At 31.9% G+C, this 230686-nt stretch carries 255 protein-coding genes, 8 tRNA genes, 1 pseudogene and 2 riboswitches (2 of these 266 only partly in view); of the genes and pseudogenes, 56 read left to right on the top strand and 208 right to left on the bottom strand.

Features of this window, described 5'->3' with window-relative positions; translation table 11 throughout:
* The 3 genes from arcA to ACJDUH_RS15655 all read right to left on the bottom strand — a co-directional run.
* Positions 1 to 702 carry the 5' portion of an arginine deiminase gene (arcA, locus tag ACJDUH_RS15665; protein ID WP_406766209.1) on the bottom strand. It extends 507 nt beyond the left edge of the window, so 702 of the gene's 1209 nt are visible here — the first part of the coding sequence; the start codon lies at positions 700 to 702; the stop codon falls past the left edge of the window.
* Positions 703 to 709: 7 nt separating this feature from the next.
* Positions 710 to 1657 carry a carbamate kinase gene (arcC, locus tag ACJDUH_RS15660; RefSeq protein ID WP_406766141.1) on the bottom strand — a complete coding sequence of 316 codons (948 nt, stop codon included), beginning with the start codon at positions 1655 to 1657 and terminating at the stop codon, positions 710 to 712.
* A gap of 975 nt (positions 1658 to 2632) precedes the next feature.
* The gene (locus tag ACJDUH_RS15655; RefSeq protein WP_406766140.1) at positions 2633 to 3811 is read right to left on the bottom strand and encodes a trans-sulfuration enzyme family protein; all 1179 of its coding nucleotides are present in this window, start codon (positions 3809 to 3811) and stop codon (positions 2633 to 2635) included.
* A gap of 181 nt (positions 3812 to 3992) precedes the next feature.
* On the opposite strand from ACJDUH_RS15655, the gene ACJDUH_RS15650 reads away from it, so the two are divergent.
* The 7 genes from ACJDUH_RS15650 (at position 3993) to ACJDUH_RS15620 (ending at position 12337) form a co-directional block, all read left to right on the top strand.
* On the top strand, positions 3993 to 5924 hold the full coding sequence (locus ACJDUH_RS15650) for a U32 family peptidase (protein WP_406766139.1): 1932 nt from the start codon (positions 3993 to 3995) through the stop codon (positions 5922 to 5924).
* A 92-nt stretch (positions 5925 to 6016) separates the two neighbouring features.
* Positions 6017 to 7282, top strand: a complete 1266-nt coding sequence (locus tag ACJDUH_RS15645) for an aspartate aminotransferase family protein (protein WP_406766138.1) — start codon at positions 6017 to 6019, stop codon at positions 7280 to 7282.
* A gap of 120 nt (positions 7283 to 7402) precedes the next feature.
* Complete coding sequence (locus tag ACJDUH_RS15640; protein WP_406766137.1) at positions 7403 to 8851, top strand: menaquinone biosynthesis decarboxylase; 1449 nt, start codon at positions 7403 to 7405, stop codon at positions 8849 to 8851.
* Positions 8838 to 9707, top strand: coding sequence for a UbiA-like polyprenyltransferase (locus tag ACJDUH_RS15635; protein WP_406766136.1), 870 nt, complete (start codon positions 8838 to 8840; stop codon positions 9705 to 9707). Before ACJDUH_RS15640 ends, ACJDUH_RS15635 begins: the two co-directional genes overlap by 14 nt.
* 77 nt (positions 9708 to 9784) lie before the next feature.
* Positions 9785 to 10735 carry an ABC transporter substrate-binding protein gene (locus tag ACJDUH_RS15630; protein WP_406766135.1) on the top strand — a complete coding sequence of 317 codons (951 nt, stop codon included), beginning with the start codon at positions 9785 to 9787 and terminating at the stop codon, positions 10733 to 10735.
* A 109-nt stretch (positions 10736 to 10844) separates the two neighbouring features.
* Complete coding sequence (locus ACJDUH_RS15625) at positions 10845 to 11597, top strand: ABC transporter ATP-binding protein (RefSeq protein WP_406766134.1); 753 nt, start codon at positions 10845 to 10847, stop codon at positions 11595 to 11597.
* Positions 11594 to 12337, top strand: coding sequence for an ABC transporter permease (locus ACJDUH_RS15620; protein WP_406766133.1), 744 nt, complete (start codon positions 11594 to 11596; stop codon positions 12335 to 12337). Before ACJDUH_RS15625 ends, ACJDUH_RS15620 begins: the two co-directional genes overlap by 4 nt.
* A 325-nt stretch (positions 12338 to 12662) precedes the next feature.
* Here the strand turns inward: ACJDUH_RS15620 and ACJDUH_RS15615 are convergent, their stop codons facing one another.
* The 4 genes from ACJDUH_RS15615 to ACJDUH_RS15600 form a co-directional block, all read right to left on the bottom strand.
* Entirely contained in the window at positions 12663 to 13559 is an 897-nt protein-coding gene (locus tag ACJDUH_RS15615) for an HD domain-containing protein (protein WP_406766132.1), read from the bottom strand.
* A gap of 112 nt (positions 13560 to 13671) precedes the next feature.
* The gene (locus ACJDUH_RS15610; RefSeq protein WP_406766131.1) at positions 13672 to 14523 is read right to left on the bottom strand and encodes a sulfurtransferase; all 852 of its coding nucleotides are present in this window, start codon (positions 14521 to 14523) and stop codon (positions 13672 to 13674) included.
* A 50-nt stretch (positions 14524 to 14573) separates the two neighbouring features.
* A complete protein-coding gene (locus tag ACJDUH_RS15605) occupies positions 14574 to 15170 on the bottom strand; it encodes a DUF1836 domain-containing protein (RefSeq protein WP_406766130.1) in 597 nt (198 codons plus the stop codon).
* Positions 15171 to 15658: 488 nt separating this feature from the next.
* Complete coding sequence (locus tag ACJDUH_RS15600) at positions 15659 to 15925, bottom strand: hypothetical protein (RefSeq protein WP_406766129.1); 267 nt, start codon at positions 15923 to 15925, stop codon at positions 15659 to 15661.
* Positions 15926 to 16204: 279 nt separating this feature from the next.
* Between ACJDUH_RS15600 and ACJDUH_RS15595 the strand changes: the two genes are divergently transcribed.
* From ACJDUH_RS15595 to ACJDUH_RS15580, 4 genes are all read left to right on the top strand, one after another.
* Complete coding sequence (locus ACJDUH_RS15595; RefSeq protein WP_406766128.1) at positions 16205 to 16852, top strand: PspA/IM30 family protein; 648 nt, start codon at positions 16205 to 16207, stop codon at positions 16850 to 16852.
* A gap of 8 nt (positions 16853 to 16860) precedes the next feature.
* Positions 16861 to 17514: a DUF1292 domain-containing protein gene (locus ACJDUH_RS15590; protein ID WP_406766127.1), complete on the top strand. Its 654-nt coding sequence runs from the start codon at positions 16861 to 16863 to the stop codon at positions 17512 to 17514.
* A gap of 121 nt (positions 17515 to 17635) precedes the next feature.
* The gene (locus tag ACJDUH_RS15585) at positions 17636 to 18829 is read left to right on the top strand and encodes a S8 family serine peptidase (RefSeq protein ID WP_406766126.1); all 1194 of its coding nucleotides are present in this window, start codon (positions 17636 to 17638) and stop codon (positions 18827 to 18829) included.
* A gap of 144 nt (positions 18830 to 18973) precedes the next feature.
* Positions 18974 to 19489 (top strand): ferritin, encoded by a 516-nt coding sequence (locus ACJDUH_RS15580; RefSeq protein WP_406766125.1) that lies wholly within the window; start codon positions 18974 to 18976, stop codon positions 19487 to 19489.
* A 309-nt stretch (positions 19490 to 19798) separates the two neighbouring features.
* On the opposite strand, the gene ACJDUH_RS15575 is transcribed toward ACJDUH_RS15580, so the two are convergent.
* Positions 19799 to 20995, bottom strand: coding sequence for a M23 family metallopeptidase (locus tag ACJDUH_RS15575; protein ID WP_406766124.1), 1197 nt, complete (start codon positions 20993 to 20995; stop codon positions 19799 to 19801).
* 198 nt (positions 20996 to 21193) lie between these two features.
* Between ACJDUH_RS15575 and ACJDUH_RS15570 the strand changes: the two genes are divergently transcribed.
* Both ACJDUH_RS15570 and ACJDUH_RS15565 read left to right on the top strand, forming a co-directional pair.
* The gene (locus ACJDUH_RS15570) at positions 21194 to 22183 is read left to right on the top strand and encodes a DnaD domain protein (RefSeq protein WP_406766208.1); all 990 of its coding nucleotides are present in this window, start codon (positions 21194 to 21196) and stop codon (positions 22181 to 22183) included.
* The gene (locus tag ACJDUH_RS15565; protein ID WP_406766123.1) at positions 22176 to 23156 is read left to right on the top strand and encodes an ATP-binding protein; all 981 of its coding nucleotides are present in this window, start codon (positions 22176 to 22178) and stop codon (positions 23154 to 23156) included. Before ACJDUH_RS15570 ends, ACJDUH_RS15565 begins: the two co-directional genes overlap by 8 nt.
* A gap of 167 nt (positions 23157 to 23323) precedes the next feature.
* Here ACJDUH_RS15565 and ACJDUH_RS15560 read toward each other — a convergent pair.
* From ACJDUH_RS15560 to ACJDUH_RS15525, 8 genes are all read right to left on the bottom strand, one after another.
* Positions 23324 to 23400, bottom strand: a tRNA-Asp gene (locus ACJDUH_RS15560).
* Positions 23401 to 23421: 21 nt separating this feature from the next.
* A tRNA-Val gene (locus tag ACJDUH_RS15555) sits at positions 23422 to 23497 on the bottom strand.
* A 6-nt stretch (positions 23498 to 23503) separates the two neighbouring features.
* Positions 23504 to 23578: transfer RNA gene (locus tag ACJDUH_RS15550), tRNA-Glu, on the bottom strand.
* 10 nt (positions 23579 to 23588) lie between these two features.
* Positions 23589 to 23663: transfer RNA gene (locus tag ACJDUH_RS15545), tRNA-Thr, on the bottom strand.
* 5 nt (positions 23664 to 23668) lie between these two features.
* A tRNA-Asp gene (locus ACJDUH_RS15540) sits at positions 23669 to 23745 on the bottom strand.
* 20 nt (positions 23746 to 23765) lie between these two features.
* A tRNA-Val gene (locus ACJDUH_RS15535) sits at positions 23766 to 23841 on the bottom strand.
* 6 nt (positions 23842 to 23847) lie between these two features.
* Positions 23848 to 23922 (bottom strand) — tRNA-Glu (locus tag ACJDUH_RS15530).
* Positions 23923 to 24098: 176 nt separating this feature from the next.
* The gene (locus tag ACJDUH_RS15525; protein ID WP_406766122.1) at positions 24099 to 24479 is read right to left on the bottom strand and encodes a CoA-binding protein; all 381 of its coding nucleotides are present in this window, start codon (positions 24477 to 24479) and stop codon (positions 24099 to 24101) included.
* Positions 24480 to 24660: 181 nt separating this feature from the next.
* On the opposite strand from ACJDUH_RS15525, the gene ACJDUH_RS15520 reads away from it, so the two are divergent.
* A complete protein-coding gene (locus tag ACJDUH_RS15520) occupies positions 24661 to 25899 on the top strand; it encodes a BaiN/RdsA family NAD(P)/FAD-dependent oxidoreductase (RefSeq protein WP_406766121.1) in 1239 nt (412 codons plus the stop codon).
* Positions 25900 to 25992: 93 nt separating this feature from the next.
* On the opposite strand, the gene ACJDUH_RS15515 is transcribed toward ACJDUH_RS15520, so the two are convergent.
* The 9 genes from ACJDUH_RS15515 to thiD form a co-directional block, all read right to left on the bottom strand.
* Complete coding sequence (locus ACJDUH_RS15515) at positions 25993 to 27027, bottom strand: AI-2E family transporter (RefSeq protein WP_406766120.1); 1035 nt, start codon at positions 27025 to 27027, stop codon at positions 25993 to 25995.
* 79 nt (positions 27028 to 27106) lie between these two features.
* Positions 27107 to 27721 (bottom strand): DNA-3-methyladenine glycosylase, encoded by a 615-nt coding sequence (locus ACJDUH_RS15510; RefSeq protein ID WP_406766119.1) that lies wholly within the window; start codon positions 27719 to 27721, stop codon positions 27107 to 27109.
* A gap of 131 nt (positions 27722 to 27852) precedes the next feature.
* Positions 27853 to 28389: a hypothetical protein gene (locus ACJDUH_RS15505; protein WP_406766118.1), complete on the bottom strand. Its 537-nt coding sequence runs from the start codon at positions 28387 to 28389 to the stop codon at positions 27853 to 27855.
* Between the two features lie 142 nt (positions 28390 to 28531).
* Entirely contained in the window at positions 28532 to 29443 is a 912-nt protein-coding gene (locus ACJDUH_RS15500; protein ID WP_406766117.1) for a DUF4349 domain-containing protein, read from the bottom strand.
* A gap of 109 nt (positions 29444 to 29552) precedes the next feature.
* The gene (locus ACJDUH_RS15495; protein WP_406766116.1) at positions 29553 to 30248 is read right to left on the bottom strand and encodes a DUF421 domain-containing protein; all 696 of its coding nucleotides are present in this window, start codon (positions 30246 to 30248) and stop codon (positions 29553 to 29555) included.
* 277 nt (positions 30249 to 30525) lie between these two features.
* Positions 30526 to 31143 (bottom strand): thiamine phosphate synthase, encoded by a 618-nt coding sequence (gene thiE / locus ACJDUH_RS15490; RefSeq protein ID WP_406766115.1) that lies wholly within the window; start codon positions 31141 to 31143, stop codon positions 30526 to 30528.
* A complete protein-coding gene (thiM, locus tag ACJDUH_RS15485; protein ID WP_406766114.1) occupies positions 31134 to 31931 on the bottom strand; it encodes a hydroxyethylthiazole kinase in 798 nt (265 codons plus the stop codon). The genes thiE and thiM overlap by 10 nt, the downstream gene beginning before the upstream one ends.
* A gap of 2 nt (positions 31932 to 31933) precedes the next feature.
* Complete coding sequence (gene cytX, locus ACJDUH_RS15480; RefSeq protein WP_406766113.1) at positions 31934 to 33106, bottom strand: putative hydroxymethylpyrimidine transporter CytX; 1173 nt, start codon at positions 33104 to 33106, stop codon at positions 31934 to 31936.
* Entirely contained in the window at positions 33093 to 33902 is an 810-nt protein-coding gene (thiD, locus tag ACJDUH_RS15475) for a bifunctional hydroxymethylpyrimidine kinase/phosphomethylpyrimidine kinase (RefSeq protein ID WP_406766112.1), read from the bottom strand. Before thiD ends, cytX begins: the two co-directional genes overlap by 14 nt.
* 62 nt (positions 33903 to 33964) lie before the next feature.
* Positions 33965 to 34059, bottom strand: a riboswitch (TPP riboswitch).
* A 210-nt stretch (positions 34060 to 34269) separates the two neighbouring features.
* On the opposite strand from thiD, the gene ACJDUH_RS15470 reads away from it, so the two are divergent.
* From ACJDUH_RS15470 to ACJDUH_RS15460, 3 genes are all read left to right on the top strand, one after another.
* Positions 34270 to 34434 carry a hypothetical protein gene (locus ACJDUH_RS15470; protein ID WP_406766111.1) on the top strand — a complete coding sequence of 55 codons (165 nt, stop codon included), beginning with the start codon at positions 34270 to 34272 and terminating at the stop codon, positions 34432 to 34434.
* A gap of 175 nt (positions 34435 to 34609) precedes the next feature.
* A complete protein-coding gene (locus tag ACJDUH_RS15465; RefSeq protein ID WP_406766110.1) occupies positions 34610 to 36352 on the top strand; it encodes an ABC transporter ATP-binding protein in 1743 nt (580 codons plus the stop codon).
* Positions 36352 to 38139 (top strand): ABC transporter ATP-binding protein, encoded by a 1788-nt coding sequence (locus ACJDUH_RS15460; RefSeq protein ID WP_406766109.1) that lies wholly within the window; start codon positions 36352 to 36354, stop codon positions 38137 to 38139. The genes ACJDUH_RS15465 and ACJDUH_RS15460 overlap by 1 nt, the downstream gene beginning before the upstream one ends.
* Positions 38140 to 38221: 82 nt before the next feature.
* Here ACJDUH_RS15460 and mglC read toward each other — a convergent pair whose 3' ends face one another.
* From mglC to ACJDUH_RS15415, 9 genes are all read right to left on the bottom strand, one after another.
* Complete coding sequence (gene mglC / locus ACJDUH_RS15455) at positions 38222 to 39253, bottom strand: galactose/methyl galactoside ABC transporter permease MglC (RefSeq protein WP_406766108.1); 1032 nt, start codon at positions 39251 to 39253, stop codon at positions 38222 to 38224.
* Between the two features lie 17 nt (positions 39254 to 39270).
* Positions 39271 to 40794, bottom strand: a complete 1524-nt coding sequence (mglA, locus tag ACJDUH_RS15450; RefSeq protein ID WP_406766107.1) for a galactose/methyl galactoside ABC transporter ATP-binding protein MglA — start codon at positions 40792 to 40794, stop codon at positions 39271 to 39273.
* Positions 40795 to 40886: 92 nt separating this feature from the next.
* The gene (gene mglB / locus ACJDUH_RS15445) at positions 40887 to 41927 is read right to left on the bottom strand and encodes a galactose/glucose ABC transporter substrate-binding protein MglB (RefSeq protein ID WP_406766106.1); all 1041 of its coding nucleotides are present in this window, start codon (positions 41925 to 41927) and stop codon (positions 40887 to 40889) included.
* A gap of 253 nt (positions 41928 to 42180) precedes the next feature.
* Positions 42181 to 43179, bottom strand: a complete 999-nt coding sequence (locus ACJDUH_RS15440) for a substrate-binding domain-containing protein (protein WP_406766105.1) — start codon at positions 43177 to 43179, stop codon at positions 42181 to 42183.
* Positions 43154 to 44929: a sensor histidine kinase gene (locus tag ACJDUH_RS15435; RefSeq protein ID WP_406766104.1), complete on the bottom strand. Its 1776-nt coding sequence runs from the start codon at positions 44927 to 44929 to the stop codon at positions 43154 to 43156. The genes ACJDUH_RS15440 and ACJDUH_RS15435 overlap by 26 nt, the downstream gene beginning before the upstream one ends.
* 80 nt (positions 44930 to 45009) lie before the next feature.
* Positions 45010 to 46656 (bottom strand): response regulator, encoded by a 1647-nt coding sequence (locus ACJDUH_RS15430; protein WP_406766103.1) that lies wholly within the window; start codon positions 46654 to 46656, stop codon positions 45010 to 45012.
* A gap of 254 nt (positions 46657 to 46910) precedes the next feature.
* On the bottom strand, positions 46911 to 47633 hold the full coding sequence (locus ACJDUH_RS15425) for an amino acid ABC transporter ATP-binding protein (protein WP_406766102.1): 723 nt from the start codon (positions 47631 to 47633) through the stop codon (positions 46911 to 46913).
* Entirely contained in the window at positions 47626 to 48279 is a 654-nt protein-coding gene (locus ACJDUH_RS15420; protein WP_406766101.1) for an amino acid ABC transporter permease, read from the bottom strand. Before ACJDUH_RS15420 ends, ACJDUH_RS15425 begins: the two co-directional genes overlap by 8 nt.
* Before the next feature lie 29 nt (positions 48280 to 48308).
* Positions 48309 to 49136, bottom strand: a complete 828-nt coding sequence (locus ACJDUH_RS15415; protein ID WP_406766100.1) for a transporter substrate-binding domain-containing protein — start codon at positions 49134 to 49136, stop codon at positions 48309 to 48311.
* Between the two features lie 546 nt (positions 49137 to 49682).
* Between ACJDUH_RS15415 and ACJDUH_RS15410 the strand changes: the two genes are divergently transcribed.
* A complete protein-coding gene (locus tag ACJDUH_RS15410) occupies positions 49683 to 50003 on the top strand; it encodes a hypothetical protein (protein WP_406766099.1) in 321 nt (106 codons plus the stop codon).
* A 236-nt stretch (positions 50004 to 50239) separates the two neighbouring features.
* Positions 50240 to 50315: transfer RNA gene (locus ACJDUH_RS15405), tRNA-Pro, on the top strand.
* A gap of 149 nt (positions 50316 to 50464) precedes the next feature.
* On the opposite strand, the gene ACJDUH_RS15400 is transcribed toward ACJDUH_RS15405, so the two are convergent.
* The 5 genes from ACJDUH_RS15400 to ACJDUH_RS15380 form a co-directional block, all read right to left on the bottom strand.
* Positions 50465 to 50608 carry a hypothetical protein gene (locus ACJDUH_RS15400; RefSeq protein WP_406766098.1) on the bottom strand — a complete coding sequence of 48 codons (144 nt, stop codon included), beginning with the start codon at positions 50606 to 50608 and terminating at the stop codon, positions 50465 to 50467.
* An 83-nt stretch (positions 50609 to 50691) separates the two neighbouring features.
* Positions 50692 to 51138 (bottom strand): hypothetical protein, encoded by a 447-nt coding sequence (locus ACJDUH_RS15395; RefSeq protein WP_406766097.1) that lies wholly within the window; start codon positions 51136 to 51138, stop codon positions 50692 to 50694.
* Positions 51139 to 51222: 84 nt separating this feature from the next.
* Positions 51223 to 51357, bottom strand: a complete 135-nt coding sequence (locus ACJDUH_RS15390; RefSeq protein WP_406766096.1) for a hypothetical protein — start codon at positions 51355 to 51357, stop codon at positions 51223 to 51225.
* A gap of 59 nt (positions 51358 to 51416) precedes the next feature.
* A complete protein-coding gene (locus tag ACJDUH_RS15385; protein WP_406766095.1) occupies positions 51417 to 52193 on the bottom strand; it encodes a nitroreductase family protein in 777 nt (258 codons plus the stop codon).
* 97 nt (positions 52194 to 52290) lie between these two features.
* Positions 52291 to 52473 (bottom strand): hypothetical protein, encoded by a 183-nt coding sequence (locus ACJDUH_RS15380; protein WP_406766094.1) that lies wholly within the window; start codon positions 52471 to 52473, stop codon positions 52291 to 52293.
* A gap of 159 nt (positions 52474 to 52632) precedes the next feature.
* On the opposite strand from ACJDUH_RS15380, the gene ACJDUH_RS15375 reads away from it, so the two are divergent.
* The 4 genes from ACJDUH_RS15375 to ACJDUH_RS15360 all read left to right on the top strand — a co-directional run bounded on the left by ACJDUH_RS15375 (position 52633) and on the right by ACJDUH_RS15360 (position 55730).
* Positions 52633 to 53094, top strand: coding sequence for a 4Fe-4S binding protein (locus tag ACJDUH_RS15375; protein ID WP_406766093.1), 462 nt, complete (start codon positions 52633 to 52635; stop codon positions 53092 to 53094).
* Between the two features lie 204 nt (positions 53095 to 53298).
* Entirely contained in the window at positions 53299 to 54645 is a 1347-nt protein-coding gene (locus ACJDUH_RS15370; RefSeq protein WP_406766092.1) for a [Fe-Fe] hydrogenase large subunit C-terminal domain-containing protein, read from the top strand.
* 88 nt (positions 54646 to 54733) lie between these two features.
* A complete protein-coding gene (locus ACJDUH_RS15365; protein WP_406766091.1) occupies positions 54734 to 55387 on the top strand; it encodes an HAD family hydrolase in 654 nt (217 codons plus the stop codon).
* Positions 55388 to 55532: 145 nt separating this feature from the next.
* On the top strand, positions 55533 to 55730 hold the full coding sequence (locus ACJDUH_RS15360) for a hypothetical protein (protein ID WP_406766090.1): 198 nt from the start codon (positions 55533 to 55535) through the stop codon (positions 55728 to 55730).
* A gap of 67 nt (positions 55731 to 55797) precedes the next feature.
* Here ACJDUH_RS15360 and spoVAE read toward each other — a convergent pair whose 3' ends face one another.
* The 3 genes from spoVAE to spoVAC are packed head-to-tail and all read right to left on the bottom strand — an operon-like array spanning position 55798 to position 57646.
* A complete protein-coding gene (spoVAE, locus tag ACJDUH_RS15355; protein ID WP_406766207.1) occupies positions 55798 to 56151 on the bottom strand; it encodes a stage V sporulation protein AE in 354 nt (117 codons plus the stop codon).
* 13 nt (positions 56152 to 56164) lie between these two features.
* A complete protein-coding gene (spoVAD, locus tag ACJDUH_RS15350) occupies positions 56165 to 57166 on the bottom strand; it encodes a stage V sporulation protein AD (RefSeq protein ID WP_406766089.1) in 1002 nt (333 codons plus the stop codon).
* Entirely contained in the window at positions 57167 to 57646 is a 480-nt protein-coding gene (gene spoVAC / locus ACJDUH_RS15345) for a stage V sporulation protein AC (protein WP_406766088.1), read from the bottom strand.
* A gap of 825 nt (positions 57647 to 58471) precedes the next feature.
* On the opposite strand from spoVAC, the gene ACJDUH_RS15340 reads away from it, so the two are divergent.
* Positions 58472 to 58678, top strand: coding sequence for a DUF1657 domain-containing protein (locus tag ACJDUH_RS15340; RefSeq protein ID WP_406766087.1), 207 nt, complete (start codon positions 58472 to 58474; stop codon positions 58676 to 58678).
* A 79-nt stretch (positions 58679 to 58757) separates the two neighbouring features.
* Here the strand turns inward: ACJDUH_RS15340 and ACJDUH_RS15335 are convergent, their stop codons facing one another.
* Together ACJDUH_RS15335 and ACJDUH_RS15330 are read right to left on the bottom strand one after the other, a co-directional pair.
* Positions 58758 to 59579, bottom strand: a complete 822-nt coding sequence (locus tag ACJDUH_RS15335; RefSeq protein ID WP_406766086.1) for a DUF421 domain-containing protein — start codon at positions 59577 to 59579, stop codon at positions 58758 to 58760.
* A gap of 52 nt (positions 59580 to 59631) precedes the next feature.
* A complete protein-coding gene (locus ACJDUH_RS15330; RefSeq protein WP_406766085.1) occupies positions 59632 to 59838 on the bottom strand; it encodes a DUF1657 domain-containing protein in 207 nt (68 codons plus the stop codon).
* A 193-nt stretch (positions 59839 to 60031) separates the two neighbouring features.
* Between ACJDUH_RS15330 and ACJDUH_RS15325 the strand changes: the two genes are divergently transcribed.
* Together ACJDUH_RS15325 and ACJDUH_RS15320 are read left to right on the top strand one after the other, a co-directional pair.
* Positions 60032 to 60343 carry a PadR family transcriptional regulator gene (locus tag ACJDUH_RS15325; RefSeq protein WP_406766084.1) on the top strand — a complete coding sequence of 104 codons (312 nt, stop codon included), beginning with the start codon at positions 60032 to 60034 and terminating at the stop codon, positions 60341 to 60343.
* A 14-nt stretch (positions 60344 to 60357) separates the two neighbouring features.
* On the top strand, positions 60358 to 60876 hold the full coding sequence (locus ACJDUH_RS15320) for a DUF2812 domain-containing protein (protein ID WP_406766083.1): 519 nt from the start codon (positions 60358 to 60360) through the stop codon (positions 60874 to 60876).
* Between the two features lie 66 nt (positions 60877 to 60942).
* On the opposite strand, the gene ACJDUH_RS15315 is transcribed toward ACJDUH_RS15320, so the two are convergent.
* Entirely contained in the window at positions 60943 to 62499 is a 1557-nt protein-coding gene (locus ACJDUH_RS15315) for an ABC-F family ATP-binding cassette domain-containing protein (RefSeq protein ID WP_406766206.1), read from the bottom strand.
* Positions 62500 to 62787: 288 nt separating this feature from the next.
* Here ACJDUH_RS15315 and ACJDUH_RS15310 point away from each other — a divergent pair, with 288 nt between their 5' ends.
* Together ACJDUH_RS15310 and pgsA are read left to right on the top strand one after the other, a co-directional pair.
* Positions 62788 to 63963, top strand: coding sequence for a class I SAM-dependent rRNA methyltransferase (locus ACJDUH_RS15310; RefSeq protein WP_406766082.1), 1176 nt, complete (start codon positions 62788 to 62790; stop codon positions 63961 to 63963).
* Between the two features lie 95 nt (positions 63964 to 64058).
* Positions 64059 to 64607, top strand: coding sequence for a CDP-diacylglycerol--glycerol-3-phosphate 3-phosphatidyltransferase (gene pgsA, locus ACJDUH_RS15305; RefSeq protein ID WP_406766081.1), 549 nt, complete (start codon positions 64059 to 64061; stop codon positions 64605 to 64607).
* A 27-nt stretch (positions 64608 to 64634) separates the two neighbouring features.
* Here the strand turns inward: pgsA and ACJDUH_RS15300 are convergent, their stop codons facing one another.
* The 3 genes from ACJDUH_RS15300 to ACJDUH_RS15290 form a co-directional block, all read right to left on the bottom strand.
* Positions 64635 to 66467, bottom strand: coding sequence for an MASE3 domain-containing sensor histidine kinase (locus ACJDUH_RS15300; RefSeq protein ID WP_406766080.1), 1833 nt, complete (start codon positions 66465 to 66467; stop codon positions 64635 to 64637).
* A gap of 109 nt (positions 66468 to 66576) precedes the next feature.
* Positions 66577 to 67326 (bottom strand): acyl-[acyl-carrier-protein] thioesterase, encoded by a 750-nt coding sequence (locus ACJDUH_RS15295; protein WP_406766079.1) that lies wholly within the window; start codon positions 67324 to 67326, stop codon positions 66577 to 66579.
* Positions 67326 to 67883 carry a phosphatase PAP2 family protein gene (locus ACJDUH_RS15290; RefSeq protein WP_406766078.1) on the bottom strand — a complete coding sequence of 186 codons (558 nt, stop codon included), beginning with the start codon at positions 67881 to 67883 and terminating at the stop codon, positions 67326 to 67328. The genes ACJDUH_RS15295 and ACJDUH_RS15290 overlap by 1 nt, the downstream gene beginning before the upstream one ends.
* 184 nt (positions 67884 to 68067) lie before the next feature.
* Here ACJDUH_RS15290 and ACJDUH_RS15285 point away from each other — a divergent pair, with 184 nt between their 5' ends.
* The 3 genes from ACJDUH_RS15285 to ACJDUH_RS15275 are packed head-to-tail and all read left to right on the top strand — an operon-like array spanning position 68068 to position 69940.
* Positions 68068 to 68379 carry a PadR family transcriptional regulator gene (locus tag ACJDUH_RS15285; protein ID WP_406766077.1) on the top strand — a complete coding sequence of 104 codons (312 nt, stop codon included), beginning with the start codon at positions 68068 to 68070 and terminating at the stop codon, positions 68377 to 68379.
* Between the two features lie 4 nt (positions 68380 to 68383).
* Positions 68384 to 69007, top strand: coding sequence for an HAAS signaling domain-containing protein (locus ACJDUH_RS15280; protein ID WP_406766076.1), 624 nt, complete (start codon positions 68384 to 68386; stop codon positions 69005 to 69007).
* Between the two features lie 9 nt (positions 69008 to 69016).
* Positions 69017 to 69940, top strand: a complete 924-nt coding sequence (locus tag ACJDUH_RS15275; protein ID WP_406766075.1) for a DUF4097 family beta strand repeat-containing protein — start codon at positions 69017 to 69019, stop codon at positions 69938 to 69940.
* A gap of 71 nt (positions 69941 to 70011) precedes the next feature.
* Here ACJDUH_RS15275 and ACJDUH_RS15270 read toward each other — a convergent pair whose 3' ends face one another.
* From ACJDUH_RS15270 to ACJDUH_RS15255, 4 genes are all read right to left on the bottom strand, one after another.
* Positions 70012 to 70203: a DUF1858 domain-containing protein gene (locus ACJDUH_RS15270; protein WP_406766074.1), complete on the bottom strand. Its 192-nt coding sequence runs from the start codon at positions 70201 to 70203 to the stop codon at positions 70012 to 70014.
* 96 nt (positions 70204 to 70299) lie between these two features.
* On the bottom strand, positions 70300 to 70482 hold the full coding sequence (locus ACJDUH_RS15265; protein WP_406766073.1) for a DUF1858 domain-containing protein: 183 nt from the start codon (positions 70480 to 70482) through the stop codon (positions 70300 to 70302).
* 169 nt (positions 70483 to 70651) lie between these two features.
* A complete protein-coding gene (locus ACJDUH_RS15260) occupies positions 70652 to 71938 on the bottom strand; it encodes an adenylosuccinate synthase (protein ID WP_406766072.1) in 1287 nt (428 codons plus the stop codon).
* Positions 71939 to 72128: 190 nt separating this feature from the next.
* Complete coding sequence (locus ACJDUH_RS15255; RefSeq protein WP_406766071.1) at positions 72129 to 73514, bottom strand: NAD(P)/FAD-dependent oxidoreductase; 1386 nt, start codon at positions 73512 to 73514, stop codon at positions 72129 to 72131.
* A gap of 218 nt (positions 73515 to 73732) precedes the next feature.
* Between ACJDUH_RS15255 and ACJDUH_RS15250 the strand changes: the two genes are divergently transcribed.
* The 5 genes from ACJDUH_RS15250 to ACJDUH_RS15230 all read left to right on the top strand — a co-directional run bounded on the left by ACJDUH_RS15250 (position 73733) and on the right by ACJDUH_RS15230 (position 79758).
* Positions 73733 to 74137 carry a DMT family transporter gene (locus ACJDUH_RS15250; RefSeq protein WP_406766070.1) on the top strand — a complete coding sequence of 135 codons (405 nt, stop codon included), beginning with the start codon at positions 73733 to 73735 and terminating at the stop codon, positions 74135 to 74137.
* A gap of 408 nt (positions 74138 to 74545) precedes the next feature.
* On the top strand, positions 74546 to 75022 hold the full coding sequence (gene nuoE / locus ACJDUH_RS15245; RefSeq protein WP_406766069.1) for an NADH-quinone oxidoreductase subunit NuoE: 477 nt from the start codon (positions 74546 to 74548) through the stop codon (positions 75020 to 75022).
* Between the two features lie 69 nt (positions 75023 to 75091).
* Entirely contained in the window at positions 75092 to 76972 is a 1881-nt protein-coding gene (locus ACJDUH_RS15240) for an NADH-ubiquinone oxidoreductase-F iron-sulfur binding region domain-containing protein (protein ID WP_406766068.1), read from the top strand.
* A gap of 32 nt (positions 76973 to 77004) precedes the next feature.
* Positions 77005 to 78747 carry an NADH-dependent [FeFe] hydrogenase, group A6 gene (locus ACJDUH_RS15235; RefSeq protein WP_406766067.1) on the top strand — a complete coding sequence of 581 codons (1743 nt, stop codon included), beginning with the start codon at positions 77005 to 77007 and terminating at the stop codon, positions 78745 to 78747.
* A 165-nt stretch (positions 78748 to 78912) separates the two neighbouring features.
* The gene (locus tag ACJDUH_RS15230; protein WP_406766066.1) at positions 78913 to 79758 is read left to right on the top strand and encodes a DegV family protein; all 846 of its coding nucleotides are present in this window, start codon (positions 78913 to 78915) and stop codon (positions 79756 to 79758) included.
* Positions 79759 to 79800: 42 nt separating this feature from the next.
* Here the strand turns inward: ACJDUH_RS15230 and ACJDUH_RS15225 are convergent, their stop codons facing one another.
* Positions 79801 to 81084, bottom strand: a complete 1284-nt coding sequence (locus ACJDUH_RS15225) for an MFS transporter (RefSeq protein WP_406766065.1) — start codon at positions 81082 to 81084, stop codon at positions 79801 to 79803.
* 190 nt (positions 81085 to 81274) lie between these two features.
* On the opposite strand from ACJDUH_RS15225, the gene ACJDUH_RS15220 reads away from it, so the two are divergent.
* Entirely contained in the window at positions 81275 to 82615 is a 1341-nt protein-coding gene (locus ACJDUH_RS15220; protein ID WP_406766064.1) for an MATE family efflux transporter, read from the top strand.
* Positions 82616 to 82656: 41 nt separating this feature from the next.
* On the opposite strand, the gene ACJDUH_RS15215 is transcribed toward ACJDUH_RS15220, so the two are convergent.
* Entirely contained in the window at positions 82657 to 83334 is a 678-nt protein-coding gene (locus ACJDUH_RS15215) for a DUF975 family protein (protein WP_406766063.1), read from the bottom strand.
* A 179-nt stretch (positions 83335 to 83513) separates the two neighbouring features.
* Here ACJDUH_RS15215 and ACJDUH_RS15210 point away from each other — a divergent pair, with 179 nt between their 5' ends.
* Entirely contained in the window at positions 83514 to 83681 is a 168-nt protein-coding gene (locus ACJDUH_RS15210; RefSeq protein ID WP_406766062.1) for a hypothetical protein, read from the top strand.
* 92 nt (positions 83682 to 83773) lie between these two features.
* Here ACJDUH_RS15210 and ACJDUH_RS15205 read toward each other — a convergent pair whose 3' ends face one another.
* Positions 83774 to 84865, bottom strand: coding sequence for a DUF3810 domain-containing protein (locus ACJDUH_RS15205; protein ID WP_406766061.1), 1092 nt, complete (start codon positions 84863 to 84865; stop codon positions 83774 to 83776).
* 136 nt (positions 84866 to 85001) lie between these two features.
* A complete protein-coding gene (locus ACJDUH_RS15200; RefSeq protein WP_406766060.1) occupies positions 85002 to 85349 on the bottom strand; it encodes a hypothetical protein in 348 nt (115 codons plus the stop codon).
* Between the two features lie 262 nt (positions 85350 to 85611).
* Here ACJDUH_RS15200 and ACJDUH_RS15195 point away from each other — a divergent pair, with 262 nt between their 5' ends.
* Together ACJDUH_RS15195 and ACJDUH_RS15190 are read left to right on the top strand one after the other, a co-directional pair.
* A complete protein-coding gene (locus ACJDUH_RS15195) occupies positions 85612 to 86151 on the top strand; it encodes a TDE2712 family protein (RefSeq protein WP_406766059.1) in 540 nt (179 codons plus the stop codon).
* Between the two features lie 114 nt (positions 86152 to 86265).
* Entirely contained in the window at positions 86266 to 86814 is a 549-nt protein-coding gene (locus ACJDUH_RS15190) for a hypothetical protein (RefSeq protein ID WP_406766058.1), read from the top strand.
* A 144-nt stretch (positions 86815 to 86958) separates the two neighbouring features.
* On the opposite strand, the gene ACJDUH_RS15185 is transcribed toward ACJDUH_RS15190, so the two are convergent.
* Positions 86959 to 87543 carry a GNAT family N-acetyltransferase gene (locus tag ACJDUH_RS15185; RefSeq protein WP_406766057.1) on the bottom strand — a complete coding sequence of 195 codons (585 nt, stop codon included), beginning with the start codon at positions 87541 to 87543 and terminating at the stop codon, positions 86959 to 86961.
* 86 nt (positions 87544 to 87629) lie between these two features.
* On the bottom strand, positions 87630 to 88499 hold the full coding sequence (locus ACJDUH_RS15180) for a PhzF family phenazine biosynthesis protein (RefSeq protein ID WP_406766056.1): 870 nt from the start codon (positions 88497 to 88499) through the stop codon (positions 87630 to 87632).
* A 184-nt stretch (positions 88500 to 88683) separates the two neighbouring features.
* On the opposite strand from ACJDUH_RS15180, the gene ACJDUH_RS15175 reads away from it, so the two are divergent.
* Together ACJDUH_RS15175 and ACJDUH_RS15170 are read left to right on the top strand one after the other, a co-directional pair.
* Entirely contained in the window at positions 88684 to 89409 is a 726-nt protein-coding gene (locus ACJDUH_RS15175) for an RDD family protein (protein ID WP_406766055.1), read from the top strand.
* A 1-nt stretch (position 89410) separates the two neighbouring features.
* Positions 89411 to 89734, top strand: coding sequence for a PadR family transcriptional regulator (locus ACJDUH_RS15170; RefSeq protein ID WP_406766054.1), 324 nt, complete (start codon positions 89411 to 89413; stop codon positions 89732 to 89734).
* A gap of 20 nt (positions 89735 to 89754) precedes the next feature.
* On the opposite strand, the gene ACJDUH_RS15165 is transcribed toward ACJDUH_RS15170, so the two are convergent.
* The 10 genes from ACJDUH_RS15165 to ACJDUH_RS15120 form a co-directional block, all read right to left on the bottom strand.
* Positions 89755 to 89949 (bottom strand): hypothetical protein, encoded by a 195-nt coding sequence (locus ACJDUH_RS15165; RefSeq protein WP_406766053.1) that lies wholly within the window; start codon positions 89947 to 89949, stop codon positions 89755 to 89757.
* 29 nt (positions 89950 to 89978) lie between these two features.
* Positions 89979 to 90407 (bottom strand): hypothetical protein, encoded by a 429-nt coding sequence (locus tag ACJDUH_RS15160; RefSeq protein WP_406766052.1) that lies wholly within the window; start codon positions 90405 to 90407, stop codon positions 89979 to 89981.
* A gap of 121 nt (positions 90408 to 90528) precedes the next feature.
* On the bottom strand, positions 90529 to 91221 hold the full coding sequence (locus ACJDUH_RS15155; RefSeq protein ID WP_406766051.1) for an HAD family hydrolase: 693 nt from the start codon (positions 91219 to 91221) through the stop codon (positions 90529 to 90531).
* A gap of 18 nt (positions 91222 to 91239) precedes the next feature.
* Complete coding sequence (locus tag ACJDUH_RS15150) at positions 91240 to 91779, bottom strand: cysteine hydrolase family protein (protein ID WP_406766050.1); 540 nt, start codon at positions 91777 to 91779, stop codon at positions 91240 to 91242.
* Positions 91780 to 91877: 98 nt separating this feature from the next.
* Positions 91878 to 92765, bottom strand: coding sequence for a GNAT family N-acetyltransferase (locus ACJDUH_RS15145; RefSeq protein ID WP_406766049.1), 888 nt, complete (start codon positions 92763 to 92765; stop codon positions 91878 to 91880).
* Positions 92766 to 92781: 16 nt separating this feature from the next.
* Positions 92782 to 93672 carry a sugar phosphate isomerase/epimerase family protein gene (locus tag ACJDUH_RS15140; protein WP_406766048.1) on the bottom strand — a complete coding sequence of 297 codons (891 nt, stop codon included), beginning with the start codon at positions 93670 to 93672 and terminating at the stop codon, positions 92782 to 92784.
* A 27-nt stretch (positions 93673 to 93699) separates the two neighbouring features.
* Complete coding sequence (locus tag ACJDUH_RS15135) at positions 93700 to 94569, bottom strand: SAM-dependent methyltransferase (RefSeq protein WP_406766047.1); 870 nt, start codon at positions 94567 to 94569, stop codon at positions 93700 to 93702.
* A 50-nt stretch (positions 94570 to 94619) separates the two neighbouring features.
* Complete coding sequence (locus ACJDUH_RS15130) at positions 94620 to 94826, bottom strand: hypothetical protein (RefSeq protein ID WP_406766046.1); 207 nt, start codon at positions 94824 to 94826, stop codon at positions 94620 to 94622.
* A 99-nt stretch (positions 94827 to 94925) separates the two neighbouring features.
* Positions 94926 to 95552 (bottom strand): GyrI-like domain-containing protein, encoded by a 627-nt coding sequence (locus ACJDUH_RS15125; RefSeq protein ID WP_406766045.1) that lies wholly within the window; start codon positions 95550 to 95552, stop codon positions 94926 to 94928.
* A 17-nt stretch (positions 95553 to 95569) separates the two neighbouring features.
* Positions 95570 to 96211: a lactate utilization protein gene (locus ACJDUH_RS15120; protein WP_406766044.1), complete on the bottom strand. Its 642-nt coding sequence runs from the start codon at positions 96209 to 96211 to the stop codon at positions 95570 to 95572.
* A gap of 184 nt (positions 96212 to 96395) precedes the next feature.
* On the opposite strand from ACJDUH_RS15120, the gene ACJDUH_RS15115 reads away from it, so the two are divergent.
* Positions 96396 to 97307, top strand: coding sequence for a DMT family transporter (locus ACJDUH_RS15115; RefSeq protein ID WP_406766043.1), 912 nt, complete (start codon positions 96396 to 96398; stop codon positions 97305 to 97307).
* Positions 97308 to 97336: 29 nt separating this feature from the next.
* Here the strand turns inward: ACJDUH_RS15115 and ACJDUH_RS15110 are convergent, their stop codons facing one another.
* The 5 genes from ACJDUH_RS15110 to ACJDUH_RS15090 all read right to left on the bottom strand — a co-directional run bounded on the left by ACJDUH_RS15110 (position 97337) and on the right by ACJDUH_RS15090 (position 102603).
* Positions 97337 to 98440, bottom strand: a complete 1104-nt coding sequence (locus ACJDUH_RS15110) for a glycoside hydrolase family 113 (RefSeq protein WP_406766042.1) — start codon at positions 98438 to 98440, stop codon at positions 97337 to 97339.
* A 92-nt stretch (positions 98441 to 98532) separates the two neighbouring features.
* The gene (locus ACJDUH_RS15105; protein WP_406766041.1) at positions 98533 to 99780 is read right to left on the bottom strand and encodes a coproporphyrinogen-III oxidase family protein; all 1248 of its coding nucleotides are present in this window, start codon (positions 99778 to 99780) and stop codon (positions 98533 to 98535) included.
* A 12-nt stretch (positions 99781 to 99792) separates the two neighbouring features.
* Positions 99793 to 100695: a radical SAM protein gene (locus ACJDUH_RS15100; RefSeq protein ID WP_406766040.1), complete on the bottom strand. Its 903-nt coding sequence runs from the start codon at positions 100693 to 100695 to the stop codon at positions 99793 to 99795.
* Positions 100696 to 100707: 12 nt separating this feature from the next.
* Entirely contained in the window at positions 100708 to 101874 is a 1167-nt protein-coding gene (locus ACJDUH_RS15095; RefSeq protein WP_406766039.1) for an MFS transporter, read from the bottom strand.
* 81 nt (positions 101875 to 101955) lie between these two features.
* Positions 101956 to 102603 (bottom strand): HAD-IA family hydrolase, encoded by a 648-nt coding sequence (locus ACJDUH_RS15090; protein ID WP_406766038.1) that lies wholly within the window; start codon positions 102601 to 102603, stop codon positions 101956 to 101958.
* A 317-nt stretch (positions 102604 to 102920) separates the two neighbouring features.
* On the opposite strand from ACJDUH_RS15090, the gene ACJDUH_RS15085 reads away from it, so the two are divergent.
* Positions 102921 to 103562, top strand: coding sequence for a DUF4397 domain-containing protein (locus ACJDUH_RS15085; RefSeq protein WP_406766037.1), 642 nt, complete (start codon positions 102921 to 102923; stop codon positions 103560 to 103562).
* Between the two features lie 125 nt (positions 103563 to 103687).
* Here the strand turns inward: ACJDUH_RS15085 and ACJDUH_RS15080 are convergent, their stop codons facing one another.
* On the bottom strand, positions 103688 to 104146 hold the full coding sequence (locus ACJDUH_RS15080; protein ID WP_406766036.1) for a GNAT family N-acetyltransferase: 459 nt from the start codon (positions 104144 to 104146) through the stop codon (positions 103688 to 103690).
* A 280-nt stretch (positions 104147 to 104426) separates the two neighbouring features.
* A complete protein-coding gene (locus ACJDUH_RS15075; RefSeq protein ID WP_406766035.1) occupies positions 104427 to 105104 on the bottom strand; it encodes a YczE/YyaS/YitT family protein in 678 nt (225 codons plus the stop codon).
* Positions 105105 to 105317: 213 nt separating this feature from the next.
* Between ACJDUH_RS15075 and pdxR the strand changes: the two genes are divergently transcribed.
* Complete coding sequence (gene pdxR / locus ACJDUH_RS15070; protein ID WP_406766034.1) at positions 105318 to 106811, top strand: MocR-like pyridoxine biosynthesis transcription factor PdxR; 1494 nt, start codon at positions 105318 to 105320, stop codon at positions 106809 to 106811.
* A gap of 103 nt (positions 106812 to 106914) precedes the next feature.
* Here pdxR and ACJDUH_RS15065 read toward each other — a convergent pair whose 3' ends face one another.
* Positions 106915 to 107379, bottom strand: a complete 465-nt coding sequence (locus ACJDUH_RS15065; protein WP_406766033.1) for a low molecular weight protein-tyrosine-phosphatase — start codon at positions 107377 to 107379, stop codon at positions 106915 to 106917.
* Positions 107380 to 107539: 160 nt separating this feature from the next.
* Between ACJDUH_RS15065 and ACJDUH_RS15060 the strand changes: the two genes are divergently transcribed.
* From ACJDUH_RS15060 to ACJDUH_RS15050, 3 genes are read left to right on the top strand one after another with little or no spacing between them, the layout of a single operon-like run.
* Positions 107540 to 107992 carry a LytTR family DNA-binding domain-containing protein gene (locus ACJDUH_RS15060; protein WP_406766032.1) on the top strand — a complete coding sequence of 151 codons (453 nt, stop codon included), beginning with the start codon at positions 107540 to 107542 and terminating at the stop codon, positions 107990 to 107992.
* Positions 107989 to 108654, top strand: coding sequence for a DUF4318 domain-containing protein (locus ACJDUH_RS15055; RefSeq protein ID WP_406766031.1), 666 nt, complete (start codon positions 107989 to 107991; stop codon positions 108652 to 108654). The genes ACJDUH_RS15060 and ACJDUH_RS15055 overlap by 4 nt, the downstream gene beginning before the upstream one ends.
* Before the next feature lie 15 nt (positions 108655 to 108669).
* Entirely contained in the window at positions 108670 to 108927 is a 258-nt protein-coding gene (locus ACJDUH_RS15050; RefSeq protein WP_406766030.1) for a DUF4318 domain-containing protein, read from the top strand.
* Between the two features lie 180 nt (positions 108928 to 109107).
* Here the strand turns inward: ACJDUH_RS15050 and ACJDUH_RS15045 are convergent, their stop codons facing one another.
* The 17 genes from ACJDUH_RS15045 to ACJDUH_RS14965 all read right to left on the bottom strand — a co-directional run bounded on the left by ACJDUH_RS15045 (position 109108) and on the right by ACJDUH_RS14965 (position 122644).
* Positions 109108 to 109539: a GNAT family N-acetyltransferase gene (locus ACJDUH_RS15045; protein ID WP_406766029.1), complete on the bottom strand. Its 432-nt coding sequence runs from the start codon at positions 109537 to 109539 to the stop codon at positions 109108 to 109110.
* A gap of 12 nt (positions 109540 to 109551) precedes the next feature.
* Positions 109552 to 110052, bottom strand: coding sequence for a GNAT family N-acetyltransferase (locus ACJDUH_RS15040; RefSeq protein ID WP_406766028.1), 501 nt, complete (start codon positions 110050 to 110052; stop codon positions 109552 to 109554).
* A 47-nt stretch (positions 110053 to 110099) separates the two neighbouring features.
* Positions 110100 to 110483 carry a VOC family protein gene (locus ACJDUH_RS15035; protein ID WP_406766027.1) on the bottom strand — a complete coding sequence of 128 codons (384 nt, stop codon included), beginning with the start codon at positions 110481 to 110483 and terminating at the stop codon, positions 110100 to 110102.
* A 388-nt stretch (positions 110484 to 110871) separates the two neighbouring features.
* Complete coding sequence (gene dcd / locus ACJDUH_RS15030; RefSeq protein ID WP_406766026.1) at positions 110872 to 111390, bottom strand: dCTP deaminase; 519 nt, start codon at positions 111388 to 111390, stop codon at positions 110872 to 110874.
* Between the two features lie 252 nt (positions 111391 to 111642).
* Positions 111643 to 112113, bottom strand: a complete 471-nt coding sequence (locus ACJDUH_RS15025; RefSeq protein WP_406766025.1) for a GNAT family N-acetyltransferase — start codon at positions 112111 to 112113, stop codon at positions 111643 to 111645.
* A gap of 123 nt (positions 112114 to 112236) precedes the next feature.
* On the bottom strand, positions 112237 to 113112 hold the full coding sequence (locus ACJDUH_RS15020; protein ID WP_406766024.1) for an SPL family radical SAM protein: 876 nt from the start codon (positions 113110 to 113112) through the stop codon (positions 112237 to 112239).
* A 79-nt stretch (positions 113113 to 113191) separates the two neighbouring features.
* Complete coding sequence (locus tag ACJDUH_RS15015) at positions 113192 to 113647, bottom strand: GNAT family N-acetyltransferase (protein ID WP_406766023.1); 456 nt, start codon at positions 113645 to 113647, stop codon at positions 113192 to 113194.
* A 50-nt stretch (positions 113648 to 113697) separates the two neighbouring features.
* Positions 113698 to 114225, bottom strand: coding sequence for a GNAT family N-acetyltransferase (locus tag ACJDUH_RS15010; RefSeq protein ID WP_406766022.1), 528 nt, complete (start codon positions 114223 to 114225; stop codon positions 113698 to 113700).
* Positions 114226 to 114391: 166 nt separating this feature from the next.
* Entirely contained in the window at positions 114392 to 116314 is a 1923-nt protein-coding gene (locus tag ACJDUH_RS15005) for an APC family permease (RefSeq protein WP_406766021.1), read from the bottom strand.
* A 129-nt stretch (positions 116315 to 116443) separates the two neighbouring features.
* Positions 116444 to 117259 carry a two-component system regulatory protein YycI gene (locus ACJDUH_RS15000; RefSeq protein WP_406766020.1) on the bottom strand — a complete coding sequence of 272 codons (816 nt, stop codon included), beginning with the start codon at positions 117257 to 117259 and terminating at the stop codon, positions 116444 to 116446.
* 89 nt (positions 117260 to 117348) lie between these two features.
* The gene (locus ACJDUH_RS14995; RefSeq protein WP_406766019.1) at positions 117349 to 118248 is read right to left on the bottom strand and encodes an alpha/beta hydrolase; all 900 of its coding nucleotides are present in this window, start codon (positions 118246 to 118248) and stop codon (positions 117349 to 117351) included.
* 74 nt (positions 118249 to 118322) lie between these two features.
* Positions 118323 to 119126, bottom strand: a complete 804-nt coding sequence (locus tag ACJDUH_RS14990; RefSeq protein ID WP_406766018.1) for a lipid II flippase Amj family protein — start codon at positions 119124 to 119126, stop codon at positions 118323 to 118325.
* Positions 119127 to 119331: 205 nt separating this feature from the next.
* Positions 119332 to 120129, bottom strand: a complete 798-nt coding sequence (locus tag ACJDUH_RS14985; RefSeq protein ID WP_406766017.1) for an alpha/beta fold hydrolase — start codon at positions 120127 to 120129, stop codon at positions 119332 to 119334.
* 39 nt (positions 120130 to 120168) lie between these two features.
* Positions 120169 to 120801, bottom strand: coding sequence for an HD domain-containing protein (locus ACJDUH_RS14980; RefSeq protein ID WP_406766016.1), 633 nt, complete (start codon positions 120799 to 120801; stop codon positions 120169 to 120171).
* A 121-nt stretch (positions 120802 to 120922) separates the two neighbouring features.
* Positions 120923 to 121654 (bottom strand): alpha/beta fold hydrolase, encoded by a 732-nt coding sequence (locus ACJDUH_RS14975; protein ID WP_406766015.1) that lies wholly within the window; start codon positions 121652 to 121654, stop codon positions 120923 to 120925.
* Between the two features lie 325 nt (positions 121655 to 121979).
* Positions 121980 to 122171: a hypothetical protein gene (locus ACJDUH_RS14970; protein WP_406766014.1), complete on the bottom strand. Its 192-nt coding sequence runs from the start codon at positions 122169 to 122171 to the stop codon at positions 121980 to 121982.
* 224 nt (positions 122172 to 122395) lie between these two features.
* A complete protein-coding gene (locus tag ACJDUH_RS14965) occupies positions 122396 to 122644 on the bottom strand; it encodes an ion channel (protein WP_479723058.1) in 249 nt (82 codons plus the stop codon).
* Between the two features lie 847 nt (positions 122645 to 123491).
* On the opposite strand from ACJDUH_RS14965, the gene ACJDUH_RS14960 reads away from it, so the two are divergent.
* Positions 123492 to 125129 (top strand): SulP family inorganic anion transporter, encoded by a 1638-nt coding sequence (locus tag ACJDUH_RS14960; RefSeq protein WP_406766013.1) that lies wholly within the window; start codon positions 123492 to 123494, stop codon positions 125127 to 125129.
* 214 nt (positions 125130 to 125343) lie between these two features.
* Here ACJDUH_RS14960 and ACJDUH_RS14955 read toward each other — a convergent pair whose 3' ends face one another.
* The 31 genes from ACJDUH_RS14955 to ACJDUH_RS14805 form a co-directional block, all read right to left on the bottom strand.
* Entirely contained in the window at positions 125344 to 126318 is a 975-nt protein-coding gene (locus ACJDUH_RS14955) for an NYN domain-containing protein (RefSeq protein ID WP_406766012.1), read from the bottom strand.
* Between the two features lie 87 nt (positions 126319 to 126405).
* Positions 126406 to 127263: a damage-control phosphatase ARMT1 family protein gene (locus ACJDUH_RS14950; RefSeq protein WP_406766204.1), complete on the bottom strand. Its 858-nt coding sequence runs from the start codon at positions 127261 to 127263 to the stop codon at positions 126406 to 126408.
* 286 nt (positions 127264 to 127549) lie between these two features.
* Positions 127550 to 128698, bottom strand: a complete 1149-nt coding sequence (locus ACJDUH_RS14945) for a methyl-accepting chemotaxis protein (protein WP_406766011.1) — start codon at positions 128696 to 128698, stop codon at positions 127550 to 127552.
* Between the two features lie 264 nt (positions 128699 to 128962).
* On the bottom strand, positions 128963 to 129607 hold the full coding sequence (locus ACJDUH_RS14940) for a class I SAM-dependent methyltransferase (RefSeq protein WP_406766010.1): 645 nt from the start codon (positions 129605 to 129607) through the stop codon (positions 128963 to 128965).
* A 129-nt stretch (positions 129608 to 129736) separates the two neighbouring features.
* The gene (locus ACJDUH_RS14935; RefSeq protein WP_406766009.1) at positions 129737 to 130288 is read right to left on the bottom strand and encodes a GNAT family N-acetyltransferase; all 552 of its coding nucleotides are present in this window, start codon (positions 130286 to 130288) and stop codon (positions 129737 to 129739) included.
* Between the two features lie 183 nt (positions 130289 to 130471).
* Positions 130472 to 131167: a DinB family protein gene (locus ACJDUH_RS14930; protein ID WP_406766008.1), complete on the bottom strand. Its 696-nt coding sequence runs from the start codon at positions 131165 to 131167 to the stop codon at positions 130472 to 130474.
* A gap of 49 nt (positions 131168 to 131216) precedes the next feature.
* Positions 131217 to 132107: a class I SAM-dependent methyltransferase gene (locus tag ACJDUH_RS14925; RefSeq protein WP_406766007.1), complete on the bottom strand. Its 891-nt coding sequence runs from the start codon at positions 132105 to 132107 to the stop codon at positions 131217 to 131219.
* Positions 132108 to 132207: 100 nt separating this feature from the next.
* A complete protein-coding gene (locus ACJDUH_RS14920; protein ID WP_406766006.1) occupies positions 132208 to 132750 on the bottom strand; it encodes a GNAT family N-acetyltransferase in 543 nt (180 codons plus the stop codon).
* 47 nt (positions 132751 to 132797) lie between these two features.
* Entirely contained in the window at positions 132798 to 133496 is a 699-nt protein-coding gene (locus ACJDUH_RS14915) for a tyrosine-protein phosphatase (RefSeq protein WP_406766005.1), read from the bottom strand.
* 174 nt (positions 133497 to 133670) lie between these two features.
* Positions 133671 to 133943 (bottom strand): 5'-methylthioadenosine/S-adenosylhomocysteine nucleosidase, encoded by a 273-nt coding sequence (locus ACJDUH_RS14910; protein WP_406766004.1) that lies wholly within the window; start codon positions 133941 to 133943, stop codon positions 133671 to 133673.
* A complete protein-coding gene (gene mtnN / locus ACJDUH_RS14905) occupies positions 133880 to 134359 on the bottom strand; it encodes a 5'-methylthioadenosine/S-adenosylhomocysteine nucleosidase (RefSeq protein ID WP_406766003.1) in 480 nt (159 codons plus the stop codon). The genes ACJDUH_RS14910 and mtnN overlap by 64 nt, the downstream gene beginning before the upstream one ends.
* Positions 134360 to 134427: 68 nt before the next feature.
* Entirely contained in the window at positions 134428 to 135123 is a 696-nt protein-coding gene (locus ACJDUH_RS14900; RefSeq protein ID WP_406766002.1) for a methyltransferase domain-containing protein, read from the bottom strand.
* Between the two features lie 76 nt (positions 135124 to 135199).
* Entirely contained in the window at positions 135200 to 135574 is a 375-nt protein-coding gene (locus ACJDUH_RS14895) for a VOC family protein (protein ID WP_406766001.1), read from the bottom strand.
* A 117-nt stretch (positions 135575 to 135691) separates the two neighbouring features.
* Complete coding sequence (locus ACJDUH_RS14890) at positions 135692 to 136210, bottom strand: methyltransferase family protein (RefSeq protein WP_406766000.1); 519 nt, start codon at positions 136208 to 136210, stop codon at positions 135692 to 135694.
* 256 nt (positions 136211 to 136466) lie between these two features.
* The gene (locus ACJDUH_RS14885; RefSeq protein WP_406765999.1) at positions 136467 to 136796 is read right to left on the bottom strand and encodes a cupin domain-containing protein; all 330 of its coding nucleotides are present in this window, start codon (positions 136794 to 136796) and stop codon (positions 136467 to 136469) included.
* A 105-nt stretch (positions 136797 to 136901) separates the two neighbouring features.
* Positions 136902 to 137273: a VOC family protein gene (locus tag ACJDUH_RS14880; protein WP_406765998.1), complete on the bottom strand. Its 372-nt coding sequence runs from the start codon at positions 137271 to 137273 to the stop codon at positions 136902 to 136904.
* 70 nt (positions 137274 to 137343) lie between these two features.
* On the bottom strand, positions 137344 to 137763 hold the full coding sequence (locus ACJDUH_RS14875; RefSeq protein ID WP_406765997.1) for a hypothetical protein: 420 nt from the start codon (positions 137761 to 137763) through the stop codon (positions 137344 to 137346).
* Between the two features lie 278 nt (positions 137764 to 138041).
* On the bottom strand, positions 138042 to 138692 hold the full coding sequence (locus tag ACJDUH_RS14870; RefSeq protein ID WP_406765996.1) for a GNAT family N-acetyltransferase: 651 nt from the start codon (positions 138690 to 138692) through the stop codon (positions 138042 to 138044).
* 60 nt (positions 138693 to 138752) lie between these two features.
* Complete coding sequence (locus ACJDUH_RS14865) at positions 138753 to 139574, bottom strand: DUF4037 domain-containing protein (protein ID WP_406765995.1); 822 nt, start codon at positions 139572 to 139574, stop codon at positions 138753 to 138755.
* 49 nt (positions 139575 to 139623) lie between these two features.
* Positions 139624 to 140223: a DUF3137 domain-containing protein gene (locus tag ACJDUH_RS14860; RefSeq protein WP_406765994.1), complete on the bottom strand. Its 600-nt coding sequence runs from the start codon at positions 140221 to 140223 to the stop codon at positions 139624 to 139626.
* Positions 140224 to 140288: 65 nt separating this feature from the next.
* Entirely contained in the window at positions 140289 to 140672 is a 384-nt protein-coding gene (locus tag ACJDUH_RS14855; protein WP_406765993.1) for an acylphosphatase, read from the bottom strand.
* A 41-nt stretch (positions 140673 to 140713) separates the two neighbouring features.
* Complete coding sequence (locus tag ACJDUH_RS14850) at positions 140714 to 141529, bottom strand: sugar nucleotide-binding protein (protein ID WP_406765992.1); 816 nt, start codon at positions 141527 to 141529, stop codon at positions 140714 to 140716.
* A 276-nt stretch (positions 141530 to 141805) separates the two neighbouring features.
* On the bottom strand, positions 141806 to 142189 hold the full coding sequence (locus ACJDUH_RS14845; RefSeq protein ID WP_406765991.1) for a hypothetical protein: 384 nt from the start codon (positions 142187 to 142189) through the stop codon (positions 141806 to 141808).
* Between the two features lie 129 nt (positions 142190 to 142318).
* The gene (locus tag ACJDUH_RS14840; protein ID WP_406765990.1) at positions 142319 to 142939 is read right to left on the bottom strand and encodes a hypothetical protein; all 621 of its coding nucleotides are present in this window, start codon (positions 142937 to 142939) and stop codon (positions 142319 to 142321) included.
* Between the two features lie 145 nt (positions 142940 to 143084).
* Positions 143085 to 143465 carry a hypothetical protein gene (locus ACJDUH_RS14835; RefSeq protein WP_406765989.1) on the bottom strand — a complete coding sequence of 127 codons (381 nt, stop codon included), beginning with the start codon at positions 143463 to 143465 and terminating at the stop codon, positions 143085 to 143087.
* Positions 143466 to 143543: 78 nt separating this feature from the next.
* On the bottom strand, positions 143544 to 144077 hold the full coding sequence (locus ACJDUH_RS14830) for a GrpB family protein (protein ID WP_406765988.1): 534 nt from the start codon (positions 144075 to 144077) through the stop codon (positions 143544 to 143546).
* Positions 144078 to 144301: 224 nt separating this feature from the next.
* Positions 144302 to 144829: a hypothetical protein gene (locus ACJDUH_RS14825; RefSeq protein WP_406765987.1), complete on the bottom strand. Its 528-nt coding sequence runs from the start codon at positions 144827 to 144829 to the stop codon at positions 144302 to 144304.
* A gap of 87 nt (positions 144830 to 144916) precedes the next feature.
* Complete coding sequence (locus ACJDUH_RS14820) at positions 144917 to 145348, bottom strand: GNAT family N-acetyltransferase (protein WP_406765986.1); 432 nt, start codon at positions 145346 to 145348, stop codon at positions 144917 to 144919.
* Positions 145349 to 145450: 102 nt separating this feature from the next.
* Positions 145451 to 145936 carry a GNAT family N-acetyltransferase gene (locus tag ACJDUH_RS14815; RefSeq protein ID WP_406765985.1) on the bottom strand — a complete coding sequence of 162 codons (486 nt, stop codon included), beginning with the start codon at positions 145934 to 145936 and terminating at the stop codon, positions 145451 to 145453.
* Positions 145937 to 146126: 190 nt separating this feature from the next.
* A complete protein-coding gene (locus ACJDUH_RS14810; RefSeq protein ID WP_406765984.1) occupies positions 146127 to 146558 on the bottom strand; it encodes a helix-turn-helix domain-containing protein in 432 nt (143 codons plus the stop codon).
* A 146-nt stretch (positions 146559 to 146704) separates the two neighbouring features.
* Positions 146705 to 147184: a hypothetical protein gene (locus tag ACJDUH_RS14805; protein WP_406765983.1), complete on the bottom strand. Its 480-nt coding sequence runs from the start codon at positions 147182 to 147184 to the stop codon at positions 146705 to 146707.
* Positions 147185 to 147578: 394 nt separating this feature from the next.
* On the opposite strand from ACJDUH_RS14805, the gene ACJDUH_RS14800 reads away from it, so the two are divergent.
* Together ACJDUH_RS14800 and ACJDUH_RS14795 are read left to right on the top strand one after the other, a co-directional pair.
* Positions 147579 to 149030, top strand: a complete 1452-nt coding sequence (locus ACJDUH_RS14800) for a phytoene desaturase family protein (protein WP_406765982.1) — start codon at positions 147579 to 147581, stop codon at positions 149028 to 149030.
* Between the two features lie 22 nt (positions 149031 to 149052).
* Positions 149053 to 149631, top strand: a complete 579-nt coding sequence (locus ACJDUH_RS14795) for a TetR/AcrR family transcriptional regulator (protein ID WP_406765981.1) — start codon at positions 149053 to 149055, stop codon at positions 149629 to 149631.
* A 215-nt stretch (positions 149632 to 149846) separates the two neighbouring features.
* Here ACJDUH_RS14795 and ACJDUH_RS14790 read toward each other — a convergent pair whose 3' ends face one another.
* The 11 genes from ACJDUH_RS14790 to ACJDUH_RS14740 all read right to left on the bottom strand — a co-directional run bounded on the left by ACJDUH_RS14790 (position 149847) and on the right by ACJDUH_RS14740 (position 158227).
* The gene (locus ACJDUH_RS14790; RefSeq protein ID WP_406765980.1) at positions 149847 to 150365 is read right to left on the bottom strand and encodes a GNAT family N-acetyltransferase; all 519 of its coding nucleotides are present in this window, start codon (positions 150363 to 150365) and stop codon (positions 149847 to 149849) included.
* Positions 150366 to 150398: 33 nt separating this feature from the next.
* Positions 150399 to 151277 (bottom strand): carbon-nitrogen hydrolase family protein, encoded by an 879-nt coding sequence (locus ACJDUH_RS14785; protein WP_406765979.1) that lies wholly within the window; start codon positions 151275 to 151277, stop codon positions 150399 to 150401.
* Between the two features lie 116 nt (positions 151278 to 151393).
* Entirely contained in the window at positions 151394 to 151873 is a 480-nt protein-coding gene (locus ACJDUH_RS14780; RefSeq protein WP_406765978.1) for a GNAT family N-acetyltransferase, read from the bottom strand.
* A gap of 38 nt (positions 151874 to 151911) precedes the next feature.
* Positions 151912 to 152478, bottom strand: coding sequence for a GNAT family N-acetyltransferase (locus tag ACJDUH_RS14775; RefSeq protein WP_406765977.1), 567 nt, complete (start codon positions 152476 to 152478; stop codon positions 151912 to 151914).
* 109 nt (positions 152479 to 152587) lie between these two features.
* Positions 152588 to 153112: a GrpB family protein gene (locus ACJDUH_RS14770; RefSeq protein WP_406765976.1), complete on the bottom strand. Its 525-nt coding sequence runs from the start codon at positions 153110 to 153112 to the stop codon at positions 152588 to 152590.
* Between the two features lie 42 nt (positions 153113 to 153154).
* Complete coding sequence (locus ACJDUH_RS14765) at positions 153155 to 153724, bottom strand: DUF6652 family protein (RefSeq protein ID WP_406765975.1); 570 nt, start codon at positions 153722 to 153724, stop codon at positions 153155 to 153157.
* A gap of 202 nt (positions 153725 to 153926) precedes the next feature.
* Positions 153927 to 154187, bottom strand: a complete 261-nt coding sequence (locus ACJDUH_RS14760; RefSeq protein ID WP_406765974.1) for a TfoX/Sxy family protein — start codon at positions 154185 to 154187, stop codon at positions 153927 to 153929.
* Positions 154188 to 154828: 641 nt separating this feature from the next.
* Positions 154829 to 155632 carry a YhfC family intramembrane metalloprotease gene (locus ACJDUH_RS14755; protein ID WP_406765973.1) on the bottom strand — a complete coding sequence of 268 codons (804 nt, stop codon included), beginning with the start codon at positions 155630 to 155632 and terminating at the stop codon, positions 154829 to 154831.
* A gap of 493 nt (positions 155633 to 156125) precedes the next feature.
* On the bottom strand, positions 156126 to 156740 hold the full coding sequence (locus tag ACJDUH_RS14750; protein ID WP_406765972.1) for a DUF3267 domain-containing protein: 615 nt from the start codon (positions 156738 to 156740) through the stop codon (positions 156126 to 156128).
* A 263-nt stretch (positions 156741 to 157003) separates the two neighbouring features.
* Complete coding sequence (locus ACJDUH_RS14745) at positions 157004 to 157627, bottom strand: CPBP family intramembrane glutamic endopeptidase (protein WP_406765971.1); 624 nt, start codon at positions 157625 to 157627, stop codon at positions 157004 to 157006.
* A gap of 204 nt (positions 157628 to 157831) precedes the next feature.
* A complete protein-coding gene (locus ACJDUH_RS14740; RefSeq protein ID WP_406765970.1) occupies positions 157832 to 158227 on the bottom strand; it encodes a hypothetical protein in 396 nt (131 codons plus the stop codon).
* Between the two features lie 311 nt (positions 158228 to 158538).
* Between ACJDUH_RS14740 and ACJDUH_RS14735 the strand changes: the two genes are divergently transcribed.
* Complete coding sequence (locus ACJDUH_RS14735; RefSeq protein WP_406765969.1) at positions 158539 to 159219, top strand: hypothetical protein; 681 nt, start codon at positions 158539 to 158541, stop codon at positions 159217 to 159219.
* 162 nt (positions 159220 to 159381) lie between these two features.
* Positions 159382 to 159579: pseudogene (locus ACJDUH_RS14730) on the top strand (IS3 family transposase); the annotation flags it as partial.
* A gap of 82 nt (positions 159580 to 159661) precedes the next feature.
* Here the strand turns inward: ACJDUH_RS14730 and ACJDUH_RS14725 are convergent.
* From ACJDUH_RS14725 to kal, 66 genes are all read right to left on the bottom strand, one after another.
* The gene (locus tag ACJDUH_RS14725; protein ID WP_406765968.1) at positions 159662 to 160168 is read right to left on the bottom strand and encodes a hypothetical protein; all 507 of its coding nucleotides are present in this window, start codon (positions 160166 to 160168) and stop codon (positions 159662 to 159664) included.
* Positions 160169 to 160348: 180 nt separating this feature from the next.
* Positions 160349 to 160897 carry a YdeI/OmpD-associated family protein gene (locus ACJDUH_RS14720; RefSeq protein WP_406766203.1) on the bottom strand — a complete coding sequence of 183 codons (549 nt, stop codon included), beginning with the start codon at positions 160895 to 160897 and terminating at the stop codon, positions 160349 to 160351.
* 78 nt (positions 160898 to 160975) lie between these two features.
* Entirely contained in the window at positions 160976 to 161665 is a 690-nt protein-coding gene (locus tag ACJDUH_RS14715; RefSeq protein WP_406765967.1) for a 4Fe-4S double cluster binding domain-containing protein, read from the bottom strand.
* A 71-nt stretch (positions 161666 to 161736) separates the two neighbouring features.
* Positions 161737 to 162213 (bottom strand): cupin domain-containing protein, encoded by a 477-nt coding sequence (locus tag ACJDUH_RS14710; protein WP_406765966.1) that lies wholly within the window; start codon positions 162211 to 162213, stop codon positions 161737 to 161739.
* A 92-nt stretch (positions 162214 to 162305) separates the two neighbouring features.
* Positions 162306 to 162815, bottom strand: a complete 510-nt coding sequence (locus tag ACJDUH_RS14705) for a GNAT family N-acetyltransferase (RefSeq protein WP_406765965.1) — start codon at positions 162813 to 162815, stop codon at positions 162306 to 162308.
* Between the two features lie 281 nt (positions 162816 to 163096).
* Positions 163097 to 163876, bottom strand: coding sequence for an arylamine N-acetyltransferase family protein (locus tag ACJDUH_RS14700; protein ID WP_406765964.1), 780 nt, complete (start codon positions 163874 to 163876; stop codon positions 163097 to 163099).
* Between the two features lie 114 nt (positions 163877 to 163990).
* Positions 163991 to 164509, bottom strand: a complete 519-nt coding sequence (locus tag ACJDUH_RS14695) for a DUF2314 domain-containing protein (protein ID WP_406765963.1) — start codon at positions 164507 to 164509, stop codon at positions 163991 to 163993.
* Positions 164510 to 164678: 169 nt separating this feature from the next.
* The gene (locus ACJDUH_RS14690; RefSeq protein WP_406765962.1) at positions 164679 to 165920 is read right to left on the bottom strand and encodes a nuclear transport factor 2 family protein; all 1242 of its coding nucleotides are present in this window, start codon (positions 165918 to 165920) and stop codon (positions 164679 to 164681) included.
* A 113-nt stretch (positions 165921 to 166033) separates the two neighbouring features.
* Positions 166034 to 166513, bottom strand: coding sequence for an HIT family protein (locus ACJDUH_RS14685; RefSeq protein WP_406765961.1), 480 nt, complete (start codon positions 166511 to 166513; stop codon positions 166034 to 166036).
* Positions 166514 to 166774: 261 nt separating this feature from the next.
* A complete protein-coding gene (locus ACJDUH_RS14680) occupies positions 166775 to 167395 on the bottom strand; it encodes an HD domain-containing protein (RefSeq protein ID WP_406765960.1) in 621 nt (206 codons plus the stop codon).
* Positions 167396 to 167442: 47 nt separating this feature from the next.
* On the bottom strand, positions 167443 to 167964 hold the full coding sequence (locus ACJDUH_RS14675; protein ID WP_406765959.1) for a 2'-5' RNA ligase family protein: 522 nt from the start codon (positions 167962 to 167964) through the stop codon (positions 167443 to 167445).
* A 63-nt stretch (positions 167965 to 168027) separates the two neighbouring features.
* Positions 168028 to 168330, bottom strand: a complete 303-nt coding sequence (locus ACJDUH_RS14670) for a DEAD/DEAH box helicase family protein (protein ID WP_406765958.1) — start codon at positions 168328 to 168330, stop codon at positions 168028 to 168030.
* 49 nt (positions 168331 to 168379) lie between these two features.
* A complete protein-coding gene (locus ACJDUH_RS14665) occupies positions 168380 to 168829 on the bottom strand; it encodes a GNAT family N-acetyltransferase (protein WP_406765957.1) in 450 nt (149 codons plus the stop codon).
* Between the two features lie 65 nt (positions 168830 to 168894).
* Complete coding sequence (locus ACJDUH_RS14660; protein WP_406765956.1) at positions 168895 to 170067, bottom strand: alpha/beta hydrolase family protein; 1173 nt, start codon at positions 170065 to 170067, stop codon at positions 168895 to 168897.
* 232 nt (positions 170068 to 170299) lie between these two features.
* Positions 170300 to 171100 (bottom strand): sugar phosphate isomerase/epimerase family protein, encoded by an 801-nt coding sequence (locus ACJDUH_RS14655; protein WP_406765955.1) that lies wholly within the window; start codon positions 171098 to 171100, stop codon positions 170300 to 170302.
* A gap of 414 nt (positions 171101 to 171514) precedes the next feature.
* Positions 171515 to 172168: a class I SAM-dependent methyltransferase gene (locus ACJDUH_RS14650; RefSeq protein WP_406765954.1), complete on the bottom strand. Its 654-nt coding sequence runs from the start codon at positions 172166 to 172168 to the stop codon at positions 171515 to 171517.
* 325 nt (positions 172169 to 172493) lie between these two features.
* On the bottom strand, positions 172494 to 173285 hold the full coding sequence (locus ACJDUH_RS14645; RefSeq protein WP_406765953.1) for a flavodoxin family protein: 792 nt from the start codon (positions 173283 to 173285) through the stop codon (positions 172494 to 172496).
* A 382-nt stretch (positions 173286 to 173667) separates the two neighbouring features.
* A complete protein-coding gene (locus ACJDUH_RS14640) occupies positions 173668 to 174012 on the bottom strand; it encodes a hypothetical protein (RefSeq protein WP_406765952.1) in 345 nt (114 codons plus the stop codon).
* An 80-nt stretch (positions 174013 to 174092) separates the two neighbouring features.
* Entirely contained in the window at positions 174093 to 174296 is a 204-nt protein-coding gene (locus ACJDUH_RS14635; RefSeq protein ID WP_406765951.1) for a hypothetical protein, read from the bottom strand.
* Between the two features lie 400 nt (positions 174297 to 174696).
* A complete protein-coding gene (locus tag ACJDUH_RS14630) occupies positions 174697 to 174999 on the bottom strand; it encodes a hypothetical protein (protein WP_406765950.1) in 303 nt (100 codons plus the stop codon).
* Positions 175000 to 175069: 70 nt separating this feature from the next.
* The gene (locus ACJDUH_RS14625; RefSeq protein WP_406765949.1) at positions 175070 to 175282 is read right to left on the bottom strand and encodes a hypothetical protein; all 213 of its coding nucleotides are present in this window, start codon (positions 175280 to 175282) and stop codon (positions 175070 to 175072) included.
* A 79-nt stretch (positions 175283 to 175361) separates the two neighbouring features.
* A complete protein-coding gene (locus ACJDUH_RS14620; protein ID WP_406765948.1) occupies positions 175362 to 175832 on the bottom strand; it encodes a GNAT family N-acetyltransferase in 471 nt (156 codons plus the stop codon).
* A gap of 464 nt (positions 175833 to 176296) precedes the next feature.
* Positions 176297 to 176611 (bottom strand): hypothetical protein, encoded by a 315-nt coding sequence (locus tag ACJDUH_RS14615; RefSeq protein ID WP_406765947.1) that lies wholly within the window; start codon positions 176609 to 176611, stop codon positions 176297 to 176299.
* Between the two features lie 288 nt (positions 176612 to 176899).
* Complete coding sequence (locus tag ACJDUH_RS14610; protein ID WP_406766202.1) at positions 176900 to 177448, bottom strand: GNAT family N-acetyltransferase; 549 nt, start codon at positions 177446 to 177448, stop codon at positions 176900 to 176902.
* 237 nt (positions 177449 to 177685) lie between these two features.
* Positions 177686 to 178486: a hypothetical protein gene (locus ACJDUH_RS14605; protein WP_406765946.1), complete on the bottom strand. Its 801-nt coding sequence runs from the start codon at positions 178484 to 178486 to the stop codon at positions 177686 to 177688.
* Positions 178487 to 178763: 277 nt separating this feature from the next.
* The gene (locus tag ACJDUH_RS14600) at positions 178764 to 179555 is read right to left on the bottom strand and encodes a class I SAM-dependent methyltransferase (RefSeq protein WP_406765945.1); all 792 of its coding nucleotides are present in this window, start codon (positions 179553 to 179555) and stop codon (positions 178764 to 178766) included.
* A gap of 409 nt (positions 179556 to 179964) precedes the next feature.
* Entirely contained in the window at positions 179965 to 180543 is a 579-nt protein-coding gene (locus ACJDUH_RS14595) for a GNAT family N-acetyltransferase (RefSeq protein WP_406765944.1), read from the bottom strand.
* Positions 180544 to 180865: 322 nt separating this feature from the next.
* The gene (locus ACJDUH_RS14590; protein WP_406765943.1) at positions 180866 to 181228 is read right to left on the bottom strand and encodes a hypothetical protein; all 363 of its coding nucleotides are present in this window, start codon (positions 181226 to 181228) and stop codon (positions 180866 to 180868) included.
* Between the two features lie 41 nt (positions 181229 to 181269).
* Positions 181270 to 181791, bottom strand: a complete 522-nt coding sequence (locus ACJDUH_RS14585) for a 2'-5' RNA ligase family protein (RefSeq protein ID WP_406765942.1) — start codon at positions 181789 to 181791, stop codon at positions 181270 to 181272.
* A 235-nt stretch (positions 181792 to 182026) separates the two neighbouring features.
* Positions 182027 to 182644, bottom strand: a complete 618-nt coding sequence (locus tag ACJDUH_RS14580) for a DivIVA domain-containing protein (protein ID WP_406765941.1) — start codon at positions 182642 to 182644, stop codon at positions 182027 to 182029.
* A 345-nt stretch (positions 182645 to 182989) separates the two neighbouring features.
* Positions 182990 to 183946: an alpha/beta fold hydrolase gene (locus ACJDUH_RS14575; RefSeq protein ID WP_406765940.1), complete on the bottom strand. Its 957-nt coding sequence runs from the start codon at positions 183944 to 183946 to the stop codon at positions 182990 to 182992.
* Between the two features lie 259 nt (positions 183947 to 184205).
* A complete protein-coding gene (locus tag ACJDUH_RS14570) occupies positions 184206 to 185072 on the bottom strand; it encodes an alpha/beta hydrolase (RefSeq protein ID WP_406765939.1) in 867 nt (288 codons plus the stop codon).
* A 149-nt stretch (positions 185073 to 185221) separates the two neighbouring features.
* A complete protein-coding gene (locus tag ACJDUH_RS14565) occupies positions 185222 to 186061 on the bottom strand; it encodes a hypothetical protein (RefSeq protein WP_406765938.1) in 840 nt (279 codons plus the stop codon).
* A 418-nt stretch (positions 186062 to 186479) separates the two neighbouring features.
* Positions 186480 to 186737 carry a hypothetical protein gene (locus tag ACJDUH_RS14560; RefSeq protein WP_406765937.1) on the bottom strand — a complete coding sequence of 86 codons (258 nt, stop codon included), beginning with the start codon at positions 186735 to 186737 and terminating at the stop codon, positions 186480 to 186482.
* Between the two features lie 65 nt (positions 186738 to 186802).
* A complete protein-coding gene (locus ACJDUH_RS14555; RefSeq protein ID WP_406765936.1) occupies positions 186803 to 186982 on the bottom strand; it encodes a hypothetical protein in 180 nt (59 codons plus the stop codon).
* A gap of 84 nt (positions 186983 to 187066) precedes the next feature.
* Positions 187067 to 187273, bottom strand: a complete 207-nt coding sequence (locus ACJDUH_RS14550; RefSeq protein WP_406765935.1) for a hypothetical protein — start codon at positions 187271 to 187273, stop codon at positions 187067 to 187069.
* Between the two features lie 470 nt (positions 187274 to 187743).
* On the bottom strand, positions 187744 to 188208 hold the full coding sequence (locus ACJDUH_RS14545; RefSeq protein WP_406765934.1) for a hypothetical protein: 465 nt from the start codon (positions 188206 to 188208) through the stop codon (positions 187744 to 187746).
* A 388-nt stretch (positions 188209 to 188596) separates the two neighbouring features.
* Complete coding sequence (locus tag ACJDUH_RS14540; RefSeq protein WP_406765933.1) at positions 188597 to 189220, bottom strand: histidine phosphatase family protein; 624 nt, start codon at positions 189218 to 189220, stop codon at positions 188597 to 188599.
* Positions 189221 to 189576: 356 nt separating this feature from the next.
* Complete coding sequence (locus ACJDUH_RS14535) at positions 189577 to 189894, bottom strand: TIGR04076 family protein (RefSeq protein ID WP_406765932.1); 318 nt, start codon at positions 189892 to 189894, stop codon at positions 189577 to 189579.
* Between the two features lie 167 nt (positions 189895 to 190061).
* Positions 190062 to 190601, bottom strand: a complete 540-nt coding sequence (locus tag ACJDUH_RS14530) for a hypothetical protein (RefSeq protein WP_406765931.1) — start codon at positions 190599 to 190601, stop codon at positions 190062 to 190064.
* 298 nt (positions 190602 to 190899) lie between these two features.
* Positions 190900 to 191514, bottom strand: coding sequence for a hypothetical protein (locus ACJDUH_RS14525; RefSeq protein WP_406765930.1), 615 nt, complete (start codon positions 191512 to 191514; stop codon positions 190900 to 190902).
* Positions 191515 to 191906: 392 nt separating this feature from the next.
* Positions 191907 to 192359, bottom strand: coding sequence for a peptide deformylase (gene def, locus ACJDUH_RS14520; protein WP_406765929.1), 453 nt, complete (start codon positions 192357 to 192359; stop codon positions 191907 to 191909).
* Positions 192360 to 192596 (bottom strand): helix-turn-helix transcriptional regulator, encoded by a 237-nt coding sequence (locus ACJDUH_RS14515; RefSeq protein ID WP_406765928.1) that lies wholly within the window; start codon positions 192594 to 192596, stop codon positions 192360 to 192362. It abuts the gene before it with no gap.
* A gap of 476 nt (positions 192597 to 193072) precedes the next feature.
* A complete protein-coding gene (locus tag ACJDUH_RS14510; RefSeq protein ID WP_406765927.1) occupies positions 193073 to 193405 on the bottom strand; it encodes a hypothetical protein in 333 nt (110 codons plus the stop codon).
* A gap of 131 nt (positions 193406 to 193536) precedes the next feature.
* Positions 193537 to 194136, bottom strand: coding sequence for a hypothetical protein (locus tag ACJDUH_RS14505; RefSeq protein ID WP_406765926.1), 600 nt, complete (start codon positions 194134 to 194136; stop codon positions 193537 to 193539).
* Between the two features lie 405 nt (positions 194137 to 194541).
* On the bottom strand, positions 194542 to 195495 hold the full coding sequence (gene fmt / locus ACJDUH_RS14500) for a methionyl-tRNA formyltransferase (protein WP_406765925.1): 954 nt from the start codon (positions 195493 to 195495) through the stop codon (positions 194542 to 194544).
* A 486-nt stretch (positions 195496 to 195981) separates the two neighbouring features.
* Entirely contained in the window at positions 195982 to 196668 is a 687-nt protein-coding gene (locus tag ACJDUH_RS14495) for an HAD family hydrolase (protein ID WP_406765924.1), read from the bottom strand.
* Positions 196669 to 196838: 170 nt separating this feature from the next.
* On the bottom strand, positions 196839 to 197516 hold the full coding sequence (locus tag ACJDUH_RS14490; RefSeq protein ID WP_406765923.1) for a hypothetical protein: 678 nt from the start codon (positions 197514 to 197516) through the stop codon (positions 196839 to 196841).
* Positions 197517 to 197769: 253 nt separating this feature from the next.
* Positions 197770 to 198243, bottom strand: a complete 474-nt coding sequence (locus ACJDUH_RS14485; RefSeq protein ID WP_406765922.1) for an NUDIX hydrolase — start codon at positions 198241 to 198243, stop codon at positions 197770 to 197772.
* A gap of 421 nt (positions 198244 to 198664) precedes the next feature.
* The gene (locus ACJDUH_RS14480; protein WP_406765918.1) at positions 198665 to 199222 is read right to left on the bottom strand and encodes a GNAT family N-acetyltransferase; all 558 of its coding nucleotides are present in this window, start codon (positions 199220 to 199222) and stop codon (positions 198665 to 198667) included.
* Between the two features lie 422 nt (positions 199223 to 199644).
* Positions 199645 to 200172: a hypothetical protein gene (locus ACJDUH_RS14475; protein ID WP_406765921.1), complete on the bottom strand. Its 528-nt coding sequence runs from the start codon at positions 200170 to 200172 to the stop codon at positions 199645 to 199647.
* A 237-nt stretch (positions 200173 to 200409) separates the two neighbouring features.
* Entirely contained in the window at positions 200410 to 200808 is a 399-nt protein-coding gene (locus ACJDUH_RS14470) for a hypothetical protein (RefSeq protein ID WP_406765920.1), read from the bottom strand.
* 432 nt (positions 200809 to 201240) lie between these two features.
* Positions 201241 to 201747, bottom strand: a complete 507-nt coding sequence (locus ACJDUH_RS14465; RefSeq protein WP_406765919.1) for a GNAT family N-acetyltransferase — start codon at positions 201745 to 201747, stop codon at positions 201241 to 201243.
* Positions 201748 to 202085: 338 nt separating this feature from the next.
* Entirely contained in the window at positions 202086 to 202643 is a 558-nt protein-coding gene (locus ACJDUH_RS14460; protein WP_406765918.1) for a GNAT family N-acetyltransferase, read from the bottom strand.
* Positions 202644 to 203000: 357 nt separating this feature from the next.
* The gene (locus ACJDUH_RS14455; RefSeq protein ID WP_406765917.1) at positions 203001 to 203687 is read right to left on the bottom strand and encodes an HAD family hydrolase; all 687 of its coding nucleotides are present in this window, start codon (positions 203685 to 203687) and stop codon (positions 203001 to 203003) included.
* 244 nt (positions 203688 to 203931) lie between these two features.
* The gene (gene xerA / locus ACJDUH_RS14450; protein ID WP_406765916.1) at positions 203932 to 204984 is read right to left on the bottom strand and encodes a site-specific tyrosine recombinase/integron integrase; all 1053 of its coding nucleotides are present in this window, start codon (positions 204982 to 204984) and stop codon (positions 203932 to 203934) included.
* A gap of 383 nt (positions 204985 to 205367) precedes the next feature.
* Positions 205368 to 206156 carry a lysine 5,6-aminomutase subunit beta gene (kamE, locus tag ACJDUH_RS14445; RefSeq protein WP_406765915.1) on the bottom strand — a complete coding sequence of 263 codons (789 nt, stop codon included), beginning with the start codon at positions 206154 to 206156 and terminating at the stop codon, positions 205368 to 205370.
* 2 nt (positions 206157 to 206158) lie between these two features.
* Positions 206159 to 207733, bottom strand: a complete 1575-nt coding sequence (gene kamD, locus ACJDUH_RS14440) for a lysine 5,6-aminomutase subunit alpha (protein ID WP_406765914.1) — start codon at positions 207731 to 207733, stop codon at positions 206159 to 206161.
* Between the two features lie 187 nt (positions 207734 to 207920).
* Positions 207921 to 209354 (bottom strand): lysine 5,6-aminomutase reactivase ATPase KamC, encoded by a 1434-nt coding sequence (kamC, locus tag ACJDUH_RS14435; protein ID WP_479723059.1) that lies wholly within the window; start codon positions 209352 to 209354, stop codon positions 207921 to 207923.
* 87 nt (positions 209355 to 209441) lie between these two features.
* Positions 209442 to 210467: a lysine 5,6-aminomutase reactivase subunit KamB gene (gene kamB / locus ACJDUH_RS14430; protein ID WP_406765912.1), complete on the bottom strand. Its 1026-nt coding sequence runs from the start codon at positions 210465 to 210467 to the stop codon at positions 209442 to 209444.
* Between the two features lie 136 nt (positions 210468 to 210603).
* Positions 210604 to 211881: a lysine 2,3-aminomutase gene (kamA, locus tag ACJDUH_RS14425; RefSeq protein ID WP_406765911.1), complete on the bottom strand. Its 1278-nt coding sequence runs from the start codon at positions 211879 to 211881 to the stop codon at positions 210604 to 210606.
* Between the two features lie 25 nt (positions 211882 to 211906).
* Positions 211907 to 212941: an L-erythro-3,5-diaminohexanoate dehydrogenase gene (kdd, locus tag ACJDUH_RS14420; protein WP_406765910.1), complete on the bottom strand. Its 1035-nt coding sequence runs from the start codon at positions 212939 to 212941 to the stop codon at positions 211907 to 211909.
* Between the two features lie 142 nt (positions 212942 to 213083).
* A complete protein-coding gene (locus tag ACJDUH_RS14415) occupies positions 213084 to 213731 on the bottom strand; it encodes a 3-oxoacid CoA-transferase subunit B (RefSeq protein WP_406766201.1) in 648 nt (215 codons plus the stop codon).
* A 105-nt stretch (positions 213732 to 213836) separates the two neighbouring features.
* Positions 213837 to 214487, bottom strand: a complete 651-nt coding sequence (gene atoD / locus ACJDUH_RS14410; RefSeq protein WP_406765909.1) for an acetate CoA-transferase subunit alpha — start codon at positions 214485 to 214487, stop codon at positions 213837 to 213839.
* Complete coding sequence (gene kce, locus ACJDUH_RS14405) at positions 214487 to 215311, bottom strand: 3-keto-5-aminohexanoate cleavage enzyme (protein WP_406765908.1); 825 nt, start codon at positions 215309 to 215311, stop codon at positions 214487 to 214489. Before kce ends, atoD begins: the two co-directional genes overlap by 1 nt.
* 29 nt (positions 215312 to 215340) lie before the next feature.
* Entirely contained in the window at positions 215341 to 215733 is a 393-nt protein-coding gene (gene kal, locus ACJDUH_RS14400) for a 3-aminobutyryl-CoA ammonia lyase (protein WP_406765907.1), read from the bottom strand.
* 135 nt (positions 215734 to 215868) lie between these two features.
* Positions 215869 to 216048, bottom strand: a riboswitch (Lysine riboswitch).
* 594 nt (positions 216049 to 216642) lie between these two features.
* Between kal and ACJDUH_RS14395 the strand changes: the two genes are divergently transcribed.
* The 3 genes from ACJDUH_RS14395 (at position 216643) to ACJDUH_RS14385 (ending at position 219764) form a co-directional block, all read left to right on the top strand.
* A complete protein-coding gene (locus tag ACJDUH_RS14395; RefSeq protein WP_406765906.1) occupies positions 216643 to 218022 on the top strand; it encodes an amino acid permease in 1380 nt (459 codons plus the stop codon).
* 519 nt (positions 218023 to 218541) lie between these two features.
* Positions 218542 to 219111: an HDIG domain-containing metalloprotein gene (locus tag ACJDUH_RS14390; protein WP_406765905.1), complete on the top strand. Its 570-nt coding sequence runs from the start codon at positions 218542 to 218544 to the stop codon at positions 219109 to 219111.
* 62 nt (positions 219112 to 219173) lie between these two features.
* The gene (locus tag ACJDUH_RS14385) at positions 219174 to 219764 is read left to right on the top strand and encodes a protein kinase (RefSeq protein WP_406765904.1); all 591 of its coding nucleotides are present in this window, start codon (positions 219174 to 219176) and stop codon (positions 219762 to 219764) included.
* 23 nt (positions 219765 to 219787) lie between these two features.
* Here the strand turns inward: ACJDUH_RS14385 and ACJDUH_RS14380 are convergent, their stop codons facing one another.
* The 7 genes from ACJDUH_RS14380 to ACJDUH_RS14350 form a co-directional block, all read right to left on the bottom strand.
* Entirely contained in the window at positions 219788 to 219967 is a 180-nt protein-coding gene (locus tag ACJDUH_RS14380) for a hypothetical protein (protein WP_406765903.1), read from the bottom strand.
* Positions 219968 to 220110: 143 nt separating this feature from the next.
* On the bottom strand, positions 220111 to 222879 hold the full coding sequence (locus ACJDUH_RS14375; protein ID WP_406765902.1) for a tubulin-like doman-containing protein: 2769 nt from the start codon (positions 222877 to 222879) through the stop codon (positions 220111 to 220113).
* 70 nt (positions 222880 to 222949) lie between these two features.
* Positions 222950 to 224929, bottom strand: a complete 1980-nt coding sequence (locus ACJDUH_RS14370; RefSeq protein WP_406765901.1) for a VWA domain-containing protein — start codon at positions 224927 to 224929, stop codon at positions 222950 to 222952.
* Positions 224930 to 225119: 190 nt separating this feature from the next.
* On the bottom strand, positions 225120 to 226337 hold the full coding sequence (locus tag ACJDUH_RS14365; RefSeq protein WP_406765900.1) for an ammonium transporter: 1218 nt from the start codon (positions 226335 to 226337) through the stop codon (positions 225120 to 225122).
* A gap of 358 nt (positions 226338 to 226695) precedes the next feature.
* Entirely contained in the window at positions 226696 to 228048 is a 1353-nt protein-coding gene (locus tag ACJDUH_RS14360) for a sigma-54-dependent transcriptional regulator (RefSeq protein ID WP_406765899.1), read from the bottom strand.
* Positions 228049 to 228063: 15 nt separating this feature from the next.
* Entirely contained in the window at positions 228064 to 229773 is a 1710-nt protein-coding gene (locus ACJDUH_RS14355) for a cache domain-containing protein (RefSeq protein WP_406765898.1), read from the bottom strand.
* 138 nt (positions 229774 to 229911) lie between these two features.
* A protein-coding gene (locus ACJDUH_RS14350; RefSeq protein WP_406765897.1) for a cell wall-binding repeat-containing protein crosses the window boundary here: on the bottom strand, positions 229912 to 230686 show its 3' end. 1133 nt of this gene lie beyond the right edge of the window; the window shows 775 of its 1908 coding nt (coding positions 1134-1908); its start codon lies off the right edge, out of view; it ends in the stop codon at positions 229912 to 229914.

Raw genomic sequence — 230686 nt, 5'->3', positions numbered from 1 at the left:
TGCCTCGGTGCTTGTTCTTTCACTGTTGCCTATAGCAATAACCTCATCAGAAAGAATTAATTCATCTCCGCCTTCTATGCTGTAGTTATCATCTCTGTTATACCAAAGCGGAATATTTGAATCTTTAAAATCCGGATGATATTTAAAAATATACTTTCCAAATATAGTTTCTCTGTGCCTTATATGATTTCTCATATGATTTAAGGTTATACCTCTTCCCATTGCTGCAAATGGATCTCTTGTAAAGTATAAATTTGGCATAGGTTCCATTATAAATGGATAATCGTCATTTTCCTCGCTGAGCCCTATTTCCTTTTTTCTAGTTCCTGCCATAACCTTATCTATCATCTCTTTTTGAGGCAGTGTTCTAAAATAATCCTTTAAGGTCTTAGCTATAGCCGTGTCGCTAATTTGACTTTCTGTTATTACCTCATCTAAAAACATTTCCTTGATTTCATAATCTTTAATAGCTTGTGCCGCCAATTTTTCAAGATATAAAACTTCTACTCCATTTTCAGTAAGCACTTTTGCAAAATTATCGTGTTCATTTCTTGCCACCTTTAAAAATGGAATATCATCAAATAACAGTCTCGACAAGTGTTCTGGAATCAAATTTTCAATTTCTCCTCCTGGCCTATGCAGAAGTACTGTCTTAAGATTACCTATTTCAGAGTATACCTTAATTTTTCTTTCCATCCTTATCCCCTCTTTATTCTGATACTATTTTTGTACCTGAGGCACCTTTTAAAGCTTCCTTTGCCATCTTTAGTGAAGCAATTATTGCTATTTTATTTTTATTAAATTGAACAAACTTCTTACAAGCTTCTACCTTTGGAAGCATACTTCCAGGAGCAAATTGCTTTTCTTCTATGTACTTATCAACTTCTGCAAGAGTCATTGACTCAAGGCTCTTTTGATCTGGTTTATTAAAGTTTATTGCAACCCTGTCAACTGCAGTTAATATTACAAGTGCATCAGCATCAAGTATTTCTGCTAATTTTTCTGCGGCAAAATCCTTATCAATAACTGCTGGAACTCCCATAACTTCCCCATCTTCTAAAATTACAGGTATTCCACCGCCTCCGCAGGATATGGTCAATGTTCCATTATCAACTAATTCCTTAATTATATCTTTTTCTATTACATCAATTGGCTTTGGAGATGCCACTACTCTCCTATAACCTCTTCCAGCATCCTCCTTCATTACATAGCCTTTTTCCTTTTGTAATACGAAAGCTTCCTCTTTTGTATAAAAGGAGCCTATTGGCTTTGTGGGATTTTGAAAGCCAGAATCATTTTTATCTACAACAACTTGAGTAACAACAGTCCCTACATTTTTATTTATATTTCTCCTATGTAGTTCCTCTCTAATTGCATTTTGAAGATGATAACCTATATAGCCTTGAGAAAAAGCACCACATACATCAAAAGGGAATAATACATTTGAGCTATTTGCTTTATGTCCAGCTTCCACTGAGCTTAATATTTGACCAACTTGTGGGCCGTTTCCATGAACTACAGCTACTGTATGACCCTGCTCTAAAAGATCTACTATGGACTTTGCTGTTTCCTTACAAGTCCTTAATTGTGACTCTGCACTTGCATCCTTTGGATCTGCTTGAAGCGCATTGCCCCCTAATGCTAAAACAATTCTCACCTACGACTCCTCCTATATCTATGTTCCCATATTTTATATTATTTCATTTTTGCACTTTCATAGTACATTAGCATAAAATGGTTGTCAATAGCTTCATTTTTAAGAAAACTGTATAAGTATTCTCATAAAAAATCCATATATATAACTAATTTTTACACTATAAAAGATACAAAATGAAAATAAAGTTTTAAATCCTGCAATTGTTTTGCTATTTATATTATGAATATAAAATTTTTACCTTAAAATTAAAGGAATGATAATATGAATTGAACCATAATCCATTTAAAATTATTCATATTAATTTTTACCAATATACTTCTTTTAATGCATAAATAAAATTTTATGCATAAATATATGTAAAATATGAATAAAAATATTAAAAATTTAATTTAAAATTTTTTTATTATTGGACTTTCTAAACGCTTATAATTTGTTTTAAAATTTACTAGTAACTTTTATAAAAATATTTGACATACTATTAATATAAGTATATACTAAAAATAAAAAATATACCCCTATAGGGTAATATAATTTTAAGGAGGAGTTCTCATGAATGTTATTATAGATGACGCCGCTAAAGAAGCCCTTAAACAAAACTTGGAGAAAAGAAATAAAACTGCTGTTAGATTATCAATAAAAGGCTTTGGCTGAGGTGGCCCAACCTTTGGAGTTGTTCTGGATGAACAAACAAAAAATGATGACGTTATTGAACTTGATGGAATAAAGTTTGTAGCTGAAAAGGATATTTCCTTTGCTTTTGACAACGTAAAATTAATCCATAAAAAAGGAGTTTTCGGTGACTTCTTTGATGTGTACAGTCCTGGTGGCGATAGCTGCAGCTAATTATAAATGAAGAATTAGAATGAAAACTTAAGAATGTTTTTCAATAAAAGCAAATTATAAAAGAGTTTTGCCAATTGGCAAAACTCTTTATAGAATTATTTGTTTTTAAAAAATTACTATTATCAATCATTATTAATTTTTATCTAGTGCTTTTTTAAATTCTTCTATAATATCTGAAGCATCTTCAAGACCAGTTGAAATTCTAATTAATCCCTTTGAAATTCCAGCACCTTTAAGTTCTTCATCTGTCAAGGCCCTATGTGAGGTCTTTGCTGGATAGGAAACAGTAGTACTTACACCTGCTAGGCTTGGTACAAATTTAATTGTTTCTAAGTCTCTAATTAAATCGTAAGCACCCTTTTCTCCATTTTTTAAATCTACGCTTAGCATTCCTCCAAATAATCCATTATTAAATAAACTGTTTGCTAATGTATTAAATAGTGAGGACCTGAGACCTGGATAATACACCTTTTGAACTTTATCATGAGTTTCTAGAAACTGAGCCAGCTTTATTGCATTCTGAGAATGTTTCATAACCCTAAGTTCTAAGGTTCTTAAGCTTCTTATTAAAAGCCATGCATCAAATGGACTCATCATTGTACCATATAAAACTGCAGTCCCCCTTATCTTTTCCATATCCTTCTTACTTGCTACTGCAATTCCTCCTGTTACATCACTGTGTCCGCATAGGTATTTTGTAGCACTGTAAACCACTATGTCTGCTCCAAGCTTCATAGGCTGACAAATAATTGGAGTAGCAAAGGTATTATCAACTATTAGCTTTGCATTATTTTCATGTGCTGCTTTTGCAGCAGCTTCAATATCAATAACTTCCATTAACGGATTGGAAATAGTCTCTACATAAACTAATTTTGTATTAGGTAAGAAATACTTTTTAATATCCTCTTTAGCTAGATCCACAAAGGTTACATCTATATTAAATCTTTTAAGTTCTGTCTTTAAAAACTCATAGCTTCCGCCATAAAGCACGCTTCCAGCTATTATATGATCTCCAGCCTTTACAAAGGCTAAAATTGACATAGTTATAGCTGCCATTCCGGAGGAAAAAGCCTGTGCATTCTCGGCACCCTCAATATTGTACATAATTTCACTTAAAGCATCCTGCATAGGATTTGCATTTCTTGAATAAACATAGCCCTTTTCTACCCCATCATAGACTTTATCTAAAGTTTCTACATCATCAAAAACAAAAACAGAACTCATAGAAATGGGCAATGACTTTGTCCTTGAAACAGATGGTGGATTTTTCTCTCCTAAATGTGTAAGCTGAGTTGCAAAGCCTCTATTCATATAAACTCCCCCAATATTATTTAATTCTTCTTATGACCTTATTTTAATATTTCACTATGCTTAAGTAAAGTGCTCTTTATTTCACTTTTTTAACTTCATAAAATCTTCATTAATAATAGGATTAATTGAAAAAGAAGGTTTAAAATAGTATACTTATAATGATTGAAAAAGAGGTGGAATTATGGCAAGATTTTTTAACAACAAAAAAATTGAATTATTGGCACCCTCAGGCACCATAGAAACTTTTAAAAGTATGGTAAAGGCAAACTGTGATGCTATTTATCTTGGTGGTAAGTCTTTAAATATGAGGATGATGAGAAAAGGCTATAACTTTTCTAATGAAGAAATACAGGAAGCAGTTAAAATGGCCCATGAGGTAGATAAAAAAGTTTATGTAACAGTAAATAATATGATTAATGAGTCTGAAGTTAATGAGGCCATTGAATATCTTAATTTCTTAAATACTATTAATGTTGATGGTATTATAATTCAAGATCTTGGCGTTTTACAAATTTGCAGAGAGAATAATTTTAGAAATTTTGAAATTCATTCTTCAATAATGATGAATGTACATAATATAGAATCTGTTAAAGCCTTGAAGGAATTAGGAATTTCCAGAGTTATTCTGTCAAGAGAAATGGATTTAAAAACTGCAAAAAATTTACAAAATGTAACAAATATTGAGACTGAATATTTTATACATGGAGATATGTGTACCGTAAATGGAGCGAATTGCTATTACAGTTCTGTGGTACTCGGAAACAGCTCCAATCGTGGAAGATGCTTTAAACCCTGTAGGTGGCCCTATGTTATAAAAAAGGATGGCTTTGTATATGGAACAGAATATCCTTTAGCAGCTAAGGACATGTACATGTATGAACATATTCCAGAATTAATAGAAGCCTCAATTACTTCCTTTAAAATTGAGGGTCGTATGAGAAATACAGACTTTATTGTAGATTTAGTAAATACCTACGGTGAAGCAATTGACAGATATATTGAAGATCCGTTAAATTTTAACCGCAAAAAAGAAGCTGAATACTTATACGAGCACAGAAAGCGTGATTTTACTACTGCCTACGCTTTTTCCAGGCCTGGATTAAATTTTATAAATACCCGCTATGAAGGTACAGGAAAATTTTATTCCACCGGAAAGGTTTTCTCAGTGCCTACTGAAGAGCCTGCAGCTACTGATTATGCTGTAAATGAACTTAAGGAAGAATTAAAAAAGTATTCCAATAATATATCTTCTAGGCACAATTTATCTGTTAAAGTAAATAATTATAGTGAGGCCAAGCTTTGTATTGACCTTTCTGTAAATAGAATATACTTACCTTGTGAGGTCCTTCTGCCAGATGAGTTTATAAGCTTAAATGAACTTAAAGATTTAGTAAGTACTAAGGGCAATACTGAAATCTATCTTGAGCTGCCTCAAATGATGAATGAACAGCAGTTTGAAATGATTGATCACTACTTAAGTAAGTACGGCGAGCTATTTGATGGTCTTTTAGCTTCTAATTTAGGTGCAATAAAAAGATATGGAAATAAGTATGCCATAATAACAAATTACAACTTAAACATATACAACCATAAAGCACTTAAATTTTATAAGGAACTTGAGGTTTCTGAAGCTTCTGTATCTATAGAAATTAAGCGTGATGAGCTTGCTGAATTTATGAAGGAAGCAAATATGCCTTTAGAATTAATTGTACATGGACCCATTAAAGTTATGTATCTAGACCATAACCTTTACGATAATACAAAGGTATTTAAAAGAATTGGAGAAGAAGATAACAAATATGTAGACAATAAGGTTCTAGTATTAAAGACTGATAAGGGTGAAAATCCAGTTTATATTGATAAATATGGAAAAAATCACTTGTTTACTTCTAAAGAGTTTTGCTTACTGCCAATTCTGGAAGACTTAAATTATGATGTACCCATAAATCTTAGAATTGAAGGTGAAACCTATAACTTATCCGAATTAGAAAACATTATAAAGCTTTATCAAAGGGGTATTTCAGATCCATCTAAGTGTAAAGACTTGTTTTTAAATTTAGAATCAGTAAGATCAGGTTTTACCTTAGGAGCTCTAACCTTTAAATCTGTTTAATTTTAAAGACATCATAGTTATTAGTTTTATTACCAAGGCCTTAGGCATTATGCACCAGGCTAAATTATTTCCACTTAAAGGAGTGAATAATTATGAATTATATAGGACCTGAAAATATTCTTAAAAAAAGAAAAGAATATTTCTATCCTGCTACTATATGTTTTTATAAAAACCCGCCTCAAATAGTTGCTGGTTCTATGCAGTTTCTTTTTGACCACACCGGCAGGAAATATGTAGATTTTTATGCTGGCGTTTCTGCTATGAACTGCGGACATTCAAATCCTGAAATCCTAAAAAATGTAATTGCTCAATTAAGTAATATTCAGCATACATCCACATTGTATTTAACACAGCCCATGGTTGACCTTGCTGAAAAGCTTTCTTCAATACTTCCTGGTGATATAAAAAGAACCTTCTTTTGTGTTACAGGTTCAGAGGCTAATGAAGGTGCAATGGCCCTAGCAAGATTATGTACTAAAAAAACTGGATTTATTGCTTTAGAGGGAGGCTTACATGGCAGAACCCATTTAACCTTAAGTGTAACAGGAATTCCTATGTGGAGACTTGACGATAACTTAGTTAAAGAAAATATCTTCTTCATAAACAGGCCCTACAGTGAAAACTTAAGTTATGAGGAAGCTATGGAAAAATCCCTAAGTCAATTAGAAGCAGTTTTAAAAGAGCACGGAAACAGTATTGCTGCCATGATAGCTGAACCTATTCAAGGTAATGGTGGAATTATAATGTACCATCATGATTATTTTCAAAGGGCAAAGGCCTTACTTGAAAAGTACAAGGTTCTGCTGATTATAGACGAAGTTCAAACAGGCTATGGCAGAACTGGCAAAATGTTCTGCATTGAAAACTATGATGTAATCCCTGATATTATTGTAACTGCCAAAGCCCTTGGAAATGGGATTCCTATTTCAACTTTCTCAACCACAGATGAAATTGCAGAGTCCTTTAGCAAAGCCTCTGCCTCAACTTTTGGAGGAAATCCTGTAGCTGCTCAAAGCGCACTCAGTGTTCTTGAATACATAGATAAGAATAATCTAGCTCAAAGGGCAGGGGAACTAGGCAGATACTTAAAAGAAAAATTAGAACAGCTTTCCTCTCCTTATATTAAGGAAATAAGAGGCTGTGGTCTTATGTTAGGTATGCAGCTGCAAGCTGTTGATTCAAGCCATACATCAGCTGAGATTACAGATGAAGTTTTAGAAAAAATGAAAGATCTAGGCTTTTTAATTGGAAAAAATGGTTTAGACAGAGATGTGCTTGCCTTCCAGCCTCCACTTGTCATCACAAAGGAAGACATTGATTCTATGATTTCTAACTTAAAAAATGTCCTAATGGCTTAATAACAGTGTGGCATGGGAACCTTTCTTATGCCACATGCTACCCAATGCGGTACAAGAAACATTCTCGTGCCACGTACATGTCACACCCTCATACAAACATGAAGATAAAGGAGTAATTACATGGCTTTTAAAGATTTGCAAGCTTTTATAAAACATTTAGAAGAAAAAGATGAACTAAGAAGAATTAAAACAGAAGTAGACTCTGAACTGGAAATTACAGAAATCGCAGACAGAGTTTCTAAGAAATATGGGCCAGCATTATTGTTTGAAAAGGTAAAAGGTTATCCATATCCACTTCTTATTAATGCTATGGGTACCTATGAAAGAATGAGCATGGCTCTTGGCGTAGAAAAGTTGGATGATATCGGTAATGATATTGAAGAATTTATAGATATGTCTAATTATTTAGGAATAATGAACAAGGTAAAGTCTGTGCCTAGGCTCGCTAGACTGACTTCAGTATTCCCTATTAAACTTCCAACTAAGGGTGCTTGTCAGGAAGTTATAGAAGAGGACCCAGATTTATCAACCTTGCCTATACTAAAATGCTGGCCTGGCGATGCTGGAAGGTTTGTTACACTTCCTCTTGTTATAACCAAGGATCCAGAAACTAACATTCAAAATATGGGAATGTACAGGCTACAGGTATATGATAAGAATACTACAGGAATGCATTGGCACCTTCACAAAGACGGCCGAGAAATTTATGAAAAATACAAAGTTTTAGGTGGTAAAATGCCGGTATCTGTAGCTCTCGGCTGTGATCCTGCCATAACCTATTCCGCTACTGCTCCTCTTCCAAAAATGATTGATGAAATGATGTTTGCAGGATACTTAAGAAAGGCACCTGTAAAGCTTACTAAGTCAATTACAAATGATATATACGTACCTGCTGATGCAGAATTTATTATTGAAGGTTATGTAGATGTAAATGAATCTTTAAAATTAGAAGGTCCTTTTGGTGATCATACAGGTTACTATTCTCTTGCTGATTTCTATCCAGTATTTCATGTAACCTGTATAACCCACAAGAAGCATCCTGTATATCCTGCTACTGTGGTAGGTAAGCCTCCTATGGAGGACTGCTATATGGGTAAGGCTACAGAAAGAATTTTTCTTCCTTTACTTAAAATGCAGCATCCTGAAATTGTAGACATTAATTTCCCATTAGAGGGAGTTTTCCACAATTGCGTAATTATTTCTATAAAAAAACGCTTTCCTGGTCATGCAAAAAAAATAATGAATTCAGTATGGGGAATGGGCCAGATGATGTATACAAAAATGATAATAGTTGTAGATGAAAATATTGATCCTAAGGACATATCTACAGTGGCTTGGAAGGTATTTAACAATATAGACGCTAAAAGAGATGTAGTAATTTCTGAAGGACCTTTAGATGCCTTAGATCATGCCTCAGATTTACCTCATTACGGCTATAGAATGGGTATAGACGCCACAAAAAAATGGCCAACTGAAGGTCATAAAAGAGAATGGCCAGATGATATTGAAATGACAAATGAAATTAAGGAGCTTGTTTCAAGGAGATGGGTTGATTATGGTCTTGACTAAGGTTATAAAAAAAGCCAAGGATTATGGAACCCTAGTTATGTTTTCCCATACTATTTTCTCCTTATCCTTTGCACTTATTTCAATGCTGCTTGCCAGTAATGGCCTCCCATCTCTTAGCAAGGTATTCTGGATATTAGTTGCCTTTATGGGAGCAAGAACTGGTGCTAATGCCATAAATAGAGTTATTGACGCTGAAATAGACAGCAAGAATCCTCGTACTGCCATGAGGCAGCTGCCTCAAAATTTACTTCAAAAAAAGGAAGTTATAATATTTTCTTCAGTATGCTTTTTAGTAATGATAATTGCAGCTGCTATGTTAAATCCATTATGTTTAATACTTTCGCCTATAGCGCTGTTTTTACTTATAATTTATTCCTATACAAAGAGATTTACCTGGGCCTGTCATTTAGTTCTAGGGATTACGTCTGCTGCAGCACCAGTTGGTGCATGGCTAGCTGTTACAGGTAAAATCTCCACGCTTCCTATTTTAATGGGAGCAGCAAATACTCTATGGGTTGCAGGCTTTGATATAATATATGGCTCACAGGATTATGAGTTCGACACTGCTAACGGAATTCACTCAATTCCAGCAAAATTTGGAGTTAAAAACGGACTTCATATTGCTGCTTTTTTTCATGTAATAACATTAATTTTATTATTTATTATAGGAACCTTAAGCAGTCAGCTTGGAATCATATATTTCATTGGATTAATTCTAATAACTATTTTATTCATTGCAGAGCATAAAATAGTGTCTCCAAATAACTTATCCAATGTAAAAGTAGCATCCTATAGTATAAATCAAGTTATAAGCATCATATTCTTAATATTTGGAGTTATTGATGCACTAATTTAAAAGGAGGTAAAAGTCCTAAATGGACTTTTACGGGTAGTTTTAAACTACCCAGTGTTCTGACTAAAAGGAGGAAAGAAATGATTAAATTAAAAAAACTATTATGTATAATTACAGTTTCCATTATTGCAATTTCCACTGCTGCCTGTTCACCAGTAAAGGAGAATACTACTGCTTCTAAAAAAACCTTAAATTTTGGTGCCATGGCTTCTGTAGATGCAGTGCCGATTGTAATAGCTAATGAAAAAGGATTTTTTAAGAAAGAGGGAGTTGAAGTTAATTTTCAGGCCTTTAAAAACTCTAAGGATAGAGATGCTGCTTTCCAAGCTGGAAACTTAGATGGAGTAATCTGTGATTATATCGCCATTTCACTATATCAAAATGCAGATTTTAATGTAAAGATAACTGGTGTTACAGACGGTGACTTTATGTTAATTGCAGGTGCAAAGTCAGGTATAAAATCAATAAATGATATTAAGGGTAAAAGTGTAGCAATTTCTGAAAAAACTTCAATTGAGTATTCCCTTGATAAGATTCTAGAGAAAAATAGTCTTACCCCAAAGGATGTAAAAAAATCCATAGTTCCTGCAATACCAACAAGACTTGAGATGCTCAAGAATAATAATGTAGACGCTGCATTACTTCCAGAACCATTTTCTTCCCTAGCTATAAGTGATGGTGGGACCTTACTTGGAAGTGCAAGCAAATTAGGTGCCTTTACTTCTGTAACAGCATTTACACAAAAATCACTAGATGATAAAAGCGCTGAAATAAAGGCCTTCTATAAGGCTTATAACGAAGCAGTAGACTATATAAATAATACTCCTATTTCTGAATATGAAGATATTATAATAAAAGCTGTAGGTTACCCTGAGAGCATGAAAGGAAATATTAAGCTGCCTAAATTTAAGAAAAATACACTTCCAACAGAAGCTGAGGTACAAGCTGCTGTAGATTGGACTGTTAAAAATGGTCTTGTTAAGAAAACTTTAAATCCTAAGGATTTAATGAGTGATATAGGTACTAAATAATAGGCGGAGGCAGGAAGATTGATATTCTTCCTGTGCTGGGAAGGAATACGGGAGGCATGAGGATTAATAATCCTCATGTGCAGGAGAGGAATACAAGGAGGACCTTTTCATGGTAGAGGTAGATAAGCTTTCTGTGAGCTACAGTGCAAAAAAAGAGGTAAACGCACTTGGGCCTATAAGCATAAATATTTCTTCTGGAGATATTTATGCTGTAATAGGTCCTTCAGGCTGCGGTAAATCCACTTTTCTAAATGCCCTAAGTGGAATTCTAAAAAATTATGAAGGCAATATTCTTATTAATAATGAAGGTATAAATCCAAAGATACATAACATTGGATTTATACCTCAAAACTTTGGACTCCTTCCCTGGAAGAACGTTGAAAAGAACTGTCTTCTTTCTATAAAAATCAAGGGAAGAACTATAGATAAGGAAATGAAGGAAAGAATTAAGTATATTCTTTCCAAATTAAATATAGATTCTTTAATGGATAGATATCCAAAGGAATTAAGCGGTGGTCAAAGGCAAAGGGTGGCTATAGCCAGAGCCTTTATTATGAATTCAGATTTACTCTTAATGGATGAACCATTTTCAGCACTAGATGCTCTTACACGAGAGGAAGCACAGGAACTTTTTATTGAAATTTGGAATAAGTATAAGACCACTACAGTATTTGTTACTCACAGCATTGAAGAAGCCATATACATGGGGAAAAAAATCGTAATATTATCCCACTGCCCAGGTACTATAGTAGAGATAATTGATAATTCCCTCTTTAATACTGAAAACCTGCGAGAAAAGGAAGAATATCTTAAATTATCTTCACATATAAGAAGCATAATTAAAAAAGGATGGAAAATATGAAGGTAAAAAAGAAAATTAAGCTTTTTATAGAGGGCTTTATACTATTTAATATCTTATGGTATATTCTTGCTGTAGTAATTAATATGAGAGTACTTCCAAAACCTACTGACATATATTTTAATTTAACTAATCTATATGATGAAAAATTGTACCTGCATGTTTTAGTAAGCCTTTATAGAGTATCCTTTGGACTTATTATTTCTCTGGTGCTGGGAGTTGCCATAGGCCTGATTATGGCTTATTCTAAGTTTTGGAATAAAATATTAAATCCTTTAGTCTATTTTACTTATCCTATACCTAAAACAGCTTTGCTGCCAGTTGTAATGTTATTATTTGGTCTTGGAGATTCCTCCAAGGTAATTCTTATAGTATTAATATTGATATTTCAAATTATTGTTGCAGTTAGAGATGCAGTAATAAATATTCCAGAGGAAACCTATAACCCTATAAAAAGTCTGGGTGCTTCTAGGCTTCAGATTTTTACAAACATAACTCTCCCTGCTATTATGCCAGAATTATTGACTAACTTAAGATTATCCGTAGGTACAGCTCTTTCAATTTTATTTTTTGCTGAAGGCTATGGAACACAATATGGAATTGGTTATTATATACTTGATGCTTGGACTAGAATTGATTACATAAGCATGTATGCTGGGATACTTGTAATAAGCCTCCTCGGTTTCTCTTTGTTTATTTTAATTGATATACTCGAAGAGGTAATATGTAAATGGAAAGCTTAAAACTTATTAAGTTATCTTACTAACCCCAGAGATGAAATTACATAATATTATAGCATTTTCTATATTTTAAAATAAAAAAATAGGTGTTAGTACACATAGTCTAACACCTTTACGTTTAGAAATTATCTCTAAGGGGGATCTAACTTCTTAATATAATAATATCATGATATTGTGAAGAATTTGTTAATTAACAGTAACTTATTGGTTAACCAGTCATTTTTATGAATATTTATAGTTTTTTTAGGTTTTTTTTGAATTTTCTTATAATTGCTATTGAAAATAATATATACATTTATACTGAAAACAGAATTTAGTTAATTCTTAACTAATGCAGCAATCTAGCCCCTATTCTTCTATCATAGTCAGACCAAGCATCTAGTTCGGTTTTATCCTTTACCTGGCCTAATTTATTAAAGGTTGCATCTACAAAATCAGCATAATGGACAATAAAGGCTTCCTCCGTATTTGGAGTTTTCGGCGATCCAAATTCCACTTTACCATGATGCTGAACTATACAGCCTTTTACCCTATTTTTAAAATCTTCACTATAAATATCCCCTCCGGCTTTAAAAGCTTCCTCCAACATAGTTATTCCTATAACTATATGTCCTTCCATTTCGCCTCTCATAGAAACAGAAAAAGGTCCATCTACGTTATATTCTTCAATTTTTCCTATATCATGAAGCTTTGCAGAAAGAATTGCTAGGTCCTTATATCTGCAGTCATATCTATAGGCAATTGTCTTAGCCATGTACATTACATTCAGGGTATGTTCTGCTAGACCTCCTATATAATTATGATGCTGATTAAGTCCACCTATTCCTCTTTTAAACCTTTCTACAAAAGTTTGATTATTAAAGAAATAATTATTTAAGGCCTTGCATTCCGTTGTTTTAAATTCCTCCTCGGAGATTTTATCCAACTCATTTAATATTTCTTCAAGTGGCTTACTTAAGCAAGGTAAAAAATCATTTAAATTAAATCTGCTTTCTCTTTTATATTTGGTTACCAGTAGTTCAAAGTTATTGTTACCCCTTATATTAATAACATCTCCAACCTTTAGATTGTCATCGGCTTCTGTAATACGTGCCTTTAAATCCCCAGTCTTATCTCCAATGTAGACAGTTAAGTTCTTCCCTTCTTTAGAAAGAATCTTCATTATCATAAAAGTACCATCTATAATTTCTTTATTCTTAAGATCCTTAACAAATGCAGATTTCATCTTTTTCCACCTTCCTCTTAAAACTTATACACCTCCATATTATTTTTCACACTGTTAAAGATTCTATCCAAATTCGAAATAAATTTTATTAATAAGAAATATGAAATCTAGCTCACGGTTTTTCTCCTACTGCTATTGGGTTATTATCATAGCTTACCCAATCACTCCAGCTGCCCACATAGAGCTTAGGCTTCATATTTATTTCACTCATTGCTATGAAGTTACCGCAGGCATCTATGCCTGAACCGCATTGCAAAGTAATATTCTTATATACCTTAAGCATTCTAAAATGAACTTCTAATTCTTCTTTTGATCTAAATTCACCATTTTCTTTTAATACATCCTTCCAATGATAATTCACGGCTCCAGGAATATGTCCTGCCTTTTTATCTATTGGTTCAATATCTCCCTTATATCTTTCTTTTGCCCTAGAATCAACTATAACAAAGCCTTCTTTGCTCATATTATCCTTAACTTCACTTATATTTGTAATTAGGCTTTTATCAAGTTTTAATTCAATTTTACCTTTTTCATTTTTCCTGACTTTCGTAGTTAACGGATAAGTCTCTCTTTGCCAAGCCCTTATTCCACCGTTTAAAACATATACCTTATCATGGCCTATATACTTTAACATCCACCAAAATCTTTCTGCACCTGCAAGATCCGCCTCATCATAGGCAACCACTATTTTGCTCTTATCTATTCCTATAGCCTCAAGTTTTTCTTTAAATACCTTAAGTAAAGGCATAGGGCTTCTGCCTCCATGCTCCTTAATTTCTCCTGCTAAATCTTTTTTTACCTCTATAAATTGTGCTCCTTCAATGTGCCCTTCATCATAGACTCTTCTGCCATAATCCTTATCAAATAAATCTGCTCTACAGTCTGCTATAACTAGGTCATTATTTTTAAGATGTTCATAAAGCCATTTCGGTGTAACAAAATTACTCATATTCTTACCTTTCATATAAGTTTAATTTCACTTTAAAAATTAATTTTACACATTCAGATATTAAATTATTCTTGATTATATTCATCAATTATTTTCTTAGCTAGTTTTTTAATTGCACTAGCCTCAGCGATTAAAGTCATGACTATTAAAAAGACTCCTATTCTTTCCTTATCCTCTTCCCTAAGTTCACTGTCACTAATTAAATCATTAATTATATCTTCTTTAAAATGGTCTTCCTTAAGAAAGTTTTGAAACATCTCTTCTTGAAGGTTTGAAAAAACCTTATAGGCCATTTTCCAAGAAATAATATCATCACTATTACTATTAATATTATTAAAAGCTAACTTGAAAACTTTTTTTATTTCTTCAGTTGTAAGAATTGGTCTCATATAACTTAATAATAAAAGTTGTGCCAGATGATCCTTTGTATAGCCCCTTTTCTTTCCGTCTTCAGGCTTTGATATAACTTCTCCCTTTATATAATTTTGTACAATATTAGTGGTGTATTTTTCATCCTCGAATTTATCATTCAGAAAATCTATTACCTGTGATAAAAATAAATCATACCTCGGCAAATCATCGTAGGATACTATTGTGTTACTTGAGATTTCAGCAGCCATTTTCTTTATAAAATCTATTCCATATTTACTGCTATCCTCCATTATTACTCCTCCTCCATATTATATTTATATAATAAATAATTAAAAGTTACTTTATTAATTCTCTTACTTATATTATAAGTTATTGATAAACCCATTACAAGTTATATTTTATAAGAAATTATTTTTAAATTTAAAGAAAATAGGAGATAATTGGAGATATATTAAGATACAATTGAACAAACAAATTAAATGGTTTTAATATGGATTATACAGGTTATTATTATACTTGTAATATGGTATTATATAACCTATAATAAAAACATAAGTTATCTGAAACAAATTTAATCATAATCAAATACACAAGGAATAAACATTGAATATGAAGTTTATTCAAAAAGCTGTATAATTACATTATATTACTTTTTCGTGGGGGTGAAGGAAATTAATAAAAAAAATAGAATATTGTTCAGTATTATTTTGGCTATTCTCTTTATATCAGTTGATGTTTTATCACCTGCATTCTTAAATAACTTTAAAGGGGATAGGCATTATAGCACCGTATATGCCGCAGGTAAATCAGGAGGTTTTAAATCTTCCAGCAGCTTTAGCAGCTCTAAATCTTCTTCTGGAGGCTTTAAATCCGGTGGCTTTAGCACTCCAAAGTCCTTTCCTGGAAGCTCTAGCTCTAGCAAGTCATCTTCTAGCAGCTCTAGTTCTTCCAAATCATCTTCTGGAGGCTTTAAATCAGGAGGCTTTAGCACTGCTCCAAAGAGTTCTTCAGGAAACACAGGAGGTTCTTCCAGCTCAAGCGGCACCAAAAGAAGTATTTTACCAATACCAATTCCTATTCCATGGGGATCACACAGCCTTGGTTCCTATTATGGAGGATACTATAGCCCAATTCAGGCTATAGGTAATATTTTCAGCAGTATTATTAGGCTTATATTATTAATAATTGTAATAGTTGTTATATATAAGATAATAAGAAATTCAAGAAGAAGGTACTAGTCCAAAATGGACTTTTACAATAAACTTACTAACAAAATGTGAGTAAGTACAAATTATTTATTAAAATTTTGAGGAGGATTATTAAAATGGGAGTATTCGGAAGAATGTCCAACATCTTTAGAGCAAAGGTAAACAACGCAATTGACGATATGGAGAATCCAATTGAACTACTTGATCAGAAGGTAAGAGATATGGAAGAAAGCTTAAACAATGCAAAGCTTTCATCTGCTCAAATTCTTGGTAATGTTCATGAAATTGAAAAGAAGATGGAGGCAGCAGAAAAAGAATCTAAGGATTTTGACGAAAAAGTTAAGCTAGCTATGAGTAAGGGTAATGAAGAATTAGCTAAAAAAGCTCTTGCAAAAAAACTTGAAGCTGATAAGAGTTATGGAGGCTTAAAGGCTAGCTATGAAGATGCTCGTCAAAAAGCAGATTCTGTAAAAGCAAAGCTTAAAGAACTAGAGGAAGAAATCGAAAAGACAAGAAGGTATAGAGATGAAGCTGCAGCAAGATATAATAATGCAGAGGCTAGCGGTAAAGTAAATGAGATACTTGCAAATGTAGAAACTAAGAGCAATAAAATTAGTGTAGATGATATTGAAAGAAAGATTCAAAAGAAGGAAGCTTATGCTGAAGGTCTTGGAGAATTAAAGACAGATACATCTCTTGAAGATGAATTTAAAGAGCTTAATGAAGTAGATCTTGACGAAGAACTAAAAAAATATAAACAATAGGTGATTACATGGGAAGAGCTGAAGATTTCCTAAAACATGAAAGAGAGCGTTATGGTAAGGTCTATGTGGACCTTACCTACGCTGTAGACAATGTTTCTCCATTTTTAGAAAATGGTGAGCTTAATAAAAGAAAATATGTAACCAAACTTCCTGTTCTTAAAAAATATATTGATCTTATAGAAACATCTGAAGGAGAGGTACACAAAAAAGGTGGTTTTCTTAGTTTCTTTAATGATGACAAATATATTGACCTTTTAAATTCTTATAAGCATGATAATGCTGAAAGCTTAAATCAGCTAGAACACTGCAGTGAATGTGTTTATAGAAACTGCACCGAGGACAAATTTGACGGTTGTCTTGGCTGTCGTGAAAATTCAAGAATAGTATTTTGCGATCATGAAAAAATAAATGTCACCTTCCACGATAACTGGATTTTAACTTTAAACAATGATAAAACTGGCGATGTTGATAGATTTAATGTACTAGCTACACTTCAAAATATAGCAAAGGATCAAAAATATATTATAATAAGGAATCTAAGAACAGAGGAAAAATTTATACTTTATTATTTCCCTGGTATCTCGGAGGACAGCTATGGAGAGATTACAGATGGGGATGAATTTGATTTCATTGTTTCCACTTATCAGAGTGTGGAGCAATAACTATGTTTAATAATTAAAAAATTGGTTTTGCCTAATGGCAAAACCTTTTGTTTTATAATTTGTATCAATATTATAAAACAAACATAATATATAATGGAACCATTTTTTCAGGAGGCTTCATTTGTTCTCTTTAAAAAACAAATTAGATCCTAGTTTAAAAATTGCTGTATCTAATAATTACTATAAGCACTATAGAGTAATAATTCAATGTAAAACCCTTAGAGAAAATATAGAGAAGAAGATAAAATCTTTTAAGGCTGAACTAATACATTCAATTCCCTCTTTAAACTGTATAAGTGCATATTTATCCGCAGGGAGTATTGAAAGATTGCTAGAGTACCCGGAGGTATCCCATATATCCTTTGATACCACGGCCATTTTGTGTGGCAGCAGCGTTTTAAATGCAAATGGTATAAGTTCTCGCGAGAAGTATAAGTTTACAGGAAAAGGTGTTGGTATTGGACTTATAGATACCGGAACATATCCTCATAATGATCTTATTCACCCTAATCACAAGGTTAAAAAATTTTTCGATGTTATTAATAATATTAAATATCCCTATGACGACAATGGACATGGTACCTTGTTAAGTGGAATAATTTGCGGAAGCGGTTATTCTTCAAAAGGAATGTACAGAGGCATAGCAGAAGACAGCCATATTTATTCAATTAAGGCCTTCAACAGCATTGGAAGGGGATATATATCAGATGTCTTATATGCAATAGATCTTATTATGAGCGAAAGGGAGGAATTCAATATAAGAATTCTTTGTCTTCCATTTGAAGTGTTAGATTATAATCAATTTATTCTGACTCTCTTTAATAAATTATTTGATTTAGCTGTTAAAAATAACATAGCTGTTGTAGTTCCAAGTGGAAACAATGGTCCAAAGGAAGGTACTATTAGAGGAATTGCTACTTTACCTAATTGCATTACAGTTTCTGGTTTAGATACTACTGCTAGTCCAAAGCCTTATATTCACTCCTCCATAGGTCCTTTTTCAAAACTAGAGAAGCCAGATTTATCGGCAGCCTGTGTAGATATTTGTTCCCTTAATACTAATAAAGCTTTCACCTCCGAAAGAAATGGATTAAAAATCTATGCTCCGCCTTTAGATAATCCCTATGTTACCTATTCAGGAACTTCATGTGCAGCAGCCTATATCTGTGGAGCATGTGCCTTACTCTTAGAAAGTAACCCTGCCCTTTCCTTTAAGGATATCCGCTCCTTATTAAAGGTGTCCTGCAAGGAAGTAGATGTAAGCAAATGGTGTCAGGGATCAGGATTACTAGACATAGGTAAATTGTTTATTTAATTACTATTATTAGGAAATATTAATAATCTGAAAATTATTTTTATTTATATTTAAAAATTGGCTATACTATAGTATTATAAATATAATAAATAATGCCAAATTACATTTATAAAATAAAAAATTAAATACTTAGGAGGAAATATGATGTTTAGCGAAAAACTTACAAAATTAATAAACAACCAGATAAATTATGAATTCTTTTCAGAACATGTGTACTTAGCAATGTCCGCTTACTGCGCAGATCAAGACTTAGATGGCTTTGCTAATTTCTTTAGAGTTCAAGCAGAAGAGGAAAGATTTCATGCAATGAAATTTTTCGACTATCTAGTGGATATGGATGCTAGAGTAAGAATAAGTAATAATCCAGAACCAAGAAATGACTATGGCTCAATTCTTGAAGCTTTTAAAGCTGCTCTTGAGCATGAAAAATCAAACACTAGAAATATATATACTATAGCAGATGCTGCTGCAGAAGAAAGAAACCACGCTACTATGAGCTTTTTAAAATGGTTTATAGATGAACAGGTAGAAGAAGAGTCTACTGTAAACACAGTAATTAAAAAGCTTGAGCGTATAGGTAGTGATAGCGCAGCCTTATATATGCTTGATACAGAATTAGCTGCAAGAGTGTTTATACCACCAACTAACACAGCAGTGTAAATCATAATATAAAAAATAGCTACAATATATAAAATATGCTACATGAGCTGATCGCTACGAAAGAAGTTCCAAGCTCAGAATAGCCACAAAACCAAGTGTTTTCGTCAAACTCACTTCGTTCAAACAGACGAACAACACTAAGGCTTTGTGGCTATTCTTTCACAAGGAACTTCTAATTCTCGCTTTATGCTCATTCCACATATTTTATATATTTTCGCTAAATTTCATATTGATATTGTATAAATATGTTTTTTAATTTTCCTTTTTAAAAATTGTGATTTTTAATTGTTAGGTCAATAGTTCTGGTATTTATTTGCTCAAAAAAGCAACTGGATTTTGAGCCACCCCATTTACTCTTACTTCAAAATGTAAATGAGGTCCTGTGCTGTTTCCTGTGCTTCCCACTAAGGCTATTTTATCTCCCTTATTAACATTCTGCCCAACCGTAACATCAAGTCTGCTGCAATGACCATATATAGTAATAAGCCCATTATCATGCTGAAGCTTTATAACATTTCCATAGCCAGTTTCCCATCCTGCATAAATTACTTTCCCATCTAGGGCAGCATAAATGGGATCTCCCATATTAGCTGCAATGTCCAAGCCTTCGTGCATTTTTCCCCAACGCATTCCAAAGCCTGAGGATATAGTGCCTCTAGAAGGAGTAAAAAATATACCTGTAGCCACAGCTCCTGGGCTTTTACTACCCTGCAATACTACCTTGTTTTTAGGCTGGATAATAGTTTTCTCGCTGGTAACCCTTGTATTTAATACTTTACCATTTATCATTTGTATTTCCGTTGTTACCGCCAACTTACCTTCCTTTCCATTATCTATAAGCTTGCTCTGTCCTACGGTCATATCCTCTGACCACTTAATAACAATTGTTGGTGATATAACCTCACTGCTTTCCTTTATACCTTTGAGTGTAAAAGCAACTAACTGACTCTGTGCTTTTTCATTTACTGCTTCTATTCTATTTACTACAATAGCTATGTCGTCTACTTGAGACATAAGCACTCTTTTCTTAACATATTTAATATTTGTTTTTAAGTCACAATTTTTAACTTCCAAACCACTTTTAGTAATATAATTGTTTTTAACATTTTCTAATATTTTTCTTCCTTCATCTTCACTTGCAACAATTGCAAATTCTCTTCCATCTGCCATCATTGCATAGGCATCTATTAACATACCTGAATTGTCAACTATTGATTTTTTTATAAATGAGCCATCTATTACTAACTCTTCATTTATTTTTACAGTATTTATTGTTAGGGAATTCTTAAGCTTTAAAGTAGAAAATCTACTTGATAGTTCTTCTACTATATTATTTACTAAATCGAAATTCTTTTTATCATTATTTATATAGGCTATTACCTTCTTATCTATACATATTTCATAGGCGTTAGGTTCATTAACACTGTACAATATGCTGGATATGCATAAAGTTGCTGAAAGAACCATAATGCTTATGGCTTTTCTACTGATTATACAATGACTCAAGGTTATCTCTCCTTTCACCTTAGATAATATGCCCAATATTTCCATAATTATAATTAAATTTGTAAATAGTGCTTTAATACAATAAATTTAACTTATTGTTCACATCTTTGATATGTTGAGTAACTGCCTGTATTTTGTTATAATAAATTGATACAATACAAGATGTTGTATAAAATTAATAAGAAAGGTTGCGGTGAAATGAGCACTTTTATGTTTAAAAGTAAAGCTCAAAATTTTACACCTGTCAGCAACATTTTTATAGATAATTACATGACGAAAGCTAGAGGAGACTTTGTTAAGGTTTATCTATTAGGTTTAAAATATTGCATAACAGGTGAAATTGGAGTTAGTTCCTCGATTCTTGCAAGTACACTGCACCTATTGGAAACCGATGTGTTAAATGCATGGAATTATTGGAATGATGAAGGTGTCATAAAAATGATGCCCATTGATAACATGGGAAACTTTAATATTCAATTCACGGATTTAAGCGAAAGAACTAATGCTAGTGATGATAATATAAACTTACTTCAGGAATTAAACAACAACTCAACTAAGGGTATGCTTCAAGACATTGAAAAACTTTTGGGACGGCCTCTTTCTCCTAAAGAAATGAGCCTTTATATCGGATGGCAGAAAGAATATAATTTTCCTCAAGAGCTAATTTTGCTGCTTATTCAATATTGTGTTTCTAAAGGAAAAACGGACTATAGGTATATAGAAAAAATCGCCATTGGCTGGTTTGATTCTAAAATAATAACAATAGAAGATGCTCAAGCATATATAAAAAGACATGAAGATAAATGGATAAAAATTCGAAAGATACTTAATTATCTTGGTATAAAAGATGGAGAGGTAATGAAGCCTCAAGAGGATATGCTTGATAAATGGATAAATACTTATAAATTTCCTCTTGAAGTAATATATAAAGCCTGCGATATTTGCTTTGAAAGGATCAACAAAGCTGAGTTTAAGTATATTGATGGCATACTTACCAGTTGGTTTAAGGATGGTATTACTTCCCTAGAAGATGTAGCAAAAAAAGATATAAAAACACATTCTCCTAAGAAAAATAATGTTCATAGTAAGCAAAATAATAATAGTACCTTTAACAACTTTGAACAACGAACTTATAACTTTGACGAATTGGAAAAGAAGCTTCTAGGCTGGGAGGATAGCAATGATTAATGGTTATCAAGCTGAAATACTAACAATTTATGAGAATATAAGAGAAGAAGAAGCTAGAAATCTAGCTTCAAGAAAGCAGGAAATAGAAAAAAAGCTTCCCCTTGTAATAGAGCTTGAACGTGAAATTGGTAAGCTTTGCGTAGAACTTACTATAAGCTCCTTCAAGGATATTCAAAATCGAGACCAATATCTTGCTATGTTAAAGGAAAAAATAACTGATTTAAGAATTAAAAAATCTGAGCTTCTTAATAAAAATGGTTACCCTATTAACTATTTAGATTTGCATTACAGGTGTGAAAAATGTAAAGATACAGGCTTTATTGGGAATCAAAAGTGTACTTGTTATAAACAAAACTTAGTAAAAATATATTATAAGAATTCTGAATTAAATATTCTCACTAAGGATAATAATTTTGATAATTTTAAGGTTGATTATTATTCTACAAGAAAAAATGAAAATGAACACGAAAGTCCAAGAAAGAACATGGAGAAAGTATTTACCCGTTCTATGAATTTCATTAGAACCTTTGGCACTAATAATGAAAATATGTTGTTCTACGGAAATTCAGGTACTGGAAAAACATTTTTATCAAATTGTATTGCAAAGGAACTTCTAGATAAAGGTTATCTTGTTGTCTACAGAACAGCTGACAGTCTCATTCAAAATCTAAAGCATATTCGCTTTGATGGAGATGAAGCACTTGAGGAACTTATAATAAATTGCGACTTACTCATAATTGATGACCTTGGGACTGAACAAATTACTGATTTTTCAAAAACAGAATTATTTAATTTATTAAATAAAAAGCTATTAAAGGGTAAAAATATGATTGTTTCCACTAATTGTACACTAGAAGAACTACTTCAGATTTATTCAGAAAGGATAAGTTCCAGGCTTCTTGGAAACTTTGGTCTCTATAAATTCTTTGGTGATGATATAAGAATAAAAAAGAACTTAAATAAGGCTAAGTAAAAAAATGTGGCATGGGGACATATCTCCTGCCACATCTTTTTACTTAAATTTAAAATTAATATTTATTGATTTTTAGTGTTATTAATTGATCTTAGTAATTTGAAAATAATTTATTTAATAAATGAGAGTAATTGAAAAAATCCTAAGCTTATAGCTTAGGATTTTTCTGGCGACCCAGAAGGGGCTCGAACCCTCGACCTCCGGCGTGACAGGCCGGCACTCTAACCAACTGAGCCACTGGGCCATATTTTATTAATTAATTAAGTGGTGGGCACAACAGGGCTCGAACCTGTGACCCTCTGCTTGTAAGGCAGATGCTCTCCCAGCTGAGCTATGCGCCCACTTATTGGTGACTCATAGGGGAATCGAACCCCTGTTACCACCGTGAAAGGGTGGTGTCTTGACCGCTTGACCAATGAGCCAAATTAAAAATGGAGCTGGCAATAGGAATCGAACCTACAACCTGCTGATTACAAGTCAGCTGCTCTACCGTTGAGCCATGCCAGCAAAAATGGCGACCCAGAAGGGGCTCGAACCCTCGACCTCCGGCGTGACAGGCCGGCACTCTAACCAACTGAGCCACTGGGCCATATTTAGTAATTAATTAAGTGGTGGGCACAACAGGGCTCGAACCTGTGACCCTCTGCTTGTAAGGCAGATGCTCTCCCAGCTGAGCTATGCGCCCACTTATTGGTGACTCATAGGGGAATCGAACCCCTGTTACCACCGTGAAAGGGTGGTGTCTTGACCGCTTGACCAATGAGCCAAATTCTATCTTGCCGCCTTAGCGACCCGACATAGACTATAATACATAAAATTTACTTCCATGTCAACTAATTTTTAAATATATTTTTCATTAATTAACTGTTATATTTTACCTGTTCCTTCAAGCTTCTTCTTACTCGTTATAGCTCAATAATGCTACCTAAATCACTTATATCACTATTTCCTTTTATAAAAAGACAATTCTACTAAAGCGCAGCCTTCTATTGCAGTAATTCCATTGATTTTACAGTATTCTTTTATGTCCGCACTTTCTGCACCGGGCTGAATTAATACTTTATCTATTCCGAGATTTTTTACTTCCTCTAATATCTTTAAACCTGAAACTGGATTAATGCAAAGATCTACAACATCAATTACATAATTCACTTCTTTTAAACTTTTATAAATACCTCCTGTTGTATCTCTTGGATTAATTCCTTCTACATTAAAGCCTTCATTTTTAAGTGAGCTTAATATTCTGCTTGCATATTTACTGCTATTTAAAACATCACCAACTACTACCCAATTTTTATAGTTTAACAATTCCTGTGCCTGCATTCTAACAACTCCCTTATTTAGATTTATTATTATATTATGTACTAAAATAAAATATATAGCTATACCCTTTGTATTTAAATTATAGAAACTTCTAATATGAAATATTTTGTTAATATATTCAAAATCATGATTTTAGGTTAAAATATAAAGATAATAGACTAACTCTGAAAGGGAGATTATTTTGAAGCATAAAGTTATTATTATAGGTGGCGGTGCTGCAGGAATAATGGCAGCGTTGCAGCTTAAGGATATGGGAATTGATGCAGCTATTGTTGAAGGCAATGATAGAATTGCAAAGAAGCTATTAACTACTGGAAATGGAAGATGCAATATTAGTAATAAACACATAGAAGAATCTAGATATCATAGTGAAAATGCTGGTTTTTATGCTCAAAGTTTAAACAATTTTTCAGTTAATGATACCATTGATTTTTTTTCTTCTATTGGTCTGCCCTTAGTTACCCTTGAAGAAGGTAAGATATTCCCAATGTCTCTTCAGGCATCTTCTGTAATAGACATTCTAAGGCTGGCCCTTGAAGATAGAAATATACCTTTATATCTTAATGCAAAGGTAAACAAAATAACTGTTTTAAATAAGCATTTTAAAATAGAAACAAAAAATCTGGATGCTTTTGAAGCTGAAAAAGTTATTTTATGCTGTGGTGGTAAGTCTGCGCCAAATACAGGTTCAGACGGCTTAGGCTATAACTTAGCAAAAGCTCTAGGTCATAGTATAGTAAATCCAATCCCTTCACTAGTGCAGCTAAAGCTAGAATACAAAAATCTAAAAGCCTTAGCTGGAGTAAAGTTTATTGGGATTGCAGAAATATATGTTAATGGAGAATTAAAAAGAAAAGAATTTGGAGAGATCTTATTCACAGATTACGGCATTTCAGGACCACCCATACTTCAATTAAGCCGATATGCTTCCTATTTCCTCTCCAATGGAAATTCTGTAGAAGTTAAAGTAGATATCATGTACACCATGAATATGGATGCTTTAGTAGATTTTTTAGACTCTCACTTTGCTGTATTTAATTATAGAAGTATTTATGACTCATTGATAGGTATAATAAACAAAAAAATGATTCCTATTATATTAAAAGAAGCCGGAATCTATGATATTCATAAACCTTGCTCAGATTTAGAATATAGTGAAAGGCAAAGTTTATATTCTTTATTAAAGGCTTGGAAATTTACGGTTTATGATACTAATAGCTTCTCAAATGCTCAGGTTACAGCTGGTGGTATTAACACTAAAGAAATTAATCCTCACACAATGGAGTCACTTATAGTTCCAAATCTTTATTTTGCTGGTGAGGTACTGGATGTTGATGGAGACTGTGGTGGATTCAACCTACAATGGGCATGGAGTTCAGCCAACACGGCAGCTAATGGAATTAATCAAAGTTTAAAATAAATAACGAATTAAGGAGGTTTTCTTGTGGAAAAACCTCCTTCTTTTATTTAGTTAAATGTTCTTTATTCCCCATTTAAAATGACTTAGTGCTGTTTATTTATTTTCTTTCACATTTAATAAATCTAAAAAGAACATAAATAAAGGAATACCGATTAAAAGACCCCATACCCCCATAAAATGCTCAGAGATAATTAAAACTATAAATATAATAAATACAGGCAGGTCAGTTTTAGATGCCATTAACTTTGGATTTAATACATAGCTTTCTAGAGCATGTAACGCAGCTATAAGTATTAGTACGTAAAATATTTTTAAAAGTCCGCCATATCTATAAGCTATTATGGTAAGGGGGACTAAAGAGGCTATTGTTCCTGCAACAGGTACTAAGCTGAAAAAGAAAACCATAACTCCAAGGCCTAAAATCTGTCTAAATCCTAATATGCTAAGCCCTATCATGGATAAGCAGGAGTTTATAAACGCAATTATAATCTGGGCTTGTATAACCTTTCCAAAGGAATTCAGAAAGTTAACTCCAAAATCATGTAGGTATCTGTAGAAACCGGAAACCCTGCTGTCCTTAAATCGTCTCATAAATTCTGAAACTTTGTTTTTTTCAAGCATAAAGAACATGCTTAACATTAAAGATAAAAATATATTTACGCTCCAAGTACCTATATTTTTTGCAGATTGAAGTAAGAAGTCAACTCCACCTTTGGTTATGTTTTTAAAATCAATTTGGGCATATACCTGCTCATATATTGGCAATAAGTACCTGGGTATATGTATACTTGATTTGAAATCAAACTCAGACATTTCCAATGTCATCTGATTTATAATAATTATAATTTGATTTATAACTACAGGAATATATTTATATATGAAAAAAGTTATTAAAGTTGCCATCAAAAGAAAAATAATCAAAGTAAATAAAGTATTACTTAAGTGCACAAACTTCCCAATTCTTTTTGTAATTGCATTCTCCGTACTATAAATAAAATATATGAAAAGAAAGGTTAATAAAAAAGTATTTATTAATCCTCTTAAAAAATATAAAAATATTATAAAGGTTATGAGAACTAAAATTCTCTTAGTAATCTCCTTTTGAAATAATTCTTTTAAAAATCCCATCTTCACCGCATCCTTCCAAATTCTAAGCCAATTATATACTATTATACTACATATATAATAAAAAACTTGTCAATTAATTTTATTTTTTAGAAACATATGGATTATTCTTAATATAAAATCTCCAAGGATAGAAGGCTGCCTCTTCAGCATAATCTATATTTATACGAGTAGTGCTCACCATTTCAAAAGATGCTTTATTTTCATCAGACATAATATATAATTCATCTCCACATAAGTTTTTTGCATTATCCATTCTATCTATTTTTAAAGCCCTGCAAAGTTTTCCCGGGCCGTTAGTAAGTCCCTTTACTTCACTTTTATTTAATTCCTCTTTACTTTTATTGTATCTATTTATTGCCATGGCATCCATATTAGAAATAGGTTCTAATGCTCTAATCAGTATTGCCTGAGGCTTGCCTATCTCCTCTACAACTACATTCATGCAGTGATACATTCCGTATATAAAATAAACATAGGAAAATCCGCCTAGACCATACATAACTTCATTTCTTTCAGTTCTTCTATTATTATAGGAATGAGCCGCCTTATCTTTTGGTCCCATATACGCTTCTACTTCCACTATTTTCCCTATTATTTCTTCTCCCTCGGCTTTATTCACAAGATACTTACCAAGCAAATCCTTTGCTACTGTTACGCTATCTCTCATATAAAAATCCCTGTTAAGTTTTTTCAAGCTATCATTCCTTCCCCACATAAATACAGACACGAAAACATATTAGAAAAACGGCATCCTTTTAATGGCTATATAATTATTATAAGCCTAAATGCACCTTTCTCATATTCTCGTGTCATAATTGTATTAGTTTACTTATTTTTATTTGAATTTGATTTATTTTTTTCATCACTTTGCTTGTCTGAAGACCCTATAGAACCCATTTGCTGTTGGGCCTGCTCCATAAACAGATTCATTTGAGACAGTGCCTCATTAGATTTTAATTGCTCATTAACCTGCTGGAGGGCTGCCATAGCCTGTTCTATGGACTTTTGAACCTGCTGCTGGATTTGCTGCTGCTGCTTTTGTGCTTCATTTCTAAAATCATTCATCTGCTTTGCAAGCTGCTGCATTGCATTTTCCTTTTCTCCGCCCTTTGAATTGTTATTTTTACTTTGATTATTGTTTGAAGAACTTTGGTTGCTATTACTATCTCCAGAACCTCCATTACTGGTTCCTCCATATGAATTGCTCTGCATATCATAAAGGGTTTGCTGCATACTGCTTAATTGTTCCTTTAAATTACTAATTTCTTGAGCCATTTCTGTATCATTAGAACTGCTATAATTAAAATAATCATCTAAAGAGTTCATATTATTATTATTACTATTATTGCTGTCGCTAACCATTTTATATGCCTCCTAAAACTACATATTTATTTATGTAGTTTTACCAATTTTTTTCATTATTATGCAAGTAAACAGTAATTTTCTACAAAATTCCATAGCAGCTACTGAGTTTAGCAAAATAATAGAAAATACAGAGGCAATTTTATTTAGAATCTATTTTATTGTTTTTCTTATACCATCTAAAACCAAAGAAGCCTGCTACTCCCAGTATTCCTAGCACAATTATATTAGAGAAGATAAAGATCAGTAAATTTTCAAGAAACAATATTATTGCAATAGAAGTATTTGAGAAGCCCTTTCCTATAGCCTTAAAAAACTCACTTCCACCTATTATGGTTTTCTTGCTATCCGGTACTATTGCCTTTTTGTCAGCATTTATTGTTATTGTTGAATAATCAACCTGCTTATCCCAGCTTTTTTTCATAGCCTCAAGAGAATCTGCTTCCCCCCTTATTCTATAAAGTTCTGCCTGAACCTTCAGTACTTCATCCACGGTATTTGCCTTTTTAAGAATTGTTAATATTTGATCTTCTTGAGCTCTTAAATTTTTAAGTCTCGCATCATTGTCCACATAGGCATCTGTAATGTTATTTGTGGTTATATTTTTATTAACAACCTTGTACCCATCTTCTGTAAACTTTACAAATTCATCAAACTTATCTGAAGGGATTCTTACAACTGTAGTAATTCTTTGCTCCATTGTATTGTCACTTTCAATGTAGCCTCCAAGCTCCTTGGTTTTCTTTTGAATGCTGTCTGAAAGCTTTCCTAGGTCATCCTCTTGAATTAGCAAAGTACAAAATCTTATTATTTTCGTTTCTTGATCTGTCTTTTTTTCTAATTTAGTATTAGTGACGGTGTTACCTTTAGCACTATCAGCAGTACTTCCATTTGATATGGATAAATTAGAATTAGCTGATTGGTCTGCAGCATTTAAGCCGCTAGCAGCTTGTGGGGCAGTGCTAGCTGAGTTTTTAGAGGCAGTCTTGCTGCCACAGCCTGCAAATAATAATATTAAAGTTAATATAACACATGTTAACTTTATTTTTCTCATATTAAATCCTCCTCATTAAGATGCAGAATTTTACTTATATATACGTAAGAAAAATCAAAAGGATACCATAAAATAAAAAAACAGGAAATTACCTTCCTATTTTTTTATTTTACTTTGATTTTAAATTGTTCATTAATACGACTTCTAGCTTTTCGTCATTAGTAAAACCCGCATAAATAATGTCTTTAATATCTTTGATTTGTTTATTATTAAGTTGATCTTTAAGCCACTTCTCATCTTTTTTTATCATATTTAAATGATCATAAATTATTTCCCCATTAACTATAATATCTATTACCATGCCCTTATATGGTACTTTAATATTTAAATCCTTTAAGGTAACATTATGAAGCTCCTGATTTTTGAGTACACTTAGCTGCCCATTAGGTTCTAGCAGTGCAAAATCAACTTCAGCTAGGTCAAAGATGTCCTTTTGTCTAAGCTGCATTAGTAAATCTTTCATATTATAACGGGCTTTTCTCATGTTATTATCATTTACTTGTCCTTTATCAATTAGAATAGTGCTTTCACCATCAGTAAGCCTTCTAAATTTAACGCTTTTTAAGCCTATGAATCCTGTAATTATAGGTAAAGTAGCCCAGCTCAATACTGCAATTAAACCATCTATATCATTTATCCTTCTATCTACGCTAATGGCTGCTGCAATAGAACCTATAGTAATGCTTACAACATAATCAAAGGAAGTCATCTGAGAAAGCTGCTTTTTACCCATAACTCTAGTTAGTATAAGTAATACTATGTATGAAATAATTGATTTTAAAAAAGTCAAAAAATATTCCTTCATAAATTCCTCCAAAATCTTTAGTATATAACATAGGTTTTTTAATTTTGAAGAATTTATGCTTTTTCATTTTATGACTTTATTTATATTCTCCTTTATCTTCTTTTTTTCTCTGCTCTCTGTTATAATAACAACTAATAAAATTAAAGCTATAAATACAAAAAATAATAGGTCCATTTTATCTCCACCCTTAATTTTTTATATTATATAATATGACTGAGGTATGAATTGTATAATTGGAAATCAAAAAAAGTGAGCATTAATGCTCACTTTCATGTTTTTAAAATAAATTTTTTAATAATTTTGAAGCTTCCTTAATATCCTTTTCACCTAGTATGGCAGATATAATTGCTGCGCCATCCACTCCAGCTTTGAGAATATCTTTAAGGTTGTTTTTATTTATTCCACCAATGGCTACCTTAGGTATTTTAATTGAACTACATACTTCTTTAAGCCCTTCTAGTCCTATAGGTTTATTAATATCCTTTTTAGTTCCAGTGTAAAATATAGTTCCCACACCCACATAATCAGCACCATTTTCCTCTGCCACTTTGGCTTCTTTTACGTTTTCTACTGAAATACCTATTATTTTATTCTTACCTAGTATCTTTCTTGCTACTTGAATTGGCATATCACTTTGTCCTAGATGTACTCCATCAGCATCAATGGCCTGTGCTATGTCTATTCTGTCGTTTACCACTAGCGGAACCTTATAGTAATCAGTTACCTCTTTTACCTCAGATGCAATATTGTAAAAAGCTCTAGTAGAAATATCCTTTTCTCTTATTTGAATAAAAGATACTCCGCCTTCTATGGCTTCACTTATAGCATCTTTTAAGCTCTTATTTCCCAAAAAGCTTCTATCAGTAACTAAATAGAGACTATAATCTATTTCCATATTACCTTTCCTTCCTTCATATATTTTTCTTCAGAAAGTAAATAGATATTATCTATAAGCTTCGTTCTAAAGCTACCTGGAAGCTGTACCTCCTCATAGGCTGCTTCACCTGCTAAATTCATAGAAAGTACTGCATTTACTACAGCAATAAAGCTGTCTTTTTCTGCACCAATCGCTGCACTACAAAGAGCTCCAAGCATGCATCCTGCTCCTGTAATCTTCGTAAGCATTTCTACTCCATTTTGAATAATTGCAACCCTTGCACCATTTGTAATAATATCTTCCTTACCTGTTGCTGCAACTACGCAGTTGTACTTTTTAGCTAAGTCTATGCAGGCCTCCTCAAGACCTTCTCCATCATCAACTGAATCTACCCCTCTTGCCTTTGAAGCTTGTCCTGCTAAAAACTTAATTTCCCCGCCATTTCCTTTTATTACATCTACTCTACCAAGTTCCAGCATTCTTTTTATAACTAAATTCTTTCGTGGAATTACTGAGCAGGCAACTGGATCAAGCACAACTGGCACATTATTAACCTTGGCAGAAATACTTGCTAGTACAGCTGCTTCCTCCTGTTCCTTAGTTAAGGTTCCTAAATTTATATATACAGCTGAAGACATTGCTGCAAAATCATAAACCTCATCGTAAGCTTCTACCATGGCAGGTGATGCACCAAATGCTAACAAAATGTTTGCACAGTCGTTTACCGTAACATAATTTGTTATAGCTTGTACTAGTGGAACCTTATTTCTTACCTTTGTAATAACTTTTGCTGCTTCATTAAGCATTATTAACACTCCTCTTTCTTCACTAAATTAATATTTTTAATTAACTTTTTAGGTAAATAATATAATATTAATAAAATAACAAATACAAAAACTGTTGGTATTCCAAAGGAAACTTTATTAAAATAGTTGTAAATCAATGTACCTAGTACAGCAGCCATAAGACCAACTATATTTAAACTCTTATTATTCCAATTTCCTTTCAAAGCATATTCTGAAAAAACAATTATATAAACAGGTACAAATATACTTCCAATTGTTAGTAGGAAATTTTGGTAGTTTTCAATTGGGAAGATAAAGGCAATAACTGTTGCAATTATTGAATATAAAATTATATAATTATTTTCATTTTTAATTTTAATAATCTGTTTTGATGAAATTACTGCTGAAAATATGTCTAAAAAAGTTGTAGTTACAGTAGAAAGCACAATTACCAAAGCTGCTGCTGCACTAAGACCGGTACCTGCAATAAACACTATTACATCCTTCCCTGTTTTTACAGTTATTAATAGACCTAAGGTATACATCAAAACACTTCCAAGAAAGTAGCCTAAAAAGCTCCAGATAACTACCCCTTCTTTACTCTCACCATCCTTTGCATAATCTCCTATAAGAGGAAGCCAGGATACAGGCATTGCTATAGCAAGTTCTATAGCTGTAGTAAAGCTCATAGTACCATTTATTGCTGCAGGTGCAGATCCTTGTACCTTAAAGAACATTAATATGCAGACAATGATTAATACCACTACAGATATATCATTAACAAGCTTTGAATAGTTATTAAAGGAATATGCCCATATAAAGACTGCCAAAGCCATAAGTAAAAGAGAAAAGTTAAAGCTTAGACCTGGTATAACACTATTTAAAGCACGTCCACCTTGTATAATCATAATAGCTGACCAGCCTATTAATTGAAGTATATTTAGTAGTGCTATAATTTTAGCACCTATGCTTCCCATGGAGTCTCTAACCTTATCCATAGCGTTTTTGTTGTCTCTAAAGGAAATATAACCTCCAATGGCCAAAAAAGCAGTACCAATTATGTGTCCTATAATAATTGCTAAAAGCCCCTTTGTTACACCTAGGGGAGCTATAATGCCCCCAGTATAGATTTCAGTTATTGATATAGCAGCTCCAACCCATAGTAAAAACATTGATGAATTTTTAATCTTCTTCATAGCACACTCCTGCTTTCTTATAAACTTCTATAAAATGGCCAACAGGACCTACCCCTTTACCTATAGGAAAGGAGTTTTCTATGGCCTTTGTGATATACTCCTTTGATAAAGTCACAGCTTCTTTAATTGAAAATCCCTTAGCAATATATGAAGCTATAGCTGAGGATAGTGTACATCCTGTTCCATGAGTATTTTTAGTAGCTATGCGGTGTCCATTTATAGTTACAAACTTACCCCCTGTTAGAAGGACATCATTGGCATCATTACACCTATGCCCGCCTTTAACAAGTACATTTTTTACACCTAGCTTATTTATGCCTATTGCAGCAAGCTCCATTTCCTTTTGGCTTGTAATTTTGAGTTCAGTTAAAACCTCTGCCTCAGGAATATTGGGAGTAACTATATCAGCAATGGCAATAAGATTTTTAAGCTCATTAACTGCTTCAGGCTTTAAAAGAAAATAGCCACTTTTAGATACCATTACTGGATCAAGCACTATATTTTTTGCCTTATATTTTATTAGAAGCTCTCTTATAACCTTTATAATTTCCGCATCTGAAACCATACCTATCTTTACTGCATCTACTTCGATGTCCTCAAAAATGCACCTTATTTGAGCCTCTATAACCTTTTTATCTATTTCTTGGACGTCGTATACCCCTGTGGTATTTTGTGCAGTAACAGCAGTAATAACACTCATGCCATAAACTCCTAAGGCACTCATGGTTTTTAAATCTGCCTGTATTCCTGCTCCTCCGCAGCTGTCTGAGCCTGCTATAGTTAATACTTTCTTCATTTGAATCCCTCCTATAAAGTAAAAAAATGTGCTGCAAGGCAGCACATTGAATTAGACAATTGACTAATTTTAGTTACGCTCCCTTCGTTGGTACTAACCAAATCAGGTTCTAAGGGTTGGATTTTCCTCTCAGCTAAAAGCACCCCTGCTTATAATATTCTATTAGTTACAATGTCATTTTACATAATTACATAAAATATTTCAATACATTAATATAATTTTGTACTCAATATCATATATAAAAAATAAATTAATAAGAGGATATTCTAAATTTACAATATTTTTCATAAAAATTATTGACAGAAGTTGTAAAGAGTTGTATTATATTTTAAGAAGTTATTTTAAATTTTAAAAGGAGGTAGGAAAAATGTTAGTAAATATGTCATCTGTAAAAAGACAAAAAATGAACAGCGTAAATAACAGAACTAATGGCATTACTATGTCCATTAATGGAATTAGTGTGGCATTTAGTGGCATATTATCTAAATTTTCATATGGTAGCCCTGCCTTCGTATCGGTGACCACACCTTGATACTAAACGGTTTTTCATTAATATGAAATACTGGTCATGGGCTGCAAAAACCCATGGCCTTTTTATATGAATTTTATAAGTAAACTATCTTATAAGATTATGTGAGCCATGGGATAACCATGGTTTTTTCATTCTAACAAAAATTTAACTTAAAGTATGAAGGGGGGATATTAGAATGAAACCAGTTCTTAAATATGTGTGGAGATACAAATGGATGGTTATAATCCCATCACTTGCAATGACATTGGCCATAGCATTAGATATGTTTAACCCATATCTCCAGAAAGAAATTACTGATAAGGTATTTATAGGCGGTGAAAATAATCTTTTATGGATTATCCTGCTTGGGTTTTTATCTATAACTATAAGCAGAGCTGTGCTTGGTTATGTTAAAGAATATCTGTTTGATGTACTGTCTGCAAAAATTAGCATAGATATTAAAAAGGATTTATTTGATCATATTCAAACTCTTCCTTTTAGCTATTTTGACAATATGAACACTGGAGAACTTATGTCAAGAATAGGCGAAGATGTAGATAATGTATGGAGAAGTGTCTCCTTCGGTATAAGATTATTTATAGAAAATGCCATATATTTCATAGTAGCTTCTGCTATACTATTCTTTTTAAATTGGAAACTGACCATAGTGTGTCTTATAGGAATGCCTCCTATAGCTTACCTTGCACTTAAATTTGAAAAGAAAATCGGAGAGTCCTATGGAAAATTAAGCGATCAAGGCGTTATATTAAATACTGCTGCCCAGGAAAATATAGCAGGTGTAAGATTAGTTAAGGCCTTTGCTAGAGAAAAGCATGAAATATTGAAGTTTTTAAAACTTAATCAAGAAAACTTTAATTTAGGTATGGAACAGAACCGGATAATTGCAGATTACTTTCCTCCAATTGAATTTTTAACAAATATATCAATTGTGCTGCTTGTTGCAGTTGGTGGAATATTTGTTATGAAGGAATCAATGTCAATAGGCACTCTAGTGGCTTTCAGTGGATATATTTGGATGCTTGTTTGGCCTATGAGAATGCTTGGCTGGCTTACAAATTTAATTGCTCAAACTAATGCTTCTGCAAAAAAGATAGCAAAAATTATGGATATAAAGCCTAATATTACGGATAGTGACGACTCCTTAAGGCTGCCTATTATACGAGGAGATATAGAATTCAAAAATGTATCCTTCAAATACAAAGAAGATTATGTATTAAAAGATGTAAATTTAAAAATAAAGGCTGGCAGTACTGTGGCCATAATGGGAACTACAGGCTCTGGCAAATCCTCAATAGTTAATCTTATAGGCAGATATTATGATGTAAGTGAGGGTGCAATTTATGTAGATAACTATGATATAAGAGAAGTAAATTTAAATGATTTGAGAAGCAAAATGTCCGTAGTTCAGCAAGATACCTTCTTATTTTCAGCCAGCATTGAAGAAAATATTCGCTTTGGCAGTGAAAATGCAACTATGGAGGAAATAAAAGAAGCCTGCAGATTAGCCTGCGCTTTAGATTTCATTGAGGAATTAGAAGATAAATTTGATACCATGATTGGCGAAAGAGGAATCGGCCTTTCAGGTGGTCAAAAACAACGTTTATCAATTGCTAGAGCTCTTATAAGAAATTCCAATATTTTAATATTGGATGATGCAACCTCTGCGCTAGACATGGAAACTGAATACAGACTTCTTAAAAACTTAAATGAAAGCCATAAAGCTGCTACAACCTTTATAATAGCTCATAGAATTTCAGCAGTAAAAAATGCTGATCAAATCCTGTATGTTGAGGATGGTCATATAGTAGAAAGTGGAAGTCATGATGAGCTTATAGCTAAAAAGGGCAAGTACTATGATATATACTGCGAGCAGTTTAAAGACTTTAACGAAATACACGATGAAGTGGAGGTGGTATAATGGCTAGAAACACCACAAGACAAGATGAAGACTTAAAAAGACTCTCTAATTATGAAATGTCAGCGAGGCTTTTTAGCTATCTTAAAAACTATAAATTGAAGATTTTCATAGTTTTAATTCTTCTAATTTTAGTAATGATAGTTAACATTATTAATCCTTTTTTGCTTAAGGAAGCTATTGATAATAATATTAAAAACAATGATGTCAAAGGTCTCTTAATGCTAGGAGTTTTTATGGTTATTATCAATTTCTTTGCAATGATTGCCTCCAGAATAAGAATGATTAAGATGGCAGCCGTTACAAATGATATACTTTTAAAAATAAGACATGATTTATATACTCATATTCAAAAGCTTTCCTTTTCCTTTTTCGATAATAGACCCGTAGGAAAGATACTTGCAAGGGTAATCGGTGATGTTAATTCCCTTCAGGATTTGTTTAATAATAGTGTAGCTAACTTTATTCCTCAGGTATTAACTATAATTTGTGTAGGGGCTATGATGTTTTATTTAAATGTAAAGCTTGCTCTAGCATCTATAATACTTCTGCCCGTACTTGGAATTTGTATGTTTTCCATTGAGACATTTTCAAGAAAAAGGTGGCAGGAATATAGAAGAAAGCGATCTACCTTTAATGCCTATACACATGAGGACTTCTCAGGCATAAGAGTTGTAAAAGCCTTCGCCAGCGAAGAAAGGACTTCAAAAAACTTTCTTCAATTAGTAAAGGATATGATGAATTCCTTTATAAGTGCTGTTAGATTAAACGACTTATTTTGGCCTTTGGTTGATACCTCTTGGGGAGTAGGAACTGTTATAGTTTACTGGTACAGTGCTAAGCTTATTGGTGATAGTTCTATATCACTAGGAACTATTATAGCCTTTACCATGTATATAGGAATGTTTTGGAGACCAATTCTTGAAATAAGCAACTTTTATAATACCTTGATTATGAATCTTGCTGCTGCTGAAAGAATCTTTGAAATAATGGATATTAAGCCGGATATTATAGATATTAACAGTGCAATAAAAATGCCTAAAATAAAAGGCCAGGTAGAGTTTAAAAATGTTACCTTCGGTTATGAGGATGGTACAGTAGTACTAGACAATGTAAGTTTTAAAATAAATGCTGGGGAAACAATAGCCTTAGTTGGACCTACAGGAGCTGGTAAAACTACAATTGTAAATTTAGTAAGCCGCTTCTATGATACACAAAAGGGTGATGTTCTAATTGACGGTAAGGACGTTAAGAATGTGGAACTGGAGTCCTTAAGAAGCCAAATGGGAATAATGCTGCAAGATACCTTTTTATTCTCTACTACAATTAAAGAAAATATAAGATATGGAAGGCTGGATGCAACAGACGATGAGGTTATGGCAGCTGCAAAGGCAGTAAGTGCTCATGATTTCATAATGAAGCTTGAAAACGGCTATGACACTGAGGTAAATGAAAGAGGTTCCAGGCTTTCAGTAGGGCAAAGACAGCTGATATCCTTCGCTAGAGCTCTTCTTGCTAATCCTAGAATATTAATATTAGATGAAGCTACATCTAATATTGATACACAAACAGAAAGGCTTGTTCAAAGAGGTATTCAAAAGCTATTGCATGGCAGAACTTCCTTCGTTATAGCCCATAGACTTTCAACTATAAGAGACTGTGACAAGATTATGGTTGTAAATGATGGAACCATTGTAGAAGCAGGAACCCATGAAGAACTTATGCTTTCAAAAGGTCTTTATTATGATTTGTATATGTCTCAATATAAATTCCTTAATGAAGGAGCTTAAAAGAAGTCGGTATATGACATATCTGGTTTTATGATGAAAGGGGTACTTCAATCTGAAGTACCCCTTAAATTTGTTTTAGATATTATTTCTTCTTAAGGTATTTTCTAATATCAATTGCAACTGCAAATACTATAATTAATCCTTTTATAATATACTGCATATAAGCATTAACACCAATAAATGCTAGTCCATAATTTATAACCTGAAATATTAATACTCCTGTTAAAATTCCTGGTACTGTACCAATACCTCCATATATAGAAACACCGCCGACAACGCAGGCTGCAATGGCATCCATTTCATACATATTACCAGTATTGTTTGTAGCGCTTCCTACACGTCCAGCTTCTAGTGCACCAGCAAAACCAAATAGTGCGCCGCCTATTACATATATTAATATTAGGTATTTAACAACATTTACACCTGATACAGCAGCTGCTTCAGGGTTACCACCTATAGCATACATGTTTTTGCCATAACGTGTTTTATTCCATAATATATATATAAGTACTGTTACTATAGCTGCATATATAACCAAGTATGGGATTGAATAGTCTCCTTTACCAAATAAGCTTCCAACAGCGAAATTAGTGAAATCTTTATCTAATCCTCCAATTGGCTGAGCTCCATAAGGCGGCCTGTCAAAATATGTGGAATTTAATCCATATACTATAAGCATAGTTCCTAGAGTTGCAATAAAAGGGGGAACTTTAAAAACTGCCACTATAATACCATTAAAAAGTCCAACTGTTGCACATACTGCAACTGCTACTAATATAGGAACCCATAGGGGCAGTTTTTGTAAGTGAGGATACATTCTGTAAGCATAGTCAGTAGCCTGTAGTAGAGATGCAGAGATTACTGCTGCAAAACCAACATTACGGCCTGCTGAAAGGTCGGTACCCTGAACAATAAGGATACCTCCTATTCCAAGTGCTATTATCATACGTGTAGACGCTTGAGCTAATATATTTCTAAAGTTATTTACTGTTAAAAAGTCTGGTGAAATTGCTATAATTACAATGAATAATGCTACTAAGACAATATAAATTGCATTATTCATTAAAAGATCTTTAATATTATTATTTTTAAAAGAAGCTTTTAGTTTTTCCATTATTGTTTTCCTCCTTCCTATAGATACATTGCTGAGAGTTTCATTATTTCTGCCTGATTAGTAGTTTTAGTATCTACTATTCCTGCTAGTCTTCCGTTACTCATAACCAGGATTCTATCGGTAGTTCCTAGAAGTTCTGGCATCTCTGAAGATACCATTATGATTCCCTTGCCTTCAGCTGCTAGATTATTCATTAGCTGATATATCTCATACTTAGCACCAACGTCTATTCCTCTTGTTGGTTCATCAAGCATTAGTATTTCAGGCTTTGTTAGAAGCCATCTCCCTATAATTACCTTTTGCTGGTTTCCACCAGAAAGATTACCAATAGCAGTTCTTTGTGAAGGTGTCTTAACCCTCATAGAATCAATAACCCATTGAGTATCCTTTTCTATATTTTTATTAGAAAGCAGTCCAAAGGTCCCTATATATTTTTCTATGTTTGCTATTATAGAATTGAAACTAATAGATAATCTATCAAAAATACCTGTTAGACGTCTTTCTTCAGTAAGCATTGCAAAGCCGTGTTTCATAGCCATTTGAGCACTTTTATTCTTAATTTCTTTGCCATGAAGAGTAATATTTCCTGTCTTTAATTTTCTAATTCCAAATAAACCTTCTAATATATCAGTTCTCTTAGCCCCAACAAGGCCTGCAACTCCGAGAATTTCTCCTTCTCGAAGGTCAAAGCTTATATCTTTAATTGATGGTTGATTTTCAGCTGTTAAATTTCTAACCTCTAAAATTACTTTACCAGGTTCGTTACTCTTTTCTGGGAAACGATTTGATAAATCTCTGCCAACCATCATATTTATTATCATCTCTGTTGTCAGTTCCTTAGCCTCTTTTGTAGCAATCCACTGACCGTCTCTCATGATTGTTACATCATCAGAAATTTTAAGAATCTCTTCCATCTTATGAGAAATATATATAATTCCGACATTCTTGCTCTTTAATTTTTCAATGATTTTAAAAAGATGATCAACCTCTTTTTCAGTAAGTGAAGAAGTTGGCTCGTCTAAAACTAAAACTTTTGAATCATAAGAAACTGCTTTTGCAATTTCCACCATCTGCGCTTGTGAAACCGAAAGACTTCCTGTTCTTTGTCTTGGATCAATATTAATGTCTAATTCTTTAAAAATCTTCTTTGTATCTTCATACATCTTTTGTTCATTAATGAAACCACCCTTTTCAGGATATCTTCCAAGCCAAATATTATCTAATACGTTACGTTGTCTAACTTGGTTTAGCTCTTGGTGTACCATTGACACACCATGATCTAAGGCCTGCTTGGAATTTTGAAAATCAACTTGTTTTCCATTTAGGAGAATTTCTCCTTCATCCTTATGATATATTCCAAATAAACATTTCATCAAGGTTGATTTTCCAGCACCATTTTCCCCCATTAAGGAGTGAACTGTTCCTGGCCTAACTTTTAGAGTTACTCCAGACAATGCCTTTACCCCAGGAAATTCCTTAGATATGTTCACCATCTCAAGTACATATTGATCTTTATTGCTTTCCCTGGTTGCGTTTTCCATGGTTTTACCTCCTTGCTTTGATAATAAATAATATGCTGCCAATTAAAATGATATGAGGTACACCCATAAAAGTGTACCTCATATTCACTTATTTATTTATATGCTTCTTCAGCAACACTTAAGTTATCTTTAGTAATTGCTATATAAGGAACACGAACTGACTTATTGTCATCTAGCTTCCATTGAGTTCCAGCTACAGGATCTTTTCCGTTAGCTGCATTTATAGCTAAATCAAGAGTAGCTTGACCTTGGTTTTTAGCATCATTTAAAACTGTTCCTATCATCTTACCATCTTTAATCTTAGTTAAAGCATCTGGAATAGCGTCAACTCCAACAACTGGCATAAACTTGTCACCAGTAAAGTATCCTGCTTTTTCTAAGGAAGCAATAGCACCTAGAGCCATAGCATCATTGTTAGCTATAACCATTTCTATCTTACCATTATTCTTAGCTAGCCAAGCATCCATTTTATCAGTTGCTTTAGCTGTATCCCACATTGCTGTGTCCATTGCTAATTCTTGAACATTGATACCAGCAGCTTTTATAGTGTCTATAACATATTTTGTTCTAGCTTCAGCATCTGGATGTCCTGGTTCACCTTTTAATAATACATATTGTATTGTATTATCATGATTTAAATCCCATTTAGCTTTGTTTTTATTCCATTGATCAACTATAAGTTGTCCTTGAAGAATTCCTGATTGTTTAGATTCTGTTCCAACATACCAAGTTTTATCATAGCCCTTTAATACAGAAGCATCTGGCTCTTTGTTAAAGAATACAACTGGTACATTTTTAGCTTTTGCCTTATCTACTATAGTTTGAGCAGCTTTAGGATCAACTAAGTTAATAGCTAAAGACTTAACACCTTTTGCAAGTAGTGTATCAACTTGGTCGTTTTGCTTTGATTGGTCATTTTGAGAGTCAACTACAGTTAAATCAGCCTTGTCTTTTGCACCTGTTTCGATAGCTCTTCTAACGAAGGACATAAAGTTGTCATCATACTTGTAAATTGTTACACCGATTTTTGGTAATGAAGTAGAACTTCCAGGAGTTGTTGTTGGAGTTTTTGAGGAACATCCAGCAAGAACTACTGCAGCTGCCATAACAACAGCCATAACTTTTTTATTCATTAATATTTCCCCCTTATAAAATTATTAATATTAATTTTTTACTGCTATTATTATGATATCACGGCCTTGTCCGAATAATAATATAAAATTCTATGTATTTATATAAAAATTCTACTGAATTAAAACGGTTTCATTTTGAGCTAGCTAAAAATATAAAATTGAAATAAAAAAAAGCTAAAACATATAAAATTTATTCCTTGATCTAAATTTTATATATTATAGCTATACAATATATTTATAGTGAATGATAGAACTATTTTGTAAATGGAAATATAAACCTTTGATTTTCAGGGTCATAAATATTATATTTATCAATAACCTTTAAATCTATATTTTCATTCTTAGGAACCTTATTTCCTCTTGCGGCCATGGCTGCATACTCCACTCCCAAATAGCCCATCTTAAATGGATTTTGTACAACTGTACCTTGAATTACTCCTTTTTCTATGAATTGAAGTTCTAAGATAGTGCTATCAAAGGTTATGAGCTTTATTTTACCTGAAAGCCCTAATTCCTCTAAAGCTCTTGCTGCACCTAATGCTGCAGCTGAGTTTAAAGCTACTATGCCCTTTAAACCTTTGTCCATGGATATAATGCTTCTAGTTAAACTTTCTGCCATGGCTTCATTTGAACCGCAATACTCTTTTGCTACTAATTTTACATTAGGATAATTTGAAAGTACGTCTATAACACCTTTTTCTCGATCCATTGCACTTTCACTGCCTTCAACAAAGTTTAATATTGCTACTTTGGAGTTTCTACCTACATTTTCAATTAATTTTTCTCCTGCAAGCTTACCTGCTTTTACATTGTCAGAGGAAATAAAAGATACCGGCTTATCTGAGTTTACTCCTGAATCTATTAAAACTACTGGTATTTTATTTGCGGCTGCATTATTTACCACACCTGACATTTTCTCATAATCACTAGCTGAAAGTACTATAGCATCTACCTTCTTATCTATTGCCTCATTTACCAGCTTCTTCTGGCCTTCAATATCCTCTTCGGTATCTGGAGCTATGAAATTCATATTTACATTGAATTCCTTAGCCGCATCATTTGCCCCCATTTGAACTGTTGTCCAATATTCTCCGCTCCTCATTTTCACTATGAATTCGATATTTTTTCTAGTATCAGTATTGTCGTTTCCCAGTTTTTTGTTACAGGAAGTGAAAGAAAATACTATTATTATGATAAGAGTTAATGTAATTATCTTTTTATTTATTCTATATATATTTTTCATATTCTTCATCCTTAAATAATGGAAGATAAATTCTTACAGTAGTTCCTTCTTCAAGCTCACTTTCTATTTCAAGCCCATACTCTTTTCCAAATGTCAATTGTATTCTTTCATGCACGTTTTTTACACCCACCCCAGAACCTCCTCTATTAGTATTAGAAGTATAGGATAAAATATTTTCTAACACCTCAGATTTCATGCCTAAACCATTATCTTTAATTTCAAACAATAGCATCTCTTCTACTTTTTTTGCCCTTATTTTTATAAAGCCCTCTTCTACCATATATTCAATCCCATGATAAAGCGCATTTTCAATAATTGGCTGTATAACTAATTTTAAAGTTTTATATTGTAGAATTTCATCCTCTGCCTCAATACTAAAATTAAATTTACTTTTATATCTTATCTTTTGAATAATAAGATAATTTTTTGCATGCTCCAATTCTTCCCTAACTGTGATAATATTTTTACCCCTGCTTATGCTTATTCTAAAAAGCCTTGCTAAGGAGGTAACCATAGTTATAACATCCTGACTCTTTCCATTTTCGGCCATCCAGACTATAGAATCCAATGTGTTGTATAGAAAATGAGGATTAATCTGAGCTTGAAGCGCATCAAGCTCGCTTTTTCTCTTTGATTCCTGCTCAATAACAATTTGATGCATAAGCTGCTTAATATTAGCTATCATTAAATTAAAGCTTCTAGATAAATGAACAACTTCCCTATCACCCTTAATGTCTACCTTGACATCCAGATCTCCCTCTTCTACTAGCTTCATGGACTCATCCAGCTGTTTAATTGGGTTAGTAATTTTAGCTGAAATGATAATAAAAATTATAACTATAAATAATATTCCAAGAAATAATATTATAATAGAAAAGTTAGTTATACTGCTTTTTGTGGCTGATAACTCATCCATATAAGAAATAGCTACAACCTTCCAATCTGTATAGCCTACATTTTTAATAGTTAATAATCTTTCCTCGTTATTAACCGTTTGTTTAAAGGTTCCATAAGTATTTCTATAAGCCTCTTCATTATTTTCACTTTTTAAGCCATTGTAGATTAATTCCTGCTGAGGATGATAGATAATATTATTTTTAGAATCCAAAATGTAAATGTAACCTCTTTTACCTAAATTGACTTTTTGGCAAAGCTGTTCTATTGAATTAAAATTAAGATCTATAAGAAGTACTCCCTGGGTCATTTTACCTTGGTAATAAAAACTAACAGGTTTACTTAAGGATAGTACCCAATTGTATTTTCCATCATATAAATTTTCTACGTGTGGGGCAGATAGAAAGGTAGTATTTGAACTTAATATTCCTTTATAAAACCATTCCTGTTCTGTTACCTTTACATTTTTCTTAAGCTTAGAAAAGGGAGTTCCCTCTACTAACTCTCCCTTATTGGTAAATATAGCTATTGATACAATATCATCTCTTGTGTCAAAAATTACATCTAATTTTTCTTCAAGCTTGCTATTAGGAAGCTCAGACACATTATTTATGTTTCTTTCTATAAGATTAGTTATCCCAACCATACTCTTTTCATAATTATCTAAATTTAAGCTGACTTGCTCTATTACATGAGTTGTGCTTAATGCCACATTTTGTTCTGCAGTTTTAGAAAATTTACCTGAAAGAAGTACCCCTATAAATATGACGGCCATAACAGCAATACAGGCAAAAGAAAAAGTAATAATAAATCTTATACTTTTGAATTTTAAATATTCACTTATTTTTTTAGAAATCCTTTTCATAGAGTTCTCCATTTGATTTAATAACTATAAATAATGTTTTGCTCTGCTAAACTTTATTTATATAATTCCTGGTTTTAATATTATTTGGCACTACTTCTATATTCGGAAGGGGATTGCCCAAATTTCTTTTTAAAGCTGTAGCTAAAATAATTAGGTTCAGAATATCCAACTTTTTCTGCAATTTCAAAGGATTTAAGGTTACTAGTTCTAAGCAGCTCTTTTGCTGCCTCCATTCTAACTTGTGTAACATAATTAATAAAGGTAGTTTTTGTTTCCTTTTTAAAGATAAAGCTAAAATAAGTAGGACTTATATGAAGATAATTACATACTCCATTAATATTTACTTCACTGCTTTTGTAGTTTTCCTTCACATATTCTTTTGCCCTATGCACTAGTTCCTTATAGGTATCAATTCTATCCTTAACTATATTGCTCATTATTTTCATGCATATATCTTTAAAAAAACTCTGTGCTTCTTCAACACTTTTTAAACTATAAAGTTCTATCAATAAATTATGATTTATGCCAAAAATATTATCAATGTCTATGTTCGAGTCCCTGGCGGCCTTTAAAATTGTAGTTAAAATTTCCATAATATATATTTGATAATCTTTGTAGGAAGCCTTAAAGGCTATTACATCCTCAAAAAGCTTATCTATAGTTTCTATCATTTCCTCCCCAGTACCTACCTTCAGACAATTTGCAAGAGTTCTCTCCTTATTTTCATCGAAAACAACCTTACTAACACTACCTGGCTCAATATCTTCAATCCAGATAATTCTATTTTCACCCATGAAAATTTTGTAATTAAGTGCAGCTAGTGCATTTTCATAAGAGTGACTTATATAAATAACATCATTGCAGATGCTGCCTACACCTATTGTGACTGTAAATTTTAAGAATTTTTCTATAGCTAACCTTAGTTCTTCTAGTGATTTTAATATGCTTTCAGAAACCTTTTCTCTTTTCTCCTCTTTGAAAGCACTAATGATAACAACGTTTTCACCATTTAAAAATGCTGTACCTGTATTATTTTTATCTGTAATTTCCTCAACTATATTAAGAAGGGCAAATTTAAATAGTGCCTTATGTTCATAGAAATCAGTGGCAATATTATTTAAATCTTCGCTTTTATTTTTATATTGCATTACTTCATCAATGCTAATTATAGAAACAATGTAGCTGCTTCCTCTTAAATTAATATCATAACTTCTTAAGCCCTCTTCAATATCTTCTTTTTCCATTGTAGTGGTTATTAGAGAAGTTAAGAATTTGTCCTTTAGGACTGGTATACTTTTTCTATAATACTCTTTTAGAGCTTCCACATTCTCTTTTTCTGCAATTTCATCATCTATTTGCTTCTTTACCTTTGTTAATATTTCAGAAAGCTCCACTGAACCAACAGGTCTTAAAATATACTCAGAAACATTTAATTTTATTGCCTTATGAGCATATTCAAATTCGTCAAAGCCTGTCATTACTATAACCTTAGTAGTTGGATACTTTTCTTTTACACATTGAGTGAGTTGAAGACCATCCATAAAAGGCATTTTAATATCTGTTAAAAGGACATCAGGCATTGTTTTTTCAAATATTTCTAAGGCCTCTTTACCATTTTCTCCTTCGCCAACTATTTCAAAACCAAGCTTATCCCAATCAACCTTATTTATTATACCTTTTCTAACCTCAATCTCATCATCAACTATTAGTAACTTGTATTTTCTCATAATTCACCCCATAGGAATCACAATCTACTTTTACTTGTTATTTATATATTAAAACAAATATACAAATTCTTCAAGCTAATAACCTTATACCCTTTATTATATCTCAAATTTGTAATTGAGGCTAAATAAAACTAAATCTGTAAATACAAAAAAGACTGCAAAATGCAGCCTTTTTTAAAATTATTTAAATTAATATGATAATTCATTATTCTAATTCTTAATTACAAACAAATAATTGTTAATTATTAATATACTTAAAGTACCTTGCTTAAGAAGTCTTGAGTTCGAGGCTGCTTTGGGAAGTTAAAGATTTCTTCCGGAGTACCTTCCTCTATTATTACTCCTTCATCCATAAATATAACTCTGTCTGCAACTTCCTTTGCAAAGCCCATTTCATGAGTTACAACTACCATAGTCATTCCTTCATTGGCAAGTTCCTTCATAACCTGCAGAACCTCACCTACCATTTCAGGATCAAGAGCAGAAGTAGGCTCGTCAAATAGCATTACATCAGGAGACATTGCAAGTGCCCTTGCAATTGCTATCCTTTGTTTTTGCCCGCCAGAAAGCTGAGATGGATAGCTTTTTGCCTTATCCTCTAAACCAATTCTTTTTAAAAGCTTGTAAGCTATTTCTTCAGCCTCTGTCTTACTTATTTTTTTAACCTTCATTGGTGCAAGTGTTATATTATTTAAAATCGTCATATTAGGAAAAAGATTAAACTGCTGAAATACCATTCCAATCTTTTCTCTAAGCTTATTTATATCTGTTGCCTTATCCATAACGGAAGTACCTTCAAAGAATATTTTACCTCCTGTTGCCTCTTCCAATAAGTTTAGGCATCGTAAAAAAGTACTTTTCCCAGATCCGCTTGGACCTATTACAACAACAACTTCACCTTTATTAATTTCTATATCTATACCTTTAAGTACATGAAGCTTATCAAATTTTTTATTTAAATTTTCAACCTTAATCACTAGTTTTAAGCCTCCTTTCAGCCATGCCCATAAGCTTTGAAAGAGTATAAGTCAAAACAAAATACATAATTGCAGCAATTATCAGGGGCTCAAAAGCTCTAAAGGTATTTCCTCGAACGGTATCTGCATTATACATAAGTTCATGTATTCCGATAACTGAAACTATAGAAGATTCTTTTATTACAGTAATAAACTCATTTCCAAGGGCAGGAAGAATATTTTTTATAGCCTGAGGTACGATTATATATCTCATAGCTGTTCCATATTTCATTCCTAATGATCTTGCAGCTTCAAGCTGCCCCTTATCCACGGCTTGAATTCCCGCACGAATTATTTCTGCCACATAAGCTCCACTATTAATAGATAGGGCCAGTACCCCTGCAGCCATATCAGGAAGATTAATACCTAGAAGGCTTGGAAGCGCATAATAAATTATATATACCTGAACAAGTACAGGGGTGCCTCTTATAAATTCAACATAAGCTGCTCCAATAAAATTCAATATCTTATTATTTGATATTCTCATTAATGCTAGAATAACTCCAAGAATTACACCAAAAATCACAGTAAAGATTGCTAGAACAATTGTGAATTTAGCTCCATTTAAAAAAAACATATAGTATTTAGGTAAAAAAGAAAAATCCAATGTTTCTGCCTCCTAAGTTGTAAAATACTCTATTCCACTAAATTGTTGGCATCAATAACCATCTTATCGATAGCCTTGCTGCTTGTAAGCTTATCTAAAGTTTTGTTAATTGCATCAACTAAATCCTTTTCTCCCTTTTTAACTGCCACAGCAGAACCAGCATCTTCTGTTTTTAACTTAATATCAGAAATAGAAAAGTCTTTATTGGCATTTACATAAGAAGTTGCAACTGGGCTTTCAATTATAGCAGCGTCTATTTTCTTTGTTTTTAAAGCAAGTGCTATATCAGTTATCTTTCCTAATGCTTTAGCCTGAGCCTTTGGAAGCTGGTTCTTTGCTATATCTTCTTGGATTGATCCCTTTTGTACACCAAGACCTTTTCCATTTAAATCATCAATTGTCTTAATTTTATCCTTGTCCTCAGTTCTAACAACTAAGGTTTGAGCTGCCTTATAGTATATGTTAGAGAAGTCTACACTTTGCATTCTTTCCTCTGTAGGTGTCATTCCAGCTAAAACCATGTCAACATTTCCAGACTCCAATGCGTTTAATAATCCTTTGAAATCCATGTCTTTAATTACAAGTTTTACGCCTAAGTCCTTTGCTATTTCCTTGGCGATTTCAATATCAAAGCCTACAATTTCATCATTACCTGAAACTGATTTATGAAATTCATAAGGAGGGTAATCAGCACTTGTGCCTACAACTAATTGTCCTGCTTTCTTAATTTTATCCACCTTTGTTGTTGCTGCGGTATTACTTGATGCACTAATATCTTTTTTGCCACAAGCAGTGAAACCAAGCGCCATAATTGCAATAGTAGATACAGCTATAATTTGTTTAAGTTTATTATTCATATTATTTCCCCCTCTAATTTTGTATGTAAACATAATTAATATTTACATTCTCATATTTTTACTAAAAAATTAACTGTTGATTATTAAGTACATGCATTATTATACTATCCAATTAATAATTATGCAACTATTTATATTCATATTTATGCAAAAAAATTTTAATATAGTACATATGTTTTATGTCTATTTCCAATAATTTTATTAATTAATCCAATAATTGTTAATATATTGTCTTGAAAACGTTACCGTATTTTTATGCAATAAATTTCTTGCTTTATAGTATAATTATTCATATTATTTCCCTTAAAACAGCTTATTTAATTAATAAAAATGTAATATCATATTATAAACTCAATAATTATTTTTACTTACCTGCGTAAAAATAATAGATTTGGTAAAAATACTTATAAGATCCATTTAATCATTTACTAAGTGCAATCATATTTTAGGAGGTTAAAGTCCTAAATGGACTTTAACGGGTAGTTTTATGAGCGGGAGCGAGTAGTCTTTAACTACTCAGTGTTCCGACTTAAAGGAGGATTTCAAATGCGAAATTTTTTAATTTCTGCTGGTGCAGATATTGTATTAATATTAGTTTCTTACTTCATCTTTAGAAGCATTATTAGTGGTCCAACAAGGCATAGATTATATGAAAAGTTTTTAAGTTCATTTGCTAAGTTTGTAATATTGATTTTCCTTGCCGCTTTAATCATTACAGGAGCTACAGCACTTATTTTGTATAAAACCAGATATATTCAGTACATAAATATTGCAGCTCCAGCGCTTGTATCAATATTAGTGGGCTTTATTATTTCCACGGTTCCTACTAGAGGAATTGGAGATAAAGAAAGAGATAAGGATAAATAAAAATAGCTCTTTTATTAGAAATATTACCCATATAGGATTTTTTGGCGTTCATGTGTGAAATCCAAGAAGACGCAGAAGTGATTATTATAGTTAATAATAATCACTTCTGCGTTTTCTATATTTTCTATTTCATTCAGTGCCAAATAAAAAATTTAGACTTCTTAAGTAATAATTACAATAAGTAATATTATATTTCTTGAATTCTTAATAATATTTTTATATAATTATTATTGTATCGGGGTGTAGCGCAGATGGTAGCGCGCGTGCTTCGGGAGCATGAGGCCGCAGGTTCAAATCCTGTCACTCCGACCAAAACCTAATAAGAATACTTGCAGTTATTAAGTTCACGAGTACTGGACTTTTTATATTTCTGAGACAAAAATAGGTGCGTTGACTTAACGCACCTTACCTCATTTTATGCAAGTAACTTTAATTAACAGTATCTTCATTTGATTTCTTAATTATCGAAGCTGTTTTATTGCCATATAAGCTATTCCAGCTCCTGCTAGTACTCCAAGTGCTCCAACACCTGCTTTCATATTTTGAACCTTTCTTCTTTTTTTAGGCATTATGGTTGAAGCTATAGAACTTATATCAATATTCATAGAATCTACCTCCATTTATTCATATATTAAATATTTTCATATATATGTTTCCCCTTAAGGCTTATAACTATTCCGCCACAAATCTAACAGAACATTCCATTCCAGTTATTTGTATCTTCTATTATCTTTTCTTTAGCCTTTTCTGCTACATTATTGCTTATTTTTCTATTAAGGGCAAGCTCATCTACATCTCTGGTCCTATCTTGATTTACAAACATCCTCAATTGTTCTTTGCTAAAGCCCTTATCTATAGCTACATCGTATGCTGTTTTATTTAGTATTCTGGCCTCTTCAAGTTCTGACTTTGTAGCTCCTATTTTATTTAATAATACATCATTTGCACTTTTTACAATTTTATTATCTTCCTTTTCTATTTCAACTTGGGGTCTACTAGCTTCATTTTCTGCTTCATAATTATTTTCTTTTATATTATTTTTCTTGGAATTTTTTAATATTGGATAAATTACTGCTCCAATTCCTGCTGCTGCAATGATGCTACCAATTGCTATATTTCTATTTATATTCTTCATGATAAATCCTCCTCTCTATTATCTAATTTGCCCAATTTTATATCCTAAATACATAAAAATAGCTGGAGTAAATATCCAGCTATTTTAATCATTATTGTATTTTTTATGGTTTTTTATATAAATATCGCTTTCTTTCATGGATGTTACTGTTGATTTATAGCTGGCGATTAAAACAATAACTGTAACTGTCATAATAGCCATTGCTACCCCAATTATCATAAACTCATCCTCCATAACTATATACTATAGTATAATTTATGAAGTTAAGCTGTGAAAGGTTATAATTTTTCTCCTCCCCAATTTTTAAGCATTTCTCTTACTGACCTTGTCATTTCTTTAGAAAACTCAGTACCAGTTTTCCTAGCATACATAAATTGCCCATAGTTTACAGCTTCAGCTTTATTTTCTGGTGAGAGCCTTTTTTCCCTTTCAATAAACATGTCTTTGAAGTCATCATTATTTAATCTTTTATACTCTTCTTTGAAAACTATATATTCCTTATCAAATCTTGGACTAATAATCTTATTCTGTTTCTCAGGGTAATAACCTAAACATAGCATTGCAGCTGGAAAAACCCATTTCGGCAGATTTAATAGTTCTTTATGTATTTCATAATTTTCAATAATGTCACCTATATAACAGGACCCTATGTTAAGAGCTTCCGCAGCCACCACAGCATTTTGTGCTGCAATAGTAGCATCGGCTAAAGCAAGCATTAAGTCTCCTTCATCAGGAGCATTATAATCCATGTTCTTCAAGGAACAATATTCTTTAACGCTGCAATAATTGTAATAATCAAACCATCTTTGCATATCAGCTAAAAATATAAGTATTATTGGTGCATTAGCAATAAAGGGCTGATTATCACAGCTCTTACTAAGAATATTCTTCTTTTCCTGATCTTCTATTACAATTATAGAATATAACATCATATTACCTGCAGTAGGAGCTCTCATGGCACTTTCAAGAATAATATCCAAATGTTCCTTTTTAATAGGTGTATTTTTATATTTTCTAAGTGACATTCGATTTTTTAATAATTCTATTGTTTCCATAAAAATCCCCCCAGTTTTAATCCTTATAAATAGTTCTACAATAATTGGAAAATTCCTCTATTAAAATAGGATTCTATGTACTCAAAGTAATATTTATTTATTTATCCTGCTTCTTAGGGCTTTCTGGAGCAATTTCTTTACTAGTTTCTACAATCATATTAGGATAAAAATCTAATTCCATTTTTTCTATTAAACTATCTGCTTTACCAGCAGCCTTGCAAAGAGAAGCTGTAAAAAAGCCAATAGTTCCGCCAATCATAATCCATAAAACAGCTGACATAATTATCACTCCAAATTCATATTTTAATTTAGTTTTTGCATTTTTTTTATAATTATGTATTATTTTCATATGAACTTTCTGTTAATTGTAAAGCTTAGATGAAAACGTTATGATATAATGTATTTACAAACATAATATTATCTTAAAGGAGCTGGAAATGTGGATATCAAAGAGTTATTTAAAATATTAGTAAAAGCTTATTATGAAGATAACTTTGAGACTGTAGTTGATAATCTACTTATTGAGCAAAAGGAAAGCAAAGATACCTTAAATAAAATAATATCAGCTCTATGCGGAGTAGATTCACTGGATATTGGCGATGAATACTCTCGAGAGTTAAAAACTGCCATATTTAATTATACCTCTTCCAATAAGGTTGTTATAAGAGTTAAGGACTGCACATTAGATTGTATGAATGCAGAAGGAAAAACTAAATGCCAAAGTAATTGTACCTTTGATGCAATATCTATAGATGCAAAGCTGGGTAAGCTCTATATAGATAAAACTAAATGTACTGATTGCGGTTTTTGCGTAGATGCATGTCCTAATAATTGTTATATGGACAAGGTCGAATTTATTCCATTAATAAAACACCTTGATAATAAAGAACGTTTAATATAATAGAATAATGCGGGGTTTCTCATAACATTATAAACCAAATGAAAATCTTGTTTAACCTATAAGCTGGGACAAATACCTTATTTTATATGTTCAAGATATATTCATTTTAACTTATAATTTGAGATGGCCCCTTTTTTGTATAAAAAAGTACAATATTAACAAAATATATAGATGGCTACTTTTTAAATGTAAGGGGTGAAAAATTTGAAGACTGAATATAGTAACCTATTTAAAGAAATTGTAAGTTCTTATTATAATGGAGATTTTCAGGAAAAAATAAACTCAATTTTATCAAATAAAGCTATAGACAAGGAGGCCTTAGCTGGTGTTATATCCTCCTTATGCGGAGTTGAAATTAGATTTAGTGATAATTACTATGAAAATTTAATAAAAGCTATTAAATCCTATGAAGCTTCCCATAAAATTGTTAATAAAGTTAAAGCCTGCTCTATGGACTGTGCAGATAATGATGGAAGGACAATTTGCCAAAAATCTTGTCCCTTTGATGCCATATTTATTGATACAGAAAAGCATACTTCTGTAATTAATGCGGAAAAATGCACTGATTGCGGCTTTTGTGTAGAGGCCTGTCCCACTGCTTCAATTATTGATAAAATAGAATTTATACCTTTTGCCAATTTATTAATGGAAAAGGAACCTGTAATTGCCGCAGTTGCACCCGCCATTACTGGTCAGTTCGGACCGAATATTACAATTAATAAATTGAGAACTGCTTTTAAAAAAATGGGCTTTACTGAAATGGTAGAAGTAGCTTTTTTTGCTGATATGCTTACCCTAAAAGAAGCAGTTGAATTTGATGAACATGTACATACGGAAAAGGATTTTATGATAACTTCTTGCTGCTGTCCTATGTGGGTTGGCATGCTTAAAAGAGTATATGAGGACCTAGTTAAATATGTATCCCCTTCAGTATCTCCTATGATTGCTGCCGGAAGGGTTATGAAGCAATTAAACCCAAAATGCAAGATAGTGTTTATAGGCCCCTGTATAGCTAAAAAGGCAGAAGCTAAAGAAAAAGACCTCCTTTACGATATAGATTATGTTCTCACCTTTTCCGAGCTTAAAGATATTTTTGAAGCTTTAGAAATTAATCTGGAAGAATTAGAGGAAGATTACTCCACAGAATATGCCTCAAAAGGTGGGAGACTTTATGCTCGTACCGGCGGAGTATCCATTGCCGTAAGTGATGCAGTAAAAAAACTTTTCCCAGAAAAGCATAAATTATTAAAGGCTTCTCAAGCCAACGGAGTTCAAGAATGTAAAAAGATGCTTAGTGATGCACAGCAGGGCATAATAAAAGCTAACTTTATAGAAGGTATGGGCTGCATTGGTGGCTGTGTCGGCGGGCCTAAGGCCATAATACCCAGAGAAAAAGGAAAAGAATTTGTAGATGATTTTGCATTAAATTCAGAAATTAAAGTTGCAGTAGACAGTGACTGCATGCTTAATATTTTAGGAAAGCTTAATATCCATTCGGCAGATGACTTTAAGTATAAAGAGAGAGTTGATATTTTCGAAAGAAATTTTTAATGATATAATATAATTAAAAATTTCTAGAAATACAGGAGGCATGAAGATTAATAATCTTCATGCGCTATTAAGGAATACAGGAGGGGTTATGTTAAAAGATATTAAGGCTGCAATATTTGATCTGGATGGCACCCTTATAGATTCTATGTGGCTTTGGGAAAAAGTAGATATAGATTTTCTAAGCAAAAGGGATTATGAGCTGCCAATTGATTTAAAGGAAAATATTGAACATTTAAGTTTTATTGATACTGCAAAATACTTTAAAGAAAGATTTAACCTTCCGGAGAATATTGAAGATATAATGGCTGAATGGAATAGCATGGCCTTTGAAGAATATGCAAATAATGTTTCATTGAAATCTGGAGCTAAGGAATATCTCCACAATTTAAAGCTAAAAGGCATAAAACTAGCTCTTGCTACTAGTAATTCCGTACCGCTCTTAGAAGCAGTATTAAAAAATAACGGGGTATATGGATATTTTGATGTAATAACCACCACAAATGAAGTGAATAGAGGTAAAAACTTTCCTGATATTTATCTTCTCTCAGCAGAAAAACTCCATGTTAAACCTACTGAATGCATAGTTTTCGAAGATATCCTGCCTGCAGTATTAGGTGCTAAAATGGCGGGTATGAAGGTTGTTGCAGTACATGATCTTTATTCTGAATATCAAAAAAACGATATAATCGCTTCTGCAGATTATTATATTTATAAATATGAGGATTTAAGTATAGCAGTTTAATAAAAAGAGAAGATTTTTTAAAGTCTTCTCTTTTCTTATGTAAAACTATAAACTTTAATGAATATAATATTATTGGAAGCTATTATAGGAGATAGGTATATTGTTTATATTCATTTTATTTTTATTATTAATTGGGCTTTGTTTTATGATATACATTTATCTAACAAACAAAATAGTGCTTTTACGCAAGCAGGTAATGCTGCTTGCAAATCAAAATGATGAATTAAAAAATAAACTTAATAGGCTTATTCTTGAGCAGAAATTAGAGAGACAAAAAAAGTATTCTGATAATGACCTGCTTGAAGAAAATCCTGTAACCAAGGATTTAGACGAAGAAATATAACAGAATGAAAAATTATTTAACGCATGATTAAAGGCTTTGCCTTAAACAAAGCCTTTTAAAGTTACTTTTAGCCTCTTGGCTTAAATACAAGAGCAGCCAAGAAGCCAAAGATAATGGCGGCAGATATGCCTGAGCTGGTAACTTCAAAAATACCAGTAAGTACGCCTATTAGCCCATCTCTTTGAGCCTCAACCAAAGCACCCTTAACTAGTGAATTTCCAAAACTACTTATCGGCACGCTTGCCCCTGCACCAGCAAACTTTACTAAGGGATCATATAGACCAATGCCACCTAAAACTGCACCTACAACCACAAGAGTGGAGGTTGTATGGGCAGGAGTAAGCTTAAATACATCCATCATTATTTGGCCAATCACACATATTCCGCCACCTACTAGAAATGCCAAAAGAACTTTTATCATCATTTTCACCCCTTTATATTTCAATGGAAACTGCATGAGCAATACAAGGTATACTTTCCTTTTGCTGGTATGACATTGGTGACAACAGTGCGCCTGTTGCAACAACCAATATCTTCTTTAATTCGCCCTTTTTCATTCTATTTAAGAAATGCCCGTAAGTAACTGTAGCAGAGCATGCACACCCACTTGCTCCTGCAAAAACAGGTTGATCTTTTCTGTAGATTAAAAGGCCACAATCTTTAAATTTCTCAGCTGGAATACTGAAACCGTGTTTAGCTAATAAATCCCCTGCTATACTTTGCCCTATGGCTCCCAAATCACCTGTAGCTATTAAATCATAGTAGGATGGATCTCTATTTAAATCTCTAAAATGATTTTCTATTGTATGAACAGCAGCTGGTGCCATTGCAGAACCCATATTAAATGGGTCAGTGAGCCCCATATCTATAACTTTACCAATTGTTGCCGAAGTAACTCTTGGTCCATTCCCTTTGGAAGTTACCAGAACAGCACCTGCTCCGGTCACTGTCCATTGGGCAGTAGGAGGCTTTTGTCCTCCATATTCAGTAGGATATCTAAATTGTTTTTCAACTGAAGCATTATGAGTTGCTGCAGCAGCTATAACATAATCTGCAGATTGACTATCTACAAGAAGCGATGCTAAAGCCAATCCTTCCATTGAACTTGAACAAGCCCCGAAAATTCCTAAAAAAGGAATAGCTAGAGTACGTGCCGCAAAGCTGCTTGTAATTATCTGATTCATTAGATCCCCGCTTATAAAGAAGTCTACATCCTCTTTTTTTATCTTTCCTTTCTCAACTGCTTTTTCGCAGGCTTGTTCCAATAACTTCTTTTCTGCCTTTTCAAAGCTATCCTGTCCAAGCCAAATATCATCATGGAGAACATCAAAATCTTCTGCTAAAGCTCCTTTAGCCTCAAAAGGACCTCCAATAGCGCTCGAAGCTAAAATTATAGGATTATTATTAAAAACCCAGGATTGACTGCCCTTTTTCATTTACATCACCCCTAACCAAGTAAGACCCATTTTAATAAGCGCAACTACAAAGGCAGAAAATACTCCGAAGACTATTACAGAACCTGCAAGTTTAAACATGTTTCCTCCAGTACCTAAAACATAGCCTTCCGTTTTATGCTCAATAGCAGCAGATGCAATTGAATTAGCAAAACCAGTAACAGGAATTGCAGTACCAGCCCCTGCCCACTGACCTATATGATCATAAACCCCTAGACCAGTAAGAAAAACCGAAATAATAATTATAACTGCAGTAGCTGGATTTCCTGCTGTTTTTTCTGTGAACCCAAAGACCTTTATAAATACAGTCTGAAGTATTTGCCCAAAAGCACATATGATACCACCTACTATAAAAGCACGCAAACAATTTTTAAAAACTGGCCTTTTAGGCTCTCTCTCCTTTGCAAACTGTTGATACTCTTTTTGAACTGCAGATAATTTCTTTTCTTTTTTGCTTGACATCTTTGTCATCCTTCCTTTAAGCTAACTTAACTTTTCATATCTATTTTTACATTTATTTCTCATTTAATTCATAAATTAATATTTAATAAAGAATTTAAAACTCAAGTTTTCACAGAATAATTTATAAATATTTGCTAAAGCCTACTTGCACTTAACGTAAAAAATCCAGCATTTTTATATTGCTAGATTTTCATTATTAAGGTGTTAAGCCTTTTTATATTTAATTAAAGAGACTATAGATAAGTCAATGAATTGACAAACCTATCTATAGTCCCAATAAAGAACTTAACAATCTACCTTACAACAATATAGATAATTTAATGCCTTGGTTATAATCTTCCGACCATATCCAAGCAGTTCGTCACCTATATTGATGGTTTGTTCGATTACTTAAGATACTTGCATAACTGTATATAACCTCACGGCTATATACAACCATTATGATACCCTAAATAATCTTAGCTCGACTATTAAAAGATAAGTTATGATCCCACTATAATCAAATCCTCGACTATAATAAAACCATTCCCTACCTCATATAATCTTCCCGCCGGCTGTATATAAACCTTGCAGCCAATATACAACCTTTGGTCGACTAATAGACACCATTAAAGGAGCATATATTAGTCTTTGCTCGACTGTTAAATTCCTTATAATATTAATATCCCACGAATAAACAAAATAATACGGTTTATATTGAAATTTTTTATGGACTAATTACTAAATATCTTATTGTTTACAAGATATAGATATTTTCTTTTTAATTAACAAGAGTATGGATAGTTTTAAGTACTCATGGGAATATTAAATTGGGAGGTGATTAGAATGACAGTAGGAGTTAAAATGCAGCAAACAATTGCAAGTGCGGAGAGTATCGTATCCAGTCTAAAAACATTTGCACTGGATACCCAGGATAAGGCTGCACAAACAATGTTTAATGATATGGCACAATCTCAGCAGCAAATAATAGATAACCTGAAGGGCAGACTTGATTATATCCAAAACGAGGAGCCTCAATATAAAAATTCATAACAATAAAAAGTATGAAGTGATTAGCACTTCATACTTTTTGTTGTTATAATGATTATTATAATTTTCTTTAGTCACTTCTTTAACGCAGCAAATAAGGTTCTAATTTATCCAGCATTTTTTTCAGCTTTTCCGCATTCCTTGAATACATGGCTTTTGCCTTTTCATCATTGGTATCTAATGTAAAGGAGGTCAGGTCAGCCTTGCTTTTCTGAATATTGGCATAGAGTAATTCTTTAAGATTATTCTGTGGAACCTGTATGTTATCATCATAAAGATCAAGATATAAAGTCCCTAATGAATCAACCTGACCTATAAAAATATTTTCTGATATTACTCCTATTTTGTCCAGTTCGGTATTTAACCATTCCCTACTTAGATTAGCAGCTCCTAAAGCATCATCCATTATCTCCCCATCAAGTATAACAGCTTGAGGCTGGGATGCGGGAGCAATCTTTCTCTGAAGATCATGTGCTGTTAAAGGCTTTTTATCCGACTTTAGTAATACATTAAGCTCCCCTGTTGCTTCCATTACGGCAAATTCAACATCAGCTAAACTGAATGCATTTTTGGAACGAAGTTCTCCTAAAAGATCTTTACCCGTAGCCCTTATTTTACTTAAATTGTCCTCCAATATTTTACCATCTTTTATTAAAATAGTCTCTTTCCCAATAAATAAATCATGCATGGCTTTACTTTTGATACATAGATAATCCAATGCCAGAGCAAGTAAAGACCATACTGCCAGAGCAATGATTCCGAAAATCAGATTTGAAATTACGTTTGCTGAAGTTAACGCAGCGATTAATGCAATAAACATATAGGTAACAAATTTATAAGAGGTCATCTTTGAAAGATTTCCATTACCTATAATCCTAATAAAAAAGAGAGCTACAAAAAACATTAAAAAAGACCTTAATAAAAACGTAAGTATATTCACTATGCCATCACCTCACTCATAACCCTTTATATTGGGGTTCCTCAAACTCTATAACTTTTACTCTGAACTGCAAATCAGCAATTACCTCCTGTGTTACTTTAAGTGATTTTTCAAATGTATTTTTTTCTTCTACATTATCGCTTGTGTCTGCATAAATTCTTAAGGTGCCTTCAATCCAATTCAAAGTAGCCAGTGTCTGTTTCACCTTTGAGCCAACTGTCATAATAATCATCTCCTGTAAAGTTATGAACGAGATTATTATTTTCTTTATCCTTAAAAATATTCTTCAAGATTATCATAATTTAGTATCGTTTTTCTATTTTTTGTATATATAATTATTAATACATCATTGACAGATATATCGGTTGATGATATATTATATATATCATGATACGATATATTGGAGGTTGATATATTTGAATACCAATACACCTTTGACAGAAGCTTTATTTTATATCTTATTAGCTGTACGAACACCTAACCATGGGTATGGTATTATTCAGGATGTAAATGAAATGACTGATGGAAGAGTGACATTAGGGCCTGGCACCTTATATGGAGCTATTAATTCAATGCTTACAAAAGGATGGGTTAACTTATATAGTGAAGATAAGGAATCTAGAAAGAAAAAAGAATATATTATCACAAATAAAGGAAAAGAAATATTTCAAAATGAAGTGAAAAGATTAAATGAGCTTATAAGAAATGCAAAAAAGATGGATGATTAGGGGGATGTGAATATATGTTAAAATTCAAGCTATATTATGACAAAGATGAAGAAGAAGATTGGCTTAAAAAAATGTGTTTAAATGGCTGGGCATTCAAAAAATTCTTTCTTGGCTTTTATACTTTTGAAAAATGTGAGCCCGGGGAATACAATTATCAAATAGACCTGCTTGATAGTTGGAATGGTGAAAAAGACGACTTTGCAGCTTTCATGGAGGATGCAGGAGTAAAAGTCATATCTCAATGGTGGAGATGGGTATATTTACAAAAAAAAGCATCAGATGGCCCCTTTGTAATGTATACTGATGTAGAATCAAAAATTACTCAATACAACAAAATAAAGAATTTTTTCAAAGTAGCATTGATTTTAGAAGTAATCTGTTTATTTATGGAGCTATTTGCAACAATTGAAACTGGTTCCTATACTTTTGGAATATTTACAGTATTACTTGCAATAATATCTTTAGCAATGTTAAAAATAGTTTGGAAATGTAAGTGGAAAATTGAAGAATATAAACATGAGAAAGATATATAGTAAGTGTAGAAAAAAAGGAAACATCATAGAGGGAAGCCTAAACATAAAGGCTTCCCTTAAAAATTATTAATAAATTTTCGTTGTCCAGTCCTCACAATTCCAAACTTCAGTTACTACATCTTTATAAAACTCTGGTTCGTGGCAAACTATAAGTATGCTGCCTTTGTACTCCTTCAATGCTCTTTTTAATTCATCTTTTGCATCGACATCTAAGTGATTTGTAGGCTCGTCAAGAATTAATATATTAGTTTCATTATTTATAAGTTTCGCAAGTCTTACCTTGGCAGCTTCTCCGCCTGATAATACCTTTACCATGCTCTCAATGTGCTTAGTAGTTAGTCCGCACTTTGCAAGAGCAGCACGTACCTCATATTGGGTAAATCCAGGAAACTCTTCCCAAAACTCTTCAATACAAGTATTAGTATTATCCTCTCTGCTTTCCTGCTCAAAGTATCCAATATATTGATAGTCTCCAAGCTCTGCCTCTCCGCTTATTGGCTTAATTTGTCCCATTAAGCTCTTAAGGAGCGTAGTTTTTCCAAGTCCATTGGAGCCTACCAAAGCAATTTTTTGTCCTCTTTCCATGTATAGATTAAGGGGCTTTGTAAGTGGGCTATCATATCCTATAACTAGGTCATTAGTTTGAAATATAACCTTTCCAGAAGCTCTAGCTGTTTTAAAATTAAAGGTTGGTTTTGGTTTTTCCTGTGAAAGCTCAATTCTATCAATCTTATCAAGCTTTTTTTGTCTTGATTTAGCCATATTAGCAGTTGCAACATTAGCTTTATTTCTAGCAACAAAATCCTCTAGTCTTGCTATTTCAGCCTGCTGTCTTTCATAAGCCTGTTCCAATTGTTTCTTTTTAGCTTCATATATTCTTTCAAATTCATCATAATTTCCCACATATCTCGTAAGCTGTTTATTTTCAACATGATATATGAGATTTATTACTGAATTTAAGAATGGCATGTCATGAGATATTAAAATAAAGGCATTTTCATAAGCATTTAAAAATCTCTTAAGCCATTCAATATGAGCCTCATCCAAGTAATTTGTAGGTTCATCTAAGAGTAAAATATCGGGAGTTTCTAAGAGAAGTTTAGCAAGTAAAACCTTTGTTCTTTGTCCTCCACTTAAATTAGTTACATCATTATCTAAACCTATATCTAAAAGCCCTAACCCTCTAGCAGTTTCTTCAATTTTAGCATCTATTACATAAAAGCCATTATGATCAAGCATGTCTTGAATCACTGCTGTTCTTTCCAGCATTTTATCAAGTTCCTCTGGGGTAACCTCTCCCATTTTTCCATATAGCTCGTTCATTTCAGTTTCTGAATCGAATAGATATTGAAACGCACCTTTTAATACATCTCTAATTGTTTGTCCGCTTTGAAGAACTACATGCTGATCCATGTAACCTACCCTTACTCTGTTTGACCACTCAATTTGTCCTTCGTCAGGCATAAGCTTTCCTGTAATTATATTCATAAAGGTAGATTTGCCTTCTCCATTTGCTCCAATAAAACCAACATGCTCCCCCTTTAACAATCTAAAGGATACATCTTCAAATATAGCTCTATCGCCAAAACCATGGCTTATATTTTTTACTGTTAATATACTCATTAATTTCTCTCCTTGAAGTGGCATAGGGACGTTTCTTCTGCCACATTTTTCATGTGCTGCAATGTGGTGAGGAGACGTTTCTCCTGCCACAAGCCACTCTTTTTAGTTTAAAGTAGGTTATTACTTCTGTCAAAGGAAATTTTCTGATATAATAATACCTAATTGTGGTATAATACTAAAATGAATTAACAACTAATTATACTAAGAGAAAAGCCTTAATGCACCTTCATACCATAATTATTTAATATTAATTGTTAATTTATAGCGTCAAATAAAGGAAGTGTTAATATGACATGTAAATTTTATTTATATAAAGGCAAAGGCCGCAAAGCTGAAAGTGGTCATCCTTGGATTTTTACTGATGAAATAGAAGAATATGACGGAGAATATACTAATGGAGATATAGTTGAAGTGTATAACTTCAAGCATGAATTTATTGGAAGAGGTTATATAAATGATATTTCTAAAATAGCAATAAGACTCTTAACCAGAGATATAAATGAAGAAATAAACGAGGAATTTTTTAAGAAGAGACTTAAGACTGCTTTTGACTACAGAAAAAAGGTTATAGATACAAGCAGCTGCAGAATTGTATTTGGAGAAGCGGACTTCTTGCCCGGCTTAACTATTGATAAATTTGAGGATTACTATGTAATTCAAAGCTTAGCACTAGGTATAGACAAATATAAATCTACCATAGTTAAAATACTTAAAGAGGATTATGGTGCTAAGGGTATTTATGAAAGAAGTGATGCAGCTGTTCGTGAATTAGAAGGAATGGAACAAGTTAAGGGCTTCCTTACTGAACACTTCGATACAATGGTTCAAATTAAAGAAAACGGTGTTAAATATTATGTTGATATAGAAAATGGTCAAAAAACTGGCTTTTTCTTGGATCAAAAGGAAAATAGAGCGGCTATTCATAGAATATGTAAGGATGCTGAGGTTTTAGATTGTTTTACTCACACAGGTTCCTTTGCCTTAAATGCCGGAATTGCAGGAGCTAAAAGCGTACTTGGTATCGACATCTCAGAGCACGCTGTGGATTTTGCTAGAAAAAATGCTGAGCTTAATAATCTTTCTGAGGTAGTTAAATTTGAGTGCCATAACGCCTTTGATGTGCTTACAGAATGGTCTAAGGAAGGCAGAAAATTTGATGTGGTAATACTTGATCCTCCTGCCTTTACAAAATCAAGAGATAGTGTAAAAGGTGCTACAAGAGGCTACAAAGATATAAATTTAAGAGGTCTAAAGATGGTTAAATTAGGCGGTTTTTTTGTAACCTGTTCCTGCTCTCATTTTATGAAAGAGGATTTATTTAAACAGACTATAGCAGAGGCTGCAAAGGATGCTAAAAGATTATTACGACAGGTTGAATTTAGAACCCAGGCTGCAGATCATCCAATACTTTGGAATTCTGATGAATCCTATTATTTAAAATTCCTTATATTCCAAGTAATTTAAATGACATTCAAATTGAAACCCTATACTATAATGTAAAAATATGCTATTATATTGACATATGCCAAAGCTTATACATATTATATATTAAGCTTAAAATGGAGGGGATTATTATAAATTTACCTAATTTACTTACAATCTTTAGATTAATTTTAATTCCTATATTTCTTATAGCTTTCTTTTCCCCTAGTTTAAATAGCTTATTATATGCTGTTGGTATATTTCTACTGGCAGGAGTTACAGACCTTCTGGATGGATATATAGCTAGAAAATTTAATCTTATTACCAAGGTGGGAATTGTTCTAGATCCTTTAGCAGATAAGTTAATGCTTATTACTGTATTAACTTGCCTAGTAATCAAATCCTATATACCAATATGGATGCTTATAATCATTGCAGGTAAAGAAATATTTATGATTTTCTGTGGTTTATTTCTTTACAAAAGAGGTACAGTTATACCATCAAATATCTTTGGCAAATTAGGTACGATCCTTTTTTATATCTCAATCTTAACACTATCCCTAGATAAAGCCTTAGGAATATATCTATTATATATTTCTATTGCCGCTGCCTTAGTTGCATTTTTTAATTATTTAATAGTTTACAAAGCAAAATCTAATAACGATGATCATAATTTAAAACAATAGGGGCTGCTTAGCAGCCCCTATATTTTATTATGAATAAATATCTGAGAATTCAATGTTTATTTTCTCAATATTATCTTCATTTGTATTATGATACTGTGTTCCCTTTGATTTTACAAACCTCACTGGCAGTTCAATAATAAACTCAGTGCCCTTTTTATAATCACTTTTTACACTTATATTGCCTCCATGAAGTTCCACTAAAGATTTCACTATAGAAAGTCCTATACCGCTTCCTTCATGGCTTCTAGTTAGAGACTTATCAACTTGATGAAATCTTTCAAATATTAATTTTTGCTTTTCCCTTGGTATGCCAATGCCATTGTCTTTAACTGATATTATTATCATTGTATCTTTATCATAAATATTAACCATTATCTTTCCACCAGGGTTTGTAAATTTAACTGCATTTGACAAAAGATTAAGCATTATTCTGTCTATCTTATCTGAATCACATGCCATAATCTTTTCCTCAACTTCGGTATCAAAAATTAAGGTTATCCCCTTTTGTTCTATATATTCAGAAACTGATAAGGTTATATCCTCTACAATATTAATTATATTGTAATTAGCAAGCTCAAGATCAAAGTAGCCTGTATCAATTTTAGTAATGTCTATTATATTACTCACAAGCCTTAAAAGTCTATAACAGTTCTGCTGCATTGTACTAATATACTTACTAATATTTTTATTATTAATATCTATAGTACCTTCATCAGCATATAGATTTAAAAGCTGTATTGCCGATAGTATAACATTTATAGGTGTCCTGAGCTCATGTGAAAGATTTGCGAAGAACTCAGTTTTTAATATATCATATTGCTTAGCCTCAATTAAGAGTCTTTCCTTTTCTTCAGATGCGATTCTAAGCTGCTCAAGTTTTTTTCTCTCAGTAATATCTCTAACTACAGAAACCATAGCATTTTTATCTTTGTAGGGAAAAAGTGCGCCTGTAGCTTCTACATCGATTACTGTTCCATCCAATTTTATATACTTTTCTTCTTCAAAAGGCATGGCCACACCATAATGCTTTATTTTTTTCTTTCGATCTATAACAAGGTGATGATAGTCTTTATCTATGTAATTTAAAATGCAGTTCCCAACTAATATATCTGGATTTTCTGCACCTAAAAGCTTTGCTGCAGCTAAGTTTGCATATTCAATCATCCATTGGGAATGAACAAGAATAGCTGCTGGAGAAATCTCAAATATCTTCCTATACCTTTCTTCACTTTGCCTTAGATCCTCTTCAATTTGCTTCCTTTCAGCTTCCTTTTCAATTGATGAAACTACAAAAGAAATATCTTCACAAAGGGAATTAAGTAATTTAACCTCTTCCTGTTCTAAAAAGGAATCTTCACCAGAGTAAAACATCATCATTCCAAAAACCTTGCTATTTAATTTTAAGGGAAACACTGCACAAGATTCAATTTTGCACAGCAGTAGTTCAGAGTAAATTGGTGAGCTAGTCATTTCATTTTTAACATCATGGCAAATAACCTGCTCACAATCATTCACTGCTTTAGTTATTAATTTAAAATCTTTAATATTATGTTTTGTAAAATTCTTTGACAGTTTACACTCTTCATTCTTTCCAAGACCGCATTGTGCCACAAGCTCTACTTTATTTGTTTCTGCATTTATATTTCCAATCCATGCCGCCTTAAAGAGCCCATCATCTACAACTATCCTACAAGCTTCTTTATATAACAGCTTTGAATCCTCTATTCTTACTATTGCGTGGTTAATTTTGCTCAAAATAGAATAAAGTCTATTTACCCTTACTAGTTTTTCCTGCGTATCTTTAAGTTCAGTACTATTACCAATAGGCTCTATACCCGATTGTATATGCTTTTCTCCCACAACCAAACTTCCCTTCTTATATCAACGACAATTTTTATCATTATTGACAATATCATATATAATATTTTATCAAATCTTATAATATAATAAAATAAAAAAGGGAGATTTTTTATATTTTCTCCCAGGTTGTTTTAAGAAGTGTTAGTTCTTTTTCTTCTTTATTTAAAATTTTATGATTACAAATTATATTGTTCTCTCCTTGTTCTATTTCAGTTAATACTCTTATGTCCTCACCATAGATTGTTTCCTTCTCATAGGTTACTTTTATATTTTTTAAAGTGTAGTTTAATACTGTATCTAATGGCAAGGTTTCTATAGCCCAGGCTATATACTTTTCATTATTTACATGTCTATTTGTATCTATATCACTGTATCTTACACTAAATTGTTTTTCATAATTATAATTTTCAAGCGATTTTATATTTTCTATTTCAAGGGGTTTATCATCATTAGAAGTCAATCCATAAGCACTAAGAATATCCTCACTTACTCTTACAGGTCTTCTCTTTTCTATATTTAATAAAAACCATACAGATTCTGCTTTTCCAAGTGTCTCACCATTGGAGTTTAATAATTCAAAGGTTCTATAGGCATAGAACTTTTTCATAGCACAGGGACAAGTTCTAATAAGTATTTTCTCTCCATAAACTGGATACTTATACATGTGAATATTCCATTTATAAAGTACCCAGCCAAGGTTATTTTCAACTAAATAGTCCATGCCTATTCCAAGTTCGTCAGATTGTTTTGTTGCTGAGTCTTCTAAATAGTCAACTATGCTTGTTATAAGAACTCTTTTTTTATAATCTACCTCATAATAGTGAATTTCATATTCTTTTTCATATACAAAACCTGACATTAATTTTCTCCCTTCAAAACTTTTTTTCTAAAAAACTTCTTGCTTATATTAACTGCTATCTTGGCAGAAATTAGCCCTAGTAATATGCCTCCAAGTATATCTGAAGGATAATGAACATGAAGATAAATTCGAGAAAAGGCTATAGTTATAGCCAAAGCTAATGCAAAATATCTATATCTTGCCTTTTTAAATAAGCATACCCCATAAGCAGCAAAAGAAGAAGTAGTATGCCCTGATGGAAAAGAAAAGGATTTCGGAGGTGTAATTATAAAGGTATAATTATAAGCTGGTGAAGTAGGTCTTACCCTGCCAATTAGGTTTTTAAGAACACCTTCACCTAATATTAATCCTAATAATAAAGCTATAAGCATTGCTATACCCATTTCTTTAACTTCAATATTTTTATTTAATAACAATACAATTGCTATTAGTATCCATACTTCTCCATTATTATTTATGTTTGAAGCGATGGGCATCACGGTATCAAAAAATTTATTCTTAATTACTACAGAGAAAAAATGCAATATTATATTATCAAGGTTTAATAAGTAGCTCATTGCCTTCCATCCTTTGTATGTAGATTATTTGACTTCTATTTATACAATTATACTAGTATTTTAGGCATTTAACAATTATTAGTAATATTATTTAATAATTATGTAATATTTTATGCTATATTGCATTATACACTACTGAATGATATACTATAGACATACAAAAATAACCAAAAGGAATGATATTATGAACATTCAACTTAAGAAGGGAATACTAGAGCTTTGCGTACTAGCAGTTCTGGATAAAAAGGATTGCTATGGTTATGAGCTTGTAAATGAAATTTCCCAAAGCATAGAAATATCTGATGGAACCATTTACCCCATACTTAGAAGATTAAATGGAGAGGGTTATTTTACAACTTATCTTCAAGAATCTCAAGAAGGTCCGCCAAGAAAATACTATAGATTAACAGAGTTAGGCAAAGCCACCAAAGAAGAGCTTATTAACGAATGGAAAGAGCTTACTAAAGGTGTTAACAATATATTAAAGGAGGATTAAATTAATGAATAGAGATGAATTTATAAAAACTCTAGAAGCTTCTCTTACAACTTTTAACCAGGAAGAGAAGAAAGACATATTATATGATTATGAAGAGCATTTTAGAATAGGCCTTCAAAATGGCAAAACTGATGAAGAACTTATTAAAGAACTTGGAAGTCCTTCTGACATTGCAAAGCAGTATAGCGGTAATTTTGAAGAAGAAAAAGTAGAATTTAATTCTTATTCAGATAGCAATATAGATTATAGAGATCATTCAACGTTAAAAAGTAATGAAAGAAGCATAATCCCATCTATAATTGCAGCTTTGGCACTTAGTTTTTTTAACTTGATTTTTGTTATATGGATTTTCGTAGCTGCTGGAGCGGCTTTGATTGGCTTAGCCGCTGCTGCAATATCTATTGCAGTATCAGGACTTCTAGTAACTCTTAGTCCTATATTTGCGCCTTTATTTCCTAATTATATAAATTTACCTTCAAGTGTACCATTTATTTTAACTGTACTTTTTGGCATAGGAACAACAGCCTTAGGCGCCCTCTTCTGCATTGGACTTTTTTATGTCATAAAATATTTTTGCTTAGCAGTAAATAAATATATCAAATGGAATATTAGTATTATAAAAAGGTAGGTATATAAAATGAAATTTAAAAGCGAATGGAATATAAAAAAGATTGTTTTATGTCTTTTATCTATAGTTGTTATTACTTATGGAATTGGGGCAATAGTACTGTTTACCAATACTAAAATATTTAGTCCAGAAAAAAGCATGTATAACATTAATGATGAAAAGTCTATAAACATTAATGGAATAAATACTATTTCTGTTAATGTATCTAGTGCTCAAATTAATGTAATACCTTATGATGGCTTAGAAGTAAAAGCTCATTTTTATGGTAATGTTACAACCAGCTCCTCATTTACTAAGCCTGAGCTAGAATGTTACTTAAGTGGCGATACCCTTTATATTAATACTAAAAGTAAAAATATAATGACTTTTGGATTCTTTAACTATGACTTAAAGCTTGATGTAAATGTTCCAGCTTCATATGGAAGAAATCTTAAGCTTGACTCTTCTTCTGGGAGTATTAATTTAAGTTCTTTAAAACTAAAGAACTTAAGCTGTAATTTAAGCTCCGGAAGCACAAATATTAAGCAAATTTATGCAGATGACTTTAATTATAACAGCAGTTCTGGAAGCCTAACTACCGAAAATCTTACTACAAAAACCTCAGAATTAAACAGTTCCTCAGGAAGTCAAAGACTCATTGGTTTTAGCGGTGATTTAAAAGCTTCCTCTTCTTCCGGAAGTATACGAGCTGAATATGCTTCCTTTAATAACAATATAAATATTAATGCATCCTCAGGCAGCGTAACTGTAAAACTTCCTGAAAACTCAGACTTCTACCTAGATGCTTCAGCTAGCTCCGGCAGTATTAGAAGCAGTTTCCCTATTACCGTAACTAGCAATAATAACAGACATGAACTTAAAGGAACAGTAACAAGTGATAAAAATAAAATTTCAATCCATACATCTTCTGGAAGTGTAAATATAGAAAAATGATGTTAATATTTTATATAAAAAAGGATGAGGTTTAATTCCTCCTCCTTTTTTAATTCACTTATAATAAATTCTTAATTTAATTTATTCAACGCATCTATCATATCATTTAAGTCCAATCCATGGACTAGCGCACCTTCTTCAAGGGTTTCCATCTGCGCTCCAGGTCAGGATATACATCCCATACCAAAAGACATTAGAACTTCAGCAGCACCCTTGTGCATTTTAACTACCTCTCCAATAGTCATATTACCAGTAACCTTCATATAATCACCTTCTTTTATTAAACTTTTATACCTTATTTATTATTTCCCAAAAAATAAAAGATACTCGGATTTAACCTCCGAGTATCCTTTATGTAATTAAGCATTTAATGCTTCAATTAATTCTTCTACATCAAAGCCATGTACCATTGCAGCTTCTTCTAAAGTTTCTGCCTGTGATGCTGGGCATCCAACACAGCCCATTCCAAAGCTCATTAATATTCCAACTGAATCTGGATAATTTCTAACTATTTCGCCAATAGTCATTTCTTTATTAATCATAATTACACTCTCCTCTATGAATTTAAATCATACTGTTTTACTATGATATGGTTATATTATAGCAGAGTTAAATTTAATAATAAAGATATTTATAAAACATTTTATAAAATTTTAATTAAGAAAAAGGAAGAATCCTCAAAAATTCTTCCTGCCAAAATAAATTATAAAATTATAGGCTGCTTACCTCAATAGTTTGATCTCTTCTAGGTCCTACTGAAACTATTGATATTTTAACCCCTGTAAATTCTTCTATTCTTCTTAAATATTTTTTTGCATTTAAAGGAAGTTCTTCAAAGCTTCTAGCCTTAGAAGCACTATCATCCCAACCGTCAAATTCTTCATATATTGGTTCACACTTAGCTAAATCTTCAAGACTTGCTGGGAAATAATCTATTACCTTGCCATTTAATTTATATCCAACACATATCTTAATTTTTTCAAGCCCAGCTAAGGTATCTATTTTAGTCACTGTAAAGCTCGTTAAACCGGATACTCTTGCAGAGCTCTTAAGTATTACTAAATCAAGCCATCCGCAGCGTCTAGCTCTGCCTGTTGTAACTCCATATTCGAAGCCCTTTTCTCTTATCCAATCTCCAGTTTCATCTTCTAACTCAGTTGGAAATGGACCCTTTCCTACTCTTGTAGTATATGCCTTAGCTATACCAACAGCACTATTTATCATTGTTGGTCCAATTCCTGCTCCAGTACAAACCCCACCAGCTATAGTATTTGAGGAAGTTACATATGGATATGAGCCATAGTCTATATCTAAAAGCGTACCCTGTGCTCCTTCAAATAAAACCTGTTTTCCTTTTTTTATTTCATCGTATACTATAACGGATATATCCTTAACGAAAGGTCTCATCTTTTCTGCAAAACCTAAGTACTCATTATATATAGCCTCAAAGTTTAAAGGGCTTTCTCCATAAACCTTTGTTATAATTTCATTCTTAGCCTTTATATTTTCCTCAAGTTTCTCTTTAAAAACTTCAGGATGAATTAAATCACAAACTCTTATACCGCTTCTTTCAGCTTTATCTGTATAGCAAGGGCCAATGCCTTTACCAGTTGTTCCAATATCATTTTTCCCTCTGCCTTTTTCCTTTAAGGAATCAAAAAGCTTATGATATGGCATAATAACTTGTGCTCTATCACTAATTATTAAATTTTCAGGAGTAACTTTAACTCCTAAATTTTCTAGATAATCTATTTCCTCAAACATAGCTTTTGGGTCCAGAACAACACCATTTCCAATTACATTTAATTTACTTCCATATAGAATACCTGAAGGTATTAAATGAAGCTTATATTGCTTATCTCCTACTTCAACTGTATGGCCTGCATTATTTCCACCTTGAAATCTGACAACAACTTGAGCTTTTTCAGCTAAGTAATCTGTCATCTTCCCCTTACCTTCATCGCCCCATTGAGCTCCTAAAACTATAAATGCTGACATTTTTTTCCTCCCTTTAGTCGGAAGCACTGAGCAATTAAGCCCTCTCGCTCCCGCTCGATAATTGCTCGTAAATGTCCATTTAGGACATTTACCTCCTTTTAGTCGGAACACTGAGTAGTTTACCCTACTCGCTTCCGCTCGAAAACTACTCGCTAAAGCCCATTTAGGGCTTTAACATCCTTCTTCATTCTCAATTATTAATTGCAAACTTGTTAGCCAAAATTCTTCCTACATAAACTCCGCTTGCTGATGCCTGTGATAGTGAATGAGTAACACCCGAACCATCACCTAAAATAAATAAATTTTCTATTTTTGTTTCAAGCTTATTATTTACTTTAACCATAGAATTATAAAATTTAACCTCAACACCATACAATAGAGTATCCTCGTTAGCAGTTCCTGGTGCAATTTTATCAAGAGCATAAATCATTTCAATTATATCATCAAGCTGTCTTTTTGGAAGTACAAGACTTAAGTCTCCTGGAGTTGCTGAAAGAGTGGGCCTTGTAAAACTCTTATTTAGTCTATGCTCATTAGTTCTTCTTCCTTGCACCAAATCACCGAACCTTTGAACTAAAACTCCCCCGCCAAGCATATTACTTAACTTAGCAATAGACTCGCCATATTCATTGCTGTTTTTAAAAGGTTCAGTAAAATGATTTGAAACAAGCAGCGCAAAGTTGGTATTTTCTGTGTGAAGTTCTGGATTTGAATAGCTGTGTCCATTTACAGTTACAATACCATTAGTATTTTCATTAACTACCTCGCCATGAGGATTCATGCAGAATGTCCTAACGAAATCTGAATATTTTTTCGTTCTATACATAATTTTGCTTTCATAAACATCTCTGGTTATATGTTCAAAAACTGCTGCTGGAAGCTCTACTCTGACACCTATATCAACTCTGTTACTTTCAGTTTCAATTCCAAGCTTTTCACATATATTTGAAATCCACTTAGAACCAGACCTGCCAGTAGCTAATACTAGGTTTTTACAAGTAAAGGTATTATCCTTAGCAATAACAGTAAAATTTTCATCTTTTTTAATTTCAAGTACCTCTGTATTGAATAAAATATCTACTTTAGTCTTTAAATACTCATAAATATTTTGAAGGATACCTACATTTCTATCAGTGCCTAAATGCCTAACCTTTGCATCTAATAAATGCAAGTCATATTGAAGAGCCTTGCCTTTAAGATCCGAATTCTCTGTTGAATATAGCTTTGCTTCTGCTCCACCCATTTTACAGAGTACTTCATCTACATAATACATTAAATCCAAAGCTTCTTCTTTTCCAACATAACTGTAAAGTTCTCCACCAAAGTTATTAGTTATATTATACTTACCATCTGAAAGGCTTCCAGCACCACCGTAGCCGTTCATTATGCTGCAAACCTTACAATTAATACATGATTTTATTTTCTTACCATCTATTGGACACTTTCTTTTATTAAGACTATTTCCCTTTTCTATCATTAAAACTTTAATGTTCGTGTTTTTCTGTACTAGTTCATAAGCAGTAAATATACCGCTAGCTCCTGACCCTACAATAATTACATCATATGTTTTATTCATAAGCATCACTCTCCTAAAAAATAATAACAAATAGAATAGTATCAGTCAATATTTTTACGAATAATTAATAATATATTAATTTTTAAGTTCGGAATCATAATAAGTTTGACACCCGAATCTTTTTCTTAATATTATCCTTTACTGGTGTTTTCCTTACACTTACTAATGCAAATCTTAATGTAATAAAGACCTTTTCCTTTAACCATGGAGATGTTCTTATGCTTTTTGCTGTTGTCTTGTGGGCTGCTTATTCTGTATATAGTAAATTGGTAATGCCAAGGTACTCTCCTATTACCTTAACCTTTTACAGCTTCTTATTTTGTACTATCCTTCTAATACCCTTTGTAATATATGAAATGCCTTGGAAGCTAATAAGCACTATCCCTTATTATTCCTATATTTCTGTGATTTATATGAGTATTTTTCCTTCAGTTATAGGCTATCTTGTTCAGCAAATGTCAATTAAACAAATTGGCCCTAGCAAAACTTCTATTTTTATTAACTTGGTACCAATGTTTTCTATAATCCTTTCTGTGCTTATTTTAAAGGAAGCTTTAAATCCCATAAAGCTATTAACAGCAGCTTTAATTATTGTGGGAGTATATATTTGTCAAAAGAATTAAAAAGCTGACAACATTGTCAGTTTTTTATTTAACAACAAAATAAATTTTACTAAAATAAGTACAAATCGAAAATGAAGCAACTATTATATAGGTTGTATGTTAAATTTATATCATTCATAGTGATATTTTCTCATTATTTTCTAAAAATTCTACTAATTTGAATATGAATATAAGAGAGTATTGATTAACTGATTACTTTTATTTATAAATACTGAATATTATTTAATGTAAAATTATAAAATATTTTATAAAAATTTTGAAAAACTACTTAATTTTTTGAATAATATTTAGTATAATGATATTATGATCTAAAATGAACTTAGTAACGTAGATATTTTGCGTTTATTTTTTTGCATGAGATAGCTTGTTAATTAACAAACAATCAACTATATTAAAGGAGGTTTCAAAATGTGTAAAAGTATCCTAAATGAAGAGAAATTTCATGAGCTTGAAGAATTTATTAATAGCCTATCAAACAAAAAAGGTGCAGTTATTGAGGTTCTTCATAAGGCACAGCATATCTTCGGATATCTTCCAGAAGAGGTGCAGATTTTCGTTGCTGAAAAGCTTAATATTCCTGCTTCCCAGGTATTTGGAGTAGTAAGTTTCTATTCCTATTTTACAACGGAGCCAAGAGGGGAATTTGTAGTAAACATCTGTATGGGTACAGCTTGCTTTGTTAGAGGTTCAGCAAATGTGCTAGCTGAATTTGAAAATAAGTTAAATATTAAATCTGGACAAACTACTCCAGATGGTAAATTTACTCTTGGTTCTCTTAGATGTGTAGGAGCCTGTGGTCTTGCACCAGTTGTAATGGTAAATGACAAGGTTTATGGAAATGTAAAACCAGAAGATGTTGACAAAATATTAGCTGATTATAATTAATTGGAATACAGGAGGTGTAAGCATTAATAATGCTTACCTACAGAATAAGGAATATAGGAGGGAAATAAGTTGAATAAAATTCACTCTTTAGAAGAGCTTAAAAATATTCACTCTGAATTAAAACCATTACTAGATATTAGAAAGCATATTGTTGATATTAAAAATGAAGATAAAATAGAAATCCATATTTGTGGTGGTACTGGCTGTAAGGCTTCACAAAGTGATAAGATACTTGCAAACATGAAGGAAGCTATTGAAGCTAATGGTCTATTAAGCAAGGTACATGTATCTATTACCGGCTGCTTCGGTTTTTGCGAAAAGGGCCCTATAGTAAAAATTAGTCCTGACAATGTATTTTATGTAAAGGTTAAACCAGAAGATGCAAAAGAAATAATTGAAGAGCATATCATGAAAAAAAATGTCATAACAAGGCTTTTATATGAGGAGCCTACCTTAAAAGAAACTGTAAAAAGACAGGATGAAATGTCCTTTTATAAAAAACAGCATCGTATTGCTCTAAGAAACTGCGGTGTAATAAATCCGGAAAAGATTGAAGAATACATTGCAAGTGAAGGTTATATGGCGCTTGGAAAAGTTATAACTTCAATGACTCCTGATGAAGTAATACAATCTATGATAGATTCAGGTTTAAGAGGCCGTGGAGGCGGAGGATTTTCAACAGGTCAAAAATGGTTATTTGCTAAAAGAAGCAAAGCTAATCAAAAATATATTATTTGCAATGCTGATGAAGGAGATCCAGGTGCTTTCATGGATCGTTCAGTACTTGAGGGAGATCCAAATTCCGTTATAGAATCAATGGCTATAGCCGGCTATGCTATAGGTGCTTCAGAAGGTTATATTTATATTAGAGCTGAATATCCACTTGCTATAGAAAGATTAAAAATAGCCATTTCAGAAGCTAGAGAAGCTGGTCTCCTTGGTAAGAACATTATGGGAACAGATTTTAGCTTTGATGTATTTATAAAATATGGCGCAGGTGCCTTCGTTTGCGGAGAAGAAACCGCCTTAATTCACTCCATAGAAGGTTTCAGAGGCGAGCCAACTACAAAGCCTCCTTTCCCAGCAGTTAGTGGTTTATGGGAAAAACCAACCTGCGTTAACAACGTAGAAACCTTTGCTAATATACCACCAATTATTTTAAATGGTCCAAAGTGGTATGCATCTATGGGAACAAAGACTTCTAAAGGTACTAAGGTATTTGCTTTAGCAGGTAAAATTAACAATGTTGGACTAGTTGAAGTACCAATGGGAACAACCTTAAGAGAAATAATTTATGAAATCGGCGGTGGAATAAAAAATGGACGTAAGTTTAAAGCCGTTCAAACCGGAGGACCTTCTGGGGGCTGTATTACTGCTGAAAATTTAGATATTCCAATAGATTATGAATCTTTAAATGCTATTGGATCCATGATGGGTTCAGGCGGAATGATAGTTATGGATGAAGATAACTGTATGGTCGATATAGCTAAGTTCTATCTTGAATTTACAGTTGATGAATCCTGTGGAAAGTGTACGCCTTGCCGTGTAGGAAACAAGAGACTACTTGAAATATTGACTAAGATTACTGAAGGCAAAGGAACAGAGCAGGACCTTGAAGATTTGCAAGAACTAGCAGAGACAATTAAAGATACCTCACTTTGTGGACTTGGTCAGACAGCTCCAAACCCAGTATTAAGTACAATGAAATACTTTATGGATGAGTATGTAGCTCACGTTAAGGAAAAACGCTGCCCGGCTGGAGTTTGCAAATCACTATTACAATATCATATAACAGATAAATGCATAGGCTGCACTAAATGTGCAAGACAATGCCCTGCAAACTGCATTAGTGGAAAAGTTAAAACTATACATGTTATAGATCAAGAGAAATGTATTAAATGTGGGGCTTGTCAAACTTCTTGTCCTGTTAAAGCCATAATTAGAAAGTAGTTACTACAATATTTTAAGAAGAGGTGAATATTTTGAGTTTAGTAACTGTAACAATTAATAATAAACGGATTCTAGTAGAAGAAGGAACCACTATATTAGAAGCTGCTAAATTATTGAATATAAAAATACCTACATTATGTCATTTAAATCTGCATGACACCAAAATGGTTAATCAAACTGCTTCCTGTCGTGTTTGCATGGTTGAAGTAGAAGGTAAAAAAAATCTGGCTCCTTCCTGTGCTACACCTGTTTTTAATAACATGGTGGTAAGAACAAATACTATTAGAGCGATAAGAGCTAGAAGAACAGTAGTAGAGCTGCTTTTATCAGACCATCCAAAGGATTGCTTAATATGCCCAAAAAATACTGACTGTGAACTTCAAAGCTTAGCAGCAGATTTAGGGGTTAGAGATATACCCTATCAAGGTGAGATGTCAACCTATGAAATTGATAACTCAAGTAAATCAATAGTTAGAAATCTTGATAAATGCATTCTTTGCAGAAGATGTGAAACTATGTGTAATAAGGTTCAAACAGTTAATGTACTTTCAGGAGTAGATAGAGGCTTCCAAACTGTAGTACAGCCAGCATTTGGACTTCCAATGACTGAAACCTCCTGTACCTTCTGTGGTCAGTGTGTTGCAGTATGTCCTACAGCTGCTTTAACAGAAGTAAATAATGTACCAAAGGTTTGGAGAGCCTTAAAAAATAAAGAAAAGTTTGTAGTTGTCCAAACTGCACCTGCAGTAAGAGTTGCTCTTGGAGAAGAATTTGGTCTGGAGCCAGGTACTGTTGTAACTGGTAAAATGGCTGCTGCACTCAGAGTTTTAGGCTTTGATAAAGTCTTTGATACAGACTTTGCTGCTGATCTAACTATCATGGAAGAGGCTTCAGAATTTATACACAGACTGCAGCATGGTGGCAGAATGCCAATACTTACAAGCTGCTGCCCAGGCTGGGTTAAATTCTTTGAGCATCAATTCCCTGACCTTTTAGATATACCATCCACATGTAAGTCACCTCACGAAATGTTTGGTGCTATAACAAAGACTTATTTAGCTGAAAAAATGGGTATTGATCCAAAGAATATTGTTGTAGTTTCAGTAATGCCTTGTCTTGCTAAAAAGTATGAAGCAGCTAGACCCGAGCTTTCAAATAATGGTTTGCAAGATGTTGATATAGTTATTACAACAAGAGAGCTTGCAAAAATGCTTAAAGAAGCAGGAATTGACTTTAACTCCTTAGATGAAGGTGATTTTGATCATCCTTTAGGAGAATCTACTGGAGCTTCTGTAATCTTCGGAACAACAGGAGGAGTTATAGAAGCAGCTCTTAGAACTGCTTATGAATGGCTAACCAACGAAACCTTAGAAAGTGTTGAATTTCATTCTCTAAGGGGTATGGATGGCGTTAAAGAAGCTACTGTAAAGATTAACGACATAGATGTTAATATTGCTGTTGCTCACGGTCTTGGAAATGCAAGAAAAATACTTGAAGCTATAAGAAATGGTGAAGCAAATTATCATGCAATTGAAATTATGGCTTGCCCTGGAGGCTGTATAAACGGTGGTGGTCAGCCTTATAATCATGGTGATGTAGATGTTATTAAAAAACGTATGGAAGGACTCTACTCAGAAGATAGAAGTAAGACCCTAAGAAAGTCTCATGATAATCCATATATAAAACAGCTTTATGATGAGTTCTTAGGTGAGCCTTATGGTGAAAAAGCTCATGAACTTCTTCACACACAATATACAAAACGTAGAAAATTATAATTACTGTTTAAGTTAAGAATGGTTGTCTCTAAATCTTATGAGACAGCCATTTTGTTTTAAAAGCATAAAATTCACAAATTGTTTCATGTTGTATACTTTATTTTCCAAATTAACTGAGATATAATAATATGTATGCATTTATTTATACATATTATGGAGGGTAAAATGAATAAAGTTAAAATTATAACTGACAGCACTAGTGATCTCATCACTGAAATTTTAAAAAAATCAGATATTTCAGTTGTGCCCTTATATGTTAATTTTAATGATGAAAGTTTTATTGATGGTGTTAATATTACTACAAAAGAACTTTATGAGAAGGTTGAAAAATATGGATGCCTGCCAAAAACCGCTGCAGGTTCACCAGCTGATTTTTACAAGGTGTTTAAAAAATTTATAGATGAAGATATGGACATTGTTTTTATAGGCTTGTCTTCTAAACTTTCTTCACACCTTCAAAGCGCCATACTTGCCGCAAATGACTTTCCTGAAGGAAGAATTCATATAATTGACTCGCTAAACTTATCTTCAGCAATAGGACTTTTGGTTTTAAAGGCTGTTGATTTCAAAAATCAAGGACTGCCAGCAGCAGAGATTGCTCTGAAAGTAAGACAACTTGTACCTAAAGTTAAAACTGAATTTATAATAGATACCCTAGACTATCTATATAAGGGAGGCAGATGCTCTGCGCTGCAAAGTCTTGTGGGTGGTATACTTAAAATTAGACCAGTAGTTAAGGTAGTTGATGGCAGTATGGTACCCGCACAAAAACTTATGGGAAAAAGAGATAAAGCACTGAATACAATGCTTGCAAATGTAATAAAAGAAAAAGAAAATATAGATCCTGCTAGAATTATGGTTACTCATTCTTTAAGTGATGACGCAGAATACTTAAAGTCAGAGCTTAAAAAAAATCTTGATGTTAATGAAGTCATTATAACTGAAGCTGGCTGTGTAATTTCCAGCCACTGCGGACCAAATACAATAGGAATTCTATATATTGAAAAATAGTTCAGGTTAAGCACCTGAACTATTTTTTTAACTCTATTATAGTTATGCCTTTATTAAACTCTTACTTTCTTGTTTTATCTCAAAACCTCTAAGCCATTTCATGAAGATACTTGAAATCATTAGAAGTATAAAACACATAATCCAAAGCTTTTGTGTGCCATAAGCACCAATAAATCTTCCGAAGACATAAGGTCCAACAGAAGCACCTACTCCAGTTATTAGAGGTATAACTGCATTAAATCTTCCTCTGTGATTCATTGGTGAGTGGTTTGCAATATATACACCTGCATTGGTAGCTTCAAGAATTTCTCCTATAGTATACAAAACTGCTGAAAGTATATACAGCGGAAAACTATTTACAAATCCAAGCATGCCAAAGCCTACGGCATAGAAGACTCCTGCTAATGCAATATTTAAAACAGGTGGTATTTTCATAGTTATTTTAATTATTAAGGTTGTTAATATAATTATCGTTATCCCATTTGTGGCCATTACAAACCCAAAATACTTGGAACCTACCCCGCTTCCAAAAGTTCTAGTTATTTGCAGGGGAATTACAAAACCGATAGTTGAATACACAAAGGCATTTATTGTTTTTCCAACCATAAAAAACATTAATGAAGGTCTCTTAAGAAATGCATTAAATACACTGGAGTCTTCTGCTGCTTCATCATCAGCTGAGGCTTTGCTTTCCTCCATTTCCTCCTTACTGGGCATAGTATCCTCAATAAATATGGTTAAAATTATTAGGGATATTATTATAGAAACTGTGTTACCTAAGAATATAAGGCTGGTATAATTTCTATATAGAAAGCCTGCAATCATAGGCCCAATAGAGAAGCCTACATTGATTCCTAAATAGAGAAGTGAAAAGGCTGACTTTCTGTTATCCTTATTAGTTAAGTCAGTCATCATTGCTGAGTTCGCTGGCTGAGCTGCACTCATAAAGAAGCCTGAGGTAATTAGCAATATAGGAATCAATCTGGAATTTCCTAAGAAAGCGCAAGGTGCAAAGCAGCAGGCTGCAAAGCCTTGAAAGGTAATAAATAGCTTTTTACGACCAAAGTGATCTGTTAGTTTTCCGCCTATTATAGAACCAGCTGCTTGGGCAAATGCACTAAACATAAAATATGTACCTGCATCCTTATCGCTGAGTCCAATATGTTCTGTTAAAAATAATGTTAAGAATGGATAAACAAAATTACCCATAGCATTAACAACTCTAACTATAGCTAAAATATAGATTGTAGGAGGTAAACCTCCGTATATATCAAGTTTTTTAATCGCCTTAAAAGTTTTAATAAAAATCCCCCCCCTAAAAAGCAAAGATAAAAAGTAAAGCTGGATAGAAAAATAGACCTAAGTACTATTCTAATACAGAAAGAAATAAAAAACTACAAAATGCAAAACTATTTTATTTGAATATAGAAATAATTAGAGAAATACTATACAATATTTCTGTGATTGTTTTCAATTTAATTTTCTGGAGGGGTTTATGGGTTTATTTTCTCTTTTTATGGATAAGAAATTTTTTAAAGCTCTACTAAGACTAGCTGTACCTATAGTACTGCAAAACCTTGTGTTATCATCTTTAAATTTAGTTGACACCATAATTATAGGCGGCTTAGGTGAAAGAGCTATTGCAAGCGTTGGCTTAGCTAATCAATATTTTTTTCTTTTAAATCTCTTATTATTTGGAATAACCAGCGGCTCTTCTATTTTTACTGCTCAATATTGGGGAAATAAAGATATCAAAAATATCAAAAGAGTTCTAGGTATCTGCGTAATAACTGGAGGTTTAGGTGCTCTAATATTTACCATAGGAGGGTTATTAATTCCGGAGCAAATATTAGGTATCTTCTCAAAGGATAGAGATGTAATTATACTTGGTGGTCAATACTTAAGAATAATTGCCTTTAGCTATATTATTACTTCTATTAGCTTTGCCTACTCTTTTACCTTAAGAAGCACCGGACAGGTTAAAATCCCAATGTTTGTTAGTATTACCGCCCTTGGTATAAATACTTTTTTAAATTACGCTCTGGTATATGGATATTTTGGCCTTCCAAAAATGGGAGTTCAAGGTTCGGCACTTGCAACCCTAATTGCCAGAATTATAGAAATGACATTGCTGCTTTTCATTGTATATAAAACTAAAAATGTTATTGCCGGTAAACTTAAGGAATTATTAGACCTGTCAGCTGATTTTATAAAGAATTTTTTCAAAGTTACCATACCTGTAATAATGAATGAATCTATCTGGGCCTTAGGTGTTACACTTTATTCAGTGGTATATGCAAGAATGGGTACTGAGGTAATTGCATCTACAAATATATCTAGTACTATTGAAAGAATTACTTGGGTAATATTTATGGGATTAGGTAATGCATGTGCTGTTATGATTGGCAATAAGATTGGAGAAGGTGATGAAAAAGAAGCCTTTATCTATGCAAAACGCTTTATTATTCTAGGCCCCTCACTTGCAATAATTGGAGGTATATTCGTTTATTTTAACTCTCACTTTATTTTATCAGCCTACAAGGTTTCTCCTACTGTATATAATTATGCAGCAAAAAACCTTATTGTATTTTCAGTATTTTTATGGGTTAAGGTATTTAACTTTACTTCAATTGTAGGAATACTTAGAAGCGGAGGAGATACAAAGTTCTGCCTATTTTTAGATACAAGCGGAGTTTGGCTTATTGGTGTTCCTCTAGCCTTTTTAGGCGGTCTTGTTTGGCATCTTCCAGTATATTGGGTTTATACTCTAGTATTTATGGAGGAAGTTTATAAGCTTATACTTGGTCTTCCAAGAATACTTTCAAAGAAATGGATTAACAATTTAGCAATTGAGTAATAATTTAAAAACCTCTATCAAAGTATGATAGAGGTTTTTAATTAAACTGTTTCTGTGTAATTATTTGCACCATTAATTCTTTTTAGATCTTCATAGAAATTGATTTTTGCTGTGTTATAATATGCACCTACCCATAAGAGTCCAATACCAAGAGTTAATATTGAAAGTAATGCCCAACCAATAAAACTTAAGGTAAGCAGAAATAGCTTGCCCTTATGTCCTCTCATCATCTCTTTACTTTGGTTAATTGCTTCCATACAAGTTATCCCTGGATTGTCATTCATAATATAATAAGCCATAGAATATCTAAGAGCAGCAACTATGCCAGGAATGATAAATAATAACGTCCATAATATTGTTAAAATTCCAGTAACTAAATTCACTAAAAAAGTATTAATAAAATACTTAAAACCTCCAAACATATCTTCTAAAAGTGGCTCACCATTTCTAGCAACCTTCATGAAATAAGTTGCAACTCCATAAGCTATGGGTCCTGATAATATTAAGCTTACTAAAGATGCAAAACTATTGACGTTGCTGTATTCTCTTACAAACTGTCCGTTAACATAGGAATATGATAAAAATCCATTTGAGCTAAATGCCCTAATAATAAGCCAAGAAATTAATATAACAAGGACAGCCATGCCCCATTTTCCCTTAAGCTGTCTTCTTGCCTCAGCTCTATACTCATAATTTTCTCTTAATCCACCTTCATACATATAAACGCCCCCTCTTTGTATATTAATATTAGTGTACTATATATTTTATTTTATTAAAAGCACCATTATTCACAAAGTTTACCTGTATAATTTTCCAGATAACTGCACATCATATTATTAATTGTAAAAATGAAATTACAATTTAATCCAATGGCAGTAATGACAGAAGGGAGTACAATATGAGAAAAGAACCTATAATGCATAAACTTTTTGGCTTTATTGATAGAGATGTGCATGCTTCAGACTTTATTGATACTAGACATCCTAATATGATGAATTTACCATTGAACCATGTAAAAGATTCTTCCAAATATAATTCTCAAAGTGAAGATTATAAAAACTTATAAACACATAGGCTTACCTATGTGTTTATAAGTTTATACCTTAATCTTTCAATCTTTCTTTTAATCTTATCTTGATAAGTTAATATATCTTGAATTTATTGATGGTAAACAAGCTTCTTGCTTCTGTATTCTGCAAGTAGTAAATCTACCATTCTTCCATAGCTAGCTATTCCATCCTGTTGACCATTTGACTTAAGGTATGCATTATTAACCTTATTTGTTATTTTCTCAGTATTTCCTTTATATTTTTTCCAATGCTTAATATCATTATTAAGATCTCTTAAAACTCCAGGAGAATATTTACTTCGAAGCTCTTTAAAATCATTATAATTTGTATCTGCAAGGGCATTCATAGAATATATAAGAGCTAGCATTGTTCCTGAATACTGAAAGTCCACGTCAGGATGCATGCTGCAAACTACATAGGCTATATAATTTGCCTCATCCTCTCTTGCAAAACCCCTTTGGTGAGCCATTTCATGTGCAGTTGTGCATGGAAGCATAAAATCAGTTTCATTAATATTTACATTTGCTTCTCCTGTGTAGGGTATATATATGCCCGTAATTCCCGTATAGCTCATAGGTTCGGATAACAATATTCTCTTCGGAGGTCCATAACTGCCTCCTAATTCCGGATAAATTTTAGATGCAGCATCAAAACCTATTTGCTCTCTTTTAAATACATTATTAAAACCACCTTTAATGGTCATAACGCCATTAGAATTCTCTATTACCTTGGCTCTCAAATTATTTGCTCTATTTATTAGGTCTTCACACAAATTATAAAGCTCTTTTTCAGAAGAGTTTTCTACTTTTAAGCCTGCAATTTTATCAAAGGAATACCTGTTATAGTTAAAACCCCAAAACAGCATAAAGAGAATATATAAAATTGAAACATAAACAGTAAGATTAACTGCACAATTAAAAAACCCAGCTTTTCTTATATTTATTAAAAGAATAAAAATAAACAAAAAAAGAATTATAATTAATAAAGGCAGCAAAATTTCTGCAAAGGAACTAGGAAAGGGACTTGTAATAAAGCTTAACCCCTGTCTTATAACCTTATCTATTGTATTTGAATAATATTTTTCTACTAAACTTGGAAATCTAGCAGTTATTATATTAAGCAGCACTATAATAGGAACAAGTAAAATTATAGTCAGTTTTAACTTTGGCTTTTTAATCATCACAATTCCACCGTTTTTTGTGTATTTTTATATAAACACTAATTATTACAAATAATTATACCTTTATTATGTAATTATTCAAACAAAAAAACTCATAATAAGCGGACTTGTTTTTCTCACTTATTATGAGTCTTTATTAACTAACCTTATTAAGTTTTATTATATTACTATTAAATAAATAACTCATTAGCTTTTCACGTGCAGATTCTTCTGTTCTTGCCTCTATTTTAATTGAATCGCTGGAATTTATTTTATATTCATATACCTTTTCTTTAAATCTCACTACCTTTGCTGCACATTCACCGTATTTCTTGTATTCATCAGTGCCCTTTTCAATATATTCAATTTTAACTCTATTTGCTTCTGACAATTCTAAGATGTCATCCCACTTAAAATCCAGATAGGAGTACATAAATATTTCATTTTCTTTTAGCTCTGAAAAAAATTCTTTAATGTCTGTATACTTTGATAAATATTTAATCATTCTCATCATCCCTCCTAGTAATCCTTATACTGTGTGCTGATAATAATGGATTAACTGCTTATCAACCACTTAACTCCATTTATAAACTATTATAAAATAATGGAGCCTTTATTTCAAAGTATAATTAAACTAATTATGGTTCATTATTCCTATGCAATTATATATACGTAGAAGTGTATTATTATTAGGGCTATAATTGTTATAAAATATATATTAGTGGTATAATATCTCTAGATTACTTAACTTGAAGGGAGAATTAATTATGATAAATGCCATTAAAGTGAATTTAAATGCCATAGAAGCCATGTTATATTTTTGGCAGGCAGTGAATGACAGAGAAAATGTATCTGAAATGTTTATCTACGATGTGACTACAATGCCAGGGCTTACCTTAGCCTATGATTCTGAATTTAATGAGGAATCCGTCAGAAGAGCATTAAGTGCTATTAAAAATAGAGAAATCTTCACTTCTAACAATAGAAAAGAAGGAAGATTTTATAATAATAACCTTTGGATGATGGAAGACCTTGAATATACAAATTTAATGGTAGCTCCAATAAAAAAATTGAATTTAAATTCCTTGCTTGAAAGTTTAAACATAAAGTATCCTAATTCAAAATTTCAGGAACTAGAAGTTATATTTTCTCCGCTTCATTTAGATGAATATCTAATATCAGATAATAAATTAATTGTGAATTTCTTCAGAGTAAAACCAAGTGACTTTGATGACAACACATTTATCGGAGATAAGGATTTAAGAACTTATTTATCGGAAAAATTAGAGGAAATAGTAAGCAAATAGTATACGGTATTTATTAACAAATATACCTTATACTTAGTAATATTTAGCTTTACATTATTATAAAAATGCCATAAAATAGTGGTTAGAATATTAAAACACAAGGGGGTCATTTAAATGACTGAAACAAATAAACCATTGAACCCACTAAAAGCAATACTGTTTAAGTCTCACTGGAGCATTAGCTTCAGCTTTATAATTACGGCATTATTAGTTTTATTATCTTTTGTTAATATTATACTTTTCGCCTTCTTTGGAATGCAAATTAATTCCATAGTATTTTTAGTATTCTCATTAATATCTTTTGTTTTTGTACTTATTGCTTCTTTTGAAACAGCTTCTGCAGGGAGAACTACTGTAAATTGGATTATGTTCATTATAACTGCTGCTGCAGTTGTAATTGCAGCTTTGACAACTAATTTCTTTAAAAGTGTTCCAAAAGTTGAGCTTGATAATATTAGCAATACTTTAATAGCCTTAACCTTTGGATGCTATGCTATAATTGCATTGTGTAATGGAAATATAGCAAAAAAAGATGCTAGAGAAGTTTCTAAGGAAGCATCAGAAGAAACTGCACTAGAAACTTCTGAGGAAATAGAGGAAGTTTCAGAAGAATCTAATGAAGAACTAGATACTAATGGTGAGGCTTCTGAAGAAAAAATATAAGATTAAATATTAATAATAAAAAATTGTATTAAATAAGGGATAGGTTTATAAACCTGTCCCTTAAACTTTTAAGATTATTAATTTAGATGAGATTAAAATTAATATAAAAATATCTAATAAGCACACTGTTCTTTTTTTAAGAAATTAAATATAATATCTCATCATCAATTTCCATTTAGACCTTCTTTCAGCAATCTTGAAGCCCGCTTTCAAAAATGAGGATGGTATTCCTGTCCAAAGAAATGGATCTGGAACCTTCTCATCATAAGGAACAGAAGGATAAGCTTCAATAATTTCAGCACCATTTAACTTACAATAATTAATGGCCGCCTTAATTAGTTCTGTAGAAATTCCTTTTCTTCTGCTTAATTTTGATAAAAAAAGACAAGTAATAGACCATACAGGTTCACTATCTATTCTCTTAAATACCCGGGAATTCTCTAATCTAATATACTTTTCTCTTGGTGCAGCAGCACACCATCCTATTGGTTTTTCTCCTATATAAACAAGTATACCAACTGGTTCATGACTATCTACTAAGCTCTTCATTGCACTTTTATTGCCAATACCCTTTTGACTCTCAAAATCTGATTTTTTTAACCGCCAGGACATACACCAACACCCTCCACAGGCACCCCTTTCACCAAATAACTCTTCAAAGTCACTCCACCTAGTGGAATCTAGGGCATAAGCTTTTAAGTCAATATCTTTATTTTCATATACTTGCATTTTTGACCTCCTTTAGAAATTTGACACGTGGATTCTCGCGGTATATTTGTAAAGGATCCCGGAACAGAAACGTTTCTCGCCACATATTAAATAATTAAATTCTTTTCATTAATATTTAAAGCAGTTCCACCAACTTTGACTTCAACAATTTTCTCATCTGAAATCGCTAAGCTGGCTAAAATTTCTGATGGTTTTCCCATAGAATACCCCTGCTCAAAAATTAAGTTTTTACTATTATTCTTATTAATAATACCATACTTATATAAATAACAGCTCAAAGCTCCATTGGAAGTACCTGTTGCTGCTTCTTCAGGTATATCATACAGCGGAGCAAAATTTCTGCAACTTGCAATAGCTTTATTTTCTGTTTCTAAGGAAAATAGGTGATAGCCTGTAACATTCAGATTTTCACTGACTTTTGTAATCTTATCAAAATCAGGCTTTATTTTATACAAGGCTTCTAAAGAATTAATGGGTATAAAAATATCTCGGAGTCCAGTTGATATAATTTGAATAGGAAGCTGCGGCCTTATATTTTCCTCGCTTATATTCAATGTAGCCGCTATATATTTTTTGTCCAATATTTCATAGAATTGTGGATTCACCTGATTCATAAAAATAGACTTATCATTCATGCATTGAACCTTTAAAACTCCAGCCCTTGTTTCCTCGGAATACTCTCCACTTTGAATTTCTCCTTTACTTGCTAACAAATAAAAGGCTGCAATAGTAGCATGTCCACATAAGTCCACTTCTTTATTAGGTGTAAAAAACCGCAACTTAAAATCAGCTTTATTAGATTCTTGTATAAATGCTGTTTCTGAAAGCCCTACCTTAGCAGCTATTTCCTGCATATGTTCTTCAGTTAATTCATCTGCATGAAGAACTACTCCTGCTGGATTGCCTCCATTATTTGTCTTTGCAAAAGCATTTAGTGTATAAACCTTTATCTTCAATTGTTTTCTCCTTTTCAGATAACACCTTTATATAAATTATAATCCATAAGTTTACACGTTTCCATATAAAAGATGGCAGGAATTTTTGTAAATTTTTACATCTTCACTATTGTTCTCTGCACAGTAGTATGGTATACTGTATTCAAGCTATTAATTAATAAACAATAGTCTTGGAGGAATAAAAATGAATAAGAATGAATTCTTAAGGGAATTAGAAAATAATCTTCATGGTAAAATTGATAATGATGATTTGCAAAATATTTTAATGGACTATGCTGAAATATTTGAATCAAGTAAGGATGATAATAAAACAGAAGATGAAACCTCTAATATGATAGGCTCACCCTCTATAGTTGCTAAAAACATTTTAGATGAATACACAGATACGAGAGTATCAAAGTCAAGTGAGGTAGTTAATTATGAGATAGCATCATTTGGTAAACGAATTGCTGCATTTATTATAGACTCAATATTATCCTTGCTGCCTTTAGCAATAATTAATTACTATGGCATTATTAATGCATTGTTTATAGCTCCAATTAATCCATTTATTTTATTTACCTTTGCTATTCCTCATAGACCAACAAATGTAGAAATAGCTATTAATTTAACTGTTACTTTAATTTTCTTATTATATGGTACTGTGGTAATGATTATCCTGAAAAACAAAACTATAGGTATGTATTTAATGGGTATAAAGGTTGTAAAAACTAATAAAAGTAGCCTAAAAGCTGTTGATATAATTCTACGTCAGCTTCTTGGTAAAATTATAATTCCAGGTCTTACCTTTGGTATCTCAAACATTGTTTCTTTCTTCTGGGCACTATTTTCAAAATCAAACAATACTGTCCAAGACAAAATAGCAGGAACTCTTGTGATCGAGGATACCAATAGAAAGCCGGTGAAATAAAATGGATACGCAGCTCAAAAAAGGTGTATTAGAATTGTGTATTCTTTTTCAGCTTAAACAGGAAGAACTATATGGCTATGAAATAATGAAAACTGTAAAAGATCAGTTTAATGATGTATATGATGGCTCAATATATGCCATACTTCGACGCCTTAATGCTGATGGCTACACAGAAACCTATACAAAAGATTCTCCAAGCGGGCCCGCCAGGAAGTACTATAGAATTACTGAAGTTGGCCTAGATTACCTGAATATAATGATTACAGAATGGCAAGAAATGATTGAAAGTGTTAAAAAGCTAGGGATTCCAGTTAAGTCATCTTAACTGTAGCCCCTTGCTTAATCCTATTTTTTAGACAATCTAATAATTCCACCAGCAAATAATATACCACCTATAATTAAGGGCATTAAATCTACAGTAAGTGAGTAAAGGTGAAAATTCTTAACTAGATTATATATTGAGGGGATTAAAAATATGATACCTATAGCTAGCATAATTGTTGGAGATATGCGTGAAGTTTTATTTTCTTTATTATCCATAAGCCTGCTCCTTAATTTAATTCCTCATTTTATTTTTTAGAAAACTTCTGAATAATATTTGCTGGAAATAAGCGTTGCTCAAACAAAATAATCATGGATAGGACTGCCTCGATTAATCCAATGATGAAATATATAACATGTAAAGAAACTATGGATTTTAACATAATACATTGTACTATAATCCAAATCATTAAAGCCCAGCTGAAAATGCTGCTTATATACCCTTGATATCTTGATTTAAAACGGAACATCATGGCGCTCATAATATTACCTAAGCCAATTATAACGAAAAGTATTATTCCTGGTATTAAATAATTGTGAAAAGGTGAATTTTTTAGTGGTTCTATAGTCATCCCCATAGGTCCAAAAGGATTTGTAATTGCAGCTAATCCACCTGCTAAGGCACCTATCCCTACAAACAAATGTAAACCAAATAATAGTCGGTATACTATCTTCATTCCTTTCCCCCTTATTAAATAGAAATCCTATTTCTTGTTTATTATATGATTGATATGAGATGGTATTACTAACAGATTATCTTTTAAGAAATCTGGTTTAATATTCAATATAAAATATTTATTACTCTATTAATTCCTTTAAAGATCTTATTATAGGAAACTCACTTTTAAGGCCTTGCGTTTCATATCTGTCAATTAATATTGGAAGCATGCCAAATTCCTTTGCTGTTATAAGATTTGATTCACTGTCATCTACAAATATTGCTTCCTCCGGCTTTATATTTAATTCTTCAATAGCTATTTTAAACAAAAGTTTTTCTGCTTTATTTGATCCATAAATGGAGGACATTATAAAAGTAGAAAAATATTGTTTTAGATTCTTATTTATAAATACTCTTTCAAGTGATGGCCAGGTATCTGAAACTACACCTAATAAATATTTTTCTTTTAGTTTCATTAAGGAAGGCTCAACATCATCAAAAAATAAGAACTTATTATCATTATAAACATTATCATAAGCTAAAAGTTCAATAGTTTCATCATTAATATAAGGATAATTAATCTCTTTTAATACAATTTCGTAGAATTCCTTAAACATAGAAAATTCATCTTCTTCAGTTTTAACAAATGGTATTCTATTAATATGTTCGCAGGCTTTGCTCATTGCAACCTCTAATTGTATTTCTAAGCAAATAAATTTTTGTCTTGAAATTATGTTTAAAAAATTAGGAGTAATAAACCAATGTCCTGTACTAGGTATATTTAAAGTGCGTCCTGAATCAAATAAAATAGCCTTAATACCTTTCATCTCCATTTTAACCCCTCATGTATCTTATGCATTATTTATTAACATTTTTATTGTTTTTTCTACACTATCCACAATACCAAATCTATCTTTAAAGATATTATAGTTATAAAACTCATATAAATCCTTTGATGATACGTTTCCATTATTGAAGGTTGTATTAGTTTTCTCAGGAATAATTAGCTTGTACCCATATTCAAAAGCTACTTTGCAAGTAGTATCTATGCAATACTCTGTTTGCATACCTGTAATTATTAGCTGATCTATACCTTTATTATCTAAATACTCTTTTAAGGCTGTTTCCTTAAAAGCAGAATTATACTGCTTACTTATTATCTTTTCATCTGCATTTGGACTTATTTCTTTATAAATTTTCCATCCCTCTGTATTTGGCTCTAATTCGCCACCCACCTTATCATAATGTTGTACATATATTACTTCAACATTATTTTCTCTACATATTTTAATTAATCTTTTTATATTATCAATAACTTCCTCTACTGCAAAAGGCTTTGATAATACTAATACATTTTGAACATCTACAACTAAAAGTGCTGTATTTTTCATATCTTTATCTCCTTTGTATAAATATTGTTATCTTTTATAACTCTACATTTTTATGTTACTTTAGCAATTGTCTAAAACACTCCAGGTATATTTTTATATTAATATTGTAGTGATTTTTGCCATTCACAATTAACCCCGTATTCTAAAAAACCAACACTCTTATACAATGCCTGTGAGGCACTATTTTTGCCTCCCGTGCCAACATATATATATTTAGTTCCACGTTCTTTCAACAAATTCATCCCATATAATAAAGTGCTTTTCATAATTCCTTTTCGCCGATAATCCTCTACACATGCAACAGGTTCTAAAATTGCTGTCTTACTGAAAGGGTCGTCCCATATTGTACAATAAGCTATGATTTCTTCATTTAGCGTCTGAACTACAAAATCCATTGCATCACCATATGAAGGAGAATTCATCATTCTTTCATATCTTTCTAAGGTTGTTCCTACTCCTCCGGTAGCGAGAGAAAATAATTCTACACGTCTTGCTGCATCCTTCCTCTGAGTTAGTCGGATGCTGAATCCATTAGGCAATGGAGGATACAATTGTATTTTAGATAAATCACATATTCCACAATAGCGGAAATAATCCGTTTTGATGTATCCCCGTTCTTTTAAAATACCACTTAAGAACTTATCTTCACTATTAGCCTCTGTTGTAATGGTAGTCCTATTCATATAACATATACATTCAATATAATCTAGTATATTTTTTATAAGGTGTTTGAATTCTGAAAGAACTGTAATAAAAAACTCTTCTTCTTGAATTGTAATAAACCCAACTACCATTTTTTCATCTGATACAAGCCAAGTTGTCTTATACAATATATCTGGACTTTCTTCAAATGCATATCTTTCAAAATCTAAATTACCTATATGTAACTGAGGATATATATGTCCAGTTTTCATACAATTATGCTGCAGGATGCTGCGCATAATATCATAATCACTTTCTTTATCAAATTTACGATATCTTAGCATGTATAACCTCCAAAATTTAGTTAACCAGCTCGCCCACCCACTGATAACATTCTTCCAGCTCTTCATCACTAACTAAGTGGGATTTGTGTTCAAATAAAACCTTATAATTATCATTTACCTCATTCAGAGTTTTAAAAAATGCTTCCATATCGCCCCAGCCATCTTGTACCTTTAATGATTTAAGTGCTGGATAATGAGCATCTGTCACATTTGTATCCACCTTAACATTCCACAAATGTACTAAATAGGTATATTCCCCGTACCGCGTAATTATTTCTCTAGCTGAAAAATTATCATCAATACAATCTTGCAAGTGTATTCTACCAAAATCAAGGCATAATTTAATATTTGGATATTCCTCTAGTAAGTCTTCAAGCAGATTTGTTCCATATATATATCTATTTAATCCATCCAATTCTAAAACAGGGACAAAATTATACTTCTTCCCATATTCAGAGAATATCTTGAAAAAACTTCTACTTCTTTCTTCAAAATACTCATATGATATCTCTGACTCATAATAATATTCAGTATTATCATAAAATCTCCAAGATGACCAATCAACATTATCATCTAATATAACTGGCTTTGGATAATGAAGTAAAATATAATCAGGATTTAATTTCTCTGCCCTCTCAAATTCTTTCTCCATATAAGTTATTGACTCATCATAAGTAGTTTTATCTTTAGAAAGATATTGAGGGTCTCTTGATCTCCATTGATTTTTTAATAGTGGAAAATGAATACCTATATTTAAGTTTCTATACCTAACATTGTCTTTCAGTACTTCCAATTCACCTAGTGACTCCATCTGATTAACTTCAATTCCAAAAAAGTAATCTCTAAAATCTCTATTCTGCCTATTTATATCAAATCTATCAAATTGGCCAATCATAAGTCTTTTCATAAGTTTCTCCTCATTAACTATCAAAACTTAAATTATCTTTGCATAAATTATTCTTTCAATTTCTGATACAGGTAGGTTACGTCCTATTGGCTTTAAATAGTTTTCTTTATAATAAGTAGCTCCAACATCTTTTATTATTGTAAGATTATATTGATTTAGAAAACCACTGGCTTCAGATGGGTTAATACCAAAACTCCATTTTTGACCACCCATTTGAAAATAATCCGTTATAAATTCTGTATCTACTGAATTCGAGGTTCTATCAATTATTTCTTTTAGAATATAAGAAAATAATACAATACTTCCAATTGAAGCTCTCGAGATAAATTTCAACGTATTATTTACGGCTTCCTCAGTAATATATTGAGTCACGCCCTCCCATATAAAAATAATAGGCTTTGAAAAATCTAATCCCTTATCCTCTAATACTTTATCAAGTGTCTGAATATTAAAGTCTACAGGAGTAAATATGATATTGTCAGGTAATTCTCCAAGATGTTTTTTTAAAATACTTTTCTTTTTATCCTGTATAAATGGCAAGTCCACTTCAAATACTTTTATGCTATTAATACTGGATATTCTAAATGCTCTTGTGTCAAAACCTGCACCTAATATAACAAGCTGCTTAATCCCATTATCTACTGCTTCTTTAAGAATATCATCTATGAATTTAGTTCTGCATACTTGTAGACCCATAAGTCCTATTGAAGAGCTATTATACATAAAAGTTAAAACTCTTCTCATAATACTATTTTTCAGTAAATAAGAAATGGTTTTACCAAAAAAGTTTTTAACTAATGAATCCTCAAATAATCTTATTTCCTTAGGCTGATACTGTTCAAGGAGCCTCGCATATGCTGCTCCATATGCAGTTTTATAGCTTTCATTATTTCCCATCATTTATCATCCTTTGGCCATATTATTTACTTCAATTATTATTGACAAAATCAAAAACCTTTTTTAGCTAACTGCTGTTTATCACCTTGGATTTCATATAAGAAATTTATATTTACTCCTGTATATCTATACTGGTATTCTTTTCTTATAATAAAATGAAGTGGAGTAAACCTATTATGATAAACAACAACTCCAATTGTGAATTTAACTATGCTTACAAGTGTTTCATTTATCCAAATTGGAGCATTCCAAAGCATTATAACACCTATCTTCCTAAATATTAACCTATAAATACATTATAAACCATATATTTACACATTACTATATATAAAAAGCCACCAATTAAGGTGGCATACTTATACTTTTGATTTAACCATATATCTCAACACAGTTTTCAATTTTTCAGATTCAACCTTTCTTACATCAGAAAGATATATTTCTCTATGTATTAAGGTAGTTATTTCAAGATTATTCTTTATTATGAATTCCTTCATTACTGCAAAGCTTTGGGGCTCATCATCATAAGGCCCTACATGAAGCATTTGTACAGATAAGCCATCTTCAATAGTATCAAAGTATACTTCATTAAGCAGGGGATGAGGTTTCTTTTTTCTTACGTTTTCAAATGCCCTATCTACAATTTCTTTTGTCACAAAATCAGGCTGCCTTATCATAATGGTATATACTAGCTCTTCCTTATTTAATGCAGCTAATTTCCTACCTTCTTCTGTTAGATCCCAAATTCCTTCTAATGGATATACTGTATATTCGTAATATCCTTCTGGTGTATACCCTTGCTTTGGCATCATTCTAATTGCATAAGCCATTGAATAAAGGGCAGCTACCTTTTCTGCAAATTCCTCACTGTTAGGATTTCCTTTTCCGCTTATCATAAAAAACTTTTGTTTTGGTACTATTATAAGCTCAGGTTTTTGTTTTGGCATATATAAATTTTTTTCTTCTCTTTTCCATTCATACTTCATCTTTTTTTCTCCTTACATTAATATCCTAACTGCTTTTCTACAATAATTACCTTTATCCTGTTTTTAATAAACTGACCTCTAATAATTGTAAAATCATTACATATTCTATCTGGGCTTTTACAATCTATACAATAACCCAAGGTAGTACATGGAGTATTTTTATTTAATCTTTTTGCGTCAATTGGAGCACAATAATTTCTAACTCTTTTTTCTGCTTCTTCTATGTCCTTAACAATTTTATTTATTCCAGTTACTAAAATAACCTGCTTAGGACCATAAATCATTGGTGCCACTCTACTTCCATTACCATCTATATTATAAAGTTCACCATCTTCAGTTAAAGCATTGGTACTACATATAAAAGTATCTGCAGAAAAGTTTTGTATATAAATTAGCTGTTTTTCTTCCTTTGTAATACCTTTTCTATACTTATCTAAAAAGGTATAATTTCCTTCACGAAGAAAATCTATAACACCAGTTTCGAAAAGTGTCATGGAGTCTCCTACCCCTACCACAGAATTTTCATCTATAAGTTCATTCAAAATCTTTTTTAGATTTTTTTCATCTTCAACGAAAAAGCCTTCCATATTGCGTTTTCTTAAATTGTTTATAGTTCTTTCAATTTGTTTTTCTATATACCACAAAGTATCATTATCCATATAAATCTACAACCTTTCTAATAAAGGAATTACAATTCTTATTTTTGTATTATAAATATATAATATCTTAATCATGCTTCACAGTAAAATATGGTATAATTAAATCTGAGTATTAACAATATTTGGAGAGAGGTTAAATAGCTTAAGTTTGTTAATATTATAGATGGAGGATATAAAAATTTTTATGAAAAATTATAAGTATATATTACTATTAATTATAGTTACTTTTTTTATGGGAGCAGAGTTTCCTGTTATTAAAATTGGACTTGAAACAGTTCCACCTTTGCTCTTTATTGGTATACGTTTTTTATTTGCAGGCTTAATATTATTTATAATTTATTTTAATCGTATAAAAAGTGCCTTTAAAAAGGATATAATTATTCCTGCTCTTATTCTATCAATTTTTTTATTTATGGGATTTTTAACTGCGAATTTTGGTATTAAATATACCACTGCAACAAACAGCGGATTTTATATTTCCCTGGTTGTGTTATTCACTCCTATTCTAGGATGGTTAATTTTTAAAAAACCAATAGCAAAAGAAGTTTTAATAAGTGTTGTTATTATTGTAGTAGGAATTTATTTAATCAGTACAGATTCTGGAACCATGAGTTTTAATACTGGTGACTTGCTTTGCTTATTAAGTGCTGTATTTTATTCGTTACAAATTATTTTCACTGCTTTATATGTAAAAAGACATAATCCATTAGTTATTAGTTTATTGCAAATTGGCTTTGTTAGTATTTTTGGCTTTTGTGGAAGCCTTATTTTTGAGACTTTTCCAAAAGTAAGCTCAATTGGTTTACAAGGCTGGATGTCCTTAATTTTTACTGGCATAATAGCTACTGCCTTCGTATATACAGTACAAAGTTTTGCCCAGACAGTGGTTCCCCCTTCCAATATAGGTATAATATATTCCTTTGAGCCTGTATTTTCTGCTGTGCTTTCTTTCATAATGTTAGGTGAAAAATTAGGAATAAAAGGGATTATCGGGGGGTCTTTTATAGTTTCAAGTGCCCTCATTTATAACATATTATCCTACAAATCAAATGATAGTTGTGCTGATAACAATTATATTGACGAGGTTTCATTATAAAAACAATATGAGAACTATTGCCATTCTATCTATTTCGAGTACCACCCTTTAATAACATTAACGCTATAGTCACTGGGATAGTAATGGTTGGAAGGCCCCTCATTACCAATAGCAAATATTGAAAAACCTAAGTTCCACTGCTCATTTTCAAAAGCCCTTCTATAAGCCTCAAAGCAATTAGCCTGTTCGATACCATTTGCTTTTTCTTGCAGAAATGGATTCCAGGGTGCCATAGATGCTTTTTCAATTGGTGGAAATCCTAATTCCCCGAAAAATATGGGCTTATTCCACTTACTATAAAAGTTTTTAATCTCTTGTTTTACATTTTGTTTTCTATTATAAATTTCTGTACTTTGGAGGGCATTCACTAAATTATTTACTGTATTGGTATTATTTTCAGTAAGTTCAAAGTAAGCGGCAATAGAAATAAAATCTAACTTTGAAAATAGCTTATTACTTAATTTCTTCTCATATTCTCTAGTGAAACTATCATCCCAGGCAGCTGTTTTCCACCAGCTTGTTCTATAGGTAATAAGCCCCTTGTAATAATTTCTTACATAATCCACCATGTCACAGAATCGGTCTTCCTCAGGTTCTATTTTTGTAAAGCTTGTGCCTATATTAAGAGCATCTACATGATAAGGCACAGCAACTTCATCAATTAAAGGCTTTAATACTTTTGTTTTCCAATTGTTAAAAAAATCATTTATATTATTAGGATACCACTCAGTTTCAAACTTACTGCCATTTTCTATCCACGGATAAGGATCTAGTATAATATTTATCTTTTTCCCATTTAACTTTTTAATAAGCTTTATTGCCTGTTCCTTACTGTAATTGTCAATTGACATATCACTTGCAGTTAGACTTGCGATATTTATAACAACAGGGATATCTATAGTATTAAGACCTAATTTATCAATATCTTTAAGAGCTGTATCAATATTATAGTCTGTACATAAATCTCCTGATTTAATTTTCACTTGAAATTTATTATTTAATGTTTTACCCTCAATTTTATTTAATAAAGCTCCAATATAGCCTCTAGTATCATAGTTTACTTCAAATACATAGTAAAAAGTAAATGATAATATTATTATCAGGCTAATTATTACTATACTTTTCTTTTTCATTTTGACCTCTCATCTAAAATTTGCATGCTGCATAATAATTTTAAAAGACTCTTAGTTCTAAAGTTTACATAAATAATTATAATATAACTGCCTTAATATAGCCTTATTTCCTTTGGCCATGGATTTTCTCTCGCTATTCTCCAGGATTTATCTATATATCTATTTGTATATTTCTGTTCTAATAAATGATAATAATAAGTTCCCCTTTCAGTTAACTGATAGCCATTTTTCACTTTATTCAATAAGCCTAATACTATAGCAATTCTTAATTCTATCTTAAACATTTTTTCTAAATTAAACCCAAACAACTTTTTAAACTCGTCATTATTAAATTCTAAAGTATAGGCATTCCAAAACATCCAATAAAGAGCTCGGTTTCTCTCACTAAATTCCATTGTAATTGCAGTAGGAATTTTACCACTTTTTATACACTTAATATATTCTTCTACTGCAAAGGTATTTAGTTTTAGAAATTTCTTTGTTAGGGTCGTAGCACTGGGTCCAAAGCCAATAAAGGCGTCTCTTGTAATAGATGAATACCTAGTCTTGTCTTTTTTGCCAAAAGTCCATACAGCGGTTCTATCACAGCCTATCTCAGCACTAGTCTTTTTGAGAGCACTTAAAAGTTGTCTTTTTTCTTCCTTTCCTAAAGGTTTTCTTGCATTATTGGCATATGAAAAATCAATAAATGGATATGTTGAAACTTGTGTAGCTCCTAATTGAAATGCTCTTAAAAAATCATCTCTTAAATCCTCCTCACTTTGGTTCGCAATTCCAAAAATCAAATCTACATCTATGGTATTAAATCCCGCTTCTTTAACTAATCTTACTTTTTCAGCACCATCAATATATTTTCTACCTAATGTATTAAGACATTCTGCTTGAAAGGATTGTATACCAATGCTTACCATATCAAATCCAATATTCTTTATTTCCAGTAAACTATCCTTAGTAATATTGCTTGGATGTAGCTCTATGCCAATATTACCTCTTATATCAAAATTTTCTTTTAATGCAGCTATTATTTCACCAAGCTCATTAAGCATAAGCGCTGGAGTACCACCACCAAAATACACACTTGTAACAGCTTTCTTGTCCTTATATTGTCTTCCAACCATATTTATTTCATCTATTAAGGCTTCCTTGTAAGGTTTTATCATACCTTCATCGTATTTAATCCTATTATATGGGCAGAAAGGGCATAGGGTTTTGCAAAAAGGTATATGTACGTAAATTCCTATCTCACTTGAATCAAATTTCATTTCATTGCAAGCTTTATCTGTAAACATTAAAGGTTTAAATGACCTTGTAAGAAGCACTCTTAAAATACTGGTAACCATAATTTCATTCTCCTATACATACTTCAAATAGGTTTTGATCATGTCTAATATAACTTTCGGTTTCCCTTTACATAGAAGAGAAAATTCAACTGCAAAAAGATATCCACAATTTTCACATAACCCATCTATTTCTATACATCTGCCACAGACATACCTTCTCTTATTTTCAGACACAATACATTGGTAGCAGGGCCTGTCCCAGTCATTTGCAACATAATAATCTAAGGCTGAAAATAAATTGAATACAGGATACTGTTTCTTAATCATAGTGTTAATTGTATTTACAGAAATGATTTTCTGCTCTCTGGTTAAAGCCAAATTTTCTGTACCCTTATATGGTGTATGAAAATTAAAAGAAATCGAATTTAAGTTTGGATTTTCTTTTACTATTTTACATACCTCTTCTATATCACCGAAATTTACATTATTTACAGCCATATAAACACAAATATTTGAGTTATTTGCTTTAGCCACATTTTCCATAATTTTATCAAAGGTATTTCCTCTAATATAATTATGAGTTTCACGTGCACCATCTAAACTTAAAAATATAACATCTGCTTCAGGAATGTTTAAATCTATAGTACCATTGGTTACTATATTTACTATTAGGAATCCAATTTTCTTTGCTTCATCAATTAAGTCTTTAATAGTTTTACTGCCATCCTCCCAAACCATGGTTTCTCCACCACAAAAAAATAGTATTCTTATACCTTCATTGTAAAATGACTTCATTTCTTGAACTATGTCCTCATAAGGGTACATTACTTTATTTATATTATTTACTGCACAATGCTTACAACTCAAATTACAGTAATCTGTAAGTATTATTGTACCTAATATTGGTTTCCTCATTTTAAATATAATGGTTTTTATTCCAAACCAGCTTAAACTTATAAAATCCCTAATCCTCAAAATATACCTCTCTTAATTAGCTGATCTACAGGCAACAATTTTATCTATTTTTTCACTGCTTGCAAACATAATAATCAGCAACACTAAAATAAATATTGGGTAAAACTGTATTCCCACTCTTCCAAAAATTACCCCAAGAGTTGGTGGAACAATGGTTGTCCCAATATAAGCAAATGCCATTTGCACACCCATGAGTTTACTAGAGTTATTTTTACCGAAGCGCACTGGTGTTTCATGCAGCATAGAAGGATAAATAGGAGCACATCCCATTCCTATAAGAATTAATCCCAAAAGGTTAACATAGCTTTGACTGAAAATCAGTAATAAAGCAGCCCCTATACCTATGATGGCTTGACCACCACGAATTAAATCAGGGTTGCTGAATTTAGCTGTTATAAATCCATTTATTAATCTTCCTATAGTGATGCCTAGGTAATACATTGATATCCAGCCAGCTGCAACACTAGCTGCAACACCTTTGTTCTGTACCAAGTAGCTTGCACCCCATAGACCAGCAGTGCTTTCTAATGCACAATAACAGAAAAAACCAAGGAGTGCAGGTCCTATTCCAGGTAATTTAAATAAGTTCTGATTTGTATCTTCTTCTATTGTGTCTTCCTGTCCATTATCATGAAATGCTCTCCAAAGTGGTAAAGAAATGAATAAAACTAGAACTAAGCAGCTCTGTATCACTGCAACAGTAAAATACCCCTTTTGCCATGATCCTCTTAAAGTAATCGCAGCTGACATAATTATTGGACCAGCTGTTGCACCAATTCCCCAAAAACAGTGGAGCCAGCTCATATGTCTTGCTGAAAAATGCAAAGCCACAAAATTATTTAATCCAGCATCAACTGCTCCTGCTCCTAGACCCAATGGTATTGCCATTATACACAACCATAGATAATTTTTACTGAAAGAAAATCCAAGCAAGGCCATTGCAGTCATAAAAACACTTATTAGAGTTAGTTTACCTGTTCCCAGTTTACGAATGAGTTTACCACTCATTATGCTTGAAATAATAGTTCCTCCAGATATAATCATTGAGATTAAGCCGGCTCCAGCTATTGGTAGAGATAAGTTTGTTCTTATAGTTGGCCATGCGGCTCCTAGCATGGAATCTGGAAGTCCTAAACTAATAAAAGCTATATAAATAATAATCAATAATAATGTGGTCATTTCTTCTCTTCCCTTCTTATTTCAGTTGAAGTTCCATTGACATTCTATTCCTATACCCCAGAATAACAATTGAAATGAGTTTTAATTTATTATATCAATCAATTTCTTTAGTGATTCTATATAAAAATCAGGCGTTTCAGTAAAATCAACATTATTTGTATTATATAGACATACCTTGATTCCCGCAGCCTTTCCTCCTAATATTTCAAATTCTCTATCTCCTATTGCCAATGCAGTATTTTTATTAATATTATACTTTTCAATTAAGTAAAGAAATGCTTCAGGATCTGGTTTTCGTTTAAACCCATACTTCTTAGTAATTACTTCTGTAAAATAGTTCAACATACCATAATGCCGAAGAAACTTTAATGTAGAATCTCCTCTGTGGGTTATGATAAAGTTTCTACCCCCTTTGTCTACAAACCATTTGCATACCTCCTCTGAAAATGGGAAGGGTTTACAAGTTTCAGCTTTAATATTTCTTTTATATAGTTTAAACTTGTTAATGAAATCATCACCTAAACCGTAGATTCCATTGAAATGCTTAAAAGCGCAACCTTCAGAAATCTTAATATATTTTAATATATTTTCATTTGTCTCTTCTATGCCATTATCCTTAAGAGCTCTCTTAAACGCATTAACTGTCTCTGGATATGTATCAAACAATGTTCCATCAAAATCCCAAATAATATCTCTTATCATGTCTCTCACATCCTTCGTTATTGTCATTGTCTACCCACATTGTTGAATTTATACTATATATAGATTATAACCCATAATATTACATATTCCTAGATAAAAAAAGCTCACCATTCAAGGTGAGCGGTATAATTCTATTATTTTAGAACCTCTGAATTCGCTACAGTACTGACTCTTTTCTATTTTTCTTATCAATTTATCTACTCTATACTTTTGAGTATCTATTAAAGAATCTCTCCTTTTTAAAAGAACGTTTAATAATGTACCTAAGCAAATAACCAATAGGCGAACATTATCATATTTGTTTCATATTATAATATTGGTTAAAAATATACAAGGAGAATATTATGTATCATTGTCCATATACTCAAAAGGCAAGTAATTATTACAGAGCCAGACAAGCTAATTCTTACATCAGGGTATTCAACGCCTCCCCAGATGCTCCTGCTTTATACATTTATGCCAACGGAAATCTTATTGTAAAGAATCTTGCATACAAACAATTTTCACAATATCTGCCTACTCCTGCTGGTAACTATAATATTACCGTTTACCCTTCAGGACAAACTACAAGTCCTGTTATAAATACAAATGTAGATATTCCTGAAAATACTGTATTTAATATAGCAGCAATAGGAAATTACCCTAACATTAGTTTATATACTATTCCAGAACCAATAACTGCTCAAAAATTTGGGAGACCCTGTATAAGATTTATTCATCTTTCTCCAAATGCACCAGCTGTTGATATAAAATTATCTGATGGTATGACAGTGTTTAGCAATGTTGGTTACAAATATATCACTGATTACGCTTGCATTCCTTCTGGAACTTATACTTTCACAATAAACCCAACTGGTTCAGACAACATAGCATTAACTATTCCAAATGTTACATTGGATCCAAATAATTACTATACTATCTATGCTGTTGGCCAAGTTGGAAAATCACCTGCCTTAGAAGCCGTAGTAGTATCAGAATCTAGATAGTGGCTTAGGAAAGCGATTTAGTTACGTATATAACTTGTTCAATTTTAATATTAACTATAATTAAATGCCATCAATATACCTTAACTACATTGATGGTATTTTAAATTTATGTTCTTAATCTAAACTTATATACTATCTACCCATTCATACTTAATATCATCCATATTTTCCTCATTCTCATATCCTCTGCCAATTATCTTAAAGCCATTCCTCTCGTAAAATCGTTGAGCTTTCTGATTTACATCAAAAGTATATAACGTCAATCTTCCTGTGGAATTACCTTTTGCAATGCAAAGAAATCTTTTACCTATTCCTCTTCCTTGATAATTAACGTGTATATATAGCTGATTTATTTCGTTCTCATTAAAAGCAAGCATACCTATTACTTTATCATCGCTTTCATCTAAAGCAATATATATTATATTATCCTTGCATAATACATTATTTAAGAAATATACATCTTCTTCAAAAGTATGTAACGGCTTTTGTCCTATAGCCTTCTCCATACTCTCTCTCCACATTTCCACTGTGTCATCAGCATATGTGGAATTATATTGTATTATTTTAATATCATTATGTCTCAATCAGATTACCCGCCTCTATATAGCTACTGCAATACTGTTCATAACTATTATTCATCTAGCCTATATATAAATTATAACCCATAATATTACATATTCCTAGACAATAAACTCACCAGCCTTGATTATCTAAACTTAAAAAGAGGCAAGTTCCATAATTAGAGGCTTGTCTCTTTGTTTACATGTAACCTGTATACAATATGTTGATAACTATGTGTATAATTCTCGTACATGAACATTTTCAGGATTGCTAAATTGTTTTATATAATCATCCATCCATTTATTAACTTATATTTGTATCTTCTTTTTTCTTAGATAGGCTTTCTTTTATGATTCTTACATAGTCATCAATGAATTTGTGTTCAATCTTTCTAACATCAAATTTAAATATCTTAAAGGCAAATTGCACGAAATAACCACCGCCAAAAACCATAATTAAAGTACCAATTCCTAGACTTCCACCTAAGAAATATCCAATTATCAGTGCGGTAGCTTCAATACAATTTCTAATGAACCTGACAGACTTTTTAGTTCTTTTCGTTAGTGCTACCATTAATCCGTCCCTAGGTCCGGAACCTAAACCAGCACCAATATAAAAGAAGCTTGCAATCCCAATAATGAACATTCCAAGAAATATCATTATTAGTCTAGCTATAATATTTTGAAAAACAGGTATTAGATGATTTAACATTAGTATATCCATAAAAATACCTATAAATAGCATATTGCTTATAGTTCCAATTCCAACCTTTTCCCCTAAAGTCCAATCTATAACTACAATAACCAATCCAACTCCAATACTGGCCTGCCCCATTGTAATTCCAGAAAGCTTTGATACTCCTTGATGGAAAATATCCCATGGGGATAATCCTAAATTTGCGTTGATAGTAAAAACTATACCAACTGCATAAAGAAAAAGTCCAGTAAACAGTCTTCCCAAAGTTAAAATAAACTGTTTCATTTAACAATCCTCCAAAACTTAAAATGTCCTATGCTATTATTATAAAATAGTTATCTGTATAACAGTCAAACACTAAGTATAACAGTTAGCTTTACTTATGTGCATTAGGCTTACTAATTAATATAGATTTTATAGCGAAGTTTATATATGATATAGTTATAATCAAAATAAATTGCATAAGAACTGTATATAACACTAATGGAGGATTTATATATGAACATCGACATCGATAGAAACAGTTTAATTACTATAACCCAACAGCTATTTGAATATTTTTCAGATAGAATTTTATCTGGACTGTTAAAAGATGGACAGCAGCTGCCTTCCATCAGATACTTATCGAAAGAATTAAATATAAGCCCAATGACTATCATAAAAACTTACAATAAATTAGAGAAGCACGGTCTGGCAACTACAATACAAGGCAAGGGCACCTATGTTAATCAAAGAAATAATATTGAAAAGCTTAACAATTTACCTGAGCAGGATGATTTTCAATGGCAAATGGGCATACCCGACTATTTATCAAGATCACAATTTAAACCTAGCAGTAATTTGACCTATGGAAACAACCTGTATAATCTATCTATTGCCTCATTAAATTATAAGCTGCTTCCTACTGCTGCTATCTTAAAGGATTCTTTTAACTTAACTCAAAGAAATATAGAATATCTTGCTCAATACCCTCCAGTTCAGGGGGATTATGAATTTAGAAATGTATTAAGCCACTATTTAAAATCAAAAGGTATAGTTATAACACCTGATCATCTTTTAATTACAAGTGGTTCACAGCAGGGGATAAGCCTTATTGCCAGTACCTTTGTTGGGCCTGGGGATATTGTTGTTATGGAAACCCCAACCTACCCTGGTGCCATCGATCTGTTTAAAAGCAGAGGAGCTGTAATTTTAACTGTTCCTGTTGATAACGAGGGCATGAGAACTGATATTTTAATGAGTCTTTGCGATAAGCACTCACCGAAGATTATCTATACCATGCCCAATTTTCACAACCCAACTGGCTGCAGTATGAGTAGTAAGCGAAAAGCAGAACTCCTTGATATAGCCAGATACAATAACTGTATTATAGTTGAGGATGATCCTTGGAGTGAAATCTCATATAAAAAAGAAAAGGTTAAGTCTATAAAATCTATTGATACTGACGGTCATGTAGTCTATATAAAAGGCTTAAGTAAAGTCCTGGGACCAGCTTACAGGCTAGCAGCTATTGCAGCAGAAGGCTCCATACTTTCAAGGCTTATAACTGCAAAAGCTAATCACGACCTTGGAACCTCGATGCTGAATCAAAAGGCGCTTTTGGACTTTATTCAATCAAACAGGATGGACACATATCTAGTAAATCTAAATAAGCAGCTATTGAAGAGACGTGATAAGGTAATCAGCTTACTAAAGAATCATGCACCATCTGAAGTAAAATGGACAGTTCCTGAAGGCGGAATTAATCTTTGGATTACTCTTCCCAAAAGTTTAAATGTAGAAAATCTGTTGTATCACACGGTAACAACAAAAAATATTTCGTTTTTGCCCGGGACCATATGTTATCCTAATGAAGTTGAGTTTAATCATCTTAGAATATGCTTTACATATCTTGAGGAGGAGCATCTTGAATATATCATAATAGAGCTTTGCAAGCTTATGAAGCTTCTAAATTCAATAGAAAATGACAGCGGCTTTGTGCCTGTTGTTTGATTATTTTTATTATATATTTCCATGCTTCAAACATATATACACTGCTATTCACTAAATATAACTAAAGTTTAATTGTACATGGCACCTTGAATTTATCTTAACGCTATAATACATCATTTCTCAAAATATGATTCAGCAATGATGTGCACCCCTCTGTAATGTCGTTATAGGTTTCTTCAAAATTTCCTGTATACCAAGGGTCAGCAATATCTCGGGGACGAGTAGAAAAATCAAGAAGTCGATGGATTTTTCTGCTTTTGTCATTCCCTATAATCCTTAAAGCATTTTTTATGTTATAGCTTTCCATGCAAAGTATATAATCATATATTTCGTAATCTTTTTTTGTCAGTTTAACTGCAGTCTTTCCTTCACAAGTAATTCCAACTTCATGCAGCTTCCTTTTTGTACCACTATGAACAGGATTCCCTATTTCTTCTATACTAGTAGCTGATGATGCTATCGAAAACTTCTCCGAAAGATATTTTTCTTCCACCATATGACGAAATACAAACTCAGCCATAGGGCTTCTGCAAATATTTCCATGGCAACCAAACATTATTCTTATCATTTTCTTATAACCCCTTATTATATCTAGTGCAAATTTATATATTAATTATAAACCAATACTATAATAGCTTGCCACTTACCTTGAATTTCAGACCACTAACCTTCAGTCTGTAGAATTCATATGGAAAAACATGTATTATATAGTAAAGGAGGATGATACAATGAAAGTAAAATTACAGTATGTAGATTCTCCAGAAGAGGAATGTGCTGTCTTAAAAATTTGTGAAAACCATCCTGAAATTATAAAATTGCAGGAGATTATTGAAAAAGGTACCTATCAGACAATGACTATTCCTTGCTTTCTAGGAGAGCAGAGATATTCTATTTCTTGCGAACACATTTTATACTTTGAGACTACTCAGGAGCTCTTATTTGTTCATACTGGAAGCAAAATATATGAAGCTAAGAAACGATTATATGAACTTGAAGAGATGCTTCCAAAACAATTTGTTCGTGTCTCTAAGTCTGTCATAATGAACCTAAAACAGGTGGAGTACTACAGTCCAATTGCAAATGGGCTCATGAAAGCAACATTTTATAATGGTGAGGAGACGTATATTTCCAGAAAATATCTTCGCCTTCTCAGAGCAATTATTGGAGGTGGTAATTTATGACAAAGGAAGATATGAAAGAAGTTTCAATAAAAGGGCTTTTCATAGGACTGATATTATTTCTAAGTACACTTATTGAGCTGCTAATCAATAAAGATATGCAGCATCTACAAATTGTTGGCACTTTCCTTATTCCAATCATCCTTGCTTATTGCCTGCTTGGTATGTTCATTAGGTGGATGGTATATCGCAGCACTATTAGAAAAGAAGGCTTCCATCTTTTTACCGGTGCCGCCGTAGTCTATTGGATATTTATGTTTAGTGCAATTTTTATGGCTGGTGCTTATTTTATTCCTCAGGTTATCCGATATATTGTTGTAGCAAACACCGCTACATTGCTGCTTATGTGGTTCCTTAATTGTGTATATTTAAAGAACATTGCTAAAGAATTGAATTCCGGCCTGGCATACTACAATCGCACATTAGTAGAAGATTTACAGGAGAAACCTCAAACGGAAGATATATTTATAGAGGATATCGAAAATTATTGTAAAAAGAATCACCTTTCCTTGGAGATCCTGGAATATGGAATTCCAGCTAAGATTAAAATGAATAATGTACTTTATATTGTGAAATTAGGACAATACTACTCAATGATAGGAACCTTGACATACACACTTGAATTTCACAACGTAGTTTCTGAGGTAAATAACAATATAAATTAAGGGGATATGTGGTTTATGGGAATTATTAAGAAACTTAAAAAGTATTTTCTAACATCGAAATCCTGGGTAATTGATTTGCAGGATTGTACTACAATGCCCTCTGGAAAGACTATTGTGGATACTATCCAGAATTGGGCAAGTAATAATAAAAAAGAAATCTCATTTTTAAGTACTATGAATCCAGTGACTTTCATTCTAGATGGAACAAAATATATGGCAAATATTAATAGAGAACGTGGAGCTTATACCTTGTATATTACAAATTGTGAATAAAAGATACCATATCAGATATTTATATTCCTCTATATTCGCATAATATTAGCTGAACAATGTAAGATAAAATGTACCCTATAGATTAAATTATATAAACAATCTAATCTATAGGGCATTTCATTAATCATTATATGGGCTGTGAATGAAAGAAATGATTTATTAGTCTAAATCTAACTAATTCTATTCATTAAATATCTCCATATATCTTTCTGGGTTATTTAGACTTTTAAATCCAAAATTTTTATAAAAGTCGTGAGCATCTCTTGTGATAAGACACCATCTTCTTAAACTTTCTAAACCTGGATATTTAAAAACACATTCAAGGTACCATTTACCCAATCCACTATGTCTATACTCTTCATCAATAATAACATCACATAGATAGGCAAAGGTAGCATAGTCCGTTATAACTCTTACTAATCCAATTTGTTTATTATTATGAAACATTGAAAAACACAAAGAATTTTGCAGCGACTTAATAATTATTTCTTTTTTGCGAGAATTTGCCCAGTAAGATTTTGAAAGAAGATTATAAACATTTTCAATGTCTATCTTATTATAATCCGTGGTAATAATAAAATCTGCTTTTTCATAATTTACTATTTGATGCATTGTTTCCTCCCATTAGCAATCAATCCAAATATAATGTCTCTCTTCATTTACCTTTTCTATTTTACCGCCATTGTTTAAAGCAACTTTAATGGAATTTGTATTATTGTTTCTTACTGTAACTAAAGCCTTTTCTATATTCAGTTTTTTAGCTTCTTCAATTATCATTTTTAGCAAAATTGTGCCATATCCCTTACTTCTTTCACTTTTACGTATTGCATATCCGATATGGCCCCCTTCTGCTCTTAGCTTATCTGTTAAGAAGTGTCTTAGTTTACCTGTACCAACAGGATGTCCCTCAACAAAAAGCCAATAAGTATTTGAAGGAACCTGCCAATCTTCTAGCCCTAACCCTTTAGACATAGCATCGCTGCTATTAAGCCATTCCTTATATTCCTCAAATGTCATTCCATTTACCGTATTTACAAAACCATTTTCATCTTTAGGTATTTCCTGTAACATTTCATAGATATTCGTACCATCACTTATAGTTAATTTTTTTAATTCAATTTCCATATGTCTCTTCCCCCTAAGATATTTACAATTGTTCAAATACAGAGTTTCTAATTATTCTTTATTCCGAAACCTATCCACCTACCATCAATATCCTCAAGTACAAACTCTTTATTATGGTAATCTGTATTAAATAATGGACGGACGATATTTGCACCTGCACTTCTAAATTCTTCTTGAAGCTTTTCTTGACTGTCTGTTATAAAATATGCGTCATATCCATACCCATATAAATTTCTATTTGGAATTACTTCTTGTCCATTTGATTTAGTTAAAATAATCTCAGTAGAATCGCGATATAAGCAAATATGTGGTTCTTTTGCATCTAGGTAATTTACTGCTTTAAATCCCATTACCTTTTCATAATAATTTGATGTTCTTATAATATCGGGTGTTGGAAACACACAATGAGACATTAACAACATTTTCCCCATAATGTTTTATTCCTCCAAATTTAAATTTTCATGTACAATAACAATCCTCTTTTTCTTCATGCCTTATAATTTTAGAATCTTATGAGTTCTTTTTCACATATATCCTTAATGCTTTTATTAGTAAATAAACAACATATATACCTACTCCTAAAAGTAATAGATTCAATAGTGTAGCTAAAATTGTCATATTCATCCCCCATTTTTTAATTTATTTTACTAAGCTTTGTGTTTTGTAAAGCAACGTACCTATATGCTACTTTATTACAAACCTATATATAGATTATAAGCCATTATTTTACACATTTCTATATAAAAAAAGTCCACCAACCAAGGCGGACGGAAAAGTCTTGTTATCTGCTGTGTTTTGGGTCTATTATTTTATCAATTTTTATTTAAAATCCTTATATAGCATACTAGGTTGAACACCTTTATTTCCTTGATACTTGCCACTATTATAACGGTCGTAATTACCTTCTATTGAGTGATAAAAAGTTTGGCATATCTCAGTATAAGGATATATTTTTATAGGTTGTACACAAAATATTTCAAGTGTCCAGTGACCTTTAAAACCTACATCACCAAATCCTGCAGTTACATGTATGAATAATCCTAATCTACCTATTGAACTCCTGCCCTCAACCATTGGAACATAGCAGTCCGTTTCAGTATATTCTACTGTACTCCCTAGATAAAGTTTATTAGGTTCAAGTATTAATCCATCATCTGGTATTATTATCTCACTTACCGGATTATTTTGTTTCATATCTAATAAGCTATTATTATAAACAAGCAGACGATTGTTAAGTCTTAAATTGTAACTATTTGGATTAAGTTGTTTTTCATTAAACGGTTCAATGATTATTTCTTTTCCTAGTTTGTTTTTGATTTCTTTTCCTGAAAGTATCATTTTTTCTCCTTTGTTATTTAACTTTTATTTATTACTCTAACTTATTTTCCTTATTTCTTATTTTTCGTATTCTTTTACACTAATTATAACATTTAAAATCTGAATCTCATACCTTCTGTATTCTATCTTAATAAATCAAAAACACCACAAACTTTTATTCGGCGTTTAATAAGAAATGTGCGAATTAAAGAAACTGTAAAATTCATAAATTAATAAAATTAATATAAAAATAGAGGTACATAAATTAGTACCTCATTTTATATAGATATAAACTTCTTCCTGCCACTCTTCAATCCATTCTTCATATATAAAACCTAACTTAAGTAGCAAATTTTTCGAAGGAATATTTTCTCTTTCTGTCATGGCTTTTATTTTACAATCAGAATAGTGTGCCTTAAGTTTAGGTAATAAGGTATTCAAAACTTCAAGAATATAGCCTTTCCGAGAATAAATTGGATTAATAGTGTAACCAATTGATATAACTTTTTCTTTTTTTACAATATATAAATCTCCTAAAAGATTATCTGTGGTTTTATGGGCAATAGCAAGTTGTATTCCATTTTTAATGTTTAAAGGAACTAATAATGCTTTTCTATATTCCTCTTTCGTTAAATTCTTAAAGCTTTGATACTTCATCCACTCTCCATTGTTTCTATAAGCCATGAATAAGTCCAAATCTTTTTCTTCGAAACATCTTAATATACATCTGTCAGTCTCAATCACTAGAACACCCCATTTAGAATTTTTATTTTATAAACATTTAAATTTCTTATAATAAAAATAATCTTTACTTGCACAAATGCGTTGTCAGGTTATGTTTTTTTATAACCCTCTTAACAACTTACATTAAAGTCCAGGCAGCCTTAACTGCTCATGCTCATTTCTTTCCTCAAATTTATGAAGATAATTGAAGCAATCATGAGCATTATATAATATGCCATGAGATTTACAGCTTCTTTTAAACAAATTCATCAACCTGTCATTGTTAGGGCTTTGTAGCTGATATGCATAGTTATATCTTTCTATATATCGAGCCTTCATTCCCGGAAAATGTTCATCCAGCTTTTTATAAAAATATTCCCTGTTTCCTTCTCTTAAGGTTAATCCCATACCAAAACAAATAATACCATGTACTTTCGCCTCTATACAATAATCCAGAACTCCCCGGATATTTTCCTCTGTATCATTGATAAATGGTAGAATAGGACAGAGCCAAACTACCGTAGGGATTCCGTTATCTCGCATTGTCTTTAGCACCTCAAATCGTTCTCTTGTTGTGCTGACATTGGGTTCTATAATTTTACATAAAGCTTCATCATAAGTAGTAAGGGTCATCTGAACTACACACTTTGTCTTCTCATTAATTTTTTTAAGTAAATCCAAATCCCTTAATATTTTTGCTGATTTGGTCAGTATGGTAAGTCCAAATCCATAGGAATAAATAAGTTCAATACACTTTCTGGTGTTCCTTAAGCTTTCTTCCAAGTGAATGTATGGATCACTCATTGCACCAGTGCCTATCATACATTTCTTCCTTTTTCGACCCAAGGCATCCTCTAGAACTTTTGGTGCATTAAGCTTTACCTCTATATCTTCAAAGTCGTGCTGCATCTGATAGCATTTGCTTCTTGAATCGCAATAAATGCAGCCATGTGTACAGCCTCGGTATATATTTATACCATTATGAGCAGATAAGATACCTTTTACCTCTGTCTCATGCATAATGTTCTCCTCGATGTTAAAATAATTTTATAACTTTAACAACTTTATGACAGCCTATTAGAAAAATCTATATTAAAAATCAATCTCTTTTTAAAACATAATTTCCGATATGAAAACCATAGTGCTGATAAAAAGGTAAAGCTTCATCATTTGCATAGACTACATTAATTTGAATTTTTGTTATTGAGTTTAGTTCAAACCAATTTAATGCACTCTTCATAAGTTTGTCACCTAATTTAAACTTACGATACTGATTTTCAATATATATAGACTCTATTTCTCCTAAATCATCTTCAATTGAACTTAAACAATATCCTACATAAGTATTAGTATCATTGTCTAATAGTACATCTAGCTTTAGAATGCCATTTTGTGCCTTCTTATTAATCGATTCTATTCTTTTCTCAAAAGTAAATTTCTCATATTTACTTTTAAAATTAACTGATTTATGTATATGTATGATATTAAGTTTTTTCCATAGCGGCTTAATAAGTTCAATTTCTGTAATATCCTTCTCAACTATACAAACATTCATAAAGAACCCTCCAAATTATATATTTCCTACACTAAAATTTTCTCATTATCTCATAGTAACTTTTCATATAGTCTAAACCAGTTCAGCCCGTAATCTCCAAGTCCTAAGTCAACAGTATCTATATATTTAAAACCATATTTTTCATAAAGTCTAATTGCCGGTATATTACCTTCGTAAACATCCAGCCTAATTGATTTGGCTTTTGACTTAATACTGTGTTCAATAGAAAAGTCTATTAATCCTTTACCTATGCCACATTTCAAAAATTTGGGGTGTACTACAAATGTATATACAACAAAAACATCTGAATAGTCAGACTCAAATTCCCATTTAGCTTTATAATATGCAGGCTCAGGATTATGGCTCAAAATAACAGACCCAATGATTCTTCCATTATGCCTTGCTACATAGAGGTTACCATGTTTTACTCCATCAATTGCATTTTGTCTAACAGGATATATCCCCTTTTTCCATCCCGGATAGTTTGCTCCATTTTCCAAATGGTCATTCAAATCGTTATAAAGCTGCTCTAACTCATCAATATCATCTGCTTTTCCTAAATCAATAATGATATCCATAAATGTATGCCTCCAATCAACATAAAATATTGATATAGTACCATTCCGTATTATACCAATTATAACATATATAGACTCATTGTCCTACCTTACGTTTCTAGACCTTAATAATCAAAAACGCCACAAGCTTTTATTGCTTGTGACGTTTTCGAAAAAGTTCATTATTTTACATAGTCCATGGTTTTTCATGAGTTGGATTATATATACTTGAGCTTAGAACCTCATCATCATCTTTTAACTGAAGCGGCATAGTAGATACAACTATATGCTTATGCTTCATGAGTTCCCTTTCAATAAATACTCTTGTTCCATTGTGCAGAAGCTTCTGCCACCACTTCCTCACTGCAAACTGTGGAAGCATGACTGTAATAATATCACCAGGCTGATAATTGTATTCCTCTGATTTAATAAAATCCAGAAGAGGCTCTATAACCTTTCTATAGGGCGAGTATTTTACTCTAAGAGGTATATCAGTTATTATTTTTGAATAATGACTTCTTAACTTTTTCTCATTTTCTTCATCTATTACAACACTAAAGGCAGTTACATTATCCGAAATTGTTCTCGCGTACCTCAATGCGCGAATACTTGATTTATTTATACTTTCAATTGGAACAATAACTCTATTTCTGTAATGATCTTTCGAAATATTTATCAGCTTATACTCATCAGTTTTAATATGCAGTTGTTTTGCGATAGAAACATAGTGTTTTTTTACATTTAGCATTAAAATTATTAAGATAGGTATAACAATAACCACTATCCATGCACCTTCGCTAAATTTAGTTACAGCAATGATAATTACTGCAATACCAGTTACAAGTGCTCCTGAGCCGTTAATCAAAGCCTTTATGTGCCAATTCTTGCCTTTGATTCTAAACCATCTAAAAAACATGCCGGTTTGAGACAATGTAAAAGAAATAAAAACCCCAACTGCATATAAACCCATCAGCTTCGTAACCTTCGCATTGAATGCAATTATTAACAGTGCTGCAGCTGTAGACAATATAATTATCCCATTTGAATAACTCAATCTATCACCACGCATTTTAAGCTGACGTGGTACAAAGCCTTCATTCGCCATTACAGATACCAGCATAGGAAACCCTGAAAAGGCAGTATTTGCTGCTAATACAAGAATTAAAAACAATGCAGCAGTAATAAAATAAAACATTGCTGAATTAAAGAAGGTAGCTCGCCCGAAAATCTGATCTGCCATTTGAACAAGTACTGTTTGCTGCATAGCTCCAGGCGTTGCATGATATATATTAGCTAATATGGATGTTCCACCAAACAATACAAGGATTATTACAGACAGAAGCAAAAGGACTGTTTTAGCATTTTTAGTTGGCGGATCCTTGAAATTAGGCACAGCATTACTAACAGCTTCAACTCCTGTTAAGGCCGTACAGCCATTTGAAAAAGCACGTAAAATTAGTATTAATGAAACAGCTTCAGTTCCATAGTAGCTGCTAGAAACCTTTGTTTCACTTATTGGTACCCCAGTAAAATATTTATAAAAACCTGCAATAAGCATACAAATTACTGCGAAAATAAACAAATATGCTGGCAGTCCGAATATTTTAGAGGATTCTCTAATACCCCTTAGATTGCCAATCATAAGAATTATTACGAGAACTACACTTATTGGTACTACATATGGTCTCAATGATAAAAATGCTGATGCCAGCTGTGAAACACCAGAAGATACACTTACTGCTACAGTCATAATGTAATCAATTGAAAGTGCTGCACCTGCAGTGACTCCTGCAAATACGTTAAGGTTCTCTCTTGCTACAATATAGGCTCCTCCTCCATTTGGATAATTATCAATTGTCTGTCTATAAGAAAGCATAAGTAGAGTTAATAGTCCTATTATAGCTAATGAAATGTACAAAACGAAATGATAGGATTGAAGTCCTATCACAGGTATCATAACCAACAGCATTTCCTCCCCTGCATATGCAACAGAGGAAATTGCATCACTAGAAAGTATTGGAAGCCCCCATGGAACATTATATTTCTCATCCTTTAATTCAGCATTATCTAATGGCCTCCCAATAAGAAAATACTTCAATTCCTTAACCATAATTTTCCCCCTGAAAATCCTGTAGTAATAATCCCCGTTTTAATAACATATAAGTTGAATTATTTTGTCATTTCTTTTAAATAGCGAAGCGTTATGTAAATTATATCATATTTACCATATATTTGTATATCATCTTACTGCAGGTATGATAACACTAAATACCTGATCCTTTTTATTCTTATCTGTGTATCCAGTAATAACATATACTGGCTGTATATTGTTTTGTGTTAAACCAAAATAACATAATTCAATACTTGTTATATATCCTGTGCTGGAAAAGGCATCTCCCCAAATAGCCTTAGTATATTTTGGAGCTAATTCTACCGCTTCTTTAGGTGATATTATTTTATAATAACCCTTTGAATTTAATTCAAAATCTGTATTTTTATATCCAACAATATTATAGCCTTTTGAAATTCTTACAATTATATCTCCATCATAAAGCCTTATTCCATTAATTTTCCGAGGTAAATACGCTGAAACAGTCGAAACATCAACCTTTCCATCAGAAAGGGAAGTAGTAGAACTTGTTATCTTTACACTTATATCTTCAACTGGTGTCTTAATACCTTTTTCCACTAAAAACTTTTCCGCAACTTGCGCTGCTTTTTCAAAATCTAGTGCATCTTCAGTAGAAAGTAAGCTCTCATTACTTGGCCTGTAATTGATTGAGCCCTCAGCATCTCTCACATTAGTTGGTTTAAAGACTTCTACTTTTTCAGGCGCTTGAGGTAAGTCACATTCTACAATAAATTTATTAATATTATAAGGAGTAGAAGGGCCTACTAATTCTAATGGTTTAAGTTTCTCTGTTCCATCCTTTACTGTAATATTATTTTTTGCTTCAGCTTTATTATCTATTACTTGGGAGGTAGTTTTAGCTGTACAGCCTGCAATTGACATACTTATACAGGCTATACATATAAGGCTACCTATTTTTTTCATAAGAATACACCGCCTCTTTTGATTTTATTTCCTCTCAAAGTTTATCTTATCTAAATAGTTAAGACTAAAATAATGTAATAACCGTATAACTAGGTTATATATTGGTTAAAAAAATCTATCTGTTCATTATTAAGCTTAATTGATTGATCTTTCCTTATATCAAGATGAAATACATGATTATTTGACCTGTCATTATGACCATATTCTTTGTAAATGTAAGTAACTCCAGCATTTCTTAATTTATCAAGGAAAGCAGGTTTGCAGCCTACTAATCTATCATTAACACTGCATGTTATAAAGGCTGGAGGATAATCTGGCGCAATATTTGACTGAAAATCCATTTCCTTTTCATACTTGTAAATTTCTTTACCAAGATAGTCCCTTAATAAATTTTTGAGAAGTCTATTTATGGGTTTATTTCCGCCCTTTCTCACCCTATCAAGAGGATCAAACATACCACAGTTTAATCCCAAAGCCTTTATTCTAATATTAGGAGTGTTAAGATCAAACATTTTTGCATAATTTGCATTAGTAATGATTGCTGAATATTGGCTTGCAATCTGTGCACCTGCTGAATCGCCTACAACGAACAAATTATTTAGGTCAACATGAAACTTTTCTGCATTTTTCTTCACCCAATGAAAAACAGCATTTACATCCTCTAGCGTAGCAGGAAATTTATCCTTTGGTGCAAGGCGATAGTTGAAGTTTACTACTGTAAAACCTGAACGTGCTAAGTTCATACAATAAAACTGATATACCTCCTTGCTTCCGTATACCCAGCCGCCGCCATGAACTGAAATAATTGTTGGCAGAGGTTTTTCCTCTGAACTTGGATAGTATACATCAAGCAAATGGCTTTCAATTTTATCCCCATAGTAATCTAGATTGTCATACCTTTTGATATTATCTGGGGCAATAAGCCCTTTATCCCTTATAGCATCTCCCTTTCTGAACAAAACATTTAATATGATTGATGTTGCAGACATTTAATACCATCCTTTTTTTCTTACTAATTGTTATACTAATACCAATGATAGGATTAGCCCGCAGGAATATAATACTATATTACTTTAGCTATAAAAGCTATTGCCTTTGCTGCTGGGACTAATAAAAATTGAGCTAAAATAGTACCCATAATTAATCCCTCAACTATAAAAATTATACATCTATTAAATTGTGATACAGTACATTCACCTTTTATTACATCATCTGTTAGCATTGATATGTATGGATCTACAAACATAAACATAAGTATGGTAGACATACCGTTTATTACCGCAGCTAAGGTACTGCAAGTCGTCCTTAATTCTGGATTTAAACATCCAGCATACAATGAAGCCAAAATACCAACAGTTGATATTGCAAAAGCAATAGTATTAAGTAAAATGATTTTTTTAGGTATCATTTTAAAACTTTTTAATTGTTCTAAATTCTCTTTTTTAGGTCTTGTAACACTATTTTTGAACTGCTCTATTCCTGACTTTGAAAAACCGTGCAATAATAATTTAGGCATAGAACGATAAATACTAAATCCTTCTACAGCCTTTCCAAAAACTTTTATAAATGTTGGCATAAGTAGTGCACCAATAATTGTAGCTAATGTTGTTGAAACTAAAATCCATCTGAATATAAATAGTAAACTTTGAGGATTTCCTGCTTTTATAGTATTTTCAATTGTTTTGGCCATTAATGGTGCTTGTATACTGTTAGCTGTTCTAGATATTAATGCGAAAATATTAAATACAGCAAAAGATATAGCTATCCTTCCTGTTTTTACTCCAACAATTCGTACAGAATAAGATAAAGTTGAAATAATATAAATGATAATTGTAAGAATTAGAACAATTATTACTTGTGATGACATTTATTTTCCCCCAATTTGCCGAAAAGGCATCAAATCATAATATTTATCTTCTATTCCTATATATAGATTATAAACCATAAATTTACACATTTCTATATAATAAAGCCTTCCTCCCAAGGCGAACAATAAATCTTTATTATACTACATTGAACTTATCTTTCAGCTTCAGTTAGCTATAAAAAAATAATAAGGATATTTCGCCTTATTATAATTCCGCGTTAAAGACTTCATAGTTTTCTATTTCTTGCTTATTAATATCTAAAAGTGCTTGAAAAAATAATTTAGGTTGATCTAACATAGTCATGTGCCCAGCATTAGGTATTATGTAGGATTTTTTATTAGGTGCAATAATTTTACTAAAGTAATTTTGTGCAATTACAAAAGGCGTTTGCCAGTCGTCTTCCCCTAAAATGTAATAAACAGGTACTTTATAATCAAAGGATTGTGAGTTTAAATCAAAAGAAAATAGAAATTCATTTACTTTTTTATTTGCTTTAATACCTTTTATCAACGCAAAACAATCTGAAACTTCAAAGATAGAACATTTAAATGCTGTTATAAGTATGGAAAGCCCAAACTTAACAGCTAAATCATACTTCCCTTGAAGCTTACGCAGTTTCATGCATTTTTTTATAAAATTATTATCATATTTGCTCCCGGGATAATCACCTATAGACTCAAGCTTTTTTAAAGCCTTGCTATCACCAGTCTTTAAAATTAATTCTTTAACTTTATCAAAGCCAACACGTTTATTTTCAATCATATTAATAACTTGCCCAACTCCAATATAATAAGCAACATTCTCAGGATATTGCCTAATAAATGCACTTCCCAAAACACTTCCCCATGAATGCCCAAGTATAATTATTTTTTGCTTATTATATCTTTTCTTTAGATATTGAATGATTTCATATAAATCCTTTAGCATCAATTCAATGGTCGGATATTTATTAGGATTCTTAGTAAACGTCTTTCCACAGCCACGCTGATCCCAATGCACCACAGTAAAAACATCTTCCCTCCATCAAAGGCTTGGCCCCAATTAGCCAGGTGAATTAAAAGTATTTTCTACAACTCCCGGAAGCGCACTGTACAATGATTTTCCCATGAGCTCTTCGAAATATTTTTGAATTTTAAAGGTTTCTCTCCACTTTGGAACTATATATTCATTTAGCCCATGCCTGAGAGCTACATCAATCATCCTTTTTTCGATTAAACAGAATCCAGTTGGTAAAGCCAGAGCATCACATAGCTGAATTAACTTGTCATAATCATCAAACTCTGTCTTATTTAGAAATTGTTCAACAAATCTAAACTCCTCATCACTGCAGTCCCATTTCCCGAATACTGCTTTAATATTTTTATATGGAAACGAATGTGTTATACATATCTTTGCAGATAAATGATAGCCCTTTTGTGAAAGAAAATTATATCCATCAATGATATGCCTCATACTTGTGACACCAAATCTTCTCCCAATATCATGGAGTAACCCCAACACAAAAGCTAGTTCTGAATTTAGACCTGAACAATTCTGAGCTATTAGTTCTGCAGCATTACCTACATATATTGAATGTTTTACCCAAGGACCAGGATTTAACTTTTCACTCTCTTCTAATATTTGCTTGGCCTCCTCGACGGATGGAACATAATTCATTTCGCTTAAACTCCCCATTCAATTTTATCTCCAATCTACTTTTTAAACTTTAGCATTACATACTTTTGATTTTCGTTAGTTAAATTCATATCTTGTAATCTTTTCTCTGCAGCTTTAATAACTACATATTCTCAATTCCTTATATCCCTTTAATAATAGCTTCAGCTAATCCTTTCGGATTCTCCCAAGCCATAGAATGCCCAGCCTTCTCTACAATCTCAATTTTAACACCATGATCAGAGAGTACCTGCATATCTGGATCTGGCAATGATTTCTCTCCGAAAATAAATGTTTTAGGACATTCAAGTGAATATAATATTTCTCTCCATGATGGCTCTCCACCTTTTGCAGCAGATTTCGATATCAAATATGCAGCCTTAGGTGACCATAGAGATAATGAAGCTGCCCACATCTCATTTCCACTTGTTCTACTAACCTTAACCAATTCATGAAATTCTTTACTAATAAACTCATGCATATCAAAATTAGAAATATACTTACTTGTTGAACCTTCGACACTTTTGTCTAGATTAGATTCACTTAGAACAATCTTAGAAATTTTGCCTTTGCACATGTCAGCCAAAGAAAGTGCAACTGCACCACCTAAACTATGTCCAAATAAGATAAATGAATCTATTTTTAAAGAATCAATAAAATCCACTAAATAATCTGCGTGCTCTTTAACACTATAACCAAAATTATCAGGCTTATCACTGTATCCTGAACCTAAAAGATCTATTAAGATGCAACGATGTTTTTTTAAAGCTTCTTGTGCAGCTACTTGGGGATAATCAAAAGAGCCAGAACAACCGAGTCCATGAATAAATATAATGGGCATTTCATCACCTGGAAAATCATTATAGCGAAGCATACAATTAGTTTTATTTAAAAAATACTCTTTCATAAAATTTCACCTCTTATATATTTAAATAAATTTAATATCAGAATTTTTTATTCACGGAAATACATTGTATCTTAATATTTATCTTCTGTACCTATATATAAATTATATACCATAAATTTACACATTTCTATATAATAAAGCCTTCCTCCCAAGGCGAACAATAAATCCTTATTATGCTGCATTGAACTTACCTTTCATCTTCTTCTAGCTATAAAAAAATAATAAGGATATCTCACCTTATTATAATTCCTTGTTAAAGGCTTCCAGCGCCTTATATAAATTAATTTAACAACTAAATTAATTTAATGCCTTCCACATCAACGTACTTCAGCACTAAAAAACTCTTGATGATAAACTTTATTTCTCCTGCTTCAGATTTTGCCAATTTATCTATATACACATTTATATTATCAACTAAATAGTAATCATATTGATTTAGTGCCGCCGGCACTTTATACTCTACGCTTGGGGTAGAGACGCTCACTCAACACCCTTTGGGTCTTAAAATACTTAAAGCTAAACAGTTAATATTTTTCCCTTTCAAATAAGTTTTTACTTGTTCGCTAATAATTATATTCAATATATCATCTCCATAAAATAATTATACCCGAATTTCACTTTGAGTACATGCCTAACTTTCTTTTAGGTAAGGAAAAATCTATAGCCATAATCATATTATCTAATAGCTTAACAAACCGTGTCTCTTTGCTATTTATTAGATATCCTAAGCAGTAAAATCGGAAGCATAATCATGCCCAAAATATATGCACTTATCATTTCCATTGTTGATACTAGATACATTATATTTCCAACAGGATGCATATCCCCATAACCTACAGTAAAGAATGTAGTTGCACTAAACCAAAGACAATCAATAAATGCTTTAGGCAGCTTATAATTAACTTTAATAGGATCCCTAAGAAAGTTCCCAGCAAAAGGGCTGAATAAATTATTCATAGGGAAATTATGTATTATGAAAAAAAGAACTGCATTAACAAATATAATAACTAGCACTACCAAAAAAATTGTTGTCATTGTTTTAATCATTGCATGATGTATATCACTTTTACTATATGTACTTAAATTGCTGTTAATTGAAAGTATTAGAATTATTATCACAAAATATATAAAAAGCATATATACAATAGGTGTAATTTCTATTATTGATATTTTTGTTAATGGTATATATTTTTGTATATTATATTTTGCTGAATAAATATATACAACTTGGATTATTCCATAAATAGATATGATTATATTTATAAAATTCAATATAAAGACTTCTAGAAGTTTCACAGAATCTACTTTATGCTTGCTTACTGTATAGTACTTAAATGATATTATAAATGAGCACAGCAAGCCTGTATATAATAAAGCATAGCTTTTAAAGAATACTGCTAGTACAAAGCCACATAAGCATATAAGAATTCCGCTTACAATATTTATTTTAATTCTAGTGGATAAAAATAAATAAAGAATGCAAATAGCCCCTATTAAAAATTTGTATATTAAAATGATAACACCACCTTATGCAGCTTTTAATCATAATTATTTATATGCCAATTCTAAACAACTATTTCATATAATTTATTCGGATAAAGTTTAGCTGTGACTGATTAGTGATTATCGATATGGTGGTTTGTGAATATCCCTTAAAATGGAATACTTAACGACTAAAATTAATAAAAAATTAATGCTTTTAACATACTCTAACATTTTTATGTTAAAATGTTAAAGTATGTTCAAAAATTTATAATTTTTATTTAAAGTATTTAAAAGATATACAATACGAGGAGGACTATATTTGTTTAATAATTTTGTACTCAATTTAAAGAATGAGTTTAGGGGATATAACAGCAACTCTTTGGTAAAGGACATGCTTTCAGGATTGACAGTAACAGCCGTAGCACTTCCATTAGCATTGGCCTTCGGTGTAAGTAGCGGTGCAACAGCCGCCTCTGGAATGATAACAGCTATTTTTGCAGGTATTGTTATCGGACTTCTAGGAGGTGCTTCATATCAAATTTCAGGACCAACTGGGGCCATGACAGCAGTTCTTGTCCCAATTGCCATACAATTTGGTATACAGGGTATTCTTGTTGCAGGTTTTATATCTGGAATAATCCTTCTTATTGCAGGAATATTCAAATTCGGACATATTGTAAATTATATTCCTATGCCTGTAATTACTGGCTTTACTTCAGGTATTGCAGTTATCATAGCACTTGGACAAGTAGATAACTTTTTTGGTACAGTAAGTAAGGGGAAAAATGCTATAGAAAAAATTGCATCCTATTCTAAGCTTGGATTTAATCCACATTTATCAACAATTTCTATAGGTTTATTGGTAATATTTGTGATGATCCTATGGCCTAAAAAGTTAAATAATATTTTCCCATCATCACTAGCAGGTTTAATTATTGCAGTAATTGTAAGTTCTTTAGGAAATCTTCATGTAGCTGTTGTAGGAAATATACCTGCTAAGCTTGTTCTAAATGACAGATTAAATTTTGCTACTCTTTCTTTAGAAAATATAAAAGCTATTATAATGCCTTCTATTAGTATTGCAGCATTAGCAATGATAGAAAGTTTACTATGCGGATCAGCTGGTGGAACAATGAAAAATGAAAAGTTTAATGCAGATCAAGAGCTTATAGCTCAAGGAATTGGTAATATTATAATACCGATCTTAGGTGGTGTGCCTGCTACAGCAGCAATTGCTAGGACAAGTGTTGGTATAAAATCTGGATGTCAAACTAGATTTACTTCAGTATTTCATTCAATAGGACTTATAATATCCATGTTTTTGCTAGCACCAATAATGTCTAGGATTCCACTTGCAGCACTGGCAGGTGTACTGATTGTTACAGCCTGGAGAATGAATGACTGGAATCGTATCTCAAATATCTTCAGCAGGAAATTTAAAGGTGCTATATGGAAATTTATTCTCACTATGGCTGCTACTATATTCTTTGATTTAACAACAGCCATAATTATTGGAACTTTATTTTCACTTATTTTGTTTATTGCAAGAATTTCTGATATTGACATAACAATAAGCGATGTTCATCCTGAAAGACTGTCGGGAAATGATATTGATATGCAGAAGCTTAAAAATACTAAGGTTATATATTTTACAGGCCCACTTTATTTTGGTACATCAGATAAACTTACTAAAGCCATGTCAGAACTAGACAATGCTAGTCTTATTATTTTATCTATGCGTGGTATACCCATGATTGATGTTTCATGTGCTATTACTCTTCATAAATGCATTAGGGAACTTAACGCAAAAGGTGTTGAAGTTGTCTTTTCTGCAGTTCAACCTAAGGTGGAAGAAATGCTTAAGAGAACAGATACTTCTAATGTTATTAACAATGGTAATATTTTTTGGAGTACTGATGAGGCACTTGCATCAATCCTTGATAAAAAAGTAGTTTAATTATAGACAACCTCAAACTAATATTTTAATTACCTTTATATGTTTTAATCTGGCTTATTTAAAAGAATGCTAATTAAATAAATTAATTAGCATTCTTTTCTTAAACAAAAACAACCCTTACTTTAATTTAGCTTCACAATATTAATAATGTTTATTAAAAAATATAGTTCTATTTCTGCAATGTTTACCAAATTAACTTCTCTTCATATTGTGCTCATACATCAGCCTTTTTTATAAGTTCAGCATTATTACCACTAATTTTAATAATATCAACTTTCTTATCTAGAAATACAGTGAACTTAGTAACTCCACTATTTTTTACCATCATATCTAAATTTGGAATATCATTAGATAATTCTTTTTTCAATTCCCCAATATTCATCTTTGAGATTCGTTTTTTATTAAATATCATAACTATTGTATTTTTAATTTCTCTAATATTTTCTGCTGTTATCATTCTTATGGAAACCCAGTATTTATTCTCCTTATTATTTAAGAAAAGGTTATTAAACTCCTTTAACAGTTCAGACAATTTTGTGTAATTATAATTTCTTACATCAAAATCCGGAAACATATTATTTATCCTCTGTCCTATTTCTCCAAGATCCATGGAATCCATACCACTATCCAACACCATATTAAAAATAGACTTTTCAATAACACTCTTTGGGGTAAAAGATTTTTCTTCTAAATATTTTTGATTAGAGTCATTATTGTGAGGCACTGTATCAAGTTTCACATCTTCTATATCTGTCTCTTCATCTATAATATCTAAAGAAATAAATTTTTCGCAAGAAGCACGAAATGCTTCTGGTGTTTTTTGTTCTCCAATACCTATCACTAAGTTTCCAGATTCACGTAATCTTTTTGCTAGTTTGTTAAAATCAGCATCACTAGATACAATGCAAAAACCATTTACCTTCCCTGAATATAATATATCCATGGCATCAATAACAAGTCCTATGTCTGATGCATTTTTTCTTGGAGTATCATTAGATTGCATTATAGGTGTAAGTGAAAACTGAGAAGACTTCTCTAACCAAGGCTTTAATCTATCCTTGGACCAATCACCATACATTCGCCGAATTGTAACTTTACCATACTTCGCAAGTTCACCTAGGATGCTATCAATATATTTTGCTCCAATATTATCTGAATCTATCAAAAGAGCAATAGTAAATTCTTCCATAATGTTTCTCCTTTTTTGTTTGTTTTTAAACCCTATACAGAATTATAAACTTAAATTTATTACATATATAATCATTAAAATTGCTTCTTAAACTTTGTTTTTCATGCAAATCATCTTCTTTTCCGGAGCGTCAATATCATTTGCAATTACATCACATTTGGTCATTAACAGGAAATAGATGTTTTTATTTTCTTCACTCAAACATTCATAGTTAGCTTGCCCTTTAGCAATTATTATATCAGCCTTTTTATAGGCTTCTTTAAACTCAGGACTTGTCCGATTAAGAACAGTCCCGAGAGAACCATCCCCATTATCTATAATCTCTGCATATTCATCAATTCCTACAGCATATGCGTCTTCAGCTATAGAATCATTTACAACAGGTTTGCCTCTTACTCCAAATAATATTTTAACATTAGGATTCTTTTCTTTTATTTTCTTTAAAAGAATTTTGTCCAAGCAGATTTCTCCACAATTATCACCTAAGTATAATAATATTTTTGAATTTAAAATATCTTTCATTAGTGCGTTAGAATCATCTTTTGCTAACTCTAACTGTTCCATTTTTTCAAAGTAATCAAAAATATCTTCTAATAATATATTGTGAATAGGATTAAAATCTATGATATTACCAATAATGGCATATCGCACTGCTAATTGAAACGGATTCACAGCTTGCTCAATCTTCACCTCAAATTTAGGTAACAATTCCAGAAACATTGTATTATAGTAATTTCTGGTTTCTTTATATGGATCCGGATTATTTGTATGCTTTTTTATCATGTCAAAAATTTCTCCAATAACTTCTGGAGTGGTTGTCTCAAAATCTATTTTACTGAGATAGGTAAAAACTTCCCTCAATAACTCTTCCTTTTTATCAACACCTGTAATGTCTGCCACTTTGATAACTTGGTTGATCATACATGGCAAACATTTATCATGCATTCTCATACTTGCACCTTCTTAGTTTTAATATTGACTTATTTAATATGATATTTAACACTTTTATAACCTATATATAGATTATAACCCATATTCTTACACTATTCTATATAAAAAATCCACCTACCAAGGTGGACTACAAAATTTTATTAGTTGATGTTCCAGGTCCTTTACTATTTATTCGTGTAGGGTTTTCTCCAAGAATTTCTTTGAATGTAGTTTAAATTATAAGAATGAGGTGGCACATTTTTAATACCAGTTTCTAAAACATGCCGCCTATTATTAAATATTATAATTTAAGTGAGATTTCATATAATTTTCCTGCCATAGAAGTAACTTCCTCGACGCTTGATGTTATCTCTTCCGCAGCAGCAGCTTGCTCCTGACTTGAGGCCAAAGAACTTTGACTCTTTTCACTAGATTCATTTACTTTAGCTACAATTTTTTTAGTTAATTCTTGAATCTTAGGAACTGTGCTTCTAGACTGTTCAGACAATTTCCTAATTTCGTCTGCAACAACTCCAAAGCCTCTCCCTGCATCGCCTGCTCTTGCTGCCTCTATTGCAGCATTCAATCCAAGCATATTAGTTTTATCTGCTATTCCTTTTATAAATGTGGATATTTCATTTATTTCTTGAGATATGTTTATTATTTCATTAATGCTGCTATTAAGATCCTGCTCATTTGCATGTATATTAGATGCAGATGCTGCTAATTCTTCAATAGTAGAAGCTATTTCTGTAAGGCTATCTTCTAAACTTTTAGACATTCCTTTTAAGGTTTCTGCTATATATCTAGGAACTGCCATACCAAAGGTTCCAACTACCTCACCTGTATCTTCATCAAACAAAGGGCAGCATGTCATAATACATGGTTCACCAAATACAGAAGCATCATATTCTTTAGTAAAGGTCTTTTTATTTTTTATTACAATAGCTGGAGGCATATCCTCTGTTAGAATAACACCAGGGTCTATTACTTCAATATCAAATTTTTTTGAATTCTGTGAATCTGTATATTTTTCTAAGTCTGTAACATACATTTCAATACCATCTGCAAACATTTCGGATAGAACTGGTGCAAAATCCTTAAAGGCTTTTACTACTGGATGTGTAACTGGAAATATAGAAATGAACCCCCCCACAACTTGTCCTTCATCATTTACGATAGGTTCTGCTACAATCTTTAACCTCGTCCCATATAAAGAACGTGAAACATTTTCTATTAAAGTTTTCTTTTCCCTCATAGCTTTAACCGTTATACTGTTTATATCTAGCTTTTCCCCAATTTGAAATATGTCCAAATCAAATTCATGAGAAGCACTTCTCCAATTAATAGCTTCTTCATCACAGATCAAATACATAACACCACCTGGTATCATATTTGTCTGAGTTTCAGACATACCTTTAATATATTCTATTCCACTTATAGAAATCATATTTTTATCTCCTCAAATCAAAGTATAATTTAAAAATTTCTAAATTCAGTTTTAAAGTATTTAATTTATTAATTACATTTATATTGATTATATACCACAATATTACATATTCCTACAATATTTCTTGAATAATTGTGTTTTTTTGGTGTTTTTTTTAGTTGTTCTATACAAATTGAATTTAAAAATTCCTCATAGCAATAATGGCTATGTTACAAATGCATAATTTTGAAAATAAAAAAATGATATTAGAACAAAAAAGACTGCTTAGGCAGTCTCAAACTTATAGTTTTTTTTACATTTTATCATTATAAATTTAAATGGAGGTTTATTTTCCTTATTCTTATGTGGTTCAACAATTTCGGAGTATTCTACTAATCCATACTTTCCAAATTCCTGTTTTATGGAGTCAGAATCATAAAAAAACATTTTTACTCCATCCATTGTCTCAAAATAGTCTTTACCAAGTCGTTTACCCTTTCCAAACATTGGAGCTTCTTTTGAAATAGTAGTAAAAATCATATATCCATTTGGCGTTAATTGATTATAGCAATCTTTAATAAACTTCTCTCTCTCAGGATTATTCAATAAGTGAATAAGTGCATAACAAAATATGCCGTCATAAAGTTTGCTATCAAAAGGCATATCGGTTACTGAGCCATGAAAAATACTAAAATTAAGCCCATTTTGCCTTGCTAAATCAATCGCTGTTTTTGAAATCTCAATACCTGTTACATTTATTCCGTTGTCAATAAAAACCTTTGCGTTTCTACCATATCCAATACCAGGTATCAATATATCCTTAACTTCCTTTTCAAGGAAAAAGTCCTTTGTCAAGATTGCTGAGTCTGAAGGTTCTAACCCCCACATCATTTGATTTTCTATAAAGCTAGATTCCCAGAATTCTGTCATAACTCTATCTCCTTTATTATAAAAACTATCTCATAAAAATAATCATCATTTCATGTAATCTTAACTTTGTATTAATGTTGAAATCAACTCCACCTTATACAGGATGGATCAACTAACTGAATAAATTTATCAATTTTTTATAGGGTTTAATATCCCGTACATTGCAACATCACAAATTCCTGTATTGTTTCTATCCGCTTTTATTCTTGTTCCCTCATATTTTAAACCGCATTTCTGCATTACCTTTCCCGAGTTTGGATTAAGTGGATCATGCCTTGATTCTATACGATTAACCTCTACTTCTTGAAAGAAAAATTGTATTAAGGCTTTAAGAGCTTCTGTAGTGATACCTTTATTCCAATATTTACTGCCTATGCAATAACCTATTTCCACAGCTTCAATATTTTCTTTATAGTCGACAACACCAATACTTCCAATGGCTTCTCCTGTACTTTTGAGTTCAATACACCAATGGTAGTTTTTATCATCCATATAGTCTTTCATCCATGATTCAATTACTCTACGGCTTATTTCTGCATCTGAATGAGTTGGCCAAGTTAAAAATTTAGTTACCTCATCATCACTAGCCCAATTTTTGTACATATCATTAGCATCTGATATTTCAAACTGACGCAATATAAGTCTTTTAGTTTCTATCTTTTTAGTTCCTAAACTTTTCATATAAGTTCTCCTCGTATAAAATGTTAAAATATCGCCTTAGCTAAGACGAACTGCAGTACATTGTTTTTTGATGTTTTAGGTCATTTACTCTCTAAAAGCGTAATATTAACCCTCGAAATTTCCTTCCATGTAGTTTACAATACGAGAATGTTACAAACCAATGTTATGCTCATATTTCTAATTTTATATGCGGTAAAATTCTTTTTTCTTTTGTAAGGCTTGCTTGATATTAAATCCCGCATTTATGTGCATAATCTGATGTCTTGTGATGGGCATAAGTATTATTCCAGCTATGTCCTTCTTGCCCCAAAAATCCAGCAGCCAAATGCTGTCCGGATGCTCTAATACTCCATGTTCGTTCAAAATTTTAGTAAGTTGTTGATGTCTGACTTTTCTTTTCAAATCCTCGGCTTTAAGAGATGAAAGTATTTTCTGTGTTTTCTGCCCGACAGCGATACGATATGCTTTCAAAGCATCAATATTTATCCCTTTACTGAAATCCATAATCTCATCCTCATTCATGGCGTTGCCTGTATCAGTGGTTTTCGTATTCATCCTCATAAGCCACTTATCATTTAAAACTTGTTTCGACTCATCTACAAGAATATTGATTGTCAAATCTTCAATTCTAGTTATATGCCAAATTCCCCACGCTATGGTTTCATCCTTTTGTGTAGGCATAACAGCAAACTCATTAATTTGCAGCCCCTCCCATAATTTATCCATTAAAGTAGACACTTTGGAATTGCTTACTTCTGAAAAGTGCACTGATTTATGCATCTCAAGAAAAAGTTTCATTGCCTCATCAAACAATTCAGGTTTTCTGATAATCTCTTTCAAATGTTTTTGCTTTGAGTTCCATTCTGATGTTATGCTCATATTAATCTCCCCCTATTCTATCTAAAATCTCATAAGTATAAAGTTATTATTATTTTATCCCATAAGATATAAGGGTACATGGTGCTTGAATAATATAGGCACTATCTTTATTGCTCATCACATATTCCCCTATTTTTGACTCACCATCTACATACTTCATAGCTTCTTGCTTACTTAGGCCTCTATTAATTAGAGAATTTATGTAATCTATTCTCTTATTCTCTGATAACTGTTTATTCCATCCCCAAGCAGTTGCCATGGCGTCAAAATGTTTGGCATGCTCTTGTTCATTTCCATGTGGATTAATAAATTTAACTCTGTCGTTCATTCTAACCCCGATATCATGTAATCCTAATTCCTGCATATATATAGGAATTTTTATTGCCAGTCGATAATCTCTACCTCCATCTTCCAATTCTTTCTTATACATTTTTCTATGTAAAGGTATCATGCCAAGCTCAATATAATCTAAGCCGCTAAAATACTGACCTGTCTTTTCTATTTCCAAGTCACCCTCCATGCAAACAACTAACCCATTTCTTACAACTGATTGTATCATCTTTTCTAGAATATTCTTTCCATTAGGAATATGTCTTAAAACTGCTTGTGATATTGCAATGTCGTAACTTTCAGTAGGTGCATATTCATTTAAATCTGCTTTAATAAATTTGGTGTTATATTCTGAATCTTTAAAAACATATTTTGCATCATCAAGAAGCGTATCACTAATATCTATACCTGTATATGTACTTCCTTTAGGTAATATCGGTAGTAATAGTAACCCCACATATCCAAAACCACAACCAAAATCAATGATATTTACAGGCTTCCTAATTTTCCAAACCTTTTCTACAAGAAATTCAATATAATCATCATTACACCAACCAGTTCGTATTGCTTTTAAAAACTCTAGTCTTTCATTCCAAATTGACTGACTCATAATTTTCCACCTTCACAAACTAATCTTTGAGTTTACAAATGTACAATAATAAAAAAGCTCCATATATAAATGAGAATAAAGCTTGATAATTGCTAGTATACTATTTCCCCATTTGCCTTTTTCTATATTCATCTTCAAGTATACTCATGTTTAGCAGCGACCAGTATTGCCCATCCATTTTTCGGCACTCTCTAAAATTCCCTTCGATAATAAATCCTGCTTTTTCATAACATGCAATTGCAGATTTATTAAAATCAAATACACCCAAATCAACCCTATGTAATTTCAACTTATTAAAGGCGATATCTAAAACAGACTTAATTATTTGTAAGCCTATTCCTTTACCTCTATTTTCTTTTTCCCCTACAATAACTCTGCCTATTCGTGCAGACATATTTGTTCGATCAATATTCAATAATTGCACATGTCCCACTGTTTCATTGCTTTCACTTAGCTTAGCACTAAACATCAAACTTTTAGGATTATCTTCTAACATTAAATTTATATCATTGCGAAGTTGTTTTTCCATTGATTCTAATGTATATGATGGTCCTGCCCATTGGAGTAAGAATTCTTTACTAGGTGACCAGGAAATTAATTGCGGAATTTCTTCAAATTTAAATCTTTCAAGTTTTATTGCCATGATATATCCTCCATTATTACTTAAAACTTCATAGTTCATTGTTATTATTAACCCGTACAGCTTACTAATTTCATTTTTAATCGCCATATTTCACTATCACTTAAACCAATCTGAGAAAAATATTCTTCTACAGAGTTATATTTTTGTAAAAACATACCTAAAAATTTTTCCATGTATTCTGTTTTTGGAGTTATGATATTTAAATCAATATTCTTATTGACTTTACAAAACTCGTGTAACATGGAATCTAAATATACTTGCGAAATTTGATAATCGGCTATAATATCTTTTCTACAAGCACCAGCTAATAGCAAAAGCAATGCTGAAATTACTCCTGTTCTATCTTTCCCTGCTGTACAATGATAAAGAACACCGCCTTTAGCTTTTGCAAACACTCTCATAATATTAAGTATAGTTTTTTGCTCATCTACCATTTCAAAGTATGAATATGGAACAGCTTCAACACTTGCAGGCAAGCATCCATCTCCATGTACTTTACAATGATGGTATTCAAATCTTTTATCACTTTTTAAAGCACAAGGCTTGCTTTGAACCTCTTCATCACTTCTTAAGTCAACGATTGTTGTTATATTATTGAATAATAATTGTTTAATATCCTCATCTGATACCAGAATTGGTACATCACTACGCAGAAACTCCTTATATGAGGTTCCATATCCAGAATCTATGGAATATCCACCTAAAAATCGTGTGTTAAGAGTGCTACTTAATAAAAATCGATGCATATATCCACATCCTTTAATGTATATTATTTAAGAATACTTTCTTCACCTTTATATATCAATATTTCAGAATTACTTAATTTTGATGTTACTTAAATAAAATAATGAGGCTCTAAACCACTGCTTAAGTCAGATATCATAAAAGCATTTTCCTTTTTGGCTGCATCGCTATAATACTTATATACCCAACTTTTGGATAAGTCCTTCAGTTACTTTTATTGAATTAAGTGCTGCAGCTTCCATGTTACTTTTAAATGTTTCTGAGCCTCTTTCATCTGCGTTATCTGACATTGAGCGAATAACTATGAAGGGTATATTATTTACATAGCATGTATGAGCAACACTAGCACTTTCCATATCAACACACAGAGGATCAAAGTTTTCTATTAGGCTCTTTCTTTCAATTTGTGTAATAAATGCTTCACCAGTAATATCCTTCCGATGTAACATTTACTTGAAACAGATATTGAATTTGCAACATTCTTGCATAACCTTAACAATTCAATATCTGGTCTGAAATATATATCTTCCATCCATGGATGATATTCTGTTAAAATTCCAGATGCTATATCATGATATGCAATTTCACTGGAAATAACTATATCACCAATCTCAAGCTGCTTATTCAATGCCCCTGCAACCCCTGTTAAGATAATGTGAGTAACTTCAAATTTACTAAGAAGAAGTTGTGTGGCAATTGCAGCATTAACTTTACATACTCCACAAAATACAGATACTACCTCAACACCTTTATAAATTCCTGAGTAGAATTTTAACATAGCATGTTCAATTAGCTTCTTGTTTGTTATTTTATTTATAAAAGGCATTATCTCTTTCTCAGTAGGACCTATTACCCCTATTCGCAAAGCCATTCACCCCAATTAAAAATTTATTTTAGAAAAACCTATACAAAAGGTTCTACTCGTCGCTTTCATTATTTTTTTCGTAGAATAACATGATGAAATGATGCCATTGCTTTATACTCTTCTAATTCACTCACCTTTAATTCCATTTCTAACATCTTTTCCTGCCATGTCTTATCATTATGGATTTCTTGATTTTGTTGTAAATCCCAAAAGGTTCTTAACCCAAGAATTTTTTCTATCATAAATTTATCTGACCACTTTAGTAACTCTTTATCTTCATAGTAATTAATAGTGCCAAATTGTTGTGCATGTCCATTTTTGCCATCTAATAGTTCATTGGCATGTTCAAAGTTATTCAGTAGCACTACCATCTGCATAACTCTACCTGGCTTATTATGTTTTAAAATAGAAAGATATCCATTTGTTTTTAATATCCTTGAAAATTCTTTAATGATATATTCTCTTTCAACAATATATTCAAAAACATTATGGCACAATATAACATCAAATGTTTCATCTTGAAAATTTTTAAGTTCCTTCTCATCTCCTTTTATTTGTTTATAGTCATTTTTCGTGAATCTATCCTTAAGCATTTTTTCATCTGGTTCAATTGCTATAACCTCATTGTCTATAGCAAAGTGGTCTGCTGTTATACCATTTCCACTTCCAAAATCCAATACTTTTTTATTATGTATGAATTTTAACTGTTCCCATATCATTTTCTTTTGTAATAATTCCCAAGGAACAATACTTCTAATGCCCATTCTTAAAACCTCTTATTATCATAGTATATTAAATTTTTACCTTATCTTTATTTACAATTCTGCATTAATGAATCGGTTATACAAAGATACACCATCTCACACCAAATTTATCAATAAAATCTGTACACAATGGGCTAAAATCGCAAGGACCTAAGGGAAATAAAATTTTGCTGCCTTCCTTAAGTATTTCATAGGCCTGTTTAACCCTTTCCTCATTTCCTTCTCCATAATGAAAGCAAAACTGCATTGTATTACCTGTAATCCTTTTATCCATGCCATCATTCGCCTCAGATACTGCTAAGATATTTCCACAAATATCAAGTTCTGAATGATAAAATGTATTGTCAGAACTTTTTACGTTAAAGCCCAACTTGGCATTAAAGGCTTTTATATACAGTTCAACAGCCTCTACACTTCCTTTTACATAAATTTGCATCATTGCCCTTTTCATATTGTACCTCCTTCTATTTAAATTCCTGTTTTTCATCAAGTTAAATAAAATTTTTTAACAGTAAAATACGATTGCATAAGAACATAAAAAAGATGATCAAATTTATACTTCACCTATCTAAAAATAACGTCTTACCCTATTCATATATTTTATATACTCTGCACCAAATTTATTGATACACCATCTTTCTTCTGAAAGAATAATCCAGTGTGTTGATATTTGAAAAATTATTAATAATCCAAACAAAATCCATGAATGTGTAAGCAATGCACAACCCAAGAAGTAAATGAAATATGCAATATACATAGGGTTGCGGGATATTTTATATAACCCGTTTACATTTATCCCATTTATTTTAGGATTTGCATAATTTACTATAGAAACCGAATATAAAATAATTCCTGAAATATAGATTATCAGACCGATATAAAACCAAAACGTGTCTGTTCTAATTTTGAGTAGTAATAAAAATAATAGAATAAGGAAGGTAGTAATTTGATAAATCCAGAAGGCCACTTTTTCTTTTCCTAATAATGGAGCAAATAAACCTGCACGATTAAGTCCATCTTTACCTATTACACTCAATAGCCCATATCTTATGAGTATAATTGGTATAACTATTAAAAATGCATTCATGCTATCCCACCTTTTAGATATCTTTAATTTAGAAGGAATTTGTCTTGCGAAATCACTCATTTTTGGCCTATATATAGATTATAAACCATATTTTTACATAATCCTATACAAAAAATCCACCTACCAAGGTGGATAAAAAAATTTTGTTAGTTGATGTTACAGGTAATTTGCTAGCTATGTGCGTAGAATTTTCCCAAAAATTCCTTTCATTGTAGTTTACATTATAATAAGTTTACTGCAGATTATGCTTATAAAGTTAATCTTCATATAAATCTCCACTATTTTCTTTGTTAAGTGTACCATCCAACTCAATCATTAAGAATCTTGTTAAACTCTTGACTACAGGTCTATGTCTAATTCCTTTAGGGACAATAATAAATTCTCCTTCATTTACTTTAATTAATCCTTCATCGGTTTCCAAATGAAAACTACCTTCAATCACATAGAATAATTCATCTGAACCTTCATGGACATGAAAATCTAATGTACGATCCTCTACATTGACTACACTGAGAACATGACCATTTAATTGACCAATCTTATCATAAACATACAACTTATCAACAGAATATACCGAGGATTTCAAATTTACTTTTTCTAACATAATAACACTCCTATAATTAAGACTAATATATTTAAGTTTTCCAAGAGCTGTTAATTATAATGTATTATGCATAGTTGTAGATTATGCTTATTTCGCGCATAGGCAAAACGGGTGCCCTTCAGGGTCAAACATGGTTACAAAGTAATTTCCGCCGAACTGGCTTTCCGATTTGTAAGCTCCTAATGTTTCTGCTTGTAATACAGCAGCAGACAAGTCATCTACTTGGAAATCAAAATGCATTTGTTTTTGCTGTTTTGATATCTCCTCTGGCCAAACAGGTTTAACATATTCAAAATCTGCTTTCATAAACAGTAACACAAGGCCTAATTGGCTGCGTAAGGCCGGGCAATCATACATAATGCAAGACTCCCAACCGAGAAGATCCCCATAAAAATTACATAGTTTATCTGCATCTTTGCAGTCGATAGCAATGTTACCTAAGCAAATCCCCTTTATCATTTATATAACCTCCAATATATGATAATAATAATTCACAATCAAGTCCTTATTGTATTATATTTTGTTATAATTATTTATTCATAGTAGAATAACGTAATATTAAATATGCCCCTGTATATGATCTAACACTTATATTAAATTCATCTCCAGATTTATTTTTCACTCTAACTAAAGTACCTGTTTGGTCAATGTAGTCCCAATTATTTTTCTTAAGTGCAGCCATATAACTATTCCAGGAACCTACAGGAATTAGATATTCATCTTTATTTAATTCTCCATTATGTTTAGGTAGAAGTATATGGTATTGAGTATTATTTATGTTTAAAACAACCTCTTTTGGTGGGCTAAAACTGCCCTGTAGCATTGTATTAAGAGTGTGCTTATCAATTTTTTCGCTGGAGCAAGCAAATGCATTGATGATACTCCCTAAATAAATGATGATAAGTGATAACAATATGAAGCCCGCCAGCAAAAAATACTTTTCCCTCATACATACCCCCTATTACTCGATTTATTAAATTTTATAAGGCATAATATTTACAATTACTACACTTTATAAGACTATATTTATCTTGTTATAAAAAATAATGTTATACCAAAACTAATATTAATTATAGCAAGTATAAAAACTATAAATTCCCGTTGCTTTGTGTTCCAATGTTTCTTTAATAATAATATTGAAGATATAAAAACAATTAAATATATTTTTACAATAGAATTAAACATATTTATAACACCTTTGAAAAAAAATTAAAATTAAAATTTTGCTCAATCTCTTGGTTTTCTCATATTAACTAATTGAATAAAGCGTTTCTGTGAAGGCAATCCGCTTTGTCTATCCTTTTTAAGAAAACCCTTATCAAACTCTATGGCTGATGTTTCTTCAATTTCAAATACCGAATCCTCAAAAAAACATCCACTGCAATCCCATAATGCCCCTTGATATAGTTCCAGCGCCTGGAGCGGAACGGCATACATATTGTCAGAAGTTCTGATATCATAATTTTCAGCTTCAACAAAACCAAATTTACTATAATATCCAGGATCACCGTAAATTAAAACAGCTCTGTATCCAAGTTCTTTCGCGAGTTCTTTTGTGTGTTTAATAAGCATCCCCCCGATACCTAAGCCCTGATACTCTGGAAGAACTGATACCGGTCCAAAAGTAATAACATCATAGACTTCACCGGTATCATCTATTATTTTCGATTTTGTATATACTATATTTCCAACAACTTTTCCATCAAGTTCTGCAACAAAATCTAATTTTCTTATGAAGGAATCTGAATTTCTCATTATATGTAATAAATAATGTTCATTGCATCCAGGAACATATTGATTCCAAAAAGCTTCTCTTGTTAATTCTTCAACCTCTCGATAATCTAAAGGTTCTTCATTCCGTAATTTGATATACTTCATTTAAAATAATTCACCTCGCAAACAAGAATAACTTTTACTTATCCGTATTTTACCTTCACTTTATAAACTAATTGCTAAATATAAATCTTTAAGTTTACTAACCATATTGATCCATATTTCATATGACTTCTCAATACTTTCTGCACAACCACCTAATCTAACAACATCCAATAGTTGTTCTTCACATCTTTCTGGCTTAATATTGAAGCTTCTAATAAAGTTTAATGATCTTTTGCGGCTTGGAAAGTACGTTTTATTAATAGCAAACAATGCTTGAAGAAAATGGTCAATTGCTATATCTATAGCAAAATGATAGAATAGCACATCTTGCCTGATTACTGCACGCTCTAAATCCTCAATATCTTCGAGCTCACTCAAGTGATATCGTATAATCTTTTCCGCCAAATTATTAGGATATTGGGATAGTCTTTCTTTTAATAAAGATAGAAAACTATCTTTATCATATAAAATACTAATTTCCTTTAACATAGCACATCGTCCAATAGGATAATAATAATTGTCTAATTTATCAGGATAGTCTCCATTGAGTATAGATTCTACATCATTTATAGTTTCATTTTCTGTAAAATACATTAACCATGTTTCAACTCCATTAATAAGCATAAAATCACCTATACCCCAATGCCCTCCTTCAAAAACGTTAATTTTTTCTTCCTGCAGCAAGCTACCCATCTGGTTTATTATTGATTTTCTTTTCTCAAATGGAGGTATTGTATCACAATATATGAACACATCAATATCTCCCTCACCTGCTTTTGGAAATGAAGTTTTACTACCATTTATTCCAATTGATTGGACTTCATTCATTTTTGATACATTATCTAATAGTAAATGTACAATCTCTCCAGTACTAAAATCCATGTTTTTTTCCCCACTAAAAACTTATAATCTAGAATTATTGGTGAATCTTTTATAGCACTATACTTGGCTCTTCAGCACTAGCGGAGCCCATGCTGCATAATTCCTTTAGTACTTCAGCAAAAAGCTCGTATAATTCTTTAAGTATATCAATATCCTTTATAACACCAGCTACCTGGAAGTATAGCTCATCTACTCCTTCAGGAAAATGCGCGCTAAAGAATCCCTCATCATCTTTTATTTCAAGATTAATCTTAGGCTGCTCTTGTATTAAATACCTGATGCTTTTATTTGAAAATAACTGTTTTACCTTTTCTTCACTATTGCTTTTTATAACGAAATCCTCATCGAATTCTTCATAACCAATGTTTATGTCTTCCATGCCCAGCATCTTACCAAGCCCGCTGAAAATTCCAGTTCTATATATTTTGAAATAGAAATTATCAAGATTTACAAAAGGTGCTCTCATCCTTGTATAGGTTATTGATGATTTTCCTGTGGATACAGTATAGGTATCTAATACAACAATCCAATTATCTACGTGGGCTTCTACTCTGTCTCCAGCCCAAAAGCCCTTATTTACATAATCAGCCTGAATTTTCTCAGCCAGCTGCTGCCAAACTTCTTTTTTGCTTGGTCCAAATAATCCCATGAAAATTCCCCCTATTAACATTTTAATTATTTAATAATAAGTATTTTTACGTTATTATGTAAACTCTATTTCACTATAGTAAAATTTTCCTCACTTTCACAAATAGGCACATCAATCATAGCCATTTTCTTTACTAAAGCCCGTTTCAAGAATTGCATGCAATTAACCAGAAAAAGAATTTGTGCTTCTCCCCCTTGTAATTCTGCTTCAACGCTTCCATCTTCTAAGTTTTTCACCCATCCAGTTAATTTCATTTTTTCAGCAATACAAAATATTTCCAAACGAAATCCTACCTTTTGTACCCTTCCAGCAAAAATAACTTTTTTTCTGATTATACTGTTTGAATTAAATTCAGGGAACTTAATATGATTTGCATGCCAAATTACGTAACTATTTCTTAATTTCTTTAAAAAATTCATTCTTCGATGTACTCCTCTTACTGTTGACATTCTTTTGCTTAAAATATCTTAAATTTTACATGCCTGTAGTATCAATTAATCAAATAATTGATTACTGATTTATTAGTAAATCTTAATTGTTTAGGAAATTCATTTGCCCTTTTTGATAAGAGTGCAAAGTATCCTTCCTCCTCAAAATCCTCTTGAATTCTTGCATCTCTGAAGCCCAATCCTGTTATTAATTCTTTATAAAATTCCTTATAATTAACTACATCTTCTGACGCTAAATGAAAAATTCCATTTAAATTATTATTTATTATATAGCATAATTGCCTTGCTATCATCTCATTAGTATTTGTATTGTGATGAAATTTTGGATATACAATAATATCTTTATGGCTATTAAGGGAATTTAATAGTTCTTTCATTCTTGGAGAATCTTTGCCCCAAACTTGAGGAATTCTTAATATACAAGCATTATCATACAATATTTCTGATATTTTCTTCTCACATTCTATCTTATATTGTCCATAATCAGTGTGAGTATTTGGTAAGTCATCTTCATAATGGGGTTTACTCAAATCATTATCAAAGACATTTGTTGTAGAGAAAAAGTATAAACCGCCACCATTTTCCTTCAGGTATTTTGAGATTTTTATATGTGCAATTAGTTGTTTATTAAAATCTCCTCTTAAACATGATATTATAATTTGAGGCTTTAAAGTACTTAATATATTACTTATGTTATCTTCCTCTTCAATATCGAGTTTAAAAGATTTACCTTGATTTAATAGTATTGGATTTTGAAAATACGTTGTATAAACATCAAATTGACTATATTTATTCATCTCATTTATTACTGCTGTTCCTACAAGCCCACTTCCACCCAATATTAAAACCTTGTTCATAAGAATTATTCCCTCCCATAACAAGTTAATTAGCATTTTTGTACCATTACGACATATCCTTAATTCCTACTCAAAACTATCTTAGTTAGACGCATATCTTTAACCTATATATAGATTATAAACCATAAATTTACACATATCTATATTAAAAAATCCACCTACCAAGGCGGACGGCAAAATTTTGTCATGTGATGTTTTAGCTCTCTTACTATCTATATACGTAAGTTTGTCCCATAAATATAATATTATGTCTTTTTTATATAAGAAATTTGCGACTTATTTAGGTGTATTTTCCTCCAATATTTTTCTTATATTAGGCTGATTTCCCCAATAAGAAAACCACCTACCTTTTATATTATTTCTTTGAATTTCAAAGTCTTGATTGGCCTTTCCTGGATAGAAAATTCCTATCTTTTCATTTGATTTTAACAATATTTCAATGTTATAATTACTAGTTGTTCCTGCAAAATCAGGATTTTCATTAATATCTTGTATTGAATTAAACCAATTTACTATGTTTTGTATTTCTTCATGGTCTGAAATTCTACTAGCATTAATTTTTATTGATTGAACATCATTAAATGATATATGTTTATGAAGCGAATTAGATTTTATATTAGAGTAAGCCTTAAATCCAATAAAGATAATTAAGAAAAACAATATTAAATATATAAACTGCTTGTACTTGTATTTAATGATAATTACCTCCTCAAAATGAATAAACCTTAAATTATCCTTGATTAATTCGCATTATCTTACAACTACTACACTTTATATGAATATTCCGCATTAAAGTTTCTGTATAAATAAAACTTCTCTATTCTTATCATATATAATAAGATTTGTTGCCTTAGAGTTACCCATTGTATTAGAAATAATTATCCCCCTATTTCCACTTACAGACTCCGATATTGCTGTATTATCATCTAAAATAAGAGTTGCCCAAGATGCCTTATCTAATACCGAACTATCATTAATTATTACCCAAGCAAAAGAATAAAACGAATATGTCCCGTCTATATTATCTGAACCGCCACTTAATCCGATAGATACAGGGGTTAGGTTAGCATTATTCCCTCCAGAACCACTACCTTCAGATTGAATTTTACCATTTTGGTTTGATGTTAAGGCATAATAACCTCTTGCACTATTTGTTTCATGTAAAATCACAGTATAATTTTTAATGTTCTTTGTTACTATTGGTGTAATACCTCTTTCTTTAACAAAATTATTAATTTGCTCAAGTGTAAGAGGTCTTAACTTTGTTGGTTCTTTATGCTCAAATGATACATTGGTTTCTTTCGCCCTTACATAATTATGAGGATTTGAATATCCAAATACAAAAAACATGCTAAAAAGTAGACCTAGACCAATTAGAAAAGAAAAAGTGACTCTACTAAATCCTCTCAATTGCTCTCTCCCCTTTCGTCAAAATGCTAATTATTTATATTTACAATAAAATACCCTTATTTAGTATGTTCAACCAAGCAAAATTGATGTACTTAGATGATGATTCACATTTATAAAACTACAATTAGCGAATAATTATTTACGATTATAACTTACTATTTATTGTTAAAAGTACGCCAAGTCCACCTAATAATGATAATATTGAACCTACGATTTTATAATTTATTATAGATTGCTCCAAATAAATTATATACTGATTGGTATCCATACTGCCTCCATGAGCCTTCATTATATTTGACATTTCATTATCACCTAAATTTAAGCTGTTTATAAGAATTATAATGCCTATTGCAAAGACAATACCAAAAGTTAATAACTTTCCAATTAATAGATTCTTCTTTAAATCTTTCTCAATAAGCATATTTTTTTCAGTAGCTTCTGCTAATTCAATTAACTCACATTTACAGTCATTGCAAATTGTGTTTCCATCTTGATATTCACATTTACATTTTGGGCATATTAACATACTAGCCACCCCATTTTTTATGTTTTAATACTTTTTACTTTAAAGATACGTCTTAAAGATTCACCAAATAAAGTGATTTTATTTCTTTGAAAACTCTTCCCTGGCCTTTTTCAGTGTGGAATTAATAAAGTTATTTTTAGAACTGGTGTATGAATTTCTATCTTCTTTGAATTTCTCTGCCAATTCTTTTTTCAACCTTGAATATTCCTCAAAAGATTTCTTATTTAATTGAAGATAATCTCGGAAATAGATGTGATTCTCCCACAAGTCCCCACCGTATACCTCTATATGTAAATAATGCGTCCTTAAATCTTCGCTTCCTTTAGCGAACATTATCCTTCCTTCGACACCTGCTCTGCCTCTATATTGGTATCCTGCATTCTCCAATAAGTTTCTGAAATTCTCAGTATCGTTTAGAGACTTAATCCCTACAGCAATATCTATGATAGGTTTTGAATCAAGCCCCTTTATTGATGTGCTTCCAACATGCTGTATGTCTATAACATACTCTCCAATTAGAGAAAGTAATAATTTTTCTTCCTGCTTGTATAACTCTACCCATCTATAATCATAAGGTAATAACTTAACTGTTCCTCTTTTTAATCCAATCATTATTTTACTATCACCTCATTATATTTATATAGAAATACTATAGCTGATATGAAAAGAATTCATTCACAAGTATTCTCAGACTTTCATTAAGATTTGGAAATTCTAAAATATCCATCCTCTCATCCATTTCATAATTTCCTCCTATAGAATTCAGTTCATTTTAATTAAGCTCTTATAACAATTTAAGTTTCGGAAAAATACTTTATTAAAAACATCTATCTAAGTTACTTTTCTTCTTCAAATGTCCACTGTTCTTTCCAGTCCATAACCACAGATAGCCAATCTGCATTTTGATTCATAAAATTACTAGTAAATTTATATATTAAACTTACATAAGGCTCATTAAGAAGTTCTGTATATGTAGATACAATATCTGATACCTCAATTGATTCTTGTTGTCTATCTTTTAACTTTTCACCTAGACAATATCTTCGTCTTAATTCAGCTACTAAATCATAAATAAAATTTGCTTGCTTTTCTTCTTTATCTTTAATATTCTTTTTATAATTAAAAAATAATTTTATTGTATCTGTGAGAATCATATATTTAACGGTTTGTCCATAATAGGATTCTGGCATTCCTTTAACTTCATACTCTGTGATATGTAAACATCTTTTGATTCGATATTTAAGGATATCAATCAAGCCCTCAAAAACAACAATACCCGATGGTCTATAATCTTCACCAAGCATATTAATAACTTCTTCTAATTGAGAATTCGTAATAAATCTTTGATTGTTTATTATCTCCATAAACTCACCAATCCCTCATGAAAATATAATATAAAAATGCTACCGCTACCTATAGCCTTTCTTCTCCTTTAACATTCTTTACGTAACCTAAAACTCCTTATATAAATATTTTATATCTGATATAACATTCCATCCAATAGAGTTCCAGAATTCTTCTGAGCCAGGGTTATTGATATTAATAAATAAAAACCCTGAAGTTATACCAACTTTATTTAATTCTTCTAAAGAGCGTTGCTCCATCAGTCGTCCTATACCTTTATTCCTATATTCACTATAAACTGCTGTATGATAAATTGAACCTCTTCTACCGTCATGTCCACACAATAAAGCACCTACCACTTTCCCATCCTTTATGCACGCTACAGAGCTCAATTCAGGATTTCTATTAAGATATTTAATTAGAATCTCTTTAGTATCAAAATTTGCGGAAAACCCCGCATTAAAAGATATTCTCCATAACTCAAGAGCCTCATCTAAATCTGACTCTTTCATTGCACGAATTACTATATTATTATTCATCTTAATAACCTCTTATTTTTTTATACTATTACAGTTGGTTATGATGCTTTGTCCTACTGTTCTGTCATAACTTTAGCAAAATGTAAATCAACTAATTTCTTTTTAGTACAGAATCATAACCAAAAAATCAATTTTACCAGTCTCCATTTTTCTTTCAAAAGAATTAACTTTTTCAAAACCTGCCCGTTGATATACTTTTATTGCCCGTTGATTAAAAGCTGCTACCGTCAAGCGAAAACCTTTTGCTGATAAATTATTTCTGGCAAAGTCTAAACCACTATTAAAAAATTTAAGCCCTAAACCTTGGCCACATAAATTGGGGCTTATTCCTAAGCCAACATCAGTAATATCTTTGCAATCGTAAACGCCAAATTGATTTCCTACTGGAACTTGAGCAGATTCACCAAAGCAATAGTAGCCTAAAAGATTATTTTCTCTATCAGAAACCGAAAAATAAGTTCCATTAAGAAGTTCATCTATACAGTTATCACTTCCATCCATACTATAAATTGAATAAGGTTCTTTATATACCCATTTTGAAATTTGCTTTGCTTCATCATAATGCATTTGCTTTATATTTAGTTCCATTAGTTCCCCCTAAAACTGCACTCATTTCATAACCCACTTTAATTCATATTAAATTCTATTTGTTGAACAATAATTTTAAAATGCGACGTGAATCCAATTTGGAATAATACGATATTTTCATTAGTTTAATGTTTATTTTATATACTCTATAGATTGAGATTTTGTCGATTTCTCAGTATTCTAATAATCTCTATTCTTTCGGCAAAATAATTTGTGACTGCGTTGTTGTCTTAACACGCTTGTTATTTTGAAAGCTATTAAACGATACGATACCTACAACAGCTAGGAGAACATTAAACACTATCGTTGCGATAATTATGCCTACTATGAATTTCCAAATAAGCTTTGATCGACGATTTTTTATAGCTAGCTGCTCATTAATTCTTGATAGCTGTTCTGCAACACCATTTGTGTCAGCTTTATCAAGCATTTTTGCTCCTAACAACTCGCTAACAGAAGTTTCAAATACTTCCGCAATTCTAATTAGCATCTCTGCATCTGGTACGGAAAGTCCTTTTTCCCATTTAGAAATTGTTTGACGAACTACATTTAATCGAATAGCAAGCTCTTCTTGCGAAAGTCCCTTTGATTTTCTAATTGTTTTTAAATTTACATTAAACATAAATGATATCTCCTTTACTTTTAGTATCACTCTAACTCAGAGTGAGCCGTTGCAGCAAGCAATACAAATTAACATGATACCATTAACCATAGGGATTAAATTATTATTTAAAGAATGAGTCTTGGAACCTCACCCATTATTGTTCATTACTCCTTTATAGAAAAAATACCTTCTTTATTTTGTCTTACTTCAATACTTGTCTGTGATATTTCTTTTGAAGTATTGCTATCTTCAATTTTTAAATATATTTTAAACGATGATTTATTTATTTTACTATTCGGATCTATAGACCAATATACCTTCTGGTCATTGACTTTAATATCATTTCCTAAAACATTAATTTTACCTTTATCTTTTTCCCAATTTAGAAAAGTTCCTTGTTCGGTAATCCAATGAAATTTCATATTACTTTTAGTTTCCTCTGATTTAAACTTAATAGTAAGAGGTATACCTGGCGTAGACGACATTAATGGACTATATTCACTAATCTCAGAGTTTATAGTAACTTCCATCTTCTTATTATTTTCAGGATTATTAGATACTTGTATATTATTGTTAGTACATCCTAATAATAAATAAATCAAAATGGAAATCAAAATAATTGATATGAACCTTATTAATCTCATAAAAACCTATTCCTCCAACAATTATATTTTAAGTAATAGTTTATGTTGTTAAATTATCGTATATTCACTATTAATCAATCCTTAAGCTTACAATTTAAGAAAAAAACTCATTAAGCTCTAATGAGCGGCCAAAGTAAACTTATATTATTAATATAATAATAACCAATTATTGTATAAATGTACATCTCTAACACAAACAAATCCTTGTCGTCACATTGCAGGAGTTTCTGCTCATTACGTCTCGCTTATTGTAATTTCCTGTATAAAATTTATTTCTTTCCCCACATGGTAATATATGGACATTTCTAATTAAATATATTATAATTTGATTGAACAAATATTCAATGAACATATATTTAATTAAATTATTATAATATATTTAGGGGTGAAAAATATGGAAAGTAAGGTTGTTATTATTGGTGCAGGACTTACAGGCTTAAGTGCAGGCATTCATCTGCAGGAAAAAGGAATAAAGACAGAAATATTTGAGATATCAGGCCAGGCTGGTGGAATGTGTACTTCCTGGGAGCGCAAAGGCTTCCGTTTTGACGGCTGCATTCACTGGATGGTTGGTACCAGATCCGATAGCCCTATCTATAAGCTTTACCGTGAGGTAGATGCTCTTGCTGAAGATACTGTCATTTACAACACAGAATCTATAAAGACAGAGATACAGGGTATAATATATGAAATTCCACTCCGTCTCGAACCCTTTAAGAATTTCCTTATATCCCTTTCTCCAGAAGACCACACCATGATAGATGAACTCTGCAGCAATATTAAAATAATGAGAGATACAAGAATGCCTATTGGCGCACCCTCAAGTATTACTGAATTCATAAATCTTCTGAGATACAGCCGTGGTTTTTTAAGCGTGGCACGTAAGTTTGTTGGAGTTACTGTAAAGGACTATGTGGAAAAGTTTAAAAACGTACTACTAAAATCAGTTCTTTACGATCTTATGCCTCCTCAATTTTCCCTGATGGCACTCTTTATGATGCTAGGAACCAGGATGGGTGACAATGCTGGTTATCCTATGGGCGGAGCCCATGATGTAATTAACCGTATGGTAAACAAATACATTTCTTTAGGAGGTAAAATAAATTATCAGTCAAAGGTAGAGGAAATTATTGTTGAAAATGATAGAGTTACTGCTGTAAAATCAAAAGGGAACCTTTACCCCGCCACAGCAGTTGTTGCAGCCTGTGATATGTATGATACCCTCAAGAACATGCTTGGAGGAAAATATAAGCACCCGGAGCTTGATAAAATGCTAGAATCAGCTGAGCTTTTTGATCCTGTAATAGTGGTATCCTTTGGTATGAAACAGCGCTTCAACTTACCTTATTCCCAGACCTTCATTTGTACTGAAGGCATAAAGACAGCCCCGGATCTTGTAAGCTATCATATAAACTTAAGATCCTTTGAATTTGATCCTACCTCTGCACCGGAAAACTGTAGTAGTGTCATGGTTATGTTGGAATCTAAGTTAGATTACTGGCAAAACCTTCGAAAGACCGATATAAACAGATACCGAACTGAAAAGCAGCAGATTGCTGATAGGGTAGTTGATTTTATTAATCAGCGTATTCCTGGATTTAAGGATGCCATAGCCGTAACTGACGTTGCAACACCGGCAACATATATACGCTATGCAAATCTCTATAAAGCTTCCTGGGAGGGTTTTGCACCTACTCCAGAAGCACTGAAAACCAATATTCGAAAAACAATTGATGGTGTAAAAGGGCTTTATCTCTGCGGCCAATGGACAACAGCCGGAGGAGGAATATGCACTGCAGTTGCAAGTGGAAAGGATGCTGCAAAATCAGTGTTGAAGTATATCTAGATTAGAAAGGTGCATAAATTATATGAACAAACGAGAACAGCAAAGACAGGATAGAAGAAATCAAATTCTTCTGTGCAGCCTTGACATGATAATAAGCCGTGGATACGAAGCCATGAAAATCCGTGATATAGCTAAAAAACTTGAAATTAGTACAGGATTGTTTTTTAATTATTTTGTATCAAAAGAGGAAGTGTATGAGGAACTTGTCCGCATTGGAGTTCAGGGACCGGAAAACGTGCTTAAATTCAATCCGAGTATTACCTCGCCGATAAAAATATTTGAAAATATAACTGATAACATTTTTAATGCCCTGATAACCTCTTCAATGTCAGCAAAGATGTTTTTACTTATGTCCCAGGCAGCAAACTCAGAGGCAGCTCCCGAAAAAGTCAAGGAAATGCTTAGAAATCTTGATGCCATAACTCCGGTCCTTACTGTCATTAAAAAAGGACAGCAGCTTGGAGAAATAAAATCTGGAAATCCGACAGCACTTGCCGTTGCTTATTGGGGTGCTGTTCAGGGTATAGCCGAAAGCTACGCCATGCGTCCTGAACTTCCTTTGCCGGAAAGCAGCTGGGTTGTGGACATTCTGAGGGCATAATTAAAGTGGAGACAGAACACTTCTTCTCATATGCAGGTGTCTAGGCAACAAATAGTGGAAATTGTACTCTAAGAAATTAAAATCCTCGAAATATTTAAAATAAATAATCTAAGGTTGTGTTTATTTAGCAATTGAAAATATGAAACTCAGTCTCATACTGGAGTCATTATCTACTATGAGACTGAGTTTAACATTTTTATAGTTGGTTAACATAATTACTCGTTATACGTTGGATTAATCCTTGCCATTATATATTCATTTTCATATTTACCTTTTCGAATAGCTGCAAGACGTTTTAACCCTTCCTTTTGAAAGCCAAACTTTTCATATAAATGAATTGCTTTTACGTTATCTTCAAATACAGATAATTCCACCCTAATAAGCATAAGCCAGTTATCGGCTATATCCATGATAGCTTGCATCAGAGCTATTCCAACTCCCATATTCTGATAATCTTTATGAACCATTATTCCGATGCTGCCACTATGTCGTAATCGAGGGTTTGCATTAACGGTCAATCCAACCGATCCAATTATAGTATCCTCACCACTTTCAGTTTTTGTTGTTGCAACAAATTGATATTGATTACCATCCATATTTATTATAAATTCTTCATTACGTTTCACTCTCTCAGATGGAATCCCAAGAATGTTTTCAAAAACACCTGGCATACGTCTGAGATCGTTAATTCCTTTTCCATCACCAATATCTATTGGTCTAATTAAAAAATCCATTTGTATCCTCCTTGATTATTTGCTCTCTTTATATTATTTTCTATAATCCTTTCTGATGAACGGCTCGTCAATACATTCAGAAATGAGTAATTTGTATTTCTGAGGATGGCGGTATGCGTTGCCATGTACTTCACGACCTCTATACTCTCTGATCTCATCCATAGGAAAGTCAGCAATATAAATCCCCTCTCCATCGCCAGCTTCTATGATAAGCGTATCCCTTGAACCAAGGTCAGAAGGTCTGTACGCGATCCCATCAAACGCTGAAGAATGACCATTACAGTCAGGTTTGCCTTTTGGATAATTCACAGTTGCAATGCCAACCATATTTTCATAGGCTCTTGTCCGCAACTGTGATATGCGGTTTATCTCCATAGGGCAAGCGTTTGGTACTAAAATAATCTCAGCGCCTTTTAACATTAGAATTCTCGCACTTTCTGGAAATTCTCTGTCATAGCATATCATTGCACCGATTTTTACATCGCCATGCTCAGTGTCTAACCCAGTAACATAAAAATCATTGCCCGCAGTAATTTTGCATTCATCGCCAAAATCACAGGTATGTACCTTTGCATATGTAAGTACATTGTTGCCAAAACGATCAAACAAGCATAGGGTGTTCCTTGGTAATGGATCGTACTTTTCAAGGAAGGTTATTCCGATAGCCATATTGAGATCTTTTGCAAGATTACCAAATGAATTGATAAATGCACTATCAGCAAATACAGCATTAGCTTTCAATTCAGCAATATCTTCTGGAATGTTGTAACCAATGCTCCACATTTCAGGAAACAATGCAATATCCGCACCCATTTCTTTAGATTTTCTGCAATATTTCAATCCCTTTTGTAGGTTGCCGTCTAAAGTACCTTCAGGCATAAGCTGCAATAAAGCTACTTTCAGATTTTTCATAGTAAAATTCCCCTTTCAAATTCTGAATCATTTCCTTAGAATCGCTGCTTTTTCGTTTCAACATCCAATCTGCTAACTCAACTATAAATTTTGGATTTGAAATTTAAGGACTATGTTTATTTTGTAAAAGTGATTTCAAATTCAATTTCGTGTCTCAATAGAATATTGTTATCACCTATCAATGGAATTTCAGGTTTTAACTTTCTTGAAATATCCAGTGCATTATGATAAAGCCTTGTCATATCAAAGCCTCTTTTTTGATAAAAACGGATGGCATTAATATTGTCATTGGTTGTAACAACAATGATCCTGTTACACTTTTTCTCTTTTGCAATGTTAATAACTTTGTTGACCAAATTTGTACCTATACCATTACCTTCTTGCAGACTATCTAAAGATGTTATTTCGCATGTGTCATCATGCATAACATAAGTTAGAAGACCTACAATTTCATCACCATTCATGGCAATGATACCATCCACTTTTGTCATATCGACTATTTCTCCACGAATTATCATCTTTGTAGAAAACCAATGTTCTGTAATAAAGGCATTTATTTGTTTTCTATTATTTGTACTAATGGGCATGTATTCCATACAAATACCTCAGAAAAAATATTAATTATCTCCATATATTAATCTTTACTAATAAAGTCTCTTTTTAAAATTGAAAACATTATAAGATCATAAACTTGTCCATTTTTATGAAGACCTTCTGGTAACAGTCCCTCATTTATAAAGCCAAGTTTCTGTAGAACTCTAATTGAGCCTTTATTATCGCTTATCACATTTGCTACTATTCTATTTAATCCATAACAATAAAATCCAAACTTTAGCATTTCATTTAAAGCTTCTGTCATAATCCCATTTCCGTAGAACGAACTTTTTAAGCAATAGCTAATTTCTGCACAACAGTTAGCCTTGTCAATCTCAAAAAAACCACAATGCCCTATTAAATAATTATTTTCATTTTCAGCTATCCCCCATCTTATCCTCTGTTTCTCTTCAAAAAACATTTGCATTCCATTAATCAATTTTCTAATGGTTATTAAATCATTAACGGTATTATGAGTTAAATATTTACAAGTAACTTCATCAGATAGAACTTCTAGAAGGCCACTATCATCAGCTTCAGTAATCTGCCTAATTGTAAGTCGTGATGTGTTTAGTATAGGAAATGAATCAAATACCCCTTCATTCATTTTATAAATTCTCCTTTAAGTTAATCTATAACATGTAAAGTCACTATTAGGTAACAAAATACAATTGCAATATATTTTTATATTCATTATTTAGTTAACCTTTTTTATTTTACTTTTCTAATCCAATTTTTTTATAAATTTCAATAATACATGGACTTTTGTATTCTATATAACTGTCAATATCTGTTGGATACAGCTTTGCTGCTTGAAGTTTTACATCACTATACTTTTCGATATCTTCTTTATGTGTTCTCATATAATTCCGAAAAAATATATGTCTTTTTAACTCTTCAGAATACTTGGGGCAAACATATAAATGGTGAGTCATAAACTCATTTTTTTGCTTTTCATCATATGCAAAAGCTTCTCTATTCTTTATTCCTAAATCACCTTCATAATAGTATCCTAAACTTTCTAACCGACATTTAACTTCTTCAAAGTTATTATAGTTTTCTATAATAACATCTAAATCTATAATAGGTTTAGAAGCTAATCCTTCTATTGAAGTGCTTCCCACATGCTCAACGCCAAGAATTGTATCTCCAAGTGCTTTTTCTAGATATAACTTTATCTTTTGAAATTCTTGACTCCAATTGGAATCATATGAAAGAACAATCACATTTTTTGTTCTCATTTTTACACCCCCAATGAAAATTAGATTTAATATAAACTACTTCTATTCACTAACTTTCATAACTTTATTTTTCGCTAGTAAAATTACGGTATCAAGTATGTCTAGAACAAAGCACAGTTGCAGTATGATATGTAATATTAGTTTTCCTGTCCTAAGCCTTTTTTCTTTATATAAAATTAATGAAAAACCTATTCCATAAGTTGATGTAAATATCACTGTAAGATATGCAAAAAAAACAGGAATTAAAAATAATAATGGTATAGGTGTTACCAAAATAATACCCCTAGATGCAGCAAAAAACAGTAAAAACAATAAAAGATATATAATAAAATTAATAACAAAGTATGGAATTGCCCCAAATTTAAGTGCTTTCATATTCTTTCGCATTGAGTTATAGTCATTGTTTTTGAAAAGATTAAAAGAATTTACAGTATTTATACCTGCAAAAACTATGTTTAAAATACCGGAAACTATAAGTGTAACTACTAACACCCACTGCACCCAATTGCCCATATTATAATCTAACATTGCTTTAAACATAAAAAGTAATGTTAAAATTACCAAAAGAAGATTAAAGTATAACCCCATCAGTGTGTTTCTAACATTTTTCATAAATGTCCCCCCTATTTAAAACTCACAATATTTTACGATTATGTCTCATTTAATAAATATACTTTTTCTGTTTGCATTCAATTCACTTGATATTAACTGAATAATAAATTCCTCAATTGCTGATACACTTGCAATAAAACAAAGAACATACATCAACTCAATTGGATTAATAAAAGGAATCAATTTCCTCCACTACAAATTACTATTTGCCTTTATGTCCATTATAAAAATCCTTTAGTTCTGTTTTACGCTCCTGTGGTAATGCTGTTTTCTTAACACCATTAATTGCACCTTCAAGTGCTAACAATCTATGAATACACGCGGAAGCATCAATTTCTTGTATTTTCAGCCACGCCTGTTCTGTGCCAATATCTTTTAATTCACCATAGGTAAATATACCTACTTTATTCAACTGCCTTTCAACTTCTTTTCCGATATTAGGTAGTTTTGATAATTCTCCCATAATAAATCTTCCTTTCAAATTTCCAATTTATCGCTTTTTTATAAATGATTAATATTCTGATATTTTTCCTATGATAAAAAATCACTTTTTTATAAACCATGACAATATACTGAGACTCCATAGAATAGTCCCGTTATTGCTATTTCCTATAACGCCTCGTGCTGCCGACGTTCCTAAACCGGACCTCAGAGGAATACCCCTTGGCTGCGCTTGCACAGGTAAAGCAATGTGCCTTGTCTAGCTACCTACTTTTAACCTATATATACATTATAATCCATAAGCTTACATGATACTATAAAAAAAGTCCACCAGCCAAGGTGGACGGTAATAAAGCCCTGTACATTTGCTTACAATATTCAATAATACTAATTCATAATATTATTGAACTGCGACGTAAAAACACCGTAAAATTCGATTCTGAATAATTCGGTGTTCAAAATAATTATTCGTTTATTATTGTTATACCGTCAAGGAAGAATAAAAGTATTATGAATTTTTCTTAAAATAAATGTTTAAGGCTTTAATGAGTAGAATCGTTGTATATATACCTAATCCCACAATAATAAACAGCTATAATTCAGTACTCTTTCAAATGTATCTGTTAAAACATTAAATACCAAAATAGTAAACAGTATATGTCATTAACTTTGCACTGAAATGGAAATATTATCAGTGTTGAATACCTTCTTTGATTTTATAGCCCAGTATATTCCTATAATACAAGCTGTAAAAGCTACACCCTCAACTACCCAAATGCTCAAAATACCTCTTTGAGCAAGTACTGCCGGGAAATCTACTAATGCATGAAGCAATATAGCAATAATATAATATATATACTTTCTATTTTTAACTGCATATAAAACCAAGATTGATAACCCAATTTGAATTGATATTGCAAAACATCTTTCTAATCCTGACACAAAAAATAGATACCAATCAGTATTAATAAGAGCATTCTTAACTTGTTCAGCTGTTGCTGCCGGCAGCTTTGAACCAATTAATGCACCAAAATTTCCTTTGTTTATAGTCAGAGAATATATAAGATTATTGATTGCTGTAAGTCCTGCCACTAACATCGCCTCAATACCTCCATGACCTATACCATAAGCAAGACCATCTTTCCATTGCCAACGCTTCTTTAAGAAAAATTTAAAGGCTGTCAGTCTTCCAGTCTCTTCAAATATACCTGCAGCAATGCCTCCATAAATTGCATATATCCAAGTATTCCCCATTAAAGACTTAGTTGTTTCATTTAACTTTAATACGTAAAAATGAATCAACTGTTCCAGTACCATAACAAAAACAAAGAATATTAATGCTCCCACCGCTATAGTGCTGAAATAAGCAGAATATCTTTTTTTCGTATAAATTATCAGCACTATAGGTATTAAAAATGACACCAATAAAGTAAATATCATCCCTGCTAAGGACAAATTACTTACCATAAAAACACCTCCTAATATTTTTATACAATTAAATCGCCTTTAATTACTATTCTATCTCAATCATCTCTAATTATATCATTTTATGGTAATTAATCCCATATGTTTTATAGATTAAAGAGGATTTTCATACTATTTTTTCACCGCATTACTCAATTTTCAAAGATCATTATTCGTATTACCAAATTTTATAGTTATGGCGCAATTTCTTCAAATTGCACATTAGAAAACCATCTTTAGAACTTTTGCTACCGCTCTGCTTCTTAAAAATTACGTATAACGTTTCGCACTCAAGACTATACTGAACTGGACCCCAAAGGAATACCTCTTGGCGATGTGCTTTGGCGGATTAATCAAGCCAAAGCGAACTGAGTACTTTGTTAGAGGAAGGGGTCTATTTTTGCTACTTTATATTGGGTAAGATTTCCCCTTGCCTTCTTAATTTCATCCTTATATAAGAGATAAGCACTGTTACCATTTATACTTATAAATGTAATTACTTAAAAAAAGTTTCAAATCCATTATTCAAAATATATGAACCGTTAGGTATTTGAACTGAAACTAATAAAATGTTTAGGCAATCAATACATGATCCCATTGAATTAATTAAGCAGAGAAAAATAGCGTAACCACTTAACCATCCTAATATTTTTAGTATAAAAGGTAAAATAATTGATAATAAAATAAATGGCATAATAGAAATCAACAAAAATCTGCCCTTTTTGATTTTCTCCGTAGTATAAACAAATCCAAAGAAGCCATTAATGCCCCAATATGTTTTATCTGAATTTAATACGTTTGGAATAAAACAGGCATGGAAAAATTCATGTATTGCCATAAACACAAAAATACCAAAAACATATATCAGAGTATATAAGTTAACTGTGACAGAAAAACTAAAGCCATGCTTACTATTAAATAGTTCTTTCAAAGGAGCGTATAAAATAAATGAGATACCCATAGAAATACCCCCATTTATAAACATAAAAGGTACTGAAAATAAAGTAGCAATACCTAAATTTGATGGTTCTTTTAGTTTTGTCCATCCCTCTGATATAAGCTTGTTACTTAACTCTTTATCATTAGAAGGAATTCTTCTAATAAATCTCATAAATCAGAATCCTTTCTTAAAAGTATAACTAATTATTTATTTACTTATTGATTCATCTAATAAATGTTTATAAACTTCTATACTTTGGGATAATTTCTTCATAACGTTTTCTCCACCACACCAATATTTTATAAAAAATATTGGTACTAACTTATATTTTCTGTTGCTTTATCTTAATATGCTAATGTTGAATTGATTTCCTTTTATTAGATGAACACTATGTTAAGTCATTTAAAAGAACATTTAGTCACACCTTGTCTATACTATTTGTTTGATATTACTTTTTTGTTACTGTATTTTGAATATACAATTGCTGATGTGTTAAACACCATGTGTAAAAATATAGGTGGCAGTATTGATTTTGTCATTAGACCTATACTTGCAAAAAAATAGCCTCCTATAAATGCAAATGCTACATATCTAATAACATCCTTCTTAAGTCCAAAGTACTGGAAATGCATAATGCCAAAGAATATTGCAGACAACACTACTGCATATTTATTACTTAGTCCCGCAATATTAATAAGAATTAATAATATAACTCCGCGAAAGAGTATTTCCTCAAATATAGGGAATATAATGCAAAAATCAAAATCATGTTTCCTATTTATTGTTTTATATCCTGAAAAACAACCTATAATACAAGCAAATACAGCTATTTTTAAAATTTCCCCCACGGTTTTTCCACTATATAAAAACTCAATAGATCCGTTTCTCAATAAACTATTAGGATAAATTAATGCTATAATCAAAATTAAAACTGCCCATATATAATTATAATGCCTTTTAATAAATGTACTTTCTTTTAATCTCATAAGTATCATATAAAAAATGATATATAAGAAAGATAATATACAACATCCAATAATACTAGTTATAGTTATCATCTAATTTTCCCCCCCTTAGTCAAATATAAATTTAACTTCACAATATTCTACAAATGGAGCCTAACATACTCTCTATAGTCCGTAGATATACTTCAATAATACATGGCTTTTCAGATAACGTTTCTCACTTAAGACATTCCTGAACTGGACCCCAGAGGAATAAAGTCGATATATAGGAAAGTTGTGCAATAATAAGTTATCACTTTACTGAAGTATCCATCCTTTTGTTGTATCATATTGTCTATGATTACTTGAAACTTCTTTTAGCCATTCGTCTATTTCATCTTTATAAAAATACTGTTTATTATTTATTGTAAAATAAGGAAACATCTTTCCATCAAAACTATGCGTTTCATCTAACTTCTTTTTCTCTGTTTGAATTATGGCACGTACTTCTTCCTCCGTCATATTCAGATATGCAGCTACTTGAGATAACGTTAAAGCCTTACTATCTGTTAATATTGAGGTTGGGGTTGGGGTTGAAGTTGAAGCTTGTAAACTAACAGTTTTCTCTAGTGAATATCCTATCCAAATGGAACCAAATATAACACTCATAGCAAGAATAATAATAGATATTGGTAACAACTTTTTATTTTCCAAAGTTTTTCCCCCTTTTAATTATTCGGTCGTCATAAATTACTGTCCTGTGGCTACTTTTTTAACCTATATATAGATTATAAACCATAAATTTACATATATCTATATAAAAAATCCACCTCCTAAGGCGGACGGCAAAATTTTGTTAGTTGATGTTCCTGGTCCTTTATTATCAATATGCATAGGATTTTCCCCAAGATTTTTTTAATGTAGTTTGCATTATAAAAACTTCTTTTTTCTCTCAAATAAATTTCAAATTCTCTATGTCACTTTATAGTGTAAATGAATAGTATAATTCGAGGGAAGGTGATTTTATGATGAAAACTAGTGATATTTATATTGACATAAATAACACCAACAAATCCAACTCCAATCCTAATAAAGAAGATACTGTTATTCCATCTCCAGATTTAGTTGCTAAAACAAATAGATTTTACAAAATTCCTGTATTTTTAAGTCATCCTGCTAGTACTACAATAAATAATCTACAAATTCAATTTTTAATTCGACTAATGGATGAATTAAAAAAAGAATTATTTTTCCCAAGAGCCTTACCAAATACTGAACAATATCCTGAATCGACTATGACTAGTATTAGAAGAATGATTTATTCTAGCTTTGGATTGGTAACATTAAACTTAGCAAGATTTAAAGTAAAAGTTATTGATACAAATGAAGCAAGTGTATACAAAAATAATATAGGGCAAGAGTACTGGACTGGTTCTTATTTCTCATTTATTGAACCAGCAATGGCATATCAATATGGTCTTCCCCAATTATTTATTACTGAAAGCTCTGTTTCCAATCAAGATGTTTATGAAGTAGGAAGTATATTACCATTTCGTGCTCTAGTTTGGGATTCTTCGAAAGGTATTGACTACTTTTTTAATAGCATCGAATGGAAAGAAATGCTGCAGAATTGGACTGCAGAAGTTAGAAAAGGCTATTATACTAAAACGCAACCACATTTTGAATATATTGGAGAAAACCAATAATAAGCTTTAATAGAAGCAGGCGTAGTGTTATTAAAGTGATACAACTATAAAAATTGAACAAATTATTTGAAATACAATTCTTTATACCGTTGGATAAGTAAATATGAAAAATAGGTCAAGAGCGCTTTTCCTGGGCATGGGACTGCGCTCAATTCATGCATAAATCCATATGATAATGCAGTAATGGATTTCTTCTATAAAACCATAAAAAGAGAGCTTATTCAGGATGCCAATTACGAGTCGCCTGAACAAGCTCAAAAAGAAATCTTTAAATATATTGAATTATATTATAATACTAAAAGAATACATTCTTCATTGGGATATCTCTCTCCATCTCAATTCGAAGAACTAGATTCATAAAGTTTGTTTAACTTTGTGTCTGCAAAATCTTAACAGGTCCATTTCTGAATAATACGGCATTATATGTTTAATTGTGTATGTTCTATTTACCAACGAATGTAGCTGATCCATTATCTCCACTGTATGGAGGAGCTCCTTTAACCGTTACATAACAAATTATTAGCTTATACTCTTTCCCACTTGGAATATTTTTATTAAAAGTTAATATAAACGTATTTGCTAAACCATTCACTGGATTTATTTTAACTAAATTATCAGTAAGTGAATTATTTGCATTTACTTTTTCATTTTTACCAAGAGTAGCTATGCCTTTAGGCGTAAAGTTCATTGTATCTTGAATCCAGTAATTAGTTGCCTTTGTTCCTAGTTTCAAATCTACATCTCTATCATAACTAATTTGAATTTGATTTGGCGAAATCTGCTCAAGACTTACAAGTTTCGGAATAGGAAATTCTTGATTTCTCTCTACATTTCTTATGGAAGTAGTAGTAATATCAATAATAGATTTAGCACTCACATTACTTCCAGTAAAAGATTGGACTACTATTACAGTACATGCAATTAAAAAACAACTTAAATATTTCTTCATAAACTCCTCCTAATATATTTAATAAATATTGTCACAAAGTTATCTTTCCCTAAAATTATTAAATATACTAATATAAATCACTAAAGCTAACATAATATATCCTTTATATATTATTAGTGTATATAGCTACATTCACTTCTTCTAGAATATTTTCTATACCGAATTATTCAGTTTTCAATTCTACATTGGTCTTAAATTTAAATTGAGTCTGTCTATAATTTTTTCAAGTCTTCTCTTTTTTGCATCATCAGATTTAGCATCAAAATATAATCCTGTATAATTTTTTCTAACTGAAGGCGACATAGAATTAAAATTTGTATAAGCTGGTTCAATACCTTTTATTAATTCTGATAGCATATGAACCTGCTCATCTGTTATTGGTTCAGGTTTAGCTGCATCCCACATTCCGTTTTTCTTTGCTTCTTGAATTTTAGCTCGTCCAAAATCAGTCATTATCCCTTTAGCTTCAAGTTCTTTTACAAGATTTTTATTTTTATCTGACCACTTGCTTCCTTTTCTTCTTGATGAAAAATATTTTAGATACTTCGTCTCATCAATACTTTGCATTTGACCATCAATCCACCCAAAACACAACGCTTCTTCCAGAGCTTCACTAGCCTTAAGAGTTTTAATACTTGCATGCTTACTGAACACCAACCAGATTCCGCTGCTTGTGTTGCAATTTTCATTTAGCCAATTCCTAAAATTTATCCTTGTTTCAAACAGCATTTGTTCCAAATTAATTCACCGTCCTTTATACTATTAATGTTTAATTCGCTATATTTTATAAATTGTTAGCTGACACGATTATTTATTAATATATCGTTGTGTATAAGGGCATACTTGTATACATTTTCCACATATAGTAGACTCAATACCTATTTTGGCAGCTCGCATTCTTGCCTGTGTTCTACATAATACAGGATGAAAAAATTCATCTCTGTCTTTTGTCACGATCCATTCATCACCCGTAGCAGCACCAGCAGGACAAGCATTTACGCATACCATACAAGAATTGCATTTTGCACAATTAATAGGATCAGATACTTTAAGTGGCGCATTAGTAAGTATAGAAGAAATTCTTACTGCTGAACCATATTCTTCTGTTACAAGTAAAGCACATTTTCCAATCCAACCAATACCTGCACACGTTGCGAAACTTTTATGTGGTAAAAGCGTTCTATAATTACCAAATTCTTTTACTCTTGCTGTTGTTTGTGCTAATGCCTTAAATCCTTTATTTTGCAAGAATGCCGCCCCATCTATTACTAAATTATCTAGAAGAGAATTTAATCTTTTGTATTCTAAATAATACTCCTCAGTAGGTCCATCTTCTATATTTTTAACTATACTAGGGGTCATACTTACAACAACAGATACACCATATTTCATATCAGGATCTATATCTTTGACCAATTCACTAATGTCCCCAAATCCAACTAATGCAGCACCTTGTCCTAATAATAATTGTTTTAACTCTGCACTTATCTTCTCCATAACTACCCATTCCCTCCCTCAAATACAGAACTTTTTACAAATCATGTTCGCTTATCAAATGTGAACGTTGTTTATTCACCTTCATAATAATCTACATTAGTATGACTTTTATAAAATGTGCTTGATTTACCATTTACAATTATGCCCACTTTATCAGAGTTAGGATAATACGCTACATCAGGAGAATTAACTGTATCACAATCAAAGTAGACTAGCATTTCAGTCTGTGAGGAATTAATAATTCTATGGGCTCCTTTTTCCGACGGAGGACAAACTATGATATCCCCTTGTGAAATTATTTTATTTCCACTAGGCGTTTCTAAAATGCCATTTCCACTAATGATATAAAAAACCTCTTCATTTTTAAGATGATAATGATATGGGTAGTTAGCTTTCTGTGGTGGAATTTCGTATATAGCAACATAGCACTGATTTTCATTGCTTCTCTCCGTTACTTCATACTTATTATATTCATAAGGCTCATGTTCGTATTTGTGTTTTGGTTCAATTAAATTCTTATTGGTTATTTTAATTTCACGACTATCCATTTGATAATGATCCCCTTCCCGTTATATAAATAATATTGGCAGTAAAATGACGATGTACTTGTTTTATGATTAAATCTTTAAAAATTATATGCTCATAATTCAATCCAATATCGCTGAGTTAATCCCTCTTCATTTGAAACTTCATTTTCTAATATTCCATCACAAGATTTTATGGTTTTAGCAGAAGCAATATTATGAGAATCACAAGTAAGTAAGACTTTTTTCATTCCTAATTTCCTACATTCAGCTAATGTCATTTTCAGCATTTCTTTTGCATAACCTTTTCTGCGTTCATTTTTTCTTACACTATATCCAATGTGTCCTCCGTAATTATATAAATACTCATTTAATGCATGCCTGATATTTATCATACCAACTAATTTATTATCTTCTTCTCTGATTGCTAGAAAAACGCTAGCGGTTACTTCAGTATGTTTTGTACTCTTTTTTTCGTTATTTATTACAAATTTAAGCCATTCTTCGTAAGAATCATAATTAAGCAAATATGATGTACCCGCCAAATCATCACCATTGCAAATAAATTCTTTTTTGTATTCTAAAACTTGTTGTTTATATTCCATTGATGGCCTTATTAATCTCATAATATTCCTCCAATATTGTTTATAACAATCAATGTTTACTGTTTGATACAGTGCCTTGGAATCTCATTTTTTAACCTATATATAGATTATAACCCATATTATTACACTGTTCTATATAAAAAAATCCACCTACCAAGGCAGATGGCAAAATTTTGTTATGTGATGATTTAGAGTTCTTACTATCTATATGCGTAGGTTTACGCCATAAATCTCATATTATGCCTTTGGTAATAAAAGAAAAATGAGACACAATTATAACTGCTATTAGTCCTATAATTTTACTAATTATTTATTTTTATCCTAAAATACTTTTCAAGTGTGTCTTCAATTTCTTCTTTATTTTTTAACTCGACTTTTTTTATTACTTTTGCATTTTCATAAAATTTTAAAGTATCGCCTACAAGTGTAATATTAGATGTATCAGTAAAAATTGATATCTTTTTATAACCAGTAAAAAGCGATTGTGGATGTTTTTCACAGAAGAAAGAAGGCATAACATAATCAATGTCCAGTTGAGGTTCTTCTGTAAAGCCATAAATTCTTTTCCAACTTTTACTTTGCTCCTTCTGCCAAAGAGTATGTCCATAAAAGTGATCATACTCAAATTTATATTCACTTACACCATCATTTTGTATTAACCCATCTATCAATTTAAGTGCTATTCTAGGGGATTCATTTCTCACACCCACATCACATATATAGATACCATCATCCGTTGTAACTTTAAGTATTCGATGGCTTCGCATCTTAATAGTAGTCTCATCATTCGCAAAACGCCCTGCCAAATTTGTAACATTAAATCCAAGGCTTTTTAACAAATTGCTATATAATCCGTTTAGCTCAAAGCAATACCCACCCCTATGGTTTAATATCATTTTTTTGAATAAGTCTTCTGCGTTAAGAGACAGCGGAACTTGGTTTAAAATATCCAAGTTTTCATATGGAATATTTTTTAAATGAGCAATTTGTAATTGTTGAAGTGTTTTTCCATTCAATTCAATCTTCTTATTGTACCCGATTTTACGTAAGTAAATATTGATTTGCTCTTCAGTGTATATCATAGTTAATGTTCTCCTTATTATATTATAGATAATTTTTAAATACATCCCTATGACGTATATTTTAATTGTAAATCATTACTCTATATAAGGTGCAAGTTAAAATGACCTTTCATACTATTTTTTTATTTTATATCCAGCCTCTTTTTCAAACTCCTTCTTCTCCTTATCTGACATACGATCATAAAAATAAATAATTGATTTACCTCCTACTAAAAAGCCATTATCAACATATTTCCAATCCGAAATTTTATTGATATCAAACTCCACTTTATCCCCAAACTTCATATTTTTTATATAAAACGGATCGTTATCTACAACGCCATAGTATTTCCCATCGTTTTTCTCTATGTTACCAAGCCATATATGCTCTTTTGTACTTTCACTACCTGGATCTGTATCAAACGGATATTTTACTGCAAAATCCGTGCAAGTTGAATTTGGATTACTATACTCTTTTAGAAATTCATTTACACTTCCCCTTGCTTGATATATGATAGCATTCATATCTTGATCTTCTGAACTTACACTCATAACAGAATCATTCTCACGTTTTTCAGTTTGTAACGATGAAGTACAGCCAACCATAGTAAGTAACAAAAATAATAAACAAAAAATAATAAAACCTTTTTTCACTAATATGCTCCCCCTCTTATTCATTTCGTCTAACGTTTCTAATTCCTGACATCGGGAGGAATACCTCTCGACTGCGCTTGCTCCGGTGAAGGAATGTGCCTTGGTTGTATTTTAAAGATTTTCTTGATTTAAAAGACGACTTCAGTAGAATCATTGTGATTTAAATTGATTATATACTATCTATTTTTCCTTCAAGTACCCAGTATGATGGATATGATAAATGTATATTATGAAAAGCAAGTCCTTGTTTTTGCTTTAATATAATAGCGTTAAGCCTAATAGGGCACGTATAATTTACACCTACAGCACTTTCCTTTAGCATATATGATATACTCCTATGTGCAACGAATAACTTTTCTTTTGATGTAATATTGGAATGAAATAGACTCCCAAGGTCATCTAAAACCTTTGCAGCAAGTTCATCATCTGTAAGGCTTTGCTTCATGGTACCACAAACAGTAATCCATAGTACATCGTTAGATTCTTTATAAATCGCATGTTCTAAATCTAAAGAAAGAATAGAATTACTGGTTACAACAAAAAAATCCATTATTTCATCAATTCCTAAGTACAATTTGTTCTCTGGTGCAACAATATAAGGAGTCCTTTCTGCCACAAAAAATTTATTTATCGTTTCTATAGAAATGTTCTTCTGGTGAATTAGTTCTGTTTCCAAACCCTTCAGTAATGCAATTAATTCTATGGATAAATTCTTATCGCAACATTTATCTACAATTGTGTTCTGATTATTATAGCTTTCAAGAAATTCACTAGAACTCTCAAAACGCTCATCAGGAAAATCTGCCTTAGGTAAAGAAAATTTAAGATGTGCAAATTTCCAATTAGATTCTTTTAGGAGAACTCCACTTAAGCGAAGCGGTAAAAGATATTCTCGCTTATTCTCAAGACGTTGATGATATGTAAGAGCTAATACCCAGTTAATAAAAGTAATTTTCTGTTTTGGAGTAAGTTCAGGCTCTTCTACTTTACTTTTAATAAAATCAACATATCTATTATTTCTTTCTGAGGTATCTTCAAAAGTACATTTAACAGAACCAGTTGTATAAAACCAGGCAACATTATTTTCAACATCAATATGAGTTTTTTCCAAATCTATATTTACATCGCCCCAATATTTCCAATCATCTTCAATTAAAGTTTTTATCTGTTCTTTACCGAAAAATAATTCACCTGTTCCTGTGCCGAGTATATATGTATCTTTTTCACTAACAAACAGCTCTTCTACAAAAGCATCTATTTTTTCTATGTCTCTATTAGTATAACCCGACTGAAATTGCATAAGAACTTTTCTAATTTCTTCATATTCTTCTTTTGATTTATTAAGCATATTCTTCTGCTCAGAATATGACTCTGGAGAGTTATCTAAAATTTGTGTTTCTAAATTATTCATTTTTAATTCCCCCATTAATAGCTTTTTTATTAAAAATAATTATTAACAAAACCCCTGTGATATTTTACTTTTATATTATATGATGGTAAGATTGTGTAATTGTCCATTTAGATTTACATGATATTGTTATTAATGCTTGTAAAGTAATTTTTCAACCTATTGGCATACTCAATACGTTCTTCTGGTTTAGATAACCCTCTGTCAGTTATATACAAATTATCATCCTTATATCTTGGAAACACATGTAAGTGATAATGCCAAACATCTTGATTGCCACAAGGTTCATTATGTTGCCTTGAAGATACTCCATCACACTTGTAAACCTCTTTAAGTGCAATAGCAACCTTCCTTTCTAATTTATGAATCCTTGCAGAAATTTCATCTGGTAAATCATAAATGTTCTCAAAATGACTATTAGGAATAATAATTACATTCCCCTTATTATTCTTATATTGGCCCGCACTAATGAACGCTGTTATATAATTATCCTTATACACAATGTCTGATTGTTTAGTCTGCACATGTTGGTTTTCAACGCCCCCAACAACTAAACAAAATGGACAGATATAATCTTTCGGTGCATGAGTATACATTTTTTAATTCCCCCTTATAGACAATTCATAATATTTTCCCAATTTGACCTAAGAAACTTTCTACATTACGTTGATATATTATAGTAAACATAGCTTTTCAGATAACTTTTTGCATGGCAGACGTTTCAAAAACTTAGCCAGACTTGGCTTGTTTTTGAAATGTGTGCTGGGCCGCCCCAGAGCTTGACCCTCCCCAGCACGAACCGCCATGGGTTGTTATAAGACGCCTCAACTCTCATGTGAATGTTAATATATTACGATTTATATATCGAATGTATTTTCAATTACTCCTGGTAATAAAGTATAGATTGATTTTCCTATCTTTTGTTCAAAATACTTTTTAGTTTCTAGTGTGGCTTTCCATTTTTGTATTGTATGTTCATTCATTCCATGTCTTATTACAGCCTCAACCATTCTTTTCTCAATAAGACAATACCCATCGATAAATGCAAGTGCATCACATAATTGGATAAGCCTATCATAATCATCATATTCTACAGTTTCTATGTACTTCTTAACGAAGTTATATTCTTCTTGAGAGCAATCCCACTTTCCAAATGCAGTTTTAATGTCTTTACAGTCAAATGAATGTGTAATACACACTTTTGCTACGCGATAAAAACCTTTTTTGATTGCAAAATTATAACCATCTATACTATGCCTCATACCTGTTACACCAACTCTTCTTCCTATATCATGAAGCATACCAAGAATTAAATCAGTGTCTTCATTTAATTCACTGCAATTCTGTGCTATTAATTTCGCTGCCATACCTGCATATAGAGAATGATCAACCCATGGTCCCGGATTTAACCTGCCCGCCTCTTTTAACAAATCTCTAGCTTCTATTAGTGTCGGCATTCCTTCTACAATGCTTACCACGATTTTTTATCTCCTTTATTTTGATAAATTATAAATAAAAATATTTATTAAAAAGGAATATTAATTTCAATGATGGAATCTTCATTTTCATCAATAATTTCTACGCTTATTTCATTGACAATAGTTTTAAAAGAATCAGTAATATTTCTTGTATCTTTAATTGCAATTTGAAACTTTTCTTCATTATCAAAATTTCCAATAGTCATATGTGGTAGAAACGTTTTACCCTTTAGCCAGTCTGGAAAATAGTTTTCTAAAATACCTGTATATAATCTTTTATGTATTTCAATAATTTCTTCACAACCCTTTTGAATATTAAGAAATATATATTTCCCAAAATTATTTGTTGGTGTTATACCATTAAGAAAAATTTCGAACGGAGTTATATCTGATAATACAGCTGATATATGTTCTTTTAATTCAGTAGTTTTTATGTCACTGTCAAAAGGAAATACAAGAGTTATATGTGGTCTTACATGATTGGCAAGAGGGTCATATTGCTCTCTAATTTTATCAATTATCTGTCCATTATTGAATTTAGGAAATATCATAATACATCTTTTTAACATTTTTACCTCACCTTTTTATTCACATTGTATTATTAATGCAGCTAACTTAATTTCTTATGCTTATTAAGAATTAATTATTTTTGCAAATATATCATTATATGAAACTTTAGAAAAATCAGTTGTATCGACAGTTATTATACAGTCTCCATAATCAAAATCTCTGCAAAGTTGAGTTACTTTCTTAAAAAATTCAAAACCGCCGTACTTTTGAGTTTCCCATGCATCATAATGCAACTTATCCCAAATAATCTCTTTTAGTTTATCTTTACATATTAAAGATTTTTGTAATTTATGGGACAGATAATTGGCAAACCTGGTTTTTCCTGTCCCAGGCATTCCTGCAATTATTATTAAAACTTTATCCAAATTAAGTACCTCCACAGAAATCAAAAACAACCACTAGTCATGATTATTTTTATAATGATGTATTTATACCCTCATATTTCAATAAATAATAAGGTTCCTTTTCTATAACCTCCTCATTGATTGTCCATCCTTGAGATAAATAAAATTTCAAAGCATTTTCATTTGCCTTAACGCATTTCAATGTTAATGGTAATCCGATTACTTTTACAGATTGATTTATCAATGCTTTTCCTACTCCACACCTTTTAAAATTTGACAAAACAAATAAATTGTGAATAAATTTATCTTCTTCCCAAATTGAAACAAATCCAGCAATCTCATTGTTTATTTTTGCTGTTAATATTAATTCTCCTTCTGTACTACTATCAAAATCCTCTAATTTTATGCTATCATATTCTATCCAATTGAAATTTTCTTGTCTAGTTTTTAAAAAAATCTTTCGGAGGTCATCATATTCTTCCTCTTGGGCCTTTTGTATGTAAATATAATTTTTATTCATTTTATTTTCTCCTTCCTGGTATAACAAAGCGAACTTGAGTGCCTTGTTATACGATGAAACCTTTTCTACTTAATGGATTCACCATCATTACTTATTATACAAATCTGTGGACATCTATTACTATTAATAAAGTTTCTATAATCTCCTTCTACCCCACATAAAAATTCATTATAAAAACTAACAGTAATTTCACTAATAATTTCATGTGCTTCTTTAATAGGCAATATATCATTCTCCATTTCTTGGTTATATATAACAGGCCAATCTGTAAAGGTAAGATGTTCTGAATTCTTCAGCTTAATAAATGACTTATATCCTTCTAAATATTCATAAAGTTCCTTTTGTCCTTTTATTTGTCCTAATAGAGTTTGATGACGCATAACAATTCTTTTCTTAAATTCCTCGCCATTCATTTTTTCTGCATTGAATTCTATGGCCTTTTTCATTTCTTCCTCATAGTCTATGGTACCTCTTCTAAAATTTAGAAAAGGAATATTTAATCTTTTGCCTTCTAATATATCTTTCGTTAAATTAAAATACTGAAGGCTACCATCAAGCATTACAACCGCTTTAATTCTTGTATCTTCTAAAGCTGCTTTAAATATTGCCGCTCCACCTAAGGAATGTCCCAATATTCCAATCTTATTTAAATCTAGTTTTTCCTTTATTAATTCATCTTTACTATTTAATATTCTTAATTCATCTAGAAGAAATAAAACATCTTCCTTTCTTATGTTAATTAATTGTTCTTTTTCTTCAAAAGTAGAATTAGCAATATGATTAGCTTGTTCAATAATTCCTCCATCAGGCAAAATAGTGAAATCGGCATCATATATATGTCCTAATGTAATAACAATATAACCTTCACTTACTAGTTTTTCTATATTATAAATTAAAGAATCCCTATCCATACCCAATCCTGGTGAATAAATGATAATAGGATATAATATATCATTCTTAATAATTGGGACATTATTAAATGTATTTATATTTATATACTTTAGGTATTCTTCACATACTTTTTGACCAGCTAAATTCTTCTTCCCTGCAAACCTTTGAATGAATTCTTCCTGACGCGGATGGAATATATCCATATAATATGCTTGTTTAGTTTCACTCAAATTCTCGTCAATTTTATAAAATATACTTATTATAATTTTCCTTTTTTCATCTGCATCATTTAATAATTCTTTTCTCTTATTATCTGTTAATAGTCTAACTGTTCTTCCAATTTTCATTCTATATCCCCTCCTTTATTTCTACACTTACGTTTATCTGTTTTGTCGAATAACGTCTCGTGTTCAAGACGCGAGACACTTAGCGCGACGTCGCTTAGGGGCGCAGTTGTGCTTTGCAGCCTCTTTATGCCAAGCTAACTGAAGTATTTTGTTATCTGATGTTTTAGGTCTTTGAATATCTCAATTCGTAAGGGTAACCCAACCACCTAATTTTCTTCCATTTGATTTACAGTTAATAAATAATGCTCTCTTCATAAAAATAGCTTAATAATTTTTTATTTGCCGTCATTAAAAATTCCTGTGCTGGAATTGCAGAATATTGCTTAGAAAGCTCATTAGTTACTTCGAGTGAAATAGGCCCTTGATACCTTATTGATTTGATTTTCTGTACAATAGAGTCCCAGTTTATTGTACCCTCGCCTGGAATTCTATGTTGATCAGCAGTTTCATCATTATCATGCAAATGTAAAGCCATAAGTTTACTGCCATATGTGCTTAACAAATCTGTTCCTTTGGAGTAACAGTTTTCATGTCCACTATCATAGCAAAATCCAAGTCTGTTAGATTGAATATTGGAAAATACAAATTGAAGATATTCAGGTCTTCTCAAATTTTCCAGGGCTATATTTACGCCCTTTTGTTCTGCTAATTCAACAAGGTATTTAATTCTATCTAATCCGAGTAAAGTCTGTGGTGGAGGTGTATCTCCATTAGTAAGGTGTATTACTACTGTAGGAATATTGTGTTGAGAGCAATCTATAATACATTGAGTATATCTCTTAACAATATCTTCAGCATTTACACTCTCTGTCCAAATACGGTTAGTATTATCGAACGGAGCATGTACATTCTCAACTTTCAGCCCTACAGCCCTCGCCATTTCTGGTAAGAGATTTTTATTGCCATCATAATCAACAAATTCATCTCCCCACCATAGAAATACATTATCGAAACCAGCTTCTTTTATTAACTTAAATCTTTCCTTATTCTCTATCTTGTATCCAAACCAGTAACCAATACCTGTCTTAATCATTATTACCACCTCTGCAATAATACTTATATTCCTACTGTTGTGGTTTATATCTTCTCTTGTTAAAAAATAAAACTTTTAAATGCGAAAGTAGAACTACATTAGATCTAAAATTTCAGATAACGTCTCGTATTGCCGACGTTCCTTAACCTTAGCGCGACGTGCTTAGTAAAGGAATGTGCCTTGGCGTCCTTACACATTTAACCTATATATTGATTATAAACCATTAATTTACACAACACTATATAAAAAAATCCACCAGTCAAGGCGGAAGGCAGCATATTGTTATATGTAGTTTTAGTCACTTCATTATAAATAAAGCTAGCTTTGATGGTCTTTAAACAAGTTGCGTAACATAAGAGAGTTATCACTTGAGATACCCATAAAATTTGCTTATATGTTAATAACTAGTATCTATTATTTTACTGATTTAATTAATGCAGCCTTATTCCATCTTCTTTCTACTGATATACTATTAAACCCTGTATCAGAAAGTAGAGTAAGTTCAGTATCTAAAGCAAGTGGAACATCAATATGAATACTTCCAAAAGGAACTTGTTGTTTTTGATATAACTCTTCCGCATTATTTAGTAAGTAAATTTCAGTTTCTTTGTCTTTGCAAACAGTATCACCGTTTATAAAACAAGCGTTTACTTTTAAACAATTGAATATTTTTCTATAAAGTTGTGCCTTTTGTTTTGTATTAAAATGATGAAATGAATATGTGGAAAGCACCAATTCAAAATGATTTTCTTCAAACTGAACATCAAAATAAGAATTGCAAATAGTAGTTAAAGTTACATTCGGATACAATTCCTTTTGCTTTAACTCTTGCAACATCCCAGGCGAAATATCAATTGCTGTAACTGTAGAGGGATGTTTAATTCTTTCTATTTCTAAACCCGTTCCACATCCAAGGACCAAAATATTTTTTGGTTTTCCACATGCACTAATCTGTTTTTCTATTTCGTCATAGAACTCACACATACCAAGATCTTCATAGAAATGTCTGTCATAATCTGGAGCACATTTATTGAAATGAACATCCATATTTTCAACTTCAAACCCCATTAGTTAACCCCCTTAATTATTTAAATTGCTCTCGTTCGGAATATTATAAAAGTACCTATGAAAAAATATATTAAAAAACTTTGAGGTATTACTCTATTTATACAAAATTACATATTACGTCTCGCATTCAAGACGTTCCTGAACCTTAGCCAGACTTGGCTTGGTGAAGGAATGTGCTTTGGCTGTTTTCCCAAGCCAAAGCGAACTTGAGTGCATTGTTATACGTAGTTTTAATTACTAAACTTTGAGCTGAGTCTACTCTAGCTATCTTTAAATTAATTTTGTATTAAAGAATATACCTAAACAACTCATTAACAGATAATATTCATTTTTTATATGTAACAATCATCTTTGGTGAAAGATATTTCCCAATTCGATAGATTAATTTTCCAATCACTTTTTTATGTATTGGTAAAGGAATTCCTGAAGCATATCTCATACCGACATACTGTTTCCAAAAAACTCCGTCTTGTGTTTCGAATTCTGTTCCAGGTGCATATTCCTCACACATGGCTTGAAATAAGTTGAAAGGAATTAAAACTCCAATTTTTGGAGAGTGAAGTTTTCTTGACTTTAAATCTATATAAAATGCCTTCGAAATTTTATAAGCCTTTTTTATGTGTTTTTCCGATGGTTTATAGTCATTCCAGCTCAATGCAATAATGGGTAATTGATAGCATTTATTGAATCCCCATCCTGGTAGTGTATTGGCAAGAGATTGAGTAACACTATTTGCAGAAACACCACCTGTAGTTGAAATAATTAAAGCCTTTTTATCAAAGTATCTTGGGCGATGAAGCAAAAATGCTAAATGGTCGGTAAGATTTTTCGCAATGGCGGGGATGGCACCTTGAAAACAGGAAACAGCAAAAATTACTCCATCACATCTTTCAATTTTATCCATAATGGGCTGCATATATTGATTATGAGGACAAAAAATATGTCCTTTCCTAAAGCACAGGCTACAACCTGTGCAAAGTGGAATATTCCATTCGCTTAAATGTATCTCTTCAAATTCTACTGTATTATCAAGATCTTGTATTTGTTCTTTTACTTTCTCGGTTAACCGCCATGTATTGCCTTTATGTGGACTGCCATTGATTACCAATATCCTCATTTTATATCCCCCAATTATATGATCAAATAAATACTACTTACCACGTCTTTTCCTATAATTATGTCCCAATAAAACCAAATCCAAAAACTGTTAATCTGTCACTCTGTTTAACTAAAATTACGTATAACGTTTCTAATTCACGACGCCGAGAAGCTCAGGAAGCTCTTTTCTTAGCCTCGCAGGTATAGCTTGGCTGTCTTTTCAAACCAAGCTGAACGGAAATTTTTTGTTATATAATGTTTTAAATCTTTTCCTGTCTATGTGCGAGGATATTTCTCAATGTGTGTTTCTTTCCATGTAATTTCCGATATAGAAATATTGAGCATTATTCAATCTATACTTTTTCTTAGGAAACATTTTATGATTCTAAAAGATATTTAAATTATACAATCCAATGTCCTTCCTTTGGAATCTGCAGAGTTTCTTTATGTTTTCTTAATATACTCCTGACTGTCATTAAGGCTAAAATATCTATTCCATAAATATTTTTTTCAGCATAATAACATTCCTTTATTATATTTACTACTCCTGTTTTAACCAAGTCTGGAGCATCAATATTATTCTCAACATTATCAAATGCTGAAAACATAATTTCGATTTGCCCATCATACGAGCGTGCTTGTTTTTCATCAAATGGATAACTAAAATTATCTCCAGAATATGCATAAATAGCTTTGCCATTTTCCATACATATCAACTTATAAACAGCTTGCAATCCTCTGCTCATATTGCTCACCTTTCTAATGAGTACTCATAAATTGTTTAACTTCGCAAAATAAGAAGATTTCGAATTAAATATATAAATTATTATATACTTATCTTCAGTTCTTGAAATTTAATGTACCTTGCTTTCAAATCTTCATAATACTTATCAAGTCCACCATGTGAATTAATTATCTTTACCATTCTTTTGTCACTATAAGATAAGCCATCCATACAGAGTAGCATTTCCTTTATATGATAAAACGCTGCATATTGCAGCATATCTTCTAAGGTATATTTTTGGTCCATATCTATCCTCCATGTATGCAAATTATAATTTTTAAATCCTTTACAAGGGCAACTCTTTATTATATAACAGAAATAAATGTGATGCGTAGACTTAAGCTTATTTAGATTTAAAATGTCATATAACGTTTCGTGTCGTCGACATTCCTGAACCGGACCCCAGAGGAATACCCCTTGGCTGCGCTTGCGCCGGTGAAGGAATGTGCCTTGGTAAGCCACCTGTCTTTAACCTTTATATAGATTATAAACCATAAATTTACACATATCTATATAAAAAAATCCACCTACCAAGGCGGACGGCTAAATTCTGTTATGTGATGTTTTAGAGCTTTTACTATCTGTATGCGTAGGTTTGCCCCATAGATATCATATTATGCTTTTGGTAATATAAGGATATTGCGTACTAAAATTCAAATCTACTTTCTCTTTTATTCCAAAAATCATTGATACTTTTTCTTGTAGCAATCCATCCTAAAGGAAGGTCAAACAATTGGTTTAATGTATCATCTAAACTTACCATCATTTCTAATGAGACAATTATAGCATCTTCAATGCTGACATTACTACCATGGTGGAACTGCCAAGCGCCATCGTCTTCATCGTGAGAAACATATAGTATTGGCACACTTTCATTAACAACCTGTCTTGTCGTAAAAACTGCTGTATTTTCTGCATCACTAAATTTCCATTTTTTATAGACTTTCAAGTTAAACGCTCCTTTATATCAACTTTGGCTCAGCATAATTTACTATAGAGAATTAAATTACTTAAATATATTAAACTTCAAGTCGTACTTTTGCATCTTCAAGCAATTTAATCAGGTAATCAACAGGAATAACTAAATCGTCTTTATTAGCATAATATTTCAAAATCAATTCATCTTCACATTTATAGATTACAGCTACATCAACTTCATTATACAGTATTTCAATCATAAGATTATAATCATCATTTGGGTTATTTACTATATCTGCAGTCCAGCCTTTCATATAAACACCTCACTTTGAATTTAAATACTTCACAATAGATAACTCTTGCGTCGCAAGAAAAGAATTTCCAGCAGTAAAATTATTTTAAGTTATATTTCATTACATAAAACTCGCCAAATCCAATTTTTGTTTGTTGTTGTTTTGTTTTAACAATTTCAAATCCTTGAGATTTATAACAATTCACAGCCCTTTTGTTCCAAGTTCTAACCTCTAATACAACAGGCTTATTAGGAAATTTCTTTTGACCTTCAATTAGAGCCATCTTCGTTATTATTTTCCCTATTCCCTTACCACAAAAGTTAGGCTTTATACCAATTCCAAAGAATACGGTATCTCCTTCATCTAATAAGTTTACAAACCCAACTAATTCTCCATCCTCATTTGTATAGCCTGTGTATCTTTCTCTTTTAATGGTATTAGTCATGGAATAATTTTCTTGAACCATTTTATCCCACGAAGGTAGATTGTATATTGAATACTCTCCAGTATATTTCCAATATGAAATCTCCTTTGCCTGCCCTTCTGAAAGTTTGTGTGCTGTCAATTCCATTACTATTCCCCCCACTATATTTAGATATTAGCTAATGCATAATAATTTACCATCGCGACATATCCTTATTCGTATTCGAAACTACCTTAGGTCTAAAATTTCACATAACGTCTCGTACTCCCGACGTTTGCCAGCCTTAGATAAATCTTATTTTAGGCTGGCAAATGTGCAATGCGAACGGGGGTATTTTGTTATACGTAGTTTTAATCGTATCACTTTGAGTAAAGTCTTAATCATTTATTCCTTAATCAGTTGTTATTTTTCTTCCAACTTTTATGTTCAAACCAAACTTTTCCATTATATTTATTCCATTGAACAATTAACTTAGAAAATGATAGCGTAATATAATAATCACCAGTACCGCTATCAATATTGAAGCAAACCAGATGTTTATCATTATCGATTTCGGGTAATTCCTCCAAACTGTATATATATTTTTAGTAAAGCTACAAAGTTATTGTTCATTAACTCCATCTCATAATATTGAAGAAAAATAGAAAAAACAAAATGCAACCCCCTAAAAATATACTATTAATAGTAAGAGCTGGCTGTTTATTATTCTCACAATTTTTTAGTATTAAATAAATACTAATTATTGAAGGTATCCAAGAAATTGTTAAATATATTCCTAAAATATCTAAAATTATACTTAATCCAACTGGAGTAACATTAGGATTAATAATTTCACAAATAATAAATACTGCAATTAATGCTATTAAAACTGACCAGTTAATATATCCTATTATTAAAGGAATGTTTAAAGTCTTAATTTTTTTCATTGTATTTTCCTCCAACTATAACTTAAGTGAAGTTTACTGTTTAGACTTAAAAAATTATTATATAAAACTTGTAAGTTTCACTTTTTTAATAAAAATTACGTATAACGTTTCGTATTCAAAACGCCGATAGCCTTAGATAGCTCTTATCTTAGGCTCGAAGGTGTTCTTTGCAGTCTTCTCATGCAAAGCGTACTTGAATATATTGTTATACGTAGTTTTCACCTCTAAACTTTGGCCTATGTCTTCTATTTCCATCTACACTTACTTAAATATTACAGGATACTAATATTATACTAATTTTTCATGTTTAGACTTATAGTCTTCCTTTTTCATCAAATATGAAGGGTGATATAGTCCTGTAGGTTCATAATATTCATCATGTGTATAAATAAATCCAAGTTTCTTAAGCAAATTCGCAGATGCTAAATTTTTAGGATTGTGTCCTGCAAAAATCGCATTTACTTTAAGAGTTACAAATGCATATTCAATAACCGCCAAACATGCTTCCTTAGCAAATCCTTTTCCCCAATACTTATCTTTCAAATGTATTCCTAATTCAAGAATATTGTTTTCAGAATCATATGGTCGTAAACCACAGCACCCTATATTCTTATTGATATCTATGCAATAAATAGGCCAATATTGAATATTGTGATTATTAAATGTTTCTATTTCCTTTTTAAGTCTTTGCTGTATTTGTTCTTTTGACATTCTACCTTCAGAAGAAATATACTTTGTTACTTCTGAGTTACCCCAAAGTTCTAAAGCATCAAGAATATCCTTTTCACTCCATACTGAAAATCCTAATCTCTTTGTTTTTAGAAAAAACTCTCTCATCATTTACTCTCCTGTTAATATTAAAAAGATTTCTACAACTTTTTTTATATCACTTTGTTACAAAAATTACGTATAACGTTTCGTGTTCAAGACGCCGAGAAGCCTAGAGCGACTGCACTTGGCTTCTCAGGTGCGCTTTGCAGTTTTCTCATGCAAAGCGGACTTTAACATTTTGTTATCGGATGGATGCGGCTATTTTAAGTTTTATTTATTTTGTTCTATTAGACAATATTACCTTTAAAATAGTCTCCATCTCATTCCCAAGGCATTTATCCAGGTTCCTTCATAATTTTCCTGTTCGCTGCTTACTTCATCATCATAAAACAGGAGCGTTTCATCCTTTATCATAATAGTTGCTGAAAATAAATCAGAAGTATAATTATCCTTTGCCGGCCGCAAGTTCAGTGACAAGACACCTTCAAAAACAATTTCTATACTATCAGACCAATCACTATCAAATATTGTTGAAGCTTGTCTAATATCATCTGTAACAATCATTCCTTCTTCAACTTTTCTAGAACCACTTATATAATTTAAACTTCTCAACACAGAATCATGAAATCCTGAGAATATTTCCATCAAGTTCTCTATATCTTTTTCAGATTCTACGTAATTCCAACCATCTAACTTTGTGCAAATCTGTTTCTTGTTTCCCATCATTTCATCATAAGTTACTATATTGCCCTTAAACAACGTGATTAATAAGTCTTTTTGTTGAAAAATGAAAGAATACCCTCTAAAGCTATAAAGACTACTGTATTTATCTTTAGTATTAAGTTTATCCATAAAATACTTTAAGTCAGGTTCTGTCTTATACACCCATGGTTCAGGTAATTCATTAGAACTTATAACATTTATATTTACAGGATAAATTGGTCCATTATTTGATTTATCCAGATAATCAAACATTCTAAAATATCTCTTGTTATCTGTTTCTTCAAGTACTAGATATTTTTCATAGTATCCAGTATTTACTATTGCATATACTTCAGAAACAAAATAATTGCTACCTTGTTTATCATATACTCTTACTCTCATAAAACAACCTCAATTCAATTGATATTAAAATCTAAAAAATCTTTCATTTTTATATTGATTTCCACTATCTCTCTCTAATCCTTCAATTTGATCACAAAGTATAACATCTTTCCGATAACGTTTCATATTCAAGACGTCGAGAAGCCTAGAGCGACTGCACTTGGCTTCGCAGATGTGCTTTGCAGTCTTCCCATGCAAAGAACTTGAACATTTTGTTATATGTAGCTTTGCCACTGCACTTTAATTAAAGTCTATTTCAAACAACTATAAATGGCTTTTATTTTTCAACTTTATATTTATAAGCAATCAATGTAAATTCACCTGGAATATTCTTGTGAGAATCATACCTTGGTCCTTCAATGAGTTTATCAATAATAAAGCCTGAAGCAGCAAAAGAACTAATAATTTCCCCCATTGTCCAATACCTTAAAAGGCACTTTGGAAACTTGTCCTGTTCATTCTCCGGGAAAAATTTTTCATATGCTACTTCACCTATTTGAAATGTATCCTCAAAGTAGTCCCCCTCAAGACACAATGCATCATCACTAAGATCAAAAATATCACGTACTTTGAATATTTTTCTTATAGGATGAAAATCGTTTAAAACTAATTTACCCCCTACCTTTATCATAGAATATATCTTTTTTGATAAATCGTTTAAATCCCCAAAGTAATGTAGTATTCCACCCTCCAAATAAGCTATGTCAAAACTATTACACATTTTAGTTATATCTAAATCTAAAAAATCAGAAACGATATATGTTAAATCCACGCCTGCTTCTTTAGCAACTTCCATTGCATAATTCTTGTTTTCTTCAGAAATATCTATAACAGTTACATCAGCACCAAGTATTGCTAATGGTACTGCCTTTTTCCCACAAGAACCAAGCAAATTAGCTATTTTCTTTCCTTTCACATCTCCAAGATACTCAAGGTGTCTTCGTAAATGTTTTTCAGGCTGCTTTTTCATATCAACCGCAAGATCTAAAGGTGAGCCAATATTATTTATCCAGAATTCATAAGCTTTGTACGACCATGCTTTTTTATTTGTATCACTTTGGATGTTCATTGACTTTCTCCTCGCTTTCCACTGTTATTTTAATATTTTACTCTCATGTCTAAAGAAAATAATTTAAGAAAACACTTCTGCTTCTACTCTCTATGTACAAAGTTACATATAACGTTTCGTGTTGCTGACGTTCCTGAACCGGACTCCAGAGGAATACCACTTGGCTGCGCTTGCGCCGGTGAAGGAATGTGCCTTGGCTAGCCACCTACTTTTAACCTATATATAGATTGTGAACCATATTCTTACACTGTTCTAAATAAAAAAATCCAACTACCAAGGCGGACGGCAAAATTTTGTTAGGCGTAGTTTTACCACTTTCACTAAGCTAAATCAATTTCATTACTCTGAAAATTAAGTACTAATAACACTCAAGTATGTAGATCAATTTTATATCATATTGTATGATAAATTATTTATCCAGCTGCCTAAACTTTTCTTTTACTCTAAACCAATCAGTTTTCAACAAGTCCATATATACTAAATCTTGAAAATCTCCAATTCTACTATCAAAATATCCTTGTCTTATAATACCTATTTCCTTAAAACCACATTTCTTATATAAATTCTGTGCTCTTTTGTTATCTATCATAGTTGTTAATTCAATCTTATTTAAATTTAAAAACCTAAACAAATAATCAATAAAATGATATAATGCATCTTTGCCATAACCTTTTCCTTGTTCAGTTAATTCACAAATCTTTATTCCAAACTCACATTTTTGGTTTCTTGCAGACCAATCAGAATAATTTATTTCTCCTATAGGTTTCATATCTTCCTTCCTACAAATAATAAATCTTTTACTATCTGGGAACATACAGAGATTCTCTATGTCTTTCAAAATACTAATGCAAATTGCTTCTTTACTTTGAAGAGTTCCATATGGATGAGCAGCATGCGCCATCATTTCACTATTATTCCACCATTTATATAAATATTCTTCATCACCCAATTCTAATTGTCTTATTACTATGATCTTTCCTTCAATCATCAAAGTAACCTCCACATATATTACTCAAAAAAACAAAAAACTTCTAGCCATCGCTCTTGTTATCTAAAATTACGCCTAACGTCTCGTACTCCCGACGTCCTCCAGCCTTACAGTAGTAGCTCAAATTCTTAGATAGCTCTTAACTTAATATTTGAGCTACTTGGCCTCGGTTAGGCTGGAGGATGTGCGTATCGGACGGGAATGCATTGTTAACTGAAGTCTGGCACTGATAAACTTGAAATTATCACAGTTCCAAAACTTCTTTATGAAGAATAAAAGAATAATGTGTCCTAAAAACTATAATTTAATTTTCTATATATTGTTAATTAGGCAAACTCAACATCAGTTCTTTAAGTACATATTCACCATTGACAAGCCTTATAATATCAACAGGCTTGTCTCCATAAAAGGCTGGAATATTACTATTAAACCACTTAATTAGAATTTCATCAGAATCTGAAATACATCTTTTTGCCCAAGACCAGACATCATTAGGAATAGTATTCAGTTTTGATTCAGTCAAAATACCATCTTTAATCATGGACTCAACAATTACATTCCAGTGTTTCTTGTTATTGTTAAATTGTTTTACTAATTCATTAATTGTTTTGGAATCCATATTATCACCTTTCAATACAAATTTATCTTTGATTTTTACACTCTGATGATTATTTATTAGTTGCATTTAATTACTGTTCCAAAATAAATTATAAATAAAAATATTTATTAAAAAGGAATATTAAGTTCTATAATGGAATCTTCATTTTCATCAATGATTTCTACACTTATTTCATTGACAATAGTTTTAAAAGAATCAGTAATATTTCTTGTATCTTTAATTGCAATTTGAAACTTTTCTTCATTATCAAAATTTCCAATAGTCATATGTGGTAGAAACGTTTTACCCTTTAGCCAGTCTGGAAAATAGTTTTCTAAAATACCTGTATATAATCTTTTATGTATTTCAATGATTTCTTCACTACCCTTTTGAATATTAAGAAATAAATATTTTCCGAAATTATTTGTTGGTGTTATTCCATTAAGAAAAATTTCAAACGGAGTTATATTTGATAATACAGTTGAGATATGTTCTTTTAGTTCAGTAGTTTTTGTATCACTGTCAAAAGGAAATACAAGAGTTATATGCGGTCTTACATGATTAGCAAGAGGGTCACATTGATCTCTAATTTTATCAATTATCTGTCCATTATTGAATTTAGGAAATATCATAATACATCTTTTTAACATTTTTAGCTCACCTTTTTATTTATATAGTATTACTAATGCAATACAGCCTGCTTTCGATTTAAATTTCTCTTAATATTTGTAATCTCTTCCGAAGGATTTCAGTTAACGTATTGCATTGCCAACGCCGAGCCCCTTAGCCAGACTTGGCTTAGGGTCGCAGGTGTGGCTTGGCTATTTTTTTAAGCCAAGCCGAATGGCAATGCGTTGTTATGCGAAGGCTTGCGATTTTGAATATTTATTCCTCTAACTCACTTAATGTTTTCCTAAATTGACTATAATCCTCTACAATTAAATTTAAAAACCTATCTACTTCATCACAGTCATAACCCCTAAAATTCTTCTTAAATTCTTTATTTATATTTTCTAATTTATATAATTTTACTTTTAAATTATATAAATTATGTGTAGTATCGTTTTGTCTTAACTTAACCTCTTCTATTTTACTTACACCATTAAGTTGAGATATGTTTACTAATTTCTCAATTTGATTGTAATCCTCTGCAACTAAATCTAAAAATGTATCTACTTCATTACAATCATACCCTTTAAAACTTTTCTTAAACTCTTTAACTATTACTTCTTCTCTTGACAATTTTATTTCTGCACACACTGATACAAGCTTCTTTTTAATTGGTTCAAATTCTTCACTCTCATTTTCTTTTTTACATTGAGTTAAGCATATGCGCTTTCCATTAGAATCTTCCATTAGAACTGTGATTACTGTACTTGAAGTGTTTTCATTCAACGATATATTGATATCAAAGTTATAAGTTTTATATCCTTTACCAATTAATCTCTGACACTCAAGATTAAAATCCGGAAAATCACTCATATACTTATTTATTATTTGCATCTCTAATTATCTCCCTCTTGTAGCATTAAAAAATAAAATATTTGCTCATTCTAAACTCAGCTTTCGCATAACGTCTCGTATTCCAGACGGCGAGAGCCTTAGAAAGCTCTTTTCTTAGGCTCGCAGGTGTGCTTTGCAGTCTTTTCATGCAAAGCGAGCTGGAGTATTTTGTTATCTGATGTTTTGCTCTCTTACTGTCTATATGCGTTTGTTTTCTCTTGTAATTCTTTCCATCAAATTTACAATATGCGAAAAATTAGGATGAAACCACCGTAATTTCTCCTCATTATTAATAATTATTTATTTTTCAACTTTTACTATAGCGATTTACTTACTATTATAGTCTTATATCTCTTTATTATTAATTTCTAATAGTGCTTCAAAAAATAATTGAGGTTGATCTAGCATTGTCATATGACCAGCATTAGGTACTAAATAAAACTTTTTATATGGTGCATTGATTTTACTAAAGTATTCTTGAGCAATAACATATGGTGTTTGCCAGTCATTCCCCCCTAAAATATAATAAATTGGCACTTCATATTCTACTGATTCTGTATTTAAGTCAAACACTCCTAAAAAATCTATTATTTTTTTGTTTGCTTTAAAACCTTTTATCAAGGGAGAAATGTCTGATAACTTAAAAATAGGACTTCTAAGTACAGTTATAATTATGGAAAGATCCATTTTAACAGCTAAGTTATATTTACCTTGAAGTCTACGAATTTTTCCACAATTATTCCAAGATTGACTATCAAACTTATCTCCAGGATAATCACCTACAGCTTCTAGCTTTTCAAGAGATTTCTTATCATTTGCCTGTAAAATTAATTCCTTAACTTTTTCATAGCCCACACGCTCATTTTCAAGCATACTAATAACTTGCCCAACTCCTATATAATAAGCTACTTCTTCAGGATATTTCTTTATAAACATACTTCCTAAGACGCTTCCCCAAGAATGTCCAAGTATAATAATCTTTTGTTGATTATATTTTTTCTTAAGATATTGAATAATTTCAAACAAATCTTTTATCATCAAATCAATTGTAGGATATTTATCTAGATTCTTAATAAGAGTTTTTCCAGAGCCACGTTGGTCCCAATGAACTATTGTAAAAATATTTTCCCATTTTTCTTGAAAAGCATGTGCAAATAATGATTCAACACTACCAGGACCACCATGTAAAAACAACATTACTGGATTATCGTACTTTGTACCAGAATGAAATAGATATTGATCAATACCATTAATTGATACATATTCCTCAATATAAATTAACCTCTTTGACTTATTTTTCATAATTCCAATTCTCCTTTTCTCTTTATGATATCTATAATTACAATTGTAACTTACTCTTTTACCAATAAAAACAAAGATCACTAAATCGTAAACCTAAACTTCCATAGACCAAAATTTCAGATAACGTCTCGAATTTCCGACGCCGAAACACTTAGCCAGACCTGGCTTAGTGTCGCAGGTGTAGCTTGGCTGTCTTTTCAAGACAAGCTGTACGGAAATTTTTTGTTAGGTGAAGTCCAAGAGTAAGCTCTTTTACACGTTACACTCTAAACCAATTTAATATCTCTACAGCTACATTTTTAGGTTTATCCCAGTGAATCAAATGACCTGCTTCATCAATCAATCTTACCTTTGAACCAGTACCATTCTTAAATTTTTCGGCTAGAGTCTCTCTATATTCATTCATTGTATCTGGCTGCGTACTTCTCAATAAATATATTGAACTTGGCAGCTTTTCATATATAGAATCAGTTGGATAGAGGTACATTGATTTTATGGCACCTGTTGAAGTAAAGCTATTAGCATGATACTTATATTTACCATCCTCTACTCTAATTAAATCCTTTGCAGCTTCTTCTAATAGAGAAGACCATCTATTATAGTTACTCTTTTCAACATTAATGTGTTCTTCTAAAGTATCAAAACAATATTGGTCAAAATCCTTAATATAATAATCAATTTCGTTCTGCATTGAATAAGTGCTACCTGATATTGAAGTCTGATAAGCATACCACTCATTCTTTAAATAGTATCCACCATCTAATAGCATAGTCTTCATCACTTTTGAAGGATATGCAGCTAGATAATGAAGTGCAATGTCTGCACCCCAAGAATGCGCTAATAAATAGAAACTACCTTCTGTTATGTGAGAAATAATTTTATCAATCCATCTAATCATACTAGGCATTTCATAATCTTCTGATCTTAAGAATTGAGGCGTTTTCCCATGTCCTGGTAAGTCTATTGAAATAATATGATATTTATTTTTCAGTAGATGTGCTAACTCAATAAAGCTAAGGCTTGTACTTCCTAATCCATGAAGACATATGATTGTTGGATTTTTTTCATTTCCCCACTCGTGTATTCTTGCTTTGATACCTTTATTATCTATATAAATCTCTTTCATATTTTTCTCCAAAAAAATTTATACTTTTTAGTATTCATAAGATTTCACCTAACGTTTCTTGTTCAAAACGCCGATAAGCCCAGAACGAACTGAAGTATTTTGTTAGCTGATGGAATATGTACCCATACCAATGCTATTCGTATATCATATTAAATTAATTTTAAGTAGCTTAAGGTTAATAGAATATAAACAAAAACAGTCATATGAGACATATATTTAGTTATGTATGAGTCTTTTGAATCACCAAACTTTGATACATATGAGACTGGAAATCGATGCTTTAATAGTTTTTCAATTAAGTAAAGCACTAAAATCATCAATAAAAAACCTAAGCCACCTATTATATTTACCAAGGCATCATTATTATTTGGAAGCCATGCTCCCTTGGATTTCCCATAGCTGTAATAAAAATAAATATTAAGAGGATAATATATTAAGCTTCCAACTCCTAAAAACCAAAATGCATACTTATTAAATAGTAATACTACAAGCAGCATATATAAAATACCAAGAATAGTCTGCCATGGAACTCCAACCTGTTTATCATAAGTCACACTTGGATCTGCTTTTTCAATCATAATTGCCCTATGGGATTTAGGAAGATAAGACACTTTGTATATTTCCCTACTTTTTATACCTGAATCAATGAAAAAATTAAGTTCAGTTCCATTAATATAGATATGTTCAAAAAGATCTTTACTTCCTCTATCACCAAAAAAAGGATAGCCAGTTATATTAGTTAGCCTTCCTGTTATTAATTTAGGTATGTCAATAACACGAGGTAGTAGGGAGACATAACCCCAATAAATGAGCAGCAAAAATATAGCCACACGTGCTATAATCTCTATGATTATCTTATAGACTTTACCAGATTTTAACCAACTTTTCTCATCTTTTATGATATTTAGTGAATATAATATACCTAAAGTAATTATTATAATCAGAAAGAATATCTCAAATATGAATGAGATTGATTGAAAATATTTCATTTAAACCCCCTCTTAATTTATTATTAAGGTTATAAGTTTAATACTAATTTCTCTTTGTTGCTAAATTAAACCTTTTTTAATGTAATCTAATTAATCTCAGCATATTCTTTCAGCTAACGTTCCGTTTTGCCGACGTTCCTGAAGCGGACCCAAGAGGAATACTCCTTGGATGCGCTTGTTCCGGTGAAGGAATGTGCCTTGGTAAGCCACTTATTTTCAACCTATATATAGATTATAAACCATATTCTTACACCCTTCTATATAAAAAAAATCCACCTACCAAGGCGAACGGCAAAATTTTGTTATGTGATGTTTTAGAGCTTTAACTATCTATATGCGTAGGTTTGTGCTATAAATATCAAATTATGTCTTTCGTAATATAAGAAAGTTGCGAACCTTGTTATAGATATAACCTGTACTATATAAATCGTAAAATTACTTTATAAGTGATATATGCCATGCTTGAAATACAAAATATAATTCTAAATTTACTTCCTTTCTTCAAAGCAGAAAGAAGCATTGCAAGTAAAGCAGAATTAAATGTAAACCACATTATTACTCCAGAACCTTTATTAGTGAATGGCTTAAACTGAGCAATAATTACACAGATAATAAAAATCGTTATACTTAATGTCCATAAAATTGATACTTTATACTTATTTATTACATTAAACAAAATAAAGCTCCCCTCGTCCAGCAGTTTGTTTCGCCATCTAAGCATATTCCGTTGTAATTAGTTTATTATTTATTATCCTTTTCATCTAATTTACTTAAAATAATCTCTACCTTTTTATCTAACTCTTTGTTCCTATTAATAAAATTTTTAATACCTTTTATTGCTTTAAATAATACTATTATGATAGCAAATAAAAGAGCAAAATTAACGATGGTGGCAATAACTGTAAGAATGTTAATTTCCATTCGAAATACACCTTCCTATATTGGTGATTAGTTCACCATATTTTATAATTGCGACGCAATATTGTTTGTTAGTTAAATTCTAAATTAAACAATTAATATACTGCATACGATTACTATACCTAAAATTAAAAAAGTAGCCCCTAACAATCTTAATGATTTTACATATATGGCTTTTGACTTAACCTGATTAACCATTAGTGAACCATTTCTTACAAATAACTGCCATGGTTGAGTTAATAAAACAATGCTAAATGTAATTAATATAATCCCACCTATTATACGCTCATACATTTGTCTTCACCCCTTTATAATATTTACTTATATATCAATTCATTTATTCATATTACTTTACAGTTGAAGTTCCCCTTTGCATTAAATGCACTAAAGCGTAATCAAAACTTCCTTAGCTCTAAAATTTAACATAACGTGTCGTGTTGCCGACGTTCCTGAATCGGGCCCTAGAGTAATACCCATTTGCTTGCTTGCACCGGTGAAGGTATATGCCTTGGCTAGACACCTACTTTTAACCTATATATAGATTATAATCCATAAATTTACACATACCTATGTTAAAAATCCACCTACCAAGGTGGACGGTAAAATTTTGTTATGTGATGTTTTAGAGCTCTTACTATCTATATGCGTGGATTTTCCCAAAGAAATACTTTCAATATAGTTTACATTATTAGAAGATTGTGCATTAAATTCTTAAATTAAAGTCTTTAATGACGTATGAAACTTGTCTATATACAGTTATAGATTTACTTTAATCCCTGTACCATCGTTGATACCTTTTGATAGCACTCATTTTTGCTATCTCCTGCTATTAAAAATACCATTATATTCTTAACTTCATATATCTCACGATAAGTCATATTCATTGCAGCAGTTTTATTATTGTACTCTGTTTTTGCCTTAACCCTTTCATCTTGGGAATTAAAAACATAGATTTTTAACACTTGGTTCTTATCACCGTTAAGATAGTATTCAGTAGGGTATTTTTGCATTAATCTATTGAAATCGGATTGCTCTACATCTTTTTTAACCAAATTAATCTTTTGGTTTATAAACAATTTTTCAATATCCTTTAATACTATAATTTTCTTTTTTGAATTAGCGTTAAATGTAATAGGAATTTCAGTCGATTTAGAGCCTATTGAATTTGTTTGTTGATTTAACTTTTGTTGAGAACAGCCAACCAAAGTTAATATTGATATAGATAACACCAATAAACATTTTTTCACTAATAATCACCTGCCTTATTCTAATATATGTATTAAACGATTAGAAGTAGTCGAAAGTTTACAATTAGCAAAGAATAACATTGTAAATATATTGGTTATATAAATACCAACCCTTAATGAACAATATCCTACCATTGCGACATATCCTTAATTGGTACTCAAAACTATCTTAGCTCTAAAATTTCACATAACGTCTCGTGTTGCCGACCTTCCTGAACCGGACCCCAGAGGAATACCCCTTGGCTGCGCTTGCGCCGGTGAAGGAATGTGCTTTGGCTGTAATCTCAAACCAAAGCGAACTAGAGTGCATTGTTATGTGAAGTTGTAAGACACTTTTATATTAATAACAACATTTCTTCCTACTAAAATATCAAAATGTAGCATAAATATCTAAGTGTGAAATTTCATTTATTGAAATAACTTTAAAATTATTATTTTCATCATCATATCTTATAAGACTAATTCCACAATTAAACGGGTATAAATTGAATCGCTTGTATTGTGGTAATCCGAGAAAATGACTAATTACCGACCTAATAACTCCCCCATGGCAAACAATACATACATTATCAAGTTTTTTAAACTTAATAGATTCTAAAAAATTTAATGTCCTTTTTTGCACTTCTTCACCTGATTCTCCTTCAGGATATTTGAAATCTGTTTCTTTTTTTAAGAATTCGTTATAAAATTCTGGATGGTCTTTTCTAATTTGCTCCTCAGAAGTGGTGTGAAATATACCCATATGAATTTCTCTAATTTGTTTATCAATTTCTAACTGTAGTTCTTGTTGATAACTTGATATTATTTCTGCAGTTTGTACAGCTCTTTTTAAATCACTAGAATAAATTGCATTAAAACGTACTTTTGAAAGATGCTTTCCAGTTAAATGTGCTTGTCTTAACCCAATTTCCGTTAACTCGGCATCGGGATACCCATCAAGATTGAAAACGCGGTCTTTCCTAGTTTCTCCATGTCTAATAATATATATATTCATTTTTTACCTTCCCCATATAATTTATAGATTCACACCTAAAAATTCGATTTAATCTCACATAACGTTTCGTAGTTGCTGGCGTTCCTGAACCGGACCCCAGAGGAATACCTCTTTGCTGCGCTTGCGTCGGTGAAGGAATGTGTCTTGGAACCTCACTTTTTTAACCTATTTGAAGTCCATATTTTTACACTGTTATATATAAAAAATCCATCTACCAAGGCGGACGGCAACATTTTGTTAGTTGATGTTCCAGGTCATTTACTATCTATATGAGTTTAATTTTTCCAAAGAATTTCTTTCAATGTATTTTACATTATAATTAGAATACGGTATAGATTTAAATACATATTTAATGGTTATATTTCTATTCTTTCAACTTTATAAAGAACTGGGTGAAGTCCATCAGCACAGCAAAAAATTTCAGTTCCTTTTTGTTTAATCCATGGATAATCATGTCCTAATGCTAAAAATACCACTTTATCTTGAATACCTGCCCAAGCCCAGCTACAAAATCCTTCAGGTTTATTACAATTTTTTGTTATGTATTCTTGTCCTTCTTTGTATTTTAAACAAGTAGTATGGACTCCTTCCGAAGCATATTCTTTATGAATATCTCCTACCTCAATTTTTTTTAAAACAGTAATTTTTACATCATAATACTTTGTTGTTCCCATTATTTCTCCTCCTTATTTTGTACGTCATAGTATAACTTTGTGCCGGAAGATAAGAATAATCCGTACTAATTACTTTATCAATTTACAGGTAACCCATATTTGTTTGGATTCCAGAGTATTTTGTTAGGCGACGTCCTTTCACATAAGCCTAAACTTTAATTAATAAATTACCTAGAATTTAAATAGTCTTCATAATCATGTATCCAATCTATTTCAGTAACATCGTTTTGATTATATTTTCTTAGCTGCTTCAATGCTTCTTGGGGATTAAGTATGTTCATCCAAGCTATACCACAGTTAGAAGTCACCAAAAAAATATTATTTAATTCCTTTTGAACTTCTACAATATTAGCATTCTCATAATTCAGTTCCTGATAGTTATATCCCATTCCAACATATCTTGGTTTATAGTGCCATTTTGAAATGTTTTGATTAAGTAATTCTTTAGGTAATTCTTTAAATGTATAGTCATTAGGATTAGTGCTATAGTAATTATCCTCTTTTCCGTTTAGATCCTTTTCAAACTTGTGTCGAAAACATAGCATGATTCGTGCAACCCGAAGCCCCCTATAACTAGATTTAATCAGTGCCAATATTCCGTCATCGTTAATTAAAAATAATGATTGTCCTTTATTTGTAAATCCTAATTCAATCAACTTTGAAGTTATCTTTTCATCATATAAGGAATAAAATTCCGATGCATTCATAATCTTTCTCCCACAAATAAATCTTATTTATCCCACTACATTACAAGCTGCAAAGATGTCGCCTAACGTTTCGCACTCAAGACGTTTCTGAACCGGCCCCCAGAGAAATGCTCCTTTGCGTGCTTGCCCGGTGAAGGAATGTGCTTTGCTTCTTGGAAGACTTGACCCTAATTAGCCAAAGCTGACTTGAGTGCATTGTTATACGCAGCTTTTGCAACTGCACTTTGAGCTGAGCCTACTTAGAAAAATACAATTTATTTCTCATTATTAGAAAAATGTATGCTACTTTACTTTATAATCAAACCCTTACTCGATTTTTGTTCAAGCAAATTGGATATTTCAACTGCTTCTTTTCTGTCACTGGTGCAATTTGCTCATAATTTTTATCGATGGAATGCTCAATAAAAATCTTTTGATTATTTTCTTGAGATAAGAAAGCATTAACAATGTGTTTCTTATATATCCATTCACCAGTATCTACATCTGAAAAACGGCCATTATATACAACCCTTCCGTAATCTCCAGTGTTTAACTCAAATGCTTTCTCATTTAGCAAATTATTTTTCTTATCATATCTTATTGGTGCTCCGCAACTATTCGTAGAGTATCTATAATATAAACTTACAGGGTTTTCATCTAGAAGAATATCAATTCCACCTAAACGAATTAAACCTTCATAATGATTAAACTTAATTTTATTCATCATAATTTCAAAACCTTTGTCTTGCTGCACGGCTATTATTTCATGAATAGGGAATCCATAACTTCTATTATGTATAAAGTATTCCTTTGGTATTTCAAATTCTTTTGGATATTTTTCTCTTACACTTGCATACATTGCTGCTCTGTGTCTTTTACTCCAAATAAGTGTTATATGTTGAACAATTAATTTATACTGTTCTTTATTTGCCATTCTTATATCCTCCAATTTTGTAAGGACTTTCTTTATAATATAATTCTTAAAACTTTTTAAATAAAAACTTTCATAAGTGCAATGTCATATAACGTCTCGTGTTCCCGACGTTCCTGAACCGGACACCAGAGGAATACATCCTGGCTGCGCTTACGCCGGTAAAGGAATATGCCTTGGTAAGCCGCTCATTTTCAACCTATATATAGATTATAAACCATATTCTTACACCCTTCTATATAAAAAAATCCACCTACCAAGGCGGACGGCAACATTTTGTTATCTGATGAGTTATGTTAAGCACTTTTTATGCCAAAAATTTATTAATAAACGATTACTTAAGGTCATCATATAAGAAAATTGTTCACTAAATTCAATAGTAATATTAAATGATATCACTTTAAATATTCGGTAACTAAATCAGTAAAAAGTATACCTTCTAAATGGTCTATTTCATGGCAGAAACATTTTGCTAAATCTCCTGTACCTGTCAATTTAATTTCCTCTCCATTTTCATTTAAGGCTTGTACTGTTACCTTCTCAGGTCTTATTAACTTTCCCCATTTATTTGGAATGCTCAAACAACCCTCTACAACTTCTTGTGTTCCTTCTTGTCCAATTATCTTTGGGTTTACTAATTTTATAAGTCCATGTCCCATATCGATTACAACCAATCGCTTCAATATGCCTATTTGTGGAGCAGCTAACCCTCCACCATTTTCTGTGTTATACATAGTATCAGCCATATCATTTAATACTTGTCTTATTTTATCATCTACAACTTCAACTATCTTGCTCTTTTTCCTTAATATTACATCATCGAACATTCTAATTTGCCTTAATGCCATTTAAACCACACCCCTGCTTTGCTCAGCTCTTGATTTTCTTTCACTTCCTTCAAAAAGAAAAACTTCCTCTATGGTACTACAGAATACTTTAGCAATATCATAAGCTAACCATATAGATGGTTCAAACTTTTCTGTTTCAATAGCATTAATTGCTTGTCTTGATACACCTACAAGTTCACCTAATTGTTCTTGGGTTAGCCCCAAATCTTCACGAAATTGTTTTAATTTATTTTTCATTAAATATCACTCCTGTAATGTTTACCTTACATTATTAATATAATATTACTTAAATTTGATGTCAAGTCAACCTTACATGATATATTAAATAAACTTCATCTTAGTTTACAATAAAACCTAAGAAACTTTCTACATTACGTTGATATATTTTAGTAAACATAGCTTTTCAGATAACGTTTCGTATTGCCGACGTTCCTGAACCGGACCCTAAAGGAATACCCCTTGGCTTCGCTTGCGCCGGTGAAGGAATGTGCCTTGGTAAGCCACCTGTCTCTAACCTTTATATGGATTACAAACCATAAATTTACACATATCTATATAAAAAAATCCACCTACCAAGGCGGACGGCAAAATTTTGTTATTTGATGAGCTATGTTAAGCACTTTTTTCATCCGAAAAGATTGCCAAATAAACAATTACTTAAGACATCATATATGAAGAGGACGAAAGAGAATGACAGCTATATCATTATTTTCTTAAGGACCAGTTCCAGCACTTATAACCTTCCATCCATTAGCGTTATTCTTTAGATAAAAGAATGGAAGATCCGAACCAAATTCTCCTGTTACACCGCTAACAATAAACTGGTTCCCATAGACTGGGTCTATAATTTCAGTTTTCTTCACTTTAAAATTCTGCTGAGAAAGTGTTAAGGATTTCGCTTTGCAATACTTAACTACAGCAACTTCAGGAGTTACAGCTGGGTAATGTAACCAAAGTTCATAACCTGTCAACGATAGGACTGCTGCGATTAGCAATGTAGCCAATAATTTAATTTTTAAACGTTTTCCTTTTATAATGCCTCGCATTTGTTTACCTCCACCAGATTTATTTTTATGCACTAGAGAAAAAAGGATAGGTTCGGTCTAATTTACCATTCTTCATTAATCACTATATAATTGATGAAGCTTTAAAGAAAATTGCGACTTATCAAATGTTATTATTGAGGATAATAACTATAAATTAAGTTACCTGATTTGCTATACGCCTTAACATCTAAAATTGGTTTTAAATCTCCATTCCCAAGATAGCTCTTATCGGTATAGTACCAAATATATCTATTAGTATTCTTGTTTAGTAGAGTTGCATCCTTTCCCCCTACTGTTATAGTTTCTATATTTGGGTCATAAATAACTCCGAAAGTAACACCAAACTCGCTTAGATTATACCATTGGAATGATAAATTTGATTTTGAGTTAGCGCTTTGTTGAGTGCTATTATCAAATGGTACATCTCCTCCCTGTCCTACAACTACCCATTTATTATTCCATTTCTTCATCACTAATCCAACAGACAGAGTGTGATTAGTAGTCTCATAAAATACCAATTTTTTATTATTACTGATGTCAATAGTGGATATTGCCTTAAGCAATCCTATGTTTGATTGTCCTCTTTGATACCAAAAGTTTAAGGCTTGTTCTACAGTTTTCCCATATTGGTATTTCGGAGCAATGCCAAATCCTTCTGTCCAAAACAAACTGAATATTAATATTACCCCTATGGTTACAATTAAAAGATATTTCTTGGTTTGTTTCCCCATAAATTAAACTCCTCTATCCATGCTTCTGATTCGTCATAAAATACGATTCCGTTTTAAGTCAGTTTATAGAATCCACGCTGAACCCACATAGAACCAGCAAATATTTGAATATTTATATATCTAAATAGCTAAGTCTAATCTTACCAATCTGACCTAAGGAACTTTCTACATTACGTTGATATTTTTTAGTAAATATAGCTTTTCAGATAACGCTCTCCTATTTCCGACGACCCCCAGCCTTACAGGAGTGGCTCTCAGCCGTAGATAACTCCTATCTTGGCTAAGAGTTGCTCCGACTCGGTTAGGCTGGGGGTTGTGCGTAGTGAACTGGAATGGATTGTTTGTAGATGAGTCATGTTTAATACTTTGTAAATTCGATATGTATTTACCAATTGATAATCATAATTATGATAAGATACTACCTTTCTCTATTTTATTACCTTTTAAAAATTCCTTGACTAGAAGAGGCTTCCCTCCAGGAAACTGTAATACTTCAATAACAAGAACCCCGTCCTTAGTAGCTACAGCAATTCCATCATTATTTGCATCAATGATATATCCAGGTGGTTCTACAGTTTTTATACTTAATGACTTTGATTTATATATTTTAATTTGGTTATCTTTAAAATTAGTATACGCAGTCGGCCATGAATTCATATTTTTATACGGCCACGCACTTAGTCCTCTTATTAGATTGTGTATATTAATACTACTATCATACCAATTTATTTTTGCTATCTGTTTATCCAGCAATTGTACATAAGAATTTTCATCATCCTGTTGTTTTACTCTACTGATATTATCTTTGACAATTCCGTTTATTGTTTCGACTAATAGCTCAGCACCGCTTATTTTTAAAATGTTATACAATTCGCCTGCTGACATAAATTCAGAAATATTTACCTCGTTTTTCAAGAGTATATCACCTGTATCTATACCGGTATCCATTAAAATAGTGGTATTGCCAGTTTTATGCTCACCATTTATTAATGTCCAGTTTATTGGTGACGAACCCCTATACTTTGGAAGTAAGGATGCATGTAAATTAATGCATCCGTATCTAGGCATATCAAGTATTTGCTTAGGTATAATTTGACCATATGCTACTACAACAATAAAGTCAGGTGCAATTTCTTTTAATTTATCTATAATTTCAGGTTCCTTTCTTATCTTTTCAGGTTGAAAAATTGGAATCTTAAGTGATAATCCCGCCTCTTTAATCGGTGAAATTGTTACTTTATTTCCTCTTCCGCTTGGTTTATCGGGCTGTGTTACAATTGCGCTTATACCAAATTTTTCCTCCAATTTTTCTAATGAAGGAACTGCAAAATCTGGAGTTCCCATAAAAACTATCTTCAATACTACTTCCTCCTTGCAATATATAAAAAGTACTTAAAAGTTTGTTAACTATATCATATTACACCAAATCTGATTATACATATTATTCCTATAACGGCGAGCGACCTTATAAAACATGACTTTTCTACTAACGTCTCGTACTCCCGACGTTTGCCTGCCTTAGATAGCTCTTATCTTAGGCTGACAAATGTGCGCAGCGGAAGGGAGTATTTTGTTAGATAAAGTCTTATTCATTGATTTACCTCTTAATATTTTTAATAATATTGTTATGCATTAAATTTCAATATCAAATACTCGTTTGTCAAAAATTCACCTTAAATTAGCACTCACTTCAACAGGATTTCATCTAACGTTCTCGCACTCAAGACGTTCCTGAACCGGACCTAATAGGAATACCACATTGGCGTGCTTGCACCGGTGAAGGAATGTGCTTTGGCTTCATCGAAGGCTTGACCCTAGCTAGTCAAAGCAAACTTGAGTGCATTGTTAGGCGATGGACGTGTTGCTACTAGACTCTTCTAGGAATAATTTTACATCCATCAAGCAATCCATCTTTCTAAAAATAAGTTTCTGTATATCGTCAATTGGTTTTTTCATATCTGGAATCATAATAGGCAGCATCCCAGCTTTAGATGCTGCAATTATTCCTACTTCTGAATCTTCTAATACTAAGCATTTCTTTGGTGGACATTGAAATTTATTCGCAACTTTTAAAAATATTTCGGGATTAGGCTTTGAATTTATAATTTCATCTCCACATAGTATATAATCAAAGATATAATCAACTTTAGCTAACTTTAATAAATCAGTTGCTCTTTTCCTACTCGTTGATGTTGCAACTGCCATTTTTATATTACTCTGACTTAAATAATTTAGCAGTTCATAAAGTCCCCTTTTTATTGGAATACCTTTTGTTTTTATGATATCTTCTGCTATTTTAACTCTTTCATTTTTGATTTCTTCAAAGGGAAATTTTTCTCCAAAAAAATTCAAATATATCTCCTTTGTTCTGATTAGATTTGCTCCTAATGTTTTCTGAAATAATCCTTCATCTATTTCATAATTGTATTTAATTGCTGCTTCCTTCCAGCCTATATATGATATCTTTTCTGTATCAAACATTAATCCGTCCATATCAAAAATTATTAATTCAACTTGAAATTGGTTTTCCATATAATTTACCTCTAAATTATCATACTTATATGTCTTTCGCCTAACGTTTCCAATTCAAGACATTCATGACCCTAGCGCGACGCGCTTGGCGAAGGAATGTGTTTTATCCATATTCTCAGGCTAAAACACATGGGAATTTTTTGCTACGCGGCGGTATCCACTCGAGTTTATCAAATTCTAAATTTTTTATGAGTATCAGATTTTAAATACACATAATATTTCTCTAATTCATAAACTGCATCCTCTGATATAAAGTGTGGAACTCTTTCTGATATATTTTTTTCGATATTCATAATATCATTAAATTTAGTAACTTTCTTAGTCCCAAATCCCCCTTTATGGAGTTCCATTGTATTTAAGTTTATTTTAGTTTTATTATTGAATATTACATAATATCTTAGGAATATTATACCTCTAGCACCTCTAAATGTATTAACTCTTACTTCACTTATTTCTCCATAAGAATATTTTTGAAGTTTAAACATATGGCTTACGCTTCTTCTATATATTCTATCTTTATAGAATTGAGTATACGAGCATAATGACATGATTAGTCCTATTATTAAAGTAACTATAAGAATGTAAATTAAAACCTGAATATTTTTATCATTAATTTCGTTAGCATTAAATAATAGAAGATACCTACACATTATAATGAAAATAATATTCTGAAATACAAAGAAAGAAGCAAATCTAAAAGTTAAGAATGGTGGGATTATTAGAATTTGTTCCTTTTTTCCCCACAACTTATTTAAAATACCGTAAAATGCGTATCCCCCAGCGAAAAACAGGAATATTGAAAAAATAAAATCTAAAGCTAACAGTATAGCTCCAAGTAATGTTTCCATAAAATGCACCCCACATACTGCTTATTATTAAATAAGTTATTTATCTATTAGATACTTATCTGTCGCCTAACGTCTCGTGTTCAAGACGCCGAGAAGCTAAGAGCGATTGCACTTGGCTTCGCAGGTGTGCTTTGCTGTCTTCTCATGCAAAGCGGACTTGAACATATTGTTATATGCAGTTTTTGCCACCACACTTTATATAAAGCCTATTCTAAACAACTCCAAATAGTTTCGTAACTAAAGATATTCCAAATTAAAATTTTATCATTCCCATATACATCAAAGAATGAAATAATGATGAAATGTGCAATGCTTGTAAAAATTTATTCTCCTTAAGACTTGTAATTATCTCATTTAGCGGCTTTAGTACTACCTTAATTTGTTCCGTTTCATCTAAATGAATATCCTTAGTTAATTCAACATCTAATGCAAGAAAACAATAGGTAAGATTATTATGATTAGCTGGATTAGCAGATATAGTGCAAGTATGAATAAATTCTGGACCAGTATAGCCTGTTTCCTCAGCCAATTCTCTTTTAATAGCTTCTACTGGAGATTTATCTGTTTTCTCCATACCACCTGATGGTAATTCTAATAGTGTTTTTTCACTTCCATGGCGATATTGTTGTACTAAAACAACCTCTTTTTGTTTGGTTATCGCTACAACATTTACCCAACTTGGATATTCTAATATATAATATGGAGTAACAATCTTACCATTAGGCATTTTGCATGTATCTGCCCGTAAAGAAATCCATCTGTCCTTGACGAGATGTTCAGATTTCGTAATTGTCCATTTAAAGTCTTCCATATCATTAACCTCTCAATCACATTTAAACTTTTATTTTAATAATCTCTATTAATTCGACCTTGTTTACAATTATGTATCAAATAAATAATTTATGATACTTTGATGTACCACTTTGTTTATCCAAAATTACATATAACGTCTGGGATTAGAGATGTTCAAGAACCTTAGCTAGCTCCTAGCTTAGGTTCTTGAATATGCTGCGATGGCCTACTCCAGAGGCCATCTTCAGCAGTGAACTCTAATCTTTTGTTATACGGAATTTTTAACTGTACATCTCGAGCAAATCCAATTCCATCCTCATCAAACTTATTCTATCCTTTTATAATGTGATAATGTTTTATAGTGATAAATCTTCTTTTAGGATTGAATATAAATCACTATCTTCAAATCCTACATGACTCCTATATTTCTGCCGCATTCTTCCTTCATATCTCATGCCAACTTTCTGCATTGCTCTACCAGAGGCAATATTATTAACTGAGTGGTATGCTTCAATTCTATTAAAGTTCACCTCAGTTAATCCAAATTCAAGAACTCTTTTTAATGCTTCAGTAGCAATTCCTTGTCCCCAAAAACTTCGTCCAATACAGTATGCAACATCTGCACACATATCATATTCATTTGAAGAAATTAATGCAATATTTCCTATTGGCTTGTTTATTGTTTTCATAATGATAGCCCAGTAATAGGTACTTGCTTCCTGATATTTATCAATTCTATTTTTTAAATTCTTTTTTGTTTCATTAATATCATTGTGTGCATTCCATCTCATGTATTTTGCAACTTCTGGATCACTAGTCCAATTAGCAAACATCTCTTCCGCATCTTCAATAACAAATTTACGTAATATAAGACGTTCAGTTTCTATAGTGACTGTTCCTTTATGATTTAACATCTTTAACAAACTCCTTACCTATATTTACAAGCATTTGCATACTATTTTCTATTCCTACAACACAATAGACCTGGATCTAATAACTTCTAAACAAGCTCTTATTTTAATAAAATTCCGTATAACGTTCCTAATTTCCGACGTCGAGACACTTAGTCAGACTTGGCTTAGTGTCGCACGTGTTGCTTGGCTATCTTTTCAAGTCAAGCTGAACGGAAATTTTTTGTTATATGTAGTTTTTGACATTTAGCATGAAGTAAATTCTATTCTAAATGATTTTAAATAATCTTTATCTTAAAGTTTCTAAAGATATAAATATTATTAATGCTCAATCTAGACAGTAACACCTAAATAGAAAGTTTCTTTTTCAACATGAAATTGTTTTGAATTCTTTATATCTTGAGTATCAAAAGTTAATGGTAACCTTAATAAATGCGCAAAATTACTGCAAGTCTTACAATATCATCTAAATTATATGCTTGCTCTAATTGAATTGCTTGAATATCAAAAATGTTACATACCTTCTCTGAATCAAACTTGGTATTTGTTAATCCATATAGTTGCAAATTATTCCCGCAAATAAGAGAAGTCAAAAATTTATATTTTCTAAATATGCTCATTTCCAAATAATCATCATCAAAATAATCTACTACTAGAACACACCTATTAGACCCAGCGAACCATCTTTTCACCTGTTCCTTAATAACTTGTGTATAAAAGTATTCAGAAAACACCGATATATTTCCATTTGCTTCGGCAAGATAAAACTCGGCCTCTTTTGCCTTTATCGATAATTTACTATCAATGATTTTTGACGATTTATTTAATTTTTTTAATATATTCTCCATGTAAGCTTCATTGTTTTTTAGATCCATTCTACAATTAACCAAACTCCAACAAACTTCATCAATGGATGAATCAAGTATATGAATTGATACAAATTTTCTCCCCATACCGTTCTACCTCTCTGTATCTTAAAAATTACATATAACGTTTCGCATTCAAGACATTCCTGAACCTAGCCAGACCTGGCTTGGTGAAGGAATGTGCTTTGGCTGCTACAGAGACTTGCCCTAATTTGGCCAAAGCGAACTTGAATGTTTTGTTAGATGTAGTTTTAGCCACTACATTTTAAGCTGAGTCTATTCTTTTAACCTTAAATTTAATTCGCATTAAAAGAATATTACTAACTATACATCTTTCCATTCTATCGAACTCAGTTCATGGATGTTTTTTATTTTGCTAAACCATTGAAGGTTAGAAGCAAAATACTCAGAACATCTAAATTCAACATCTTTTCTTTTTTTATTTTGGATACATTCAATGTAAGTATAAAATTCTTTAACCCCATCATTGTTTTTAACTGCGTATTGAATGAGTAATCTATGCTTATAGGCTACACCAGGCATTATATCAAAGCATCGTGCTGAAAATGCATCCTTTATATATGGAAAAGTAAAATTATCCAGTCCCCATCTTATTACTAACCTTCCATCTTCCAAGATTACATTGATTTTGGCATAAGCTCCAATTTCATCGCGCTTAATTTCTATAATATCTAAGAATGGAATTTCTCTGTGTCTTGTCATTTTCCCACCCTTTCTTGAATTATGATTCTCCATATCAAGTTAATTCGTAATATTTTACAATTTCATATCTAAAAAATAAATAAAAAAACTTTTAAGCTGTCACTCTGTTTACCAAAAATTACATCTAACGTCTCGTGTTGCCGACGTTCCTGAACCGGGCCCCAGAGGAATACCCCTTGTCTGCGCTTGCGCCGGTGAAGGAATGTGCCTTGGCAAGCCATCCGTTTTTAACCTATATATAGATTATAACCCATATTATTACACCGTTCTATAAAAAAAATCCCCCTACCAAGGCGGACGGTAAAATTTTGTTAGTTGATGTTCTAGGTCATTTGCTATCTATTTTCGTAGGATTTTCCCAAAGAATTTCTTTCAATGTAGTTTACATTATTAAAAGAGTATAAAGTGAAGTAAATTAACTTCATATTATGCTTATAATACGGGGTTAGTATCCTTAACATTGTAGACATATAAAGCAGTATCATGCTTTTCAAAAAAAGTCTTTTCTTCTACACATATAAATCCTTCATTTTCATATACTGTCCTTAATTTATTTCGATGCTGATTACAATTAAGTCGAATTGCATTAATGCAAAAATTTTGAGCTAAATTTTTTGCAAAATCTATTAATTCTTTTGCAAATCCTCTTCCAGCAAATGCACGTTTAACAGCAACCTTATGCAAATATAAAGATTCTCCTTTTGGAATGTTGGGCCAAAAAATTGGGTCATAATCAGTTAAAGCCATACAAGCAGTTGGCAATCCATTCTGATATGCAATATAAAAATTATTTATTTTATAAGACTTTGATAGATTAGCCCACTTCACATTTGATCCATTCCACGTGTTTTGAAGTTCACTTTTGGACATCCAGTTTACTGCATCTAATAGTATTTCTTCAATAATTGGTATATCATATTCATCAGCTTGTTTAACCATAATATTACTCCTATATTATACAAATAATCTTAAGTTCGCATCTTCTTACAATTGCAATTTTTACTATATTTCACAAAATGTAAAGAAAAAATTAACTGCGTAAATGTGAACTTTCATTGACCTTGAATTTCAACTAACGTCTGGGATTAGAGATGTTCAAGAACCTTAGCTAGCTCCTAGCTTAGGTTCTTGAATATGCTGCGATGGCCTACTCCAGAGGCCATCTTCAGCAGTGAACTCTAATCTTTTGTTATACGGAATTTTTAACTGTACATCTCGAGCAAATCCAATTCCATCCTCATCAAACTTATTCTATCCTTTTATAATGTGATAATGTTTTATAGTGATAAATCTTCTTTTAGGATTGAATATAAATCACTATCTTCAAATCCTACATGACTCCTATATTTCTGCCGCATTCTTCCTTCATATCTCATGCCAACTTTCTGCATTGCTCTACCAGAGGCAATATTATTAACTGAGTGGTATGCTTCAATTCTATTAAAGTTCACCTCAGTTAATCCAAATTCAAGAACTCTTTTTAATGCTTCAGTAGCAATTCCTTGTCCCCAAAAACTTCGTCCAATACAGTATGCAACATCTGCACACATATCATATTCATTTGAAGAAATTAATGCAATATTTCCTATTGGCTTGTTTATTGTTTTCATAATGATAGCCCAGTAATAGGTACTTGCTTCCTGATATTTATCAATTCTATTTTTTAAATTCTTTTTTGTTTCATTAATATCATTGTGTGCATTCCATCTCATGTATTTTGCAACTTCTGGATCACTAGTCCAATTAGCAAACATCTCTTCCGCATCTTCAATAACAAATTTACGTAATATAAGACGTTCAGTTTCTATAGTGACTGTTCCTTTATGATTTAACATCTTTAACAAACTCCTTACCTATATTTACAAGCATTTGCATACTATTTTCTATTCCTACAACACAATAGACCTGGATCTAATAACTTCTAAACAAGCTCTTATTTTAATAAAATTCCGTATAACGTACCTAATTTCCGACGCCGAGACACTTAGCCAGACATGGCTTAGTGTCGCAGGTGTAGCTTGGCTGTCTTCTCAAGCCAAGCTGGACGGGAATTTTTTGTTATGTGAAGTTACAGGTCATTAACTCTCTATATATGTAAGGTTAACCCACAAAATTTCTTTCCTTTTAGTTTATAAAAAAGAAATTATGAAATAATTTTAATTATCTATCCTAGATGATACTCTACTAAGCTATTAAGCTATGGATGATGTACTAAAGAATTCTTCTAAAAAACATTTTACATCTAACAAGTTGTACATTTTTCTGAAAATTAACTTCTGCGTTAATTCACTTGGCTCTTTCATATCAGGAATCATTATTGGAAACATTCCAGCCTTATACGCAGCTTCTATTCCAGCTTCTGAATCTTCTAGCACCAAGCATTGATCAGGAGAATACCCTAGTTTATCTGATACCTTTAAAAATATTTCCGGGTCTGGTTTTGATTTTTCAATTTCATCTCCGCATAATACATAATCAAAGCGTTTATCAATACCAGCCAACTTTAATAAATTCAAGGCTCTATTTCTACTTGTGGATGTAGCTACAGCTTTTTTAATATTACTTTGATTCAAATAATCTAATAAGTCATAAAGTCCTTTCTTTATAGGAACACCATTTAATCTTATAATCTCTTCTGTAATTCTAACTCTTTCACTTATTATTTCCTCAATAGGAAATTTACTTCCGAAATATTTTAAATATATGTCTTTTGTACTGGTTAGATTTGCACCTATAGTTTTTCGAAATATCAAATCATCAATTTGATAACCATATCGTGCTGCTGCGTCTTTCCAAGAAACAAACGATATTTTTTCAGTATCAAACATTAGGCCATCCATATCAAAAATAATTAATTCAAACTTTACTTTGTCTTTCAAATAAATCATCCCCTAACTTCGAAAACCTGAACTTAGTCTCGTCATATCTACAATTGTGCTTTATCTTTGTCTCAAAAAAATCTAAGATATCTTTAAATCCGAAATGTAACCTTCAATAGACCTGAAATTTCACATAACTAATAAATACATGTATCCCATGTCGTTTTATACCTTAAATACAAAGGTATTTACGACGTTCATGTCGGGTAATAATACTATAGTGGAGCTTGCCGATCCTTGTAATTTACTTTTTTAACATCTTATCCAGCGGACTCTGTATGTTAGATATATTCTTTTGCGTCACATGAGTGTATATCTCTGTTGTCTTAGAGCTAGAATGACCAAGTAATTCTTGAATATACCTTAAATCTATTCCGCCTTCAAGAAGATGTGTTGCAAAGGAATGGCGGAGACTGTGTACGGAAACCTTCTTAGTTATTTTTGCTAGATTGCATGCATTTTCAAATACTCGTTGAACAGTTCTTTCTGTAATATATTCATCATCATCTTGTCCTGGGAAAAGCCACTTTTCTGGTTTATATAATTTGTAGTATTTTCTAAGCTGCTCTAGTGCAATTTCTGATAGTACCGTATACCTGTCTTTTGAGCCTTTTCCCTGCACAACATGGATAAGCATCCTTTGGCTATCTATATCTTCTGTTTTAAGCCTTACAACTTCTCCTACTCTTAGGCCTGCTGAATATATTAAAAACAAGATTGTCTTATGTTTTTCATTTTTAAGTGCAGAAAGTATTTTTGATACTTCTTGAAAGCTTAAAACATTTGGCAGCTTGTTTTCTTTCTTTGGTCTTGTCATAAAATTTATGTTTTTATCTTGTTTTAATACATCTTTGCATAAGAATTTTATAGAACTAATTGATTGGTTTACATAAGAGTGTGATACTTTTTGATCTTCAAGAAGAAATAATGTATATCTTTTTACATCTTCCGCTGTGAATTCCTGTAAATCTTTATTTAGAAAGCTTGAGAATCTTTTAATATGTGAAATGTAGGATTTTCTTGTTTTAAAGCTATAGCCTTTAAGTTTTATTTCATCTTCCATTAAATTAATGAGATTTTGGTTTTTCGGATTATCTTCAAAATTAATATTTTTTTGTTCATTTTTAAATAGCTCTTTTAACATGTTTAAATTTTCTTCTGTAAAAGGCACAGTCCATATTTTTTTGTCAGGATTCCATTTATAAAACTTTAGACTTTTTATCTTTGCTACTCTTACAGGAGAATATTCAAAGGAAATTACTAATTCATCTTTTAGTTTTGCTATATTTATCGTCACGGTTATACCCCTTTTTAAAATTATGAGAATCTATGTTCTTATAAGAAGTATCTCCGCAAATTAACTACATTATACCATTTATTTGGTTTTATTACATTAATTATTATGCTTGTACTATTGAATTACATTTATCAATAAACTTTTAATTGGCGGTGCCGTTTAACTATTTATGATTAACAAATAGAGAAATTTATGAAGACTTTATTATTTCCAAGTTTATATTCCTTTTACAAATAAAAAATATCTTAAAAATTTGTCATGAAGATATTACAAATTTGTTATGAGATTTTTAATCTTGGTAATTATTTTAACAAATAAAAATATCTCCAGAACGATTTTATTCTGGAGATATTTTTCAAACTTTACATCATTGATTTTTACAATTATATTAATCCTCTATTAACCATCTCAGTAACTGCGAAGGTTGCTACATCGTCTGCGTATTTTGCTGGACCGAAGCCTGCGTCGTAGCCTAGCTCTTTAGCTAGTTCGTGAGTTATTCTTGGGCCGCCGCAGATTAGGATTATTTTATCTCTAAGGCCTTCTGCTTCTAGGAGCTCTACTAGGTTTGTAAGGTTTTGAACGTGCACATTTTTTTGAGTTACTGTTTGAGATACTAGAAGTATATCAGCCTTTAAATCAATTGCCTTTTTGATAAATTCCTCGTTGGGAACTTGGCTGCCTAGGTTATAGGCTTCTATCATGTCGTATCTTTCAAGGCCATAATGCCCTGCAAAGCCTTTCATATTCATTATTGCATCGATGCCTACGGTATGAGCATCTGTGCCTGTGCTTGCCCCAATAATAACTACCTTTCGTTTTATGTTTTCTCTAATGTACTCATTGGTCTCTTCCATGCCCATTGCGTGAACATCAACGGATTGAACCTTTATGGAATCATAATCTATAGTTTCATTTAAGTTGCCATAAACTACAAAGAAGGTGAACTCCTTGTCAAGTGCTGAGTGGTGAGCTACAGATGGCTCCTGAAGTCCCATTTTTTTTGCTAAAAGCTTTGCGGCCTCTGCTGCCTTGTCTCCATCTGGAACTGGAAGGGTAAAGCTTACTTGAACCTTTCCATCGTTCATGGTATCTCCGTAGGGCTTTACTTTAGTTAAATCCAAGGTTTTATCATAGTCCCTTTTGTCAGTTGAATATAGTCCTCCGCTCATGCCTACACCTCCCTACTAGCTTTATTTTCATTATTAAGCATAAGCTCTATGAATGGATTGAAGTATTCTTTTTGCTTTTCAACAACTCCGTCTAGGCCTTTTCCGCCATCTATTGGTCTCTTTATTCCTGCAAATATTCCTTTTTCTAAAGTTTTAAATAGGCCAAGGCCTTCTATTTCCTTTAATAGATCTGAAGCCTTTCCTAATACTTCATTTGCTCTATTTTGTATTATTCCGTCTGCTTTAAAGCTTATTTCTTCTCCTAAATCTGCCATGGTATTGAAAATATAGCTGGCATTTTCAATAGCTAGGGCTCTGTCCGACATAAAAGGAGTGTGAATAGCCTCTGTAAGCATGCCTAATAAGTGCAGCTTTTGATTTGTCATAATAGTTACCATGTTAAATAGTGCATCTTGAACATGCCCCTTAAAGATATTACCTGTCATAAATTTAGTTGGAGGCATATATTTAAGCGGTGCCTTAGGGAATATTTCTCTTGCCATTTGTGCCTGGGCAAGCTCATATAAAAATCCATTTTTCTCCTCTGGATTAATTTCAAAAGCATGGCCAAGGCCCATTTGTTCCTCTGGAAGCCCTGCCAGTGCAGCAAACTGCTCATTTATAAATTGTGAAGCAAGTACGGTGTGAGCTTCTTCAACAGCATCTGCAGTGGTTAAATAATTATCTTCTCCGGTATTTATAATTACCCCAGCAAAGCCATTTATTATTCTTGAAAAATATTGGTCTACAATTGTTCTCTTCATATTTATGTCTCTAAATAATATTCCATAAAGAGCATCATTAAGCATAACATCTAATCTTTCCAGGGCTCCCATAGCTGCAATTTCTGGCATACATAGTCCAGAGCAGTAATTGCAAAGCCTTATATATCTGCCCAGTTCTTCCCCTACCTCATCAAGTGCCTTTCTCATAAGCCTAAAGTTTTCTTGAGTTGCAAAGGTACCTCCAAAGCCTTCTGTTGTTGCTCCATATGGAACATAATCAAGAAGACTTTGACCTGTGGTTCTAATAACAGCTATAATGTCAGCACCTTGCTTTGCTGCTGCTACTGCTTGAGTTATATCTTCATAAATATTTCCTGTTGCAACTATTACATAAAGATAAGGTCCTTTTTTATCTCCAAATCTGTCTAAGTATTCTTCTCGCTTTGCTCTATTCCCCTTAACCTTTTCTACTGTTTCCTTGGCTATAGCATTTACAGCAATTTTGATTTCAAATATATCTGCCATTGGAAGCTTTGTTAAATCTAGTTCTCCTTTTGAAACCTTATGTGCTATTTCCTGAGGAGATAGACTAGTATTTACCATGGCATTTCCTATAAAAACAGCAGCTCCTATGTTTAAACCATTACCATTTTTAATGTTTTCTACTACTACATTTGGAAGAGGAACTCCCACCTCATCTACCCCATCTATTCCTAATAGTCTGCAGATAGTTCTTTCTACAGCAGCAGTAGTGTGTCTGTCAATAAATTCTTGAGTTTCAAGTGCAATATTTTTAGCTGAAAGTCTGCCCTTTTGCACTAAGTCAAAGTTTAAATTTAATTTACCCTCCATGAATATCCCCCCGATTTATTTCTATTTATTATGATAAACTTTTATATACTAGCTGAGATTAATTTCTATGTTCACCTTTAGCTTATTAATATAATCTTAGTAAGTAAGGCGTTAATAAAGTTTTAATTTTCCTTATTTAAGTCCTTTTAGCTTCAAAAATTAAATTACCACAAGCCATTACTTTTTGTTATTCTTCCCCATAGAACTTCTTAGCCATATCTATAACTTCCTCCTGAAGTCCAAGGAGAACTGATATATTTAAGGCATCCTTTGGAACCTCATCTTGTGCAGATACCTTTTCCAGGTTATATTCCATATGCTCTTGAATAATATCAACTGATTTCATTTTATTTAGATCTATTTTAGTTTTAAGAACATTAAAATCAATGTTTTTGAGTCCCACTACCTGATAGTGAGTCATGGTATCATCAGCTACAGCATCATAATGAGTAGAAATAAGACTAATTGAATTCTGTGTATTTAAATACTTGCATAAGGACTTAACTAAGTAATAGCCTTCTTTTGGATTCGTACCTCTAGCAAATTCATCAAGGGCAACAAAACCAGATTCTCTTTTTATAGAAGCTATAACTTCCTTTAATTTAACTATTTCTGCTCCAAAGGTGCTTAAACCTTGGGAAACAGACTGCATATCATCTGAAATAAAGTATATAAAATTCAAGATGGGAAAATATCCTTCCTTTGCAAACACATAAAAGCCACATTGTCCAAGCATTAGGTTAAGTACAAGAGTTTTTAAAGTAATGGACTTTCCACCCATATTGGCACCTGTAATTACAGTTGTTCCATTTTTAAGCTCAATTGTTAAAGGAGTAAAAATCTTATTCTTCCTTGTTAGGTGCTCTAAAACTTCTGGATTTATCATGTTTTTAAAGCTTATATCCATTGAATCTTTTATTTCTGGCTTTACTGCATTATATTTTAATGCAAGCTTAGCTTTGGCCATTAAAAAATCTAATTTACCAATGGAATTTATATTTTCCATTAGCAATAAGACATAACCAGAAAGGTTTTCAGTAAGCTGCCTTCTGATTTTAAGCTCTTCTGCTTCCTCTAAAAGTACAACATTAAGTCTCTCTTCCTTTAAAACCTTAATTTTTTCCTCATTATCTTTCTTATATATTAAATCCTCTAATTTTCTCTTTTCAGTTCTTATATTTTTGAGTATTTCAGAATAGCTGTCATATATATAAAAGGTAGAGATTTTTTTTCCTTCAGGATCTAAAATGTTAAGAACTTCCTTTAGACTATTAAATTTTATTGTTTTAATATTTATATTTAGCAGCTCATAGGCTTCTACTAGTTCCTCCATTAAAATAGAAAAATATTTTATTTCATAAAGCTCTACATCATCTAAGGTGATATTTTCACTGCATCTTTTTACTGTGTTTCTAAGGTCTTTTATTCTGCAAAACACTCTCTCTATTTCTCCTATGGCCTGTTCATTTTTCCTAAGAGTGTTACACATGATTTCAATATTGTTAAATTCATCCATTAATTTGTTTTCTTCTGAGCTTTTAAAGGGTTTTATGTTTTTCTTTTCTTCTATTCCAAAGGCTGTCATTATTTCTAAGTTATCTATTATAAAAGAAAACCCAATTTGTTTTCTCTGTTCGCTATCTAAAAATTTAACCTTAATCCCCTCCCTGTATTCCTAATATGCACATAAAGCTTATTAACCTTCAAGTTATCCCATTAAATCAAACACAGGTAACGCAATATTTTTTTGTAAAGTTTCAAGAAATAAGTCCTTATCAAATTCATATCCAAATGGTGATTTTGGATTACAGGTCAAACACGTTAAATTGATACTCTCTAAAGCCTTAATAACCCCCCCGAGTTTTAAAAGTCTATAGAGAGTATCCTTATTTATAAAAAGCTTGGTTCCGTCCTCTACTAGAAAAGTAATCCCCTTATACTTATCTGTAGATTTAATTATGTCTTCTATTAATTTATCCGTTACTACCCCTCTAATTAAAACATGGCTTACACCATCACCTAGGTTATCTACTATTTCCTTTGCACCTTCTAGTGATGTTTGCGCCTTTAAATCTCTTATTCTCAAATCCTTGTATACAATTCCTATCCTTGCTCTAGAAAGCTCCTTTTCTACTATATTTATAATTGCTTTGCTTTCTTCTGCAGCAATGGATAGAAGACTAACAGCATGTGCTGTTTTTTCTACTACCTTGCTCATACTCCTATTGAGGGATGCTCCAGTTGATAGGATAGCTGCCTCTGTGACTGACGGTGAAGCTGTGGTCTTTCTGCTTAATGCCCCATCCACAATTATTTTTTCACATCCGAAGGTCTTAAGCCTATCACAAATTTGCTTCATATAGGTATTAATAGACGGTCCCCCAAGCTCAACAAAACCATCACTTAAGGCTTTTGCTATTATCACTTCTCCCATTGGAGTATTTATATCAGTAGTTTCTATTATTTCCTTTGTAATATCCCCATTAAATAAACACTGTTTAGAAGTTGCTATATAGGTGCCCCTTTTTATATATATTTTGGGCTTCTTTGTTTCAGTAACTCTATCTTCCTCTTCCCCATCTCGTCCGATAGAGGTAAGACCAAAGGTTATACTATCCTTTGTCTTATCTAAAATATAGTTTAAGGCTGTGGTTTTTCCCACATTTTTGTCCATTCCGATTATAGATATTGTGTGGTAATTTTTTATTCTATCTAATATATCAATCTTCCCCATGATATCCCCCACTTATATCTATAATCTTTTTAAAGCTATATGACGTGGAATACACTGAAGAAACTGAAATTGCTGAAGGGATTTATCCTTCCCCTATTAATTCAGTGATTTCAGAATCCTTCAGTGTCTAAAATATTTAAACAGTTACAATGTCCTGTTCATGAAGGTGTTTTGTTCTCTTCTTTCGCTCTAAGCCTTCTGGTTCAAGTGCCATTTGCTGATTGTTTAAAAGACCTGCTACTCCTACCTTAGTAACCTTAGTTTCACCTCTGCATACCTCACAGTTGCAGCCTGGAGTATAATCTGAAGGCTCTTCATAGGTAGTAATAACTCCTTCAAAGTTTCTTAAAATAACCTTATCATAGCCTTGCGATATAACATAATTCGGCATTACAGGTATCTTTCCTCCACCACCAGGTGCATCTACTACAAAGGTTGGAATGCAGAAGCCTGAAGTATGACCTCTTAAACCTTCAATGATTTCGATTCCCTTAGCTACTGGTGTTCTAAAGTGAGTTAAACCTAAGGATAAATCACATTGATAGATATAATATGGTCTAACTCTTATTTTAACTAGCTCATTTACTAGTTTTTTCATAACATGCATGCAGTCATTTACTCCTCTTAAAAGCACAGATTGGTTTCCAAGTGGAATACCTGCATTAGATAGAAGCTCGCAAGCTCTCTTAGAATCTTCTGTTATTTCATTTGGATGGTTAAAGTGTGTGTTTAGCCAAATTGGGTGATATTTCTTAAGCATGTTAACTAAGTCTTCAGTTATTCTTTGCGGCATAACTACTGGAGTTCTTGAACCAAGCCTTACTATTTCCACATGAGGTATTGCTCTTAACTTTGAAATAATATATTCAAGCTTGTCATCTGAAAGTAGTAATGGGTCTCCTCCTGATATTAATACATCTCTAATAACTGGAGTCTTTGCAATATAATCAATGGCATTATCCACTTGAGTCATTGGTAGTGAGGTATCATGATGGCCTGCAAATCTTCTTCTAGTACAGTGTCTGCAGTACATGGAGCACTGATCAGTAACTAAGAGAAGAGCTCTATCTGGATACCTGTGAGTTAGTCCAGGTACTGGTGAATCTCCATCTTCATGGAGCGGGTCTACTAAATCAGCCTCTGATCTATAAGTTTCAAAAGCTGTTGGTATAGCCTGTTTTCTAATTGGATCATTCGGATCATTTACATCAATAAGTGATAAATAGTAAGGTGTTATGGCCATTCTAAAGCTTTCTAGACATTTCTTAATTCCTTCTTCCTCTTCTTCTGTTAAAGGAAGATATTTTTTAAGGTCTTCAAGAGTTTCTATTCTATTTCTAACCTGCCATTTCCAGTCATTCCACTGTTCGTCAGAAGCTTCTTTAAAAAGTTCGAACCTTCTATTCACTTTCATTTTATTTCCCCCATACCCTTATTTATTAAATATATAACTTTTCAAATATCTTTCTTAAGGTTTCACTTTCTCTAAGTTCTGCTAATGTGATTTCTGCATGGTCTTTTGTATAGCCGTTTCCAATTATCATATTAACATCCTTGCCTACCCCTTCAGCTCCAAGTGCTGCCTTTGTAAAGCTTGTTGCCATAGAGAAGAAGTAAACTGTTCCATCATCTTTTACTGGAAGAATGCAGGACATTTCAGTGTTTGGTATATTTACGCAGCTTATAGAAATATCAACTTCTTTTCCCTTGTTAGCTTCAAGTGTCTTATTTAGTACATCCACTGGCTTTTGAGCATCTCCTATAATAACCTCATGGCAAAGACCCCACTCCATTAAATCCTTAGCCTGTGCTTCTTTTCTAACTAAGCCTATAACTTTTCCTGTAGGTCCAACTCTCTTCATAGCTTCATAGCAGCAAAGCATGCCTGACTTTCCATGTGCACCTAATACTAAAACACTTTGTCCTGGTCTAACTAATTTTGCTGCCTGTGCTGGTGCTCCTGCTACGTCTAGTGCTGCTAGTGCAAGGTTTTCAGTCATATCATTTGGAAGCTTAGCATAAATTCCGCTTTCAAATAGTATAGCCTTAGCTTTAACTTCAACTCTGTCAATATCCTGCTTAATATCAATGATTTCTTCTATTTTTAATGGAGTTAAGGATAAGGAAACCAAGGAAGCTATTTTATCTCCAACCTTTAAGTCCCTGTCCTTTAAATCTTCTCCTATTTGAGCTATTGTTCCAATAAGCATTCCGCCTGAACCTGTTACAGGATTTTGCATCTTTCCTCTTTGCCCTACTATTTCTAGTATTTTAGCCTTAATCTTTTCTGCGTCTCCATTAGCTTCCTGTTCTAATTGAGTAAAGCTAGCTGAATCGATATTAAGAGCTTGAACATCTATAAGCATTTCATTGCTGTAGATTTCCATATCGTTATTTATCTTTAGCGCAGCTTGTGGCAATACTCCTTGTGGCTCCATAACTCTGTGTGTTCCAAATTTACATCCCTTTTTCATGAATAAAACCCCCGTTAAATTATAATTTTTAATTTTTAATTTTTTATTTATATTTATTTATTATTGTTATTTATTAAATCATGTTTCTTAAGCCTTCATTCTTCATTCAGTAAAAAATCATAAATGCTATTCAGTGAAGTAGCTAAACATTCATAATTTTAACTTCCTCAGGAATTATTAAAGCTGCTTCTGTAAGTGATATAACTTCATCTATGGTTGTGTCTTTATGGATTTCTCTTAGTACTAAACCTTCCTTTGTTACTTCAATAACACATAATTCAGTAACAATTAAATCCACTTCAGCCTTTGCGGTAAGAGGAAGTCTGCATTTTTTAAGTATTTTGGGTTCCCCTTTTCCTGTGTGCTGCATAGCAACTATTACTCTTTTAGCTCCTGTAACTAAATCCATGGCGCCTCCCATGCCAGGAACCATTTTGCCTGGTATTATCCAGTTTGCAAGGTTACCTTCTTCATCCACTTCTAGCGCTCCAAGAACAGTGGCATCTACATGGCCTCCTCTTATAAGTGCGAAGGAAGTTGCACTGTCGAAGAAGGCTCCATGAGGAAGAATTGTTACATATTGTCCTCCAGCATTTGTAATATCCATATCTTCATCACCAACTGCAGCAGCCGGTCCCATTCCTACCATGCCGTTTTCTGATTGAAAAGTGATATGCATGCCTTCTGGAATATAATTTGCAACCAGAGTTGGAAGTCCAATTCCTAAATTAACCAGCTGTCCATCCTTAAGTTCCTCAGCAACTCTTTTAGCGATTATTTCCTTTGCCATTTTACTATCTACCAAATTGTTCACCCCCTAATCCTTACTATATTTTCATTACCAATCTACATTATCTCGTTATACTTATTTTATATTTAACTTTTAGATTGTAATTTAAATTCCTTCAATAATGTAATCTATTAGTACCCCAGGAGTTATAACATAGTCAGGATTAAGTTCTCCCACCTTTACTAACTTTTCTGTTTCAACTACTACCTTGTCTGCTGCCATGGCTATTAATGGATTGAAGTTTCTTGTTGTTCCTTTATAGAAGGTATTTCCAAATTCATCAACTATAGTTCCTCTAATAATTGAAAGATCAGCCCTTAGTGGAAGCTCAATTAAATACTCTTTTCCTTCTATAGTTACCTTTTGCTTACCTTCCTCAACGATTGTGCCAATACCTGTAGGTGTTAAGACTCCACCTAAACCTGATCCGCCTGCTCTTATTCTTTCAACTAAGGTTCCTTGAGGTACAAGCTCCACTTCCATGAGGCCTTCATTCATAAGTCTTCCTGTTTCAGAATTTGTACCAATGTGGGAAGCTATAACTTTTTTAACCTGTCTATTTACAACAAGTCTTCCAATACCCTTATCTACAAAGCTAGTGTCATTGGCAATTATAATTAGATCTTTAATATTTGCTTCAATAAGCTTATCAATTATTTTATGCGGAGTACCGCAGCCTAAAAAGCCTCCTATCATAATTGTCATTCCATCTTTAAAAAGAGGGCTTAAATCTTCTGGTCTAACTAATTTATTCATTATTTCATCCCCAATCCCAAAATCACTCTTGCCTCTTTTGGAGTAGCTACTTCTCTACCAAGTTCCTTTGCAAGTCTTACTACCTTTTCAACTAATTCACCATTAGATTTAGCAGGCATTCCTTTGGAAATGTAAACGTTGTCCTCATAACCAACTCGAACATGTCCTCCAGAAATTATTGATACTGCTGCCATAGGAAACTCATTTTTTCCTATTCCTGATACAGTAAAGGTGCTTCCTTCTGGGATACTTCCCATCATAAAAGTAAAATCTCTTGGAGATGCACTTATACCCCCATTAACTCCTAAAACAAAATTAAAATGCATTGGGGATTTAATATATCCCTTTTTATTAAGCCTTATAGCCATATCAATCATGCCTTTATCAAATACCTCAACTTCCGGCTTAATGCCAAGAGATATCATCCTTTCACCAAAGGCTTTAATCATGTTTTCAGTATTTACAAATATGTCATCTCCGCCAAAATTACAGGTACCGCAGTCTAGGGTAGCCATCTCTGGCAGTAAATCCACTGGCTGAAGTCTTTCTTCAATACTCATTCCAACTGCACCACCAGTAGAAGGCTGAATAATAACATCTGGGCATCTTCTCTTTATTTCTTCAATGCAAAGTCTAAATCTTTCCTTATCTTGAGTTGGTGTACCGTCATCATTTCTTACATGAAGATGGATTATACTAGCTCCAGCCTTATAGGCTGCCTCAGCCTCTCTTCCTATTTCCTCCACTGTATAAGGTACACTTGGATTGTGTTCCTTGGTAACTTCTGCCCCACATATAGCTGCCGTAATAATCAACTTTTCCATAAAACTCCCCCATTAAAATATTAATAATTTTAATCTCTAACTAATTTTCTCTGCTTGTTTTTCGGAACTACACAAGTTCCGCTTGCTCTGCATACTATAATAGGTTCCTCCAATATTTCAGCTGCAGAGTCGTTAATGTGCGGTAGCGGTACTATAACCTTCCTAGCTTCGAATGTCATCTTTCTAGAAGTGTTTCCGCACTCAATAATTTCTCCTTCTGCTTCAATATAGTCTCCTGCATAAACTGGTGCCAAAAACTCTACACTGTCATAAGCTCTAAATAAACCTTCATCTCCGTCATTTCTTATTAAAAGCTCTGTGGCAACATCTCCAAATAGATTAAGCATTCTTGCTCCATCAACGAGATTTCCACCATAATGGGCATCATGGGTGCTCATTCTCATTCTAATTAAAGCTTTCATAACTAACCCCTCCATCTGTTTGTAAAATATTGTTAATTTTTAAACATAAAAAAGCACTGAAGATTTTCAGTGCTTGCCTTTAAAACCTAAGGTTTTTAAATAGTGCCATCTATGCAATGAAAATCAATCTTCCATCACATAAATAGCGCTCCATGAAATTATTCATGGCAAGGATAAAAGTGTACCTATTATCCCCAAGGGTAAGCTAAAGAACTAAAATACCCTTTCGGCAGGTAAATCCTTCATCTTTAGTTTCGAAGGTTCTTCTTCTTAACACCTAAAGATTAAACGTTTACTTGCTCCTCTATTTATGTACCTAATTATTCAATTGTTAATTTTATTATATTCCTGCGAAATTTTACTGTCAATATATATTTATTGAAAATTTTAATATTTCATTAAAAAGAAAATATTCTATTTAATGAATAAATTTATTTACCAACCTTAGTAAAATGAATAATTTCTAATATGTTACATGAAGTATATTTCAGGAGCATCTCTTCTCACTTAAATGTTACTTTCCCATTTTACATTAAATTTTTTTAAAAAAAGTACTTCCCATGATAAAAATAATTTTATATAATATATTTAATATATTTTGAAAATTCATTTAATTGACAATAAATTTGTTCAATCCTTTATCACTTTACTACGCGAAACATTATTTACTCTATATATTTATCTCTTTTGAGCTTTTATAACATTGCTTTATTCATAGTTTTCTTAAATTATTAATATAATTAAATATAATATAATAATTTACATCTACTAAGGATATTGCCTTTTATTTTCATATGATAGTCAATTGGTAGACTATTTTTATTGTTTATCGTATAATAAGCACATAATTTTATTATGGGGAATTATGTTATGTGTTGTTATAAAACAAAATATTAAGGAGGACAAGCTATGGATCTTTTTAGAAAGAAAACCGCGGACATGATGGAGGATGAAGGGGAACATTCGGGACTTAAGAAAAAATTAAAAGCCATGGACCTAGCTGCATTAGGTATAGGTTCAGTTGTCGGTACTGGAATCTTTGTTGCTACAGGTTCCGCTGCACAAGCTGCAGGTCCAGCTGTAATTATTTCATTTATTCTTGCTGCACTTGTAAGTGGTTTTTGTGCACTAACCTATTCAGAACTTGCTACTATGTTTCCAGTTGCAGGTAGTACTTATTCTTATTCTTATGTTGCATTCGGGGAATTTATTGCATGGGTTATTGGTTGGGATTTAATGCTGGAATATGTCGTTTCAGCTAGTACTGTTGCCTCAGGTTGGTCAAGTACCCTAATTGCATTACTTGCAAATTACGGAATTGCACTTCCTACATCAATAACAACTTCAACTTTAAACGGAGGTATTGCAGATGTACCTGCAATTCTTATTACTTTATTGGTAACTTGGATACTTTATATTGGTATTAAAGAAAGTGCCAATGTTAACAATATTATCGTTGGAGTTAAAATAGTAGTAATTTTACTATTTATATTCCTTGGTTCAACACATATAAACCTTGCTAACTTCCACCCATTTGCACCATTTGGCTGGAAAGGTATTATGAGCGGTGCTGCACTTATATTCTTCTCTTATATCGGCTTTGATGCAGTTTCAACTGCTGCAGAAGAAACTGTAAATCCAAAGAGAGACGTTCCATTAGGACTTGTTATATGCTTAACTGTAGTTATTATCCTTTATGTAGCTATAGCATTTGTTCTTTGTGGTATAGTTCCTTTCAAGAGTATCGATATTACAGATGCTCTGCCAGCTGCACTTAGAAGCATAGGTATTAATTGGGGCGGTGCCTTAGTTGCTACTGGTGCTATTATAGGTATGATTTCCACATTACTAGTTACACTTTACGGTCAAATTAGAATATTCATGGTTATGTCAAGAGATGGACTTCTTCCACCAGTTTTTGCTAAATTGCATACTACCCATAAAACTCCACATATTTGTACTTGGATTACTGGTTTAATATGTGCAGTATTAGCTGGAATTCTTCCATTGAATGTATTAATAGAATTATGTAATATAGGTACACTTTTCGCATTCATACTAGTTTCAGTTGGCGTTATAATATTAAGAAAGACTATGCCAAATATTGAAAGAAAGTTTAGATGTCCAGGAGTACCTTTTACACCTATAATTACTGTTCTTCTTTGTCTATACTTTATAGTAAGCTTACCTCCAGTTACCTGGCTAAGATTTATAATTTGGCTGGTTGGCGGCGCACTTCTATACTTTGTATACGGCTTTAAACACAGTACTTTAAATGATGTGAAATAGTAAATAAATAAAAAATCAGCATTTTAAAATGCTGATTTTTTTATTTATAAATATAAGTAATCCATGGTTTTATAAAAATAGTGATATATCAAAGCATACACAAATTTTTAATGCTCAATAGCTTATTTTTTATTTCTTCCCTTTATAGAAAAATGCCTTATATCCAACATATAAAGCTATTGGGGGAAGTATAAACATCCACCATGGCATCCTGTTATGTGCCCATATGGTACTTTTACTAGTGATAATATTTGCAATACTTACTGATACAAAACCAATTAATAATCCCAAAAATAAAAATTTAGATCTTAAAATTTGTTTAATCACCCTTAACACCTACTTTATAAATATAATTATATTATACCTTATCCTTATATTCTTTATATTAATTGTATCTTCAATTTATAACTATTTCAATATTTATTTGAATATTGAAAATATTCTTTAGTGCTTGACACCCTATCTTTATATTACTAATATGTAAATAATATAGTTAATATTACGAAAGAAGGTATTTTTATGAAAACTAGAGAAGAAGCATATGCACTTCTAAAAGAATTTAATAAAAGTGACAGTTTAATAAAGCATGCCCTTTCAGTGGAAGCGGTTATGGGGCATTTTGCTGAGCTTTTAGGTGAAGCTGATGCTAATAAGTGGAAAATCGTAGGTCTTCTCCATGATATAGACTATGAAATGTATCCAGAGGAGCACTGCGTTAAGGCTGGAGAAATCTTAAGAGAAAGAAACTGGCCAGAGGATTATATTCATGCAATTCAAAGCCACGGCTATGGAATATGCATTGACACAGAACCTGTAGAGAAAATGGAGAAGGTTTTATACACTATAGATGAGCTTACTGGTTTAATTACTGCTACAGCACTTATGCGCCCAAGTAAAAGCATTTTGGATATGGAACTTAAATCAGTTAAGAAAAAATGGAAGCAGAAGAGTTTTGCTGCCGGTGTAAATAGAGAGCTTATAGAAGAAGGAGCTAAAAATCTTGAGTTAGACCTTGATTATATAATGGAGGAAACCATTAAGGCAATGCAAGGTGTTGCAGAAGAAATTGATCTAAAAGGAACAATATAATTAATGGAACAATTCACCAATTTTGCTCATATATTATATAAAGCAATATTTTTGGTGTAGGAATGGTAAAAAAAAATAAAAATAATTATAATAAATATTCAGATATAAACCTTTTTGACTGCAAGCTGCTTGGGAAAGGCCATAATGGAGCTGTTTATTTACTTCCTGACAATAAGGTTATTAAAGTATGCTTTGTTATGAAGGACTTTATAAGTGAATCCTCCATTTTAAAAAAGGTAAATGGAAATAAGTATTTCCCTCGTTTATATGAGGTAGGTGGCAACTATATGATAAGAGATTATGTTGATGGAATGCCTCTAAAAAATTACATAAAGAAAAATGGCCTAAATGAAAAACTTACACGTGATATAATAGAAATGCTTAAGGAATTTGAGAGACTTAAATTTACTAAGATAGATGTAAGATGTAAGGATGTCTTTATAACTTCTGATAACAGGCCTATTATGATAGATCCTCAAAAATTTTATACTAAAGAACGAAATTTCCCAAGGCACCTTTCAAAGGGACTTTTTAAGTTAGGTGTCTTAGACCTATTTATGGAAGTTTTAAAAAAAGAGGAACCTAGACTATATAAAAAATGGGCACATAAAATTATGCATTACATTACCACTTTAGATAATTTTAGGGGCTGAAACAACAGCCCCTAAAGTTTTGCTTAATTATTCTTTAAATGATTAATTATGTTTACAATATCCAAACATAATTCAGGATCCTTTAAAAGCTTAGCTTTATCATATTCTATATCATTCTCTTGAAGAAGCTTCACAGCCTTTTTATATAAAAGCAGGTTTTTTATATCTATTACATTTTCCATTATCTCACCTAATTTAATCATTTGTATCATGATATGAATAATGTAACATCTTTGTGATTAATACATTATACCCAGATTCTTTAGCTTATAAGTACTCTCTTATTTATAAAAGCAGTTCTCTTATTAGACTTTATTTATTAAGAATAAGAAGGCTTCCTGGTTTGTTAATTAAGCTTATATAAAAGCTTTTCCTTAGCTATGAAATCAGGTTCTACCTTTCCCTTAATATAAACTTCTAAACAATGCTTCTTAAGCTCCTCCCTTGTAAATATCCTATCAATATCTTCAATAAAGCCATAGATTAAAGAGTTAACCTCAAGGTCTTCGCTGATACTTTCAAGTACATCCTCTTTTCCTTCTCCAAGTTTTTTAAAATCACTCCTAAGCTTTGACTTATTATCAGGAATTTCTAGCGGTCTTTCTTCTGCGTAGGCTCCCCTTATACAATAGGGAGTATAATAAATATAGTTGTAGGTTCCTTGCCTTGCCCGTATATTTAAATAGAAACTTCCATCTATTTGCAGTATACCTCCATAGGCCTTAGCAAGTGAATAATATTGAAGAAGTTTGTCTACATTCATGTCTATTTCCTCAAATCCAATATATTTTTCATCTAAATGAAGGGGATAAGCCTCTGAAGCTAAAAGCTTTACGTAATGCTTTTTATAATTTTTTATGTCTGGCAAATAGCTTGCACAAGCACCCATGGTAATATGAATAACGTCTATTGCATATGGATTTGATGTTTCAACATATCTTGCCTGCCTGGAAAGTTCTCCTGTTTGATTTTTTATCCAGCTGTCTAATGCCATAGGAGGCTTATTTGTTCCTTCTTCCTTAATAGAACCCACATAATAACATTCTGTCCAGGATACCTCTGGATTTTTTACAGCCGACCAAAAAGGTTTAGCAAGCTTTGTTGTAGCATCTAATTCCTCTTTTAAATAATCCTCTATGCTTAATTTTTCCTTTACTGCATTTCTCTCCATAAGATTTATTATATTAATGTTTCCTTTAATCTTTTCAAATTCCATATTACAAATTGCAATTATACCTTCTAAAGCTTCATTAATAATCTTAAATACATCCTTTTCCATGAAAATATTTTGTATTCTGTTAGTTAAATTTGCTAAGAACTTTTCTGAATAAAATTCCTCATAAAACTCCACATTAACCATTTCCCTGGAAATAATGCTTCCCCCATACTTTTTTTCAAGCTGATTTTTTAAGGCTCTAAGCCTATACAAAATTTCACCTTTCTTACTTCTAATAGAGCTTATTAGCTCTTGAAATTTATTTATTAATAAAGCCTTTTGCTTAATATACATGTCATATCTTTCCTTGTAAATATCAAAGATAAGTTTGTTTTGTTCCTGTTCTATATATTTATTAAACTTTCCGCATAGTTCACTTCCTATAGTAACTTTTTCTCTCCTTAAAAAGCCTTTAGTATTTTTTAACTTTTGAATTTCTCCCTTTATTTTTTCCTTATCTATTGACGTAGTTACAAGCCCTTCAGTATACTCATTGTACATTTTAGTTTCTACTTTATTAAACACTTCAATAATAAAGTTAATGCCCTGCCCTACAAGCTTTTCATCTATATAACCCATTAATAAAGTATTTAACTCATTTCTTAAATTTGTTTTATTTTGATTCCATAGAGCTTTTCTTTCCTTGGCAAAGCGCTGAGCCTTATCTAAATTGCTTAAGCTCCCTTCCTTTAATTCAAAAGCAGTTGCACTGCTATTTATTTTTAAGTTAAAAGAAAAATCAACTATAGTCTCATTAATACCTAAAGTTTCATTAATATTACTAATAAAGCTTTCAGCTTCATTATCTATAATACTATCTGAGTTACCCATACCCTTTTCTAAAGTATCCATAATATCCTTTGCAAACCTTAAGGAACAGTAGCTTTTTAGTTTATCTATAGGAAGTTCCATGGTAGAGGTGGAAAAGGTACTGAAATTTCTATCTTTCTTTAAAACAGGATCCTTATCCTTGCATATAAAATTCGAATAATCTGCTCTAAGCTGTGAACCTAGCTTACTTCCAACCTCTTGAAATAGCTGCAAGGAACATAACTCATAAATATCTTCAATATTAGTGAGAACTCCTCCAAGTTCGTTTTTATTTTCTATTAAATAACAAACATCTAAAAGCCTTCTCTCTAGTCTTATTTCAGTCATATTATTATACTTAAATAAATATTTTTCATCCTTAGGATTTGTTATTGAGGACATATAAAATTCCAGCTCTTTAAGTGCAGCATAGCAGTTTGCCTTACTTCTATTTTGGGCATCTATATCTGAGGAGAGCTTGTCATCGTAACAGCTTTCTAAGGTAAAAAGGCCAATTAAATTTGTGTTATCCCTATTAAATATTTTAGAAAGCATTACTGCTACGTCTAAAAATACTCCACAGCCAGTTCCCCCAGCAAGAGAACCCACTATATATACCTTTTGTCTGTCTATATTTTCTAAAAAGGCACTTCCATAATCAGTTAGAATTTTATGTATGTCCATTAAATCGTTTTTAGCATTAGTAAGTACATCATAGGTAAGCTTTGCATTTTTACAAAGATAAAGCCTGCCTATAGGCCTCATAAGACCAGCTCCCTGGTCAATAGCTGTAAAAAAATCTGCAGTTAATTTTGGATTTTTGGGTAGCCAATTAAAGTTAAGGTTGTTATAAGCCCAATCTAAAGTATTTTTTATGCCGTCACCAAATTTTAATTGACATTTCTCATTGTTCTCTATGCTGTCATCCATAAAGGATTTTAAATCTGTATCAATTAACAGGTATCTTATAGGCAGTTTTTCATTATTGTATCTCTTTTTAAAAAGCTCCTTTACTCTTTTGATTACTTGATGACCAGTTCCGCCAAGGCCAATTATTAGCGTAGGTAAAACATCCTTTGGTACCTGCATATTATGCCTCCTTAATTATTTTTCAAAGCAAAATTTATATATTCAGAGAGTTTCGCATCTAATAATGTGCTTAGGTATATATAGTTATTTCATCCTTTTTAGTTTTAATAATAATCCTTATATTTCCTTCAAGTAAAAGAGAACTGTTTACTTCTTCCTCCTCCTTATATACTTGCTGCTCCATACTTGGATAATATTCTATATTAAAAGCCTTATCTTTTAATGCAAGATATTTAATCCCCTGGGAGATCTTACTGCCTTTTGGAAAATCAAGCAGGAAATAACCTATTCCATTATCTTCTTCATCTTCTACCTCAATGGTATTGCCCTTTAGATTCAAATACTTTATATTTTTTGTTGGAGTTAGGGTTACAGTTAAGAAGCAGCTTATGCTCTTTGATTTTAATTTATAAGTTAATTCCTTTGTAATACTGTAGCTTAGAAACCTTTTGTACTGAATTTTTCCAAATGCAATAGTTAATAAATCCAAGACTGATAATATAAGAATTATAAAAATTGGAGTTTTAAATTTTTCAAAATAATATTCCTTCATTGTTAAAGGCCTATTTACTACCGTAACCTTAGAATATGGCAGAAAATATGAAAAGCTATCATTATTAAAAACCCCATTAATGCAGGTAGTTATGCTTACTTCTTGAAGTTTATGTAAAGTCACCTCAGCAGTCAAATAGTTATCCACAGTTTTTAAAGGGAATTTCTCATACTTATCCCCATAATCCACTATGATTTCCCCTAAGGGGTTAATAACTTTATCCTGATTTAATTGTTTAAGTGCTATTTTATAGGGCTTATTAATAATCATTTCCTTTGGTATTTCATCTTTGTAATAAAAAGGCGGGTCATCTGTAACACTGATTTTTAAATTGTTTACTGCTATAATTCTTCCCTGCCCATCATAAGCTGTTACTAATATTTCATATCCACCGCTTTTAGTTTTACTAAAGGTAAAACTAAAGCCCTTGCTGTCCTTCTCTATTGCTTCTCTAATGGCTCCCTCAACCTTATCCATATGAAGTCCCACTATATCTTTATCTACTGCTAAACTAAGGTTTAAATTTAAAGGTACTCCCTTTGGAATACTATAACTTTTATCTGCTGGGCTAATATTTAGCTCTGTCTTGCTCTTAATTTGCACTATTACTAAATATTTGCCGCTGTCCCTATTAGAAATATTTAGGATACTATTCTCCTCATTTTTAATGCTGTAAATTTTATAGCCGTCTCCTAATTTACTTGCAGACAGCACCTTGTCGCCTTTTATTATGTCTACAAGCGGAGTTTTATTCTCTAGAGAGGCTATTTTAACATTTACCTCTTGAACATAACTGCTTAATTTAATTTCACTAGGTACCTTATCACTTATTTCATATTCCTTTATAGTGAAGAAATTATTTATGCTTCCTAATAATTTACTATATACATTAATTAGCTGAGAAGGACTACTTGAATAGAAAAATTCTCCTTCTGTTTTATAGGCTATATTCTGCAGGGCAGCTTTATCAGCACCATTAGATAAAGCAATACAATTTATCTTTATTCCCTCAGAATGTGCCTTCTCAATTAATGAAGCAAACTCCTCTATATGCTCCTTTGTTATTCCATCCCTTAGATCTTCCTTTCCATCTGAAAATAAAATAATACCCTTATTCCCCTGTACCTTATTAAGCTGCAATAACGACTCTTTAATTCCTTCCTTAAGGTCTGTGTAGCTATTATCAAATTTTATATTTGTAAGTTCCCCTTTTAGCTTTTCTTTTGAAGGTTTACTTTCTAAGTTAAATTCGGATTTTGCCTTATCTCCAAAGGTGACAATGTTTATAATAGTGTTATCATCAGAACTATCTATAAGCATGGAAGCAGCTACTATGGAAAGTCTTTTAGGATCAGTTTCTTTCATGCTTCCCGAAACATCCATAAGCAAAATAATATTATTTTGAACTTCTGCAGCTTTTATAACTTTTATATTAATAAACTCTATAGCTAAGGTTATGAAAAAAAGAAGGCTTATGGCTTTTATAAATTTTTTCATGCCTCTCTCCTTTTACTTATATAAAATCATAATATTTATCTCTATAATATATTTAAACTTACCTAGTTTTTAGAACAAAAAGCAAAGGAAGGCTCCCATTACCTTTTTAGTAATAGAAACCTTCCTTTATTGTTAAAAAATATAAGCAATAAGCCAGTGAAACGTCCCTTTAGGATACTAGCCCTTTAGTCTAAAGGTATGCAGTTTCTCCATGTAAACTTGTGTCCAAGCCCTCAATTTCTGCTTCTTCACTAACTCTTACTGGTTCAAAAACATTTAATATCTTTAATATTAAATAGGTTACTAAAAATGAATAACCAGCTGTAAATATTACCGCAAGTACCTGTACTCCAAACTGATGAAGATCACCTGCGATTAAGCCTTTCACTCCATTTACAGAGGCTTCAGCAAATACTCCTACAAGTATTGAGCCTAAAATGCCTCCTACTCCATGAACTCCCCATACATCGAGAGCATCATCCCATTCCAATTTTATTCTTACTTGAACAGCCAAATAGCAAACTACTGCTGATAAAATTCCTATAATAACAGCAGCCCAAGGTCGTACATAACCTGCTGCAGGAGTTATAGTAGCGAGGCCTGCCACTGATCCTGTAAGAGCTCCTACCAATGTAGGTTTTTTCTCTACCTTCCAAGATATAATCAGCCAGGTAACCATTGCTATAGAGCCTGCAATGTCGGTATTAATAAATGCTGTTGCAGCTACACCATTTGCAGCTAGTGCGCTGCCGCCATTAAAGCCAAACCATCCAAACCATAATAGACCTGTGCCTAGGGCAACGAAGGCAATATTGTGGGGTGCAGTATTTTCTCCAGGAAGTATCTTTCTTTTTCCAACGAAAAATACAGAAGCAAGCGCTGCTATTCCTGCACTTACATGAACTACTATTCCTCCCGCAAAGTCCACAACTCCAAGTTTTTGAAGGAAGCCTCCCCCCCATATCCAATGGGCTAGTGGAATGTAAATTAAAATACTCCAAATTACAAGAAACTTAAGATAGCTCTTAAAATTAACTCTATCTGCAAAGGCTCCTGTTATAAGTGCAGGAGTAATTATTGCAAACATCTCCTGATAAGTAAAAAATGTTAAGAATGGTATTGTAGGTCCATAGGTTGGATTTGGAGCCATACCAACACCTTGAAGTCCAAAATATTTTAAACTTCCTATAATTCCATGTATATCTGGTCCAAAAGCTAAACTAAAACCTCCAAATATCCATATTAAAGTTACAATTCCCATGGATATAAAGCTCTGCATCATTATTGTCAAAACATTTTTCTTTCTTACAAGACCTCCGTAGAAAAATGCAAGCCCTGGTGTCATTAGGCAGACAAGTGCTGCGCTAATTAAAACAAATGCTGTATCACCGCTGTTAATGTGTGGCATAAACCTTTCCTCCTGTTTTCCTTTTTTGTACTAAACAATTACTAATTGTTTAGCTCCTTATATTTAACTTTATCCCAACTATTATTGATTAGGGATTTGAATTATTATTGCAATTTTATATTCAGCAATTATTGTGCCAAAAGAAAAGGTTTACAATATATGTTAACAGAGGATTATTCTAGCTTGATTATATTCACATTCTTAAAACTATCCGTCATTTTTATATAAATTTAAATGAAAATCAATGAAAAATAGACATAATATTGATTTTAATTATTCATTATATATATTTTATGAATATAAAAAGTGGGACAAAATTGCACAATAGTGTCAACTTTGTCCCAGTATAACCTTTGTTTTAAATATTATATTTTAAAATTTTTCTATGAAGGGATCTTCTGCTTATACCCAGTATCTCTGAAGCCTTTGTCCTGTTCCCGCTGCTTTCCTTAAGGGCTTTTAAAATTACTTCCTTCTCTGTATCATCTAAGGCTTCTTCAAGCTTTGAAATCTCCTCATCAGCTTCTTTAAGTTCCTGAAAGCGAGAAATATTTAATGGCAAATCCTCTACCCCTATAGTAGACTTTGGTGTAATAACTACACATCTTTCAATTATATTTTGAAGTTCCCTAATATTCCCCGGCCAATTATACGCCATTAGCTTAGATAAAGCCTCTTCACTTATGCTCTTTGGAGCTTTTCCCGAAATATCCGAGGACTTGTTTAAAAAGCTTAAGGCAAGCATAGGTATATCTTCTTTTCTTTCCCTTAATGGAGGCATATTAATTGGCACCACATTCAGTCTATAATATAAGTCTTCTCTAAAGCTTCCTTCCTTAACCAATTCCTCTAAATTCTTATTTGTAGCTGCTATTATTCTAACATCCACTTTAATGGTCTTAGTTCCTCCAAGCCTCTCAAATTCTTTCTCCTGAAGTATTCTTAATAGCTTAACCTGAACTCCAAGTGTAATATCACCAATTTCATCTAAAAATATAGATCCGCCAGAAGCTAATTCAAACTTTCCTGGTTTTCTTAAAACTGCTCCTGTAAATGCCCCTTTCTCATAGCCAAACAGCTCACTTTCAAGCAGGTTTTCAGGTATTGCTGCACAATTAACTTTAACAAAAGGCATGTGGCTTCTTGAGCTGTAATTATGCAGGGTTTCAGCAGCCAGCTCCTTACCAGTTCCAGTTTCCCCATAGAGCATTACAGTTGCTCTTGTATCAGCAATCTGTTTTATCATATCTATAACTTTAAGCATCGCAGCACTTTTACTCTCAAGTTTATTTTTAGTTTTTTTTATATCCTTTTGAAGGGCCTGACTTCTTATTAGAACCTCATCCTTATCAGAGGTTAAATTACGAAGTGCTTCTATTACTTCTTCTATATCAAAGGGTTTTGTAATATAATCCTTTGCACCCATTCTTAAGGCTTCAATGGCTGTATCTACAGTAGCAAAGGCAGTAATCAAAATCACCTTTATAAAGGGGGCCACCCTTCCTATATTTTTTAAAAGTTCTATTCCACTCATACCTGGCATTTTTATGTCAGATATAACTATATCAATATCAAAATTGTCTATTATATAAAGAGCCTCTTCCCCATTATGTGCCATATGGGTCTCATAACCTTCTTTAACTAAAACTTTATTTAAGAGCCTTGTAACATTTTCTTCATCATCTACAATTAATATTGAATAATTCTTCATTACTGCACCGTCCTATTAATTATCCTCCGGAAGTTTTATTATAAACTTACTTCCCTTCTCCGGTATACTTTCTACCTCAATTATTCCCCTGTGATTATCTACTATTCTGGAACATATGGCAAGCCCAAGTCCTATACCTTTATCTTTGGTAGTAAAATAGGGTTCAAATATTTTTTTCACATTTTCATGAGATATTCCTTGCCCAGTATCGCTTATCTCTATTTCAACCATAGATAATATTTTGTTATTAAAAGTAGATATAGTAAGTTCTCCCCCCTGAGGCATTGATTGCACCCCATTGATTGCTATATTTAATATGACCTGCTTCATTTGCTCAAAATCAGCATTTATAAGAGGAATTTCTCCAAAATTAATATTTAGTTTTATATTATCAAAGGTGTTATCCCTTTTAATTAAGGTGATTACTTCTTTAACAATATCATTTATATCACATTTTTCAAGTTTAAGCTCATTAGGTCTAGCAAAGGCTAAAAATCTATCAATAATATTGTTTAATCTATCTACTTCTGAGCTTATTACAGCCATGTCTGAATATAGCTCGCTATCCTTATTCATTTCAGACATAATATACTGAGCATAGCCCTTTATAGATGTAAGAGGGTTTCTTATTTCATGTGCCATTCCAGCAGAAAGTGCTCCAAGTGCCTCAAGACTTTTAGCTCTTGTTACGCTTTCCTCCAGCTTTTCTAACATTTTATTAAAAGACTCTGCTAGACTCCCTATTTCATCTCTGCTTTGGATATTAATATTCTGCCCCATATCACCCTCAGCAATATTTTTAGTTTCCTTTACTAAATTTTTAATTGGCATTGCTATTTTTCTTGAAAGTATAGCTACCAGCACAAAAACTATTGCCACAGATATCATAAGAACTATAACCGTATAGGTTCTAAGCCTATAGGCAACTTCATAGGCTTCACTTACTGGCTCTTCCACTACCACATACCAATTGTTTTTTTGTGTATCGTATTTATTTATACCATAAAGAGCAGAAAAATATTGAACATTATTATGAGTGGTATAAAAGGAAGCATATTTACTATTATTAAGGGTTTTAATAACCTCCATACTGTTAAATGGATGGTTAATATAGTTACCATTACTGTCAACTAAAAAAGCATAGCCTTTCTCACCTAGACGCACATTGCTTATTATATCTAATATAGCATTAAAGTTCATTCTCTCAACTACCGCTCCCTTTATCTTACCTTTGTCATCCAATATAGGAGCGGCATAATAAACCCCATAGGATTTTGTATCCTGAAAATAGGTAAAATCTGAAACAAAGCTCTTTCCCTTCAAAACCTCTCCTAAAAAACCTTCATAGCCATTATCAGCTTTCAAGTTTCCTGAATAAGCCAAAACCTTTCCTTCTAAATTTGTTACTAAAATATAGTCATAAGCCTTATAGGCATTTCTTACACTATCTAAATAGCTATTCATTAGACTATCGCTTATTTCTTTATTTTTAAGCAGCGGTGAATTCACCATTACCTGTATATCTCCATACCTTTCAAACATATATCTCTCAATCTTATTTGAGGTTTCCTCTGCTAAGGTTATAAATTCTTTTTCCTTAGAAAGGTTTATTGCATCTTTTGTGCTTTTAAAGAACAAGAACCCTACTGTAACAAAGAGAACAGTAGAGAGGATAATAAAAAACATCATAATTTTAATTTGAATAGAATTTTTTCCTAAGTTCATGATAAATCCTCAAATTCATTTATTTGTTCATATTTTACCACATTTAATATATTTAATATAAGCTTTATAAAAATAAAGATGACTGCAAGGCAATCATCTTTACTTTATAGATTAGCAAGGTATAAACATATTTTATTATTAATTTAATTTTGTTTTAATGCTTGTCCAATAATCTGCATTTTCAAGTCCAAGTCTCCAAATGGCAATACCACCTAAATTGTTATTATTCACTATATCTAATTTATAGGCAATGCTTGTACTATTTTCAAACCAAACACTATGGTAAACAGAGGAGCTATCAGTATAATTGAAATAATTAGTATCAGAAACTGGATCCCAATTAATTTGTGCTCCATAGCTTGCTGCTAAATTATACATGGAATCTACTCCATAAGCTTTAGCAGGAGCTCCATTGGAAGGCCAATCATATCCATAGGCAGCAATTCCTAACAATATTTTTTCACTTGGAATATTGTTTACTGCGTAATTTACTACACTTTGTACCCAGCCTTCTGATGCAATTGGTCCTGGTGCTCCACCAGCATAGTGCTCATCATAGGTCATAATTACTACTTCATCAGAATTATTAGCAAGCTCTGCATAATCATAAGCCCCCGCCCAGCCATCAGTTAGACTTTCAATTGTTTTTGCGGGTACTGCAATAGTTACCTTATAGCCTTGTGGGTGAAGAGCAGAATAAAGTTCTCTCATAAAGGTTGTTAAATAAACCCTATCAGATGAATATATACCCTCAAGATCTATATTAACTCCTTTAAAATTATTTACACGAATTGCATTAGAAATATTATTAATTAAATTTGCTCTATTAGCTGAACTTTCTAAAAGAGTTTTTGCAATACTTCCATCAAAGTCATTAGCCACCATAGCATATGCATCTATATTCTTACTATTT

This window comes from Candidatus Clostridium radicumherbarum, assembly GCF_045310525.1.
GTDB classification, from domain to species: Bacteria; Bacillota; Clostridia; order Clostridiales; family Clostridiaceae; genus Clostridium_AT; species Clostridium_AT radicumherbarum.
The sequence above is the reverse complement of the archived record's forward strand: the minus strand, read 5'-3'. Positions and strand labels throughout refer to the sequence as shown.

What these genes read in the sequence shown, in the direction of transcription:
- ACJDUH_RS15655 (WP_406766140.1), bottom strand. Translation starts at nt 3,811, where the DNA reads ATGAATAGAGGCTTTGCAACTCAGCTTACACATTTAGGAGAGAAAAAT.
- ACJDUH_RS15650 (WP_406766139.1), top strand. Translation starts at nt 3,993, where the DNA reads ATGGCAAGATTTTTTAACAACAAAAAAATTGAATTATTGGCACCCTCA.
- ACJDUH_RS15645 (WP_406766138.1), top strand. Translation starts at nt 6,017, where the DNA reads ATGAATTATATAGGACCTGAAAATATTCTTAAAAAAAGAAAAGAATAT.
- ACJDUH_RS15640 (WP_406766137.1), top strand. Translation starts at nt 7,403, where the DNA reads ATGGCTTTTAAAGATTTGCAAGCTTTTATAAAACATTTAGAAGAAAAA.
- ACJDUH_RS15635 (WP_406766136.1), top strand. Translation starts at nt 8,838, where the DNA reads ATGGTCTTGACTAAGGTTATAAAAAAAGCCAAGGATTATGGAACCCTA.
- ACJDUH_RS15630 (WP_406766135.1), top strand. Translation starts at nt 9,785, where the DNA reads ATGATTAAATTAAAAAAACTATTATGTATAATTACAGTTTCCATTATT.
- ACJDUH_RS15625 (WP_406766134.1), top strand. Translation starts at nt 10,845, where the DNA reads ATGGTAGAGGTAGATAAGCTTTCTGTGAGCTACAGTGCAAAAAAAGAG.
- ACJDUH_RS15620 (WP_406766133.1), top strand. Translation starts at nt 11,594, where the DNA reads ATGAAGGTAAAAAAGAAAATTAAGCTTTTTATAGAGGGCTTTATACTA.
- ACJDUH_RS15615 (WP_406766132.1), bottom strand. Translation starts at nt 13,559, where the DNA reads ATGAAATCTGCATTTGTTAAGGATCTTAAGAATAAAGAAATTATAGAT.
- ACJDUH_RS15610 (WP_406766131.1), bottom strand. Translation starts at nt 14,523, where the DNA reads ATGAAAGGTAAGAATATGAGTAATTTTGTTACACCGAAATGGCTTTAT.
- ACJDUH_RS15605 (WP_406766130.1), bottom strand. Translation starts at nt 15,170, where the DNA reads ATGGAGGATAGCAGTAAATATGGAATAGATTTTATAAAGAAAATGGCT.
- ACJDUH_RS15595 (WP_406766128.1), top strand. Translation starts at nt 16,205, where the DNA reads ATGGGAGTATTCGGAAGAATGTCCAACATCTTTAGAGCAAAGGTAAAC.
- ACJDUH_RS15590 (WP_406766127.1), top strand. Translation starts at nt 16,861, where the DNA reads ATGGGAAGAGCTGAAGATTTCCTAAAACATGAAAGAGAGCGTTATGGT.
- ACJDUH_RS15580 (WP_406766125.1), top strand. Translation starts at nt 18,974, where the DNA reads ATGTTTAGCGAAAAACTTACAAAATTAATAAACAACCAGATAAATTAT.
- ACJDUH_RS15570 (WP_406766208.1), top strand. Translation starts at nt 21,194, where the DNA reads ATGAGCACTTTTATGTTTAAAAGTAAAGCTCAAAATTTTACACCTGTC.
- ACJDUH_RS15565 (WP_406766123.1), top strand. Translation starts at nt 22,176, where the DNA reads ATGATTAATGGTTATCAAGCTGAAATACTAACAATTTATGAGAATATA.
- ACJDUH_RS15525 (WP_406766122.1), bottom strand. Translation starts at nt 24,479, where the DNA reads ATGCAGGCACAGGAATTGTTAAACTATAAAAATTGGGTAGTAGTTGGT.
- ACJDUH_RS15515 (WP_406766120.1), bottom strand. Translation starts at nt 27,027, where the DNA reads ATGGGATTTTTAAAAGAATTATTTCAAAAGGAGATTACTAAGAGAATT.
- ACJDUH_RS15505 (WP_406766118.1), bottom strand. Translation starts at nt 28,389, where the DNA reads ATGGTTAGCGACAGCAATAATAGTAATAATAATAATATGAACTCTTTA.
- ACJDUH_RS15500 (WP_406766117.1), bottom strand. Translation starts at nt 29,443, where the DNA reads ATGAGAAAAATAAAGTTAACATGTGTTATATTAACTTTAATATTATTA.
- ACJDUH_RS15495 (WP_406766116.1), bottom strand. Translation starts at nt 30,248, where the DNA reads ATGAAGGAATATTTTTTGACTTTTTTAAAATCAATTATTTCATACATA.
- thiE (WP_406766115.1), bottom strand. Translation starts at nt 31,143, where the DNA reads ATGGAAATAGATTATAGTCTCTATTTAGTTACTGATAGAAGCTTTTTG.
- thiM (WP_406766114.1), bottom strand. Translation starts at nt 31,931, where the DNA reads ATGCTTAATGAAGCAGCAAAAGTTATTACAAAGGTAAGAAATAAGGTT.
- cytX (WP_406766113.1), bottom strand. Translation starts at nt 33,106, where the DNA reads ATGAAGAAGATTAAAAATTCATCAATGTTTTTACTATGGGTTGGAGCT.
- thiD (WP_406766112.1), bottom strand. Translation starts at nt 33,902, where the DNA reads ATGAAGAAAGTATTAACTATAGCAGGCTCAGACAGCTGCGGAGGAGCA.
- ACJDUH_RS15470 (WP_406766111.1), top strand. Translation starts at nt 34,270, where the DNA reads ATGTTAGTAAATATGTCATCTGTAAAAAGACAAAAAATGAACAGCGTA.
- ACJDUH_RS15465 (WP_406766110.1), top strand. Translation starts at nt 34,610, where the DNA reads ATGAAACCAGTTCTTAAATATGTGTGGAGATACAAATGGATGGTTATA.
- ACJDUH_RS15460 (WP_406766109.1), top strand. Translation starts at nt 36,352, where the DNA reads ATGGCTAGAAACACCACAAGACAAGATGAAGACTTAAAAAGACTCTCT.
- mglC (WP_406766108.1), bottom strand. Translation starts at nt 39,253, where the DNA reads ATGGAAAAACTAAAAGCTTCTTTTAAAAATAATAATATTAAAGATCTT.
- mglA (WP_406766107.1), bottom strand. Translation starts at nt 40,794, where the DNA reads ATGGAAAACGCAACCAGGGAAAGCAATAAAGATCAATATGTACTTGAG.
- mglB (WP_406766106.1), bottom strand. Translation starts at nt 41,927, where the DNA reads ATGAATAAAAAAGTTATGGCTGTTGTTATGGCAGCTGCAGTAGTTCTT.
- ACJDUH_RS15440 (WP_406766105.1), bottom strand. Translation starts at nt 43,179, where the DNA reads ATGAAGAATATGAAAAATATATATAGAATAAATAAAAAGATAATTACA.
- ACJDUH_RS15435 (WP_406766104.1), bottom strand. Translation starts at nt 44,929, where the DNA reads ATGAAAAGGATTTCTAAAAAAATAAGTGAATATTTAAAATTCAAAAGT.
- ACJDUH_RS15430 (WP_406766103.1), bottom strand. Translation starts at nt 46,656, where the DNA reads ATGAGAAAATACAAGTTACTAATAGTTGATGATGAGATTGAGGTTAGA.
- ACJDUH_RS15415 (WP_406766100.1), bottom strand. Translation starts at nt 49,136, where the DNA reads ATGAATAATAAACTTAAACAAATTATAGCTGTATCTACTATTGCAATT.
- ACJDUH_RS15410 (WP_406766099.1), top strand. Translation starts at nt 49,683, where the DNA reads ATGCGAAATTTTTTAATTTCTGCTGGTGCAGATATTGTATTAATATTA.
- ACJDUH_RS15400 (WP_406766098.1), bottom strand. Translation starts at nt 50,608, where the DNA reads ATGAATATTGATATAAGTTCTATAGCTTCAACCATAATGCCTAAAAAA.
- ACJDUH_RS15395 (WP_406766097.1), bottom strand. Translation starts at nt 51,138, where the DNA reads ATGAAGAATATAAATAGAAATATAGCAATTGGTAGCATCATTGCAGCA.
- ACJDUH_RS15390 (WP_406766096.1), bottom strand. Translation starts at nt 51,357, where the DNA reads ATGATAATTGGGGTAGCAATGGCTATTATGACAGTTACAGTTATTGTT.
- ACJDUH_RS15385 (WP_406766095.1), bottom strand. Translation starts at nt 52,193, where the DNA reads ATGGAAACAATAGAATTATTAAAAAATCGAATGTCACTTAGAAAATAT.
- ACJDUH_RS15380 (WP_406766094.1), bottom strand. Translation starts at nt 52,473, where the DNA reads ATGTCAGCTGTTTTATGGATTATGATTGGCGGAACTATTGGCTTTTTT.
- ACJDUH_RS15365 (WP_406766091.1), top strand. Translation starts at nt 54,734, where the DNA reads ATGTTAAAAGATATTAAGGCTGCAATATTTGATCTGGATGGCACCCTT.
- ACJDUH_RS15360 (WP_406766090.1), top strand. Translation starts at nt 55,533, where the DNA reads ATGATATACATTTATCTAACAAACAAAATAGTGCTTTTACGCAAGCAG.
- spoVAE (WP_406766207.1), bottom strand. Translation starts at nt 56,151, where the DNA reads ATGATAAAAGTTCTTTTGGCATTTCTAGTAGGTGGCGGAATATGTGTG.
- spoVAD (WP_406766089.1), bottom strand. Translation starts at nt 57,166, where the DNA reads ATGAAAAAGGGCAGTCAATCCTGGGTTTTTAATAATAATCCTATAATT.
- spoVAC (WP_406766088.1), bottom strand. Translation starts at nt 57,646, where the DNA reads ATGTCAAGCAAAAAAGAAAAGAAATTATCTGCAGTTCAAAAAGAGTAT.
- ACJDUH_RS15340 (WP_406766087.1), top strand. Translation starts at nt 58,472, where the DNA reads ATGACAGTAGGAGTTAAAATGCAGCAAACAATTGCAAGTGCGGAGAGT.
- ACJDUH_RS15335 (WP_406766086.1), bottom strand. Translation starts at nt 59,579, where the DNA reads ATGTTTTTTGTAGCTCTCTTTTTTATTAGGATTATAGGTAATGGAAAT.
- ACJDUH_RS15330 (WP_406766085.1), bottom strand. Translation starts at nt 59,838, where the DNA reads ATGACAGTTGGCTCAAAGGTGAAACAGACACTGGCTACTTTGAATTGG.
- ACJDUH_RS15320 (WP_406766083.1), top strand. Translation starts at nt 60,358, where the DNA reads ATGTTAAAATTCAAGCTATATTATGACAAAGATGAAGAAGAAGATTGG.
- ACJDUH_RS15315 (WP_406766206.1), bottom strand. Translation starts at nt 62,499, where the DNA reads ATGAGTATATTAACAGTAAAAAATATAAGCCATGGTTTTGGCGATAGA.
- ACJDUH_RS15310 (WP_406766082.1), top strand. Translation starts at nt 62,788, where the DNA reads ATGACATGTAAATTTTATTTATATAAAGGCAAAGGCCGCAAAGCTGAA.
- pgsA (WP_406766081.1), top strand. Translation starts at nt 64,059, where the DNA reads ATGGAGGGGATTATTATAAATTTACCTAATTTACTTACAATCTTTAGA.
- ACJDUH_RS15295 (WP_406766079.1), bottom strand. Translation starts at nt 67,326, where the DNA reads ATGTCAGGTTTTGTATATGAAAAAGAATATGAAATTCACTATTATGAG.
- ACJDUH_RS15290 (WP_406766078.1), bottom strand. Translation starts at nt 67,883, where the DNA reads ATGAGCTACTTATTAAACCTTGATAATATAATATTGCATTTTTTCTCT.
- ACJDUH_RS15285 (WP_406766077.1), top strand. Translation starts at nt 68,068, where the DNA reads ATGAACATTCAACTTAAGAAGGGAATACTAGAGCTTTGCGTACTAGCA.
- ACJDUH_RS15280 (WP_406766076.1), top strand. Translation starts at nt 68,384, where the DNA reads ATGAATAGAGATGAATTTATAAAAACTCTAGAAGCTTCTCTTACAACT.
- ACJDUH_RS15275 (WP_406766075.1), top strand. Translation starts at nt 69,017, where the DNA reads ATGAAATTTAAAAGCGAATGGAATATAAAAAAGATTGTTTTATGTCTT.
- ACJDUH_RS15265 (WP_406766073.1), bottom strand. Translation starts at nt 70,482, where the DNA reads ATGATTAATAAAGAAATGACTATTGGCGAAATAGTTAGAAATTATCCA.
- ACJDUH_RS15260 (WP_406766072.1), bottom strand. Translation starts at nt 71,938, where the DNA reads ATGTCAGCATTTATAGTTTTAGGAGCTCAATGGGGCGATGAAGGTAAG.
- ACJDUH_RS15255 (WP_406766071.1), bottom strand. Translation starts at nt 73,514, where the DNA reads ATGAATAAAACATATGATGTAATTATTGTAGGGTCAGGAGCTAGCGGT.
- ACJDUH_RS15250 (WP_406766070.1), top strand. Translation starts at nt 73,733, where the DNA reads ATGCTTTTTGCTGTTGTCTTGTGGGCTGCTTATTCTGTATATAGTAAA.
- nuoE (WP_406766069.1), top strand. Translation starts at nt 74,546, where the DNA reads ATGTGTAAAAGTATCCTAAATGAAGAGAAATTTCATGAGCTTGAAGAA.
- ACJDUH_RS15230 (WP_406766066.1), top strand. Translation starts at nt 78,913, where the DNA reads ATGAATAAAGTTAAAATTATAACTGACAGCACTAGTGATCTCATCACT.
- ACJDUH_RS15220 (WP_406766064.1), top strand. Translation starts at nt 81,275, where the DNA reads ATGGATAAGAAATTTTTTAAAGCTCTACTAAGACTAGCTGTACCTATA.
- ACJDUH_RS15215 (WP_406766063.1), bottom strand. Translation starts at nt 83,334, where the DNA reads ATGTATGAAGGTGGATTAAGAGAAAATTATGAGTATAGAGCTGAGGCA.
- ACJDUH_RS15210 (WP_406766062.1), top strand. Translation starts at nt 83,514, where the DNA reads ATGAGAAAAGAACCTATAATGCATAAACTTTTTGGCTTTATTGATAGA.
- ACJDUH_RS15205 (WP_406766061.1), bottom strand. Translation starts at nt 84,865, where the DNA reads ATGATTAAAAAGCCAAAGTTAAAACTGACTATAATTTTACTTGTTCCT.
- ACJDUH_RS15200 (WP_406766060.1), bottom strand. Translation starts at nt 85,349, where the DNA reads ATGATTAAATATTTATCAAAGTATACAGACATTAAAGAATTTTTTTCA.
- ACJDUH_RS15195 (WP_406766059.1), top strand. Translation starts at nt 85,612, where the DNA reads ATGATAAATGCCATTAAAGTGAATTTAAATGCCATAGAAGCCATGTTA.
- ACJDUH_RS15190 (WP_406766058.1), top strand. Translation starts at nt 86,266, where the DNA reads ATGACTGAAACAAATAAACCATTGAACCCACTAAAAGCAATACTGTTT.
- ACJDUH_RS15185 (WP_406766057.1), bottom strand. Translation starts at nt 87,543, where the DNA reads ATGCAAGTATATGAAAATAAAGATATTGACTTAAAAGCTTATGCCCTA.
- ACJDUH_RS15175 (WP_406766055.1), top strand. Translation starts at nt 88,684, where the DNA reads ATGAATAAGAATGAATTCTTAAGGGAATTAGAAAATAATCTTCATGGT.
- ACJDUH_RS15170 (WP_406766054.1), top strand. Translation starts at nt 89,411, where the DNA reads ATGGATACGCAGCTCAAAAAAGGTGTATTAGAATTGTGTATTCTTTTT.
- ACJDUH_RS15165 (WP_406766053.1), bottom strand. Translation starts at nt 89,949, where the DNA reads ATGGATAATAAAGAAAATAAAACTTCACGCATATCTCCAACAATTATG.
- ACJDUH_RS15160 (WP_406766052.1), bottom strand. Translation starts at nt 90,407, where the DNA reads ATGAAGATAGTATACCGACTATTATTTGGTTTACATTTGTTTGTAGGG.
- ACJDUH_RS15155 (WP_406766051.1), bottom strand. Translation starts at nt 91,221, where the DNA reads ATGGAGATGAAAGGTATTAAGGCTATTTTATTTGATTCAGGACGCACT.
- ACJDUH_RS15150 (WP_406766050.1), bottom strand. Translation starts at nt 91,779, where the DNA reads ATGAAAAATACAGCACTTTTAGTTGTAGATGTTCAAAATGTATTAGTA.
- ACJDUH_RS15145 (WP_406766049.1), bottom strand. Translation starts at nt 92,765, where the DNA reads ATGCTAAGATATCGTAAATTTGATAAAGAAAGTGATTATGATATTATG.
- ACJDUH_RS15140 (WP_406766048.1), bottom strand. Translation starts at nt 93,672, where the DNA reads ATGAAAAGACTTATGATTGGCCAATTTGATAGATTTGATATAAATAGG.
- ACJDUH_RS15135 (WP_406766047.1), bottom strand. Translation starts at nt 94,569, where the DNA reads ATGGGAAATAATGAAAGCTATAAAACTGCATATGGAGCAGCATATGCG.
- ACJDUH_RS15130 (WP_406766046.1), bottom strand. Translation starts at nt 94,826, where the DNA reads ATGCTTTGGAATGCTCCAATTTGGATAAATGAAACACTTGTAAGCATA.
- ACJDUH_RS15125 (WP_406766045.1), bottom strand. Translation starts at nt 95,552, where the DNA reads ATGAAGTATGAATGGAAAAGAGAAGAAAAAAATTTATATATGCCAAAA.
- ACJDUH_RS15120 (WP_406766044.1), bottom strand. Translation starts at nt 96,211, where the DNA reads ATGGATAATGATACTTTGTGGTATATAGAAAAACAAATTGAAAGAACT.
- ACJDUH_RS15115 (WP_406766043.1), top strand. Translation starts at nt 96,396, where the DNA reads ATGAAAAATTATAAGTATATATTACTATTAATTATAGTTACTTTTTTT.
- ACJDUH_RS15110 (WP_406766042.1), bottom strand. Translation starts at nt 98,440, where the DNA reads ATGAAAAAGAAAAGTATAGTAATAATTAGCCTGATAATAATATTATCA.
- ACJDUH_RS15105 (WP_406766041.1), bottom strand. Translation starts at nt 99,780, where the DNA reads ATGGTTACCAGTATTTTAAGAGTGCTTCTTACAAGGTCATTTAAACCT.
- ACJDUH_RS15095 (WP_406766039.1), bottom strand. Translation starts at nt 101,874, where the DNA reads ATGACCACATTATTATTGATTATTATTTATATAGCTTTTATTAGTTTA.
- ACJDUH_RS15090 (WP_406766038.1), bottom strand. Translation starts at nt 102,603, where the DNA reads ATGACAATAACGAAGGATGTGAGAGACATGATAAGAGATATTATTTGG.
- ACJDUH_RS15085 (WP_406766037.1), top strand. Translation starts at nt 102,921, where the DNA reads ATGTATCATTGTCCATATACTCAAAAGGCAAGTAATTATTACAGAGCC.
- ACJDUH_RS15075 (WP_406766035.1), bottom strand. Translation starts at nt 105,104, where the DNA reads ATGAAACAGTTTATTTTAACTTTGGGAAGACTGTTTACTGGACTTTTT.
- pdxR (WP_406766034.1), top strand. Translation starts at nt 105,318, where the DNA reads ATGAACATCGACATCGATAGAAACAGTTTAATTACTATAACCCAACAG.
- ACJDUH_RS15065 (WP_406766033.1), bottom strand. Translation starts at nt 107,379, where the DNA reads ATGATAAGAATAATGTTTGGTTGCCATGGAAATATTTGCAGAAGCCCT.
- ACJDUH_RS15060 (WP_406766032.1), top strand. Translation starts at nt 107,540, where the DNA reads ATGAAAGTAAAATTACAGTATGTAGATTCTCCAGAAGAGGAATGTGCT.
- ACJDUH_RS15055 (WP_406766031.1), top strand. Translation starts at nt 107,989, where the DNA reads ATGACAAAGGAAGATATGAAAGAAGTTTCAATAAAAGGGCTTTTCATA.
- ACJDUH_RS15050 (WP_406766030.1), top strand. Translation starts at nt 108,670, where the DNA reads ATGGGAATTATTAAGAAACTTAAAAAGTATTTTCTAACATCGAAATCC.
- ACJDUH_RS15045 (WP_406766029.1), bottom strand. Translation starts at nt 109,539, where the DNA reads ATGCATCAAATAGTAAATTATGAAAAAGCAGATTTTATTATTACCACG.
- ACJDUH_RS15040 (WP_406766028.1), bottom strand. Translation starts at nt 110,052, where the DNA reads ATGGAAATTGAATTAAAAAAATTAACTATAAGTGATGGTACGAATATC.
- ACJDUH_RS15035 (WP_406766027.1), bottom strand. Translation starts at nt 110,483, where the DNA reads ATGGGGAAAATGTTGTTAATGTCTCATTGTGTGTTTCCAACACCCGAT.
- dcd (WP_406766026.1), bottom strand. Translation starts at nt 111,390, where the DNA reads ATGATACTTTCAGGAAAAGAAATCAAAAACAAACTAGGAAAAGAAATA.
- ACJDUH_RS15020 (WP_406766024.1), bottom strand. Translation starts at nt 113,112, where the DNA reads ATGCATGAGACAGAGGTAAAAGGTATCTTATCTGCTCATAATGGTATA.
- ACJDUH_RS15015 (WP_406766023.1), bottom strand. Translation starts at nt 113,647, where the DNA reads ATGAATGTTTGTATAGTTGAGAAGGATATTACAGAAATTGAACTTATT.
- ACJDUH_RS15010 (WP_406766022.1), bottom strand. Translation starts at nt 114,225, where the DNA reads ATGGATATCATTATTGATTTAGGAAAAGCAGATGATATTGATGAGTTA.
- ACJDUH_RS15005 (WP_406766021.1), bottom strand. Translation starts at nt 116,314, where the DNA reads ATGGTTAAGGAATTGAAGTATTTTCTTATTGGGAGGCCATTAGATAAT.
- ACJDUH_RS15000 (WP_406766020.1), bottom strand. Translation starts at nt 117,259, where the DNA reads ATGAAAAAAATAGGTAGCCTTATATGTATAGCCTGTATAAGTATGTCA.
- ACJDUH_RS14995 (WP_406766019.1), bottom strand. Translation starts at nt 118,248, where the DNA reads ATGTCTGCAACATCAATCATATTAAATGTTTTGTTCAGAAAGGGAGAT.
- ACJDUH_RS14990 (WP_406766018.1), bottom strand. Translation starts at nt 119,126, where the DNA reads ATGTCATCACAAGTAATAATTGTTCTAATTCTTACAATTATCATTTAT.
- ACJDUH_RS14980 (WP_406766016.1), bottom strand. Translation starts at nt 120,801, where the DNA reads ATGGGGAGTTTAAGCGAAATGAATTATGTTCCATCCGTCGAGGAGGCC.
- ACJDUH_RS14975 (WP_406766015.1), bottom strand. Translation starts at nt 121,654, where the DNA reads ATGCTTCGCTATAATGATTTTCCAGGTGATGAAATGCCCATTATATTT.
- ACJDUH_RS14965 (WP_479723058.1), bottom strand. Translation starts at nt 122,644, where the DNA reads ATGAATAATTTATTCAGCCCTTTTGCTGGGAACTTTCTTAGGGATCCT.
- ACJDUH_RS14955 (WP_406766012.1), bottom strand. Translation starts at nt 126,318, where the DNA reads ATGGAAGAATTTACTATTGCTCTTTTGATAGATTCAGATAATATTGGA.
- ACJDUH_RS14950 (WP_406766204.1), bottom strand. Translation starts at nt 127,263, where the DNA reads ATGCATGATAAATGTTTGCCATGTATGATCAACCAAGTTATCAAAGTG.
- ACJDUH_RS14945 (WP_406766011.1), bottom strand. Translation starts at nt 128,698, where the DNA reads ATGATTTCTATAAGTGGAATAGAATATATTAAAGGTATGTCTGAAACT.
- ACJDUH_RS14940 (WP_406766010.1), bottom strand. Translation starts at nt 129,607, where the DNA reads ATGACAGAATTCTGGGAATCTAGCTTTATAGAAAATCAAATGATGTGG.
- ACJDUH_RS14935 (WP_406766009.1), bottom strand. Translation starts at nt 130,288, where the DNA reads ATGAAAAGTTTAGGAACTAAAAAGATAGAAACTAAAAGACTTATATTG.
- ACJDUH_RS14930 (WP_406766008.1), bottom strand. Translation starts at nt 131,167, where the DNA reads ATGAGCATAACATCAGAATGGAACTCAAAGCAAAAACATTTGAAAGAG.
- ACJDUH_RS14925 (WP_406766007.1), bottom strand. Translation starts at nt 132,107, where the DNA reads ATGAGTCAGTCAATTTGGAATGAAAGACTAGAGTTTTTAAAAGCAATA.
- ACJDUH_RS14920 (WP_406766006.1), bottom strand. Translation starts at nt 132,750, where the DNA reads ATGGCAATAAAACTTGAAAGATTTAAATTTGAAGAAATTCCGCAATTA.
- ACJDUH_RS14915 (WP_406766005.1), bottom strand. Translation starts at nt 133,496, where the DNA reads ATGCATCGATTTTTATTAAGTAGCACTCTTAACACACGATTTTTAGGT.
- ACJDUH_RS14910 (WP_406766004.1), bottom strand. Translation starts at nt 133,943, where the DNA reads ATGTTACATCGGAAGGATATTACTGGTGAAGCATTTATTACACAAATT.
- ACJDUH_RS14900 (WP_406766002.1), bottom strand. Translation starts at nt 135,123, where the DNA reads ATGGGCATTAGAAGTATTGTTCCTTGGGAATTATTACAAAAGAAAATG.
- ACJDUH_RS14895 (WP_406766001.1), bottom strand. Translation starts at nt 135,574, where the DNA reads ATGAAAAGGGCAATGATGCAAATTTATGTAAAAGGAAGTGTAGAGGCT.
- ACJDUH_RS14890 (WP_406766000.1), bottom strand. Translation starts at nt 136,210, where the DNA reads ATGAATGCATTTTTAATAGTTATACCAATTATACTCATAAGATATGGG.
- ACJDUH_RS14880 (WP_406765998.1), bottom strand. Translation starts at nt 137,273, where the DNA reads ATGATAAAGGGGATTTGCTTAGGTAACATTGCTATCGACTGCAAAGAT.
- ACJDUH_RS14875 (WP_406765997.1), bottom strand. Translation starts at nt 137,763, where the DNA reads ATGAGGGAAAAGTATTTTTTGCTGGCGGGCTTCATATTGTTATCACTT.
- ACJDUH_RS14870 (WP_406765996.1), bottom strand. Translation starts at nt 138,692, where the DNA reads ATGAAGTATATCAAATTACGGAATGAAGAACCTTTAGATTATCGAGAG.
- ACJDUH_RS14865 (WP_406765995.1), bottom strand. Translation starts at nt 139,574, where the DNA reads ATGGATTTTAGTACTGGAGAGATTGTACATTTACTATTAGATAATGTA.
- ACJDUH_RS14860 (WP_406765994.1), bottom strand. Translation starts at nt 140,223, where the DNA reads ATGGGATTATTTGGACCAAGCAAAAAAGAAGTTTGGCAGCAGCTGGCT.
- ACJDUH_RS14855 (WP_406765993.1), bottom strand. Translation starts at nt 140,672, where the DNA reads ATGTCAACAGTAAGAGGAGTACATCGAAGAATGAATTTTTTAAAGAAA.
- ACJDUH_RS14850 (WP_406765992.1), bottom strand. Translation starts at nt 141,529, where the DNA reads ATGAACAAGGTTTTAATATTGGGTGGAAGTGGGCTTGTAGGAACAGCA.
- ACJDUH_RS14835 (WP_406765989.1), bottom strand. Translation starts at nt 143,465, where the DNA reads ATGTTAATATGCCCAAAATGTAAATGTGAATATCAAGATGGAAACACA.
- ACJDUH_RS14830 (WP_406765988.1), bottom strand. Translation starts at nt 144,077, where the DNA reads ATGATTGGATTAAAAAGAGGAACAGTTAAGTTATTACCTTATGATTAT.
- ACJDUH_RS14825 (WP_406765987.1), bottom strand. Translation starts at nt 144,829, where the DNA reads ATGGAGATAATAAACAATCAAAGATTTATTACGAATTCTCAATTAGAA.
- ACJDUH_RS14820 (WP_406765986.1), bottom strand. Translation starts at nt 145,348, where the DNA reads ATGAATAATAATATAGTAATTCGTGCAATGAAAGAGTCAGATTTAGAT.
- ACJDUH_RS14815 (WP_406765985.1), bottom strand. Translation starts at nt 145,936, where the DNA reads ATGGAACTAAATATAAAGCAAATGCATTATGATGAAGCAAAGCAAATT.
- ACJDUH_RS14810 (WP_406765984.1), bottom strand. Translation starts at nt 146,558, where the DNA reads ATGTTTAATGTAAATTTAAAAACAATTAGAAAATCAAAGGGACTTTCG.
- ACJDUH_RS14805 (WP_406765983.1), bottom strand. Translation starts at nt 147,184, where the DNA reads ATGAGATTAATAAGGTTCATATCAATTATTTTGATTTCCATTTTGATT.
- ACJDUH_RS14800 (WP_406765982.1), top strand. Translation starts at nt 147,579, where the DNA reads ATGGAAAGTAAGGTTGTTATTATTGGTGCAGGACTTACAGGCTTAAGT.
- ACJDUH_RS14795 (WP_406765981.1), top strand. Translation starts at nt 149,053, where the DNA reads ATGAACAAACGAGAACAGCAAAGACAGGATAGAAGAAATCAAATTCTT.
- ACJDUH_RS14790 (WP_406765980.1), bottom strand. Translation starts at nt 150,365, where the DNA reads ATGGATTTTTTAATTAGACCAATAGATATTGGTGATGGAAAAGGAATT.
- ACJDUH_RS14785 (WP_406765979.1), bottom strand. Translation starts at nt 151,277, where the DNA reads ATGAAAAATCTGAAAGTAGCTTTATTGCAGCTTATGCCTGAAGGTACT.
- ACJDUH_RS14780 (WP_406765978.1), bottom strand. Translation starts at nt 151,873, where the DNA reads ATGGAATACATGCCCATTAGTACAAATAATAGAAAACAAATAAATGCC.
- ACJDUH_RS14775 (WP_406765977.1), bottom strand. Translation starts at nt 152,478, where the DNA reads ATGAATGAAGGGGTATTTGATTCATTTCCTATACTAAACACATCACGA.
- ACJDUH_RS14770 (WP_406765976.1), bottom strand. Translation starts at nt 153,112, where the DNA reads ATGAGAACAAAAAATGTGATTGTTCTTTCATATGATTCCAATTGGAGT.
- ACJDUH_RS14765 (WP_406765975.1), bottom strand. Translation starts at nt 153,724, where the DNA reads ATGAAAAATGTTAGAAACACACTGATGGGGTTATACTTTAATCTTCTT.
- ACJDUH_RS14760 (WP_406765974.1), bottom strand. Translation starts at nt 154,187, where the DNA reads ATGGGAGAATTATCAAAACTACCTAATATCGGAAAAGAAGTTGAAAGG.
- ACJDUH_RS14755 (WP_406765973.1), bottom strand. Translation starts at nt 155,632, where the DNA reads ATGGTAAGTAATTTGTCCTTAGCAGGGATGATATTTACTTTATTGGTG.
- ACJDUH_RS14750 (WP_406765972.1), bottom strand. Translation starts at nt 156,740, where the DNA reads ATGAGATTTATTAGAAGAATTCCTTCTAATGATAAAGAGTTAAGTAAC.
- ACJDUH_RS14745 (WP_406765971.1), bottom strand. Translation starts at nt 157,627, where the DNA reads ATGATAACTATAACTAGTATTATTGGATGTTGTATATTATCTTTCTTA.
- ACJDUH_RS14735 (WP_406765969.1), top strand. Translation starts at nt 158,539, where the DNA reads ATGATGAAAACTAGTGATATTTATATTGACATAAATAACACCAACAAA.
- ACJDUH_RS14725 (WP_406765968.1), bottom strand. Translation starts at nt 160,168, where the DNA reads ATGAAGAAATATTTAAGTTGTTTTTTAATTGCATGTACTGTAATAGTA.
- ACJDUH_RS14720 (WP_406766203.1), bottom strand. Translation starts at nt 160,897, where the DNA reads ATGCTGTTTGAAACAAGGATAAATTTTAGGAATTGGCTAAATGAAAAT.
- ACJDUH_RS14715 (WP_406765967.1), bottom strand. Translation starts at nt 161,665, where the DNA reads ATGGAGAAGATAAGTGCAGAGTTAAAACAATTATTATTAGGACAAGGT.
- ACJDUH_RS14710 (WP_406765966.1), bottom strand. Translation starts at nt 162,213, where the DNA reads ATGGATAGTCGTGAAATTAAAATAACCAATAAGAATTTAATTGAACCA.
- ACJDUH_RS14705 (WP_406765965.1), bottom strand. Translation starts at nt 162,815, where the DNA reads ATGAGATTAATAAGGCCATCAATGGAATATAAACAACAAGTTTTAGAA.
- ACJDUH_RS14700 (WP_406765964.1), bottom strand. Translation starts at nt 163,876, where the DNA reads ATGATATACACTGAAGAGCAAATCAATATTTACTTACGTAAAATCGGG.
- ACJDUH_RS14690 (WP_406765962.1), bottom strand. Translation starts at nt 165,920, where the DNA reads ATGAATAATTTAGAAACACAAATTTTAGATAACTCTCCAGAGTCATAT.
- ACJDUH_RS14685 (WP_406765961.1), bottom strand. Translation starts at nt 166,513, where the DNA reads ATGTATACTCATGCACCGAAAGATTATATCTGTCCATTTTGTTTAGTT.
- ACJDUH_RS14675 (WP_406765959.1), bottom strand. Translation starts at nt 167,964, where the DNA reads ATGTTAAAAAGATGTATTATGATATTTCCTAAATTCAATAATGGACAG.
- ACJDUH_RS14665 (WP_406765957.1), bottom strand. Translation starts at nt 168,829, where the DNA reads ATGAATAAAAATTATATTTACATACAAAAGGCCCAAGAGGAAGAATAT.
- ACJDUH_RS14660 (WP_406765956.1), bottom strand. Translation starts at nt 170,067, where the DNA reads ATGAAAATTGGAAGAACAGTTAGACTATTAACAGATAATAAGAGAAAA.
- ACJDUH_RS14655 (WP_406765955.1), bottom strand. Translation starts at nt 171,100, where the DNA reads ATGATTAAGACAGGTATTGGTTACTGGTTTGGATACAAGATAGAGAAT.
- ACJDUH_RS14650 (WP_406765954.1), bottom strand. Translation starts at nt 172,168, where the DNA reads ATGGGGTTTGAAGTTGAAAATATGGATGTTCATTTCAATAAATGTGCT.
- ACJDUH_RS14645 (WP_406765953.1), bottom strand. Translation starts at nt 173,285, where the DNA reads ATGAGGATATTGGTAATCAATGGCAGTCCACATAAAGGCAATACATGG.
- ACJDUH_RS14640 (WP_406765952.1), bottom strand. Translation starts at nt 174,012, where the DNA reads ATGAGCAGAGGATTGCAAGCTGTTTATAAGTTGATATGTATGGAAAAT.
- ACJDUH_RS14635 (WP_406765951.1), bottom strand. Translation starts at nt 174,296, where the DNA reads ATGGACCAAAAATATACCTTAGAAGATATGCTGCAATATGCAGCGTTT.
- ACJDUH_RS14625 (WP_406765949.1), bottom strand. Translation starts at nt 175,282, where the DNA reads ATGAAAGGCTGGACTGCAGATATAGTAAATAACCCAAATGATGATTAT.
- ACJDUH_RS14620 (WP_406765948.1), bottom strand. Translation starts at nt 175,832, where the DNA reads ATGGAATTGACAGCACACAAACTTTCAGAAGGGCAGGCAAAGGAGATT.
- ACJDUH_RS14615 (WP_406765947.1), bottom strand. Translation starts at nt 176,611, where the DNA reads ATGAAAAAAATTAAGACTTTAAACATTCCTTTAATAATAGGATATATT.
- ACJDUH_RS14610 (WP_406766202.1), bottom strand. Translation starts at nt 177,448, where the DNA reads ATGAGAGAGTTTTTTCTAAAAACAAAGAGATTAGGATTTTCAGTATGG.
- ACJDUH_RS14605 (WP_406765946.1), bottom strand. Translation starts at nt 178,486, where the DNA reads ATGAGAGTAAGAGTATATGATAAACAAGGTAGCAATTATTTTGTTTCT.
- ACJDUH_RS14600 (WP_406765945.1), bottom strand. Translation starts at nt 179,555, where the DNA reads ATGAACATCCAAAGTGATACAAATAAAAAAGCATGGTCGTACAAAGCT.
- ACJDUH_RS14595 (WP_406765944.1), bottom strand. Translation starts at nt 180,543, where the DNA reads ATGATTGAAGGAAAGATCATAGTAATAAGACAATTAGAATTGGGTGAT.
- ACJDUH_RS14590 (WP_406765943.1), bottom strand. Translation starts at nt 181,228, where the DNA reads ATGCAACTAATAAATAATCATCAGAGTGTAAAAATCAAAGATAAATTT.
- ACJDUH_RS14585 (WP_406765942.1), bottom strand. Translation starts at nt 181,791, where the DNA reads ATGTTAAAAAGATGTATTATGATATTTCCTAAATTCAATAATGGACAG.
- ACJDUH_RS14580 (WP_406765941.1), bottom strand. Translation starts at nt 182,644, where the DNA reads ATGCAAATAATAAATAAGTATATGAGTGATTTTCCGGATTTTAATCTT.
- ACJDUH_RS14575 (WP_406765940.1), bottom strand. Translation starts at nt 183,946, where the DNA reads ATGAAAAATAAGTCAAAGAGGTTAATTTATATTGAGGAATATGTATCA.
- ACJDUH_RS14570 (WP_406765939.1), bottom strand. Translation starts at nt 185,072, where the DNA reads ATGAAAGAGATTTATATAGATAATAAAGGTATCAAAGCAAGAATACAC.
- ACJDUH_RS14565 (WP_406765938.1), bottom strand. Translation starts at nt 186,061, where the DNA reads ATGAAATATTTTCAATCAATCTCATTCATATTTGAGATATTCTTTCTG.
- ACJDUH_RS14555 (WP_406765936.1), bottom strand. Translation starts at nt 186,982, where the DNA reads ATGGAAATTAACATTCTTACAGTTATTGCCACCATCGTTAATTTTGCT.
- ACJDUH_RS14550 (WP_406765935.1), bottom strand. Translation starts at nt 187,273, where the DNA reads ATGTATGAGCGTATAATAGGTGGGATTATATTAATTACATTTAGCATT.
- ACJDUH_RS14540 (WP_406765933.1), bottom strand. Translation starts at nt 189,220, where the DNA reads ATGAATATATATATTATTAGACATGGAGAAACTAGGAAAGACCGCGTT.
- ACJDUH_RS14535 (WP_406765932.1), bottom strand. Translation starts at nt 189,894, where the DNA reads ATGGGAACAACAAAGTATTATGATGTAAAAATTACTGTTTTAAAAAAA.
- ACJDUH_RS14530 (WP_406765931.1), bottom strand. Translation starts at nt 190,601, where the DNA reads ATGAATGCATCGGAATTTTATTCCTTATATGATGAAAAGATAACTTCA.
- ACJDUH_RS14525 (WP_406765930.1), bottom strand. Translation starts at nt 191,514, where the DNA reads ATGGCAAATAAAGAACAGTATAAATTAATTGTTCAACATATAACACTT.
- def (WP_406765929.1), bottom strand. Translation starts at nt 192,359, where the DNA reads ATGGCATTAAGGCAAATTAGAATGTTCGATGATGTAATATTAAGGAAA.
- ACJDUH_RS14515 (WP_406765928.1), bottom strand. Translation starts at nt 192,596, where the DNA reads ATGAAAAATAAATTAAAACAATTTCGTGAAGATTTGGGGCTAACCCAA.
- ACJDUH_RS14510 (WP_406765927.1), bottom strand. Translation starts at nt 193,405, where the DNA reads ATGCGAGGCATTATAAAAGGAAAACGTTTAAAAATTAAATTATTGGCT.
- ACJDUH_RS14505 (WP_406765926.1), bottom strand. Translation starts at nt 194,136, where the DNA reads ATGGGGAAACAAACCAAGAAATATCTTTTAATTGTAACCATAGGGGTA.
- ACJDUH_RS14495 (WP_406765924.1), bottom strand. Translation starts at nt 196,668, where the DNA reads ATGGAAAACCAATTTCAAGTTGAATTAATAATTTTTGATATGGACGGA.
- ACJDUH_RS14490 (WP_406765923.1), bottom strand. Translation starts at nt 197,516, where the DNA reads ATGGAAACATTACTTGGAGCTATACTGTTAGCTTTAGATTTTATTTTT.
- ACJDUH_RS14485 (WP_406765922.1), bottom strand. Translation starts at nt 198,243, where the DNA reads ATGCCTAATGGTAAGATTGTTACTCCATATTATATATTAGAATATCCA.
- ACJDUH_RS14480 (WP_406765918.1), bottom strand. Translation starts at nt 199,222, where the DNA reads ATGTTAAATCATAAAGGAACAGTCACTATAGAAACTGAACGTCTTATA.
- ACJDUH_RS14475 (WP_406765921.1), bottom strand. Translation starts at nt 200,172, where the DNA reads ATGGGGAGAAAATTTGTATCAATTCATATACTTGATTCATCCATTGAT.
- ACJDUH_RS14470 (WP_406765920.1), bottom strand. Translation starts at nt 200,808, where the DNA reads ATGACAAGACACAGAGAAATTCCATTCTTAGATATTATAGAAATTAAG.
- ACJDUH_RS14465 (WP_406765919.1), bottom strand. Translation starts at nt 201,747, where the DNA reads ATGGTTAAACAAGCTGATGAATATGATATACCAATTATTGAAGAAATA.
- ACJDUH_RS14460 (WP_406765918.1), bottom strand. Translation starts at nt 202,643, where the DNA reads ATGTTAAATCATAAAGGAACAGTCACTATAGAAACTGAACGTCTTATA.
- kamE (WP_406765915.1), bottom strand. Translation starts at nt 206,156, where the DNA reads ATGAGCGGAGGACTATATTCAACTGACAAAAGGGACTATGATAAAACC.
- kamD (WP_406765914.1), bottom strand. Translation starts at nt 207,733, where the DNA reads ATGGAGGGTAAATTAAATTTAAACTTTGACTTAGTGCAAAAGGGCAGA.
- kamB (WP_406765912.1), bottom strand. Translation starts at nt 210,467, where the DNA reads ATGGGGAAGATTGATATATTAGATAGAATAAAAAATTACCACACAATA.
- kamA (WP_406765911.1), bottom strand. Translation starts at nt 211,881, where the DNA reads ATGAAAGTGAATAGAAGGTTCGAACTTTTTAAAGAAGCTTCTGACGAA.
- kdd (WP_406765910.1), bottom strand. Translation starts at nt 212,941, where the DNA reads ATGAAAAAGGGATGTAAATTTGGAACACACAGAGTTATGGAGCCACAA.
- ACJDUH_RS14415 (WP_406766201.1), bottom strand. Translation starts at nt 213,731, where the DNA reads ATGGCAAAGGAAATAATCGCTAAAAGAGTTGCTGAGGAACTTAAGGAT.
- atoD (WP_406765909.1), bottom strand. Translation starts at nt 214,487, where the DNA reads ATGAATAAATTAGTTAGACCAGAAGATTTAAGCCCTCTTTTTAAAGAT.
- kce (WP_406765908.1), bottom strand. Translation starts at nt 215,311, where the DNA reads ATGGAAAAGTTGATTATTACGGCAGCTATATGTGGGGCAGAAGTTACC.
- kal (WP_406765907.1), bottom strand. Translation starts at nt 215,733, where the DNA reads ATGAAAGCTTTAATTAGAATGAGAATGAGCACCCATGATGCCCATTAT.
- ACJDUH_RS14395 (WP_406765906.1), top strand. Translation starts at nt 216,643, where the DNA reads ATGGATCTTTTTAGAAAGAAAACCGCGGACATGATGGAGGATGAAGGG.
- ACJDUH_RS14390 (WP_406765905.1), top strand. Translation starts at nt 218,542, where the DNA reads ATGAAAACTAGAGAAGAAGCATATGCACTTCTAAAAGAATTTAATAAA.
- ACJDUH_RS14385 (WP_406765904.1), top strand. Translation starts at nt 219,174, where the DNA reads ATGGTAAAAAAAAATAAAAATAATTATAATAAATATTCAGATATAAAC.
- ACJDUH_RS14380 (WP_406765903.1), bottom strand. Translation starts at nt 219,967, where the DNA reads ATGATTAAATTAGGTGAGATAATGGAAAATGTAATAGATATAAAAAAC.
- ACJDUH_RS14375 (WP_406765902.1), bottom strand. Translation starts at nt 222,879, where the DNA reads ATGCAGGTACCAAAGGATGTTTTACCTACGCTAATAATTGGCCTTGGC.
- ACJDUH_RS14370 (WP_406765901.1), bottom strand. Translation starts at nt 224,929, where the DNA reads ATGAAAAAATTTATAAAAGCCATAAGCCTTCTTTTTTTCATAACCTTA.
- ACJDUH_RS14365 (WP_406765900.1), bottom strand. Translation starts at nt 226,337, where the DNA reads ATGCCACACATTAACAGCGGTGATACAGCATTTGTTTTAATTAGCGCA.
- ACJDUH_RS14360 (WP_406765899.1), bottom strand. Translation starts at nt 228,048, where the DNA reads ATGAAGAATTATTCAATATTAATTGTAGATGATGAAGAAAATGTTACA.
- ACJDUH_RS14355 (WP_406765898.1), bottom strand. Translation starts at nt 229,773, where the DNA reads ATGAACTTAGGAAAAAATTCTATTCAAATTAAAATTATGATGTTTTTT.